At 73.4% G+C, this 190,237-nt stretch carries 160 protein-coding genes, 5 tRNA genes, 9 pseudogenes and 1 riboswitch (1 of these 175 only partly in view); of the genes and pseudogenes, 99 read left to right on the forward strand and 75 right to left on the reverse strand.

Annotation, left to right across the window (positions count from 1 at the left end; genetic code table 11):
- Nucleotides 1–2,140, forward strand: the 3' portion of a protein-coding gene (locus tag ACF1A1_RS16615; protein WP_392000482.1) for an ATP-binding protein. It extends 584 nt beyond the left edge of the window; only the last 2,140 of its 2,724 coding nucleotides appear in the window; its start codon lies off the left edge, out of view; it ends in the stop codon at nucleotides 2,138–2,140.
- Nucleotides 2,141–2,709: 569 nt separating this feature from the next.
- Here the strand turns inward: ACF1A1_RS16615 and pcaD are convergent.
- From pcaD to ACF1A1_RS16650, 7 genes are read right to left on the reverse strand one after another with little or no spacing between them, the layout of a single operon-like run.
- The gene (gene pcaD, locus ACF1A1_RS16620; protein WP_392000483.1) at nucleotides 2,710–3,849 is read right to left on the reverse strand and encodes a 3-oxoadipate enol-lactonase; all 1,140 of its coding nucleotides are present in this window, start codon (nucleotides 3,847–3,849) and stop codon (nucleotides 2,710–2,712) included.
- Entirely contained in the window at nucleotides 3,846–5,186 is a 1,341-nt protein-coding gene (pcaB, locus tag ACF1A1_RS16625; RefSeq protein ID WP_392000484.1) for a 3-carboxy-cis,cis-muconate cycloisomerase, read from the reverse strand. Before pcaB ends, pcaD begins: the two co-directional genes overlap by 4 nt.
- The gene (pcaG, locus tag ACF1A1_RS16630) at nucleotides 5,183–5,788 is read right to left on the reverse strand and encodes a protocatechuate 3,4-dioxygenase subunit alpha (RefSeq protein ID WP_392000486.1); all 606 of its coding nucleotides are present in this window, start codon (nucleotides 5,786–5,788) and stop codon (nucleotides 5,183–5,185) included. Before pcaG ends, pcaB begins: the two co-directional genes overlap by 4 nt.
- Nucleotides 5,789–5,794: 6 nt before the next feature.
- Entirely contained in the window at nucleotides 5,795–6,568 is a 774-nt protein-coding gene (pcaH, locus tag ACF1A1_RS16635; protein ID WP_392000487.1) for a protocatechuate 3,4-dioxygenase subunit beta, read from the reverse strand.
- Nucleotides 6,569–6,576: 8 nt separating this feature from the next.
- Complete coding sequence (locus ACF1A1_RS16640; protein ID WP_392000488.1) at nucleotides 6,577–7,779, reverse strand: thiolase family protein; 1,203 nt, start codon at nucleotides 7,777–7,779, stop codon at nucleotides 6,577–6,579.
- 10 nt (nucleotides 7,780–7,789) lie between these two features.
- Nucleotides 7,790–8,434, reverse strand: a complete 645-nt coding sequence (locus tag ACF1A1_RS16645; protein ID WP_392000490.1) for a 3-oxoacid CoA-transferase subunit B — start codon at nucleotides 8,432–8,434, stop codon at nucleotides 7,790–7,792.
- 2 nt (nucleotides 8,435–8,436) lie between these two features.
- Complete coding sequence (locus tag ACF1A1_RS16650; protein ID WP_392000491.1) at nucleotides 8,437–9,216, reverse strand: CoA transferase subunit A; 780 nt, start codon at nucleotides 9,214–9,216, stop codon at nucleotides 8,437–8,439.
- Between the two features lie 221 nt (nucleotides 9,217–9,437).
- Between ACF1A1_RS16650 and ACF1A1_RS16655 the strand changes: the two genes are divergently transcribed.
- Nucleotides 9,438–9,902, forward strand: a complete 465-nt coding sequence (locus ACF1A1_RS16655) for a MarR family winged helix-turn-helix transcriptional regulator (protein WP_392000493.1) — start codon at nucleotides 9,438–9,440, stop codon at nucleotides 9,900–9,902.
- Nucleotides 9,903–9,954: 52 nt separating this feature from the next.
- On the opposite strand, the gene ACF1A1_RS16660 is transcribed toward ACF1A1_RS16655, so the two are convergent.
- Nucleotides 9,955–10,896: a DUF3048 domain-containing protein gene (locus ACF1A1_RS16660; RefSeq protein WP_392000716.1), complete on the reverse strand. Its 942-nt coding sequence runs from the start codon at nucleotides 10,894–10,896 to the stop codon at nucleotides 9,955–9,957.
- Nucleotides 10,897–11,474: 578 nt separating this feature from the next.
- Here ACF1A1_RS16660 and ACF1A1_RS16665 point away from each other — a divergent pair.
- A complete protein-coding gene (locus tag ACF1A1_RS16665) occupies nucleotides 11,475–12,665 on the forward strand; it encodes a zinc-dependent alcohol dehydrogenase (RefSeq protein ID WP_392000495.1) in 1,191 nt (396 codons plus the stop codon).
- A gap of 9 nt (nucleotides 12,666–12,674) precedes the next feature.
- Here the strand turns inward: ACF1A1_RS16665 and ACF1A1_RS16670 are convergent, their stop codons facing one another.
- Nucleotides 12,675–13,772 carry an ATP-dependent DNA ligase gene (locus ACF1A1_RS16670; RefSeq protein ID WP_392000497.1) on the reverse strand — a complete coding sequence of 366 codons (1,098 nt, stop codon included), beginning with the start codon at nucleotides 13,770–13,772 and terminating at the stop codon, nucleotides 12,675–12,677.
- Between the two features lie 84 nt (nucleotides 13,773–13,856).
- Between ACF1A1_RS16670 and ligD the strand changes: the two genes are divergently transcribed.
- Entirely contained in the window at nucleotides 13,857–14,882 is a 1,026-nt protein-coding gene (ligD, locus tag ACF1A1_RS16675) for a non-homologous end-joining DNA ligase (RefSeq protein ID WP_392000499.1), read from the forward strand.
- On the opposite strand, the gene ACF1A1_RS16680 is transcribed toward ligD, so the two are convergent.
- Together ACF1A1_RS16680 and ACF1A1_RS16685 are read right to left on the reverse strand one after the other, a co-directional pair.
- A complete protein-coding gene (locus ACF1A1_RS16680; RefSeq protein ID WP_392000501.1) occupies nucleotides 14,869–17,073 on the reverse strand; it encodes an OmpL47-type beta-barrel domain-containing protein in 2,205 nt (734 codons plus the stop codon). The genes ligD and ACF1A1_RS16680 overlap by 14 nt on opposite strands.
- 26 nt (nucleotides 17,074–17,099) lie before the next feature.
- Complete coding sequence (locus ACF1A1_RS16685; protein ID WP_392000503.1) at nucleotides 17,100–19,649, reverse strand: ThuA domain-containing protein; 2,550 nt, start codon at nucleotides 19,647–19,649, stop codon at nucleotides 17,100–17,102.
- Between the two features lie 189 nt (nucleotides 19,650–19,838).
- Here ACF1A1_RS16685 and ACF1A1_RS16690 point away from each other — a divergent pair, with 189 nt between their 5' ends.
- On the forward strand, nucleotides 19,839–20,927 hold the full coding sequence (locus ACF1A1_RS16690) for a multicopper oxidase domain-containing protein (protein WP_392000505.1): 1,089 nt from the start codon (nucleotides 19,839–19,841) through the stop codon (nucleotides 20,925–20,927).
- A gap of 237 nt (nucleotides 20,928–21,164) precedes the next feature.
- Here ACF1A1_RS16690 and ACF1A1_RS16695 read toward each other — a convergent pair whose 3' ends face one another.
- Complete coding sequence (locus ACF1A1_RS16695; RefSeq protein WP_392000507.1) at nucleotides 21,165–22,031, reverse strand: hypothetical protein; 867 nt, start codon at nucleotides 22,029–22,031, stop codon at nucleotides 21,165–21,167.
- A gap of 138 nt (nucleotides 22,032–22,169) precedes the next feature.
- Between ACF1A1_RS16695 and ACF1A1_RS16700 the strand changes: the two genes are divergently transcribed.
- Nucleotides 22,170–23,219, forward strand: a complete 1,050-nt coding sequence (locus tag ACF1A1_RS16700) for a LacI family DNA-binding transcriptional regulator (protein ID WP_392000508.1) — start codon at nucleotides 22,170–22,172, stop codon at nucleotides 23,217–23,219.
- A gap of 64 nt (nucleotides 23,220–23,283) precedes the next feature.
- Here the strand turns inward: ACF1A1_RS16700 and ACF1A1_RS16705 are convergent, their stop codons facing one another.
- Entirely contained in the window at nucleotides 23,284–24,075 is a 792-nt protein-coding gene (locus tag ACF1A1_RS16705; RefSeq protein WP_392000510.1) for a VOC family protein, read from the reverse strand.
- A 324-nt stretch (nucleotides 24,076–24,399) separates the two neighbouring features.
- Here ACF1A1_RS16705 and ACF1A1_RS16710 point away from each other — a divergent pair, with 324 nt between their 5' ends.
- The 4 genes and pseudogenes from ACF1A1_RS16710 to ACF1A1_RS16725 all read left to right on the forward strand — a co-directional run.
- A complete protein-coding gene (locus ACF1A1_RS16710; protein ID WP_392000511.1) occupies nucleotides 24,400–24,645 on the forward strand; it encodes a WhiB family transcriptional regulator in 246 nt (81 codons plus the stop codon).
- 56 nt (nucleotides 24,646–24,701) lie between these two features.
- Nucleotides 24,702–24,773, forward strand: a tRNA-Gly gene (locus ACF1A1_RS16715).
- Nucleotides 24,774–24,782: 9 nt separating this feature from the next.
- Nucleotides 24,783–24,865 (forward strand) — tRNA-Glu (locus ACF1A1_RS16720).
- 107 nt (nucleotides 24,866–24,972) lie between these two features.
- Nucleotides 24,973–25,407: pseudogene (locus ACF1A1_RS16725) on the forward strand (short-chain dehydrogenase); the annotation flags it as partial.
- 813 nt (nucleotides 25,408–26,220) lie between these two features.
- On the opposite strand, the gene ACF1A1_RS16730 reads toward ACF1A1_RS16725, so the two are convergent.
- The 4 genes from ACF1A1_RS16730 to ACF1A1_RS16745 all read right to left on the reverse strand — a co-directional run bounded on the left by ACF1A1_RS16730 (nucleotide 26,221) and on the right by ACF1A1_RS16745 (nucleotide 30,668).
- Nucleotides 26,221–27,195: an acyl-ACP desaturase gene (locus ACF1A1_RS16730; RefSeq protein ID WP_392000513.1), complete on the reverse strand. Its 975-nt coding sequence runs from the start codon at nucleotides 27,193–27,195 to the stop codon at nucleotides 26,221–26,223.
- A 229-nt stretch (nucleotides 27,196–27,424) separates the two neighbouring features.
- Nucleotides 27,425–28,201, reverse strand: a complete 777-nt coding sequence (ddaH, locus tag ACF1A1_RS16735) for a dimethylargininase (RefSeq protein WP_392000515.1) — start codon at nucleotides 28,199–28,201, stop codon at nucleotides 27,425–27,427.
- Between the two features lie 131 nt (nucleotides 28,202–28,332).
- Nucleotides 28,333–29,964 carry an ABC-F family ATP-binding cassette domain-containing protein gene (locus ACF1A1_RS16740; protein ID WP_392000516.1) on the reverse strand — a complete coding sequence of 544 codons (1,632 nt, stop codon included), beginning with the start codon at nucleotides 29,962–29,964 and terminating at the stop codon, nucleotides 28,333–28,335.
- 290 nt (nucleotides 29,965–30,254) lie between these two features.
- Nucleotides 30,255–30,668, reverse strand: a complete 414-nt coding sequence (locus ACF1A1_RS16745) for an SsgA family sporulation/cell division regulator (RefSeq protein WP_392000517.1) — start codon at nucleotides 30,666–30,668, stop codon at nucleotides 30,255–30,257.
- A 225-nt stretch (nucleotides 30,669–30,893) separates the two neighbouring features.
- Here ACF1A1_RS16745 and ACF1A1_RS16750 point away from each other — a divergent pair, with 225 nt between their 5' ends.
- From ACF1A1_RS16750 to ACF1A1_RS16760, 3 genes are all read left to right on the forward strand, one after another.
- Nucleotides 30,894–32,096 carry a WD40/YVTN/BNR-like repeat-containing protein gene (locus ACF1A1_RS16750; protein WP_392000518.1) on the forward strand — a complete coding sequence of 401 codons (1,203 nt, stop codon included), beginning with the start codon at nucleotides 30,894–30,896 and terminating at the stop codon, nucleotides 32,094–32,096.
- Nucleotides 32,097–32,157: 61 nt separating this feature from the next.
- Nucleotides 32,158–32,484 (forward strand): plasmid stabilization protein, encoded by a 327-nt coding sequence (locus ACF1A1_RS16755; protein ID WP_392000519.1) that lies wholly within the window; start codon nucleotides 32,158–32,160, stop codon nucleotides 32,482–32,484.
- Nucleotides 32,485–32,545: 61 nt separating this feature from the next.
- A complete protein-coding gene (locus ACF1A1_RS16760; RefSeq protein ID WP_392000520.1) occupies nucleotides 32,546–33,244 on the forward strand; it encodes an endonuclease V in 699 nt (232 codons plus the stop codon).
- Here ACF1A1_RS16760 and ACF1A1_RS16765 read toward each other — a convergent pair.
- A complete protein-coding gene (locus ACF1A1_RS16765; RefSeq protein WP_392000522.1) occupies nucleotides 33,220–33,408 on the reverse strand; it encodes a hypothetical protein in 189 nt (62 codons plus the stop codon). The two genes, ACF1A1_RS16760 and ACF1A1_RS16765, sit on opposite strands and share 25 nt — an antisense overlap.
- 216 nt (nucleotides 33,409–33,624) lie before the next feature.
- On the opposite strand from ACF1A1_RS16765, the gene mmpA reads away from it, so the two are divergent.
- A complete protein-coding gene (gene mmpA / locus ACF1A1_RS16770; RefSeq protein ID WP_392000523.1) occupies nucleotides 33,625–33,771 on the forward strand; it encodes a morphogenic membrane protein MmpA in 147 nt (48 codons plus the stop codon).
- 114 nt (nucleotides 33,772–33,885) lie between these two features.
- Here mmpA and ACF1A1_RS16775 read toward each other — a convergent pair whose 3' ends face one another.
- Complete coding sequence (locus ACF1A1_RS16775) at nucleotides 33,886–35,064, reverse strand: saccharopine dehydrogenase family protein (RefSeq protein ID WP_392000525.1); 1,179 nt, start codon at nucleotides 35,062–35,064, stop codon at nucleotides 33,886–33,888.
- Between the two features lie 91 nt (nucleotides 35,065–35,155).
- Between ACF1A1_RS16775 and ACF1A1_RS16780 the strand changes: the two genes are divergently transcribed.
- The 4 genes from ACF1A1_RS16780 to ACF1A1_RS16795 all read left to right on the forward strand — a co-directional run bounded on the left by ACF1A1_RS16780 (nucleotide 35,156) and on the right by ACF1A1_RS16795 (nucleotide 40,309).
- Entirely contained in the window at nucleotides 35,156–35,560 is a 405-nt protein-coding gene (locus ACF1A1_RS16780; RefSeq protein WP_392000526.1) for an MmcQ/YjbR family DNA-binding protein, read from the forward strand.
- A 98-nt stretch (nucleotides 35,561–35,658) separates the two neighbouring features.
- Nucleotides 35,659–36,825: a CaiB/BaiF CoA transferase family protein gene (locus ACF1A1_RS16785; RefSeq protein ID WP_392000527.1), complete on the forward strand. Its 1,167-nt coding sequence runs from the start codon at nucleotides 35,659–35,661 to the stop codon at nucleotides 36,823–36,825.
- Nucleotides 36,826–36,860: 35 nt separating this feature from the next.
- Nucleotides 36,861–38,075, forward strand: a complete 1,215-nt coding sequence (locus ACF1A1_RS16790; protein WP_392000528.1) for an acetyl-CoA C-acetyltransferase — start codon at nucleotides 36,861–36,863, stop codon at nucleotides 38,073–38,075.
- Between the two features lie 41 nt (nucleotides 38,076–38,116).
- Entirely contained in the window at nucleotides 38,117–40,309 is a 2,193-nt protein-coding gene (locus tag ACF1A1_RS16795) for a 3-hydroxyacyl-CoA dehydrogenase NAD-binding domain-containing protein (protein ID WP_392000529.1), read from the forward strand.
- A gap of 64 nt (nucleotides 40,310–40,373) precedes the next feature.
- Here the strand turns inward: ACF1A1_RS16795 and ACF1A1_RS16800 are convergent, their stop codons facing one another.
- Nucleotides 40,374–41,096 carry a MerR family transcriptional regulator gene (locus ACF1A1_RS16800; RefSeq protein ID WP_392000530.1) on the reverse strand — a complete coding sequence of 241 codons (723 nt, stop codon included), beginning with the start codon at nucleotides 41,094–41,096 and terminating at the stop codon, nucleotides 40,374–40,376.
- A 238-nt stretch (nucleotides 41,097–41,334) separates the two neighbouring features.
- Between ACF1A1_RS16800 and ACF1A1_RS16805 the strand changes: the two genes are divergently transcribed.
- The 3 genes from ACF1A1_RS16805 (at nucleotide 41,335) to ACF1A1_RS16815 (ending at nucleotide 44,263) form a co-directional block, all read left to right on the forward strand.
- Nucleotides 41,335–42,801, forward strand: a complete 1,467-nt coding sequence (locus ACF1A1_RS16805) for an amino acid permease (protein ID WP_392000531.1) — start codon at nucleotides 41,335–41,337, stop codon at nucleotides 42,799–42,801.
- 62 nt (nucleotides 42,802–42,863) lie between these two features.
- Entirely contained in the window at nucleotides 42,864–43,352 is a 489-nt protein-coding gene (locus ACF1A1_RS16810; protein WP_392000532.1) for a macro domain-containing protein, read from the forward strand.
- Nucleotides 43,349–44,263, forward strand: coding sequence for a PfkB family carbohydrate kinase (locus ACF1A1_RS16815; RefSeq protein ID WP_392000534.1), 915 nt, complete (start codon nucleotides 43,349–43,351; stop codon nucleotides 44,261–44,263). The genes ACF1A1_RS16810 and ACF1A1_RS16815 overlap by 4 nt, the downstream gene beginning before the upstream one ends.
- Nucleotides 44,264–44,291: 28 nt before the next feature.
- Here ACF1A1_RS16815 and ACF1A1_RS16820 read toward each other — a convergent pair whose 3' ends face one another.
- Nucleotides 44,292–45,842, reverse strand: a complete 1,551-nt coding sequence (locus ACF1A1_RS16820; RefSeq protein ID WP_392000536.1) for a M1 family metallopeptidase — start codon at nucleotides 45,840–45,842, stop codon at nucleotides 44,292–44,294.
- A gap of 201 nt (nucleotides 45,843–46,043) precedes the next feature.
- Between ACF1A1_RS16820 and ACF1A1_RS16825 the strand changes: the two genes are divergently transcribed.
- Both ACF1A1_RS16825 and ACF1A1_RS16830 read left to right on the forward strand, forming a co-directional pair.
- Complete coding sequence (locus tag ACF1A1_RS16825; protein WP_392000538.1) at nucleotides 46,044–47,993, forward strand: Xaa-Pro dipeptidyl-peptidase; 1,950 nt, start codon at nucleotides 46,044–46,046, stop codon at nucleotides 47,991–47,993.
- Between the two features lie 452 nt (nucleotides 47,994–48,445).
- Nucleotides 48,446–50,113, forward strand: a complete 1,668-nt coding sequence (locus ACF1A1_RS16830) for an ABC-F family ATP-binding cassette domain-containing protein (RefSeq protein WP_392000539.1) — start codon at nucleotides 48,446–48,448, stop codon at nucleotides 50,111–50,113.
- 56 nt (nucleotides 50,114–50,169) lie between these two features.
- On the opposite strand, the pseudogene ACF1A1_RS16835 reads toward ACF1A1_RS16830, so the two are convergent.
- From ACF1A1_RS16835 to ACF1A1_RS16850, 4 genes and pseudogenes are all read right to left on the reverse strand, one after another.
- Nucleotides 50,170–50,748 (reverse strand): annotated as a pseudogene (locus tag ACF1A1_RS16835) (DinB family protein); the annotation flags it as partial.
- Nucleotides 50,749–50,789: 41 nt separating this feature from the next.
- On the reverse strand, nucleotides 50,790–51,353 hold the full coding sequence (locus ACF1A1_RS16840) for a putative glycolipid-binding domain-containing protein (RefSeq protein ID WP_392000540.1): 564 nt from the start codon (nucleotides 51,351–51,353) through the stop codon (nucleotides 50,790–50,792).
- A gap of 129 nt (nucleotides 51,354–51,482) precedes the next feature.
- Entirely contained in the window at nucleotides 51,483–53,891 is a 2,409-nt protein-coding gene (locus tag ACF1A1_RS16845) for a Tex family protein (RefSeq protein WP_392000542.1), read from the reverse strand.
- 161 nt (nucleotides 53,892–54,052) lie between these two features.
- On the reverse strand, nucleotides 54,053–54,184 hold the full coding sequence (locus tag ACF1A1_RS16850; protein ID WP_392000544.1) for an LPFR motif small protein: 132 nt from the start codon (nucleotides 54,182–54,184) through the stop codon (nucleotides 54,053–54,055).
- 152 nt (nucleotides 54,185–54,336) lie between these two features.
- Here ACF1A1_RS16850 and ACF1A1_RS16855 point away from each other — a divergent pair, with 152 nt between their 5' ends.
- Together ACF1A1_RS16855 and ACF1A1_RS16860 are read left to right on the forward strand one after the other, a co-directional pair.
- Nucleotides 54,337–55,296, forward strand: coding sequence for a GlxA family transcriptional regulator (locus ACF1A1_RS16855; RefSeq protein ID WP_392000546.1), 960 nt, complete (start codon nucleotides 54,337–54,339; stop codon nucleotides 55,294–55,296).
- A gap of 59 nt (nucleotides 55,297–55,355) precedes the next feature.
- Nucleotides 55,356–55,991: a DJ-1/PfpI family protein gene (locus tag ACF1A1_RS16860; RefSeq protein WP_392000547.1), complete on the forward strand. Its 636-nt coding sequence runs from the start codon at nucleotides 55,356–55,358 to the stop codon at nucleotides 55,989–55,991.
- A 6-nt stretch (nucleotides 55,992–55,997) separates the two neighbouring features.
- On the opposite strand, the gene ACF1A1_RS16865 is transcribed toward ACF1A1_RS16860, so the two are convergent.
- Nucleotides 55,998–56,747 (reverse strand): enoyl-CoA hydratase/isomerase family protein, encoded by a 750-nt coding sequence (locus ACF1A1_RS16865; protein ID WP_392000549.1) that lies wholly within the window; start codon nucleotides 56,745–56,747, stop codon nucleotides 55,998–56,000.
- A 231-nt stretch (nucleotides 56,748–56,978) separates the two neighbouring features.
- On the opposite strand from ACF1A1_RS16865, the gene ACF1A1_RS16870 reads away from it, so the two are divergent.
- The gene (locus ACF1A1_RS16870) at nucleotides 56,979–57,617 is read left to right on the forward strand and encodes an HdeD family acid-resistance protein (RefSeq protein ID WP_392000551.1); all 639 of its coding nucleotides are present in this window, start codon (nucleotides 56,979–56,981) and stop codon (nucleotides 57,615–57,617) included.
- Nucleotides 57,618–57,791: 174 nt separating this feature from the next.
- A complete protein-coding gene (locus ACF1A1_RS16875; RefSeq protein WP_392000553.1) occupies nucleotides 57,792–58,328 on the forward strand; it encodes an ATP-binding protein in 537 nt (178 codons plus the stop codon).
- Between the two features lie 58 nt (nucleotides 58,329–58,386).
- Here ACF1A1_RS16875 and idi read toward each other — a convergent pair whose 3' ends face one another.
- On the reverse strand, nucleotides 58,387–58,980 hold the full coding sequence (gene idi / locus ACF1A1_RS16880) for an isopentenyl-diphosphate Delta-isomerase (RefSeq protein WP_392000554.1): 594 nt from the start codon (nucleotides 58,978–58,980) through the stop codon (nucleotides 58,387–58,389).
- A 190-nt stretch (nucleotides 58,981–59,170) separates the two neighbouring features.
- A complete protein-coding gene (locus tag ACF1A1_RS16885; protein WP_392000555.1) occupies nucleotides 59,171–60,112 on the reverse strand; it encodes a cation diffusion facilitator family transporter in 942 nt (313 codons plus the stop codon).
- 393 nt (nucleotides 60,113–60,505) lie between these two features.
- Here ACF1A1_RS16885 and ACF1A1_RS16890 point away from each other — a divergent pair, with 393 nt between their 5' ends.
- The 20 genes from ACF1A1_RS16890 to ACF1A1_RS16985 all read left to right on the forward strand — a co-directional run bounded on the left by ACF1A1_RS16890 (nucleotide 60,506) and on the right by ACF1A1_RS16985 (nucleotide 81,907).
- A complete protein-coding gene (locus tag ACF1A1_RS16890) occupies nucleotides 60,506–62,299 on the forward strand; it encodes a DUF5941 domain-containing protein (RefSeq protein ID WP_392000557.1) in 1,794 nt (597 codons plus the stop codon).
- Nucleotides 62,296–63,048 carry a sugar phosphate nucleotidyltransferase gene (locus ACF1A1_RS16895; RefSeq protein WP_392000559.1) on the forward strand — a complete coding sequence of 251 codons (753 nt, stop codon included), beginning with the start codon at nucleotides 62,296–62,298 and terminating at the stop codon, nucleotides 63,046–63,048. Before ACF1A1_RS16890 ends, ACF1A1_RS16895 begins: the two co-directional genes overlap by 4 nt.
- Nucleotides 63,036–64,097 carry an iron-containing alcohol dehydrogenase family protein gene (locus ACF1A1_RS16900; RefSeq protein ID WP_392000561.1) on the forward strand — a complete coding sequence of 354 codons (1,062 nt, stop codon included), beginning with the start codon at nucleotides 63,036–63,038 and terminating at the stop codon, nucleotides 64,095–64,097. Before ACF1A1_RS16895 ends, ACF1A1_RS16900 begins: the two co-directional genes overlap by 13 nt.
- Nucleotides 64,075–64,854, forward strand: a complete 780-nt coding sequence (locus ACF1A1_RS16905; RefSeq protein WP_392000562.1) for a CDP-alcohol phosphatidyltransferase family protein — start codon at nucleotides 64,075–64,077, stop codon at nucleotides 64,852–64,854. Before ACF1A1_RS16900 ends, ACF1A1_RS16905 begins: the two co-directional genes overlap by 23 nt.
- A 5-nt stretch (nucleotides 64,855–64,859) precedes the next feature.
- Nucleotides 64,860–65,747, forward strand: coding sequence for a glycosyltransferase family 2 protein (locus tag ACF1A1_RS16910; protein WP_392000564.1), 888 nt, complete (start codon nucleotides 64,860–64,862; stop codon nucleotides 65,745–65,747).
- A 97-nt stretch (nucleotides 65,748–65,844) separates the two neighbouring features.
- Nucleotides 65,845–66,774, forward strand: coding sequence for an ABC transporter permease (locus ACF1A1_RS16915; RefSeq protein ID WP_392000566.1), 930 nt, complete (start codon nucleotides 65,845–65,847; stop codon nucleotides 66,772–66,774).
- The gene (locus ACF1A1_RS16920; RefSeq protein WP_392000567.1) at nucleotides 66,767–67,546 is read left to right on the forward strand and encodes an ABC transporter ATP-binding protein; all 780 of its coding nucleotides are present in this window, start codon (nucleotides 66,767–66,769) and stop codon (nucleotides 67,544–67,546) included. The genes ACF1A1_RS16915 and ACF1A1_RS16920 overlap by 8 nt, the downstream gene beginning before the upstream one ends.
- 383 nt (nucleotides 67,547–67,929) lie before the next feature.
- A complete protein-coding gene (gene hpnC, locus ACF1A1_RS16925; RefSeq protein ID WP_392000569.1) occupies nucleotides 67,930–68,832 on the forward strand; it encodes a squalene synthase HpnC in 903 nt (300 codons plus the stop codon).
- Complete coding sequence (gene hpnD / locus ACF1A1_RS16930; RefSeq protein ID WP_392000571.1) at nucleotides 68,829–69,779, forward strand: presqualene diphosphate synthase HpnD; 951 nt, start codon at nucleotides 68,829–68,831, stop codon at nucleotides 69,777–69,779. Before hpnC ends, hpnD begins: the two co-directional genes overlap by 4 nt.
- Complete coding sequence (locus ACF1A1_RS16935; protein WP_392000572.1) at nucleotides 69,779–69,931, forward strand: DUF6380 family protein; 153 nt, start codon at nucleotides 69,779–69,781, stop codon at nucleotides 69,929–69,931. The genes hpnD and ACF1A1_RS16935 overlap by 1 nt, the downstream gene beginning before the upstream one ends.
- Nucleotides 69,928–71,457 carry a hydroxysqualene dehydroxylase HpnE gene (hpnE, locus tag ACF1A1_RS16940; protein WP_392000574.1) on the forward strand — a complete coding sequence of 510 codons (1,530 nt, stop codon included), beginning with the start codon at nucleotides 69,928–69,930 and terminating at the stop codon, nucleotides 71,455–71,457. The genes ACF1A1_RS16935 and hpnE overlap by 4 nt, the downstream gene beginning before the upstream one ends.
- Before the next feature lie 74 nt (nucleotides 71,458–71,531).
- On the forward strand, nucleotides 71,532–72,596 hold the full coding sequence (locus tag ACF1A1_RS16945; RefSeq protein WP_392000718.1) for a polyprenyl synthetase family protein: 1,065 nt from the start codon (nucleotides 71,532–71,534) through the stop codon (nucleotides 72,594–72,596).
- 120 nt (nucleotides 72,597–72,716) lie between these two features.
- Nucleotides 72,717–74,738, forward strand: coding sequence for a squalene--hopene cyclase (gene shc / locus ACF1A1_RS16950; protein ID WP_392000575.1), 2,022 nt, complete (start codon nucleotides 72,717–72,719; stop codon nucleotides 74,736–74,738).
- Nucleotides 74,738–75,379, forward strand: a complete 642-nt coding sequence (locus ACF1A1_RS16955; protein WP_392000577.1) for a 1-hydroxy-2-methyl-2-butenyl 4-diphosphate reductase — start codon at nucleotides 74,738–74,740, stop codon at nucleotides 75,377–75,379. Before shc ends, ACF1A1_RS16955 begins: the two co-directional genes overlap by 1 nt.
- 5 nt (nucleotides 75,380–75,384) lie before the next feature.
- Nucleotides 75,385–76,407: an adenosyl-hopene transferase HpnH gene (hpnH, locus tag ACF1A1_RS16960; RefSeq protein WP_392000578.1), complete on the forward strand. Its 1,023-nt coding sequence runs from the start codon at nucleotides 75,385–75,387 to the stop codon at nucleotides 76,405–76,407.
- A gap of 4 nt (nucleotides 76,408–76,411) precedes the next feature.
- Complete coding sequence (gene ispG / locus ACF1A1_RS16965; RefSeq protein ID WP_392000580.1) at nucleotides 76,412–77,569, forward strand: flavodoxin-dependent (E)-4-hydroxy-3-methylbut-2-enyl-diphosphate synthase; 1,158 nt, start codon at nucleotides 76,412–76,414, stop codon at nucleotides 77,567–77,569.
- A gap of 28 nt (nucleotides 77,570–77,597) precedes the next feature.
- Nucleotides 77,598–79,628, forward strand: a complete 2,031-nt coding sequence (dxs, locus tag ACF1A1_RS16970) for a 1-deoxy-D-xylulose-5-phosphate synthase (RefSeq protein WP_392000582.1) — start codon at nucleotides 77,598–77,600, stop codon at nucleotides 79,626–79,628.
- On the forward strand, nucleotides 79,625–81,043 hold the full coding sequence (locus ACF1A1_RS16975; protein ID WP_392000583.1) for an aspartate aminotransferase family protein: 1,419 nt from the start codon (nucleotides 79,625–79,627) through the stop codon (nucleotides 81,041–81,043). The genes dxs and ACF1A1_RS16975 overlap by 4 nt, the downstream gene beginning before the upstream one ends.
- 85 nt (nucleotides 81,044–81,128) lie before the next feature.
- Nucleotides 81,129–81,788 (forward strand): helix-turn-helix domain-containing protein, encoded by a 660-nt coding sequence (locus ACF1A1_RS16980; protein WP_392000584.1) that lies wholly within the window; start codon nucleotides 81,129–81,131, stop codon nucleotides 81,786–81,788.
- Nucleotides 81,785–81,907, forward strand: coding sequence for a DUF6126 family protein (locus ACF1A1_RS16985; RefSeq protein WP_392000585.1), 123 nt, complete (start codon nucleotides 81,785–81,787; stop codon nucleotides 81,905–81,907). The genes ACF1A1_RS16980 and ACF1A1_RS16985 overlap by 4 nt, the downstream gene beginning before the upstream one ends.
- Nucleotides 81,908–81,918: 11 nt before the next feature.
- Here ACF1A1_RS16985 and ACF1A1_RS16990 read toward each other — a convergent pair whose 3' ends face one another.
- The gene (locus ACF1A1_RS16990; protein ID WP_392000586.1) at nucleotides 81,919–82,716 is read right to left on the reverse strand and encodes a tyrosine-protein phosphatase; all 798 of its coding nucleotides are present in this window, start codon (nucleotides 82,714–82,716) and stop codon (nucleotides 81,919–81,921) included.
- Between the two features lie 220 nt (nucleotides 82,717–82,936).
- On the opposite strand from ACF1A1_RS16990, the gene ACF1A1_RS16995 reads away from it, so the two are divergent.
- From ACF1A1_RS16995 to ACF1A1_RS17010, 4 genes are all read left to right on the forward strand, one after another.
- Entirely contained in the window at nucleotides 82,937–85,009 is a 2,073-nt protein-coding gene (locus tag ACF1A1_RS16995) for an alpha-galactosidase (protein ID WP_392000588.1), read from the forward strand.
- Between the two features lie 306 nt (nucleotides 85,010–85,315).
- A riboswitch (cyclic di-AMP (ydaO/yuaA leader) is annotated at nucleotides 85,316–85,474 on the forward strand.
- A 4-nt stretch (nucleotides 85,475–85,478) separates the two neighbouring features.
- A complete protein-coding gene (locus ACF1A1_RS17000) occupies nucleotides 85,479–86,468 on the forward strand; it encodes a peptidoglycan DD-metalloendopeptidase family protein (RefSeq protein WP_392000589.1) in 990 nt (329 codons plus the stop codon).
- A gap of 234 nt (nucleotides 86,469–86,702) precedes the next feature.
- A complete protein-coding gene (locus tag ACF1A1_RS17005) occupies nucleotides 86,703–87,416 on the forward strand; it encodes a DUF6250 domain-containing protein (RefSeq protein WP_392000590.1) in 714 nt (237 codons plus the stop codon).
- A 145-nt stretch (nucleotides 87,417–87,561) separates the two neighbouring features.
- Nucleotides 87,562–88,347, forward strand: a complete 786-nt coding sequence (locus ACF1A1_RS17010) for an SGNH/GDSL hydrolase family protein (protein ID WP_392000720.1) — start codon at nucleotides 87,562–87,564, stop codon at nucleotides 88,345–88,347.
- A gap of 102 nt (nucleotides 88,348–88,449) precedes the next feature.
- Here the strand turns inward: ACF1A1_RS17010 and ACF1A1_RS17015 are convergent, their stop codons facing one another.
- Together ACF1A1_RS17015 and ACF1A1_RS17020 are read right to left on the reverse strand one after the other, a co-directional pair.
- A complete protein-coding gene (locus ACF1A1_RS17015) occupies nucleotides 88,450–89,070 on the reverse strand; it encodes a TetR/AcrR family transcriptional regulator (RefSeq protein ID WP_392000591.1) in 621 nt (206 codons plus the stop codon).
- Nucleotides 89,071–89,111: 41 nt separating this feature from the next.
- Nucleotides 89,112–89,802 (reverse strand): annotated as a pseudogene (locus ACF1A1_RS17020) (hypothetical protein).
- A 161-nt stretch (nucleotides 89,803–89,963) separates the two neighbouring features.
- Between ACF1A1_RS17020 and ACF1A1_RS17025 the strand changes: the two are divergent.
- The 13 genes from ACF1A1_RS17025 (at nucleotide 89,964) to ACF1A1_RS17085 (ending at nucleotide 101,384) form a co-directional block, all read left to right on the forward strand.
- The gene (locus ACF1A1_RS17025) at nucleotides 89,964–91,193 is read left to right on the forward strand and encodes an MBL fold metallo-hydrolase (RefSeq protein WP_392000592.1); all 1,230 of its coding nucleotides are present in this window, start codon (nucleotides 89,964–89,966) and stop codon (nucleotides 91,191–91,193) included.
- 354 nt (nucleotides 91,194–91,547) lie between these two features.
- Complete coding sequence (locus tag ACF1A1_RS17030) at nucleotides 91,548–93,725, forward strand: ATP-binding protein (protein ID WP_392000593.1); 2,178 nt, start codon at nucleotides 91,548–91,550, stop codon at nucleotides 93,723–93,725.
- Nucleotides 93,726–93,799: 74 nt separating this feature from the next.
- The gene (locus tag ACF1A1_RS17035) at nucleotides 93,800–94,234 is read left to right on the forward strand and encodes a roadblock/LC7 domain-containing protein (RefSeq protein WP_392000594.1); all 435 of its coding nucleotides are present in this window, start codon (nucleotides 93,800–93,802) and stop codon (nucleotides 94,232–94,234) included.
- A gap of 2 nt (nucleotides 94,235–94,236) precedes the next feature.
- Nucleotides 94,237–94,608 (forward strand): DUF742 domain-containing protein, encoded by a 372-nt coding sequence (locus tag ACF1A1_RS17040; RefSeq protein WP_392000721.1) that lies wholly within the window; start codon nucleotides 94,237–94,239, stop codon nucleotides 94,606–94,608.
- Nucleotides 94,586–95,215 (forward strand): ATP/GTP-binding protein, encoded by a 630-nt coding sequence (locus ACF1A1_RS17045; protein ID WP_392000596.1) that lies wholly within the window; start codon nucleotides 94,586–94,588, stop codon nucleotides 95,213–95,215. The genes ACF1A1_RS17040 and ACF1A1_RS17045 overlap by 23 nt, the downstream gene beginning before the upstream one ends.
- A 61-nt stretch (nucleotides 95,216–95,276) precedes the next feature.
- Nucleotides 95,277–95,843 carry a GAF domain-containing protein gene (locus ACF1A1_RS17050; protein WP_392000598.1) on the forward strand — a complete coding sequence of 189 codons (567 nt, stop codon included), beginning with the start codon at nucleotides 95,277–95,279 and terminating at the stop codon, nucleotides 95,841–95,843.
- Between the two features lie 309 nt (nucleotides 95,844–96,152).
- Nucleotides 96,153–97,181 (forward strand): L-threonine 3-dehydrogenase, encoded by a 1,029-nt coding sequence (gene tdh, locus ACF1A1_RS17055; protein WP_392000599.1) that lies wholly within the window; start codon nucleotides 96,153–96,155, stop codon nucleotides 97,179–97,181.
- 68 nt (nucleotides 97,182–97,249) lie between these two features.
- Nucleotides 97,250–98,446, forward strand: a complete 1,197-nt coding sequence (locus tag ACF1A1_RS17060) for a glycine C-acetyltransferase (RefSeq protein ID WP_392000722.1) — start codon at nucleotides 97,250–97,252, stop codon at nucleotides 98,444–98,446.
- Between the two features lie 31 nt (nucleotides 98,447–98,477).
- Entirely contained in the window at nucleotides 98,478–99,389 is a 912-nt protein-coding gene (locus ACF1A1_RS17065) for a LysR family transcriptional regulator (RefSeq protein ID WP_392000601.1), read from the forward strand.
- 257 nt (nucleotides 99,390–99,646) lie between these two features.
- The gene (locus ACF1A1_RS17070) at nucleotides 99,647–100,234 is read left to right on the forward strand and encodes a helix-turn-helix domain-containing protein (protein ID WP_392000603.1); all 588 of its coding nucleotides are present in this window, start codon (nucleotides 99,647–99,649) and stop codon (nucleotides 100,232–100,234) included.
- Complete coding sequence (locus ACF1A1_RS17075) at nucleotides 100,231–100,752, forward strand: GNAT family N-acetyltransferase (RefSeq protein WP_392000605.1); 522 nt, start codon at nucleotides 100,231–100,233, stop codon at nucleotides 100,750–100,752. The genes ACF1A1_RS17070 and ACF1A1_RS17075 overlap by 4 nt, the downstream gene beginning before the upstream one ends.
- 30 nt (nucleotides 100,753–100,782) lie before the next feature.
- Nucleotides 100,783–101,142 carry an MmcQ/YjbR family DNA-binding protein gene (locus tag ACF1A1_RS17080; RefSeq protein ID WP_392000606.1) on the forward strand — a complete coding sequence of 120 codons (360 nt, stop codon included), beginning with the start codon at nucleotides 100,783–100,785 and terminating at the stop codon, nucleotides 101,140–101,142.
- A gap of 168 nt (nucleotides 101,143–101,310) precedes the next feature.
- A tRNA-Pro gene (locus tag ACF1A1_RS17085) sits at nucleotides 101,311–101,384 on the forward strand.
- 909 nt (nucleotides 101,385–102,293) lie between these two features.
- On the opposite strand, the gene ACF1A1_RS17090 is transcribed toward ACF1A1_RS17085, so the two are convergent.
- A complete protein-coding gene (locus tag ACF1A1_RS17090; RefSeq protein ID WP_392000608.1) occupies nucleotides 102,294–102,944 on the reverse strand; it encodes a TetR family transcriptional regulator in 651 nt (216 codons plus the stop codon).
- Between the two features lie 56 nt (nucleotides 102,945–103,000).
- On the opposite strand from ACF1A1_RS17090, the pseudogene ACF1A1_RS17095 reads away from it, so the two are divergent.
- Nucleotides 103,001–103,935: pseudogene (locus ACF1A1_RS17095) on the forward strand (oxidoreductase).
- A 3-nt stretch (nucleotides 103,936–103,938) separates the two neighbouring features.
- Here ACF1A1_RS17095 and ACF1A1_RS17100 read toward each other — a convergent pair.
- The 3 genes from ACF1A1_RS17100 to ACF1A1_RS17110 all read right to left on the reverse strand — a co-directional run bounded on the left by ACF1A1_RS17100 (nucleotide 103,939) and on the right by ACF1A1_RS17110 (nucleotide 106,068).
- The gene (locus tag ACF1A1_RS17100; protein WP_392000723.1) at nucleotides 103,939–104,331 is read right to left on the reverse strand and encodes a (2Fe-2S) ferredoxin domain-containing protein; all 393 of its coding nucleotides are present in this window, start codon (nucleotides 104,329–104,331) and stop codon (nucleotides 103,939–103,941) included.
- A 65-nt stretch (nucleotides 104,332–104,396) separates the two neighbouring features.
- Complete coding sequence (locus ACF1A1_RS17105; protein WP_392000724.1) at nucleotides 104,397–104,927, reverse strand: NUDIX hydrolase family protein; 531 nt, start codon at nucleotides 104,925–104,927, stop codon at nucleotides 104,397–104,399.
- A 328-nt stretch (nucleotides 104,928–105,255) separates the two neighbouring features.
- Entirely contained in the window at nucleotides 105,256–106,068 is an 813-nt protein-coding gene (locus ACF1A1_RS17110; protein WP_392000609.1) for an SAM-dependent methyltransferase, read from the reverse strand.
- A 159-nt stretch (nucleotides 106,069–106,227) separates the two neighbouring features.
- Here ACF1A1_RS17110 and ACF1A1_RS17115 point away from each other — a divergent pair, with 159 nt between their 5' ends.
- Nucleotides 106,228–107,097, forward strand: a complete 870-nt coding sequence (locus ACF1A1_RS17115; protein ID WP_392000611.1) for a Cof-type HAD-IIB family hydrolase — start codon at nucleotides 106,228–106,230, stop codon at nucleotides 107,095–107,097.
- 9 nt (nucleotides 107,098–107,106) lie between these two features.
- Here ACF1A1_RS17115 and ACF1A1_RS17120 read toward each other — a convergent pair whose 3' ends face one another.
- Entirely contained in the window at nucleotides 107,107–107,814 is a 708-nt protein-coding gene (locus ACF1A1_RS17120; RefSeq protein ID WP_392000613.1) for a response regulator, read from the reverse strand.
- Between the two features lie 551 nt (nucleotides 107,815–108,365).
- Here ACF1A1_RS17120 and ACF1A1_RS17125 point away from each other — a divergent pair.
- Complete coding sequence (locus ACF1A1_RS17125; RefSeq protein WP_392000615.1) at nucleotides 108,366–109,607, forward strand: amidohydrolase; 1,242 nt, start codon at nucleotides 108,366–108,368, stop codon at nucleotides 109,605–109,607.
- 63 nt (nucleotides 109,608–109,670) lie between these two features.
- On the opposite strand, the gene ACF1A1_RS17130 is transcribed toward ACF1A1_RS17125, so the two are convergent.
- From ACF1A1_RS17130 to ACF1A1_RS17145, 4 genes are all read right to left on the reverse strand, one after another.
- Nucleotides 109,671–110,003 (reverse strand): DUF3140 domain-containing protein, encoded by a 333-nt coding sequence (locus tag ACF1A1_RS17130; RefSeq protein ID WP_392000617.1) that lies wholly within the window; start codon nucleotides 110,001–110,003, stop codon nucleotides 109,671–109,673.
- 131 nt (nucleotides 110,004–110,134) lie between these two features.
- The gene (locus ACF1A1_RS17135) at nucleotides 110,135–110,614 is read right to left on the reverse strand and encodes a Dps family protein (protein ID WP_392000619.1); all 480 of its coding nucleotides are present in this window, start codon (nucleotides 110,612–110,614) and stop codon (nucleotides 110,135–110,137) included.
- On the reverse strand, nucleotides 110,611–110,868 hold the full coding sequence (locus ACF1A1_RS17140; protein WP_392000620.1) for a WhiB family transcriptional regulator: 258 nt from the start codon (nucleotides 110,866–110,868) through the stop codon (nucleotides 110,611–110,613). Before ACF1A1_RS17140 ends, ACF1A1_RS17135 begins: the two co-directional genes overlap by 4 nt.
- Before the next feature lie 67 nt (nucleotides 110,869–110,935).
- Nucleotides 110,936–111,736, reverse strand: coding sequence for an alpha/beta hydrolase (locus tag ACF1A1_RS17145; protein WP_392000622.1), 801 nt, complete (start codon nucleotides 111,734–111,736; stop codon nucleotides 110,936–110,938).
- Between the two features lie 136 nt (nucleotides 111,737–111,872).
- Between ACF1A1_RS17145 and ACF1A1_RS17150 the strand changes: the two genes are divergently transcribed.
- Both ACF1A1_RS17150 and ACF1A1_RS17155 read left to right on the forward strand, forming a co-directional pair.
- A complete protein-coding gene (locus ACF1A1_RS17150; RefSeq protein WP_392000623.1) occupies nucleotides 111,873–113,060 on the forward strand; it encodes a thiolase family protein in 1,188 nt (395 codons plus the stop codon).
- A 105-nt stretch (nucleotides 113,061–113,165) separates the two neighbouring features.
- Nucleotides 113,166–113,933, forward strand: a complete 768-nt coding sequence (locus ACF1A1_RS17155; RefSeq protein ID WP_392000625.1) for a sulfite exporter TauE/SafE family protein — start codon at nucleotides 113,166–113,168, stop codon at nucleotides 113,931–113,933.
- On the opposite strand, the gene ACF1A1_RS17160 is transcribed toward ACF1A1_RS17155, so the two are convergent.
- The gene (locus tag ACF1A1_RS17160) at nucleotides 113,922–114,734 is read right to left on the reverse strand and encodes an HAD-IIA family hydrolase (protein ID WP_392000626.1); all 813 of its coding nucleotides are present in this window, start codon (nucleotides 114,732–114,734) and stop codon (nucleotides 113,922–113,924) included. The two genes, ACF1A1_RS17155 and ACF1A1_RS17160, sit on opposite strands and share 12 nt — an antisense overlap.
- A 337-nt stretch (nucleotides 114,735–115,071) precedes the next feature.
- Between ACF1A1_RS17160 and ACF1A1_RS17165 the strand changes: the two genes are divergently transcribed.
- Nucleotides 115,072–115,806 carry a cobalt-precorrin-6A reductase gene (locus ACF1A1_RS17165; RefSeq protein ID WP_392000725.1) on the forward strand — a complete coding sequence of 245 codons (735 nt, stop codon included), beginning with the start codon at nucleotides 115,072–115,074 and terminating at the stop codon, nucleotides 115,804–115,806.
- A gap of 9 nt (nucleotides 115,807–115,815) precedes the next feature.
- Here ACF1A1_RS17165 and ACF1A1_RS17170 read toward each other — a convergent pair whose 3' ends face one another.
- The 3 genes from ACF1A1_RS17170 to ACF1A1_RS17180 form a co-directional block, all read right to left on the reverse strand.
- Nucleotides 115,816–116,286: a hypothetical protein gene (locus ACF1A1_RS17170; RefSeq protein WP_392000627.1), complete on the reverse strand. Its 471-nt coding sequence runs from the start codon at nucleotides 116,284–116,286 to the stop codon at nucleotides 115,816–115,818.
- Between the two features lie 186 nt (nucleotides 116,287–116,472).
- A complete protein-coding gene (gene cobF / locus ACF1A1_RS17175; protein ID WP_392000629.1) occupies nucleotides 116,473–117,246 on the reverse strand; it encodes a precorrin-6A synthase (deacetylating) in 774 nt (257 codons plus the stop codon).
- 96 nt (nucleotides 117,247–117,342) lie between these two features.
- Nucleotides 117,343–117,864, reverse strand: coding sequence for a DUF309 domain-containing protein (locus ACF1A1_RS17180; protein WP_392000630.1), 522 nt, complete (start codon nucleotides 117,862–117,864; stop codon nucleotides 117,343–117,345).
- Nucleotides 117,865–117,962: 98 nt separating this feature from the next.
- Here ACF1A1_RS17180 and ACF1A1_RS17185 point away from each other — a divergent pair.
- From ACF1A1_RS17185 to ACF1A1_RS17205, 5 genes are all read left to right on the forward strand, one after another.
- Nucleotides 117,963–118,039, forward strand: a tRNA-Pro gene (locus ACF1A1_RS17185).
- A 195-nt stretch (nucleotides 118,040–118,234) separates the two neighbouring features.
- A complete protein-coding gene (locus ACF1A1_RS17190) occupies nucleotides 118,235–119,221 on the forward strand; it encodes an aldo/keto reductase (protein WP_392000631.1) in 987 nt (328 codons plus the stop codon).
- A gap of 58 nt (nucleotides 119,222–119,279) precedes the next feature.
- Nucleotides 119,280–119,852, forward strand: coding sequence for a TetR/AcrR family transcriptional regulator (locus tag ACF1A1_RS17195; RefSeq protein ID WP_392000632.1), 573 nt, complete (start codon nucleotides 119,280–119,282; stop codon nucleotides 119,850–119,852).
- Between the two features lie 170 nt (nucleotides 119,853–120,022).
- Entirely contained in the window at nucleotides 120,023–121,201 is a 1,179-nt protein-coding gene (locus ACF1A1_RS17200) for an acyl-CoA dehydrogenase family protein (RefSeq protein ID WP_392000633.1), read from the forward strand.
- A 2-nt stretch (nucleotides 121,202–121,203) separates the two neighbouring features.
- Entirely contained in the window at nucleotides 121,204–121,962 is a 759-nt protein-coding gene (locus ACF1A1_RS17205; protein WP_392000727.1) for an SDR family NAD(P)-dependent oxidoreductase, read from the forward strand.
- 12 nt (nucleotides 121,963–121,974) lie between these two features.
- On the opposite strand, the gene ACF1A1_RS17210 is transcribed toward ACF1A1_RS17205, so the two are convergent.
- Nucleotides 121,975–122,760, reverse strand: coding sequence for a GntR family transcriptional regulator (locus tag ACF1A1_RS17210; protein WP_392000634.1), 786 nt, complete (start codon nucleotides 122,758–122,760; stop codon nucleotides 121,975–121,977).
- 282 nt (nucleotides 122,761–123,042) lie between these two features.
- Here ACF1A1_RS17210 and ACF1A1_RS17215 point away from each other — a divergent pair, with 282 nt between their 5' ends.
- The 7 genes from ACF1A1_RS17215 (at nucleotide 123,043) to ACF1A1_RS17245 (ending at nucleotide 129,612) form a co-directional block, all read left to right on the forward strand.
- Complete coding sequence (locus ACF1A1_RS17215; protein WP_392000635.1) at nucleotides 123,043–124,059, forward strand: sugar ABC transporter substrate-binding protein; 1,017 nt, start codon at nucleotides 123,043–123,045, stop codon at nucleotides 124,057–124,059.
- 5 nt (nucleotides 124,060–124,064) lie between these two features.
- Complete coding sequence (locus ACF1A1_RS17220; protein WP_392000637.1) at nucleotides 124,065–125,135, forward strand: ABC transporter permease; 1,071 nt, start codon at nucleotides 124,065–124,067, stop codon at nucleotides 125,133–125,135.
- A gap of 5 nt (nucleotides 125,136–125,140) precedes the next feature.
- Nucleotides 125,141–126,055, forward strand: coding sequence for an ATP-binding cassette domain-containing protein (locus tag ACF1A1_RS17225; protein WP_392000639.1), 915 nt, complete (start codon nucleotides 125,141–125,143; stop codon nucleotides 126,053–126,055).
- Nucleotide 126,056: 1 nt separating this feature from the next.
- Entirely contained in the window at nucleotides 126,057–126,959 is a 903-nt protein-coding gene (locus tag ACF1A1_RS17230) for a sugar phosphate isomerase/epimerase family protein (protein ID WP_392000641.1), read from the forward strand.
- A gap of 24 nt (nucleotides 126,960–126,983) precedes the next feature.
- Nucleotides 126,984–127,625 carry a GNAT family N-acetyltransferase gene (locus ACF1A1_RS17235; protein ID WP_392000642.1) on the forward strand — a complete coding sequence of 214 codons (642 nt, stop codon included), beginning with the start codon at nucleotides 126,984–126,986 and terminating at the stop codon, nucleotides 127,623–127,625.
- Nucleotides 127,626–128,129: 504 nt separating this feature from the next.
- On the forward strand, nucleotides 128,130–129,374 hold the full coding sequence (locus ACF1A1_RS17240) for a serine hydrolase domain-containing protein (protein ID WP_392000728.1): 1,245 nt from the start codon (nucleotides 128,130–128,132) through the stop codon (nucleotides 129,372–129,374).
- Nucleotides 129,375–129,417: 43 nt separating this feature from the next.
- Nucleotides 129,418–129,612, forward strand: a complete 195-nt coding sequence (locus ACF1A1_RS17245) for a hypothetical protein (RefSeq protein ID WP_392000735.1) — start codon at nucleotides 129,418–129,420, stop codon at nucleotides 129,610–129,612.
- Nucleotides 129,613–129,670: 58 nt separating this feature from the next.
- Here ACF1A1_RS17245 and ACF1A1_RS17250 read toward each other — a convergent pair whose 3' ends face one another.
- The 3 genes from ACF1A1_RS17250 to ACF1A1_RS17260 are packed head-to-tail and all read right to left on the reverse strand — an operon-like array spanning nucleotide 129,671 to nucleotide 132,708.
- Nucleotides 129,671–130,675, reverse strand: coding sequence for a Gfo/Idh/MocA family oxidoreductase (locus tag ACF1A1_RS17250; protein WP_392000643.1), 1,005 nt, complete (start codon nucleotides 130,673–130,675; stop codon nucleotides 129,671–129,673).
- A 55-nt stretch (nucleotides 130,676–130,730) separates the two neighbouring features.
- The gene (locus ACF1A1_RS17255) at nucleotides 130,731–131,507 is read right to left on the reverse strand and encodes an SDR family oxidoreductase (protein ID WP_392000644.1); all 777 of its coding nucleotides are present in this window, start codon (nucleotides 131,505–131,507) and stop codon (nucleotides 130,731–130,733) included.
- Between the two features lie 37 nt (nucleotides 131,508–131,544).
- Nucleotides 131,545–132,708: a phytanoyl-CoA dioxygenase family protein gene (locus ACF1A1_RS17260; protein ID WP_392000646.1), complete on the reverse strand. Its 1,164-nt coding sequence runs from the start codon at nucleotides 132,706–132,708 to the stop codon at nucleotides 131,545–131,547.
- A gap of 123 nt (nucleotides 132,709–132,831) precedes the next feature.
- On the opposite strand from ACF1A1_RS17260, the gene ACF1A1_RS17265 reads away from it, so the two are divergent.
- Complete coding sequence (locus ACF1A1_RS17265; protein WP_392000647.1) at nucleotides 132,832–133,863, forward strand: LacI family DNA-binding transcriptional regulator; 1,032 nt, start codon at nucleotides 132,832–132,834, stop codon at nucleotides 133,861–133,863.
- Between the two features lie 240 nt (nucleotides 133,864–134,103).
- Here ACF1A1_RS17265 and ACF1A1_RS17270 read toward each other — a convergent pair whose 3' ends face one another.
- A complete protein-coding gene (locus ACF1A1_RS17270) occupies nucleotides 134,104–135,264 on the reverse strand; it encodes a Gfo/Idh/MocA family protein (protein ID WP_392000648.1) in 1,161 nt (386 codons plus the stop codon).
- A gap of 130 nt (nucleotides 135,265–135,394) precedes the next feature.
- Between ACF1A1_RS17270 and ACF1A1_RS17275 the strand changes: the two genes are divergently transcribed.
- The 3 genes and pseudogenes from ACF1A1_RS17275 to ACF1A1_RS17285 all read left to right on the forward strand — a co-directional run.
- Complete coding sequence (locus tag ACF1A1_RS17275; RefSeq protein WP_392000649.1) at nucleotides 135,395–136,435, forward strand: LacI family DNA-binding transcriptional regulator; 1,041 nt, start codon at nucleotides 135,395–135,397, stop codon at nucleotides 136,433–136,435.
- 52 nt (nucleotides 136,436–136,487) lie between these two features.
- Nucleotides 136,488–136,619, forward strand: a pseudogene (locus ACF1A1_RS17280) (PIG-L family deacetylase); the annotation flags it as partial.
- A pseudogene (locus ACF1A1_RS17285) lies at nucleotides 136,616–136,837 on the forward strand (4-carboxy-4-hydroxy-2-oxoadipate aldolase/oxaloacetate decarboxylase); the annotation flags it as partial. The pseudogenes ACF1A1_RS17280 and ACF1A1_RS17285, both read left to right, overlap by 4 nt.
- A 109-nt stretch (nucleotides 136,838–136,946) precedes the next feature.
- Here the strand turns inward: ACF1A1_RS17285 and ACF1A1_RS17290 are convergent.
- The 7 genes from ACF1A1_RS17290 to ACF1A1_RS17320 all read right to left on the reverse strand — a co-directional run bounded on the left by ACF1A1_RS17290 (nucleotide 136,947) and on the right by ACF1A1_RS17320 (nucleotide 149,581).
- Entirely contained in the window at nucleotides 136,947–137,726 is a 780-nt protein-coding gene (locus ACF1A1_RS17290) for an MBL fold metallo-hydrolase (RefSeq protein ID WP_392000651.1), read from the reverse strand.
- A gap of 532 nt (nucleotides 137,727–138,258) precedes the next feature.
- Entirely contained in the window at nucleotides 138,259–139,326 is a 1,068-nt protein-coding gene (locus ACF1A1_RS17295) for a class I SAM-dependent methyltransferase (RefSeq protein ID WP_392000653.1), read from the reverse strand.
- Nucleotides 139,326–140,525 (reverse strand): glycosyltransferase, encoded by a 1,200-nt coding sequence (locus ACF1A1_RS17300; protein WP_392000655.1) that lies wholly within the window; start codon nucleotides 140,523–140,525, stop codon nucleotides 139,326–139,328. The genes ACF1A1_RS17295 and ACF1A1_RS17300 overlap by 1 nt, the downstream gene beginning before the upstream one ends.
- Nucleotides 140,522–141,331 carry an alpha/beta fold hydrolase gene (locus ACF1A1_RS17305; RefSeq protein WP_392000730.1) on the reverse strand — a complete coding sequence of 270 codons (810 nt, stop codon included), beginning with the start codon at nucleotides 141,329–141,331 and terminating at the stop codon, nucleotides 140,522–140,524. Before ACF1A1_RS17305 ends, ACF1A1_RS17300 begins: the two co-directional genes overlap by 4 nt.
- A gap of 8 nt (nucleotides 141,332–141,339) precedes the next feature.
- Nucleotides 141,340–141,657: an acyl carrier protein gene (locus ACF1A1_RS17310; protein ID WP_392000656.1), complete on the reverse strand. Its 318-nt coding sequence runs from the start codon at nucleotides 141,655–141,657 to the stop codon at nucleotides 141,340–141,342.
- Nucleotides 141,654–146,249 carry a beta-ketoacyl synthase N-terminal-like domain-containing protein gene (locus ACF1A1_RS17315; RefSeq protein ID WP_392000731.1) on the reverse strand — a complete coding sequence of 1,532 codons (4,596 nt, stop codon included), beginning with the start codon at nucleotides 146,247–146,249 and terminating at the stop codon, nucleotides 141,654–141,656. The genes ACF1A1_RS17310 and ACF1A1_RS17315 overlap by 4 nt, the downstream gene beginning before the upstream one ends.
- A gap of 56 nt (nucleotides 146,250–146,305) precedes the next feature.
- Complete coding sequence (locus tag ACF1A1_RS17320) at nucleotides 146,306–149,581, reverse strand: SDR family oxidoreductase (RefSeq protein ID WP_392000732.1); 3,276 nt, start codon at nucleotides 149,579–149,581, stop codon at nucleotides 146,306–146,308.
- 228 nt (nucleotides 149,582–149,809) lie between these two features.
- Here ACF1A1_RS17320 and ACF1A1_RS17325 point away from each other — a divergent pair.
- Nucleotides 149,810–149,959 (forward strand): annotated as a pseudogene (locus ACF1A1_RS17325) (hypothetical protein); the annotation flags it as partial.
- 708 nt (nucleotides 149,960–150,667) lie between these two features.
- On the opposite strand, the pseudogene ACF1A1_RS17330 reads toward ACF1A1_RS17325, so the two are convergent.
- Nucleotides 150,668–154,102 (reverse strand): annotated as a pseudogene (locus ACF1A1_RS17330) (beta-ketoacyl synthase N-terminal-like domain-containing protein); the annotation flags it as partial.
- A 630-nt stretch (nucleotides 154,103–154,732) separates the two neighbouring features.
- Between ACF1A1_RS17330 and ACF1A1_RS17335 the strand changes: the two are divergent.
- Both ACF1A1_RS17335 and ACF1A1_RS17340 read left to right on the forward strand, forming a co-directional pair.
- Nucleotides 154,733–155,770 (forward strand): LacI family DNA-binding transcriptional regulator, encoded by a 1,038-nt coding sequence (locus tag ACF1A1_RS17335; RefSeq protein ID WP_392000658.1) that lies wholly within the window; start codon nucleotides 154,733–154,735, stop codon nucleotides 155,768–155,770.
- 411 nt (nucleotides 155,771–156,181) lie between these two features.
- Nucleotides 156,182–156,258: transfer RNA gene (locus tag ACF1A1_RS17340), tRNA-Pro, on the forward strand.
- Nucleotides 156,259–156,328: 70 nt separating this feature from the next.
- On the opposite strand, the gene ACF1A1_RS17345 is transcribed toward ACF1A1_RS17340, so the two are convergent.
- A complete protein-coding gene (locus ACF1A1_RS17345; RefSeq protein ID WP_392000660.1) occupies nucleotides 156,329–157,015 on the reverse strand; it encodes a TetR/AcrR family transcriptional regulator in 687 nt (228 codons plus the stop codon).
- A 57-nt stretch (nucleotides 157,016–157,072) separates the two neighbouring features.
- Here ACF1A1_RS17345 and ACF1A1_RS17350 point away from each other — a divergent pair, with 57 nt between their 5' ends.
- Nucleotides 157,073–157,762, forward strand: a complete 690-nt coding sequence (locus tag ACF1A1_RS17350) for a class II aldolase/adducin family protein (RefSeq protein WP_392000662.1) — start codon at nucleotides 157,073–157,075, stop codon at nucleotides 157,760–157,762.
- A complete protein-coding gene (locus ACF1A1_RS17355) occupies nucleotides 157,759–158,688 on the forward strand; it encodes a carbohydrate kinase family protein (protein WP_392000664.1) in 930 nt (309 codons plus the stop codon). The genes ACF1A1_RS17350 and ACF1A1_RS17355 overlap by 4 nt, the downstream gene beginning before the upstream one ends.
- A gap of 40 nt (nucleotides 158,689–158,728) precedes the next feature.
- On the opposite strand, the gene ACF1A1_RS17360 is transcribed toward ACF1A1_RS17355, so the two are convergent.
- Nucleotides 158,729–162,493, reverse strand: a complete 3,765-nt coding sequence (locus ACF1A1_RS17360; RefSeq protein ID WP_392000666.1) for an AAA family ATPase — start codon at nucleotides 162,491–162,493, stop codon at nucleotides 158,729–158,731.
- A 256-nt stretch (nucleotides 162,494–162,749) separates the two neighbouring features.
- On the opposite strand from ACF1A1_RS17360, the gene ACF1A1_RS17365 reads away from it, so the two are divergent.
- Nucleotides 162,750–163,013 (forward strand): hypothetical protein, encoded by a 264-nt coding sequence (locus ACF1A1_RS17365; RefSeq protein WP_392000667.1) that lies wholly within the window; start codon nucleotides 162,750–162,752, stop codon nucleotides 163,011–163,013.
- 128 nt (nucleotides 163,014–163,141) lie between these two features.
- Here ACF1A1_RS17365 and ACF1A1_RS17370 read toward each other — a convergent pair whose 3' ends face one another.
- Entirely contained in the window at nucleotides 163,142–163,513 is a 372-nt protein-coding gene (locus tag ACF1A1_RS17370) for a hypothetical protein (RefSeq protein WP_392000669.1), read from the reverse strand.
- A gap of 261 nt (nucleotides 163,514–163,774) precedes the next feature.
- A complete protein-coding gene (locus tag ACF1A1_RS17375) occupies nucleotides 163,775–164,860 on the reverse strand; it encodes a M12 family metallopeptidase (protein WP_392000670.1) in 1,086 nt (361 codons plus the stop codon).
- A gap of 198 nt (nucleotides 164,861–165,058) precedes the next feature.
- Here ACF1A1_RS17375 and ACF1A1_RS17380 point away from each other — a divergent pair, with 198 nt between their 5' ends.
- Complete coding sequence (locus ACF1A1_RS17380) at nucleotides 165,059–166,861, forward strand: response regulator transcription factor (RefSeq protein ID WP_392000671.1); 1,803 nt, start codon at nucleotides 165,059–165,061, stop codon at nucleotides 166,859–166,861.
- Nucleotides 166,862–167,028: 167 nt separating this feature from the next.
- Here ACF1A1_RS17380 and ACF1A1_RS17385 read toward each other — a convergent pair whose 3' ends face one another.
- On the reverse strand, nucleotides 167,029–169,593 hold the full coding sequence (locus tag ACF1A1_RS17385; protein WP_392000733.1) for a CHAT domain-containing protein: 2,565 nt from the start codon (nucleotides 169,591–169,593) through the stop codon (nucleotides 167,029–167,031).
- Between the two features lie 261 nt (nucleotides 169,594–169,854).
- On the opposite strand from ACF1A1_RS17385, the gene ACF1A1_RS17390 reads away from it, so the two are divergent.
- From ACF1A1_RS17390 to ACF1A1_RS17400, 3 genes are read left to right on the forward strand one after another with little or no spacing between them, the layout of a single operon-like run.
- Nucleotides 169,855–171,285, forward strand: coding sequence for a S8/S53 family peptidase (locus tag ACF1A1_RS17390; RefSeq protein WP_392000672.1), 1,431 nt, complete (start codon nucleotides 169,855–169,857; stop codon nucleotides 171,283–171,285).
- Between the two features lie 7 nt (nucleotides 171,286–171,292).
- Nucleotides 171,293–171,931: an RNA polymerase sigma factor gene (locus ACF1A1_RS17395; RefSeq protein WP_392000673.1), complete on the forward strand. Its 639-nt coding sequence runs from the start codon at nucleotides 171,293–171,295 to the stop codon at nucleotides 171,929–171,931.
- A 5-nt stretch (nucleotides 171,932–171,936) separates the two neighbouring features.
- Nucleotides 171,937–172,449, forward strand: coding sequence for a hypothetical protein (locus tag ACF1A1_RS17400; RefSeq protein ID WP_392000674.1), 513 nt, complete (start codon nucleotides 171,937–171,939; stop codon nucleotides 172,447–172,449).
- A gap of 15 nt (nucleotides 172,450–172,464) precedes the next feature.
- On the opposite strand, the gene ACF1A1_RS17405 is transcribed toward ACF1A1_RS17400, so the two are convergent.
- The 4 genes from ACF1A1_RS17405 to ACF1A1_RS17420 form a co-directional block, all read right to left on the reverse strand.
- Nucleotides 172,465–173,262 (reverse strand): N-formylglutamate amidohydrolase, encoded by a 798-nt coding sequence (locus ACF1A1_RS17405; protein ID WP_392000676.1) that lies wholly within the window; start codon nucleotides 173,260–173,262, stop codon nucleotides 172,465–172,467.
- Between the two features lie 152 nt (nucleotides 173,263–173,414).
- On the reverse strand, nucleotides 173,415–175,634 hold the full coding sequence (locus ACF1A1_RS17410; protein ID WP_392000678.1) for an NADP-dependent isocitrate dehydrogenase: 2,220 nt from the start codon (nucleotides 175,632–175,634) through the stop codon (nucleotides 173,415–173,417).
- Nucleotides 175,635–175,916: 282 nt separating this feature from the next.
- Nucleotides 175,917–177,008 (reverse strand): mechanosensitive ion channel family protein, encoded by a 1,092-nt coding sequence (locus ACF1A1_RS17415; RefSeq protein WP_392000680.1) that lies wholly within the window; start codon nucleotides 177,006–177,008, stop codon nucleotides 175,917–175,919.
- Between the two features lie 550 nt (nucleotides 177,009–177,558).
- The gene (locus ACF1A1_RS17420; RefSeq protein WP_392000681.1) at nucleotides 177,559–178,647 is read right to left on the reverse strand and encodes a YbhN family protein; all 1,089 of its coding nucleotides are present in this window, start codon (nucleotides 178,645–178,647) and stop codon (nucleotides 177,559–177,561) included.
- Between the two features lie 45 nt (nucleotides 178,648–178,692).
- Between ACF1A1_RS17420 and ACF1A1_RS17425 the strand changes: the two genes are divergently transcribed.
- The 3 genes from ACF1A1_RS17425 to ACF1A1_RS17435 all read left to right on the forward strand — a co-directional run bounded on the left by ACF1A1_RS17425 (nucleotide 178,693) and on the right by ACF1A1_RS17435 (nucleotide 183,581).
- Nucleotides 178,693–180,573 (forward strand): ABC transporter ATP-binding protein, encoded by a 1,881-nt coding sequence (locus ACF1A1_RS17425; protein ID WP_392000734.1) that lies wholly within the window; start codon nucleotides 178,693–178,695, stop codon nucleotides 180,571–180,573.
- 799 nt (nucleotides 180,574–181,372) lie between these two features.
- A complete protein-coding gene (locus tag ACF1A1_RS17430) occupies nucleotides 181,373–182,431 on the forward strand; it encodes a nitrous oxide reductase family maturation protein NosD (protein WP_392000683.1) in 1,059 nt (352 codons plus the stop codon).
- 121 nt (nucleotides 182,432–182,552) lie between these two features.
- Nucleotides 182,553–183,581, forward strand: coding sequence for a methyltransferase (locus ACF1A1_RS17435; protein ID WP_392000684.1), 1,029 nt, complete (start codon nucleotides 182,553–182,555; stop codon nucleotides 183,579–183,581).
- A gap of 88 nt (nucleotides 183,582–183,669) precedes the next feature.
- Here ACF1A1_RS17435 and ACF1A1_RS17440 read toward each other — a convergent pair whose 3' ends face one another.
- From ACF1A1_RS17440 to ACF1A1_RS17480, 9 genes and pseudogenes are all read right to left on the reverse strand, one after another.
- The gene (locus ACF1A1_RS17440; protein ID WP_392000686.1) at nucleotides 183,670–184,002 is read right to left on the reverse strand and encodes a TcmI family type II polyketide cyclase; all 333 of its coding nucleotides are present in this window, start codon (nucleotides 184,000–184,002) and stop codon (nucleotides 183,670–183,672) included.
- A gap of 20 nt (nucleotides 184,003–184,022) precedes the next feature.
- Nucleotides 184,023–184,502, reverse strand: a complete 480-nt coding sequence (locus ACF1A1_RS17445; protein ID WP_392000688.1) for an SRPBCC family protein — start codon at nucleotides 184,500–184,502, stop codon at nucleotides 184,023–184,025.
- 1 nt (nucleotide 184,503) lies between these two features.
- Complete coding sequence (locus ACF1A1_RS17450; RefSeq protein ID WP_392000689.1) at nucleotides 184,504–184,761, reverse strand: acyl carrier protein; 258 nt, start codon at nucleotides 184,759–184,761, stop codon at nucleotides 184,504–184,506.
- 31 nt (nucleotides 184,762–184,792) lie between these two features.
- On the reverse strand, nucleotides 184,793–186,043 hold the full coding sequence (locus ACF1A1_RS17455) for a beta-ketoacyl synthase N-terminal-like domain-containing protein (RefSeq protein WP_392000691.1): 1,251 nt from the start codon (nucleotides 186,041–186,043) through the stop codon (nucleotides 184,793–184,795).
- Nucleotides 186,043–187,308 carry a beta-ketoacyl-[acyl-carrier-protein] synthase family protein gene (locus tag ACF1A1_RS17460; protein ID WP_392000692.1) on the reverse strand — a complete coding sequence of 422 codons (1,266 nt, stop codon included), beginning with the start codon at nucleotides 187,306–187,308 and terminating at the stop codon, nucleotides 186,043–186,045. Before ACF1A1_RS17460 ends, ACF1A1_RS17455 begins: the two co-directional genes overlap by 1 nt.
- Nucleotides 187,305–187,715 (reverse strand): cupin domain-containing protein, encoded by a 411-nt coding sequence (locus tag ACF1A1_RS17465; protein ID WP_392000694.1) that lies wholly within the window; start codon nucleotides 187,713–187,715, stop codon nucleotides 187,305–187,307. The genes ACF1A1_RS17460 and ACF1A1_RS17465 overlap by 4 nt, the downstream gene beginning before the upstream one ends.
- A gap of 70 nt (nucleotides 187,716–187,785) precedes the next feature.
- On the reverse strand, nucleotides 187,786–188,943 hold the full coding sequence (locus ACF1A1_RS17470) for a SchA/CurD-like domain-containing protein (protein WP_392000696.1): 1,158 nt from the start codon (nucleotides 188,941–188,943) through the stop codon (nucleotides 187,786–187,788).
- 151 nt (nucleotides 188,944–189,094) lie between these two features.
- Nucleotides 189,095–189,826, reverse strand: coding sequence for a class F sortase (locus tag ACF1A1_RS17475; protein ID WP_392000698.1), 732 nt, complete (start codon nucleotides 189,824–189,826; stop codon nucleotides 189,095–189,097).
- A gap of 118 nt (nucleotides 189,827–189,944) precedes the next feature.
- A pseudogene (locus tag ACF1A1_RS17480) lies at nucleotides 189,945–190,237 on the reverse strand (hypothetical protein); the annotation flags it as partial.

Here is a 190,237-nt window from a genome sequence, read left to right on the forward strand (position 1 = left end):
CAGCGCCCGCTACCTCGACGCCGTCGCCGCCGTCGCCGGACAGTCCGTCACCAGCCTGAGCGCCCTCACCCCGGACGCGGTCGCCGGCCTCACCCGGGCCACCGTGGGCGCACACGCCGACGACCCGTTCTGCCGCGAGGTCTGGGCCGTCACCGGCGGCAACCCCTACGACACCGTCGAACTCCTCGCGAAGGTCCGGGACAGCGAACTCGAACCGAGCGAGTCCTCGGCCCCCGAACTGCGCCCCCTGAACCGCGCGGCCCGCGGCGGCGGGCTCGTCGACCGCCTGGAGGAACTGGGCGTCGACGCCACCCGGTTCGCCATGGCGGCCGCCATTCTCGGCGCCGACATCTCCGTCGACGAGGCCGCCCGGCTCGCCGGCATGGCCCGCGACGACGCGGAGCGCTGCGCCGACCTGCTGCGCAACGCCCGCATCCTCACCTACCCGGACCCCGCGGTGGGCCCCGTCGCCGACGGCGGCGGACTGGAGTTCGTCCACCCGCTGATCGCCACCGCCGTCTACGACTCCATCCCCGAGGGCCTGCGCCGGGCCATGCACGGCATCGCCGCGAGGGTCGTCCTGGACGCCGGCCGGGGCGTCGCGGCCGCCTCCCGCCACCTCCTCCAGGTCCACCCGGACGACGACGAGGAACTCGTCGAGCAGCTGCGCGAGGCCGCCCGCGAACACGTCGCCGTCGGCGCCCCCGACGCGGCCCGCCGCTGCCTGGAACGCGCCCTGAAGGAGCCGCCCGGTCCCGACGCCCACGCGCAGGTGCTCTACGAACTCGGCTGCGCCACCCTCCTCACCGCGCCCGCCAGGACCATCGGCCACCTGCGGGAAGCGCTCGCCGTGCCCGGCCTCGTCGGCGACCTGCGCGTCGACGCCGTCTACCGCCTCTCCCAGGCCCTCCTGCACAACGACCAGATGGAGGAGGCCGTCCGCACGGTCGAGGCGGAAGCCGCCCGGCAGCCGCCGGGACCGGCGCGGATGCGGTTGCAGGCCGTGCAGTTCATGTGGGAGGGCATCCACGCCGGGGAGACCACGTCGCCGGGCCGCTCGGAGAAGCTCGCCGCGCTCGCCTCGACCTGCACCGGCCGGGACAACTCCGAGCGTGCCCTGCTCGTCCTGCGCGGCTTCGACGCCATGACCCACGGCGAGAACGCCGAGGTCGTCGTCGAACTGTGCGACCGCGCCCTCGTCAACGGCCGCCTCGCGCCCGGCCTCGGCTGGACCGACACCGAGTGGGGCATCGAACTGCCCATGATGCTGGCCAGCTCCTACGCCTACACCGACCGGCTCGACCGCGCCGAGTCCTTCTTCAACGAGGCCCTGCACGCCTACGAGTCGTCCGGCTGGAGCGGCGGCCACCTCGCCCTGGCCCACGCCTACGTCGGTCTCGGCCACCGTCGCCGGGGCCGTCTGAAGGAGGCGGAGAAGTCCCTGCGGGAATCCCTGCGCCTCGCCGAACGGGTCGGCCGCGGACTGCCCCTGTACTGGTCCGCGACCTGCAACCTGGTCGACACGCTGCTCGCCCGCGGCCACGTCGAGGAGGCCTGGCGGATCGCCGGCCAGTACGGCTTCGCCCCGCCCTACCCGTCCACGATCGTTCTGCCCGACCCGCGGTCGGTGCGCGGGCGGCTGCTGCTCGCCGTCGGCCGCACCCAGGACGGCATCAACGAACTGGAGGAGGCCGAGAAGGCGGCGGCCGCCCGCGGTCACCTCAACCCGGTGATGGTCCCCTGGACGGTCGACCTCGCCCGGGCCCTCGCCCGCGAGGACCCGGTCCGCGCGGCCCGGCTCGTCTCCGACGTCCGCCGCCAGGCCGAGCGCTTCGGCACCGACACCGCCATCGGCGAGGCCCTGCGCTGCGCCGCCGCCCTGGAGACCGGACAGCGCGCGGTCCGGCTCACCGCCCAGGCGGTGACCTTCCTGGAATCCTCGCCCTGCCAGTACGAACACGCGGCCGCCATCATCGAGCACGGCATCGCCGCCCGCTCGGTGGCCGAACTCAACCGCGGCCTGACGCTGGCCCGTTCCTGCGGCGCGGACGGCCTGGCCGCACAGGCCCGATCGGCCCTGGACGGCTTGGGCGCACCCCAGGTGGGACTCGTACCCGGACAGGTACGGGGCCAGGAATGACCGCGGCCGGCCGGACCGACGCCCGACGCGCCCTGCTCGGGTGGTTGGGGCCGGGCGGCCGCAACGCGTCGGTGGCGGTGCTTCGGGCGACGTCCGGCGCGTTCGCTTGCGGTGGTTCGGCCTGGGCTTGACGTGTCCGGTCACGGTGGTTGGGGCCAGGGCCCGGTCGCCCGCTCGGGGTGGTCGGGTCGGTGCCTGGCGCGTCGGGCCGTGGTGGTTGGGGCCGGGTCGCAACGCGCCGCTCGGGGTGCTTCGGGCGACGTCCGGCGCGTTCGCTTGCGGTGGTTCGGCCTGGGGCCTGGCGTGCCCGGTCACGGTGGTTGGGCCGGGTGCCACGACCCGCCCCGCTCGCGGTGGTCGGGTCGGTGCCTGGCGCCTCCGGCCGTGGTGGTTCGGGCCGGGCCCGCCACGCGCCCGCTCGTGGCGGTCGGGCCGGGCCGCAACGCGCCCGCTCGCGGCGGCCCGGCCGGGGCCCGACGCGTCCGCTGCGGTGGGCGGCCTCTCGTCGGGGTGAACGGGGGTCAGGCGCCGAGGAGTCGGCGCGCCAACCGCGTGCACGACCCGCGGGGTCACCCCAGGCCCGGCTCGTCCTCCTCGGCCAGTACCCGCTGGGCCGTCGCGAACGCCGAGTTCGCCGCCGGGACCCCGCAGTACACGGCCGTCTGGAGCAGGACGGCGCCGATCTCCTCCGGGGAGAGCCCGTTGCGCCGGGCCGCCCGTACGTGCATGGCCAGCTCGTCGTAGTGGCCGTGCGCGACCAGCGCGGTCAGCGTGATCATGCTGCGCTCGCGGCGGCTGAGGGTCGGGTCGGTCCAGATCTCCCCCCAGGCGTAGCGCGAGATGAAGTCCTGGAAGCGGGCGGTGAAGGGGGTCTGCCGGGCCTGCGCCCGGTCCACGTGCGCGTCGCCGAGCACCTGCCGCCGCACCGCCATGCCCCGCCCGGCCCTGCCGGCGGCTCCGTCGAAGTGGGCCCGCATCGCGGTCAGCACGGCCTCGGGGCGCTCGGCCGGCGCGAGGTGGGAGGCGCCCGGGATCTCGACCAGCGCGGCGCCCGGCACCGCGTCGGCGATCTCCCGCAGATGCGCGGGCGGTGTCGCCGGATCCTCGCGGCCGGCGACCAGCAGGGCCGGCACGGCGATCTCGGGCAGCCGCTCCCGCAGGTCGAACGCGGCGAGGGCGTCGCAGCAGGCGGCGTACGCCCCGGGGTCGGCGGCGCGGTGGTCGGCGACCAGCTCGGGCACGGTGAAACCGGGCGTGAACCAGCGGGCGTTCGCGCTCTCCGCCAGCCCGGCCAGCCCCTCGCGCCGCACCAGCGCGGCCCGCTCCCGCCACGGCCCGGCCCCGTTGAAGTGGGCCGACGAGCAGATCACCGCCAGGGACGACACCCGCTCGGGGTGGTGCAGCGCGAGGTGGAGCCCGACCGCCCCGCCCAGGGACACCCCGGCGTACGCGAACCGCTCCAGGCCGAGCGAGTCGGCGAGGGCCAGCACCAGGCCGGCCAGATCGCCGACGGTGGCGCCGGGACCGATCAGACCGGCGGCGGAACCGCCGTGCCCCGGCAGGTCCCAGCGGACCACCCGGTGCGTGATCGACAGCTCGGGCGCGACCTTGTCCCACAGGGCGTACGAGGTGCCCAGGGAGGGCCCGAGCAGCAGCGGGGGAGCGGAAGCGGGCCCCTCGGCGCGGTGGTTGAGCAGTTTCTCGGTCAACGTCGCTCCAGCGCACGGTCGGTGAGGGCTCCGGCGGAGCCGGTGTAACGGGCGGGGTCGGTGAGGTCGCCGAGATCGACGTCCTGCAACTTCGGTTCCTCGGCGAGGAGTTCGGCGAGGGGGCGGCCCTCGGCGTAGGTGCGCGGTGCCAGCCGGGTGAGGAGTTCCCGGGCGCGGGCGCGGCCGAGCACGGCCGACAGCCCGGCGGACAGCCGCTCGGAGACGATCAGCCCGTGGGTGAGGCCGAGGTGCGCGCGCATGGCGTCCGGGTGCACCCGCAGCCCCTCCGACAGCTCGGCGGCGTCCCGGGCGGCCCCGCCGACCAGCCGCAGCAGGTCCCGCAGCGGCTCCCACTCGGCGTGCCAGGCACCGGCGGGCCGCTCGTCCTCGGCGGCCAGCGACCCGTACAGCGTGGCCGCGAGCTGCGGGGCGCGCCGGGCGGCGGCCGCGATCAGCGTGGACCGCACCGGGTTCGCCTTGTGCGGCATGGCCGAGGAACCGCCCCCGCTGCCCTCCGCGACCTCGGCGATCTCGGTCCGGGCGAGGGTGAGGACGTCGGCCGCGAGCTTGCCCAGCGCGCCGGCCGTGAAGGCCAGGCATCCGGCGAGATCGGCGATCGGCGTCCGCAGGGTGTGCCACGGCAAGCGGGGGGCCCGCAGGCCGAGTTCACGGGCGTAGGCGGCGGGCAGCGCGGTCGCGTCCTCGGCGCCGTACGCGGTGAAGGCGGCCAGCGTGCCCGCCGCTCCGCCGAGTTGTGCGGGCAGGCCGTCGCGTACGGCCGTCACCCGGTCCCGCGCGTCCAGCACCAGCGACCGCCATCCGGCCGCCTTCAGCCCGAAGGACGTCGGTACGGCGTGCTGGGTGAGCGTGCGCCCCGGCATCGGCGTGTCCCGGTGCTCGGCGGCGAGCCGCGCCAGCGCCTGCCCGCTGCGGCCGAGGTCGGCCAGGACCAGGTCCAGGGTGCGCACCGCGACCAGCATGGTGGCCGTGTCCATGATGTCCTGGCTGGTCGCGCCCCGGTGGACGTACGGCCCGTACTGCCCGCCGACCGCCTCGGTGAGGTCCGCGACCAGCGGGATCACCGGGTTCCCGCCGCCCCGGGCGCGCTCGGCGAGGGACCGCACGTCGAAGGCGCCGCGGGCGGCTGCCGTCACCGCCGCCCCGGCCCCCGGCGGGGCCAGCCCCAGGGACTCCTGGGCGCGGGTCAGCGCGGCCTCCGCGTCCAGCAGCGCCCGCAGGAAGGCGCCGTCGCCGGTCGCGGAGGCGGCGGGGGAGCCGGTCCACCCGGGGGCGAGCAGACCGGCGCCGGACGGGACGTCGGGGGGCACAGGTGTCACTGGAACTCCAGGAAGACCGTTTCGCCTTCGCCCTGAAGGCGGATGTCGAAACGGTAGGTGCCCAGCTCGTCGGCCGTGGCGACCAGCGTGGCGCGGCGCGCCTCGTCGAGCCGGGACAGCAGCGGGTCCGCGGCCAGCGCGGTCGTGTCCTCCGGGAGGTAGATGCGGGTGAACAGGTGCACGAGCAGTCCGCGCGCGAAGACGCACACGCTGAGGTAGGGGGCGCTCCGCCCGCGCGCGCCGGGGCGCAGCGTGCGCGCGGACCAGTGGCCGTTGACGTCCGTCTGGACACGGCCCCAGCCGGTGAACTCCACCCCGTTGCGGCCGAGGAAGCCGCCGCTGGCCGGGTCGCGCCGCATGGAGCCGTCGACCCGCGGCAGCCGGCCGTCCGGATCCGGGCCCCACAGCTCCACGAACGCGTCCGGCAGCGGGTTGCCCTCGCCGTCGTAGACGTATCCGCGCAGGGCGATCGTGTCCGGGTGACCGGCCGGGGCGATGTCGCCGCCGCCGGGGAACGGCAGGGCGTGGCCGTAGAAGGGGCCGACCGTGTGCGACGGCGTGGGCAGCACGGTCTCCGGACGGCTTGTGTCGATCTTCGTCATGGCAGGTCAGCGTCCCTCTTCGATCCAGGTGGCGTGCGGCCCGTCGAGCACGATGTCCCAGTGGTAGCCCATCGAGAACTCCGGCACCGACAGGCTGTGGTCGTACGTCGCCACCAGACGCTGCCGGGCGGCGTCGTCCGTCACCGACTGGATGATCGGGTCGTACGGGAACAGCGGGTCGCTCGGGAAGTACATCTGCGTCACCAGCCGCTGGGTGAACGCCGTACCGAACAGCGAGAAGTGGATGTGGGCCGGCCGCCAGGCGTTCACGTGCTGGCGCCACGGGTAGGGGCCCGGCTGGATGGTGGTGAAGCGGTAGTGGCCGTTGTCGTCCGTGAGGGTGCGGCCGACGCCGGTGAAGTTCGGGTCCAGCGGGGCGTCGTGCTGCTCGCGCTGGTGGGCGTACCGGCCCGCCGAGTTGGCCTGCCAGATCTCGATCAGCTGGCCGCGGACCGGGCGGCCGTCGCGGTCCAGCAGCCGGCCGGAGACGGTGATGCGCTCGCCGATCGGCTCGCCGTGGTGCTGCCGGGTGAGGTCGTTGTCGATCTCGGTGATGTCGCGCTCGCCGAAGGCGGGGGAGGCGAGCTCCACCAGCTCCGGGTCCTTGCTGACGTCGATCGCGACCGGCGGCTGCTTCGGGTGGCGCAGCACGGAGGAGCGGTAGGGCCCGTAGTCGCGGCGCGGGTGGTGCTCGACGGGGGCGCCGTCGGCGATCCGCTTCTCGTAGGCGGCGTGCTCGGCCGCGATCTCCAGGTCGATGTCCGCTTGGGTGAGAGTCATGGGGGTTCCTAGCGTTCGAGAACGAGGGCGAGGCCCTGGCCCACGCCGATGCAGAGGGTGGCGACGCCGGTTCCGCCGCCGCGGCGGGCGAGTTGGTGGGCGACCGTACCGGCGAGGCGGGCACCGGAGGCGCCGAGCGGGTGGCCGAGGGCGATCGCTCCGCCCTGCGGGTTGAGGATCGCGGGGTCGAACTCGGGCCACTCGGCCACACAGCCCAGCACCTGGGCGGCGAAGGCCTCGTTCAGCTCCAGCACCGACAGATCGCCGAATCCCCTGCCCGCCTTGGCGAGGGCGCGGTTGACCGCCTCGACGGGGGCGAGCCCGAAGTAGTGCGGGTCGGTCGCCGACACCCCGGTGGCGGACACCCGGGCGAGCGGTTCGCGGCCGGTGGCCCTCAGGCCCTCCTCGTCGACCAGCAGCAGGGCCGCCGCGCCGTCGTTGAGGGGCGAGGCGTTTCCGGCCGTCACCGTGCCGTTCTCCGTGCGGAAGGAGGGCTTCAGCCCGGCCATCGCGGCCAGTGACGCGTCGGGCCGTACGCTCTCGTCGGCGGCGAGGACCACCGGGTCGCCCTTGCGCCGCGGGATCGACACCGGCGCCAGCTCGGCGTCGAACCGGCCCCCGGCCCGCGCCTCGGCCGCCTTGCGGTGGGAGGCGAGCGCGAACTCGTCCTGCTGCTCGCGGCCGATCTTGTGCTTCTCGGCGATGAGTTCGGCGGACTCGCCGAGCGGGACGGTCCACTGCGGGTCCATCCTCGGATTGACCATCCGCCAGCCCAGGGTGGTCGAGTACAGCTCCGCGTGCCCCGCCGGGAACGGCCTGTCGCTCTTGGGCAGGACGTAGGGTGCGCGGGTCATCGACTCCACGCCGCCCGCCACGGCGATCGACGCGTCCCCGACGGCGATGGCCCGGGCGGCCTGGATCACGGCCTCCAGGCCCGAGGCGCACAGCCGGTTCACGGTCACGCCCGGCACGGAGGTCGGCAGGCCCGCCAGGAGCGCGGCCATACGGCCGACGTTGCGGTTCTCCTCGCCGGCGCCGTTGGCGTTGCCGACGTACACGTCCTCGATCCGCGAGGGGTCCAGCTGCGGTGTGCGGGCGAGGAGTTCGCGGATGGCGTGGGCGGCCAGGTCGTCCGGGCGCACGCTCGCCAGAGCGCCGTTGTACCGGCCGATCGGTGTGCGGACGGCGTCGACGATGTAGACGTCCTTCATTCCGGGTTCCTCACTTCAGGTGGTCCGCGACGATCAGTTTGGCGTCGGTCCTGGCGGTGATCTCGTCGACGCCCACACCGGGCGCGGTCTCGACGAGGACCAGGCCGTCGGGGGTGACCTCGAGGACGCCGAGGTCGGTGATGATCCGGTTCACACAGCTTCTGCCGGTGAGCGGCAGCGCGCACTCGGTGAGGATCTTCGGGTTGCCGTCCTTGGCGGTGTGCGTCATGACGACGATGACCGTACGGGCGCCGTGGACCAGGTCCATCGCCCCGCCGATCCCAGTGATCATTTTGCCGGGGATCGCCCAGTTGGCCAGGTCACCCCGCTCGGACACCTGCATCGCGCCGAGCACGGCGACGTCGATGTGCCCGCCCCGGATCATCGAGAAGGACAGGGAGGAGTCGAAGAAGGAGGCGCCCGGCAGGACCGTCACGGTCTCCTTGCCGGCGTTGATCAGATCCGGGTCGACCTCGTCCTCGGTGGGGTAGGGGCCGGTGCCGAGGATGCCGTTCTCCGACTCGAGGACCACCTCGACGCCCGGCGGCAGGTAGTTCGGGATCAGCGTCGGCAGACCGATGCCCAGATTGACGTACTGACCGTCGTGCAGCTCGCGAGCGGCCCGCGCGGCCATCTCTTCCCGCGTCCACGCCATGACTAGCTCTCCGTCCCTCGCGCCGCAGGCGCGGACACCGTGCGCCGTTCGATCCGCTTGTCGGCGGCCTGCTCCGGCGTGAGCGCCACCACCCGCTGGACGAAGATCCCCGGCAGGTGCACGGCGTCCGGCTCGATCTCGCCGGGCTCCACCAGTTCCTCCACCTCGGCGATGGTCACCCGGCCCGCCATGGCGGCCAGGGGGTTGAAGTTCCGGGCGGACCTGTTGAAGACCAGGTTGCCGTGCCGGTCGCCCTTCGCCGCCCTGACCAGCGCGAAGTCGGTGCGGATGCCGCGCTCCAGCACGTACTCGGTGCCGTCGAACTCGCGCACCTCCTTCGGCGGCGAGGCCAGCGCCACACCGCCGGAGCCGTCGTAGCGCCAGGGCAGTCCGCCGTCGGCGACCTGGGTGCCCACACCGGCCGGGGTGTAGAAGGCGGGGATGCCGGCGCCGCCGGCCCGCAGCCGCTCGGCCAGCGTGCCCTGCGGGATCATCTCGACCTCCAGCTCGCCGGCCAGGTACTGGCGGGCGAACTCCTTGTTGGCCCCGATGTAGGAGCCGGTCACCCGGGCGATCCGGCCCGCTGACAGCAGCACCGCCAGCCCCGACTCCATGGCCCCGCAGTTGTTGGAGACGACGCTCAGCCCGCCGGTCCCGCGCTCGTACAGCGCCTGGATCAGTACGTTCGGCACACCGCTCAACCCGAAGCCGCCCACCGCGAGCGACGCGCCGTCCGGCACATCGGCCACGGCCCGCAGGGCCGTGGCGACCACCTTGTCCATCCGTGAAGCCCCATCCCGTCCGAGCGCCCGACGCGGCCAAGGGCCGGTGATTAGTCAGGGCACTGATTATTTCAGCGAGGTGTCCCTCACGCTGCCACCGGAGGGACCGGGCGTCAAGGTCTTGGAGAAAGGCGAGGTCAGCTCACACGGCGACCTCAAGACAGTCGTAGCGGCTGCGAGTATTGTTCAGTGCACCAACGAATACGACCTCGGGAGCACGCATGGCCGCGGTGGATCTCACCACCCACCCCGGGCACCTGGCCCGGCGGCTGCAGCAGGCGCACTACCTGCTGTGGAACACGATGGTCTCCGAGGAGATCACCTCACCGCAGTTCGCGGTCCTGAACGCGCTCGTCGCCGAACCCGGCCTCGACCAGCGCACCGTGGGCGAGCGGGTCGGGCTCGACCGCTCCACCATCGCCGAGGTGATCAGCCGGCTGGGCCGGCGCGGACTGCTCGACAAGGTCCGCGACCCACAGGACGGCCGCCGTTTCCTGCTGCGCCTCACCGACGAGGGGCTGCGCACCCACCGCAAGCTGTCCGTGCGCACGGCCCGGATGAACCAGGTCTTCCTGGCCCCGCTCTCCGCCGAGGAGCAGACCGTGTTCTTCGACCTGATCCGGCGGGTCGCGGACGCGGCCGAGGGGCTGCGCAACCCGGCGGAACCCGTCACCACCCCCTCCTGACCGTCCCCGGCACCACCCCCGCCTGACCGCCCCCGGCGCCTCCCGGCCCGCCTCACGCCTTCACGAACACCACCCACACCTGGCCCTCGGCGAAGGCGACGCGCTTGCCGTCCCGGGTCGTGAACTGCGTGCCGTCCGTGGCCGCGGCCCGCTTCCAGGTCACGTCGTGGGCGCGCCCGTCGCGCAGCACCTCCGCCCTGCCCGAGCCCACCGTCTCGGTGTACGGCGTGTTGTTGCCGAGGAAGTCCCGGAAGGCCGACGGCCGCACCCTGACGTACTGCACGACCACCGTCGCCGGTGCCACCGGCCCCGCGTCGGTGGTGACCGTCGCCCGGCCGTCCGTCGACACCAGCCAGCGCTGCCGGTCCTCGGACCAGGTGAAGGTGAAGCGGACCGCCGGGTAACGCACGGTCCGCGAGGCCTGCGCCGTGCCTCCGGCGGGCGCGGCCCCGTGGTCGAAGCCGGTGGTCAGCGCGGCCGCGCCCGGCGCGGCGGGCAGGAGCCGCTCGGGGCGCAGATAGAGGTTGTGGGGCGCGGGCCGGCCCGGTCCCCGGTAGTAGGCGCCCTGCACCTCGCCGGGCGCGACCGCCTCCAGCGGCGCCCTGTCGATCAGCGGCAGCAGCTTGCCCTGCGCCCCGGAGAAGGCCAGCACCGGCCGGTCGAACTGGCGCAGCAGCTCCAGGTCGGACTCACGGGCGCTGCGCACCGGCCCGACGGCCTTCGGCAGCTTCGTCGCGTACACCGCCATCAGCCGGCTCAGACCGCCCTCGACCTGCTCGACGTAGACGACGTCCGCGGCGTTCAGGCCGGTGTGCGGCCGGGCGGCGGCGGCGTTGTCGATCTTCACGGCGAGCACCGGGCGGGCGGCGGCCGGACTGACGACGCCACTGCGGGCCGGCTCGCGGACCGGGGGACGCCCGTCGTCGGCCGGTCCGCCTCCCGTGGTGCAGCCCGCCGCCAGAGAGACCGCGACCGTGGCGAGCGCCGTGGCCAGGACGGTCGCCGGGGTGCGTCCGGGGCGGGGTCTGCGGCGCGTTCCGCGGCGGGTTCCGCGGCGCGCCGTGCGTCTCGCGTCCGCCGTCGTCGCGTCCTGCGTCGTCGCGTCCTGCGTCGGTGCGGGTGCGTCTGTACTCGTCGCGTGTGCCGTCGGCGCGTCCGTCTTCCCTGCGTTCGCCGACGTACCGCCTGCTGACGCCGCGGCTGCTGACGCCCCGCCTGCTGACGCCGCGTCTGTCGTCGTCGCGTCCGCCGTCGGCGGGTCCGTCCTTGTCGCAGCCACGTCCGCAGCCACGTCCGGGTCCGCGTCCGGGTCCGCGCGCGCCTGCGCGGTCGGCGCGTCCGTCGTCGCCAGGTCCATCGCCACCACCCCGTTCCGTGCCTTGATTGTGCGCTTATCCGCTCTTTGATGGCCATAGCTGATCGGTTTCGATCGTTCGCGCAGGATGGGGTGATCGGTCCGGATCGGGTGGGAAGCGCGGTTCGCAACCGGGTCGTCGGGTACCCGGGCGTAACCCAGGGCCCGGCCCCCCGACACGGCGGGACCCCCGAACTCGGTGGAGGGAGCGCGGCACGATGAAGGCAGTGACCTGGCAGGGGAAGCGGGACGTGCGGGTGGAGACCGTGCCGGACCCGGCGATCCAGGAACCGACGGACGCCGTCATCCGCGTCACGTCCACCGGACTGTGCGGTTCCGACCTGCACCTCTACGAGGTGCTCACCCCGTTCATGACCCCGGGCGACATCATCGGCCACGAAGCCATGGGCATCGTCGAGGAGGTCGGCCCCGGGGTGCCCGACCTGAAGGCCGGCGACCGGGTCGTGGTGCCGTTCCAGATCGCCTGCGGCGGCTGCTGGATGTGCCTGAACGCCCTGCCCACGCAGTGCGAGACCACCCAGGTCCATGGCGAGGGCATGGGCGCCGCCCTGTTCGGCTACACCCGCCTGTACGGCGCGGTGCCCGGCGGCCAGGCCGAGTACCTGCGCATCCCGCAGGCCCAGTTCGGCCCCATCCAGGTCCCGGAGGGCCCGCCCGACGACCGCTTCGTCTACCTCTCCGACGTCCTGCCCACCGCCTGGCAGGCGGTCTCCTACGCCGACATCCCCGAGGGCGGCAGCGTCGCCGTGCTCGGCCTCGGCCCCATCGGCGACATGGCCTGCCGGGTCGCCCAGGTGCGCGGCGCCGGGCGGGTGTTCGGCGTGGACCTGGTCGGCGACCGGCTGCGCCGGGCCCGCGCGCGGGGTGTGGAGACGTACGACCTGCGCAGCTTCGACAGCGAGAAGGAACTGGTCGCCGCGATCCGCGACGAGACCGACGGCCGCGGCCCCGACGCCGTGATCGACGCCGTCGGCACCGAGGCCCACGGCAGCGCCGCCGCCCGCCTCGTGCAGAACGCCTCCGCCCTGCTGCCCCGCAAGATCGGCGGCCCCCTCGCGGAGCGCTTCAGCATCGACCGGCTCGCCGCCCTGCACACCGCCATCGAGCTGGTACGCCGTGGTGGCACCCTGTCCCTGGTCGGCGTCTACGGCGGCATGGCCGACCCGCTGCCCATGCTCACCATGTTCGACAAGCAGCTGCAGATCCGGATGGGCCAGGCCAACGTACGCCGCTGGAGCGACGACATCATGCCGTACCTCACCGACGAGGACCCCCTCGGCGTCGACGACTTCGCCACCCACCGGCTGCCGCTGTCGCAGGCGCCGAAGGCCTACGAGATGTTCCAGCAGAAGCGGGACGGAGCGGTGAAGATCCTCATGACGCCGTGAGTCAGGCGATCAGGCGCCGGACCCCGCCGGTGGCGTCCGGGGCGGGCTGCCGAGAATCTCCGCGAGGTCGTAGCGCACCGGCTCCTCCAGCTGCGCGTACGTGCAGCTCTCCGGATCGCGGTCCGGGCGCCAGCGGCGGAAGCGGGCGGTGTGCCGGAAGCGCGCCCCGTTCTCCATGTGGTCGTACGCGACCTCCGCCACCCGCTCCGGCCTGAGCGGCACCCAGGAGAGGTCCTTCTTGCCCGACCAGCGGCTCGGCGCGCCGGGCAGCCGGGCCGTCTCGTGCGCGGCCTCGTCCGACCAGGCAGCCCAGGGATGACCCTCCGCGTCCTCCATGCGCAGCGGCTCCAGCTCCTCGACCAGTTCCGCCCGGCGCCTCATGGAGAACGCGGCGGACACGCCCACGTGCTGGAGGGCGCCCCGGTCGTCGTACAGGCCCAGCAGCAGCGAGCCGACCACCGGACCGCTCTTGTGCAGCCGGTAGCCGGCCACGACCACGTCCGCCGTGCGCTCGTGCTTGACCTTGAACATGGCCCGCTCGTCCTGGAGGTAGGGCAGCGTCAGCGGCTTGGCGATCACACCGTCCAGGCCCGCCCCCTCGTACTCCTCGAACCACTGCCGCGCCACCTCGACCTCCGTGGTCGCCGGGGCCAGGTGCACGGGCGGCGTCACCCCGGCCAGCGCCCTGGCCAGCAGCGCCCGCCGGTCGCTCAGCGGCACGTCGAGCAGCGACTCGTCGGCCAGCGCCAGCAGGTCGAAGGCGACGAAGGACGCCGGGGTCCGCTCGGCGAGCGTGCGCACCCGGGAGTCCGCCGGGTGGATGCGCTCGGTCAGCGCGTCGAAGTCCAGCCGCCCCTCCCGCGCGATCACGATCTCCCCGTCCAGCACGCACCGCTCCGGCACCCGCTCCCCGAGCGCCCGCACCAGCTCGGGAAAGTACCTGGTCAGCGGCTTGCCCGTGCGGCTGCCCAGCTCGACGTCCATCCCGTCACGGAACACGATCGCCCGGAACCCGTCCCACTTCGCCTCGTACTGCATGCCCGGCGGGATCACCGTCACGGACTTGGCGAGCATCGGCTTCACGGGCGGCATCACCGGCAGATCCATGGTCCGATTCTGCGCCCACAATGCCCGCAATGCGAGGAACGCCCCGGTGTGCGAGCTGTGAGAGGTGCGCCTACCGTGGCTCGCATGGCGGATGCGGTGGAACTGGAGGCGGGCGGCCGGACCGTGCGGCTGTCCAGCCCGGACAAGGTCTTCTTCCCGGAGCGCGGATTCACCAAGCTGGACCTCGCCCGGTACTACCAGGCGGTCGCCCCCGGCATCCTGCGCGCCCTGCGCGACCGCCCCACCACCCTCGAGCGCTACCCGGACGGCGTGGGCGGCGAGTCCTTCTTCCAGAAACGGGCCCCGAAGAGCATGCCCGACTGGATCCCCACCGCCCACATCACCTTCCCCAGCGGCCGCACCGCCGACGAGATGTGCCCCACCGAGGAGGCCGCCGTCCTGTGGGCCGCCCAGTACGGCACCCTCACCTTCCACCCCTGGCCGGTCCGCCGCACCGACGTCGACCACCCCGACGAACTCCGCATCGACCTCGACCCGCAGCCCGGCACCGACTACGACGACGCCGTCCGCGCCGCCCACGAACTGCGCGCCGTCCTCGACGAGTTCGGCGGCCTGCGCGGCTGGCCCAAGACCTCCGGCGGCCGCGGCCTGCACGTCTTCGTGCCGATCGAGCCGCGCTGGACCTTCACCCAGGTCCGGCGCGCCGCCATCGCCGTCGGCCGGGAGATGGAACGCCGCATGCCGGACCGGGTGACGATCAAGTGGTGGAAGGAGGAACGCGGACGCCGCATCTTCCTGGACTACAACCAGACGGCGCGGGACCGCACCATCGCCTCCGCCTACTCCGTACGGCCCTGGCCGCACGCCCCCGTCTCCGCCCCCCTGCGCTGGGAGGAGGTCGGCCAGGCCCGCCCCCGCGACTTCGACATCGCGTCCATGCCCGCCCGCTACGCCGGACTCGGCGACGTGCACGCCGACATGGACGACCACGCCTACTCCCTGGAAGCGCTGCTGGAACTGGCCACCAAGGACGAACACGACCACGGACTCGGCGATCTGCCGTACCCGCCCGAGTATCCGAAGATGCCGGGCGAACCCAGGCGGGTACAGCCGAGCCGGGCCAGGAAGGCGCCGCCTACAGCTCCTTGATCCGGATGTCGCGGTACGACACCACGTCCGTCGTGCCGTGCACCTGGAGCCCGATGTAGCCGGAGGCGAACCGCCGCCCGTCCGTCCCCGGGTCGTCGGCGCGCGGCGGGGCGAAGGCCAGGCCGCCGACGTTGTCGAACTCGTTGATCAGCACGCCGTTGCGGTACACCGAGTAGTGCTGGCCGACCACGCGGATCTCGTAGTCGTTCCAGGTGCCCTTCTGCGTCACACCGGCACCGGCGAGCCCCACCCGGTCGAAGCCGTAGACCGAGCCCGTCTTGTACTGGTCGCCGTCCGGACGGTCCAGCACCTGCACCTCGTGCCCGTACTTGATGGCGGCCCACTCCGGACGCGGCTCCTCGGGATGACCGTGGACCCACGGGAAGCGCACGAACACCCCGGAGTTGGCGTTGCCCGTGCCGGGAGCGTCGTCACGCCACTGGAGCCTGAGCGAGAAGTCGCCGTACGTACGCTGCGGGAACCACAGCATGCCCAGGCCGGGCCTCGTCGTGCCCGAGGTGATCGACCCGTCGGCGTTCAGGGCGAACGAGCCGCCGCCGGCCTGCTCCCACCGCGCGAAGGACTCCGCGCTGCCGTCGAGGATCGTGCGGTAGCCCTCCGTCTGCCCCGGCCTGCCGATACCGGACGCGCGGGCCGCCTCCAGGACGGCGTCGTGCTCCCGATCGTCGAGGACCCCCTCCCTGAACAGCCGGTCCAGGACGGTCCTCACATGCTTGAGGAAGAGCGCGTGGGACGTCCACTCCTTCTCGTCCTCGATCAACTCGTTGATCCGGCACCGGTTGTCGGTCACCCGGTTCGGCACGCCCGTGTCGACCGTGCCGACGATCACCGTCAACCGCTCGTCCCACTCGGGGCAGTGCGGCGCGGGCACCCCACCGCCGGCCACCACGCCGAACATCACGCTGAGCGCCGCCGAGGTGTTGCCCGCCCTGTCGCTCGCCCGGTAGGCCACGGTGTGCGTACCGACCCGGTCGACGACCACGGGAGCGCCGTACGCCAGGTACGGCCCGCCGTCGAGCGAGTACTCGATGCCGGCCACCCCCGAACCGCCGTGGTCCGTCGCGCTGACGGTCACCCGCGCACTGCCGACGTACGCGCCGGAGGAGTCGCGGGTGCCGTCGACGGTCACACCCGTCACCGGGGGAGTGGTGTCCCGCGGGGGAGCGGCGACGACCGTGAAGGTGACGGTCTTCTCGGCGGAGACGTTGCCCGCCTTGTCGGTGGCGCGGTAGCGGACGGTGTGGGTGCCGGGCCGGTGGACCATCACGGGGGCGGTATACGGTATCCAGTCGGCCGTGGGGGCGACCGCGTACTGGATACGGTCGACGCCCGACTGCATGTCGGACGCGGTCACGGTGACCGTGGCCATGTCCACGTACGCCCCGTCGGCGTTCTGCTCCCCGCTGACCGTCGCCGACGTCTCCGGCGGTGCGGTGTCGTCCGTCGGCGGCGCGACCACGGTGAACTCGACGCTCTTCTCCGCCGAGACGTTGCCGGCCCTGTCGAACGCCCGGTGGCGGATCCTGTGGCGGCCGAGCTGGTCGACGACGACCGGCGCGGTGTACGGGATCCAGGCGCCCGCCTCGCCGACCGCATACTGGATCCTGTCCACCCCCGACCCGCCTGCGTCGTCCGTCGCCCCGATCGCGACGCTCGCCGACCCCACGTACTCACCCTGGGCGTTCTGCGCCCCGCTCACCGTCGCCGACGTCTTCGGCGGTGTCGTGTCCCCGCCGCCGCCCTCGGTGACCACGAGGATGCCCTGCATCTGCCCGTGGCCGGGGATCGTGCAGTGGTAGAAGTAGCGGCCCGGGGTGAGCGTGACCTCGGCGGTGTGGCGGCCGCCCCGGTCGTCGGCCGGGTTGGCGAGGATGTTGAGCTGGACGTCGCCGTTGAACTCGGGATCGGAGGTCACGAACGTCAACGTGTGCGGCATCCCGGTGGTGTTGCCGGTCGCCGCGCTGTTCTCGAAGACGATCGTCGCCGCTCCCGCCACCGCCGTCGCGGGCGCCGAGGTGTACTTCGTGATGTCGTCGCCGGCCGTCCAGGTGAGCACCTGCGCGGCGGCCCGGCCGGAGGGTTCGGTCCGTCCGGCCGCCGGCGCCGCCTGCAGGCCGAGCAGCACGAGCAGCGCCGCCAACAGGGCTCCGAGGGCTCGTCGTTGCGGCATCGTTCGGCTCGTCGTCATGTGGCTCGTCACCGGTTGCCCCCCACCAGCCGGCCGGCGGCCGGTGTCTCGGCGCCGCCCGTGTAAGTGATGCGCCACAGCGCCGACTTGGCGTCGGAGGTGAAGAAGCCGCGGCCGTAGTCGAGGACGTACAGGGCGCCGTCCGGACCGAACTTCCAGTCCATGAGGTTCTTGATGCCGTCGTTGCCGACCGGCACGATCCCCTTCAGCGACTCCGAGTGGACGGGCAGGCCGCCGTTCCCCTGGGTCGCGGGGTTCATCAGCACCGCGTTGCGCGGCTGGCCGGCGTCGTAGAAGTCGCCGACGAACCACTTGCCGTCCCAGTACGCGGGCCACTTCGCGGTGCTGGCGCTCGCGGCGTCGTAGCGGTAGACCGGCCCGTTCATCGCGGCCTGCCCGCCGCCCTTGAGCCACGGAAGCCGGTAGGTGGCCTCCTGCGTTTTGTACGAGGGGACGCCGCCGGCGTCACGCGGGTAGTCGGGGGCGCCGCCCTGGGGCGAGTACCAGATGTTGTTGCCCGTCACCGGCGGCAGGTTCACCAGGCCGTCGTTGTGCGGGGACTCGTTCCTCGGGTGGTCGCAGTCGTACCAGCCCAGCGGCTGCGAGGGATCCGGCAGGTTGCGGTCCCGGTAGGGCTGCTTGTTGCCCATGCAGTACGGCCAGCCCCGGTTGCCCGCCTCGGTGATGACGGCGAACGTGTCGTACTTCGCGGGGCCCCAGGTCGGCGACGGCTCGCTCGCGTCCGGGCCGACCCACCCCGCGTACAGGATGTCGGTCGTCCGGTCGACGAAGATGCGCGCCGGGTTGCGCACGCCCATCACGTAGATCTCGCCGCGCGTCTTGCCGCCGCCCTCGTCGGTCTCCCGGCCCGTGAAGAGATTCCCCGCCGGGAGGGTGTACGTCCCGTCGGGCTCCGGGTGGATGCGCAGGATCTTGCCGTTGAGGTTGTTGGTGTTGCCGGCGGTGCGGCGCGCGTCGGCGAAGCCGACGCCCCGGAAGGCCGGCTGGGGGTTGTTGCCCGAGTAACCGCCGCTGAAGCCGCTGGAGTTGTTGTCGCCGGTCGCGATGTACAGGTTGCCCTTCGAGTCCCAGGCCATCCCGCCCCCCGCGTGGCAGCAGCTGTGCACCTGCACCGGCCACCGCAGCAGCACCTTCTCGCTGCCCAGGTCCAGCCTGTTCGTGGCGGGGTCGAGGGTGAAGCGGGAGACACGCCGCTCGGCCGTCCGGGTCTCGCGGTTGACCTGCGCGTGGGGTGTGTAGTGCAGGTACACCCAGCCGTTCTGCTCGAAGCGCGGGTCGAGCTCGATACCGAGGAGGCCCTCCTCCACCTTGATCAGCTCGTCGCCGCCGCCCTTGTTGCCGAAGACCGTCACCTCGCCCGCCAGGGTGACCTTTCGGGTCCTCGGGTCGTAGACGTGGATCTGGCCCCTGCCCTTGCCGACGTCCGGGTTGTTCCAGTCGGTGATCACCGGCTGCGAGGAGTCGGCGCCCCCGCGGCCGATGTAGAGGACGCGGCCGTCGGGGGCGGTGACCAGGCCGTGCGGCTCGCCGATCTGGTCGTTCTGCCCCGGCTGGTTCGGCTGGGTGAGGCGCTCCGCCCGGTAGTGGCCCGTGATGGTCGCCTTGCAGTCGGCCCGCACCAGCCGGGTGGTCCACAGCAGCGCGCCCCGCAGATGCGTACGGAAGTCCGTCTCGTCGTACGACGACACCGTGCCGCCCATGCCCGTGTAGAAGGAGCGGCCGCCGTCGTAGTCACGGCACCAGCTGATCGGGTGGTCCCAGCCGTTGGCGCTCGCCCCCGGCTGGTACGTCGTCTCCCGCACCCGCGCGACGGTGTGCACCGTGCCGGACGGGTTGCGCACCCAGTTCGGCCACCGGTCGGGGCGTTTCCACTCGACCGGCAGATCCTTGGTGGCCGGATGCCGCCGGTCGCCGACCTCGACGGTGGCCCGCTGCACGGTCGTCGGGCCGGAGGCGGCGGGGCGGGCGCCGATCAGGCCGGTGAACCAGTCGGAGTACGGCTCCGCGCGGGCCGCGTCATGGATGCCGACGAAGCCGCCGCCCGCCTCCATGTACGCCTCCAGGCCCGCCTCCTGCTCCGGCTCGAGGACGTCCCCACCGCCGGTCAGGAAGACGACGGTGTGGTAAGTCCCCAGCCGGGCCTCGCTGGTGAAGACGGAGGCGTCGTCCGTGGCCTCGATCTCGAAGCGTTGCTCCGCGGGGCCGGACAGGCCGATCCGTTCGATCGCCGCGATCCCGGCGTTGACGACCGGCGACTCCTCCCCGGCCGCCGCCGACCCGTGGAAGACGAGCACCCGGACGTCGGCGCCGCCCGGCGGCGACTTCACGGACATCGTTGTCGGAGACGGTTCCGGGGCCGGACGCGCGCTCGCGTCCGGCCCCGACAGCAGTCCGGCGGCGACGGCCCCGACGGCCACACCGGCCACCCAGCCCCGTCTGCTCGGCGTCCGCCGGCTTCTCGTCCTTCTCGCGGTCCCCGCGTGGCTCCTGCTTCCCTCGTTTCCCGTGCTCGTTGTGCTCCACCCTGGTAAGCGCATGGGCACCTCCTCGGTCACAGCGACAGCGCCAAGGAAGCTAGACCCCTTTGCACGACTCGCCAATACCTATGACCGCGATGGCACGAACTTTGTCCTGGGTGTGGATGAACGGCGGAACGACCGGTACCGTCTCACAGGTTCATCACAGGTACGTCTCCGCAAGTTCCTTACCAGGGTGGGGAGTTCCGCATGGACAGACGCAGTTTCAACCGGCGGATGCTGCTGGGCGGCGCGACGGTCGCGACCTCGTTGTCCCTGGCGTCCCAGGCCGCCGGCGTCGGCGGACCGGCGCGAACGGCCCCTGCCGGGGGCGTGGTGAGACACCTGAAGCTGTATGCCGAGAAGCTCCCCGACGGGCAGGTGGGCTACGGCTTCGAGAAGGGCAGGGCCTCGATCCCGGGACCGCTGATCGAACTCACCGAGGGCGACACCGCCCACATCGAGTTCGAGAACACCCTGGACGTGGCGGCGAGCCTGCACGTCCACGGCCTGGACTACGAGATCTCCAGCGACGGGACGAAGCTGAACCACAGCGACGTCGAACCCGGCGGCACCCGCACCTACACCTGGCGCACCCACGCCCCCGGCCGCCGCGCGGACGGCACCTGGCGCGCGGGCAGCGCCGGCTACTGGCACTACCACGACCACGTCGTCGGCACGGAACACGGCACGGGCGGCATCCGCAAGGGCCTCTACGGACCGGTGATCGTCCGCCGGAAGGGCGACGTCCTGCCCGACGCGACCCACACGATCGTCTTCAACGACATGACGATCAACAACAGGCCGGCCCACTCCGGGCCCGACTTCGAAGCCACGGTCGGTGACCGCGTCGAGTTCGTCATGATCACGCACGGCGAGTACTACCACACCTTCCACCTGCACGGACACCGTTGGGCCGACAACCGCACCGGCATGCTCACCGGCCCCGACGACCCCAGTCAGGTCATCGACAACAAGATCGTCGGCCCGGCCGACTCCTTCGGCTTCCAGGTGATCGCGGGGGAGGGGGTGGGCGCCGGCGCGTGGATGTACCACTGCCATGTGCAGAGCCACTCCGACATGGGGATGGTGGGGCTGTTCCTGGTGAAGAAGCCGGACGGCACGATTCCGGGATACGAGCCGCACGGACCGCACGAGTCGCACGGGACGGCCGACACCTCCGGGACCGCCGACACCGTCGGCAGCTCCCGGGGCGCCGGCACCTCCGGGGCCCTTGGCAGCTCCCGGGCCGGCCAGGCCTCCGGGGCTGCCAAGAACCCCGTGACGCACGAGCACTGAGGGATCCTGGGCAGCCGGCAGGAACTCGCCCGAGACCTGCTGATGGCGGTGCACCCCGTCGCCGACGACCGCTGACTCGCCCTCGCCACAGGCGCGCCGGCAGCGGCCGGCCCGCGCGCCGACCGCCGGCGCCACCCCTCGCCGAGATCCTGCGCGGCGACGACTCCGGGCGCACGGACCGCCCCCCGCTCCGCGTACGCGCCCGTCGGCACGCCCTGGCACGAGGCCGGCCGGTGGTCAGCCGATGTCGTACACGGCCCAGTCGGTGAAGGGCTTTTCCTGGACGTACAGGCGGGGGCCCCGGCTGACGACCCGGCGCCGGCCGAGTGCCCCGCCGTCCGCCCGGCGCAGCGGCCCCTCGGCCACGACCTCGACGGTGCCGTCCGTGAGACGGCAGTCGACGAGGAGGTGGTTGAGGAACACCACCCGGTCTCCGTGCACGGCGAGTGCGGACGGACTCCTGACCGGGTTCCTCCACACCCGTACCCGCTGGTCGGCGTGGATCTCCAGAAGCGGGAAGCGGGGATAGTGGCAGGCCCAGGCCACTCGGCCGGACACGTTCAGGGCATAGCAGTCGTCGATGCCGTCGTCCATCTCCGGGAGGCGCCGAAAGGCCCACAGCGGTTCGCCCGTACTGCTCCAGCGGCGCAGGCCGGGCACGCTCAACTCGTCTCCGCCGTAGATGCCCTCGTCGAAGTAGCCGACCCAGAGGTCACCCGCCTCGTCGGCCAGGAAGTGGCTGATGCCGTCTCCCACCCGGAACGTCCAGGTGGAGCGGCCCAGCGCGTCGAAGACCTGGACGTGCTCCTCGTCCCGGGCCGAGCGGCCGGCCGCGAGCACGAAACCGCCGTCCGGCAGGGCCTCCAGCAGACGGCACCCCGGCAGTACGGCGCTCAGCTCGGTCGCGTACGCGGAGCCGTCCTCGACGGTCACCACCACGGCGTCGTACGGATCCCTGCGCCGCGAGTCGACCGGGTGCTGGGTGAGGAGCCAGTGAGCACGTCCGTACACGTCGATCGTGCTGTGTCTGATGTGCAGATCGCGATAGGTGCGCGGCAGTCGGGCGTAGGGCGCGAGCCGCGCCTCGGGGCGTCTACTCGGCATGAGCCTTTCTCATGGTCATGCCGTGATCTTCGCCGAGGGAGCTCCCGGGCGCAAGCCTCTCGCCGTCGGCGAGAGCGCTCTCGTCCCTGCTCGGCCCGGAGCTATCCTGATCGGCACCCACCGAGGAGGAGCCCCGCAGTGAGCAAGACAGCGCCGCGTCCCACGCTGGAGGCCGTGGCCGCGCGGGCCGGGGTCTCCCGGGCCACCGTCTCGCGGGTCGTCAACGGTGGGGACGGCGTCAGGGAGCCGCTCGTCGAGCGCGTCCGGCGGGCCGTGGAGGAACTCGGGTACGTCCCCAACCAGGCGGCCCGCAGCCTGGTGACGAAACGACACGACGCCGTCGCCGTCGTCATCGCCGAACCGGAGACCCGCGTCTTCGCCGACCCCTTTTTCGGGCTCCAGCTCCGCGGCATCAGCAAGGAGTTGACGGCTCATGACAATCAGCTCGTGCTGCTGCTGACCGAGGGCCGCGACGACCACGCCCGGGTCGCCCGCTACCTCGCCGGCGGCCATGTCGACGGCGCCCTCGTCTTCTCGCTGCACCTCGACGACCCGCTGCCCGGCCTGATCCAGGGCGCCGGAGTGCCGACGGTGTTCGGTGGCCGCCCCGGCTGGAGCGACGGCACGCGCGACGTCGTGTACGTCGACAGCGACAACCGCGGCGGCGCCCGCGAGGCCGTACGCCACCTGGTCGGCCTGGGCCGCGGCCGCGTCGCGCACCTCACCGGGCCCCTCGACCAGACCTCCGCGGCGGACCGGCTCGAGGGGTTCCGGGACGTGATGGGCGACGCCGATCCGCGGCTGGTGGTGGAGAGCGACTTCACCCCCGGTGGCGGTGAGCGGGCCATGCGGGAACTCCTCGACCGCTGCCCCGACGTCGACGCCGTCTTCGCCGCCAACGACCTCACCGCCTCGGGCGCCCTGCGCGTCCTGCGCGAACGAGGCCGGCGCGTCCCCGAGGACGTCGCCGTGGTGGGCTTCGACGACATGCTGCCCGTCGCCGAACAGACCGACCCGCCGCTGACGACGGTCCGTCAGGACATCGAGGAGATGGGCCGGATCATGACCCGCCTCCTGCTGCGCGGCCTCGACCGCCGCACGCCGCACGCCGCACCGGACGACGCCCCCGACGGCTCACCGTCCGGTGTCGTCCTGCCGACCACGCTGGTGCGCCGCGCCTCGGCCTGACCGACCGCTCCCGCCGACCGCTCGTCCCGGGCACTCCGTCCCAGGCCCGGCGGCGGCCGCCGTCTCACGTCTGCTGCGGCGCGCTCCTGATCACCGCGAAGCGTGCCCCGTCCGGGTCGGCGAGACGGGCGATCCGGCCGACGCCCTCGACGTCCGTGGCGGCGAGCCGCACCGTGCCGCCCAGCTCCTCCGCCCGCGCGACCACCGCGTCCACGTCGGTGACCTCGAAGTACGGCAGCCAGTACGCCCCCGAGCCGGCCTCCGTGGGATCGTCGGCCGGGGGCACCACCCCGCCGAACGCGGCGTCCTCCCCGGCGCCCGCCGGGTTGACGCAGGTGTAGGTGCCGCCCGGGAAGGTGACGGCCGAGGTCTCCAGGCCCAGGGTGGCCCGGTAGAAGGCGGCGGCCGCCGCTTCGTCCGGCGTGTACAGCTCGACCCAGCACAGCGAGCCCGGCTCGCCCGCCACGTCCACGCCCTGGGTCCGCCCGGGCTGCCAGAGGCCGAACGGGGCCCCCGCCGGATCGGCGAGGAGCGCCATCGTGCCCCGGCCCATCACCTCCATGGGCGGGAACAGGACTCTGCCGTGCGCCTGCTCGGCCGCCTTGCACGTGGCCTCCGCGTCCGGCGACCGGAAGTACACCGTCCACGACGGCGGGCCCTGCTCAGGCGTGGTCTGCATACCGCCGGCCGCGATCCTCCCGTCCAGCTGGAAGAAGCCGTACCCGCCGGCGTCGGGCCCCGCCGACTCGAACCGCCAGCCGAAGAGGGCGCCGTAGAAGGTGGAGGCGCGGCCGATGTCGGTGGTGCCGACGTCGATCCAGTTCGGAGCGCCGTTGACGAAACGGGTGGTGAGCATCTTCGCCCTCCTCGTCGGAGTCCCGCCTGTGCACTGCCGAGTCTCGCACCGCCCACTGACAATCGCTGCCGGGGCGCGGCGGTCGGCGGAAGGGGCGATCCCTTCGCTCCCCTTGCCGCGGTACCGCCCTCCCGCCCTCCCGCCGTCCCGTCGTGCTCGCCCTCCCGCCGTTCCGGCCGTCCCCGACGTTCCTCTCGTCGTCCCCGCGCGCCGCCGTGCGCCACGGCCCCCGGCGGGGGCACCATCAGGGCGGCCGGAGGCCTGCGGTGCCGCGTATATCCGGCGTTGATCGAACGTTTTTCGCCGCGCGGCAGGCTTCTCGCCATGTACACCGACACGATTCCCACGCCCGACCTGACCTGGCAGCGGGAGGCGCTGTGCGCGCAGACCGGGGCGGACTTCTTCTTCCCCGAGCCGGGCAGTTCGGTGCGGGAGGCCAAGCGCATCTGCGGCATGTGCGAGATGCGCTCCGCCTGCCTCGAGTACGCCCTGGCCAACGACGAGCGGTTCGGCGTGTGGGGCGGCCTGTCCGAGAAGGAACGGTTGCAGCTGCGGCGTTCGTCGCGCTGAGGCCGCGTATCCGGGCGACCGCATCGCGGGGGTGCGGTGAGGATCCGGGGGCGCGTCCGGACGTGGCGCGGAGGCAGGCGCGTTGCCCTGCCAAGGCGGATCACGCCGGTTGAATCCGGCCGTTCGGACGCGTCTGCGGTCCCGTGGAGCAGAGGCAGACTCGCCGCCTTCTCAGGGCGGATACGCCGGTTGGAATCCGGTTGGTATCCGGTCGGGACCACGGCACGGCGAGCGCGGTGCGGGGCAGGCGGGGCAGGTCGGGGCGGGTGCGGATGGGCGAGGACATCACCAGGACGAGCGCGGGGGCGCAACCGGTGGCCGAACCGGATCCGGGGTGGACCGCGGCGCCGGCCCCAAGTCCCGCTCTGCGCGGCGGACATCGCCGCTTTCCACGACCTCGTGGGCAAGCTGCGCGCCCTGCCCGTCGACGATCCCGTGCGGCTCAGGGCCGAGCAGGTCGCCGTGTCCTTCGCGCGCGACGGGCGGCTGCGGCGGCGCAAGGCGCGCGACGCGCGGACGTCGGCCGCGGACGCCGCCGCGATGGCCGCCACCGCGACCGGCGCCCCGGACCGGCGCGAGGACGCGCCGCTGACCGGCGCCGGCAGCTCCGGTGTGTTCCGCCGGCCGCGCACCTGCTACGTCTGCAAGTCGCCCTATCGACAGGTCGACGCCTTCTACCACCGGCTGTGCCCCGACTGCGCCGCCGACACCACCGCCCGCCGCGCCCTGAGCACCGGCCCGAGCAGGTCGCAAGGCCTCCTCCGCCGCACCGACCCGCGCCGGGAACACGAGGTGACCCACCGCCAGCACCTCCAGGACGCGTACGGCGGACCCGTGGTCCGTCGCGTACTCGGCCGGGCCGTCCAGCACGCCCGCCCGGCGCACCCGGTGCACGAACCGGGGGTGCGAGCCGAACCGGGGGTGCGAGCCCAACCGGGCGCGCAGCGCGGGCGGGCAGTCGGGGCGTACGGACAGCGCCCAGCGCGCGTAGCCGGGCAGCGGCGTCCCGGCGTCCGCGTCGGTGACCGCGCGCCGGTCGTCCCGAGTCAGCACCGTGGACGCGGCCGCACGGCCGGCGGCCAGGGAGCGGGCCTCGCGCAGCGCGCCGACGAGGCCGTGGCGGACGTGGCTCTCGGGGATCGCGGGTTCCTCGCCGGGCAGCCGGGGGTCCACCGGGACGGGCTCCGTGCGGCCGGGGCCGAACGGGATCCCCCGGGCGAGGGCCCGGCGCAGGCCGGCGTCGAGCCCGACGTACCGCCACACCACGGCGTTCAGCTCCGGGTCGTCCTCCTCCGGGATCCACAGCGCCAGGGAGGCGGGCACCCGGGGCCACGACCACACGCGGTGCGGGCGGCGCCGCGTCGCCTCGGGGCTGTCCGGTTCGGGCGCGGGCAGGCCGATGCGGTCCCGGATCCGTCCGGCGGCGTCCTCGCCGGCCAGACCGAGCAGGAAACCGAGCGCCTGCCGGGCCGGGTGGCTGTAGTGCGTGGCGGCATGCTGCCGCGGGTCGCGAACGGCCCGCACCGGGACATCGGTTCCCCGGGCGGGCCGTCGTGGACCGTCTTCGAGTGGGGGTCAGCCGGCGGCGCGCGCCGCCATCCGCGCCTTGCGGGTCGCCAGCTTCTCGTCGAACTTCAGGGCCTCCGCGTCCAGGCCGCCCATGAACAGCCCGAGTTCCTCCTGCGCCTGCCGCCCCTCGGCGCCGAGGCCGTCGATCTCCATGACCTTCAGGTGGCGCAGGACGGGCTGGAGGACGTCGTCGTGGTGGATGCGCAGGTTGTAGACCTCGCCGATCGCCATCTGCGCCGCGGCCCGCTCGAATCCGGGGATGCCGTGGCCGGGCATGCGGAAGTTCACGACGACGTCCCGCACCGCCTGCATGGTCAGGTCGGGGGCGAGCTCGAAGGCCGCCTTGAGCAGGTTGCGGTAGAAGACCATGTGCAGGTTCTCGTCGGTCGCGATGCGCGCCAGCATGCGGTCGCAGACCGGGTCACCCGACTGGTGGCCGGTGTTGCGGTGCGAGATGCGGGTCGCGAGCTCCTGGAAGGCGACGTAGGCGACCGAGTGCAGCATCGAGTGCCGGTTGTCCGACTCGAAGCCCTCGCTCATGTGGGACATGCGGAACTGCTCCAGCTTGTCCGGGTCCACCGCGCGCGAGGCGAGCAGGTAGTCGCGCATCACGATGCCGTGCCGGCCCTCCTCCGCCGTCCAGCGGTGCACCCAGGTGCCCCAGGCGCCGTCGCGGCCGAAGAGGGTGGCGATCTCGTGGTGGTAGCTGGGGAGGTTGTCCTCCGTCAGCAGGTTCACCACCAGCGCGATCCGGCCGACCTCGGTGACCTTCGACTGCTCCTTGTCCCAGGCCTCGCCGTCCTCGAAGAAGCCGGGGAAGTTGCGGCCGTCGCTCCACGGCACGTACTCGTGGGGCATCCAGTCCTTGGCGACCTGCAGATGCCGGTTCAGTTCCTTCTCGACCACTTCCTCCAGGGCGTACAGCAGCCGGGCGTCGGTCCAGACGGAGGGGCTGCCGAGGTGCGGGGAAGTGATCGTCACGGGTACTCCAGGGGACGTGATGCAATGCGGAAACCGTCCGGCAGGCGATGCCGGAACTTACGGGATCGTAGGCTACGAACCCGTAGGTTACGAAGCCGTAGGTTAAGAGTGTTGTAAAGACCCCTGATCAGCCCACGTCCAGGGGCCTTCGAAAGACCGTGTCCGGGTATGCGCGACAGCCCCGGGATCCGCAGGTCCCGGGGCTGGAAACGGCGAGGGGGCCGCCCGGTCAGGCGTACAGCTCCCGCAGGCGCACCGAGAGGCATGTCACACAGCCCTCGAGCTTCTCGAACTCGCCGATGTCGACCACGACGGGCTCGTACCCGAGGTCGGCCAGCAGCTCGGCCGTCTTCGGCGCGCTCGCCGCCATCAGCACCTTGGGGCCGCCCAGCAGCACCACGTGGGCGCCGGCCTCCTCGGGCACCGACAGGAAACGCGGGAACAGCGACGGCCGGTCCACCTTCGGGATGTGGCCGACCACCGTGCCGTCGGGCAGCGCGGTGACGGCCGACTTCAGGTGCAGCACCTTGCTCACCGGTACGGCCACGACCCGCGCGCCCAGCGGTTCGAAGGCCTCCCGCACCTGCTGTACGCCGGCCGCGTTCGTACGACCGCCGCGGCCGACGTAGATCGTGTCGCCGACCTTCAGCACGTCGCCGCCGTCCAGTGTGCCCGGCTCCCAGATCCAGTTCACCGAGCAGCCCAGACGGGCCACGGCCTCCTCGACGCCGGCGGTCTCCGCGCGCCGGGACTCGGCGCCGGGCCGCGCGATCAGGGCGACGTTCTTGTACAGGACGACCGTGTCCTCGACGAACACGGAGTCCGGGCAGTCGTCGGCAGGATCGACCTCGATGGTCTCCCAGCCGTGGGTGCGCAGCGCCTCGGCGTACGCCTCCCACTGCTCCAGGGCGAGCCCCGTGTCCACCTTCTGCCGCTCGAGGTGCGTCACCAGACCTTCGGCGAGGCGCGGGCTGGGGCGGCGGATGAGGGCCTTCTTGCTGGGCACGTCCAGGTCTCCGGGATCGGCGGTGGCTGACCGGCGCCCCTGACGCGGCGCCGGTCAGCCATCATGCAGGCCCGGTCGACGAGGACAAAACCCTCACCGGCCGGCTGTGCCTGTCCTGAGACACGCCGGCCCTACGCCGGGTCCGCCGGATCCCCCACCTCCTCCGCCGACGTCTCCCGCAGTTCCCCGTCCAGCAGCAGCCAGCGGGTGATGCCGATCGACTCCAGGAACGGCAGGTCGTGGCTGGCCACGATCAGTGCCCCCTCGTACGACTCGAGGGCCGTGGTGAGCTGTCGGACGCTCGCCATGTCGAGGTTGTTCGTCGGCTCGTCCAGCATCAGCAGCTGGGGCGCCGGTTCGGCGAGCATCAGGGCCGCCAGGGTGGCCCGGAACCGCTCGCCGCCGGAGAGCGTCGCCGCCTTCTGGTCGGCCCGGGCGCCGCGGAACAGGAAGCGGGCCAGCCGGGCCCGGACCCGGTTGTTGGTGGCGCCCGGCGCGAACCGGGCCACGTTCTCGGCGACCGTCAGCCCGCCGTCGAGGATGTCCAGCCGTTGCGGCAGGAAGCGGAGCGGCACGTGCGCGCGTGCCTCGCCCCCCGCCGGTGCCAGCTCCCCGGCGATCGTGCGCAGCAGCGTCGTCTTGCCCGCCCCGTTGCGGCCGACCAGCGCGACCCGCTCGGGCCCGCGCAGGTCGAGACCGCCCCGCACGCGCGCGCCGTACGCGAGGTCCAGGTCCAGGAGCGTGAGGACGTCACGGCCCGGCGGTACGGCCGTGTACGGCAGGTCGACGCGGATCTCGTCGTCGTCCCGTACGGCCTCCACCGCCTCGTCGAGCCGTTCCTTGGCCTCGGCGAGCCTCTCCTCGTGCATGATGCGGTGCTTGCCCGCGGACTCTTGCGCCGCGCGCTTGCGGGCCCCCATGACGATCTTCGGCTCGCGCTTGCTGTCCCACATCTTCTGGCCGTACCGCTTGCGGCGGGCCAGTTTGACCTGGGCGTCGGCCAGTTCGCGTTTCTGCTTGCGCAGGTCGGCCCCGGCGACGCGCACCATGCGCTCGGCCGCCTCCTGCTCGGTGGCGAGGGCCTTCTCGTACGCCGAGTAGTTGCCGCCGTACCAGGTGACCTCCCCGGCGTGCAGGTCGGCGATCTGGTCGACGAGTTCCAGCAGTTCCCGGTCGTGGCTGACCACGACCATCACGCCCGGCCAGGACGCGACGGCCGTGTACAGCCTCCGACGGGCGTACAGGTCGAGGTTGTTGGTGGGTTCGTCGAGCAGCAGGACGTCCGGGCGGCGCAGCAGCAGCGCGGCCAGCCGCAGCAGGACCGACTCGCCGCCCGACACCTCGCCGATGGTGCGGTCCAGGTCGATGTGGCCGAGTCCGAGTTCGCCGAGGGTGGCGAGGGCGCGTTCTTCGACGTCCCAGTCGTCGCCGACCGTCTCGAAGTGCTCCTCGGACACGTCGCCCGCCTCGATGGCGTGCAGCGCGGCCCGCCGCGCGGCGATGCCGAGGGCCTCGTCGACCCGCAGGGAGGTGTCGAGCGTGACGCTCTGCGGGAGGTGGCCGACGTCGCCGGCGATGCGGACGGTGCCGTCGGAAGGGCTGAGTTCCCCGGCGATCAGCTTCAACAGGGTGGACTTGCCGGAGCCGTTGACGCCGACGAGTCCGGTGCGGCCGGGGCCGAAGGCGACGTCGAGGCCCTCGAAGACGGGCGTGCCGTCCGGCCAGGTGAAGGAGAGGGAGGAACAGGTGATGGAAGTAGTCAAGCGGGCCTCGCGGTTGCGTGTGCGGTCAGGGGCAACGCGTATCGAGACACCGGAGGGCGGCGACCACCGCGGGGAGCGGGGAGCGAGGGGGCACGGACACGGCCGCGCGTCCAGGGGCAGGGCCCTGCTCCGCAAGGACGGCTCGAACGCCGAGGTCGCACGCGGCACCCACACCCGTCGGGTGTGGTGCGGTGTCTCGGACCTCAGACGAGCAACGTCCTTCTCCTATCGACGGCAACAGAACCGTTCTACACCGTAAAAGCGCGGTGGAGGGCTGTCAACGCATTAACTCAGGCCTCCCGCATCAGCTCCGCCAGGTCGTGGTCGAGGTCGAGCTGGAGGTGCTCCAGACCGGCGGGCACCAGCTCGCTCGTGGCCCGCAGGAAGCGCCGGATCTCCTCCGAGTGCACGTGCACGATCGCGGTGCCCTCGGGCGCGTGGAACTCCAGCACCGTACGGTCGTAGCCGTAGGGGCGGACACGGACGTCGCCGTGTCCCTCGGCCTCGTGCAGACCCGCGGAGAGCAGCTCGCGGGCGAAGGTCCAGCAGACGTCCACGCCCTCCAGGGTCGCCGGGGCCGGGAAGGTCATGCGGACGGCGAAGGGGTCGCGCCGGTCGTAGTGCAGCGTGGCCGGGATGCTCTGCATCCGAGGTGCGGCGGCGACCAGGCGGGCCTCGACGGGCTGCTCGATGACGATGGACAACGCCTTGCTCCCTTGTGACGGCGGGACGAACTTCCGGGCGGGTGGGGGCCGGACACTGGAAGAGACGCCGGAACCGGCCGATCCGTGCACACGAAATCCGAGTGACCTCGGTCACCGCCTTTCATGCACGGGAGTGACTCACCTCTCTTGCCGTGTCCCGCAGGGCGTTTGAGGCGCTGGGGGTCCTCTGGACGGCACCCGGGCGGTGGGCTAGCTTCGCCCGCCATGAGGCGCTTGGGGAACTCGCGACGCACGGTTCGAACGGCACGGGTGAGGCGCACAGGGCGGGTGACGGCCGCCGGAGCGGCCTGTACGGCGGCCCTGGCCGTCCTCACCGCCGCACCCGCCCAGGCGGGGGCGTCCGTCCGGGCGGAGGCGCTCGCCCAGGTGGAGGCGCCCGGCCAGGGGCGGGCGCCCGAACGGGCGCAGGCGCACGGCCCGGCATGGGCGCACAGTCCCGGGTGGGCGCTCAAGGACACCGGCGCTCCCTCCGTCCGCTTCCGCGGCCTGGCGGCGGTCGACCGGGACACCGCCTGGGTGGCCGGCAGCCAGGGCACCGTTCTGCGCACCACGGACGGCGGGAGCAGCTGGCGGAACGTCTCGCCGCCCGGCGCCGCCGAACTCCAGTTCCGGGACGTCGAGGCCTTCGACGCGCGGCGCGCCGTGGTGCTCGCCATCGGCGAGGGCGAGGCCTCGCGCGTGTACCGCACCGACGACGGCGGGGCGACCTGGACGGAGTCCTTCCGCAACACCGACGCACGGGCCTTCTACGACTGCCTCGCCTTCTTCGACCGCCGCCACGGCCTGGCGATGAGCGACCCGGTGGACGGCAGGTTCCGCATCCTGTCGACCAGCGACGGCGGCCGCTCCTGGACGGTGCTGCCCGACGCGGGCATGCCGCCCGCCCTGGACGGCGAGGCGGGCTTCGCGGCCGGCGGCCAGTGCCTCGTCACGGCCGGCTCCCGGGACGTCTGGCTGGCCACCGGCGGCGCCGCACGCGCGCGCGTGCTGCACTCCGCCGACCGCGGGCTGACCTGGACGGCCACCGACGTCCCGGTCCCGGCGGGCGATCCCGCGCGCGGGGTCTTCGCCCTCGCCTTCCGCGACCGCGCCCACGGCCTCGCGGTCGGCGGCGACTACCGCCCCGACCAGCCGTCCCCGCGGGCCGCGGCGACGACCGGCGACGCCGGCCGGACCTGGCGGTCCGCCACCACGCCCCCGCCCGCCTACCGCTCCGGCGTCGCCTGGCTGCCGCACAGCCGCACCGCCGCCCTCGCGGTCGGCCCCACCGGCACCGACCTCACCACCGACGCCGGCCGCACCTGGCGCACGCTCGACACCGGCTCGTACGACACCGTCGACTGCGCCCCCGACCTCGGCTGCTGGGCCTCCGGCGAACAGGGGCGGGTGGCAAGGCTGGAGAGCTGATCCCGCGCGTGGCGCCCGTTTCGGGGTACCCGTTGTGCGAACGCGAAAGGAGTGAGCGCACATGCCACGCGGTTCCAGCCCCAAGCGGGAGCGCCAGTACGAGCACATCAAGAAGAGTGCTCAGGACCGGGGGGAGAGCACCGACCGGGCGAAGGAGATCGCCGCCCGCACGGTGAACAAGGAACGCGCCCGGTCCGGCGAGTCGAAGACCGCCAGCCGCACCTCCACACAGGACATGTCGTCCGGCAAGCGCGGCGGCCAGCGGTCCGGCAAGGGCTCACAGGGGCCCACGTACGACCAGCTGTACGAGGAGGCCAAGCGTCGCAACATCCACGGCCGTTCGGACATGAACAAGAGCCAGCTGCAGCGGGCCCTGGGCAAGAGCTGACGCAGCCGCTCCGGAACGAGATCGCGGGCCGGCCCGCGGGAGCCGTACGCTCGTCCTCACCATGACGAGGACCGTACGCATCCCCGCGGGCTGGCCCGCGACCGAGGAAGAGGCCCGCGCCGTCCAGGACGAGCTGCGGGCGAGGGTGGTGCTCGACGAGCCCGGGCCCCCGCCCGGCACGGGCCGGGTGACGGGGGTCGACGTCGCCTACGACGACGGACTCGACGTCGTCGCGGCGGCGGCCGTCGTGCTGGACGCGGCGAGCCTCGACGTCGTCGCCGAGGCCACGGCGGTCGGGCGCGTCTCCTTCCCGTACGTGCCCGGCCTGCTCGCCTTCCGGGAGATCCCCACCGTCCTGGCCGCCCTCGACGCCCTGCCCTGCCCGCCCGGCCTGGTCGTCTGCGACGGCTACGGCCTCGCCCACCCCCGCCGCTTCGGCCTCGCCAGCCACCTGGGGGTCCTCACCGGACTGCCCACGATCGGCGTCGCCAAGAACCCCTTCACCTTCACGTACGACGACCCGGACACCCCGCGGGGATCGGCCGCACCGCTGCTGGCGGGCAGCGACGAGGTGGGCCGCGCCCTGCGCACCCGGGAGGGCGTGAAGCCGGTCTTCGTGTCCGTCGGCCACCGCGTGACCCTGGACGACGCCTGCGCCCACACCCTCGCCCTCACCCCGCGGTTCCGCCTGCCCGAGACGACGCGCAGGGCCGACGCGCTGTGCCGCAGGGCGCTTCAGGACGCGACGACCCGCCACTGACCGACCTCGCGGTACTCCGAGTCGAGGATCGCCGATCCGTCGCCGGGCTCCAGGGCGTAGTGGCGGAGGTTCCCGCCCCAGTACCGCAGGATGCGCCCCAGCTCACTCACCGTGTCCTGCGCCAACGCGCCCTCGTCCACCGTGACTTCGAGAACGAACTTCAAGCTGCTCACCTCCCTCCGCTCGTGCCCTTCCATCGTTTCATTGAAGTGCTTGTTGGCACTTCGGCACCGGTGCACCCTGGCGGGACCGGGGGAGAGAGGCGACAAGTCTCAAATGGGCCGGCGGTGCGGGGCCGTCGCCGGGCGCACGAACCCGAGTACGTCGTCTGAGTACCTGTACGGATGTGGGGCCCGGCCGCCGTCCGGCAGGCTGACGGCATGACGACGCACCGCGCCCCCAAGCCCCTCGCCGACCCCGACCGCCCCGTCGAGCGCGCCGTGAACGCCGCGCTGATCCTCGCCGTCCTGGCCGGGCTGGGCTGGATCGCCGGGATGATCTACACGCTGGTGGAGTGGCCGGTCTAGGTCGTGACTTTCGGATCGGCCCGACTCGGGGCCGCGGCGCCCCGCTCACCGGGATGATCCGAAAGACACGGTCCTGGGCCGGCCGAGGACCGGCCCAGGACCGGCCCAGGACCGTCAACGGCTCGCGGCCACCCGGAAGCGGATGCCGGCCGCGCGCAGCCGCTCGGTCAGCGCGTCGCCCATCGCCACCGCCGTGGTGACCTGGCCGGCCGTCTCCGGGAGGTCGTCGAGGGCCAGGGCGAGCGCCGCCTCGGCGAACATCTTCGCCGTCTCGTCGTAGCCGGGGTCGCCGCCCGAGACCTCGGTGCACACCCGCCGGCCGCCGCCCTCGCCCACGAACCGGACGGTGAACCAGCTGCGCGCCCGCTTCTCGGCGCTCGGCCCCTCCCCGGGCTTCAGCCGGTCCGACAGCCAGCGCCGGGCGGGCGGCAGTTGGGCGGCGGCGAAGAGCGCCCCGACGGCCGCGGTGCCGCCCACGGCGACCGGCAGCCGTCGTACGGCCGCGTAGTGGCGGTAGCGGAAGTCGGGGCCGTAGCGCTCCAGCGCCTTCGCGGACCGGCGCACGATCTGCGGGTCGATGGTCGGCAGGGGCAGCGCCCAGGCGCCGACCTCCGGGGCGAACCGGGGTGTCCCCAGCGGTGCCGTGGCCCGGCGGCCCACCAGCCGCGGCTCGTGCCGGTGCCGCTCCCGCGCGGCGGCCACCATCTGGCGGCCGCGGGCGAACTGGCCCAGCGCGGAGGCGAACGTGCCGCCCGAGAAGGCGGCGTCGGCGGTCACGAAGCCGTCCACGGTCAGCGGCACGCCCTCCGGCAGCTGCCGGACGGTGAAGTACACGCCCAGGTCGTGCGGGACCGAGTCGAACCCGCAGGCGTGCACCAGGCGCGCCCCCGTCTCCCGCGCGCGTGCGTCGTGCCGGACGTACGTCAGGTCCACGAACTCCGGCTCGCCCGTGAGGTCGAGATAGTCGGTGCCGGCGGCCGCGCAGGCGGCCACCAGTTCCTCGCCGTACCTCACGTAGGGGCCGACCGTCGTCGCCACCACGCGCGCGTGCCCGGCGAGGGCGCGCAGCGAGGCCGGGTCCGACACGTCCGCGCGCAGCACCCCGGGCCGCGCGCCGCCGGGAAGCCGGTCGCGCAGCCGCCGCAGCCCCGTCTCGTCCCGGCCGGCGATCGCCCAGCGCAGCTCCTCGGGGGCGTGGGCCGCGAGGTACTCGGCGGTGAGCGTCCCCACGAAGCCGGTGGCCCCGAAGAGCACGATGTCGTACGGACGGTCCGTCCTTTTCAGCCTGCTCATGACACCCCTTGGTCGTGCAGCCCGTGCCGCTGTCGGTGGCCGAGGCTAGCGTGAGGAGTGCGGAGCCCGACGACGAGCCCGGAGGCAGCAGGTGGCCGTACCCAGGAACGCCCTCAGGAAGTGGGAGAAAGTGCGCGGGTTCGCGCTCGGCCTGCCGGGCGCGACCGAGGAGTTCCCCTGGGGCGAGACCGTCGCCAAGGTCGACAAGAAGGTGTTCGTCTTCCTCGGCGTCGACGACGGCAGTCACCCGCTCGGCGTCACGGTCAAGCTCACGGACGAGACGGCCCACGCCCACGCGCTGGCCGCCCCGGGCGCCTGCCCCGCCGGATACGGGCTCGGCAGGTCCGGCTGGGTGAGCGTCCCGCTGGAGCGTCCGGGCGCCCCCGCGGCCGACCTGCTGTGCGACTGGGTGGAGGAGAGCTACCGCACGATCGCGCCCAAGCGGCTCACCACGGAGCTGGACGGCCGCGGGCGCCCGGCAGGCGCCCCGCCGTAAACTGGCTAAGCGCTTGCTCGCCCCACCTCTTGTGTCCACTGGAACACGTTCTTAGCATCACTGGTGTTACATCGGTGGTGTCACGGCAAGGGGGCTGGATGACAACGGCAGGGACGGCCGGAGGGACAACCGGCACGGCGGGCCACGGCCCGCTCGCCGGCGTGCGCGTGGTCGAACTGGCCGGCATCGGTCCCGGCCCCTTCGCGGCCATGCTCCTCGCCGACCTCGGCGCCGACGTCGTCCGGGTGGACCGCCCCGGCGGTTCGTCGCTCGGGATCGACCCGGCCCACGACGTCACCAACCGCAACAAGCGTTCCGTCGTCGTCGACCTCAAGGCCCCGGACGGTCCCGCGCGCGTGCTCGACCTCGCCGCCCGCGCCGACGTGCTGATCGAGGGCAACCGCCCCGGCGTCGCCGAGCGCCTCGGCATCGGACCCGAGGCCTGCCACGCCCGCAACCCCCGGCTGGTCTACGGCCGGATGACCGGCTGGGGCCAGGACGGCCCGCTCGCCCACCGCGCCGGTCACGACGTGGCCTACATCGCCCTCACCGGCACCCTCGGCCTGATCGGCGCCCCGGAGACACCCCCGCCCGTACCCGCCAACCTCCTCGGCGACTACGCCGGCGGCTCCCTCTACCTCGTCGTGGGCGTCCTCGCCGCGCTCCACCACGCGCGCGTGACGGGCACCGGCCAGGTCGTCGACGCCGCCATCGTCGACGGCACCGCCCACCTCTCCGCCATGATCCACGGCATGCTCGCCGCCGGCGCCTGGCAGGACCGGCGCGGCGCCAACCTCCTCGACGGCGGCTGCCCGTACTACGGCACCTACGAGACCGCCGACGGCGGGTACATGGCCGTCGGCGCCCTGGAACCGCAGTTCTACGACGAGTTCGTACGCCTCCTCGGACTCGAGGACGTCACCGGCGCCCGCACGGACCGGACCCGCTGGGGCGACCTGCGCGAGGCGGTCGCCGGCCGCTTCAAGTCCCGCACCAGGGACGAGTGGACGGCCCTCTTCGAGGGCTCCGACGCGTGCGTGGCGCCCGTGCTGTCGCTGCGCGAGGCCCCGCACCACCCGCACCTCGCCGCCCGCTCCACCTTCACCGACCACGACGGCATCACCCAGCCCGCCCCCGCCCCCCGTTTCTCCGCGACCCCGACCGCCGTCCGCAGCGGTCCCGCGCGGCCCGGCGCCGACACGGCCGCCGTGGCCCGCGACTGGGACACACCCCGGCTCGTCGACGACCTCCCGCAGGGCGACTGACCCCGTTCGGCCCACCCTCCCCGAAAGGCCTACCAGTGAGCACCGAAGCGTACGTGTACGACGCGATCCGCACCCCGCGCGGGCGAGGCAAGGCGAACGGCGCCCTGCACGGGACGAAGCCCATCGACCTCGTCGTCGGCCTCATCCACGAGCTGCGCGACCGCTTCCCGGGCCTCGACCCGGCCGCGATCGACGACATCGTCCTCGGTGTCGTCGGCCCCGTCGGCGACCAGGGCTCCGACATCGCGCGGATCGCCGCGATCGCGGCCGGCCTGCCGGACACGGTGGCCGGCGTCCAGGAGAACCGCTTCTGCGCGTCGGGTCTCGAGGCCGTCAACCTGGCCGCCGTGAAGGTCCGCTCGGGCTGGGAGGACCTCGTCCTCGCGGGCGGTGTCGAGTCGATGTCCCGGGTGCCGATGGCCTCCGACGGCGGCGCCTGGTTCAACGACCCGATGACCAACCTCGCCGTGAACTTCGTGCCGCAGGGCATCGGCGCCGACCTCATCGCCACCATCGAGGGCTTCTCCCGGCGCGACGTCGACGAGTACGCGGCCCTCTCGCAGGAGCGGGCGGCCACGGCCTGGAAGGACGGCCGCTTCGACCGCTCCGTCGTCCCGGTGAAGGACCGCAACGGCCTGGTCGTCCTCGACCACGACGAGCACCTGCGCCCGGGGACGACCGCCGAGTCCCTCGCCGGGCTGAAGCCCTCCTTCGCCGACATCGGCGACCTGGGCGGCTTCGACGCCGTGGCCCTGCAGAAGTACCACTGGGTCGAGAAGATCGACCACGTCCACCACGCGGGCAACTCCTCCGGCATCGTCGACGGCGCCTCCCTCGTCGCGATCGGCTCGAAGGAGGTCGGCGAGCGTCACGGCCTCACCCCGCGCGCGCGGATCGTCTCCGCCGCCGTCTCCGGCTCCGAGCCCACCATCATGCTCACCGGCCCCGCCCCCGCCACCCGCAAGGCCCTCGCCAAGGCCGGCCTGACCATCGACGACATCGACCTCGTCGAGATCAACGAGGCCTTCGCGGCGGTCGTCCTGCGCTTCGTGAAGGACATGGGCCTGTCCCTGGACAAGGTCAACGTCAACGGCGGCGCCATCGCCCTCGGCCACCCCCTCGGCGCCACCGGCGCCATGATCCTCGGCTCGCTCGTCGACGAACTGGAGCGCCAGGACAAGCGCTACGGCCTCGCCACCCTCTGCGTGGGCGGCGGCATGGGCATCGCGACGATCGTCGAACGCGTCTGACCACCCCGGCGGAACCAAGAGACTTCTACGGAGACCCTGTCATGACACAGAGCACCACCATCCGCTGGGAACAGGACCGCACCGGCCTCGTCACCCTCGTCCTCGACGACCCGGACCAGTCCGCGAACACCATGAACCAGGCGTTCCGCGACTCCCTCGCGGTGATCACCGACCGCCTGGAGGCCGAGCAGGACACCATCCGGGGCGTCATCATCACCTCCGCCAAGAAGACCTTCTTCGCCGGCGGAGACCTGCGCGACCTGATCCGCGTCACCCCCGGCACCGCCCAGGAGCTGTTCGACGGCGGCCTGGAGATCAAGCGCAACCTCCGCCGCATCGAGACCCTCGGCAAGCCGGTCGTCGCCGCGATCAACGGCGCCGCCCTGGGCGGCGGATACGAGCTCGCCCTCGCCTGCCACCACCGGATCGCCCTCGACGCCCCCGGCTCCAAGATCGGCTGCCCCGAGGTCACCCTCGGCCTGCTGCCCGGAGGCGGCGGCGTCGTGCGCACCGTGCGTCTGCTGGGCATCGCCGACGCCCTCCTCAAGGTCCTCCTCCAGGGCACCCAGTACAGCCCGCGGCACGCCCTGGAGAACGGCCTGGTCCACGAGGTCGCCGCCACCCCAGAGGAACTCCTCGCCAAGGCCCGCGCCTTCATCGACGCCAACCCCGAGTCCCGGCAGCCCTGGGACCGGCCCGGCTACCGCATTCCGGGCGGCACGCCCGCCAACCCGAAGTTCGCGGCGAACCTGCCCGCCTTCCCGGCCACCCTGCGCAAGCAGACGGGCGGCGCCCCCTACCCGGCCCCGCGCAACATCCTCGCCGCGGCCGTCGAGGGCGCCCAGGTCGACTTCGACACCGCGCAGGTCATCGAGGCCCGCTACTTCGTGGAGCTGGCGGCCGGCCAGACCTCGAAGAACATGATCCAGGCCTTCTTCTTCGACCTTCAGGCCGTCAACTCCGGCGCCAGCCGCCCGAAGGGCGTCGAGCCGCGCCAGGTCCGCAAGGTCGCCGTCCTGGGCGCCGGGATGATGGGCGCCGGCATCGCCTACTCGTGCGCCCGCGCGGGCATCGACGTCGTCCTGAAGGACGTCTCCCTGGAAGCGGCCGTCAAGGGCAAGGGCTACTCCGAGAAGCTGTGCGCCAAGGCCGTCTCCCGGGGCCGTACCAGCCAGGAGAAGGCGGACGCGCTGCTCGCCCGCATCACGCCCACCGCCGACCCGCAGGACCTGGCCGGCTGCGACGCCGTCATCGAGGCGGTGTTCGAGGACACCTCCCTCAAGCACAAGGTCTTCCAGGAGATCCAGCACGTCGTCGCGCCGGACGCCCTGCTGTGCTCCAACACCTCCACCCTCCCCATCACCGTCCTCGCCGAGGGCGTCGAGCGCCAGGCCGACTTCATCGGGCTGCACTTCTTCTCGCCCGTCGACAAGATGCCCCTGGTCGAGATCATCAAGGGCGGGCGCACCGGCGACGAGGCGCTCGCGCGCGCCTTCGACCTGGTCCGGCAGATCAAGAAGACGCCGATCGTCGTCAACGACTCCCGCGGCTTCTTCACCTCCCGGGTGATCGGCCACTTCATCAACGAGGGCGTCGCCATGGTCGGCGAGGGCATCGAGCCCGCGTCCGTCGAGCAGGCGGCGGCCCAGGCCGGCTACCCGGCGAAGGTCCTGTCCCTGATGGACGAGCTGACGCTCACCCTGCCCCGCAAGATCCGCAACGAGTCGAAGCGGGCCGTCGAGGAGGCCGGCGGCACCTGGCCCGGCCACCCCGCCGAGGCCGTCGTCGACCGCATGGTCGACGAGTTCGGCCGCACCGGCCGCAGCGGCGGCGCCGGCTTCTACGACTACGTCGACGGCAAGCGGGCGGGCCTGTGGCCGGGCCTGCGCGAGCACTTCACGCGCGAGGGCGCCGAGATCCCGTTCCGCGACATGCAGGAGCGCATGCTCTTCTCCGAGGCCCTCGACACCGTCCGGCTCCTGGAGGAGGGCGTGCTGACGTCCGTCGCCGACGCCAACATCGGCTCCCTCCTCGGCATCGGCTTCCCCGGCTGGACCGGCGGCGTCCTGCAGTACATCAACGGCTACGACGGCGGCGCCGGGGTGGGGACCGGCCTGCCCGGATTCGTGGCACGCGCGCGTGAACTCGCCGAGCGCTACGGCGACCGCTTCACCCCGCCCGCGCTGCTCGTGGAGAAGGCGGAGAAGGGGGAGACCTTCACGGACGGCCGCTGACGCATCCCTCCGGGACACCGCGCCCGCCCGGCGGGCGCGGTGTCCCGGAGGGACCTTCGTCACCTCAGGCGGACCCGTCCGCCTCCGGCTCCGTCAGCCACTGCCGCAGCTCCTCCCGCAGCGACCGCTGGAAGGTCGTCAGCAGGGCCTGCACCACCAGCGGATGCATCTGCGCGCTCAGCGACTTCACGTCCTGCGCGTCACGCTCCGCCACCGCGTCCCGCAGCAACCGCGACAGCTCGTGCGCCGCCGCGCGCGCGTGCTCCGTCAGCGCGGTGCGCGCGGCGAGGATCACCTCCTGCGACAGCGGTACGTCGAGCAGCCGGACCCCGAGCGGCAGCAGACCGCAGTCGACGCGGTAGGAGCCGTCGCCCGCCTCGGCGCCCCCGACGATGTCCATCGCCTCCAGCCGCGTCACCTCCTCCTCGCCCAGCGCCCGCCCCGCCCGCCGCTGAAGCTCCTCCCGCGTCATCGTCTCCACCGCGTCCGGCGCCCAGGAGGCCACCACCGCCCGGTGGACGGCGAGGTCGTGCGCGTCCAGACCGGGCGGCAGCCGGCTCAGGTAGCGCTCGATCGCCGCCAGCGTCATGCCCTGCCGCTGCAACTCCTCGATCAGCGCGAGACGCGCGAGATGCGCCGGACCGTAGTGCCCCACCCGGCGCGGACCGATCACCGGCGGCGGCAGCAGACCCCTGGTGCTGTAGAACCGCACCGTGCGCACCGTGACCCCCGCGCGGGCGGCCAGCTCGTCGACCGTGAGGGCCGGCTCCTCGGTCTCGATCGTCATGTGCAGCAGTATCGCTGTCGCACCGGAGCTGTGACACCCGAGGGGACTGGGGAGACGGCCGCGCGATCCCGTGACGGCCGTGTGAGAAGTCACGCTGTGTGACGTGAACCACCGCATGACCGCGGATACCTCTGGGAAGCTGCTGCCCTGGTCTGTGCCCCGACCCGGGAGCCGCGGGCCATGACCGTACGGACACCCGGGCGCACACGCCCGGGCGCACCAGAGAGTGGAACCACCCGTGAGCAAGGACACCGTGCACACGGCCAGGGTCGCCGCCCACCCCCAGGCGACCGCGACACCCGCGGACGCGGGCGACGCCGGCTACAGCAAGGACCTCAAGCACCGCCACGTCAACATGATCGCCATCGGCGGGGCGATCGGCACCGGCCTCTTCCTGGGCGCCGGAGGACGCCTGCACAACGCGGGCCCGGCGCTCGCCCTCGCCTACCTCGTCTGCGGCGTCTTCGCCTTCTTCGTCGTCCGCGCCCTCGGCGAGCTGGTCCTGTACCGGCCGTCCTCCGGGTCGTTCGTGTCGTACGCGCGCGAGTTCCTCGGCGAGAAGGGCGCCTACGTCGCCGGCTGGATGTACTTCCTGAACTGGTCGACCACCGGCATCGCCGACATCACCGCCATCGCGCTCTACACGCACTACTGGAGCATGTTCACGAGCGTCCCCCAGTGGGTGCTCGCGCTCATCGCCCTCGCCGTGGTGCTGGCCGTGAACCTCATCTCGGTGAAGATCTTCGGCGAGATGGAGTTCTGGTTCGCGATCGTCAAGGTCGCCACCCTCGTCGCCTTCATGTGCGTCGGCATCTTCCTGCTCGCCACCCAGCACGAGGTCGGCGGCCAGACGCCCGGCCTGCACGTGATCACGGACAACGGCGGCTTCCTCCCGCACGGCCTGATGCCCGTCGTCCTCGTCATGCAGGGCGTGATCTTCGCGTACGCCGCCCTGGAGCTGGTCGGTGTCGCCGCGGGCGAGACCGCCGAACCGGAGAAGGTCGTCCCGCGCGCGGTGAACTCCATCATGTGGCGCGTCGGCCTCTTCTACGTCGGCTCGGTCGTCCTGCTCGCCCTGCTGCTGCCCGGCTCGGTCTACTCGGCCGACGAGAGCCCCTTCGTCACGGTCCTGTCGAAGATCGGCGTCTCCGGCGCCGGCGACGTGATGAACCTGGTCGTCCTCACCGCCGCCATGTCGTCCCTGAACTCCGGCCTGTACTCCACCGGCCGCATCCTGCGCTCCATGGCCATGGCGGGCTCGGCCCCGAGGTTCACCGCCCGCATGAACCGCAGCCAGGTCCCCTACGGCGGCATCCTCCTCACCTGCGCGGTGTGCGTCCTCGGCGTCGGCCTGAACTTCCTCATGCCCGACCAGGCCTTCGAGATCGTGCTGAACGTCGCCTCCCTCGGCATCATCAGCACCTGGGTGATCATCATGGTCTGCCACCTGGTCTTCGTCCGCCGCGCCAGGGCCGGCCTGGTCGCCCGCCCCTCCTTCCGCCTCCCCGGCAGCCCCGTCACCGAGATCGTCACGATCGCCTTCCTGGTCGCGGTGCTCGGCCTGATGTGGAACGACCCCGAGGTCGGCCGCAGGACCCTCCTGCTCGTCCCGGTCGTCGCGGCCGCACTCGTCGTCGGCTGGTTCGCCGTCCGCCGCAGGGTGGCGAGGACGGCCGACGAGGAACTGTCACAGCTCACGAAGTAGCCGCCGCGCAGCCGGAAAAAAACAGCACGCCCGCTGTCGGTGGCGTCGCCTACGGTGGCGTCATGTCGGAGATCACTTATGTCCGGGGTGACGCCACCGTGCCGTCGGTGAAGGGCGTCAAGGTGATCGCCCATGTCTGCAACGACATCGGGGGATGGGGAAAGGGCTTCGTCCTGGCGCTGTCGCGCCGCTGGCCGGAGCCGGAGGCCGCCTACCGCGCCTGGCACCGGCAGCGCGCCTCGAACGACTTCGGGCTGGGCGCGGCCCAGTTCGTCCAGGTGGAGCGGTACGTCTGGGTGGCCAACCTGGTCGGCCAACGGGGGACACGCACCGGCAGCAAGGGCGTCCCGGTGCGCTACGAGGCGATCGACGCCGCGCTGGCCCGCCTGGCCGACAAGGCGGCGGAACTCGACGCCACCGTCCACATGCCCCGGATAGGCTGCGGCCTGGCCGGCGGCAAGTGGTCCCGCGTCGAACCGCTGATCACCGAGCGGCTGGTGCGGCGGGGGATCGCGGTCACGGTCTACGACCATGGGGAGGGCGCGCGTTGAGCCGTGACACCGACGTGCTCGTGCTGGGCGGGGCGGGCGTCGACACCATCGTGCACGTGCCGGAGCTGCCGCTGCCGTACGCCGACAGCTACATGATCGACAGCGGGATCCGCCCACGCGCCGGGCAGACCGGGGACTTCGTGGCCCTGGGGCTGAGCAGCCTCGGCCTGCGCACCCACCACCTCGACTTCCTCGGCGACGATCCCGAGGGCGACCTGGTCCGCGCCCTGCACCGGGAGAAGGGCATCGCCCTCACCGCGATCCCGCAGCCCGCCGGCACCAAGCGGGCGGTCAACCTGGTCGGTCCGGACGGCCGGCGGCTCTCCCTGTACGACACGAGCCGCGCCCGCCCGGACGACCGGTTCCCGGAGGACACCCTGCGGACCCTGGCCGCGACGAGCCGCCACGCGCACGTCTCGATCACCCAGCCCTGCGCCGACGCCCTGCCCCTGCTGCGCGAGGCCGGCGTCACCCTCTCCACCGACCTGCACAACTGGGACGGCCGGAACCCGTACCACGAGTCCTTCGCGTTCACCGCGGACGTCGTCTTCCTCTCCGCGGCCGCCCTGCCCGACCCCGAGGCGACCATGCGGCACATCGTCGAACGGGGCCGCGCGGAGGTGGTCGTCGCCACGGCCGGCGCCGAGGGCGCGTACCTGCTGGCCGACGGCGAGCTGACCCGGATCCCGGCGGTGCGGCCGCCCACCCCCGTGGTGGACTCCAACGGGGCGGGCGACGCCTTCGCGGCCGCCTTCCTCTACGGCCGCCTCACCGGCGAGCCACCGCTCAGGTGCGCCCTGTACGGCGCGGTGGCCGGCGCCCACGCCTGCACCGTGCCGTCGACGCGGGCGGACGCCATCGGCCGGGAGGAGCTCCTCGCCCGGGTGGCCCGGGAAGTCCCCGCCCCCTGAGCCACCCCGGCCGTCACCCGGCCGTCACTCAGCGCTCGTACGCGTGCCCGTCGTGCCCGCCCTCAGGGGCGTGCTCGTGCTCGTGCACACCGTTCGTCGCGGCGATCTTCTTCCACGACCTGGGCTGGACGGGTGCCCCCTGCGTCCCGAGGGGCCGTGCCGGGATCGACGCCTCCCGCGCCGCCGGTGCCGTCGGCTTCGACGCCTGGAACAGCCATGTGCCGAACAGCGCGTCCAGCGGCTTCCCGGACACCTCCTGCGCGTACCGCCGGAAGTCGGCGACGGTCGCGTTGCCGTGCGCGTACCTCTGCGGCCAGCCCTTCAGGAGCGCGAAGAACGCCTCGTCCCCGATCTCGTTCCGCAGCGCCTGAAGCGTCAGCGCGCCCCGGTCGTACACCGCGACGTGGAACTGGTTCTGCGGCCCCGGGTCCCCGGGCCGCACCGTCCAGAACGGGTCGTCGGCCGGGCGTGAGGCATACACGTAGTCCGCGATCTCCTGCGCCGTGCCCTCGCCCTCGTGCTCGGACCACAGCCACTGCGCGTACCGCGCGAAGCCCTCGTTGATCCAGATGTCCTTCCACCCGGCGACCGACACGAGGTCGCCGTACCACTGGTGGGCCAGCTCGTGCACGACCAGGGAGGTGTTCGAACCGTTCGCGAACTGGCGCGGGCTGTAGAAGGGCCGGGTCTGCGTCTCCAGCGCGTACCCGGTGGTCGTGTTCGGGACGTACCCGCCGAGCGCGTCGAAGGGGTACGGCCCGAAGTACTCGGCCAGCCAGTCGGCGATCTCCCCGGTCCGTTCGATGCTCGCGCGCGCCGCACCGGCGTTGTCGCCGAGGTCCTCGCTGTAGGCGTTGACGACGGGGATGCCGCTCTCGCTCCTGCCGGTCGTGATGTCGAACCGTCCGACCGCGAGCGTGGCGAGATAGGTCGCCTGCGGCTTGGCGGAGCGCCAAGTGAAGCGGGTCCAGCCCGCGCGTGAACTCGTCGACTGGAGGGTGCCGTTGGAGATGGCCTGCGTGCCGTCCGGCACCTGCACCGACACGTCGTAGGTGGCCTTGTCCAGCGGGTGGTCGTTGCTCGGGAACCACCACCAGGCCGCCTCGGGCTCGTTCGCGCCGACCCCGCCGTCCGGGGTGCGGTGCCAACTGGTGAAGCCGTAGGCCTGCTTCGACGACGGGACCCCGCTGTAGCGCACCACGACGGTGACCGCCGTGCCCTTGGCCAGGGGTGTCCTCGGCGTGATCTCCAGTTCGTGCTCGCCCGAGGCCGCGAAGGCCGCCTCGGCGCCGTTGACCCGCACCTCGGTGACGTCGAGCAGGAAGTCCAGGTTGAACCGCGACAGGTCCTGCGTGGTTTTCGCCAGGATCGTCGCCGTTCCCTGCACAACGTCCGTGGCGGGCTGGTACTTGAGCCGCAGGTCGTAGTGGGAGACGTCGTATCCGCCGTTGCCGTAGGCCGGGTAGTAGGGGTCGCCGATGCCCGGGGCGCCGGGGGAGACGCTCGCGGCCGATGCCGGGATCGCCAGCAGGACGCACGCGGCGGCGCATGCGCCCGGCGCGATGATTCCGTGGTGCACGTGAGCTCCAAGTCGTCGGGTGCACGAAGTCTGTCCGGAGTCGGTCGACTTCCTGTGCCACGACCTGCCCACGGCCACCGGTGTCACACGATCGCCATTCGGCCGTCCCTGACCGCTCCCCTCCCAGGGGCGTGTTCCGGCCACAGCCGTTGCCCAGTCGCCCTCTTCTGCACGGGAGTTGGCCCCTGTACCGTCCCGCGCATGCCGACACGCACGCGCTTCACGATCTGGAGACCGCTCGCGACCGCCGCCATCACCGCCCTGGTGGCCGCCTTCCTCACCCCGGCAGCGGCCCACGCCACCACCTCGCGCGAGAGCAAGCCCGTCTACTCGTACGACAACGCCCTTCGCGAGGCCGTCTGGGTGGACACCCGCCTCGACGGCGACGGCGACGGAAGGACCGACCGGGTCGCCGTCGACATCGTCCGCCCCCGCGAACCCGCCGAGCGGGGCCGCAAGGTGCCCGTCATCATGGACGCCAGCCCCTACTACTCCTGCTGCGGACGCGGCAACGAGAGCCAGAAGAAGACGTACGACGCGCAGGGCCGCGTCGTGCAGATGCCGCTGTTCTACGACAACTACTTCGTGCCCCGCGGCTACGCCGTCGTCGGTGTCGACCTGGCCGGCACCAACCGCTCCGACGGCTGCGTCGACGTCGGCGGCCGCTCCGACATCCTCTCCGCGAAGGCCGTCGTCGACTGGCTCAACGGCCGCGCCACGGCGTACACCACCCGCACGGGCACCACCACCGTCACGGCGGGCTGGACCAACGGCAGAACCGGCATGATCGGCAAGAGCTGGGACGGCACCATCGCCAACGGCGTCGCCGCCACCGGCGTGAAGGGCCTGAAGACCATCGTCCCGATCAGCGCCATCTCCTCCTGGTACGACTACTACTTCGCCCAGGGCGCCCCGCTCTACGACTCCGGCCCCGACTGGCTCTCGAACTACGTCGACAGCCCCGACGCCCGCGCCAAGTGCGCCGCCGTCCAGCGGAAGCTCGTCGAGGAGGCCCCGCGCACCGGTGACCGGACCGGCCTGTGGACCGAGCGCGACTACGTCGAGGACGCGAGCAAGGTGAAGGCCAGCGTCTTCCTCGTCCACGGCCTCCAGGACCTCAACGTCCGCATGCAGCACGTCGGCCCGTGGTGGGACGCCCTCGCGCAGAACGGCGTCGAGCGCAAGATCTGGCTCTCCCAGACCGGCCACGTCGACCCCTTCGACTTCCGCCGCGGCGCCTGGGTCGACACGCTGCACCGCTGGTTCGACCACGAACTCCTCGGCTACGACAACGGCATCGACCGCGAGCCCATGGCCGACATCGAACGCCACCCCGACCAGTGGGTGACCTCCGAGGTCTGGCCGCCGCAGGGCACGCGGACGGCGACCCTGCGCCCCGCCGCCGGCGAGCAGGCGGGCGTCGGCACCCTCGGCCTCCGCGAGGGCACCGGCACCGCGACGTTCACCGACGACCCCCGGCTCGGCGAGACGGACTGGGCCGCGGCCATCGACACCCCGACCCCCGGCAAGGCCGGCTTCGTGACCGGGCCCCTCAGCCGTGACCTGCGCCTGTCCGGCTCCTCGAAGGTCACCGTCACGGCCACGCCCACCACCCCGACGGCCCACCTGACCGCCGTCCTGGTCGACCTCGGCCCCGACACCATCCGCGACTACGCGGCGAGCGGCGAGGGCATCACCACCCTCACCGAGCGCACCTGCTGGGGCGCGAGCACCACCGGCGACAGCGCCTGCTTCAAGGAGACCGAGGCGCGGACCGCCGACGTCGACTTCACGGTCGTCAGCCGCGGCTGGGCCGACCTCGGCACCCACGCCGACCCCGGGAAGGGCGTCCCGCTCACCCCGGGCAAGGCCTACACGATCACCCTCGACCTGGCCGCCACCGACCACGTCGTACCCGAGGGCCACCGCCTGGCGCTGATCGTCGCGGGCACCGACCGTGACCTGATCGACCCGCCCGCCGACACCCCCACCCTCACCCTGGACCTCTCCCGCACCTCGGCCCGGGTCCCGCTGGTCGGCGGCGCCAAGGCCTTCGCCCACGCCACGGCCGGCCCCCGACCGGCGGCGACACCCGACGCGACCCCGCTGGAGGGGGTACAGCCACCGCCCAACCCGTACCGGATCCCCTGACGGGGCCTACCGGAATCCCGTGAGCCGGCCGGGCCGGATCTGGTAACCCGACCCGGCCGACCGGGATCCGGTGACCCGGCCGGGCCGAATCCCGTAACCCAACCAACCCGGCCGGGATCCGGTGACCCGGCCGGGTCGTATTCCATGACCCGGCGGGTCGGGCACCCGGAACTCGGCCCGCCGGAGCCCTGCGACTCGGCCGGCGCGGGTTCCGTGACCCTGCCGGGTCCCGTCCCGTAGCCGGCCGACCGGCTCCGGTGACCCCGCCGGGCCGGCCGGGTCACGTGACCCGGCCCGGCCGGGTCACGGGACGGTGACCCCGCCGCCGACCACGACGACCTCGCCGTTCCCCCGGACGTCCACGCCCGGACGGTGGCCGAACCTTCCGCCGGGCGGCCAGGGGCGGAACCGGCGCGACCGCGGCGCCGCGGGCCGACTAGGATCCACCGTCTGTGACCGCCACCCTCGTCGCCAAGAACCTCGCCGCCGGACACGGCGACCGCTCCCTCTTCTCCGGGCTCGACCTCGTCGTCGCCCCCGGGGACGTGATCGGGCTGGTCGGAGCCAACGGCGCGGGCAAGTCCACGCTGCTGAAGCTGCTCGCCGGCCTGACCGCGCCGGAGGAGGGCGAGCTCAGGCTCTCCCCGCCGACCGCGACCGTCGGCCACCTGCCCCAGGAACCGGAGCGCCGCCCGGGTGAGAGCGTGCGCGAGTTCCTCGCCCGCCGTACCGGCGTCGCCCAGGCGCAGCGCGCGATGGACGAGGCCACGCAGGCCCTGGTCGACGGCGCGCCGGGCGCCGACGACGCGTACGCGACGAGCCTGGAGCGCTGGCTGGATCTCGGCGGCGCCGACCTCGACGAGCGCGCGGAGGAGGTGGCCGACTCCCTCGGCCTCGGCGTGGACCTCGGCCAGCCGATGACCTCCCTGTCGGGCGGCCAGGCGGCCCGCGCGGGCCTCGCCTCCCTCCTCCTCTCCCGCTACGACGTCTTCCTCCTGGACGAGCCCACCAACGACCTGGACCTCGACGGCCTGGAGCGCCTCGAACGCTTCGTGACCGGACTGCGGGCCGGCACCGTCGTCGTCAGCCACGACCGCGAGTTCCTCACCCGCACCGTCACCAAGGTCCTCGAACTCGACCTCGTCCAGCAGCGGATCAATCTCTACGGCGGCGGCTACGACGCCTACCTGGAGGAACGTGAGGTGGCCCGCCGGCACGCCCGCGAGGACTACGAGGAGTACGCCGACAAGAGGGCCGCCCTCCAGGACCGCGCCCAGATGCAGCGCACCTGGATGGACAAGGGCGTGAAGAACGCCCGCCGCAAGGCGGCGGGCGACAACGACAAGATCGGCCGCAAGTTCCGCAGCGAGGCCAGCGAGAAGCAGGCCGCGAAGGCGCGGCAGACCCAGCGCATGATCGAGCGTCTGGACGTCGTCGAGGAGCCCCGCAAGGAGTGGGAGCTGCGCATGGAGATCGCGGCCGCCCCGCGCTCCGGCGCGGTCGTGGCCACCCTCCGGGACGCCGAGGTGCGGCGCGGCGACTTCACCTTCGGACCGGTGTCGCTGCGCATCGACTGGGCCGACCGGGTCGCCGTCACGGGCGCGAACGGTGCCGGCAAGTCGACGCTGCTGGGCGCGCTCCTGGGCCGGGTCCCGCTGGACGCCGGCCACGCCGCCCTCGGCTCCGGCGTCCTGGTCGGCGAGGTCGACCAGGCGCGCCGGCTGTTCCACGGACCGGAGGCACTGCTCGACGCCTTCGGCGCGGCCGTCCCGGACACCGAACCGGCAGAGATGCGCACCCTCCTGGCCAAGTTCGGTCTGAAGGCGGACCACGTGCTGCGCCCGGCGGCCACCCTGTCACCCGGTGAACGCACCCGCGCCGCCCTCGCGCTGCTCCAGGGCCGCGGCGTCAACCTCCTCGTCCTCGACGAGCCGACCAACCACCTCGACCTGCCGGCCATCGAGCAACTGGAGTCCGCCCTCGACGCCTACGAGGGCACCCTGCTCCTGGTCACCCACGACCGCCGCATGCTGGACGCGGTCCACGTCACCCGCCGCCTGGAGGTCGCCGACGGCAAGGTGACGGAACGCTGGGCCGTGACGTCCGGATCACGCCGGTGAGGCGCCGCGGCCCCGAGTCGGGCTGATCCGGAAGACACGGCCCAGCCCTCCCCGGGCCCGCCGGCCCGCCGTGCCGCCCGCTCGACGCGGTCACGGTGCGCCTCCCACCACGCCGCGTCGCCCTCGGGCGTGTTGGCGCCGCCCGGTCGCTGTCCCGTCGCCCCGTCGATCAGCTCCCGGACGACGTCGGCGTGCCCGGCGTGCCGCTGCGTCTCGGCGATCATGTGGGCGAGGGCGTGGTGCAGCGTCACCTCGGACCGCGCACCCCCGGGCAGCCGGCCGACCGCGTCCAGCGGCAGCGCCGCGATCGTCTCGTCCGCGTGCGCGCAGGCCCGCCGGTACAGTCCGACGATCTCCTCCCGCGTCTCGTCGGGCCGCGCCCACAGGTCGGCGTTCGGCTCGGCGTCCCCGGTGATCCACAGGGGCGTCCCCGCGAACGGCCGCCCGAAGACCGTCCCGAAGTACAGCGCCTCCGCCCCGGCCAGGTGCTTGACCAGCCCCAGCAGGTTCGTGCCGGTCGGCGTCACGGGCCGCCGTACGGCGTACTCCGACAGGCCGTCGAGCTTCCACACCAGGACGTCACGGGCGTCCTGGAGTTACGTCACGAGGTCCGCTCGCGGATCTGATCCGGTCATGCGGTCAGTCTGTCGGTCCGGTGACCGGCGGCAACCGTTTTTCAGGCGAGGCGGCGCGCGAGCTGCGGATAGTCCACCACGAAGCCGTCCCCGTCGAACTCCACGTCACTGCGGAAGCTCCCGGAGGCGTACCGCACCCGCGCCCCGCGCCCGCTCGGCCCCAGACGGGTGTACGTCTGCCACGAGGGCCGCACGGTCAGGTCCGGCACCGACACCCAGGCCATCAGCAACCGCCGTTCGCCCGGCTCCCGGAGCAGCCCGTGCCGCAGGACGGGCATGGTGTTGGTGAGCGGACACAGCCCGAGGTCGCAGTCGAGCGCGTCCTCGAAGCCCGGCAGCCGCTCCCCGTCGGCCGTCCAGCCGCCCCGCTCGTCGCGCCGCAGGTCGAGCGTCCGCGACCGGGCGGCCGTCTCGACCGTCACCCGCAGCCGCCGCGTCACGAACCCGTCGCCGGTGTCCAGTTCGTACGCCACCCAGTAGGGCGCCGGGAGCGTCCCGACGGCCCGCCCTCGTGCCCGCAGTACGCCCTCTCCGTACTCGGCCCACGCGGTCTCGTAGCCCCTGCTCGCCATGACGTCCCAGGTCAGTACGCGGGAAGTGGTCATACGGCCACTCTACGAGCGGGGAGCGCGCACGGGAGCGGGCCCGGGCCCGTACGCGCGACGGCGTACGGAACCCGGGCCCGTGGGCCGGTCACGGCAACGGGCGTGCCGTCGCCCGTGCCGGTCCCGGCGTCAGCCGCGGCCCTTCTTCGGGTCGAGCAGCCCCGCCCGGCGCAGCGCGTCGGCCATCGCGCCGTTCGCCGGCGCCGGGGCCTGGCGGGCACCGCCGCCCCGCTGACCGCCGCCCCCGCCTCCGGCGCGCCGGCCGGAGCCGGACTGCTGCCGCTGCTGCGGCGGACGCCCGCCACTTCGCTGCGGCCGGCCCTCGCCGGAAGCGCCGTCCTTCGGGGCCGCCTCGTCGTCGAGCCGGAGCGTCAGCGAGATCCGCTTGCGCGGGATGTCGACGTCGAGGACCTTCACCTTGACGATGTCACCGGGCTTGACCACGTCACGCGGGTCCTTGACGAAGGTCCGCGACATCGCGGAGACGTGCACCAGGCCGTCCTGGTGGACACCGACGTCGACGAAGGCGCCGAAGGCGGCCACGTTCGTCACGACGCCCTCGAGGATCATCCCGGACGACAGGTCGGAGATCTTCTCCACGCCCTCCTTGAAGGTGGCCGTCCTGAAGGCGGGCCGCGGGTCGCGCCCGGGCTTCTCCAGCTCCCTGAGGATGTCGGTGACGGTCGGCAGACCGAACGTCTCGTCCACGAAGTCGTCCGGCCGCAGCGAGCGCAGCACGGACGTGTTGCCGATGAGCGCGGCCACCTCCTGCCCGGACGTCTTCACCATCCGCCGCACCACCGGGTACGCCTCCGGGTGCACGCTGGACGCGTCCAGCGGGTCGTCGCCGCCGCGGATCCGCAGGAAGCCCGCGCACTGCTCGTACGCCTTGGGGCCGAGCCGCGGCACCTTCCTCAGCTCGGAGCGGGACGTGAACGGCCCGTTGGCGTCCCGGTGCGCCACGATGTTCTCCGCGAGACCGGAGGTGATGCCGGAGACCCGGGAGAGCAGCGGGGCCGACGCGGTGTTGACGTCGACACCGACGCCGTTCACACAGTCCTCCACCACCGCGTCCAGCGAACGCGACAGCTTCACCTCGGACAGGTCGTGCTGGTACTGGCCGACACCGATCGACTTCGGGTCGATCTTGACCAGCTCGGCCAGCGGATCCTGGAGCCGGCGGGCGATCGACACCGCGCCGCGCAGCGACACGTCCATGTCGGGCAGCTCCTGCGAGGCGAAGGCGGAGGCCGAGTACACGGAGGCGCCGGCCTCGGACACCATCACCTTGGTGAGATTCAGCTCCGGGTGTCTCGTGATGAGTTCACCGGCGAGCTTGTCGGTCTCGCGGGACGCGGTGCCGTTGCCGATCGCGACCAGCTCGACCGCGTGCTCCTTCGCCAGCCGGGCCAGCTTGGCGATCGCCTCGTCCCACTTGTTCGCCGGGACGTGCGGGTAGATGACGTCGGTCGCCACCACCTTGCCGGTCGCGTCCACCACGGCCACCTTCACGCCCGTACGGAAGCCGGGGTCGAGGCCCAGGGTCGCGCGGGTGCCCGCCGGGGCGGCCAGCAGCAGGTCCCGCAGGTTCGCCGCGAACACGTTGACCGCCTCGTCCTCGGCGGCCGTACGCAGCCGCAGGCGCAGGTCGATGCCGAGGTGCACGAGGATCCGGGTGCGCCAGGCCCAGCGGACGGTGTCGGTCAGCCACTTGTCGGCGGGGCGCCCGCGGTCGGCGATCCCGAACCTGTGGGCGACGATCCCCTCGTAGGACGAGGGCCCGTCGGTCGGCTCCTCCGGCTCCAGGACGAGGTCGAGGACCTCCTCCTTCTCGCCGCGCAGCATCGCCAGGACGCGGTGCGAGGGCAGCTCCGTGAACGGCTCCGCGAAGTCGAAGTAGTCGGCGAACTTCGCGCCCGACTCCTCCTTGCCCTCCCGCACCCGGGCGGTGAGGCGCCCGCGCACCCACATCCGCTCGCGCAGCTCACCGATCAGGTCGGCGTCCTCCGAGAACCGCTCGGTCAGGATCGCCCGCGCGCCGTCCAGCGCGGCCTGCGGATCGGCCACGCCCTTGTCGGCGTCGACGAAGGCGGACGCGGCCGCCAGCGGCTCGACACCCGGGTCACCGAGCAGCCCCTCGGCGAGCGGCTCCAGACCGGCCTCCCGCGCGATCTGCGCCTTCGTCCGCCGCTTCGGCTTGTACGGCAGGTAGATGTCCTCGAGCCGCGCCTTGGTCTCGGCGCCGCGGATCCGCGCCTCCAGCTCGCCGGTGAGCTTGCCCTGCTCGCGCACCGACTCCAGGATCGCCGCCCGGCGCTCCTCCAGCTCCCGCAGATAGCGCAGCCGCTCCTCGATCGTGCGCAGCTGCGCGTCGTCGAGCATCTCGGTCGCTTCCTTGCGGTAGCGGGCGATGAAAGGCACCGTCGAACCGCCGTCGAGCAGTTCCACGGCGGCCTTCACCTGCCGCTCCCGTACGCCGAGCTCCTCGGCGATCCTGCCTTCGATGGACCCTACTTCGATGGACCCGGGTGTCGTCACGATCCCGTACCGCCTATTCCACTGAGGTTGCGCGGCAATTGTGGCAGGCGACACCGACACTCGGGGACCAGGGCGGATTCCCGGCGGGCCGGGGAGGCGGAAGCGGCCTGGTGCTCGTGATCACCACACCTGGCCTCCCCGGCGGCCCGGGTCCGCGCGGCTCAGGCCCTGCCGTGCCGCGTGGAGGCCGAGGCGCCGCCGAAGAGCCGGGCCACGGCCCGGAAGGGCAGGGTCACCACGGTGGCGATGGCGCCACCGATCTGCCGCAGTACGTCTGCGATCGCACGGAACACGTGATTCTCCTTTCCTCTCCCGGCCGCCGCGGCCGGGAGGGCACGGGTACCTCGACGACGCCCGGGCATGCCCGCCGCCTGCGGCCCGCATGGCAGGAAAGGTGGGAAGCAGGTCATTGCGGCCATCTCACACGCCGTCAAGAATCGACCGCATGGCCCAGCGAACCGTCCTCGTCGTCCTCTTCGACGGCGTCCAGAGCCTCGACGTCACCGGGCCCGCGGAGGTCTTCACGGGAGCCGAGACGATCGCCCCGGGCGCGTACCGCATCGTCACCGCCTCCTGGGACGGCGCGGCGGTCCGCACCTCCAGCGGCCTCGCCCTGACCCCCGACGGGTCCCTCACCGACGCGCCCCGCCCGCACACCCTGATCATCCCGGGCGGCCGGGGCACCCGCCGCCCCGACCCCCGCCTGATCGGCTGGGTGCGCGAGCGTGGACCCCGTGCCGAGCGCCTGGTCTCCGTGTGCACCGGCGCGATCCTGCTGGCCGAGGCGGGGCTGCTGGACGGCCGTCGCGCCACGACCCACTGGGCGTACTGCGACACCCTCGCCCGTGACCACCCCGCCGTCGAGGTCGACGCCGACCCCGTCTACGTACGCGACGGAAACGTGTCGACGTCGGCCGGCGTCACCGCGGGCATCGACCTCGCTCTGGCCCTGGTCGAGGAGGACCTCGGCCGCGAGGTGGCGCTCACCGTCGCCCGTCACCTGGTCGTCTTCCTGCGCCGGCCCGGCAACCAGGCCCAGTTCAGCGCCCAGCTCGCCGCCCAGACCGCCCGGCGCGAACCGTTGCGCGACGTCCAGCAGTGGATCACCGAGCACCCCGCCGCCGACCTGACCGTCGAGACCCTCGCCGCCCGCGCCCGTCTGTCGCCCCGCCACTTCGCCCGGGCGTTCCGCGCCGAGACCGGCACCACGCCCGGCCGCTACGTCGACCGCGTCCGCCTCGAACACGCCCGCCGCCTGCTGGAGGACACCGCGGACGGTGTCGAGCAGATCTCCCGGGCGAGCGGCTACGGCACGCCCGAGGCGATGCGCCGCGCCTTCCTCAAGGCCCTCGGCACCGGCCCGGCCGAGTACCGCCGCCGGTTCCGCCCGGCGGGCGCCCACTGACCCACCCACCGGCCCCCACCGCAGCGCCCTTCGACCCAGCAGTCCCGGGAAGGAAACAGATGCAGATCGCCATCGTCCTCTACGACCGCTTCACCGCCCTGGACGCCGTCGGCCCCTACGAGACCCTCGGCCGCCTCCCGGACGCGGAGACCGTCTTCGTCGCCGAGCAGGCGGGACCCGTGCGCACCGACACCGGGAGCCTCGCCCTCACCGCGGACCGGACGCTCGCCGACGTCCCGAGTCCCGACATCGTCGTCGTGCCCGGCGGCCCCGGACAGACCCCGCAGACGGACAACGGCGTGCTGCTGGACTGGCTGCGCACCGCCGACGCCACCAGCACCTGGACGACCTCGGTGTGCACCGGCTCCCTGCTGCTGGCCGCCGCCGGACTCCTCCGGGGACGCCGGGCGACCTCGCACTGGCTCGCCCTCGACTTCCTCGGGTGGTACGGCGTCGACCCCACGGGCGAGCGGGTCGTCACCGACGGCAAGTACGTCACGGCGGCCGGCGTCTCCGCCGGCATCGACATGGGGCTCACCCTGCTCGGCAGGCTCGCGGGCGACGAACACGCCCAGGCCGTACAACTGCTGACCGAGTACGACCCGCAGCCGCCCTACGACGCCGGGTCGCCGCAGAAGGCGCCCGCGCACCTCGTCGAGGAGTTCCGCTCCAGGAGCCGCTTCCTCCTGACGTAGGCCGCGTCATCCCGACGCGCTCCAGGTGAAGCGCGGCTCCCTGCGCTCCAGGAACGCGGCGACGCCCTCCGCGGTGTCGCCGCTGCCGCGGGCCTGCGCGGCCCAGTGGGCGTCCCGGTCCGTGCGGCCGTTCGCGAACTCCTTCGCGGCGGCCTGCGTCAGCTGCGAGCGGGACACCAGGACGCGGGTGAACTCCGCGACCCGGCCGTCGAGTTCACCGGCCGGCAGCACCTCGTCGACCAGCCCGGTGCGCAGCGCCCGCCCGGTGCCGATCAACTCGCCCGAGAACAGCAGGTACTTGGCGGTGGCCGGCCCCACCAGCGCGACCAGCCGCCGGGTCGCGGAGGCCGGGTAGACGATCCCGAGCTTCGCCGGCGTCACCCCGAACAGGGCGCCCTCCTCGGCGAACCGCAGATCACAGGCGGCCGCGAGCTGCGCGCCACCGCCCACGCAGTGTCCCTTCACCGCCGCCAGTGTCGGTTTCGGAAACGCGGCGAGGGCCTCCTCGGCGCGCACGGCCAGCCCCTGCGCCTCGTCCGGCGACCCGCGGAGGGTGGAGATGTCGGCCCCCGCGCAGAAGGTGCCGCCCGCACCGGTCAGCACGAGCGCCCGCACGTCCGGGTCGGCGGCCAGCTCGTCCAGCAACGGCGGGAGCGCCCGCCACATCGCGGCCGTCATGGCGTTGCGCTTGGCCGGGTGGTGCAGGACGACGGTGGCGACCGCGTCGGTGACGCCGTGCAGCAGCTCGGGCTCCATGGCCGGGATGCTAACCGGACGCCCGCGCGCGTGATCGGCCGCGTCCGGGTGAGCGCCGCCGCATCGGGGGAACCCGGGGAGCGCCGAGGGCGGCGTCGACGGAAAACACCGACAGAAAACACCGACGGAAAACACCGACAGAAAACACCGACAGAAAACACCGACGGGAACCATCGACGCGTGCATCGAGGGCACAAGGGATGAACGGGGACCGGACCTGAGGAGGTGCCCATGGCCGCGTCCACCCACTCCGGGGGCGAGGCGGCGAAGCTCCAGCGGGGGTTCGGCTGGCTGGCCGTCCTCGGTGTGATCCTGGTCGTCGCCGGGCTCGTCGGCCTCGTCTACACCGGGGTCGCCACGCTGACGTCGATGCTCCTGTTCGGCTGGCTGCTGCTGATCGGCGGCGTCGTCGGCCTGCTCCACGCGGTCCAGGCGCGCGGCACCAACTTCTTCTGGCTCGGCGTCATCGTCGCCGCCCTGAACATCGCGGCCGGCGTGGTCGTCATCCGCATGCCCGACACGGCCGCCGCCGCGCTCACCATGTTCGCCGCCCTGCTCTTCCTCACCGGCGGCCTCTTCCGGCTGGTCGGCAGCATGGTCGTGCGCGGCCCGCAGTTCGGCTGGACGCTTCTGCTGGGCGCCTTCGACCTGCTGCTGGGCATCCTGGTGCTGATCGACTGGCCGAGCAGCAGCCAGTACGTCATCGGCTGCTTCTTCTCCCTCGCGCTCCTCTTCGACGGCCTGGGCCTGATCGCCACCGGGTTCGGCGGCCGGCGCATCGTCGGGCTGGTCTCCGATCGGCTGGCCGGGCAGAGCGCTCCGGAGGACGAATCGGGTGAGCGTCGCGCCAAACCCGTACAACCCGAATAATGCGCGAAGGTGCTGTGAAGACGGCAGGAGTTGCCGTATTCCTGGCAGCCTCCGACATGGACGGTCGGAAACGCTCGATAAGTGCTGACTTCTTTTCAGTGCTCCGGAGCGAAGCGCCTCGTTACCAACACTCGACGTGTGGTGACAACCGAGCGCAAGGGTGGCGACCGGACGATGGACGATGACGGGTGCGGGCCCGGCCCACGCCCAGCAGGCGACACAGGCGCACCTCCCGAATCCCCGGAGGACGCCGAAGCCCCCGAGACCGACGCACCGCGACCCCTGCCGTACGAAGGGGTCTGGCGGTTCACCGCCCCCGCCGTGGACGCCTCGGTCCCACAGGCCCGGCACGCCGTGCGGGACCTGCTGTTCCGCCAGGGAGTACCCGTCTCGGACGACCTCGTGCAGGGTCTCCTGCTGATCGTCTCGGAACTGGTGACCAACGCCGTCCGGCACGCGGCGCTGCTGTCGCCGGTGCTCGCGGTCGAGGTGGCCGTCGGCGCCGAGTGGGTGCGGGTGTCCGTGGAGGACGACCACCCCTACCGCCCGACCGCCCTGGAGACCGACCACGCCCGGACGGGCGGCCGCGGACTGCTGCTGGTGCGGGAGATCGCCAGGGAGGCGGGCGGAGTGTGCGACGTCGAGCACACCGCGAGCGGAGGCAAGGTCGTCTGGGTCGCCGTGCCGCTCAAGACCGCGGGCGCCGTCTAGGGAGCGTCCTGCGGCCGGGCACCGCGGGCCCGGGCCGACCCGCAGGAGACGCCCCGGGTCACCAGCCGGCCGACGGGCCCGTCAGTTCCCTGACCGCCGGACGGGCCGCGTCCAGCACGGTCATGAACCACGCGGAGAACGTGTCCTTCGCATGCCGCTCGGCCAGCTCGGCGGGCGTCACGAAGGCCGTCTCACCGACCTCCTCGGGGTCCGGCCGTAGCGGGGACTGCACCATCCCGACGAACAGGTGGTTGTACTCCTGCTCCACCAGACCCGAGTCCGGGTCCGGATGGTTGTAGCGGACCGTGCCCGCCTCCGCGAGCAGCGACGGGGACACGCCCAGCTCCTCGAAGGTGCGCCGTGCGGCCGCCGCGAAGGGCGCCTCGCCGGGGTAGGGGTGACCGCAGCAGGTGTTGGACCAGACACCGGGGGAGTGGTATTTGCCGAGCGCCCGCTGCTGCAGCAGCAGCCGGCCGTACTCGTCGAAGAGGAAGACGGAGAACGCCCGGTGCAGTCGTCCCGGCGGCTGATGGGCGGCGAGCTTTTCCGCGGTGCCGATGGTCACGCCGTTCTCGTCGACGAGCTCCAGCAGAATCGTGTCCGCGGTGCCGTTCGACGAACCGGTCGTCGTGGTGGCAGGTGTGATCGGCATACCCATCCTTAGCATCGGTCCTCGCGCCCCAGTCTGCCGTACCCGTCCGGCACTCCCGGCGCTTCGCGCGAATGCCCGCATGTCCCGAGCACGGCAGCGGGCCCGGTGGTCGATCTTGCCCGGCGGGGTGCGCGGGGAACCGTCCTGAACGGGTGTGCGGACCGCGTGGGCGCCCCGGGGTCCGGGCCGCTCAGTGGCAGAGCCGCGCCTCGTGCTCGGCGTGCCCGCCCGGCTCCAGCTGGAAGGTGCAGTGCGCCACGTCGAAGTGGTCGCCCAGGCAGCCCTGGAGCTCGTGCAGCATCTTCTCGTGGCCGATCGCGCTCAGTACGTCCGAGCGCACCACCACGTGCGCGGACAGCACCGGCATGCCGGAGGTGATCGTCCAGGCGTGCAGGTCGTGCACGTCCTCCACACCGTCCAGGGCCAGTATGTGCGCCCGCACCTCCGCCATGTCGACGTCCCGGGGAGCGGCCTCCAGCAGCACGTCCAGGGTCTCGCGCAGCAGCCGGAGGGTCCGAGGCACGATCATCAGGCCGATGACGAGCGAGGCGACCGGGTCGGCGGCCTGCCAGCCGGTGGCCAGGATCACCGCCGCCGACACCAGCACCGCCACCGAGCCCAGCGCGTCCGCCGCCACCTCCAGGTAGGCGCCCCGCACGTTCAGGCTCTCCGCCTGGCCGCGCATCAGCAGCGTGAGCGAGATCATGTTCGCGACCAGGCCGATCCCGCCGAACACGATCATCAGCCCGCCCTCGGTGGCGGCCGGCGTGAAGAACCGCTGCACGGCCTCGTACAGGACGTAGCCGCCCACCCCGAGCAGCAGCAGGCAGTTGGCGAGCGCGGCCAGGATCTCCGCGCGGGCGTAGCCGAAGGTGCGGTGGGCGCTCGGGGGCCGGTTGGCGAAGTGGATGGCGAGCAGCGCCATGCCGAGACCGAGCGCGTCCGTCGCCATGTGCGCCGCGTCCGCGATCAGGGCGAGGGAGTCAGCGAGCACCCCGCCGACGATCTCCACCACCATCACGGTGAGGGTGATCGCCAGCGCCACCCGCAGTCTGCCGCGGTACGCCGCCGCGGCCGTACCGGTGGTCGGCGCGTGCGTGTGCGCGTGGCCGTGGTCGTGCCCAGCCCCCATGGGAGAAAGCCCTTCTGCGTTCCGTCCGGGACCACAGTGAACTACGGGTGGGAGGTAGCGGGCAACGCGGCACTGAACATCGTTGTCATCTGCTCTGACCTGCGGAAACGAACCGCAGGTGAGGGCGGCCCCACGTGCCGCCGGGCGGTCCCGTACGGCGGCCCCGGAGCACGGTTTGTCGGCCGGGCCGCCGATCACCCATGATGATCTCTGCAGAGGCCGGTTCACACCGTGCTGTCGGACCGTGCGAAGCGACCTGAACGGTCGGTGAACACGGCCTTCGCGGCATCCGATAGCCTCTGCCGACATGCCGCCCGCCTGGTGCCGCCAAGGGGCGCCCCCACCATGCAGATGACCGACGTGGACGCGTCGGGACCCAGGGAGTGAGTTCGGTTGCCGACCGCCATCCTCACCGGTCAGCCGGTCCCCGGATCGTCGATCGAGTCGGACCTGCGGTCCCTCGGCTTCGACGTCCGGGCCGCCGCCGACGCCGCCGACGCGGAGACGCTCCTCGCCGCGGTCCCCGGTGACGAGCGGGTCGCCGTCGTCGACAGCCGCTTCGTCGGTCACCTGCACGCGCTGCGCCTCGGCCTCACCGACCCCCGCTTCCCGCTCGCCGCGGTCCCCGGCGCCGTGACCGCCCAGGCGGCCGGCCGTCAGGCGCTGACCCGCGCGATGGCCCGGGAGAACTCCGCGACCGGCGGTACCGCGCTCGCCGTGGACAGCCTCGCCGACCGCATCGTCACCGCCCTCGACGCCGACGGCGCCGACGTCCACCGGCCCGAGCTCGGCACCCTGGTCGCGCGGATCGCCGCCGACCCGCAGGCCCGCAACGAGGCACGGCAGGCCGTCGCGGCCGTCGACGACGAGGCCGTACGCCTGAAGTCGGCCGTGAAGGCGCGCGACGGCTTCTTCACCACCTTCTGCATCAGCCCCTACTCGCGCTACATCGCCCGCTGGTGCGCCCGCCGGGGCCTCACCCCCAACCAGGTCACCACCGCCTCGCTGCTCACCGCACTCATCGCGGCCGGCTGCGCGGCCACCGGAACCCGCGGCGGCTTCGTCGCCGCGGGCCTCCTGCTGCTCTTCTCCTTCGTCCTGGACTGCACCGACGGCCAGCTCGCCCGCTACTCCCTTCAGTACTCCACCCTCGGCGCCTGGCTGGACGCCACCTTCGACCGGGCCAAGGAGTACGCCTACTACGCCGGCCTCGCCCTCGGGGCCGCGCGCGGCGGCGACGACGTGTGGGCGCTGGCCCTCGGAGCGATGGTCCTGCAGACCTGCCGGCACGTCGTGGACTTCTCCTTCAACGAGGCCAACCACGACGCCACCGCCAACACCAGCCCCACCGCCGCCCTCTCCGACAAGCTGGACAGCGTCGGCTGGACGGTCTGGGTGCGCCGGATGATAGTGCTGCCCATCGGCGAACGATGGGCCATGATCGCCGTCCTGACCGCGGTCACCACCCCGCGGATCACCTTCTACGCGCTCCTCGTCGGCTGCGCCTTCGCGGCGGCCTACACGACGGCGGGCCGTCTGCTGCGGTCCCTCACCCGCAAGGCGCGGCGCACGGACCGGGCGGCGAAGGCACTGGCCGACCTCGCGGACAGCGGACCCCTGGCCGGACTGCTCGCGCGCGTCCTGCCGGCCGGCGTCCGTGTTCCGGCACCCCTGGCCGCCGGCGTGGGCGGCCTCGTCCTGGTGCTCGCGGCCCTGCTCGACGGGCCGGGCCCGTCGGTGGTCATCGGCGCCGTCGTGTACGTCCTGCTCTCGGCCGACGCGCTCGCCCGCCCCTTGAAGGGCGCCCTCGACTGGCTGGTCCCCCCGCTCTTCCGCGCCGCCGAGTACGGCACCGTGCTGATCCTCGCCGCGCGGACGGACGTGAACGGAGCGCTGCCGGCGGCTTTCGGGCTGGTGGCCGCCGTCGCCTACCATCACTACGACACGGTGTACCGCATCCGCGGCAACGCCGGAGCGCCGCCGGCCTGGCTGGTGCGCGTGGTCGGGGGGCAGGAGGGACGGACCCTGCTGGTCGCGGTCCTGGCGGTGCTGCTGACCGCCGAGCAGTTCACGCTCGCGCTCATGGTGCTCGCGGTGGCCGTCGCCCTCGTGGTGCTCGCCGAGAGCATCCGCTTCTGGGTGTCCGCAGGGGCGCCCGCCGTACACGATGAAGGAGAACCCGCATGATCGGCCTCGTGCTGGCGGCCGGCGCCGGACGGCGTCTGCGCCCCTACACCGACACCCTGCCGAAGGCGCTGGTGCCGGTGGGGCCCGCGGGCATAGAGGGCGAACCCACGGTCCTGGACCTGACCCTCGGCAACTTCGCCGAGATCGGCCTGACCGAGGTCGCGGTCATCGTCGGCTACCGCAAGGAGGCCGTCTACGAGCGCAAGACGGCCCTGGAGCGGAAGTACGGCCTCAAGCTCACCCTCATCGACAACGACAAGGCCGAGGAGTGGAACAACGCCTACTCCCTGTGGTGCGGACGTGACGCCCTCAAGGACGGCGTGATCCTCGCCAACGGCGACACCGTCCACCCGGTCTCCGTCGAGAAGACGCTGCTCGCCGCCCGCGGCGAGGGCAGGAGGATCATCCTCGCCCTCGACACCGTGAAGTCCCTCGCGGACGAGGAGATGAAGGTCGTCGTCGACCCCGGCAAGGGCGTCCAGAGGATCACCAAGCTGATGGACCCCGCCGAGGCCACCGGCGAGTACATCGGCGTCACCCTCATCGAGGGCGACGCGGCCCCCGAACTGGCGGACGCGCTGAGGACCGTGTGGGAGACCGACCCGCAGCAGTTCTACGAGCACGGCTACCAGGAACTCGTCAACCGCGGCTTCCGCATCGACGTGGCGCCGATCGGTGACGTCCCGTGGGTCGAGATCGACAACCACGACGACCTCGCCCGGGGACGGGAGATCGCGTGCCAGTACTGACCCGGCTGATTCCCTCGCCGCTCGTCGTGGACATCCGCCCGGGTGCCCTCGAGGACCTGGCGTGTGTCCTCGCGGACGAGCGCATCTCGCACTCCGGCAAGCTGGCCGTCGCCGTCAGCGGCGGCTCGGGCGCCCGGCTGCGCGAGCGGCTCGCGCCCTCGATGCCCGGCGCCACCTGGTACGAGGTCGGCGGCGGCACCCTCGACGACGCCGTGCGGCTGGCGGGCGACATAAAGGCCGGCCACTACGACGCGGTCGTCGGCCTCGGCGGCGGCAAGATCATCGACTGCGCCAAGTTCGCCGCGGCACGCGTCGGCCTGCCCCTGGTCGCCGTCCCGACGAACCTCGCGCACGACGGCCTGTGCTCGCCGGTCGCCACCCTCGACAACGACGCGGGCCGCGGCTCCTACGGCGTGCCGAACCCGATCGCGGTCGTCATCGACCTCGACGTGATCCGCGAGGCCCCGGTGCGCTTCGTGCGCGCCGGCATCGGCGACGCCGTCTCCAACATCTCCGCGATCGCGGACTGGGAGCTGGCCAACCGGGTCAAGGGCGAGAAGATCGACGGCCTGGCCGCCGCGATCGCCCGGCAGGCCGGCGAGGCGGTCCTCAGGCACCCGGGCGGCATCGGCGACACCGACTTCCTCCAGGTCCTCGCCGAGGCGCTGGTCCTCAGCGGTATCGCCATGTCGGTGTCCGGCGACTCGCGGCCGTCCTCCGGCGCCTGCCACGAGATCAACCACGCCTTCGACCTGCTGTTCCCCAAGCGCGCCGCCGCCCACGGCGAGCAGTGCGGACTGGGCGCGGCCTTCGCGATGTACCTGCGCGGAGCCCACGAGGAGTCGGCACACATGGCCGAGGTGCTGCGACGGCACGGACTGCCGGTGCTGCCGGAGGAGATCGGCTTCACGCCGGACGAGTTCGTCCGCGCCGTGGAGTTCGCCCCCGAGACCCGGCCCAGCCGCTACACGATCCTCGAACACCTCGACCTCAAGACCGAACAGATCAAGGACATCTACGCCGACTATGTCAAGGCCATCGGTAGCTGAACTCAGACCGGTCGTCCACCCCCCGGGGGTGAAGGACCGGCGCAGCGGTGAGCACTGGATGGGACGCCTCTACATGCGCGAGGTGTCCCTGCGGGTGGACCGCTACCTGGTCAACACCAGGGTCACGCCCAACCAGCTCACGTACCTGATGACCGTCTGCGGCGTCCTCGCTGCCCCGGCCCTGCTGGTGCCGGGGATCGCGGGCGCCGTGCTCGGCGTGGTCATGGTCCAGCTGTACCTGCTGCTGGACTGCGTCGACGGCGAGATCGCGCGCTGGAAGAAGCAGTACTCGCTCGGCGGGGTCTACCTGGACCGGGTCGGCGCCTACCTGACCGACGCCGCGGTGCTCGTCGGCTTCGGTCTGCGCGCCGCCGACCTGTGGGGCTCCGGGCGGATCGACTGGCTGTGGGCCTTCCTCGGCACCCTGGCCGCCCTCGGCGCGATCCTGATCAAGGCCGAGACGGACCTGGTCGGCGTCGCCCGCCACCAGGGCGGTCTGCCGCCGGTCAAGGAGACCGCGTCCGAGCCGCGCTCCTCCGGCATGGCGCTGGCCCGCCGGGCCGCCTCGGCGCTCAAGTTCCACCGGCTGGTCCTGGGGATCGAGGCGTCCCTGCTGATCCTGGTCCTGGCGGTTCTGGACCAGATGCGCGGCGACCTGTTCTTCTCCCGGCTCGGCGTCGCGGTACTGGCCGGCATCGCGCTGCTGCAGACGCTGCTGCACCTCGTGTCCATCCTCGCGTCCAGCAGGCTGCGGTGAGCTCCATGGCCTCCTCCTCCCCGAAGGTCGGCGCGGTCATCATCACGATGGGCAACCGCCCCGACGAGCTGCGCGCCCTGATCGACTCGATCGCCAGGCAGGACGGCGACCCGGTCGAGGTGGTCGTCGTCGGCAACGGCTCGCCCGTCCCCGACGTCCCCGACGGCGTGCGCACGGTCGAGCTGCCGGAGAACCTCGGCATCCCGGGCGGCCGCAACGTCGGCATCGAGGCCTTCGGCCCCAGCGGCCGCGACGTCGACATCCTGCTCTTCCTCGACGACGACGGCCTCCTCGCCCGGCACGACACCGCCCAGCTGTGCCGCGAGGCCTTCGCGGCCGACCCCGGGCTCGGCATCATCAGCTTCCGCATCGCCGACCCGGACACCGGCGTCACCCAGCGCCGCCACGTGCCCCGGCTGCGTGCCTCCGACCCGATGCGCTCCTCCCGGGTCACCACCTTCCTCGGCGGCGCCAACGCCGTGCGCACCCGGGTCCTCGCGGAAGTCGGCGGGCTCCCGGACGAATTCTTCTACGCACACGAGGAAACCGACCTGGCATGGCGGGCCCTCGACGCGGGCTGGATGATCGACTACCGGTCCGACATGGTGCTGTACCACCCCACGACCGCGCCCTCGCGGCACGCGGTCTACCACCGCATGGTCGCCCGCAACCGCGTCTGGCTGGCCCGCCGCAACCTGCCCGCCCCCCTGGTCCCCGTCTACCTCGGGGTCTGGCTGCTGCTCACGCTGGCGCGCCGCCCCTCGCGGTCCGCGCTGAAGGCGTGGTTCGGCGGATTCCGGGAAGGGTGGACCTCGCCGTGCGGACCGCGCAGGCCCATCAAGTGGCGTACGGTGTGGCGGCTGACCCGACTGGGCCGGCCTCCCGTCATCTGACAAGCTCGTCCCCGAGGGCCCCGGAGCGTGCCGTGGCCCCCCGGCTCATGCCAGACCCGTTCCGGTCGCGCATCACGAAGACGAAAGTTTCCTACTGGTGAGTGAGACAACGCATGACGGCGGAGTCGCGGTGAGCGCGCCCCCGTCGCCCGACGAGGGCCTCACGGCGGCACAGCTGGCCGCCAAGTACGGGCTGGCCGTGAGCGGTGCCCGGCCCCCGCTGCGGGAGTACGTCCGCCAGCTCTGGGGCAGGCGCCACTTCATCCTGGCCTTCTCCTCGGCGAAGCTGACCGCCCAGTACAGCCAGGCCAAGCTGGGCCAGCTGTGGCAGGTGGCCACTCCGCTGCTGAACGCGGCCGTGTACTTCGCGATCTTCGGCCTGATCCTCGACGCGGGCCGCGGGATGGACAAGGACGTGTACATCCCGTTCCTCGTCACGGGCGTGTTCGTCTTCACCTTCACGCAGAGCTCGGTCATGACCGGCGTCCGGGCGATCTCCGGCAACCTCGGCCTGGTCCGCGCCCTGCACTTCCCGCGGGCGTCGCTGCCGATCTCCTTCGCGCTCCAGCAGCTCCAGCAGCTGATGTACTCGATGATCGTGCTGTTCGCGGTGGCGATCGGCTTCGGCAGCTACCCGGACGCCTCGTGGGTCCTGATCGTCCCGGTGCTCGTCCTGCAGTTCTGCTTCAACACCGGCCTGGCCCTGATCTTCGCCCGGGCCGGAGCGAAGACCCCGGACCTCGCGCAGCTGATGCCGTTCGTGATGCGCACCTGGATGTACGCGTCCGGCGTGATGTTCTCCATCCCGGTCTTCCTCGCCGACAAGCCGCAGTGGATCGCGAACGTCCTCCAGTGGAACCCGGCCGCCATCTACATGGACCTGATGCGCTTCGCCCTCATCGAGGAGTACGGCGCCGAGAACCTCCCCGACCACGTCTGGGCGGCCGCGGGCGCCTGGGCGGCCCTGTTCGCCGTCGGCGGCTTCGTGTACTTCTGGCAGGCGGAGGAGAGGTACGGCCGTGGCTGACCAGGTACCGGGGCGCAGCGTCCCCACCGTCATCGCCGACGACGTGCACATCGTCTACCGCGTCAACGGCGCGAAGGCCGGCAAGGGCAGCGCCACCGCCGCCCTGAGCCGCATCGTCAAGCGCAGCGAGGACCGCGGGGTGCGCAAGGTGCACGCCGTGCGCGGCGTGTCCTTCATCGCCTACCGGGGCGAGGCCATCGGCCTGATCGGCTCCAACGGCTCCGGCAAGTCCACGCTGCTGCGTGCCATCGCCGGTCTGCTGCCGCCCGAGAGCGGCAGGGTCTACACCGACGGCCAGCCCTCGCTGCTCGGCGTCAACGCGGCCCTGATGAACGACCTCACCGGCGAGCGCAACGTCATCCTCGGCGGTCTGGCCATGGGCATGTCCCGGGAGCAGATCAGGGAGCGCTACCAGGAGATCGTCGACTTCTCCGGCATCAACGAGAAGGGCGACTTCATCACCCTGCCGATGCGCACCTACTCCTCCGGCATGCAGGCCCGGCTGCGCTTCTCCATCGCCGCCGCCAAGGACCACGACGTGCTGATGATCGACGAGGCCCTCGCCACCGGCGACCGCAAGTTCCAGAAGCGCTCCGAGGAACGCATCCGGGAGCTGCGCAAGGAGGCCGGCACGGTGTTCCTGGTCAGCCACAGCAACAAGTCGATCCGGGACACCTGCGACCGCGTCCTGTGGCTGGAGCGCGGCGAGCTGCGCATGGACGGCCCCACCGACGAGGTCCTCAAGGAGTACGAGAAGTTCACGGGCAAGTAGCCCGGCGAGACCCTCGGGACACCGACCCCTGCGTCCAGGGCCCCGCCGGAACTGTCCGGCGGGGCCCCGCGTCTGCAAAGGAAGCGTCAACTCCGGCCCCGCGTAGGAAGCTTGACGCCAATCGGTGTGTTGTTGTGATCTGCGGGACACCCCCGCGAACCTCGCCGCGTTGTACAACGTAAGCTGTACCGGTCCCGAAACACGTCAAGTGGGGCGATATTGCGCGACACCCTCGGACGGGGCTGCCGTGCGGACGGCTGGGCGGCGTGTCCGAAATAGTGGGCCTTGGGTTGTCGGTGTAGAACGGGAGATGTGACGGCAATGGCTACGGAAACTCCCCAGCTCAACGCAGCACGTGCCGTCCCTGCCCCGGGCAGCCGACGATGACGGCGCCCGCCCCGTCGCGCCCGCTGGGTCCGGAGCGCGACACCCTCGCCAAGGCCGCCCACGAGAACTTCCCCGTGGCCCCGTTCTACCTCCCCCGGGCCTGGCGCGACGACCTCATGGCGGTGTACGGCTTCGCCCGCCTCGTCGACGACATCGGTGACGGCGACCTGGCCCCGGGCGGTGCCGACGCCCGACTGCTCGGCGTGCCGGCCACCGACGCCGAGGACCCCCTCGTGCTGCTGGACGCCTTCGAGGCCGACCTGCGCCGCGTCTTCGACGGCACGCCCCGCCACCCCCTGCTGCGCCGTCTCCAGCGGACCGTCCGCCGCCGTGCGCTCACCCCCGGGCCCTTCCTCGCCCTGATCGCCGCCAACCGCCAGGACCAGCTCGTCTCCCGCTACGAGACCTACGACGACCTCCTCGCGTACTGCGCGCTCTCCGCCAACCCCGTGGGCCGGCTCGTCCTCGCCGTCACCGGCACCTCGACTCCCGAGCGGGTCCGCCGCTCCGACGCGGTCTGCACCGCCCTCCAGATCGTCGAGCACCTCCAGGACGTCGCCGAGGACCTCGGCCGCGACCGCGTCTACCTGCCCGCCGCCGACATGAAACGTTTCCACGTCCAGGAGGCGGACCTCGCCGCGGCCACCGCGGGCGCGTCGGTGCGCGCCCTGGTCGCCTACGAGGCGCGACGCGCCCTCGACCTGCTGGACGAGGGCGCCCCCCTGGTGGGGAGCGTCGACGGCAGGCTGAGGCTGCTGCTCGCGGGGTTCGTGGCGGGGGGAAGGGCGGCGGTCCACGCGATCGCCGCCGCCGAGTACGACGTCCTTCCCGGCCCGCCCAAGCCCGGCAAGCTCCGGTTGTTGCGCGAGGTGGGCGTGACCCTGCGAGGAGAGGGGTGATCCGGACCGTGGACTCCGCGCCACACGTGTCCGCGCCGGTACTCGCCGCCTACAGCTACTGCGAGGCCGTCACCGGACAGCAGGCCCGCAACTTCGCGTACGGCATCCGGCTGCTGCCGGCGCCGAAGCGGCGCGCGATGTCGGCGCTGTACGCGTTCTCGCGCCGCGTCGACGACATCGGCGACGGCGCGCTGGGCGGCGACGTGAAGATCGCCCGGCTCGAGGACACCCGGGCGCTGCTCGGCCGGGTGCGCGAGGGCGAGGTCGACGAGGACGACACCGACCCCGTCGCGGTGGCCCTCGCGCACGCCGCGCGGCTCTTCCCGATCCCGCTGGGCGGCCTGGACGAGCTGATCGACGGCGTCCTGATGGACGTGCGCGGCGAGACCTACGAGACCTGGGACGACCTGAAGGCGTACTGCCGCTGCGTGGCGGGTGCCATCGGCCGGCTCTCGCTCGGCGTGTTCGGCACGGAACCCGGGGCGCGTGGCGCCGAACGCGCACCGGAGTACGCCGACACGCTGGGCCTCGCGCTGCAACTGACCAACATCCTCAGGGACGTTCGCGAGGACGCCGCGGGCGGCCGCACCTATCTGCCGGCCGACGACCTCGCGAAGTTCGGCTGCTCGGCCGGATTCGACGGGCCGAGGCCCCCGGAGGGCTCCGACTTCGCGGGCCTCGTGCACTTCGAAGTGCGACGGGCCCGCGCTCTGTTCGCCGAGGGCTACCGGCTGCTGCCCATGCTGGACCGGCGCAGCGGCGCCTGTGTCGCCGCGATGGCCGGCATCTACCGCCGCCTCCTCGACCGCATCGAGCGCGACCCGGAGGCGGTCCTGCGCGGCCGGGTCTCCCTGCCCGGCCGGGAGAAGGCGTACGTCGCCGTGCGCGGGCTGTCCGGTCTCGACACCCGGCACGTGTCCCGGCTGACCGTCAGGAGGCCGTTGTGATGGACACCCTGGGCGAGACGGTGGGCCGAGGTGATGGCACCGCCGACAAGCGGCACGCAACCCTCCGGCGCGGCGCGGCGTCCCTGACTGCGACGGCCCGCCGTGCACCGTTGGAGCGTCGCGGCGGACGCGCAGGGGAGGCCGCACGATGAGCGACGAGCTGATCCCGCCCGCCCCGGAGGGGCCCGGGCGTTCCGGGCGGGAGGCCGTCGTCGTCGGCGGTGGGCTCGCCGGCGTCACCGCCGCGCTCGCGCTCGCCGACGCGGGCCTGCGCGTCACCCTGCTCGAGGGCCGGCCCCGGCTGGGCGGGCTGGCCTTCTCCTTCCGGCGCGGCGGGCTCACCGTCGACAACGGACAGCACGTGTACCTGCGCTGCTGCACCGCCTACCGCTGGTTCCTCGACCGGATCGGCGGCGCGGCGCTGGCACCGTTGCAGGACCGTCTCGACGTGCCCGTCGTCGACGTCACCAAGCCCGAGGGGCGGCGGCTCGGCAGGCTGCGGCGCGACGCGCTGCCCGTCCCCCTCCACCTGGGGCGCAGCCTCGCCACGTACCCGCACCTCTCGCTCGCCGAACGCGCCGGGGTGGGCCGGGCCGCGCTCGCGCTCAAGGGGCTCGACCTCGCCGATCCGGGCCTGGACGCACAGGACTTCGGCAGCTGGCTGACCGCGCACGGCCAGTCGGCGCGTGCCGTCGAGGCCCTGTGGGACCTGGTTGGGGTCGCCACCCTCAACGCGGTCGCGGGCGAGGCCTCCCTGGGGCTCGCCGCGATGGTGTTCAAGACCGGTCTGCTGTCCGAGCCGGGCGCGGCCGACATCGGCTGGGCGCGGGTCCCGCTGGGCGAGCTGCACGACCGGCTGGCCCGCGAGGCGCTCGCCTCCGCGGGCGTGCGCACCGAGGTCCGTACCCGTGTCACCTCCCTCTCCGGGAACGGGGACGGGAGCTGGTGTGTGCGGGTTCCCGGGGAGACGCTCCGGGCCGACGCCGTCGTCCTCGCCGTACCGCAGCGCGAGACGTACGACCTGCTCCCGGACGGGGCGCTCGACGAGCCCGGGCGGTTGCTGGAGATCGGCACCGCGCCCATCCTGAACGTCCACGTCGTCTACGACCGCAAGGTCCTCGACGTGCCCTTCCTGTCCGCGCTCGGCACGCCGGTGCAGTGGGTGTTCGACCGCACGGAAGCCTCCGGGCTGCGCGCGGGCCAGTACCTCGCGCTGTCGCAGTCGGCCGCGCAGAGCGAGATCGACGAGCCCGTGGCCGTGCTGCGCGAGCGCTACCTGCCCGAGCTCCGGCGGCTGCTGCCGCGCACGCGCGGCGCCGAAGTGCTGGACTTCTTCGTGACGAGGGAGCGCACGGCGACGTTCGCCCCCACCCCCGGCGTCGGAGGGCTCAGGCCCGGCGCCCGCACCAAGGCACCCGGCCTGTACCTGGCCGGAGCGTGGACCGCCACAGGGTGGCCCGCGACCATGGAGAGTGCGGTCCGCAGCGGTGTGAGCGCGGCGTCCGCCGCGCTCGGCACCCTCGGCCGGCCCCGGCCCGGCCACCTCTTCGCGTTCGAGGAGGCGGCCCGCCGCATCGTTCCGGGGGACGCCGCATCCGACAGCGGCTGCGCCGCGGGCCGGACCCCCGGCCGAGAACCGGAGGGAACCGGCGTCCCCCTGCGAGGTGGGAACCGGTGAAGTTCGCTCAGCACGGCTCGGCACATCCCCGCACCCCCTCCGGTACCGCAACAAGAGGAGAAACTGTGCCCACTGTGCCCCCGGCCTCGACGGCCGCTCGAAGGCCCGCGGTGGACGTGACCGCGCTCCTGGAGCGCGGCCGGACCCTGGCCACGCCGGTGCTGCGGGCGGCCGTCGACCGTCTGGCGCCCCCCATGGACACGGTCGCCGCCTACCACTTCGGCTGGATCGACGCCCAGGGCAATCCGACCGACGGTGACGGCGGCAAGGCGGTGCGCCCCGCGCTCGCGGTGCTCTCCGCGGAGGTCACCGGCGCCGCCCCCGAGGTGGGCGTCCCCGGCGCCGTCGCCGTCGAGCTGGTCCACAACTTCTCGCTCCTGCACGACGACCTGATGGACGGCGACGAGCAGCGCCGCCACCGCGACACCGTCTGGAAGGTGCACGGCCCCGCCCAGGCCATCCTGGTCGGCGACGCCCTGTTCGCCCTCGCCAACGAGGTCCTGCTGGAGCTGGGCACCGTCGAGGCCGGCCGGGCGACCCGCCGGCTGACCACCGCCACCCGCGCCCTGATCGACGGCCAGGCGCAGGACATCTCCTACGAGCACCGCGACCGCGTCAGCGTCGAGGAGTGCCTGGAGATGGAGGGCAACAAGACCGGCGCCCTGCTGGCCTGCGCCAGTTCCATCGGCGCCGTGCTCGGCGGCGCGGACGACCGCACCGCCGACACCCTGGAGAGGTACGGCTACCACCTGGGCCTGGCCTTCCAGGCCGTCGACGACCTCCTCGGCATCTGGGGCGACCCGGTCTCCACCGGCAAGCAGACCTGGAGCGACCTGCGTCAGCGCAAGAAGTCCCTGCCGGTCGTGGCCGCGCTCGCGGCGGGCGGCTCCGCCTCCGAGCGGCTGGGCGAGATGCTCGCCGCCGACGCCAAGAGCAGCGACTTCGAGACCTTCTCCGAGGAGGAGTTCGCGGCCCGGGCCGCTCTCATCGAGGAGGCCGGCGGCCGGGAGTGGACCGCCGAGGAGGCGCGCCGTCAGCACACCATCGCCATCGAAGCGCTGAACGCCGTCGACATGCCCGAGCAGGTACGGGCCCGGTTCACGGCGCTCGCCGACTTCGTCGTCGTACGAAAGAGATGATCACTATCGGTCGAATAGCCCTCGCGTAGTCGCCGGCCGGTGCAGCGAGGCGAGGACGAGCACCGGCCGACGGCGGACCCACAGCAGCACGATTTCGCACGACTGCACGAAGGGGAAGCCATGACAGCGACGACCGACGGAAGCACCGGGGCGGCCCTGCCGCCCCGCGCTGCCGCGGCCAGCGAAACCGACATCGACACCCCCGTGGCGGCCGGGGTGCACGAGGCCGCCGTGCGCGCGGTGCAGCGCGCCACCGACTTCCTGCTCGCCCGGCAGGACGCGGAGGGCTGGTGGAAGGGCGACCTCGAGACGAACGTCACGATGGACGCCGAGGACCTGCTGCTCCGTCAGTTCCTGGGCATCCTCGACGAGTCCACGGCCCGCGCCGCCGCCCTCTTCATCAGGGGCGAGCAGCGCGAGGACGGCACCTGGGCCACCTTCTACGGCGGCCCCGGCGAACTCTCCACCACCATCGAGGCGTACGTCGCCCTGCGCCTGGCCGGCGACGCGCCCGACGCGCCCCACATGGCGCGGGCCTCCGCCTGGATCCGCGACCGGGGCGGTATCGCCGCCGCCCGGGTCTTCACCCGGATCTGGCTGGCCCTGTTCGGCTGGTGGAAGTGGGAGGACCTGCCCGAACTCCCGCCGGAACTGCTGTACTTCCCGAAGTGGTTCCCGCTCAGCATCTACAACTTCGGCTGCTGGGCCCGGCAGACCATCGTCCCGCTCACCATCGTCTCGGCGAAGCGCCCGGTGCGTCCGGCGCCGTTCCCGCTCGACGAACTGCACACCGACCCCGACCACCCGAACCCGCCCAGGCCGCTGGCGCCGGTGAACAGTTGGGACGGGCTCTTCCAGCGGCTGGACAAGGTCGTGCGCGGCTACCGCTCGGTCGCGGTGCGCCGGCTGCGCAGGGCCGCCATGAACTCCGCCGCGCGCTGGATCATCGAACGGCAGGAGAACGACGGCTGCTGGGGCGGGATCCAGCCGCCGGCGGTGTACTCCGTCATCGCCCTGTACCTGCTCGGCTACGACCTCGAACACCCCGTGATGCGGGCCGGGCTGGGGTCCCTGGACCGGTACGCGGTGTGGCGCGAGGACGAGGCCCGGATGATCGAGGCCTGTCAGTCGCCGGTGTGGGACACCTGCCTGGCCACCATCGCGCTGGCCGACGCGGGGGTGCCCGCCGATCACCCCCAACTGGTCAAGGCGGCCGACTGGATGCTCGGCGAGCAGATCGTGCGTCCCGGCGACTGGTCCGTACGACGGCCCCAGCTCCCGCCCGGGGGCTGGGCGTTCGAGTTCCACAACGACAACTACCCCGACATCGACGACACCGCCGAGGTGGTCCTCGCGCTGCGCCGCGTGAAGCACCACGACCCGGAGCGGGTGGAGAAGGCGATCGCGCGCGGGGTGCGCTGGAACCTCGGGATGCAGTCGAGGAACGGGGCCTGGGGCGCCTTCGACGTCGACAACACCAGCCCGTTCCCCGACCGGCTGCCGTTCTGCGACTTCGGCGAGGTCACCGACCCGCCGTCCGCGGACGTCACCGCGCACGTCGTCGAGATGCTCGCCGTCGAGGGGCTCTCGCACGACCCGCGCACCCGGCGCGGCATCGCGTGGCTGCTGGCCGAACAGGAGCCGGACGGCTCGTGGTTCGGGCGCTGGGGCGTCAACTACGTCTACGGCACCGGCTCGGTGGTGCCCGCGCTGACCGCCGCGGGACTGCCCGCCCAGCACCCGGCGATCCGCAGGGCGGTGGCCTGGCTGGAGCGGGTGCAGAACGACGACGGCGGCTGGGGTGAGGACCTGCGCTCCTACCAGGACGCCGGCCGGTGGAGCGGCCGGGGCGCCTCGACCGCCTCCCAGACGGCCTGGGCGCTGATGGCGCTGCTGGCGGCGGGGGAGAGGGGGTCCGGGGCCGTCGAGCGGGGCATCGCCTGGCTCGCCCGGACCCAGCGGGAGGACGGCTCCTGGGACGAGCCCCACTTCACCGGCACCGGCTTCCCGTGGGACTTCTCCATCAACTACCACCTCTACCGGCAGGTGTTCCCGCTCACCGCGCTCGGCCGGTACGTCCACGGAGAGCCCTTCGCCGCCAAGGCCCCCGCCGACGCGGTGTCCGTCGAGGCCGAGAGCTGATGAGCGCGCGGCCCGCTCCCGCCCCGCTGCTGATCGCCTGCGCGCTCGGCATCGAGCACCTCGCCCTGCGCATGGGTGACCGCGGCGGGGCCGGCGGGCCGGTCACCGTCCTGCGCACCGGTATGGGGCCGAATGCGGCCGAGCGTTCCGTCGGCCGGGCCCTTGCCGACCCGGTGCTGAGGGGCGCGGCCGTGCTGGCCACCGGCTTCTGCGCGGGGCTCGCCCCCGGCATGCACCCGGGCGACCTGGTCGTCGCCGACGAGACCCGCGACCGGTGCGGCGCGGTGCCGTGCGTCGGCACCGAACTGCTCGTCAAGGAGCTCGTGCGCACGCTGCCCGGGCGCACCGTCCACACCGGCCCGCTCACCGGCTCCGACCACGTCGTGCGCGGCCCGGAGCGGTCCGACCTGCTAGCGACCGGCGCGATCGCGGTCGACATGGAGTCGGCGGCCACGTTGCTGAGTGCCGTCCGCGCGGGGACGCGCCCGGTTGCGGCTGTCCGGGTGGTCGTGGACGCTCCTGAACATGAACTCGTCCGGATCGGCACGGTGCGCGGTGGAATATCGGCTTTCCGCGTCCTTCGTTCCGTCCTGCCTGCATTCTTCGAATGGCACCGTAATGTGCTGCTCCCCCGGAGGTGAGCCAGATGGCCATGCCGCTGCGCCAGTCCATCAAGGTCGCTACGTACTTGGCTGAACAGAAGCTCCGCAAGCGGGACAAGTTCCCGCTCATCGTCGAGCTGGAGCCCCTCTTCGCCTGCAACCTCAAGTGCGAGGGCTGCGGCAAGATCCAGCATCCGGCGGGAGTGCTCAAGCAGCGCATGCCGGTCGCCCAGGCCGTGGGGGCGGTGCTCGAATCCGGTGCGCCCATGGTGTCGATCGCCGGCGGCGAGCCGCTGATGCACCCCCACATCGACGAGATCGTGCGGCAGTTGGTGGCGAGGAGGAAGTTCGTCTTCCTCTGCACCAACGCGATGCTGTTGCGCAAGAAGATCGACAAGTTCAGGCCCTCTCCCTACTTCGCCTTCGCCGTGCACATCGACGGGCTGCGCGAGCGGCACGACGAGTCGGTGGCCAAGGAGGGCGTCTTCGACGAGGCCGTGGAAGCGATCAAGGAGGCCAGGCGCCGCGGCTTCCGGGTCACCACCAACTCGACCTTCTTCAACACCGACACCCCGCAGACGATCATCGAGGTGCTCAACTTCCTCAACGACGACCTCCAGGTCGACGAGATGATGATCTCGCCCGCCTACGCCTACGAGAAGGCGCCCGACCAGGAGCACTTCCTGGGCGTGGAGCAGACCCGCGAGCTGTTCAAGAAGGCCTTCGCGGGCGGCAACCGGCGCCGCTGGCGCCTCAACCACTCCCCGCTCTTCCTGGACTTCCTGGAGGGCAAGGTCGACTTCCCGTGCACGGCCTGGGCGATCCCGAACTACTCGCTCTTCGGCTGGCAGCGCCCCTGCTACCTGATGAGCGACGGGTACGTGCCGACGTACCGCGAACTCATCGAGGAGACCGACTGGGACAAGTACGGCCGGGGCAAGGACCCGCGCTGCGCCAACTGCATGGCGCACTGCGGCTACGAGCCCACCGCCGTCCTCGCCACCATGGGATCGCTGAAGGAGTCGTTGCGCGCCATGCGCGAGACGGTCTCCGGGAACCGGGAGTGACCCGGTGACGGCCGTCTCCCCGGGCGTCCCCGAGGTGCCGGTCCGGCCGGTCGCCGAGCGCCGCGCGTCGCGGCGGATCCAGGTCGGGCCGGTGGCGGTCGGGGGTGGGGCCCCGGTGTCGGTGCAGTCGATGACGACGACGCGTACGTCGGACATCGGCGCCACGCTCCAGCAGATCGCCGAACTGACGGCGTCCGGCTGCCAGATCGTCCGCGTCGCCTGTCCCACGCAGGACGACGCGGACGCCCTCGCGACCATCGCGCGCAAGTCGCAGATCCCGGTGATCGCGGACATCCACTTCCAGCCGAAGTACGTGTTCGCCGCGATCGAGGCGGGCTGTGCGGCCGTACGCGTCAATCCCGGCAACATCAAGCAGTTCGACGACAAGGTGAGGGAGATCGCGCGCGCCGCGAAGGACCACGGCACGCCGGTCCGGATCGGGGTCAATGCCGGCTCGCTGGACCGGCGGCTGCTGCGGAAGTACGGCAAGGCGACCCCCGAGGCGCTGGTGGAGAGCGCGCTGTGGGAGGCGTCGCTCTTCGAGGAGCACGACTTCCGGGACATCAAGATCTCCGTCAAGCACAACGACCCGGTGGTGATGGTCGAGGCGTACCGGCAGCTGGCGGCGCGGTGCGACTACCCCCTGCACCTGGGGGTCACCGAGGCCGGTCCCGCCTTCCAGGGCACGGTCAAGTCGGCCGTCGCCTTCGGGGCGTTGCTGTCGCAGGGCATCGGCGACACCATCCGGGTGTCCCTGAGCGCCCCGCCCGCCGAGGAGGTCAAGGTCGGCATCCAGATCCTCCAGGCGCTGGGACTGAGGCAGCGGCGGCTGGAGATCGTGTCCTGCCCCTCCTGTGGGCGCGCCCAGGTCGACGTCTACCGGCTGGCCGACGAGGTCACGGCCGGACTGGAGGGCATGGAGGTGCCGCTGCGCGTCGCGGTGATGGGCTGTGTGGTCAACGGTCCCGGCGAGGCGCGGGAGGCGGATCTGGGGGTCGCCTCCGGCAACGGCAAGGGGCAGATCTTCGTGAAGGGCGAGGTCGTCAGGACCGTCCCGGAGTCGAGGATCGTGGAGACCCTCATCGAGGAGGCGATGAAGATCGCCGCGCAGCTGGAACAGGACGGCGTCGCGCCCGGGGAGCCGGCCGTCACCGTGAGTTGAAGAGCACGGACCGAGAGGGGGCCCGAGCGTGACGATCCTGGAGACCATCCGGCAACCACGCGACCTGAAGGCGCTGTCCGAGGCGGAACTCGGTGAACTGTCCAAGGAGATCAGGGAGTTCCTGGTGCACGCGGTCGCCAGGACCGGCGGCCACCTCGGGCCCAACCTGGGCGTGGTGGAACTGACCATCGCGCTCCACCGGGTCTTCGAGTCGCCGGTCGACCGCATCCTGTGGGACACCGGCCACCAGAGCTACGTGCACAAGCTGCTGACGGGACGGCAGGACTTCTCCAAGCTGCGGGGGAAGGGCGGACTGTCCGGCTACCCGTCCCGTGAGGAGTCCGAGCACGACGTCATCGAGAACAGCCACGCCTCCACCGCCCTCGGCTGGGCCGACGGGCTCGCCAAGGCCCGGCAGGTGCGGGGGGAGAAGGGCCACGTCGTCGCGGTCATCGGCGACGGCGCGCTGACCGGTGGCATGGCCTGGGAGGCGCTGAACAACATCGCGGCCGCCAAGGACCGGCCGCTGATCATCGTCGTCAACGACAACGAGCGGTCCTATGCGCCGACCATCGGGGGGCTCGCCGACCACCTGGCCACCCTGCGCACCACCGACGGCTACGAGAAGGTCCTGGCCTGGGGGAAGGACGTCCTGCTGCGCACGCCGGTGGTCGGGAACACCGTGTACGAGTCGCTGCACGGCGCGAAGAAGGGCTTCAAGGACGCGTTCGCCCCGCAGGGCATGTTCGAGGACCTCGGCCTGAAGTACGTCGGCCCGATCGACGGGCACGACATCGGGGCCGTCGAGTCGGCGCTGCGCCGGGCCAGGCGCTTCCACGGGCCGGTGCTCGTGCACTGCCTCACGGAGAAGGGCCGCGGCTACGAACCGGCCCTCGCCCACGAGGAGGACCACTTCCACACCGTCGGCGTGATGGACCCGCTGACCTGCGCGCCGCTCGCGCCCGCCGGCGGGCCGTCCTGGACGTCCGTGTTCGGCGACGAGATCGTACGGATCGGGGAGGAACGCGACGACGTCGTGGCGATCACGGCGGCCATGCTGCACCCGGTGGGTCTCGGCAGGTTCGCCGAGCGCTTCCCGGAGCGGGTGTGGGACGTGGGCATCGCCGAGCAGCACGCGGCGGTGAGCGCGGCCGGACTCGCGACCGGCGGCCTGCATCCCGTCGTCGCCGTCTACGCCACGTTCCTCAACCGCGCCTTCGACCAGCTGCTGATGGACGTGGCCCTGCACCGCTGCGGGGTGACCTTCGTGCTCGACCGGGCCGGGGTGACCGGTGTCGACGGCGCCTCCCACAACGGCATGTGGGACATGTCCGTCCTCCAGGTCGTCCCGGGCCTGAGGATCGCGGCCCCGCGCGATGCCGACCAGCTGCGCGCCCAGCTGCGGGAGGCCGTCGCGGTGGACGACGCCCCGACCCTGGTCCGCTTCCCCAAGGAGTCGGTGGGGCCGCGGATCCCGGCGATCGACCGCGTGGGCGGCATGGACGTCCTGCACCGCGGCGAGCGGGCGGAGGTGCTGCTGGTGGCCGTCGGTGTGATGGCACCGGTGTGCCTGCGGGCCGCCGAGCTGCTTGCGGCGCGGGGCGTCGGCTGCACGGTCGTGGACCCGCGCTGGGTCAAGCCCGTCGACCCGGCCCTGCCCGCCCTCGCCGCCGGCCACCGTCTGGTGGCAGTCGTCGAGGACAACAGCCGTGCGGCCGGCGTCGGTTCGGCGGTGGCGCTGGCCCTGGGCGACGCCGAGGTCGACGTGCCGGTACGGCGGTTCGGCATCCCGGAGCAGTTCCTCGCGCACGCCAAGCGCGCCGAGGTGCTCGCCGACATCGGCCTCACGCCCGTCGAGATCGCCGGGCGGATCAGCGCGAGCCTGGCCGTCAGGGAGGAGCGGTCCACGGCGCAACCGTCGAAGGCGCAGCGGCCCGGGGCGGGGCTGCCGGGGGCGCAGCCGTCCGGGGCCGAACCGCCCGGGGCCGAAGCGCCCGAGGCCGAACCGTCCAAGGCCGCGCTGTCCCAGGAAGAGCTGTCCAAGGAGCAACAGGAATGACGACCGCGGAACCCGAGTCGGCCTCGTCCCCGGCGGGGGAGTTCGACCTCCGCCGGCTGCTGGCGGAGCGCGGAGCCGAGCGCTACGCACTGCACGGCAGGTACCTCAACCACCAACTGCCGCGCGTCCTGCACACGATCGGCTTCGACAAGGTCTACGAGCGGGCCGAGGGCGCCTACTTCTGGGACGCGGACGGCAACGACTACCTGGACATGCTCGCCGGGTTCGGGGTGATGGGCCTGGGCCGTCACCACCCCGTCGTCCGCAAGGCGCTGCACGACGTCCTCGACGCCCAGCTCGCCGACCTCACCCGCTTCGACTGCCAGCCGCTGCCCGGGCTGCTCGCCGAGAAGCTCCTCGCCCACAGCCCGCACCTGGACCGGGTGTTCTTCGGCAACAGCGGGACGGAGGCCGTCGAGACCGCGCTGAAGTTCGCCCGGTACGCAACCGGGAAGCCGCGGGTCCTGTACTGCGACCACGCCTTCCACGGGCTGACCACGGGCTCCCTGTCGGTCAACGGGGAATCCGGCTTCCGGGACGGCTTCGCCCCGCTGCTGCCCGACACCGCCGTCCCGCTCGGTGATCTCGACGCGCTGGCACGGGAGCTGAAGCAGGGCGACGTCGCCGCCCTGATCGTCGAGCCGGTCCAGGGCAAGGGCGTGCACGAGGCCCCGCCCGGCTTTCTGCGCGCCGCCCAGGAGTTGCTGCACCGGCACAAGGCGCTGCTCATCGCAGACGAGGTGCAGACCGGTCTCGGCCGGACCGGCGACTTCTACGCCCACCAGCACGAGGAGGGCGTCGAGCCCGACCTGGTGTGCGTGGCCAAGGCGCTCTCCGGCGGCTATGTGCCGGTGGGCGCCACGCTCGGCAAGGACTGGATCTTCAAGAAGGTCTACTCGTCCATGGACCGGGTGCTGGTGCACTCGGCGAGCTTCGGTTCCAACGCGCAGGCGATGGCAGCCGGCCTCGCGGTGCTGTCGGTCATCGAGAACGACCGGATCGTCGAGAACGCCCGCGTCACCGGGGAGCTGCTGAGGTCACGGCTGGCCGCCCTCACCGAGAAGTACGAGCTGCTCGCCGACGTCCGCGGCCGGGGCCTGATGGTCGGCATCGAGTTCGGCCGTCCGAGGTCGCTGAAGCTGCGCGGCCGGTGGGCCATGCTCCAGGCGGCCCGCAAGGGCCTGTTCGCGCAGATGGTGGTCGTCCCGCTGCTCCAGCGCCACCGGATCCTCACCCAGGTGTCCGGCGACGAGCTGGAGGTGATCAAGCTGATCCCGCCGCTGGTGATCGGGGAGAGGGAAGTGGACCGGTTCGTCGACGCGTTCACCGAGGTGATGGACGACGCGCACAGCGGGGGCGGACTGATGTGGGACTTCGGCAGGACACTGATCAAGCAGGCGGTGGCCAACCGGTGACCGGCCCCGGCGACGGGCCGTTTGAGGGTTTTGCCTCTGAGGCAAGAAATTTGCCAGAGAGGCAAGGCTCGGGCTGAATGGAGGCATGAGCTCCTCCGACGCCGATCCCGGCATCGATTCCGGTAACGGTCCCGGCACCGGTTCCGTTCCCGGCCCGGGCGACACCCTGCCCGCCGTCGCACCGCAGTTGCGCGCCCTGCGCCGCCGGGCCGGACTGACGCTGGAGGCCGCGGCCCGGGCCGCCGGTCTGTCGCCCGCCCACCTCTCCCGGCTGGAGACCGGGCAGCGTCAGCCCTCGCTGCCGATGCTGCTGGCGCTCGCCCGTGTCTACGGTACGACCGTCTCGGAGCTGCTCGGCGAGACGGTCGCCGGCCGGGACGCCGTCGTGCGCGCCGACGCCATGGAGCCGACCCACGCCGGTGGCTGGACGTACTGGCAGGCCGGTGCGCCCGGGCGGGGCATGCAGGCCCTGCGCGTCCACGTGCCGTACGGCTCCCAGGGCGACATCGTGCGGGTGCACGCCGGTGAGGAGTGGCTGTACGTCCTCACCGGACGGCTGCGGCTGCGGCTCGGCGACACCACGCACCTGCTCGGCCCGGGCGACAGCGCGCACTTCGACTCGCTGACCCCGCACCGTATCGCCGCACAGGACCCCGACGGCGTGGAGCTCCTCTTCGTCCACACCCTGCTGCAGAGCCCGACGGCCGCACTGTGCCTCGGTCCCACCCCTGGAGAGACGTCATGAGCGACATCGAGGAGAGGTTCCCGCGGAGCCTCTGGATCCGGCTGATCATCTACATCGCGGTGGGGCACGTCTTCGCGGCGTTCCTCTGGCTGCTCTTCGAGGTCGGCGCCAAGCAGTAGGCCCGCGGGGCTCAGTCGAGCATCCGCTCCCGCAGCCGCTCGCGGGTCCCGGCGGTCAGCCCGAGGCCCCGCTCCAGATAGGCGTCGACGCCGCCCCACGTCTCCTCGATGGTCTCCATCGCCGCCGCGAGGTACTCGGCGCGCGCGTCGAAGAGGGGGCTGAGCAGCTCCATGACCTCGGGGGAGTAGGCCGAGGCGGAGGTGCTGGTGCGGTGGACCTTGTAGCGGCGGTGCTTGGCGTTCGACTTCAGGTAGTCGTCGAGGATCGCGTCGCGCTCGACACCGAGGGCGAGCAGCGTCACCGCGACGGACAGGCCGGCCCGGTCCTTGCCCGCGGCGCAGTGCATCAGGGCGGGGACGCTGTCCTCGGCGAGCGCGTGCACCACCTGGGAGTGTTCGGCGGTGCGCTCCCGGATGATCGTGCGGTAGGAGACGATCATCCGGTGCGCGGCCTTGCCGTCCGCGAGGATCTCGCGCAGCTGGTCGATGTCGCCGTCGCGGACCATCTTCCAGAACTCCGCGCCGTCCGCCGGGTCCGTCAGCGGCAGGTTCACATTGCGCACGCCCGGCAGCTCGACGTCCGCGCCCTCCAGCTTCTGGTCCGCCGCGTTGCGGAAGTCGAAGATGGTGTGCAGGCCGAGGGAGGAGAGGAACACGGCGTCCTCGCCGGTCGCGTGCGCGAGGTGGCCGCTGCGGAACAGCACGCCGTGACGCACCCGCCGTCCGTCGACGGTCGGCAGGCCGCCCACGTCGCGGAAGTTGCGCACGCCGGCCAACTCGGGTTCGGTCGACGGGATCTGCTGCGTCACAGGGGCTCCTCCAGTCGTCGGTCCCGGCCGGCGCGGCTCGGGGTGGCCGACGGAACACTTCCCCGACGATACGACACGGATGCGCGGCGCCCGGGGGCGTCCACGGGTGAGCGCGGCCACCCGGCCCGGTGAACGGTCGTCGCCCAGGTTTGCCCAGCGGGACGCCCGCCCCTGATGATGTTCGTGCTTGATCGCACCTGTTCGAATCAGTGGGGGTTTGATGCCCGAGTCCGCCGTCGACGGCCGTACCTGGCTCCTTTCGGGACCCGGCAGCAGCTACGCCGTCCATGTCACCGAGGCCGACGAGCTGGTGCATCTGCACTGGGGTCCGCGGCTCGCCCTCGCCGACGCCGAGGCGCTCGCCGAGCGGCCGCTGCCGGACTACTGGCCCTTCGAGTCGCCGCTCGACGGCCGGGAGGAGTACCCGGTCGAGGGCGGCGCCCGCTTCGTGCGGCCCGCCCTGTCCGTGCGCACCGCCGGACGGCGCGGCACCGAGTGGGTCTTCGCGGGGCACGAGAGCGAGGACGACGAACTGCGGCTGCGCTTCCGGGACGCCGGGCTGGCCGTCACGCTGCACTACCGAATGCGCGGCGACGTCGTCGAGCGCTGGGCGACCCTGCGCAACGAGGGCGACGAGCCGCTGGAGCTGCTCCGCGCCGACTCCGCCACCTGGACGCTGCCCGACCGCGACGGCTGGCGCCTGTCCCAGCTGCACGGCCGCTGGGCCGCCGAGTCCCGCCTCACGCGGTCCCCCCTCACCTACGGCGAGAAGGTCATCGGCAGCCGCCGCGGCCACACCGGCCACCAGCACCTGCCCTGGGTCGCCCTGGACACCGACGCCACCGAGGAACGCGGCGAGGTCTACGGCTGCGCCCTCGGCTGGTCGGGCTCCTGGCGGATCGCCGTCGCGCAGCTCCCCGACGCGCGCGTGCAGATCACCGGCGGCGCCGGCTACGACGACTCGGGCCTGCTGCGGCTGGCGGCGGGGGAGTCCTTCACCACGCCCGTCTTCGCCGGCCTGTGGACCGACGGCGGCTTCGGCGGCGCGAGCCGCGCCTGGCACGCCTACCAGCGCGCGTACGTGATCCCGGACGCCGAGCGCGACCGGCCCGTGCTGTTCAACTCCTGGGAGGCCACCTACTTCGACATCTCCGAGGAGCAACAGGCGGCCCTCGCACGCCGGGCCGCGGACGTCGGCGTCGAGCTGTTCGTGGTCGACGACGGCTGGTTCGGCGCGCGCACCGGCGACCACGCCGGCCTCGGTGACTGGCGGCCCAACCCCGACCGCTTCCCGAAGGGCCTGAGGCCCCTCGCGGACCACGTGCATGCGCTCGGCATGCAGTTCGGCATCTGGGTCGAGCCCGAGATGGTCAACCCCGACAGCGACCTGTACCGGGCGCACCCCGACTGGGTGCAGTTCCAACCGGGGCGAAAGCGGACGGAACTCCGCAAACAGCTCGTCCTCAACCTCGCCCGTGAGGACGTGCAGGAGTACCTCTGGCAGCAGCTCGACACGTTGCTGTCCAGCGCTCCCATCGACTACGTCAAGTGGGACTTCAACCGCTGCTTCACCGACGCCGGCTGGCCCGACGACCCCTACCCGCAGCGGCTCTGGGTCGACCACGTGCGCGCCCTGTACGCGCTGCTGGACCGGCTGCGGGCGGCCCACCCGGGGGTCGCCTTCGAGTCCTGCTCGGGCGGCGGCGGCCGGATCGACCTCGGGGTCATGAGCCGTACCGACCAGGTGTGGACCTCCGACAACACCGACCCGCTGGACCGCCTCGCCATCCAGCACGGCTTCAGCCAGATCCATCCCGCGCGCGTGATGGCCGCCTGGGTCACCGACAGCCCCAACACCCAGCTGAACGGCCGGACCAGCTCGCTGCGCTTCCGGTTCGTCAGCGCCATGGCCGGAGTGCTCGGCGTCGGCGGCGACCTCTCCGGGTGGACCGAGGAGGAGCTCGCCGAGGCTCGGCGGTGGGTCGACCTCTACAAGGAGATCCGGCCCCTCGTGCAGCACGGCGACCTCTACCGGCTGCGCCCCCCGGAGGGCGGGCTGAGCGCCGTGCAGTACGTGCGCGGGGGTGAGACCGTCGTCCTCGCCTGGCTCCAGACGCAGCGGTACGGCGAGCCGGTGCCGGCGCTGCGCCTGCGCGGCCTCGACCCGACAGTCTCGTACGAATGCCTCGAAACGGGCGAAGTGCACCGAGGGGCGGTGTTGTTGCATCACGGGCTGCGTACCGGGTTGCGTGGTGACCTTGATGCGGCGGTTATCCGGCTGCGTCGCATCTGAGAGTTCTGTCCGAATTGGAATCCTTCGTTCCAACTCGCTCTGGAGTAAACGAACCTGGAGACGTGTCACGTGAGGAGCGTCATATTCGTGACCGAGCGTCGCCCGTCATGTTCACGTAATTCGGGTGCTTTTCCAGGGTCTTCGGTGAAAGGCTGGCCTTTTGGCTCACGGACGGTGACCGGGAATTCCCACGGCGGATCACGAGAAATGCCGTGACAGCACAACCTTCGCTTGTCCCTGTGCGTCTTGGTCGCTTACGTTCCACACCAATCCGGACGGGCCGCCGAATCCTGCCGCCGCCCGGAGTCCGCACACTCACCCGTGCACGGCAGGAGCGGGGGACCCACAGGCAGAACCGCCTGTTCCGGTCTCCGGAACAGGCTTGGGGTAAAGCCGCGCCTCGGCGCGGCCGGGCATCTCCAGTCCGCACCCGACAGCTCACCTCGCAGGCGCCGGAGAGGAATTCGCCATGCCCGCGAAGGGTAAGCACCGCCGTCCGAAAACCCAGCGCTTCACCCGCTCCATAGCCGTCGCCGGAACCGGGGGCGCCGCGCTCGCCCTTCCGCTCATGGGGGCCACCGGCGCCCACGCCGCGCCCGCCAAGCCGGCGGCCGAGTCGGTCTCCTCGGTCTCGGGAAAGGCCGTCCAGGCCGTTCCGGTCGCGCAGCAGGCCGCCACCGGGTCGAAGGCCGCCGCGACCCCCCGTACCTACACGGTGCGGGCCGGCGACTACCTCTCGAAGATCGCGGACGAGCAGAACGTCAGCGGTGGCTGGCACAAGCTGTACGAGGACAACCGTGCGGCGGTCGGTGACGACCCGTCGCTGATCCACCCCGGCCTCAAGCTGTCGATCGGCAAGAAGGCCACGACCGGCGCCCCCAAGACGCCGTCCGCTTCGTCCGGTTCCTCCTCCTCGTCGAAGTCCTCGAAGTCCTCGAAGTCCTCGAAGCCCTCGAAGCCCTCCAAGGCGTCGGAGTCGTCGAAGGCCTCGGAGTCCTCGTCGTCGCAGACGTCGACCACCCAGGTCGCCGAGAGCGGCGGCAACTCCAGCGGTTACACCAAGCCCGTGGCCGGTGCCACCGTCGGCACCCCGTACCGCATGGCCGGCAGCATGTGGTCCAGCGGCTACCACACCGGCGTCGACTTCGTCGTCCCGACCGGTACCTCGCTCAAGGCCGTCGGCGCGGGCACGGTCGTCTCCGCCGGCTGGGGCGGGGCGTACGGCAACCAGGTCGTCATCAAGCTCGCCGACGGCTACTACGCCCAGTACGCCCACCTGTCCTCGCTCTCGGTCTCGGCCGGCCAGTCCGTCTCCGCGGGCCAGCAGATCGGCCTCTCCGGCGCGACCGGCAACGTGACCGGCCCGCACCTGCACTTCGAGATCCGCACCACGCCGGACTACGGCTCGGACCTCGACCCGATCGCCTACCTGCGCTCGCACGGCGTCTCCGTCGGCTGACCTCCGGCACGACCACCGCACGACCCCTGCCCGAACACGCACGCCGAAGGCCGGACCCCTGGAATGCACCTTCCCGGGTCCGGCCTTCGGCGTGCGTGCGGACGGCCTCCGGAGGCATCGACAAGGGGGGTGGAGTGGGGGCACAGTGATCCCCGACAGGGGAAAGCGCTTTCTGGACGTGGGGGCGGAGGTCCGTCACCCACACCACCCGGCCCACCGAAGGAGCCGTACTCCATGACGACCACCCGCAGGGCCTTGGGCACCCTGGCCGCCGGCGCCGCCCTGGCCGCTCTCGCCCCGGCCGCCACCGCGAGCGCCGCGTCCCGCCACCGCCGTCTCGTCGCCCACGACGACTTCCGCCACGGCCTCGGCCGGTGGGCCGTCGAACTCGAGAAGGGCGGCACGGTCACCGCCTCCCGCGGGATCCTGGAGGTGGACGTACCCGCCGGCGCGACGATCTGGTTCAAGCAGCGCCTCCAAGGGCCGTACGTCCTCGAGTACACCGCCACCCCGGTCGCCGCGGGCGGCGTCAACGACCGCGTCTCCGACCTCAACAACTTCTGGAACGCCGTCGACGTCCGCTCCCCGGACGACCTCTTCGCGACCCCCAGGGGCGGGGCGCTGGCGGAATACGACCACCTGAGGGCGTATTACGTCGGCTACGGCGCCAACACCAACACCACGACCCGGCTGCGCCGCTACGTCGGCCGGGCGGGGGTGCGGCCGCTCGTCCTCGACTACACCGAACCGTTGCTCGTGGCCAATGAGCCGAACCGCGTCCGTGTCGTCTCCGACGGCTCCACCGTCCAGTGGTGGAACAACGGGCGGCTCGTCTTCGACCACACCGACCCGGAGCCGTACACCAGCGGGCACTTCGCGTTCCGCACCACCTGGAGCCACTTCCGGATCAGCGGGTTCCGGGTGTGGTCGTCGCATCGACGCGGCTGACGGGGGGTCTATTCCCTGATTGGCAAATTCTTTAGGAGTGGCTTATCTCACCGCCCGTCAACCCTCGCCTACGGTCGCGTAGGTCACATTCGAAGGTGAATCATGCACTGCTGTGGCAGACGATTCGAAGAATGACAGCAGATCAGTGATCGGGTCGTACGTGGCGGTGGGGGACAGCTTCACCGAGGGCGTCGGCGACCCCGGCCCCGACGGGGCATTCGTCGGCTGGGCCGACCGGTTCGCGGTGCTGCTCGCGGACCTGCGGCCCGAGGGCGACTTCAACTACACGAACCTGGCGGTGCGCGGCAAACTGCTCGACCAGATCATGGCCGACCAGCTGCCGAAGGCGGTGCGACTCGCGCCCGACCTGGTCTCCTTCTGCGCGGGCGGCAACGACATCCTCCGTCCCGGCACCGACCCGGACGAGGTCGCGGAGCGCTTCGAACGGGCGATCGCCGCGCTGACCTCCGCGGCCGGGACGGTCATGGTGACGACCGGCTTCGACACCCGTGGCGTCCCCGTGCTCAAGCACCTGCGCGGCAAGATCGCCACCTACAACGGGCACGTCCGCGCCATCGCCGACCGGTACGGCTGCCCGGTGCTCGACCTGTGGTCCCTGAAGTCCGTCCAGGACCGCCGGGCCTGGGACCACGACCGGCTCCACCTCTCCCCGGAGGGGCACACGCGCGTGGCCCTGCGCGCCGGGCAGGTCCTCGGCCTGGAGGTGCCCGCCGACCCGGAGCAGCCCTGGCCGCCGCTCCCGCCGCGCGGCACCCTCGAGATTCGGCGCGACGACGTGCACTGGGCGCGCGAGTACCTCGTGCCGTGGATCGGGCGCCGGCTGCGCGGGGAGTCCTCGGGCGACCATGTGACGGCCAAGGGCACGCTGTCGCCGGACGACATCAAGATGCGGATCGCCTCCGTGGCGTGAGCCCCGCCGGTGCGCGGCCGGCCGCCGACGCCTGGCGGCCGGCCGCGCACCCGCGAGGTGAGCAGACGGGACTGACACCCCCGCGCCGACAGCCTGAAGGGCTCAGAGTCGCTCGGCGTTCAACGTCCGCGTCTCCAGCCCGAGTTCCCGGGCCAGTGCCTCGTCCACCCACTCCCGTGCGCGGGGCCGGGAGACCGCGCCGTCGTAGGAGGTCAGCTGCACGGCGAGGCCGTCGAGCAGGGCCGTCAGGCGCAGGGCGGTGCCGGACGGGTCCGGGCAGTGGAACTCGCCCGCGGCCACCCCCTCCGCGATGACCTCGGCCAGCGCCGCCTTCCACTGCCGGTCGAGGTCGCGGGCGACCTTCCGCAGGGCGGGCTCGCGCAGCGACACCGCCCAGCCCTCGATCCACAGCCGCCAGCCCTTGGCCTGGCCCGTCGGCGCGTACCAGCGCACGGCCGACCGCAGCCGGCGCAGGGCGGTGGTGCGGCGGCCGAGCAGCTTGCGCAGGTGCCTCAGGTCGTCCTCGGCCGCGTACGCGAACGCGGAGGCGACGAGCTTCTCCTTGGTCGAGAAGTGGTAGAGCACGAGTGCGTTGCTCACGCCGAGCGCCGCGGCCACGTCGGCGATCCTGACCGCCGCCACGCCCCGCGCCTCGATCTGCTCGATGGCGGCCCGCAGCAGTTCCTCGCGCCGCTCGGCCACACTCAACCGGACTCTCGCCACGCGGTCACCCTACACAGGGCCCGCGACCTGCGCCGACGCCTTCACCGGTGGCGGCCGAACGGCTCCGCGACCACCGGCAGCCGCCGTACGGCGATCGCGTGCGCGGCGGTCCGGGGCGTCGTCCCGTCGGTGTCGGCATGCGCCTGCACCGGTTGGACCAGCGCCCGCATCGAGCGGCGCGTGTACGCGAACGCCTCGTCCGCGTCCGCGCCGACGTCGCCGAGGAGCGTCCACCAACAGGCCTTGTTCCCGGAGTTGACCACGACGTCAGGCAACACGCGCACCGCGCGCGCGTGGAGCAGTTCCTCGGAGTTCCCGGTCCGTGGCACGCAGGGCGGAGCGGTCGACGGTGCCGTGGGCGTCCCGCGCGGCCGGCAGCGTCTCCACGTCGAGACCCGCCGGATCGGCGATCGTGCCCTTGACGTCGGCGACGGCCACGACTGAAGGCGTCCGCGAGCCGCCCCCGAACCGCGGTCTCGTCGGGCAGTGGGTAGACGGCCTGGACCGACGAAGGCGGGCCCCGCCTCGGCGGCCGCCCGGTCCACCGCGTCCTGCGCCTGCCCCGGATCCTCGCCGGTGGTCCGGCAGCTCGGTGACCTCCTCCAGGGTGCAGCCCTCCCGCATCCGCGGACCGCCGCTGCACACACCGCGCACGAGCCGGTCGGCGACCAGGAAGCCCTGGCGGCCGGTGATGTCGTCGGTCCGGGTGAGGGAGAGCAAGGGGGCGGTCACGCGGGTTCCTCGACCGTAACCGTTACTGAACGGTGGGTCAGTGTCGAGAGCGTGCGGCCGCCGTGCCGACGCGGCGTCGCGGGCTCCCCAGGAGGGCGGTCCGGCTTTGTCGTAGGGGCCGACCATAATGGGAATCCTCAGCAACTCCACCTGGAGGTACCGTGGCCGGTTCCCGTTCCCTGAGCTCCGGGCTCCGCGCGTTGCAGCCCGAGGCCTTCGGCGCGGACCCGAGCGGTGAGCGCCTGGCGCGCATCCGCAGATCGCCCCGCTTCAAGGACGGGGTCTTCCAGAACCCCGGCGGGCCGGCGCGCACCCGCCCCTCGGGCTCGGCCCTCGACTTCGCCAAGGTGTTCTTCGACAGGGAGGCCCGCCCCCGCCGCGCCCCCGCGGGGACGGTCCCGGTGCACGCCACCACCGTCGCCGACCTCGCCAGGCCGCCCGCCACGGGCCTGCGCCTGACCTGGCTGGGCCACTCCAGCGTGCTCGCGGAGATCGACGGGCAGCGGGTGCTGTTCGACCCCGTCTGGGGCGAGCGCTGCTCCCCCTTCCCCTTCGCGGGCCCGAAGCGACTGCACCCGGTCCCGCTCCCGCTCGCCGCCCTGGGCCCGGTCGACGTCGTCGTCATCTCGCACGACCACTACGACCACCTGGACATGCCCACGATCAAGGCGCTGGCCGGCACGGACACCCTGTTCGCCGTCCCGCTCGGCGTCGGCGCCCACCTCGAACACTGGGGCGTGTCCGCGGACCGGCTGCGCGAGCTGGACTGGCACGAGGCGACCAAGGTCGGCGGACTCACCCTCACCGCCACCCCGGCCCGCCACTTCTGCGGCCGCGGTCTGCGCAACACGCAGCACACCCTCTGGGCGTCCTGGGTCGTCGCCGGCGACGAGCACCGGATCTACCACAGCGGCGACACCGGCTACTTCGAGGGCTTCCGGGACATCGGCGCCGAGCACGGCCCGTTCGACGCGACGATGATCCAGATCGGCGCGTACTCCGAGTTCTGGCCCGACATCCACATGACGCCCGAGGAGGGCCTGCGCGCCCACCTCGACCTCCAGGGCGGCCCGGCGGGCAGGCTCCTGCCCATCCACTGGGCCACGTTCAACCTCGCCACGCACGCGTGGTCCGACCCCGGTGAGGGCACCCTGGCCGCCGCGCGCGCCGCCGGTGCGCCCCTCGCGCTGCCCCGCCCCGGCGAGCCCTTCGAGCCGACCGCCGAGACCGTCCCGGCCGAGCCGTGGTGGCGCGCCGTGGCGCTCGCGCCGGCGGGCGGCTGGCGGCCTCTGACCGAGGCCGGAACGAAGGCCAAAGCAGATACCGAGCGTGATGTTCCGAAGGGGGCGGCCGAGGACGGCCAGGCCCCGGACGCGGTCCCGGCGGGCTGAGCGGGACCGTCCGGGCGTACGGCGGTGAGGGTCGGGGAGCGAAGAGCCCCCGGCCCTCACCTTTTGTTTGCGGCCACCTCTGATCAGGTCTGATCGACTTCTTTCCTCGGATTGTCGCAACGGGACGCGGGGTTATCGGTCTTTCGTGCGAGCCCTCATACCAGAGCGGGACGCTCCCTGCGGGAGTTTGTCAACTGCCCGCCGCACTTGTTGCGTTGGCGACTACTGTGAGTGTCCGTCGGGCGACGTGCGGCCGAATACGCGGCCCTCTCGACCGACACCGCGATGGCGCCCGCCCGAGTCGCGCACCAGGCGCGAACCACCACGCCCGACGGACACAGTACGAGGACCCCGATGTCTCACCTCCGCGCACCGGCCGCACGCGCAGACCGCCGTGAGGGCGGACGGCACGGACGACCGGTCGCCCGCACCGCACCCGCACCGGCCGAGACACACATACGGCCCCAACTCCTGCGGCTCGCCGTGCTGCCACCGACCGCCGTCGCCCTCAGCGCCTGCGCGGCCGTGCTGTTCGCCGTGCGCTCCACCGGCGCCCGGCCCGGCCCCACCCTGTGGGCCGTCCTGGCCGGCGCGCTCGGCGTGACCACCGCGGGCATCCTGATCGCGGCCGTGGCCGCCGACCGCGCCGCCCGCTCGGTCAGCGACCGCATCGAAACCCTGCGCCGCACCAGCGCACGCGGCGAGGCCGACCTGCGCACCCTGCTCGACACCCTGCGCCGCGGCGAGGCCCCGCCCCAGCGCACCTCGCGCGGCACCCCGCCCGCCCGGGCCGACGAGTTCGAACTGCTCGCCGCCGACCTGTCCCGCGCCCACGACGGGGCCGTCACCGCCGTCGTCCAGGCCGCCCAGCTCTCCAGTCAGGTCGGCAGCGAACAGAAACTCGAGGTCTTCGTCAACCTCGCGCGGCGCCTCCAGTCGCTCGTGCACCGCGAGATCTCGATCCTCGACGAGCTGGAGAACGAGATCGAGGACCCCGACCTCCTCAAGGGCCTCTTCCACGTCGACCACCTCGCCACCCGCATCCGCCGCCACGCCGAGAACCTCGCCGTGCTCGGCGGCGCCGTCTCCCGGCGGCAGTGGAGCAACCCGGTCTCCATGACCGAGGTGCTGCGCTCCGCCATCGCCGAGGTCGAGCAGTACTCCCGGGTCAGGCTGGTGCCGCCGATCGACGGCGAACTGCGCGGGCACGCCGTCGCCGACGTCATCCACCTGCTCGCCGAACTCGTCGAGAACGCCACGCTGTTCTCCGCCCCGCACACCCAGGTGCTGCTGCGCGCCAACCTGGTCACCTCCGGGCTCGCCGTGGAGGTCGAGGACCGCGGCCTCGGCATGCCCGTCGAGGAACAGAGCCGGATGAACGCCCTGCTCGCCGACCCCGACCAGGTCAACGTCGGCCGCCTGCTGGCCGACGGCCGTATCGGGCTCTACGTCGTCTCCCAGCTCGCCCGCCGGCACGGCATCCGGGTCCGCCTCCAGACCAACATCTACGGCGGCGTCCAGGCCGTACTCGTCGTACCCCAGGCCCTGTTGGGCTCGGCGCCGGACACGCTCGCGCCGCAGACGGAGGAGAGCGGCGGGGGAGGGACGCCGGTTGGGGAGGGCGCGAGGGGGCGGGCGCCCCGGGAGGCCCAGGCCCAGGTCCCGGTACGGGCCGAGACCCTGACGCCGGCCAAGCCGCAGATCCCGTCCCAGCCCCGGACCCCGACCCCCCGCTCTCAGGCCGTCCGCACGGCCGGGCCCGCGCCGGGCGGTGCGCCGATGCCGGCCGGCGGCCACCGCGGGGGCGACGACCCAGCGGCGCGTGGCACGGCCGCCGCAGGACGGTCGCCGTCGCCCGCACCGCCGCACCAGGAGTCCGGCGGGGAGCGCCGGCCGCCGACCCCGCGGGCCGTACCGCCCAACCCCCAGACCGGCCCCGGAACCCGACGCCACGACGGGCCGGCGACGCCGCCCGGCCGGGCCCGGCACGACAGCCCGCGCGGGACCGGCCGCGGCCCCGCGCCCCTGCCCGTCCGCGGCGCCCACGAGGAGCGGCCCAACCCGGCGGAGGCCGTGCCCGGCGTGCGGCCCGGCGACCGGCCCGTCGTGGAGGAGCACGAGGGCCGCGCACCGACCCCCCGCGCGGGCGCGGTGCGCGGCACCATGGGCAAGCCCCAACTGCCCCGCCGCCGCGCCCAGGAACACATCGTGCCCCAGCTGCGCGGTGGCCCCGCCCCCCGTCAGGACGCCGAACACCCCGTCGGCCACGACCCCGGCCTCATGGCCGCCTTCCAGCGCGGCATCGGCCTCGCCGAGGCCCAGCAGAGCCTGGAGCCGGACGCCTCGCAACCCGCCCCCTACACCCCGGCGGACCCCCTGCGGCCCCCGCCGGACACCACGGCCGTACCGCCCGCGTCACCCACATCCGCGGCACGCCCCGCGCCCGCGCCCGCCACCCCCCGGGCCCACGGCGCGTCCGGCCCCGACCACCACCCCACCACCCGGCACGACGGGAGCGCACCAGCCGGATGAGCACGCCCCCTACCACCCCCGCCCTCACCCCCACCGCTCCCGCAGACCTTCGTACCCCAAGGAGTCGATCCACCATGGCGAGCGATGCGCCGACCGGCCAGGTATCCGATCTCGACTGGCTGATGAGCGGCCTCGTGCAGCGCGTACCGCACACGACGAGTGCGGTCCTCCTCTCCTCCGACGGCCTCGTGAAGTCCGTCCACGGCCTCGACCCCGACAGCGCCGACCACATGGCCGCCCTGGCCTCCGGCCTGTACTCCCTCGGCCGCAGCGCCGGCGTCCGCTTCGGCGACGGCGGAGACGTACGCCAGGTCGTCGTCGAACTCGACTCGACCCTGCTGTTCGTCACCACGGCCGGTTCCGGCACCTGTCTCGCCGTGCTCGCCGGCCGCGAGGCCGACGCCGCGGTCCTCGGCTACGAGATGGCCATGCTGGTCAAGAGCGTCCGCCCCTACCTCGTGACCGCGCCCCGGCAGCAGGCCGTCGCACCGTCGGTGATGAGGCCTTGAACGTGGCGGCGGCCGGCGACGGGCCCTGGCTCGACGACGCGGCCGGACGCCTGGTGCGCCCGTTCACGGTCAGCAACGGCCGCACCAGGCCCACCGTCGCCCTCGACCTCATGTCACAGGTGAGGGCCACCGGGGTGACCCCCTTCGGCTACCTCGGCCCCGAGCACACCCAGGCCCTCGACCTGTGCCGCGCACCCGTCCCGGTCGCCGAGGTCGCCGCTCACCTGAAGCTGCCGGCGGCGGTCACCAAGGTGCTGCTGTCGGACCTCGTCGACTGCGGGGCGCTGACCACCAAGCCCCCCGAGTTCCACCACAACCCCACCGACCGGGCCCTACTGGAGGCAGTGCTCGATGGACTACGACGACAGCTCTGAGCACGACGAGTTCGCCGACGGCCCCGACCCCTTTCCGACCGCGCTGAAGATCCTGGTGGCGGGCGGGTTCGGGGTCGGCAAGACGACGTTCGTCGGCGCGGTCAGCGAGATCGCCCCGCTCAGCACCGAAGAGCTGCTCACCACGGCCGGCGCCGCCACCGACAACCTCGACGGCATCGAGAACAAGGTCGAGACGACCGTCGCGATGGACTTCGGCCGCATCACCCTCGACCCGCGGCACGTGCTGTACCTGTTCGGCACACCCGGACAGGAACGGTTCTGGTTCATGTGGGACGAGTTGTCCGAGGGCGCCCTCGGCGCGGTCATCCTCGCCGACACCCGTCGTCTGGAGGAGTGCTTCGCGGCCGTCGACTTCTTCGAGGAACGCGGCGTCGGCTTCATCGTCGCCGTCAACGAGTTCGACGGCGCCCACCGCTACGCCCCCGAAGAGGTGCGCGCCGCCCTCGACCTGGCGCCGCAGATCCCCGTCGTGCGCTGCGACGCCCGGATCTCCGCCTCCGGCGTCCAGACGCTGCTCACCCTGGTCAGGCACCTCCTCGCGCACGCACCGGCGGTACCCCGGCCGAGCCGCGGCGCCCACAGGTGATCCCCGCACACAACGCACCGGAGCCGTATATGCCCCACGTCCACAGCGACGGAGCCCGCCGATGAGCTACGACCCGCCGCGTCCGGCCGGTCGACTGCTGCTCACGCCCGAGGACAAGGACGCTCCCGCCCGCACCCTGAGGCTGCGCCGACTCGGTCTCGGCGAGCGGCCGGAGCCCGCCCTGGACGTCTTCGCGGACCGTCTGGCCGAGCTGGCCGGCGCGCCGTACGCCATGGTCAACTTCATCGGCGAGGAGCGGCAGTTCTTCGCCGGGCTGCACACCCCGGACGGCGGTGCGGCCGCCCGCGGCGGCAAGCCCGAGGTGGGACGCGGGCTGCCCCGCGACTACGGGTACTGCCCGCATGTCGTCGTGCGGCGCAAGGCGCTGGTCCTGGAGGACGTCCGCGACTATCCGCGCTTCGCGGGCAACCCGGTCGTCGACGAGTACGGCATCCGCTCCTACCTCGGCGCCCCGCTCATCGACACGACCGGCATGGTGCTCGGCACGGTGTGCGTGGCCGACCTCGCGCCCCGGCCCTGGGGCAGGGCCGGTCTGGAGACCATCAAGGCGACGGCCGCCGACCTCGTCGCACGGCTCGACCGGCCGGTGGACGACGGGCTGCCGTAGCCGGGCCGTGGACGGGCGCCGGACCGGTGGGAAGGAAGGCGCCGGACCGGTGTGAAGGAAGGTGGCGGACCGGTGGGAAGGAAGGTGGCGGACCGGTGTGAGGGGGGCGGCGGACCGGCGTGAAGGAAGGTGGCGGACCGGTGTGAAGGGAGGCGGCGGACCGGTGTGAAGGAAAGCTGTGGCGCCGCTTAAGAAATCCTCGATGGACCGGGGAGGACCGGGTGCGGCAGATTGCTCCCCGAATCCACCCCTCTCCCCGGATGCCGGCCCCTTCGGCGTGCCCGGGACCTCACCACAGGAGCCGTAGCGTTGAAGGCGCTGGTCAAGGAGAAGGCGGAGCCCGGGCTGTGGCTCACGGACGTGCCGGAGCCCGCCGTCGGCCCCGGCGACGTACTGATCAAGGTCCTGAGGACCGGCATCTGCGGCACCGATCTGCACATCCGGGCCTGGGACGGCTGGGCACGGCAGGCCATCCACACCCCGCTCGTGGTCGGGCACGAGTTCGTCGGCGAGGTCGTCGACACCGGGCGGGACGTCACGGAGATCGCGGTCGGCGACCGGGTCGGCGGCGAGGGCCACCTGGTGTGCGGCAAGTGCCGCAACTGCCTGGCCGGGCGCCGCCACCTGTGCCGGGCCACCGTCGGGCTCGGCGTCGGCCGCGACGGCGCCTTCGCCGAGTACGTCGCCCTGCCCGCGTCCAACGTGTGGGTGCACCGTGTGCCGGTGGACCTCGACGTGGCGGCGATCTTCGACCCGTTCGGCAACGCCGTGCACACCGCCCTGTCCTTCCCGCTGGTCGGAGAGGACGTCCTGATCACCGGCGCCGGCCCGATCGGCCTGATGGCCGCCGCCGTCGCCCGGCACGCGGGCGCCCGCAACGTCGTCGTCACCGATGTCAGCGAGGAGCGCCTGGAACTGGCCCGCAAGATCGGCGCGAGCCTCGCGCTGAACGTCTCGCGGGCGTCCGTCGCCGACGGGCAGCGGGAGCTGGGCCTGCGCGAGGGCTTCGACATCGGTCTGGAGATGTCCGGGCGCCCCGAGGCCCTGCGCGACATGATCGCCAACATGACGCACGGCGGCCGGATCGCCATGCTCGGCCTGCCCTCCGAGGAGTTCCCGGTCGACTGGGCCCGCGTCGTCACCTCGATGATCACGATCAAGGGCATCTACGGCCGGGAGATGTTCGAGACCTGGTACGCGATGTCGGTGCTGCTGGAGGGCGGCCTCGACCTCGCCCCCGTGATCACCGGCCGCTACGGCTACCGGGACTTCGAGGCGGCGTTCGCGGACGCGGCGAGCGGTCGCGGCGGCAAGGTCATCCTCGACTGGACCCCCTGACGTCCCGGCTCCGCCTCCCTGACCTCGACTCCCTCACTTCGGCTTCCGACCTCCTCGAAGGACTGATGATGTTCGACTCCGTGCGCGACGACCTGCGCGCCACCCTCGACGAGATCCGCGCCGCCGGCCTGCACAAGCCCGAGCGGGTCATCGGCACCCCGCAGTCCGCGACCGTCGCCGTCACCGCGGGCGGCCGCCCCGGCGAGGTCCTCAACTTCTGCGCCAACAACTACCTCGGCCTCGCCGACCACCCCGAGGTGATCGCCGCCGCCCACGAGGCCCTGGACCGCTGGGGCTACGGCATGGCCTCCGTGCGCTTCATCTGCGGTACGCAGGAGGTGCACAAGGAGCTGGAGGCGCGGCTGTCCGCCTTCCTCGGCCAGGAGGACACGATCCTGTACTCCTCCTGCTTCGACGCCAACGGCGGCGTCTTCGAAACCCTCCTCGGCCCGGAGGACGCGGTCATCTCCGACGCCCTCAACCACGCCTCGATCATCGACGGCATCCGCCTGTCCAAGGCCCGCCGTCTCCGCTACGCCAACCGCGATCTGGCCGACCTGGAAGCGCGGTTGAAGGAGGCGTCCGACGCGCGGCGCCGGCTGGTCGTCACCGACGGCGTCTTCTCCATGGACGGCTACGTGGCGCCCCTGCGCGAGATCTGCGACCTCGCCGACCGCTACGACGCCATGGTCATGGTCGACGACTCGCACGCCGTCGGCTTCGTCGGCCCCGGCGGCCGCGGCACCCCCGAGCTGCACGGCGTGATGGACCGCGTCGACATCGTCACCGGCACCCTCGGCAAGGCCCTCGGCGGCGCGTCCGGCGGCTACGTCGCCGCCCGCGCGGAGATCGTCGCGCTGCTGCGCCAGCGCTCCCGCCCGTACCTCTTCTCCAACACCCTCGCCCCGGTGATCGCCGCCGCCTCGCTGCAGGTCCTCGACCTGCTGGAGTCGGCGGACGACCTGCGGGTCCGGCTCGCCGAGAACACGGCCCTGTTCCGCCGCCGGATGACCGCGGAGGGCTTCGACATCCTCCCCGGCGACCACGCCATCGCGCCCGTGATGATCGGCGACGCGGCGAGGGCCGGCCGCATGGCCGAGCTGCTGCTGGAGCGCGGCGTGTACGTGATCGGCTTCTCCTACCCGGTCGTACCGCAGGGACAGGCCCGCATCCGCGTCCAGTTGTCCGCCGCGCACTCCACGGACGACGTGAACCGCGCGGTCGACGCCTTCGTCGCGGCGCGGGCGGAGCTGGACGCGGCCTGAGCAGCCCGGACATATTGCGATAATCGTTCGCATGATCGAAGCGCGGCGGCTCCACATCCTCCGTGCGGTGGCCGACCACCGCACGGTGACGGCGGCTGCCGCCGCGCTGTACCTCACCCCGTCCGCCGTCTCCCAGCAGCTCACGGCCCTGGAGCAGGAGACCGGCCACCGCCTGGTCGAACGCGGCGCCAAGGGGGTACGGCTCACCGCAGCCGGCGAGATCCTGCTCGCCCACACCAACGCGGTCCTCGCCCAGCTGGAGCGGGCGGAGGCGGAACTGGCCGCCTACGGCTCCGGGGCCGCCGGGACCGTCACGGTGGCCGCCTTCGCGACCGGCATCGCCCTGGTCGTGGCGCCCGCGGTGGCCCGGCTGGCCGGCACCGCCCCGGGGACCAGGATCCGCGTCCAGGACGCCGAGGGCGACGCCAGCCTGCCGATGGTGCTGGACCGGCAGGTCGACGTCGCCGTCGCGGTCGAGTACCGCGGGGCACCGGCCGCCGACGACCCGCGCCTCACCCACGTCCCGCTCTACGCCGAGCCCTTCGACGCCGTCGTCCCGGTCGGCCACCGCCTCGCCGACGCCGCCGAGGTGCCGCTGGCCGAGCTGGCGAAGGACCCGTGGATCGGCCCCTACCCCGGCAACCCCTGCCACGACGTGGTGGTCCTGGCCTGCGAGCACGCCGGCTTCCAGCCCCGTCTGGAGCACTCCTCGGACGACTTCCGCGCGGTCGTCGCGCTGGCCTCGGCCGACGCGGGCGTGGCCCTCGTCCCGCGGTCGGCACTGCGCGGCATGGACCTCACCGGCGTGGTCGTCCGCCCGGTCGACGGGGTGGCCCCGACCCGCCGCGTCTTCGCCGCCGTACGGCGCGGCGCGGAGGAGCACCCGCTGATCCGGCCGGTGCTGGAGGCGCTCGGGGAGGTCACGCCCTCCGCCACTGGCTGAGCCGGGTGCGCGTCCGGGCGCCACCGAGGCGGACGTGAGAGCCGTTCGGCGGCGGTGTCGACGGCCATCGTGCCGTGGGCGGGCGGCCGGTGTGGCCGGAGTGGTTCTTGGCGTGGGGCACCGGCGGAGCGCGGCGCCGACGTGCGCACCCCCGGTCGATCCCGTCCGTGCCGACGGGCAGCCGGCTGATCGTGACGGTGACCGATCACTGCCGTACCGCATCGAATGATTCCCGGATTCGGGATAGCATCCCGAATATGAAACAGCCTGGAGAGGTCGAGTCCACCCCCGACACCGTCGACGCCCGGCTCGCCGCCCGTCTGGCCGAGCTGCGGGCCGAACACGGGTGGTCCCTCGGGGAGCTGGCCGAGCGCAGTGGAGTGAGCCGCTCGACCCTGTCCCGTGCCGAGCGGGCGGAGATCAGTCCCACCGCCGCCACGCTCAACCGCCTCTGCCATGTCTACGGGCGGACGATGTCCCGGCTGCTCGGCGAGGTCGAGGCGGAGCCGGAACCGCTGGTGCGGGCCGCCGAGCAGCCCGTGTGGCAGGACCGGGCCTCGGGGTTCGTGCGGCGCTCGGTGTCGCCGCCGCACCCCGGACTGCGGGGCGAACTGGTCGAGGGCCGGCTCGCCGCGGGCGCCGACATCGCCTACGACCGGCCGCCCGTACCCGGTCTGGAGCAGCACATCTGGGTCCTGGAGGGCGCCCTCGACGTCACGGCCCAGGACGTCGCACACCACCTCGACGCCGGCGACTGTCTGCGGCTGCGCGTCTGGGGGCCGACGCGGTTCCGGTGCGCGGCGGACACGGAGGTGCGGTACGTGCTGGCGGTGGTGCTGCCGTGACGACGACCCGTCTCGACGCCGGCCGACTGCTGGACCTCGTCGAGGAGTTGGCCGGCCTGCTGGTCGACACGGTGGACGGTGGCGCCTCGGTCGGCTTCCTCGCCCCGCTCGACCGCGCCGAGGCCGTCGCCTGGTGGACGGAACGGGTGGCGGGCGTGGCCGCCGGGCGGCTCGCGGTGTGGGCGGCCCACGACGGCGACCGTGTCGTCGGCACCGTCGGCCTGGAGTTCCCCGGCAAGCCCAACAGCCGCCACCGCGCGGAACTCGTCAAGCTGATGGTCCACCGGGACGCCCGGGGGCGCGGCCTCGGCCGCGGCCTCCTGGCCACCGCGGAGGAGGCGGCCGCCGCGGCCGGCGTCACCCTGCTCCACCTCGACACCGAGACCGACAGCCCCGCCGAGCACCTCTACCGCACCGCCGGGTGGACGAGGGCCGGGGTCATCCCCGACTACGCGGCGAGCCCGGCCGGCGTCCTGCGGCCGACCACCCTGTACTACAAGCGGGTCGGCGCCGGGTGACTGTCAGTGGCGGACGCTACGGTGCGAAGCATGCCGGACGCCGAAGACGTACGCCGTATCGCCCTGTCCCTGCCCGACACCACGGAGAAGATCGCCTGGAGCATGCCCACCTTCCGGGTCGCCGGGAAGATGTTCGCCACGCTGCCCGAGGACGAGACCTCCATCGCCGTGCGCTGCCCCAAGGAGGAGCGCGACGAACTGGCCCTCGCCGAGCCCGGGAAGTTCTGGATCGCCGACCACGAGGCCCAGTTCGCCTGGGTCCGGGTCCGGCTGGCCGCCCTCGAGGACGAGGACGAGCTGCGGGACATCCTGGCCGACTCCTGGCGCCAGGCCGCCCCGCCGCCTCTGCTCGAGGCGCATCCGGGGCTGGGGCTTCCGGCGCGGGGATGAGCGGTTCCCGGGTGCGGGGCGCCGCAGCCGGGAAGGGGGCCGCGGGAGGGTCGCCGGGGGTGGGGTGCGAAGTGCGGGGCGCCGTAAAGGGGTGCGCGACCACCGACCCGAGTGCGGTATGGTTTCCATGCACGTTCGGCCGGGGGAAACCCCAGGTCAGGCGGGCAACGGGACGTGGCGCAGCTTGGTAGCGCACTTGACTGGGGGTCAAGGGGTCGCAGGTTCAAATCCTGTCGTCCCGACTTTTGAAGTCGCAGCTCAGGGCCGCCTTCTCAGCGATGGGAAGGCGGCCTTCGGTGTTTCCCGGGCGCGATCGACCCGCGCCAGCCGTCACGCCCGGCCGCCGGTGGCCGACGTCCGGGGCCCCGCCGCCCCGTCCCGGTGCCGGGCGGGCCACGCCTCACGCCGAGACGCTGCCCCCGCTGCGTCGGGTCGGCCGGTGGAGCCGTCGGCACCCCGACGCAGAAGCCGTGGTGATCGCCCGTTTCCCCCGGCCGACGGACCTGCTCGCCCCGGCCGCGGGGAACCGGACAGGGTCACTCCGGCCGGGCACGTCAACGGAGCACTCGCGCTGTCGGCCACGCGCGGCCCGGAGACGGAGACCGGGCCGCCGGACTCCGGCCCTCCGGCCACCTGCCTCGCCTACGCCCCGACCGGCGGATGGCTCGCGGGGCGGCGGGTGGGAGACGAGGGGCGGACCGCCGGCTGAGGCCGGGCGGCACCTCCGAGGGCGCGTGTGCGCCGTGACGACGACCGGCTTGGCCGCCGTCCCCAGCCCTTAAGGAGACGAGCCCCGGCTGGGTGAACGCCTCAGCGCGGTCCGCGCCGCTCCCGCAGCTCCTTGACCCTCAGCAGCCGCGCCAGAACGACGTATCCGAGTCCCAGCGTGGCGGTTCCCGCCGTCAGGGCGAGCGCGGTGGCCGCGGTGCCGCCGCCCAGCGCGGCCGCGCAGGCCCGGTCCGCCGCCCACGCCGGCGCCCTGGAGGACCTGCCGTATCAGGCCGGTCGCCCGGGACACGACGGTGCCCAGAGCCATCAGCGCCGACGAGCGTGCGACCCCGCCCCCGTGGACGGCTCGCGTCCCGGTCTTCGCCCCCTCCACCATCCGGCCAACCTATGTCATCAAGATCGGCACGCCCCAACTCGCCTGCTCAGGCGCCGGGTTGGGGGGCGTCCAAGGCCGGGGCCAGCAGGGTGAAGGCGTGGTCGGTCAGGGCGGCCGGGTCCTGTGTGCCGTCGCTGTCGCTCCAGCGCTGCAGGACCGTGTCGAAGGCGGTGAGCGTCATCCCGGCGGCCAGCCGTGCGCGCAGATCGGGGTCGGGGCCGGGCGGCAGGCGGTGGGTCAGCTCCGCCGCGAGGTCGTCGCGCCACTGGGCCTGGCGCTCCAGGAAGCGGGCGCGCAGGGCCGGTGTGCGCAGGATCAACCGGACCACGCGCAGGGCCCGTTCGGCGTGGTCGGAGCGGTCGGCGCACTCGGCGACCGGCACCTGGACGGTGTGCCGCAGGGCGACCGAGGGCGGCTCGTCGGCGGGGCGGGCCGCCAGCTCCGCGCGCATCGCCTCGCCCATGCCGGACAGGAACTGGACGACGACGTCCTCCTTGGACGCGAAGTACCGGAAGAACGTCCGCTTGGAGACCCCGGCCGCCACCGCGATCTCGTCGATGGTGACCCCGTCGAACCCCTTCAGGGCGAGCAACTGCAACGCCGCCTCGGTCAGTTCGTCCGAGACGAGCTGTCGCTTGCGCTGGGCCAGGGTGACGTCCGGTCGGCTGCTCACCACCCCATCGTACCGCCATGCCATTCATGACACTCGATGTCATCTTGACACTTGGTGACATGGTGGGCAACGTGTGTCGCATGACCAAGCAGCAGCGCTGGACCGCCGCGCACATCCCGGACCAGACCGGACGGGTGCACGTCGTCACCGGAGCCACCAGTGGCCTCGGCCTGGCGACCACCCTGGCCCTCGCCCGCGCGGGCGCGCGGGTCGTCCTCGCCGTACGGGACCCGCAGAAGGGCCACCGGACGGTCGCGCGGCTCACCGCCGAACAGCCGGGTGCCCGGCTGGAGGTGCGCCGGCTCGACCTCGCCGACCTCGACTCCGTCCGGGCCTTCGCCGACGGGCTGCGCGCCGACCACCCGCGCCTGGACGTCCTCGTGAACAACGCCGGAGTGATGGCACCGCCGCGCACGCTCAGCGCCCAGGCCACGAGCTCCAGTTCGCCGCCAACCACCTCGGCCACTTCGCGCTCACCGGCCTGTTGCTCGACCGGCTCGGCGCCGGGCGCGATCCCCGGGTCGTCACCGTCAGCTCGGTCAACCACCGGCAGGGCGGCCTGCGCCTCGACGACCTCTCCGGCGAGCGCGGCTACAGGCCGATGGCGTTCTACAACCAGTCGAAGTTCGCCAACGCCGTCTTCGGCCGGGAGCTGCACCGGCGGCTCGCGGCGGCGGGCAGCCCCGTGCGCAGTGTGCTCGCGCACCCGGGATACACCCGCACGAACCTGCAGTTCGACGGGCCCGTCCGGCTGTACCGGGTGCTGTTCGGGCACCTCGGCGGCCCGCTGCTCGCGCAGCCCGCGGACCGGGGCGCGCTGCCGCAGCTCTACGCGGCGACCGCGCCGGACGCGCGCGGCGGCGAGTTCATCGGCCCGGACGGCCCGGGCGAGCTGCGCGGCGCGCCGACCCGGGTGCGGCTGTCCGACGCGGCGGCCGACGAGGAGACCGGGCGCCGGCTGTGGGAGGTGTCGGAGCGGCTGACCGGGGTGACGTACGAGATGTCCCGGGCGTAGGCCTCACCTGCGGCCGCGGGCGCGCGTCTCCCGGGGCGGGCGGATGAACTGGAGCTCCAGCGTGACCGGCGGCTCGGCGACGCCCGGTCCGCCCGCGGACGCCCAGGCCAGGATCTCCTCCGTGCAGTCGTCGTCCATGGCGAACCCCACCCACGTGGCCCGGCCGCCGGCCCGGCGTCCGGCGGCGGACGGCTGGACCACGATGACGTTGGCCTGGTCGCACGGGCCGAGACAGTCCGTCGTACGGACCTCGAAGCCGCCGTCCGACGCGGCGGCGGCCGCCCGCAGCCGGTCCAGTTGCCAGGCGTGGTCGTAGCCGGGGTGCTTGCGGGCGTCGCCGCAGCAGCAGCCCCGGCACACGACCAGGGTGCAGGGGCGGCGGGCGGCGGCGCCGATCGTCACCGCACGCTGACCCGGCAGGGCACGACGATCCGGCAGGGCACGACGCGGTGCCACGCCGGTCAGGAGGCCGAGAGGCCGACGTGGGCCAGGGCCTGCCGCAGCAGGAACCCGTGCCCGCCCGGCATCTCGCTCTGCACCGCGGGCGAGGCAGCCTCCTGCGGGTCGAACCACACCAGGTCCAGGGCGTCCTGCCGGGGCCGGCAGTCACCGGTCACCGGCACGATGTAGGCGAGGGACACCGCGTGCTGACGCGGGTCGTGGTACGGCGTGATGCCCTGCGTCGGGAAGTACTCGGCGACGGTGAAGGGCTGGAGGGAGGTGGGGACGCGCGGCAGCGCCACCGGGCCGAGGTCCTTCTCCAGGTGGCGCAGCAGGGCGTCACGGACCCGCTCGTGGTGCAGGACCCGGCCGGAGACCAGGGTCCGGCTGACATTGCCGTCCGGTCCGATGCGCAGCAGCAGGCCGATGCTGGTGACTTCGCCGCTGTCGTCGACGCGCACGGGCACGGCCTCGACGTACAGGATCGGCATGCGGGCGCGCGCCATCTCGAGCTCGTCGGCGCTCAGCCATCCGGGTGTGGTCTCGGTCATGTCAGACATTGCTTGATCATACTTTCCGTGTCCGTCGGGAAGCCGGTGGACCAGGCGGGCGTTGTCCGCTCCGGCCCACCGCGCCGGCCGCGGCGCGTCGGGCAGGCCCCGGTTGGTCGGCGTACTCGGCGACACCCTAGGCGGTCGGAGCGGTACAGCGGCTCGCGGAACGGTGTGATCTCCGCTGGACCGGCCCGGGGGCGTTCCTGTCGGCACGTCCAGCGGCGGGCCGCGGTCACCCGCCCGTCGTCCAGCCCGTCCGACGCCTCGGCGTCGCCGCGCTCGCGGGCCCGCACGGTCACGGCCCGCACGGTCGCCTCGACGCCGGTCAGGGTTTGACGGCCACCGCGCCGTACTGCGGCACCACGGCCGGGGAGCCGGGCTCGGCCCGCCACTGCGAGCAGGACACCAGGCCCGGCTCCAGCAGGTCCAGGCCCTCGAAGAACGCGACGATCTCCGTGCCGCTGCGGGCGGTGATCGGCGGCGTCGCGTTCTCGTTCCAGAACTTCATGGCCGGGATCTGGCCCTCGCCGCCCACCTCGCTGTCATGGGTGGGGTGGGTCAGGACCAGGTAGCTGCCGGAGGGGACCTCGGCCATGATCCGCCGCACGATGTGGCGGGCGGCCTCGACGTCCAGCACGAAGTTCAGGATGCCGAGCATCATCACCGCGACCGGGCGGCCGAAGTCCAGGGTGCGGGCGGCGCGTTCGAGGATCACGTCCGGGTCGTGCACATCGGCGTCGATGTAGTCGGTGACGCCGTCGGTGCCACCGGTCAGCAGGGTGCGGGCGTGCGTCAGCACGATCGGGTCGTTGTCGACGTAGACGATCCGTGACTCGGGCGCGACGCGCTGCGCGATCTCGTGGGTGTTGTCCGCCGTCGGCAGCCCGGTGCCGATGTCGAGGAACTGCCGTACCCCCCGCTCCTCGGCCAGGAAACGCACCGTGCGGCCCAGGAACCAGCGGTCGGCGCGGGCGATCTCCCGGATGAGCGGGAACATGCCGGCGACGTGCTCGCCGACCTGCTGGTCGACCTCGTAGTTGTCCTTGCCGCCGATCCAGTAGTTCCACACCCGCGCGTTGTGCGCCACGCCGGTGTTCAGCCGCGCCGACCGGCCCGACCGCGTGTGACCCTCGCTCACGTCAACCGCTCCTTCTCCGCGTCCTGCCCGTCGCACGCCATTGTGCCGCCGCATGATCAACGGTGTCCCGGGAATCGGCGCAGCGGACCGGGGCTCCCGGGGCGCGTGGGGTCCCCCGGTAGGGTGACGATCCGGTCACCGCCGTACAGGAAGCAGGACATGCCCTACTCGCACGCCCCCCACCTGACCGCTCCCGAGCCGTCGGCCGCCTGCGCCGACATCCGCCTCGTCGTCACCGACATGGACGGCACGCTGCTCGACGACGACAAGCGGACACCCGAGGGACTGTGGGAGGTGCTGGCGCTGCTGCGGGAGCGCGGGGTGCTGTTCAGCCCGGCGAGCGGACGGCAGTACGCGACGCTGGCGCGGGAGTTCGCCGCGGTCGCCGACGGGATGGTCTTCATCGCGGAGAACGGCACCTATGTCGTCCGCGACGGCGAGGAGCTGAGCTCCGATCCGCTGGCGCCGGACGTGGTCGCGGAGGTCGTCGGGGCCGTACGGCGGCTCGCGGCCGGCGGCGTGGACGTCGGGGCCGTCGTGTGCGGGAAGCGGTCCGCGTACGTGGAGCGGGCCGACGAGGCCTTCCTGGCCGAGGTGCGCCGGTACTACCTCCGCCACCAGGTCGTCGAGGACGTCGCCGTCGTCGACGACGACGTCATCAAGGTGGCGCTGTTCGACTTCGGGGCGGCCGAGGAGACCACCGCTCCCGCCCTGGCGTCCTTCGCGGACACCCACCAGGTCGTGGTCTCCGGCGAGCACTGGGTCGACGTCATGAACCGCACCGCCAACAAGGGCGCGGCCCTGCGCCGGCTCCAGCGCGACCTGGGCATCACGCCCGCGCAGACCATGGTGTTCGGCGACTACCTGAACGACCTGGAGATGCTGGACGCCGCCGACTGGTCCTTCGCCATGGCCAACGCCCACCCGGAGGTCGTCCGCCGGGCCCGCCACCTGGCCCCCTCCAACAACGACAACGGCGTGCTGCGCACCGTCGTGCGCCTGCTCGGTCTCCCGGTGAGCGGCCTGTGACGCCCCGGGTCAGCCGCGGGGCTGGGCGTACCCGTGCTGCCAGGCCCAGGCCGCGATCTCGACGCGGTTCCGTGCGTCCAGCTTGAGCTGGACGCTGGACAGATGCGTCTTGACCGTGGAGAGCGAGACGTACAGTCCGGCGGCGATCTCGGCGTTGGTGTGGCCGAGGGCGACCAGACGGACCACGTCGAGCTCGCGGTCGGTCAGCGGTTCCGTCGGCTTCCCGGCGGGGGACGCGGGGCGCGGCGCGGCGGCCTGCCGCGGGGGCTGCGTGACGTGCCGGAGCAGGCGGACCGTGACCGAGGGGGAGACCAGCGAGTCGCCGGCCGCGGCCGCGCGGACCGCCTCCGCCAGGAGGGTCGGCCCCGAGTCCTTCAGCAGGAACCCGCACGCGCCGCCGCGCAGCGCCCCGTACACGTACTCGTCGAGGTCGAAGGTGGTGACCACGACCACCCGCATCGGGTCGGCCACCCCGGGGCCCGCCAGCAGCCGGGTGGCCTCCAGCCCGTCCAGCTTCGGCATCCGGATGTCCAGCAGGCACACGTCCGGCCGCGTCCCTCGGGCCAGCGCGACCGCCTCCTCGCCGTCGGCGGCCTCGGCGACCACCGTGATGTCGGGCTGGGCGTCCAGGAAGAACCGGAAACCCGTGCGGACCATGTCCTGGTCGTCGGCGATGAGGACGCGGATGGGCGCGCCGGGCGGGGCGGGGCTCGTCATGGCTCGATCATGCCTCAGGCGGTCCCGGGGGTGGACGACACGGGGACGGCCCGCCCGTGAGCGCGGCGCGGGCCGTCCCCGTCGGCGGGCGGTCCGGGGCGGTGCTCGGCCCCGTCCGTGGACGTGGGCGATCACTCCGGGGATCCCGCCCAGCAGACCGTCGCAGTTGTCCTCGCCGACGTCGCCGGGGGGCGGGAACCGGGTGCCACACCCACGACGTCGACGCGGCCGTGTCCCGCGGTGACGTGTCCGGGACTCGTCGGCCGCGCCGGGGCCGTGCACCGCGCCCTCGCCGTCCGGCTCGCTCCCCGTCCGCGTCGACGCCGTCCGTCCGGGCGTCGTCGGCGACGGCCCGCGCCGGACCGGTGCCGCGGGGCCCCGGGGGGAGGACGGACGCCGGGATGCGGCCGCACTCAGGGGCACGGGGCAGCCCGTTCTCATAGGCTGCGAGGTGGACTTGGCGCCCCCCGGCACACCGGGGTCCGGGCGTCCCGTCCGCGGAGGCGGGGCACCCCGTCCGCGGAGGCGGGGCACGAGGAGAGGGGAGCGGTATGAGTGAGCCGGCCGTCGTCGCGCGTCTCGCCCGTGAGGTGACCTCCGGGCTGAAGACGGCAGACCTGGAGGACTTCTACCGCGACCTGCACCGCCACCCCGAGCTGTCCTTCCAGGAGCACCGCACGGCCGCCCGCCTCGCGACCCGGCTGCGCGCGGCCGGGTACGAGGTGACGGAGGGCGTCGGCCGTACCGGAGTGGTGGGGGCGCTGGTCAACGGGGACGGGCCGGTGGTGTGGCTGCGCGGCGACATGGACGCGCTGCCGGTGCGGGAGGCGACCGGTCTGCCGTACGCCTCCACCGTCGACGGCGTGATGCACGCCTGCGGCCACGACCTGCACGTCACCTGGCTCGCCGGCGCCGCCGAGGCGCTCGCCGCCGCCCGCGAGACCTGGTCCGGCACGCTCGTCGTGGTCGGCCAGCCCGCCGAGGAGGCGGGGGGCGGGGCGGCGGCGATGGTCGCGGACGGCGTGCACGACCGCTTCCCGCGCCCCGACGTGCTCTTCGGCCAGCACGTCGCCCCCGGCCTCGCCGGCCTCTGCCCGCACACCCCGGGGCTGACCCTGTCGGCCTCCGACGACATCGAGGTCGTCGTGCACGGCGTCGGAGGGCACGGTTCGCGGCCCGAGTCGACGGTCGACCCGCTCGTGACGGCCGCGTACGTCGTCACCCGGCTGCAGACCGTCGTCTCGCGCGAGGTCGCGGCGAAGGACTCGGTGGTGCTGACGGTGGGGCGGTTCCACGCCGGGACGAAGCCCAACATCATCCCCGCCGAGGCCCGGCTCTCCCTCAACCTGCGCACCCAGGACCTCCGCGTGCGCGAGCGCGTCCTCGCCGCTCTCCGGCGTGTCGTCGAGGGGGAGTGCCGGGCGGCCGGCTGTCCGGTGCCGCCCGGGATCACGGTGATTCCGGGCTGCCCGGTGACGGTCAACGACGCGGCCCTCGACGAGGAGATCGCGGCCGTGCACCGCGAACTCCTCGGCGCGCACACGGTGTTCGACTTCGGCCAGGCGATGGGCAGCGAGGACTTCTCCCTCCTCGCGCCCGGGGGAGTGCCGTACGACTACTGGTACGTGACCTCCACGCCGGCCGGGGTGTGGGAGGCGGCGCCGGGCGAGGAAACGGCCGAGAAGCTCGCCCACGTGCCCGGCAACCACAGCCCGCTGTTCGCCCCGGACCTGTCCGTGGTCCTCCCGGGGGTGCAGACGCTGGTGTCGGCCGCGCTCAGCCGCCTGACGTGACCGGGGGAGCCGGGACCCGGGCGGCGTGGCTCAGGGCTCGGCCCGGGCGGCGCGGCTCGGGGCTCAGGGCTTGAGCGGGTCGTGGCCGAGCGTCATCAGGCGGTGGCGCAGGTTGGTGTCCTCCGCCGCCGGCTCGTTCTCCAGGTTCGTCTGCGCGGTCACCGTGTCCACGACCCGGTACATCACGCGGATGTCGTCGTCGGTCAGGTCGGTGCGCCGCTTCTGCAGGATCGCCAGCACATGCTGCCCCGTCGGCGTGCCGGCCTCCTCGGGCAGCGGCTCCGCGTTCTCGTCGGCGTCCCGCACCCGCAGCCAGGCGGCGAGTTCCTGCGAGGTCATGTTCACCACGCGGTGGAAGTCCTCCCACAGCGCGTCGAGTTCGAGGGCGTCGGTCATGGCATGCCCCTTCGTTCGGTGGGTCCCCTAGGGCCGGTGCGTGTCCCTCGGGTCGGTGGGCGCTCCCTGGTCCGGTGGGTTCCCTGTTCGAATGGGCCCCCTGGACCGGTGGGTGTCCCCTGTCCGGTGGGTCAGTCGCGCGGCCAGTTCTCCGCCTCGAACATCCACCGCTGCTTCTCCAGCTCGGCGGTGATGCCGATCAGCAGGTCCTGGGTGACCGGGTCCGCCTTCTCGGTCGCCTCGATCCGCTCCCGCAGGCGCCCGATGGCCGTCCCCAGGGTCTCCGCGATCACCCGCACCACGTCCTCGTCGCGCAGCCAGCCGTCCTTCGGGGACGGCAGCGTGAACGCCGAGGCGATGGTCTCCGGCCGGCCGTCCGGCGGCAGGCCGAGCGCGGCGGCGCGCTCGGCGACCGTGTCCGCGTAGGAGCGGGCCGTCGAGACGACCTCGTCGAGCTGGAGGTGGATCGAGCGGAAGCGCGGCCCCACGATGTTCCAGTGCGCCTGCTTCCCGATCAGGGAGAGGCCCAGCAGATCGACAAGGGTGCTCTGCAACGCGTCGAAGGTGACCTGACGGGCCGCTTCGGGCAGCGGGCTCTTCACCACAGTCATACGGAGGTTCTCCTAGTCGCGTCGTGTCGGGGAGTGCGGAGCAGTTCGGCGCGTTCCTCCTCGCTCGTCCCGCCCCACACGCCCGACGTCTGCGCGCTGTCCAGGGCGTAGTCCAGGCAGGCGGCGGTCACCGGGCAGCGGGCACAGACGCGCTTGGCGTCCGCGGCGTCCCGCAGGGCCGGTCCGGACGTGCCCACGGGAAAGAACAACTCGGGGTCCTCTCCCACGCAGGCGGCACTGCGCAACCACTCCATGGGGGCGCGGGTGCCCCGGGCGAACCCCTGCAAACACGGCGTGCCGCAGGCGGTGAGCAGGCCGGTCTCAGGGCGCGAGCACGCCGTCGACGAAGCGCGTCACGTCCGCGAACACCTCGGCCCGGTTCGTCTCGTGGAACACCTCGTGCCGGGCCCCGGGGTAGATCCGCTCGGTCGGACGGCCGCCGCTCAGCCGCTCCACGCCGACCCGGCTGCCGTCGAGCGGGACCAGCCGGTCGTCGTCGCCGTGCAGCCACAACAGCGGGAGCGCACCGACGTCGCCGCCCCGGGCGACCGTCTCCAGGGTCCGTACGAACGCCTCCAGCGTCGGCCGTTTCATCGGCCCGTGCCAGACCAGCGGGTCGGCGGCGTAGGCGGCGCCCACCGCGGGATCCCGGGAGAGCGCGGACGGGCTGATCGGGGTGTCCGGGATCTCGTCGAGGGCGAGCAGGCGCCCGGGCAGCTCCCAGACGCCGATGACCGGCCCGGACAGCACGAGCGCGGCGAGCCCGTCCCCGTACCGCTGGGCGTAGCGGGCGGCGATCAGCCCGCCCATGGAGTGACCGATCAGGACGACCGGCAGCCGCGGGTGCGCGGCGCGCGCCAGCCCGGCCACGGTGCGCAGGTCGGCGACCACGTCCTCGAAGTCCTCGATCACCGCACGCTCACCGGCCGACCGGCCGTGCCCGACGTGGTCGACGGCGTACACCGCCGCGCCGTGCCCGGACAGCACCCCGGCCGTCTCGTGGTAGCGGCCGGCGTGCTCGCCGTAGCCGTGGACCAGGAGGGCGACGTACCGCGGCCGGGGGTGCGGCCACTCGTAGGCGGTGAGCGGGCCCCGGGTGCCCGTGAGGGCGTGCTCCGTCATGTCTCCTCCGGCTGCGTCGGTGAGGTTCCCGGGGATCTTCCCAGCAGGCCGGTCGCCGGTCTATAGTCCGAAACTAGCAGTGCTAATTAAGTGGTCTCGTGCCGGTTCCCGGCGTCGAACGGTCAGGAGTCCTGCGTTGCGTCCCGTCCACTTCGCGGCCGCCCGCCGCACCCCCATCGGAAAGCTGCGCGGCGCCCTGTCCGCCGTGCGGCCCGACGACCTCGCCGCCACCGTGATCCGCGCGCTCGTCGCCGACGTGCCCGCGCTCGACCCGGCCCGGATCGACGACGTCTACTGGGGCGCCGCCAACCAGGCCGGCGAGGACAACCGCAACGTCGCCCGCATGGCCGCCCTGCTCGCCGGCCTCCCCGAGAGCGTGCCCGGCGCCACGGTCAACCGGCTCTGCGCCTCCGGCCTGGAGGCCGTCACCGCCGCCGCCCGCACGATCGCCGCCGGCGAGGCCGACATCGTCCTCGCGGGCGGCTCGGAGTCGATGAGCCGCGCCCCCTTCGTCCTCGCCCGCCCCGACGAGGCCCTCCCGCACCGCGTCGAGACCGTCGACACCCGGCTCGGCTGGCGCCTGGTCAACCCGGCGATGAAGGACCTGCACGGCCTGCTGTCCATGGGCGAGACGGCCGAGGAGGTCGCCGAACGGTACGGCGTCTCCCGTGAGCGCCAGGACGAGTTCGCCCTGCGCAGCCACCGACGGGCCGCCCTGGCCCGCAAGAACGGCCACTTCGACGACGAAATCCTGCCCGTCACGCGCCCCGACGGCGTGGTCGTCGACGCCGACGAGTGCGTCCGCGAGGACACCTCGTACGACAGGCTGGCGGCACTCAAGCCGGTCTTCCGGCCGGGCGGCACGGTCACCGCGGGCAACGCCTCGCCGATGAATGACGGTGCCGCGGGCCTTCTCCTGGTCAGCGAGGAGGCCCTGGACGAGCTGGGCCTGGAGTCCCTGGGCCGCTACGTCGCCGGCGCCTCCGCCGGCGTCCACCCCGACGTGATGGGCATCGGCCCGGTCCCCGCCACCCGCAAGGCGCTCACCCGCGCCGGCTGGAGCGTCGACGACCTCCAGGAGGCCGAGTTCAACGAGGCGTTCGCCGCCCAGGCACTGGCCTGCGTGGACCGGTTGGGCATCGACCCCGACCTGGTCAACCCCAGCGGCGGCGCCATCGCCCTCGGCCACCCGCTGGGCTGCTCGGGCGCGCGGATCCTCACCACCCTGTTGCACCGGATGCGCAGGACGGGCGCGCAACGGGGGCTGGCGACCATGTGCGTGGGGGTGGGGCAGGGGAGCGCCGTACTGGTGCAGAGGCAGTAGGGCGGCCGGCCCCGGGACAGTCCCGCCGCGCGGCGGACACCGGGTGCCATCAGGCGAGACGGTCCTTACCCGCGCCGGTTGGTCGGCCCTAGCATCGGTCTCCGCATGAACACGATGACGCACCTCACCGGCTGGGAGTTCGCCGCCCTCGCCTTCGCGGCCCTGCTGGTCGGCTTCTCCAAGACGGCCGTGAGCGGGGCCAACACGGTCAGCCTGGCGATCTTCGCCGCCGTCCTGCCCGCCCGCGCCTCCACGGGCGTGCTGCTGCCCATCCTGATCGCCGGGGACGTCCTGGCCGTCCTCACCTACCGGCGGCACGCCCACTGGCCCACGCTGTGGCGGCTGTTCCCGGCGGTCGCGGCCGGCGTGGTGGTCGGCACCGTGTTCCTGATGCGGGCCGACGACGCGGTCGTACGGACCTCGATCGGCGCGATCCTGCTGTTCATGGCCGGCGTCACGGTGTGGCGGCGCCGCACGGCGGAGGCGGCCGACGACCCCGACGCGGTCGTCACCCGGGCGGGCCGCCTCAAGGCCCGCTCCTACGGCGTCCTCGGCGGCTTCACCACGATGGTCGCCAACGCGGGCGGCCCCGTGATGTCGATGTACCTGCTGTCGGCGGGCTTCCGCAAGCTCGGCTTCCTCGGCACCTCCGCGTTCTTCTTCCTCATCGTGAACGTCTCGAAGGTGCCGTTCAGCGCGGGCCTCGGCCTGATCGACGGCCACTCGCTGCTGCTGGACGCCGCGCTCGTCGTGTTCGTCGTCCCCGGGGCGCTGCTCGGCACGTGGGCGGTGCACCGCATCAACCAGCGGCTGTTCGAGCAGCTCGTCATCGCGGCGACCGTGGTCGGCGGCCTCCAGCTGCTACTGCGCTAGCAGCCGCGGCAGGTCCGCGAAGGAGTCGATCACGTGGTCCGGCGTGCCGTCGGCCGCCTCGAGCGTCTCCGGCTGGAACTTGCCGGTCCGCACCAGCACCCCGGTGATCCCCGCCCGCTGCGCCGCCAGCACGTCCGACTCGACGTCGTCCCCCACCATCAGCGCCTGGTCGGCCCGCACCCCCAGGTGCCCGAGCGCCGCCGCGAAGAACGCCGGCGACGGCTTCCCGGTCACCTCCGCCTCCACCCGCGCGGCCGCCTCGAGCCCCGCCACGAAGGCGCCCGAGTCCAGCCGCAGCCCGTCCTCGGTGCGCCAGTACAGGTTCCGGTGCATCGCCACGAGCCGCGCGCCCCGCTGGAGGTGCCCGAAGACCCGGTCCAGCGCCGCGTACCCGAACTCGGGGCCGGCCCCGCCGAGGACCACCACGTCGACGTCGGCGGCCTCCCCGGCGTTCCCGCCGTCGTCGACCAGCGTGACCCCGGCCAGGTCCTCCCGGACGTCGCCGCTGTTCAGCAGCGCGCAGCGCGCCCCCGGATGACGCTCGGCGAGGTGCGCCGCGGTCACCGCGGGCGCCGTGAGGATGTCGCCGGCGTCCACCGGGAACCCCGCCTCCGCCAGCGTCCGCGCGATCGAGGCCCGGGTGCGCGAGGTGGTGTTGGTGACGAGGGCGACGCCGAACCCCGCGTCGCGGACCGCCCGGAGCGCCTCGACCGTCCCCGGCAGCGGCTTCCAGGAGACGGTGAGGACGCCGTCGACGTCGATCAGGACGGCACGCACCGCATCGACCCGCACTGCATCCATACGGGGACGATAACGCCGGGGTCAGCCGTCCGCCGCAAGGATCATGCTGGTCGCCGTCGCCGTCGCCGTCGCCGTCGCCGTCGCCGTCGCCGTCGCCGTCGCCGTCGCCGTCGTGGTCGTGGTCGTGGTCGTGGTTCCGGTCGTGTGCGCGACGAGTGTGCGGTGCGCGCTTCCCGCTCGTCGGGGAGCCGGCCCTCGGCGGCGAGGGTCCGCCCGCCCGTCGGCCGGCCTCCTCGGGTGCCTCCCTAGACTGACCGGCGTGACGGATGGACCGAGGCGCGGGACGACTGCAGGATCCGACGGTCGTGCGGGGCTCACCGGCCCCCCGCACACCCATGTGCTGGTCCTCGGCGGCACCACCGAGGCCCGCGAACTCGCCGCCGTTCTGGCGGCCCGCCCCGACGTCCGGGTGACCTCGTCACTGGCGGGGCGGGTGTCCCGGCCGGGGGCGCTCCAGGGAGACGTACGGATCGGCGGGTTCGGTGGGGCGGAGGGCCTCGCCGGATGGCTGCGCGAGCAGCGGGTGGACGCGGTGGTCGACGCCACCCACCCCTTCGCCACCGGCATCACCGCGAACGCGGCGCGGGCCGCGACCGTCACCGGACGCCCCCTGGTCGTCCTGCGCCGGCCGGGCTGGCGGCCCGGCCCCGGGGACCGCTGGCACACGGTCGCCTCCCTGGAGGCGGCGGCGGAACTGCTGCCCGGCCTCGGCCGGCGGGTCTTCCTGACGACGGGACGCCTGGGGCTGGCGGCCTTCGCCCCGCTCACCGGACTCCACTTCGTCGTGCGGTCGGTGGAGCCCCCGGAGCCGCCGATGCCGCCGGACGTCGCCCTCGTCCTGGCCCGCGGCCCGTTCACCGTCGCCGACGAACTGGCGCTGCTGCGCGAGCACCACGTCGACGTGGTCGTGACGAAGGACAGCGGGGGAGCGGCGACGGCCGCGAAGCTGGCGGCCGCGCGGGAACTCGGGCTGCCGGTCGTGGTCGTACGGCGGCCGCCGCCGCCGGAGGGGGTGACGGTCGTGCCGGACGCGGCGGGGGTGCTGGAGCGGCTGGGGCTCGAGCGGCGCTGACCGTCGGCTTCAGCGGGCCGTGACGGAGGCGCGCAGGCGGTCGATCGCGCGGAGCACCTCCGTGCGGTTCTTGGCGCTCTTGATCCAGGCGGGGAGACGGGCGACGTAGGTCATCTTCCGGCCGTGCTCGTACCAGGGGTCCCGCTCCCGCAGCGAGGCGGCCACGAAGCGCCTGAGCAGGTCGAGGTGTTCGAGGTTGTACGCCCACACCACTCCGTGCCGGGTCGTGGTCCACAGCCACAGGGGCGGCCGGAACGGCTGACCCGGCGCCGACGGTCCGGTGGAGACGCGGCACAGTCCGCAGGAGCGGCAGACCAGACGGCGTTCGGGGCGGATCCGGCCGCGGGCGTCGGGGGCGAGGCCGGGGCGCTGCTCGAAGTGGGCGACGCGCCGGCAGCGCGGGCACTGGACGAGGACCGACGAGGCGTACGCGCACCCGGTGGTGCCGGGGTCGTGGAAACGGACGGGGGCGGGCGACATGCCGCGAGTATGACGGCCGTCCACCCGGACCGGCATGCGGATTTAGGGGGCGCGGTGCCGGGGCCGGTGGTGCCGCCGACAGGTCGGAACCCGCGACAGCTCACAAGCTCACAAGCTCACGAGCACACCGGCCGGCCGGCGTCGCGAGCGGCAGCCGTCCGCCGGCTCCCGCCCCGGCGCGCCCTCCTAGACGTCCTCGGGGTTGCGGCGCAGCAGATACGTGTCCATGATCCAGCCCTTGCGCTCGCGCGCCTCCGCCCGCAGCCGCTCGATGCGCGGGCCGGCCTCGGCGATCGGACCGGAGACGAGGATCTCGTCCGGGGTGCCTATGTAGGCGCCCCAGTAGATGTCGACGTCCTCCTCCGCGTACTTACGGAAGGTCTGGTGGGCGTCGAGCATCACCACCACGTCGTCCACCCCCTCCGGGAAGCCCTCGGCGAGCCGCCGCCCCGTGGTGATCTGCACGGGCCGGGCCACCCGGTTGAGCCCCGTCCGGTGCCGGGCGACGAGCGCCGAGACACTGCTGATCCCCGGCACGACGTCGTACGTGAACGCCACCGTGCCCCGCGCCAGCACCTCCTCCAGGATCCCGAGCGTGCTGTCGTACAGCGCCGGGTCCCCCCACACCAGGAACGCGCCGCTCTCGTCCTCGCCGAGCTCCTCGGCGATCAGGCGCTCGTAGATGTCGGCGCGGGCGCTGCGCCAGTCGCCGACGGCGGGGGAGTAGGCCGCGCCGCCCGCCCCGCGGTCGCGCTCGGGGTCGCGGGCCTGCACGAGCCGGTAGGTCCCCTCCGGTATGTGCGTGTCCAGCATGTCCCGGCGCAACTGCGTGAGGTCGCTCTTCACCTCGCCCTTGTCCAGGACGAAGAACACGTCCGTGCTCCGCAGGGCCTTGACCGCCTGAAGGGTCAGCTGGTCGGGGTCGCCCGCGCCGATACCGATGACATGAATCTCTCGCACGACCACGAGTCTGCCGTACGCCACTGACAGTGACGGCACCGGATCCCACCGACCGGCACCGGATCCCACCGACCGGCACCGGATCCCACCGACCGGTCACCGCAGGCGGGGCGCCGACTCCCGCGCGTCCAGCGCCGTGCCCGCGCTCTCCACGGCGCCGGCCCGTTCCCGCGCCCACGCGGTGAGCCCGGCGACATCGACGCCGTGCGGACGCCACTGCCCCGCGCCCCGTGCCCACTCCTCCAGCGCCCCGGCCCCGCGCCGCAGCAGCCGCGCGCCGCCCGTGACATTGCCGCGCGCCGCGTGCGTCAGACCCACCGCGAGCTGCGCGAGCCCACGCCACAGGGCGCGCTCCGCCTCGGGCCCCGACTTCCAGGCGTCCTCGAACACCTCGTGCGCGTGGAACGGCTTCCCCGCGTCCAGCAGCGCCTGCGCCTGCGCGACCGTCTCCTCGGGTGTGCGCACGACCCCCTCGGGCTGCCGTTCCACCCCGGCCGCGCCGTACGGCAGGGGCCGTCCCAGCCCGTCCCGGGGCCTGGCGTTGCGCGCCCGCCCCTCCTCGTCCCGGTCCCGCACGCCCGCGAGCCGGCCGTCGTCCCTGCGTCCTGTGCTGCCCATGGGGCGATTGTCCCGCGCCGGTGCCCCCTTCGGCACAGCGCCCGGTGTGGGGTAAAGTGCTGTTCGCGCGATCACGCGGAACTCCGCGGGAAGCGCACCGGGACGTGGCGCAGCTTGGTAGCGCACTTGACTGGGGGTCAAGGGGTCGCAGGTTCAAATCCTGTCGTCCCGACCAGCTTCATGGCAGGTCGGAAGCCGCTTTCTCCGCATGGGGAAGGCGGCTTCGGTGCGTTCCGGGACGGGACGTCGTCCGGACCGGGCCGCGGGCTGGCGCCGACCGCCCGCGAGAGGTCTTGCCTTGAAGCGCACTTCAAGATGAAGACTCCCGATGGAGCCGGCGACGGACCGCCGGCCGAACGGGAGGATCTCCATGAAGTACCGCACCATCGGCAGCGACCCCGCCACCCGCCGCGAGGTCAGCGTGCTCGCGCTCGGCGCCATGCTGTTCGGGTCGGTGACGGACGAGAAGACCTCGCTGGCGATCCTCGACCGCTATGTCGAGGTCGGCGGGAACTTCGTCGACACGTCCGACAACTACGCGTTCTGGGTGGACGGCGGCCAGGGCGGCCAGAGCGAGGAGCTGCTCGGGCGCTGGCGGCGCAGCCGCGGCATCGGCGACGAGGTCGTCGTCGCCACCAAGCTCGGCGCCCGCCCGCTGGCCCCGGGCACCAGCTACACCGACAACGCGGAAGGACTGTCGGCGAAGGTGATCCGGGAGTCGGCCGAGCGCAGCCGCGAGCGGCTCGGGACGGAGAGGCTGGACCTGCTCTACGCCCACATCGACGACCACACCGTCCCGCAGCGCGAGACCGTCGAGGGATTCGCCGCGCTCGTCACGGAGGGCACCGTCGGTCTGCTCGGGGTGAGCAACCAGGCCGTCTGGCGCGTGGAGCGGGCCCGCGCCCTCGCCGCCGCGGCCGGCCTGCCCGGCTACGAGGTGCTCCAGTACCAGCACAGCTACCTGCGGCCGCGCTCCGACGTGCCCAGCGAGCTGTTCCCCGACGGCAGCCTCGGCCACGCCGGCGGCGAGCTCCTCGGCTACCTGCGGGCGGAGCCCGGCCTGACCCTCGTCGCCTACTCGCCGCTGCTCACCGGCGCCTACGCCCGCCCGGACAAGCCCCTGCCGCGGGACTACGACCACCCGGGCACACCCGCCCGGCTCGCCGTGCTGCGGGACGTGGCGAAGGAGACCGGCGCCACCGCCAACCAGGTCGTGCTGGCCTGGCAGCTCGGCGGGGAGCTGCCGATCGTCCCGCTCGTGGGGGCGTCCTCGGTGGCGCAGCTGGAGGAGAACCTGGCCGCCGTGGACCTGGAGCTGACGCGGGAGCAGCGGGAGCGGCTGGACTCGGTGCACTGAGGGGCTGCCCCCGGAGCCGGGCGGCATGGGCGCGGGGCTGCGTGGATAGGCTGGGATCATGCCGTCCCCCCGCCGTACCGCCCGACAGGCCGACCTGCTGGAACGACTCGTCGCGCTGCTGACCGCGGAGGGGTTCTCGGACCTCACCCTCGACGACCTCGCCGAGCGGCTGCGCTGCTCCAAGACCACGCTGTACCAGCTCGCCCGCAGCAAGCAGGGGCTGGTCGTGGAGGCGGTCAAGCACTACTTCCGCGGGGCGACCGAGGCCGTCGAGAAGCGGGTGGCGCAGACCGTCGACCCCTCGGACCGCGTGCGGGTGTACCTGACGGCCGTCGCCGAGCAGCTGCGCCCGCTCTCCCGCCGGTTCCTCGACGACGTGGCGGAGTTCCCGCCGGCCCGCGAGGTGTACGAGGCGAACACGCGGATGGCCGCCGAGCGGGTGCGCCGGCTGATCGCGGAGGGCGTCGACGGCGGCGCCTTCCGCGAGGTGCACGCCGCGTTCGTCGGCGAGGTCGCCGCCGCGACCATGCGCCAGATCCAGCAGGGCGAGCTCAAGGCGCGCACGGGGCTGACCGACGCGGAGGCCTACGAGCAGCTCGCCTCGCTGATCGTGCACGCCGTCTCCTCCTGACGCCGGCCCCCGCGTCGCCCCGTCGCCGAGCCGACCGGCGGCCCTTCCACCCCCTCCACGTCACTTTTCCGCTGCGCGCGGATGCCGGGGCGCACCCCGGTGCCGTACTGTGAATGATACGTTCGTACACACTCCAGTATCATTCTCCGTACTCCTACGTGGAGGTCACCATGCCTGCCACTCGCGCCCTGCCGACCGAGGAAGCCGTCGACCTCATCCAGCTCACGCGCACCCTCGCCGCCAAGGAACTCGCACCCCGGGTCGCCGACGCGGAGGCCGACGGGGCGTTCCCCCGGGACGTCTTCCGCACGCTGGGCCGCAGCGGGCTGCTCGGCCTGCCGTTCGCCGAGGAGGACGGCGGCGCCGGACAGCCGTACGAGGTGTATCTCCAGGTGCTGGAGGAGGTCGCCGCGGTCTGGTCGAGCGTCGCGGTGGGCCTCTCCGTGCACGCGCTGTCCTGCTTCCCGCTGGCCCGGTTCGGCACCGAAGAGCAGCGGCGGAGGTGGCTGCCGGAGATGCTGGCAGGGGAACTCCTGGGCGCCTACTGCCTGTCCGAGCCGCACGCCGGCTCCGACCCGGCGGCCATGCGCACGCGCGCCGTCCGCGACGGGGACACCTACGTCCTCAACGGCGCCAAGGCGTGGACCACGCACGGCGGCTACGCCGACTTCTACACGGTCATGGCCCGCACCTCCGACGACCGCGCCCACGGCATCTCCTGCTTCCTGGTCCCGGCCGGCACCCCGGGTCTCAGCGCCGACCCGCCCGAGCGGAAGATGGGTCTGACCGGGTCGGCGACCGCCACCATGCGGCTCGACGACGTGCGGGTGCCGGCCGAGCGGCGGATCGGGGAGGAGGGACAGGGATTGAGGATCGCGCTCGCCTCCCTGGACTGCGGCCGTCTCGGGATCGCCGCCGTCGCCACCGGCCTCGCCCAGGGCGCCCTCGACCACGCGGTGCGCTACGCCCGTGAGCGGGAGACCTTCGGCAAGCCGATCATCGAGCACCAGGGGCTGGCGTTCGTCCTCGCCGACATGGGCGCCGCGATCGAGTCGGCGCGCGCCACCGCCCTGCACGCCGCCCGGCTGAAGGACCTCGGTCTGCCCTTCACCCGGGAGGCGTCCATCGCCAAGCTCGTGGCCACCGACAACGCGATGAAGGTGACCACGGACGCCGTGCAGGTCCTCGGCGGGTACGGATACACGCGCGACTTCCCCGTCGAGCGCTACATGCGCGAGGCGAAGGTCATGCAGATCTTCGAAGGAACCAACCAGATCCAGCGCATGATCATCTCCCGTGCGCTGGACCGGAGCGAGGGCGGTGTCCTCACCGTCCTCGGCAAGGAGTGATGATGCAGCTCGAGAACACCGCCGCCCTCGTCACCGGCGGTGCGTCCGGCCTCGGCGCGGCCACCGCGAAGGCACTCGCCGGGCGGGGCGCGAAGGTCTTCGCCCTCGACCTCAAGGACGGCGTCGACAAGGCCCCCGAGGTCACCGGCGTCACCTACGTCGCCGCCGACGTCACCGACCCCGAGCAGGTGCGCGCCGCCGTCGCCACCGCGGCGGGCGCGGGCGTGCCGCTGCGCACGGTCGTCAACTGCGCCGGCATCGGCCCGTCGATGCGGATCCTCGGCAAGAAGGGCGTCCACGACCTCGGCCTGTACGCCAAGGTGATCCAGATCAACCTGATCGGCACCTTCAACGTGCTCGCGCTCGCCTCGGAGGCCATCGCCGCGACCGAGGCCGACGACAACGGGCAGCGGGGCGTGATCGTCAACACCGCGTCCATCGCCGCCTACGACGGCCAGATCGGCCAGGCCGCCTACTCCTCCTCCAAGGGCGGCGTCGTCGGCCTGACCCTGCCCGCCGCCCGCGACCTGGCCCAGTACGGCATCCGCGTGTGCACCATCGCGCCGGGCATCGTGGAGACGCCGATGCTGGCCACCGTGTCGGAGGAGTTCCGCGCCTCGCTCGCCGCCGGCGTTCCCTTCCCGCGCCGGCTCGCCCAGCCCGAGGAGTACGCCCAGCTCGCCCTGGCGATCGTCGACCACGACTACCTCAACGGCGAGACCATCCGCATGGATGGCGCCCTGCGCATGGCGCCGCGGTGAGAACCCCCGCTCTCAGGGTCTGACCAGCAGCTGGAAGTCGAACGCGTACCGGGACGCACGGTAGATGTGCGTCCCGTACTCGACCGGCCGCCCGGTGTCGTCGTACGCGGTGCGCTGCATGGTCAGCAGGGCCGCCCCCTCCTTCTCCGTGAGCAGGGCGGCCTCCTGCCGGGTGGCCGAGCGGGCGCCGATGGTCTGCCGGGCGCTGTGCAGCGTGATGCCCGCCGCGCGCAGCAGCCGGTACAGGCCGGTCTCCTCCAGCTGTGCCGTGTCGACGTCCAGCAGGGCCGGGGGCAGGTAGTTGCACAGGAACGCCACCGGTTGCCCGTGCGTCGAGCGCAGCCGCTCCAGGAGCGTGACCTCGGCGCCCTCCGCGATCCCCAGCGCGGCCGCGACGTCGCCGCCGGCCGGGACGCGTTCGTGGCGCACGACGTGCGTGGTGGGCCCCTGGCCGGCCGCCTCCAGGTCGTCGTAGAGGCTGCTCAGCTCCAGCGGCCGTTTCACCTGGCTGTGCACCACCTGCGTGCCCACCCCGCGCCGGCGTACCAGCAGGCCCTTGTCGACCAGGGACTGGATCGCCTGGCGGACCGTCGGACGGGACAGGCCCAGGCGCGTCGACAGGTCGATCTCGTTGCCCAGCAGGTTGCCGGGGGCGAGCGCCCCGTGCTCGATGGCCGCCTCCAGTTGCTGGGCCAGCTGGTAGTAGAGCGGCACCGGGCTGGTACGGTCCAGCGCGAAGTGCAGCGCGTCGAGCGCGGAGCCGGACGTGGCACGGGCACGGTCACCGGTCTTCGCCATCGGGGCACCTCCTAGGGTGGTGGGTGACGCCCGTGCGTACGGGTAGTGATCGCCTCCTCAGGTGTAGGGTGCGGCAGCCCGCGCTGTCAATCCTTTGTTCTTACATTCGGACCTGCTCGTGAAATGATGTCTTAACAAAGTATTGACAGTGGGCGCGGCACGGGATTGGATCCCGTGCCAACAGCGCAGCAGCCCGGAGCCCGGTGGCCCCGGGCCCCGGATCCCTCGCGATCGACTCCCCTTCCCCCGTGGTCCCCTGTCGCACAGTGAGGTGCAGGAAAGATGGACAGCTCTTCCCCCCGCTCCCGCAGAATCGCCCCGGTCGTGGCCATGGCCGCGGCGGTGGCCCTGACACTCGCGGGCTGCTCCAGCAGCTCCGGCGGCAAGAAGGCCGAGGAAGGGGGGAGCGAGGCCGCCGCGGGCAAGGCCACCACGCCCCGGATGACGGTGGCGCTGGTGACCCACCAGTCGCCCGGCGACACCTTCTGGGACATCGTCCGCAAGGGCGCCGAGGCCGCCGCGGCCAAGGACAACGTCAAACTGGTCTACTCCGCCGACCCCAACGCCGGCAACCAGGCCAACCTGATCCAGAACGCCATCGACCAGAAGGTCGACGGCATCGCGGTCACCCTCGCCAAGCCCGACGCCCTCAAGGACGTCCTCAGCAAGGCGAAGGCCGCGAACATACCCGTGGTCGGCCTCAACTCGGGTGTGAGCGAGTGGAAGAAGCTCGGCCTGCTGGAGTTCTTCGGCCAGGACGAGACGGTGGCCGGCGAGGCGCTCGGCAACCGGCTGAACTCGCTCGGCGCCAAGAAGGCCGTCTGCGTCATCCAGGAGCAGGGCAACATCGGCCTCACGCAGCGCTGCGACGGCGTGAAGAAGACGTTCTCCGGAGCCATCGAGAACCTGTACGTCAACGGCACCGACATGCCGTCGGTGAAGTCGACGATCACCGCCAAGCTCAAGCAGGACAGCTCCGTCGACCACGTGATCACCCTCGGCGCGCCCATCGCGCTGACGGCCGCGCAGGCGGTGTCGGAGGGCGGCAGCAAGGCGAAGATCGCCACCTTCGACCTCAACAAGGACCTGACCGGAGCCATCAGCAAGGGAACCATCGAGTTCGCCGTCGACCAGCAGCCCTATCTCCAGGGCTACCTCGCGATCGACTCGCTGTGGCTCTACAAGAACAACGGCAACTACATGGGCGGCGGCGAGCAGCCGGTGCTGACCGGCCCGGCCTTCGTCGACAAGTCCAACGTCGAGGCGGTCGCCGCGTACGCCGCGAAGGGCACCCGGTGAGGAGCATGACCCAGCACGCCGAGCCGGCGGTGAGCACACCGCCGGCCCCCGGCCCGAAGGAGACCGACGGCCGGACCGCCCGACGACCCCTGGCTCTGAGGCTGCTCGCCCGTCCCGAGGTGGGCGTCTTCCTCGGCGCCGTCGCCGTGTACGTGTTCTTCCTCGTCACCGCCTCGCCCGTGCGCGACGGCAGCGCGATGGCGAACATCCTGTACCAGTCGTCGACCATCGGGATCATGGCGCTGCCCGTGGCGCTGCTGATGATCGGCGGCGAGTTCGACCTGTCGTCCGGTGTCGCCGTGATCAGCTCGGCGCTCACCGCGGCGATGCTCAGCTACCAGCTGACGCTGAACATCTGGATGGGCGTGGTCCTCGCCCTGGTGTTCTCGCTCGGCGTGGGCCTGTTCAACGGGTGGATGCTCGTGAAGACCGGCCTGCCGAGCTTCCTGGTGACGCTGGGGACGTTCCTGATCCTCCAGGGCGTCAACCTCGCGGTGACCAAGCTGGTCACCGGCAACGTCGCCACCGACGACATCAGCGACATGGACGGCTTCGCCCAGGCCAAGGCCGTCTTCGCCTCGTCCTTCGACGTCGGCGGGGTCCAGGTGAAGATCACCATCGTGTGGTGGCTGGTCTTCGCCGCGCTCGCCACCTGGGTGCTGCTGCGCACCAAGTACGGCAACTGGATCTTCGCGGTCGGCGGCAACAAGGAGTCCGCGCGGGCCGTCGGTGTCCCGGTGACCTTCACCAAGATCTCGCTGTTCATGCTGGTCGGCTTCGGCGCCTGGTTCGTCGGCATGCACCAGCTGTTCTCCTTCAACACCGTGCAGTCCGGCGAGGGCGTCGGCCAGGAGCTGATCTACATCGCCGCCGCGGTGATCGGCGGCTGTCTGCTCACCGGTGGTTACGGCTCGGCGATCGGCCCGGTCTTCGGCGCCTTCATGTTCGGCATGGTGCAGCAGGGCATCGTCTACGCCGGCTGGAACCCCGACTGGTTCAAGGCCTTCCTCGGCGTGATGCTCCTCGGCGCCGTCCTCATCAATCTGTGGGTCCAGCGCACCGCGACCCGGAGGTGACCCCCATGACGACCGACAACACCGGCACGCACGGAGCCGTCCTCGCCGACACCCCGTCCCCGGACGGGGACCGCCCCCTGGTCGAGCTGCGCAACGCGGGCAAGTCCTACGGCAACATCCGCGCCCTGCACGGCGTGAGCCTCGAAGTCCACCCCGGCAAGGTCACCTGCGTCCTCGGTGACAACGGCGCCGGCAAGTCCACCCTCATCAAGATCATCTCGGGTCTGCACCAGCACACCGAGGGCGAGTTCCTCGTCGACGGCGCACCGGTACGGTTCACCACCCCGCGCGAGGCCCTCGACAAGGGCATCGCCACCGTCTACCAGGACCTCGCGGTCGTCCCGCTGATGCCGGTCTGGCGGAACTTCTTCCTCGGCTCCGAGATGACCAAGGGCCCCTGGCCCCTGCGCCGTCTCGACATCGACCGCATGAAGAAGACCGCGGACGAAGAGCTGCGCAACATGGGCATCGTCCTGGACGACCTGGAGCAGCCCATCGGCACGCTCTCCGGTGGCCAGCGCCAGTGCGTGGCCATCGCCCGCGCCGTCTACTTCGGCGCCCGCGTGCTCATCCTGGACGAGCCCACCGCCGCCCTCGGCGTCAAGCAGTCCGGCGTGGTCCTGAAGTACATCGCCGCCGCCCGCGACCGCGGCCTCGGCGTCATCTTCATCACCCACAACCCCCACCACGCCTACATGGTCGGCGACCACTTCAGCGTGCTGCGCCTGGGCACCATGGAACTCTCCGCCGACCGCAGCCAGGTCAGCCTGGAGGAACTCACCAACCACATGGCCGGCGGCACCGAACTCGCCGCCCTCAAGCACGAGCTGGCGCAGGTGCGGGGCGTCGACGTCGACGAACTCCCCGAGGAGACGGACCTCACCGCCCCCGTCGCGAGCGCCGGCGAGGGGAAATCCTGACATGGCGCCGGCCCTGGACCGCATCCGCGTCGGTTCCGCCCCGGACTCCTGGGGCGTCTGGTTCCCCGACGACCACCGGCAGGTGCCCTGGGAACGCTTCCTGGACGAGGTCGCCGAGGCGGGCTACTCCTGGATCGAGCTGGGCCCGTACGGCTACCTGCCGACCGACCCGGCCCGTCTCACCGACGAGGTCGCCCGGCGCGACCTGAGGGTGTCGGCGGGCACGGTCTTCACCGGCCTGCACCGCGGCCCCTCCGTCTGGGACGACACCTGGGCGCACGTGAGCCAGGTGGCCGCGCTCACCCAGGCGATGGGCGCGCGGCACCTGGTGGTCATCCCGTCCTTCTGGCGGGACGACAAGACCGCCGAGATCCTCGAGCCGCCGGAGCTGACGGGCGAGCAGTGGGCCTACCTGACCAAGGGCATGGAGCGCCTGGGATACGAGGTGAAGGAGACGTACGGCCTGGACATCGTCGTCCACCCGCACGCCGACACCCACATCGACACCGAGGACCACGTCGAGCGCTTCCTGGACTCCACCGACACCGAGCTGGTCAACCTCTGCCTCGACACCGGTCACTACGCCTACTGCGGCGGCGACAGCGTCAAGCTGATCGAGACCTACGGCGAGCGCATCGGCTACCTCCACCTCAAGCAGGTCGACCCGGAGATCCTCGCCGGCGTCGTGGCCGACGAGGTGCCGTTCGGGCCGGCGGTCCGGCGCGGGGTGATGTGCGAACCGCCGTCCGGTGTCCCGGAGCTGGAACCGGTGCTGGTCGCGGCGCAACGGCTCGGTGTCGAGCTGTTCGCGATCGTCGAGCAGGACATGTACCCCTGCGAGCCGGACAAGCCCCTGCCCATCGCCGTGCGGACCCGCGCGTTCCTGCGCTCCTGCGGGGCCTGAGCGTCCGTCACCTACCCTCGGGACATGGACGACACCGAGACATGCCTGCACGCCGGCGCCACCGCGTCGGCCCCCGCTCTGCTGCTGCGCCCCTGGCGCCCGCGGGACGCGGCCGGTCTGGCCGAGGTGTACGGGGATCCCGTCATGCGCCGCTGGTCGAACGTGACCATGGACGACGAGGCGGACGCGCAGCGCTGGGTGCGCGAGCAGCGGCGGGGCCGGCGGACGGGCGAGCGCCTCGCCTTCGCCGTCCTGGAGGTCGGGTCCGGCGGCGGGGAGGGCCGGGTGGCCGGGCATGTCGTCCTCAAGGCTCCCCACGGCCCCTCCCCTGAGGTCGGCTACTGGACCGCCGCCCACGCCCGCGGCCGGGGCGTGGCCTCCCGGGCGCTCGGCGCCCTGACGGAGTGGGCCTTCACCGCCTTTCCCGGTCTGACCCGCCTCACCCTGCTGCACCAGGTCGACAACACCGCGTCCTGCCGGGTGGCGGAGAAGACCGGCTACGTGTTCGACGGCGTGCTGCTCGCCGCGCCGCCCGAGTTCCCGCTCGACGGGCACGTCCACGTGCGGGTGCGCGGCGAGGGGGACGGGCCCGCCGGGCATGCGCGGCAGGGCCGGACGGCACCGGCGGTCGGACCGCGCGCCGTCACGCCGTCAGCTCCCGCGTGAACACCACCCGCGGTGTGCCGGGCCCGTGGTACTCCTCCAGCCGTACGGCGCAGCCGAGACGGCGGTGGAAGCGAGGGAACGCTCGTTGCCCGGTGTCGTGATCGCCCTTTGCGGTCCGGGGTGACGAAGCCGATGCGGTGGCCGAGGACGCCGTCCGCCGTGCGGGCGACCAGGCAGGTGAGCGCCGAACTCGTGGACCAGCGGCGGCAGATGGAGCGCGCGCAGGTCGCGCCCGCCCAGAAGCGGTGGTGGCCGGCGAGGGCCTGCCGGATGTCGGTGACGCGGGCGGGAGCGATGGGCACGGGCAGGGCGCCGATCCTGGCAGAGGTGGTGTCCTGCGGGGCGGTGCCCGGGCGGGAACTCGGCGTCCGCGGGGGCGGCGACCGCGCCGACGGGCAGCGCAGCGGGTGCGCTCCTATGCTGGTGCTGATGGGCCGCATGCGGCCCGTGCCCCTGGTGCGGCTGTGGCCTGCGGCGAACGTCTCCTCGTGGAGGAGTGGGCCCATGACCCGTCGGTACGCGCGACTGCGCAGGCAGGTGGTCGTCGCCACCGCGGTGGGAGCGCTGGTGGTGCCGGGCGCGGGCGGGGCCGCGACGGCGCTGCCGTACCCGGCCACCGCCGCAGCCCAGACGCCGTCGCCGTCCCCGGCCGGTGACGAGGTCCGGGAACTCACCCCCGCCGTACAGCGCCAGCTCGACCAGGCCGTTCGGCGGGTCATGCGGCAGGCGAACGTCCCCGGCCTGACCGTCGGCGTCTGGACGCCCGACAAGGGCCGGTACGTGAAGTCCTTCGGCGTCGCCGACCGGGCCACCGGCGAGCCGATGAGGCCGGACCTGTACATGCGGATCGGCAGCGAGACCAAGACGTTCACCGTCACGGCGGTTCTCGAACTGGTCGACGAGGGCAGGATCGGCCTCGACGACACCATCGACAAGTACGTCGACGGCGTGCCCAACGGGAACCGCATCACCCTGCGCCAACTGGCCGGCATGCGCAGCGGGCTGTTCAACTACTCGGCGGACGACGACTTCTACAAGGCGCTCACGTCCGACCCCCGACGGCCGTTCACCCCGCGGCAACTGCTCGACTACGCCTTCAGGCACCCCGTGCTGTTCCAGCCCGGTGAGAAGTTCTTCTACTGCAACACCAACCTGATCCTGCTCGGCCTCGTCGTCGAGAAGGCCGGCGGGCAGCCGCTCAGGGACTACATCCAGGAGCACGTCCTCGATCCGGCCGGCCTCAAGGACACGCTCTTCCCGGCCGGCAACGAGTTCCCGGAGCCGCACGCGCAGGGCTACACGGACCAGACCGCGAGCGGCAGGGTCGAGGACACCGCCGAGTGGAACCCGTCCTGGGCGTGGGCCGCCGGCGCCATGATCTCCACGCTGGAGGACCTGCGCGTCTGGGCACGCACGGTGGCCACGGGCGAACTGCCGGACGGCCGACGACTGATCAGTCCCGCCACGCAGAAGCAGCGGCTGACCACACCGCCGACCCCGATTCCCGGCACCGGGTACGGACTCGGCATCTTCAACGTGCAGGGATGGATCGGCCACAACGGCTCCCTGCCGGGCTACGAGTCCCTGACGATCCACCTGCCGTCGGCGCAGACGACCGTCGTCGTGGTGCTGAACACCGACATCAACCACCAGAACCAGGAACCCAGCACCCTCTTCGGCGACGCGATCACCACCATCATCTCCCCGGACCACGTCTTCGACCTGCCGGCGGAACCAGCGGCCCGGTGACAACCGTTACCACGGGAGAGACCACCGCAGCGGGGAGGACACGTTGACGCACAAGGAGCACGACGAGTACCAGGCGCAGGCGGAGGACACCGCGACGATGCTGCGGCGGGCCCGGTTCGGCACGCTGCCGGAGCGGGTCCGCTCGCAGGACATGGTCGAGGAGAGGCCGGCCACCGTGCCGGACCCGGCGCGGGACGCCTACAACCCGGACGAATGGATGGTCCGCTACTGCCTGTGAGCCCCGAGGGGGGAGGCGCGCACGGCCGGCGCCTCCCCCCTTCGTGACGGACCGTACGTCAGGCGGAGCGCACCTCCGCGATGGTCACCGGCCGGTGCTCGTGCAGCGACAGCGTGCACGCCTCCGCGATCCAGCCGGCCTCCAGGGCGTCCTCGATCGTGCAGGGCGAGGGCCGGGTGCCGGCCACCACCTCGGTGAACGCGGTGAGTTCGGCGCGGTAGGCGGCGGTGAAGCGGTCCATGAAGAAGTCGTGCGGGGTGCCGGACGGGAAGGTCACGCCGGGCTCCACCGACCGCAGCGGCAGCTTGTCCTCCAGGCCGACCGCGATGGAGTCCCGGAAGCCGTGCAGTTCCATGCGGACGTCGTAACCGCGGGCGTTGTGGCGGGAGTTGGAGACGACGGCGATCGTGCCGTCGTCGAGGGTGAGGACCGCGCCGGTGGTGTCGGCGTCACTCGCCTCCCTGATGTAGTCGGCGCCCCGGTTCCCGCCGACCGCGTACACCTCGGTCACCTCGCGGCCCGTCACCCAGCGGATGATGTCGAAGTCGTGCACCGAGCAGTCCCGGAAGATGCCTCCGGAGGCGGCGACGTACGCGGCGGGCGGCGGCGCCGGGTCCAGCGTGGTCGAGCGGACGGTGTGCAGCTTGCCGAGCTCGCCCGCCCGGACGGCGGCGCGGGCGGCGGCGAAGCCGGCGTCGAAACGGCGGTTGTAGCCGATCTGGACCGGCACGTCCCCGCCCTTCACGGCCCGGAGCACCTCGACGCCCTCGGCCATCGTGCGGGCGACGGGCTTCTCGCAGAAGACGGGCACACCCGCCTCCACGGCGGCGAGGATCAGGCCCGGGTGGACGTCCGTCGCCGCGGCGATCACCACACCGTCCACCCCGTCGGCGAGCACCGCCTCGGGGGAGTCCGCGACCTCGGCGCCGAACCGCTCCGCGGCGGACTTGGCGGCCTCGGCGAACGGGTCGGCGACGACGAGCGACTCGACGGCGTCGAGTCCGGAGAGGGTCTCGGCGTGGAAGGTGCCGATGCGGCCGAGGCCGAGGATTCCGATACGCATGGGGATTGCAGCTCCTAGGTGCGGGTCGTACGGAGGGGAGGAGTTCCGGTGCGGGTCAGTCGAGTCCGCCGAGCACGTTCTGGTCCCAGTCGATCACCGAACCGGTGACCACGCCCGACCGCTCGGACAGCAGGAACACGACGAAGTCGGCGATCTCGTCCGGCTGGCCGAGCTTGCCCATCGGCAGCCGCGCGGCCGCCTGCTCGCGCCAGTCGTCCCCGGCGCCGTGGAAGGCCCGCTGCGTCGCGTCCTCGCCCTCGGTCGCCGTCCAGCCGATGTTCAGGCCGTTGACGCGGACCCGGTCGAAGCGGTGGGCGTGCGCCGCGTTGCGGGTCAGGCCCACCAGCCCGGCCTTCGCCGCCACGTACGGCGCCAGGAAGGGCTGCCCGCCGTGCGCCGAGGACGTGATGATGTTGACGACCGTGCCGGGCTCCCCCCGGCCCACCATGTCCGCGACCGCCGCCTGCATGGCGAAGAACGGCGCCTTGAGGTTGATCGCGATGTGCTGGTCGAACAGCTCGGGCGTGGTGTCCAGGAGCGTGCCCCGCGAGGTCAGCCCGGCGGAGTTCACCAGGCAGTCGACCCGGCCGTACGCCTCGACCGTCCGGGTGACGCAGGCCCTCGCCTGCTCGGCGTCCGCCAGGTCGGCCCGGACGAACATCGCCTTGCCGCCGGCCGCCGTCAGCTCCGCCACCAGGGCCTCACCCGGTTCCGGGCGCCGGCCGGTGACCGCCACGACCGCGCCCTCGCGGACGGCGGCCCGTGCGACGGCGGCCCCCACCCCCTGGCTGCCGCCGTTGACGAGGACGACCTTGTCGTCGAGAAGTCCCATGAATCGGGTGTCCTTTCCGTTCGCGCGCCGTTCGGCGTCAGCTCTCGCGCCGCTCGGCGCCGGCCCGCAGCCCGTCCCGAAGCGCCCGCGGTGTCCATGCCTCCCGCAGCGCCCGCCGTACGGTGTCCGCCTGTGAGGGCGGGGCCAGGCCGTCGACCGGCGGGTCGCTGTCGAGGTTGGTGGGGAAGGGGTAGCCCTCGGCGCTCGCGGCGACGACCCGCTCCAGCCAGGCCGCGTCCGCACCGCCGGCCGCGCGCTCGAGCAGCACGGGGTAGACCGCGTTCACGATCGCCTCGCGGTCCACGGTCTCCATGGCCCGCCCGAACGCGGAGGACACCTGGAGCAGGTTGGCCGTGCGCCGGATGCCGGTGGAGCGGTTGGTGCCGGCCGCGTGGAACAGGGCCGGGTTGAAGAACACGGCGTCGCCCTTGGCCAGCGGGAGCTGGACGTGACGGGCGTCGAAGTACTCCCGGAACTCCGGCAGCCGCCACGCCAGGTAGCCGGGCTCGTACTTCTGCGAGTGCGGCAGGTACATCGTCGGGCCGGACTCGACGGGCATGTCGCAGTGCGCCACCGCGCCCTGGAGGGTGAGCACGGGGGAGAGGCGGTGGACGTGCGCCGGATAGGCGGCCGCGGCCTCGTTCGAGAGGAAGCCCAGGTGGTAGTCGCGGTGCGCGGTCTGCGCCGCGCCGCCCGGGTTGACCACGTTGACCTGGGAGGTGACCTGGTAGCCGGGGCCGAGCCAGGCGGCCGAGACCAGGGCGAGCAGGTCGTTGGCGTAGTAGTCGGCGAAGGCCTCCGGGTCCAGCAGCGCGGCCTTCTCGAGGGCGTTCCAGACGCGGTCGTTGGCGCCCGGCCTGGCGAAGTGGTCGCCGGCGGTGGCACCCGAGGCGCGCTGCTCGGCGATCAGGGTCTCGAAGACGGCCGTGAGCCGGTCGACGACCGCGAGGTCGGGGAAGGCGCCCCGCAGGACGACGATGCCGGGCCCGTCGGCGAGCGCGCGGACCAGCTCCGCGCGCAGCGCCGGCCCGTCGGCGGCCCGCATCCGGTCGCCGTCGTAGACGAGGACGCCGCCCTCCACCGCCGTGGCGTGGGGATGGCCGGCGAGGTCCGTGGGGCGCTCGACCAGCGCGCGGAAGGCGTCGAGGTCGCAGTCCCGCTCGCTCAGCCAGGCGGAGGGTGCTGCGGAGGTGAAGGACATCGTCGTCCCTTCGGTCACGTGAGCTGGGAGGCTCTGTCATTCTTGTCAGTACAAACCCCTCGAACAACTGGCAGCGAGCCGTCAAAAACCCCTCAATCCGAGAAGACCCTCCAGGAGCCGGCCGTGGGCCACCCCTTCCCGATCCGTGAGATCGCACGTCAGGCCGGCCTGAGCGAGGCCACCGTGGACCGGGTCCTCAACGGCCGGGGCGGGGTGCGCGCGTCCACCGCCCAGGAGGTGCACCGGGCCATCGCCGACCTCGACCGGCAGCGCACCCAGGTCCGGCTCGTGGGGCGCACCTTCATGGCCGACGTGGTCGTGCAGGCGCCGGAGCGGTTCACCACCGCCGTGCGCGCCGCCCTGGAGGCCGAGCTGCCCGCCCTGCACCCGGCCGTGCTGCGCTCCCGCTTCCACTTCCGTGAGACCGGTCCCGTCGAGGAGCTGATCGCGACGCTGGACCGGATCGCCCGGCGCGGCTCCCAGGGCGTGATCCTCAAGGCGCCCGACGTCCCCGAGGTCACGGCGGCGGTCGGCCGGCTGGCGGCCGCCGGCATCCCGGTCGTCACCCTCGTCACCGACCTGCCCGCCAGCGCCCGTCTGGCGTACGTCGGCATCGACAACCGGGCGGCCGGCGCCACCGCCGCCTACCTGATGGGCCAGTGGCTGGGCGAGCGTCCCGGCAATGTGCTCACCAGCCTCAGCAGCGGCTTCTTCCGCAACGAGGAGGAGCGCGAGATGGGCTTCCGCAGCGCCATGCGCGCCCGCCACCCCGACCGCGCCCTCGTCGAACTCACCGAGGGCCAGGGCCTGGACGCCACCCAGTACGACCTGGTCCGCACCGCCCTCGCCCGCGACCCGGACATCCGCGCCGTCTACTCCATCGGCGGCGGCAACCTCGCCACCCTGCGCGCCTTCGCCGACCTCGGCCGGGAGTGCGCGGTGTTCGTCGCGCACGACCTCGACCACGACAACACCCGCCTGCTGCGCGAGCACCGTCTGTCCGCCGTCCTCCACCACGACCTGCGCCACGACCTGCGCGAGGCCTGCCACGTCGTGATGCGCGCCCACGGCGCGCTGCCGCCCGCGGGGCCTGTCCTGCCGTCGGCGATCCAGGTGGTGACGCCGTACAACATGCCTGCGGCGCAGTCGGGTTGAGGAGCGGGCCCTCGCGGCGTGGCCGGGGGTCGGGGCTGTGGTGTCGGCGCGTTCACCGGCGTCGTGGCGGGGGGCGGGGCTGTGGCCGGCGCGTTGACCCGCGTCGTGCTGTGCGCCCATGGCGCGCTGCCGCCCGCGGGGCGCTTCCTGCCGTCGGCGGTCCAGGTGGTGACGCCGTAGGACATGCCTGTGGCGTCGCCGGGTCGAGGAGTGGGCCCATGACCCGGCCGGCGGCCGGGGCTACGACGCCGGTACGTCCACCCACGTCCCGCTTTGCGCCGAGCGGACCATCGCGTCCAGGACGGCCGCGCTGCGCACGGCGTCCGCGAGCGTCGCGCCGTACGGGGTGCCCTCGGCGATCGAGCGCAGGAACCGGTACGCCTCGATCACCTTCAGGTCGTCGTAGCCCATGGCGTTCGCCGCGCCCGGCTGGAACGCGCCGAACTCGCCGGCGCCCGGGCCGACGTACACCGTGCTGACGGGCTGGTCCTGGTACGTCGTGCCGCGGCTGACGGCCAGCTCGTTCATGCGGCGGAAGTCCCAGGAGACGGCGCCCCGGGTGCCGTGCACCTCGAAGCCGTAGTTGTTCTGCTCGCCGACCGAGACCCGGCAGGCCTCCAGGACGCCGCGGGCACCGGAGGCGAAGCGGAGTAGGCAGCTGACGTAGTCCTCGTTCTCGACGGGGCCGAGCTCGCCGCCGGTGGCCAGGGTGTGGCCGGCGGTGGCGCCGGTGGGGCGGGCGCGCTCCGGGAGGAAGATCGCGGTGTCGGCGGTCAGCGCGGTGATGTCGCCCAGCAGGAAGCGGGCCAGGTCGGCACCGTGCGAGGCCAGGTCGCCGAGCACCCCGCTGCCCCCGCGCTCCCGCTCGTAGCGCCAGGTCAGGGCGCCGTCGGGGTGCGCCGCGTAGTCGCTGAAGAGGCGGATGCGGACATGCGTGACCGCGCCGATCTCCCCCGAGGCGATCAGCTCGCGGGCCGCTTCCACGGCGGGCGCGTTGCGGTAGTTGAAGCCGACCGTGCCCTGCACGCCCGCCCTGGCGACCGCGTCCGCGACCGCGCGGGCGTCGTCGGCCGTGAGGCCCACCGGCTTCTCGATCCAGAGGTGCTTGCCCGCCTCGGCCATCGCGACGCCGATCTCGCGGTGCAGGAAGTTCGGAGCGGTGACGCTGACCGCCCGCACGCGCGGGTCGGCGGCGACCTCACGCCAGTCGCGGGTCGCCGACGCGAACCCGTACCGCGCGGCGGCCTCCTCCGCCCGCCCCGGCACCTCCTCGGCGACCGCGACCAGCTCCGGCCGCACGGTCAGCTGCGGGAAGTGGTGGAGCACGCGCGCGTACGCCTGTGTGTGCACCCGGCCCATCCAGCCGAATCCGACGACCGCGACTCCCAGCGCATCCACCACGACAGCCCCTCTCACTTCCTTTTTGGACCGGTCCATGCCGGTTCCACTTCCGTCCGGGTCACCCTGCGGGCCCGTCTGGCCGGTGTCAACCCTTTGACAAGCCGTACGAGGACATGGAACGGTCCAGAGCATGAGACCGCCGACCATCCGTGACGTCGCCGACCGGGCCGGGGTGTCCAAGTCGCTGGTCTCCCTCGTGCTGCGCGGCTCCGGCCAGGTGCGCGCCGAGAAGCGGGAGGCCGTCCTGCGGGCCGTGCGCGAGCTGGGCTACCGGCCCAACGCGGCCGCCCGCAGCCTGAGCGAGCAGCGCACCCTCGCCCGTTCCGGCTCCGACGGGGGGACGCCCATGGTGGGCGTCCTCCTCAACGACCTGCGCAACCCCTGGTACGTGGACCTCCTCGACGGCCTCAACTCCCTGCTGCACGCGAGCGGCCTGCACATGCTGCTCGCCGACGCCCGCCTGAACCGCCGGGTCGGCCACGACCTCGCCGAGCCCTTCCTGGACCTCCGGGCCGACGGGCTGGTCGTCGTCGGCACGCTGCCCGACCCCGCGGCCCTCGACGCGGTCGCCGCCCGCATCCCGGTCGTCGTCGCGGCCGCCCGCGAGCCGGTGCCGGCGGGCGTGGACGTCGTCGCCAACGACGACGAGCGGGGCGCCCGCCTGGTCACCGAGCACCTTCTCGGGCTCGGCCACCGGCGGATCGCGCACCTCGCGGGCTACGGCGCCGTCGGCGAGCTGCGCCGGCGCAGCTTCGAGGCGACGATGCGGGCGCACGGCCTGGCGGACCGGGCGCCGGTCGAGCCGTGCGACATGACGGAGGAGGGCGGCTACCGCGCCACCGTCCGCCTGCTGGCCCGCCCCGACCGGCCCACCGCCGTCTTCGCGGTGAACGACATCGCCGGTGTCGGCGCCCTGTCGGCGGCCGGGGAACTGGGCCTCGCGGTCCCGCGCGACCTGTCCGTCGCCGGCTACGACAACACGAGCATCTCCCGGCTGCGCCATCTGTGGCTCACCACCGTCGACCACGCCGGCCACGAGGTCGGCCGCCGCGCCGCCCGCTGCCTCCTGGACCGCCTGGAACGGCCCGGGGGAGAGGGGCGGGTGCGGCTGGCGGCGCCGACGCTGGAGGTGCGCGGGACGACGGGGCCGCCTCGCGGGAACGACGTCTGATCAGAGGGGCGGCGCCGGGGCGTGGCCCGGAAGGCCCGGCGGTGCCGTCGCACACACCGACCTCGCCGTCCGCCGCGGCGTCCAGCTCAAGCGCAACGCCGGCCCCAACCTGGGCCTCGCCCACCGGACCGTGGCCGAGGCGTACATGCGCCCGTACCCGCAGATCGCGAAGGAGCTGGCGTGAGCGGCGTGATCGTCACCAACCCGCCGAAGGCGGACCGGAAGGACGTCGACGCGCTGGCCGGCTTCGGCGTCGCGACGGTGAGCGAGGCGATGGGCCGGACCGGCCTGCTCGGCCCGCGGATCCGCCCCGTCCACCAGGGCGTACGGGTCGCGGGTACGGCCGTCACCGTGCTCAGCTGGCCCGGCGACAACCTCATGATCCACGCCGCCGTCGATCGGGACGCACTGACCACCGCGACCGGTCCGACCGGGGGCGAGGACGAACGCCGGCCACCGCACGCGCGAGGTGCGGGGGCCGGCGTTCGGCGTGCGTGGTCGTGCGGGCCGGTCAGGCCGGGTGGCGGGGTCCGCGCTGCGGTGCCGCCGTGCCGACGCCGAGCACCAGGTCCGGGGCGGCGACGGCCACGGGGCCGGCGAAGAGCTCCGCCGCCGCCGCGTGGGCCGTGGCCGGGTCCGTCCCCGGCCACAGGTGGGTCAGCAGCAACCGGGCGACGCCCGCCCGCGTGGCGTAGCGGCCGGCCAGGCGCGCCGTCAACAGGTACCGCGCGTCGGCCTCCGGCACCTGGTGGACGTACGTCGCCTCGGACAGGAACACGTCGGCGCCCTCGGCGAGACGCGCGATCTCGTCGCTGGGCCCGGTGTCGCCCGTGTACGCGAGCACGGCGTCGGGTGTGGCGATCCGCAGGCCCGCGTTGGGCACGAAATGGGGCAGCAGCCGTGTCGAGACGGTGAAGGGGCCGATCTCGAAACGGTCGCCGGGGGTGAAGTCGTGGCGCCGGTACGCCCCCGCGAGCATGCCCGGCCGGTCGAGGGCGAGGACGGCGTCGAGGGCGCCGTGCGGTGCGTGGACCGGCAGCGGTGCGGGCGGAGCGTCACTCAACGCGCGCGCACGCAGCAGGGGATGGAGGTCGGCACAGTGGTCGGGATGCCCGTGGCTCACCAGTACGGCGTCGACCGTGTCGGCGTCGCCGTACCGGAGCAGGCGGGGGAAGGTGGCGTAACCGGGGTCGACGAGCAGGCTGAATCCCTCGTGCTCGACGAGGTAACCGCTGCACGCCTCAAGGGCGGTGGGCCAGGCCCCGCAGCCGCCGAGAACCGTCAGTCGCATGCCACGGCACAGTAGGCCCTTCCGCGGGCGTCTGCCTCTCGGTTTCCCGGCCGCGACAGCCCGTCGGGGACGCCCCGTGCGGCTGCCCGGTCACTCGTCCGAGCCCATCCGGTCCTCCGCCGACGGGTGTGCGCGTACCGCTTCACGGACGTGGCCGAGTGCCGTCAGGTCGCCGTCGACACCACCACCACCGGCTGGGACGTCCAGCTGCCCGTCGGCGGCTTCCGGGACTCAAGCACCGCCTACAAGGAGGGCGGGCGAGGAAGTCCTGCGCTTCTCCCCGCGCGTCGAGACGGTCGCCGTCCACTTCGGGACCTGACGGTCGGGAGCGGCAACACGAGAGAGGAGGATGCCGATGGCTGACCAGACGATCGGCGTCGTCGGCGCCGGGATCGTGGGTCTGGCCGCACCCTGCTCGACGGCGCGCACGGCAGCGTCGTCGACGAGACCGTCACCCCCGGCCGCGTCGTCGAGCGGCACCCTGCGGACGTCCGGCCGGCACGGAGGAGTCCACCCGGCACAGCCCCCTTTCTCAGTCCCGCCGCGCCACCAGCCGGTACGCGTTGGACACCCCCAGCCGGTGCGACAGCGGGCGCACCGCGAACCGGTCGAGGAGCGTGCCCGCGACCAGCGCGGGGATCCCGGCGACCAGCAGCGCCCCGCGCAGTGTGCGGCGCAGCGCGTCCGGCGGCCCGGGCAGCCACGGCGCGTCCTCGCGCGGCGCCATGTGGTCCAGCGCCAGCCATACGGCGGCCAGCAGGTCCACCGGGTCGTGCGGCTCGGCGTGCTGCTCCGCCACCACCGTGAAGCCCAGGTCCGCCAGCCGCGCACGCAGATTGGCCACCGGCACGAAGTGCAGGTGCTGCGGCTGGAGCCAGGGCAGCCACCAGCGGCCCAGCAGGCGGGCGTAGCGGCTCTCCGGGTCCGGCACCTCGATGAGCAGGTGCCCGCCCGGCCGGACCACCTCGCGGGCGGCGCGCAGCTCGCGGTCGGGGTCGGTGCTGTGCTCCAGGTAGTGGAACATGCTCACCACGTCGTAACGGCCGGCCAGTTCGGGCGCCAGCTCCGGGAAGCCACCCCGGTAGCCGCGCTCCACCCGGCCCTCCCGCTCGGCGAGTTCGACGCCGTCGGTGAAGTCGAGCCCGTCGAACGCCGTCCCCGGCAGCACCTCCCGGCCGGCCGCGCAGAAGTGCCCGTGCCCGGTGCCCACGTCCAGCCAGGTCTTCGGCCCGGGGTCGTGCGGCAGCATCGACCTCGCCCGCCCCCGGTACATCGTGGTGCGCCCGCCGAAGGTGTCGCCGAGCTTCTTCTCGCCGAGACCGTCGTAGAAGTCCCGGTAGTAGAACTCCAGGCCCTCCGCGCTGAGTCGCGGGTTCTGGAAGGTGTGCCCGCATCCCCCGCACCGGTCCAGGACGAAGCGGCCCGGCTTGTGCTGGAGCAGGTCGGTGGTGCGCAGCCGCGTCGTCAGCCGGTCCGAGCCGCACCACGGACAGGTGGTGCGGCGGGGCTCGAAGAAACGGTCCAGGCCGGCCGCGAGATCGGCCCGGTAGCCGGGGCGCAGCGCGGCGATCCGCTCGGTGGGCTTGCTGTCGTCACTCATCACGGCTCCCTGGCCAGCTCGCAGAGATGGTCGGCCGCGGCGGGCGCACCGCCGGCGGCGCGGAACGCCGTCCGGATCCGGCCGGCCGCCGCGCGGTACCCGGGTTCGTCCAGCACGGCGTCGAGGGCCGCGCCCAGCTTCCGCGCGGTGACCCGGCCGAACCGCACCCGCACCCCGGCGCCCGCCTCCGCGACCTGCCCGGCCACGACCGGCTGGTCGTCGCGGATGGGCGCCACCACGAGCGGAACCCCGTGCCACAGGGCCTCGCACACCGTGTTGTGCCCGGCGTGGCAGACCACCGCGTCGACCCTTTCCAGCAGGGCGAGCTGGGGGACGGAGGCCACGACGAGCAGGTCCTTGCCCTCGTCCGCCGCGCCGAGGGCCGCGCCGGGGTCGACGATCACCCCCCGCACCCGGTCCGCCCGCTCCCGCAGCGCCACGCGGCACACGTCGAGGAAGCGGCCGCCGACGTCGGTGTTCGCGGTGCCGAGCGTCACCAGCACGGTGGCCCGGCCGGCGTCGAGCCACTCCCACGGGAAGCCGGCCGCGGCGGGGCGGGCCGCGATCGAGGGGCCCACCCAGCGGACCCCGTCGGCGGACCCCGCCCCGCCACCACGCGTTGCGGCCAGGGTGCCGCCCGCCAACTCCGGTGTGCTGAAGGCCAGTACGAGATGCGGGGAGAACCGCGGGTCGGCGTCGCCCGCCGGATCCCCGATCGCGGCCCGCAGACCGGCCAGCCGCTCCTCCAGCCACTCCCGGACCTTGGGCAGCCCGGCCAGCGGGTCGGTGAACTCGGCCGACGTGGTCGCCGAGGTCGCCCACACCACCCCCAGCCGCTCCGCCACCAGCGCGCCCGCGAAGGCCTGCTGGTCGGCGACGACCACGTCCGGCCGGAACGCTTCGACGGCGGCCCGCACACCGGGTGCCATCGCCTCGGCCAGCGGCAGCAGGTACCACTCCCACAGGAACCTCAGCGCCTCCGGCCCGCGCAGCTCGGGCGGCCGGCTCCCCCCGGCGGCGGCCCCGGCCCCGGCACACGCGAACACCCGGGCCCCGTCACCCGCGAGCCGTCGGACCAGTCCGGGATCGGCGCACGCCCAGGCCACCCGGTGGCCGCGCGCCGCCAGTTCGGCGGCGACGCCGACGGCCGGATTGATGTGCCCGGTCAACGGCGGCACGACGAAGAGGAATCCGCTCACCGCGCCTCCGCCGCCCCCGCCGGCACGGCCTGCCGCACCAGCGCCAGGATGTGAGCGCCGACGGTTCCCGCCGCCTCCACCAGGACGGAGTGCTCGTGCCCCGGGATCACCACCGTCCGGCAGTCCGGCAGCGACGACTCCAGCCAGGACGCGAGTTCCGCCAGGTCGGAGTCCCCGCCGTACACGCCGAGCACCGGGCAGCGCACCGCCCGGATCTGATCTGCCGTCAGCACGCGGCTGGCCGGGATGTCCCGGCCGAGGGTGGTCTCGCGGGCGAGCCGGGCCGCGCCCCTGGCCAGGCGGGCGGTGTTGTGGCCGCGGTGCGCGGTGATCCAGGCGATCGCGTCGGGTTCGTTGTGCGCGAGCTGGGCGACCACCCGGTGCAGGATGCCGCCCAGCTTCACCGCCCAGGCGGCGGTGGCCGGTTCGGACTCGATCAGGCTGACGCTCGCCGCCCGCTCCGGGTGGCGGGCCGCGTAGCCGAACGCGACCGTGCCGCCGTAGGAGTTGCCGACCAGGTGCACCGGGCCGGTCACCGACAGGCGGTCCAGGAGCGCCTCCAGGTCGTCGATGCCGTGGTCCAGGGTGTAGCCGTCGGCGGGGCGGTCGCTGCGGCCGTGGCCGCGCAGGTCGTACATGACGACGTCGAGACCGGCGGCCGCGAACGCGGGGGCCACGGTGAAGTAGTAGCTGGCCAGACTGTCGGTGAGCAGGCCGTGCACCAGCACCGCGGTGCCGGTGACCGGCCGCCCGCCCGGGGGGCCGATCCTCTGCACGTGCAACCGGACGGCGCCGGTGTCGACCATCGCCACGGTCAGCTCGCCTCCGCGGCCCTCAGGGCCGTCACCACGTACGCGACGAGCCGCCCCACGGTCAGCTCGATGATCTCGTCGAACTCCATGCCGGCCAGGAACTCGGCGAAGTTGACCCGGTCGCCGTACCGCTCCTGGAGCATCCCGGCCAGGGTGACCAGGTCGATGCTCTCCAGTTCCAGGTCGCGGTTGAACGTGGTGTCCATGCCGATCTCGACGTCGTCGAGGCCGTACTCGTCCTCCAGCAGGCGCGCGAGCATGCCCGTGAGATCGGCGAGGACGGCCTCCTCGTCGGCGGTGACGGCGGTGTGGGTGGTCATCGGTCGTACTCCTTCGCTCCAGTGGGTGCCGTCCGCGCCGGGCCCGTCCGTGCGGGTCCCGTCGTCCAGGACACGACGTAGGTACGGTCCGGCAGGCCGGGTGGGTTGGCGGCGGGTGCGCAGTGCACGGTGTAGGCGCGTTCCAGGCGGCCCGCGACGGTCAGCCGGTCGCCGGCCGGTGTCGCGTCGAGGACGGCGACGTCGCGTGGCCGGCCGGCGAATCCGGTGCCCTCCGCCTTCGCGACCGCCTCCTTCGCCGTCCAGAAGCGGGTGAACCACAGCGCCTCGGAGTCTCCGTCGGCTGCCGACAGCCGTCGCAGCAGGCGCAGTTCGGCCTCGCCGAGGGCGACGGCCAGGGTCTGCGGGGTGCGGTCGGTGACCTCCTCGATGTCGATGCCGGGCCCCGGGCCCGGGGTGCGGGGCCGCACGATCGCCACGCCCGCCTCCGCGCAGTGCGCCAGCGACACGTCCAGCGGGGGCAGGACACGGCCGTGCACGCCGGTGACGTACGGGCGGCCCGCCTCGTCGTTGTGCACCCGCAGCTCCGCCGGGAAGACCGGGCCCTCGCCGTGGTCCCACAGCCACCGCCGTACGGCGTCCTTGACCGCGATCCGGCCCAGCAGCCACTGCCGGCGCCCGCGCGGCGCGAGCTCGGCGTACTCCGAACGCTCCGGGCCACCCAGCGAGTTGCGCATGATCAGCTCGCGGGAGGCCAGGTCCGGCCAGCGCTCGTGCAGCAGCGACCAGCCGCCCGGCCGGGCCTCGGACAGCGTGTTGCGCTCCGGGAAGCGCTCCACGGGACGGGTCTTCGGGTCGTTGTCGAAGCGGCGGTCCTGCCAGCCGTACAGCTCCGCCCACACCGTGCCGCCGACCGTCAGCTGGACGTCGGCCTCCAGGACGGTGTCGGTGAGCGAGGTGATCCGCACCAGGCACGCCACCGGGGTGCCGGGCGAGGGGTGCGGGCCGTGGAAACGCATCTCCCGCATCCCGACCGGGAACACGACCGTCCGCTCGGTGCGCGTGGCCATGATCCAGTAGCCGAGGATCTGGCCGACGTTGTCCAGCAGCGCGCCGGGCGCGGGCGGGGTCGTGATCACGCCCCGCAGATGCCGGTCGCCGATCGCGGTGAGCTCGGTGACCCCCTGGAACGCCGGGCCGTGGAACATCCAGCGGTCGTCGTACAGCTGGGCGGCGGTGTGCTCGGGGACGCGCTCGGCGGCGGGGTCCGTGGGCCAGGGCGCGGGGGCGGGGGACGGGTGGGCGGCGGCGAGTTCGACGGTGGCGCGGGCCCGCGGGCCGAAGGAGACCGCCAGACGGTCCGGGCCCTCGGGGGTCGCGGTCACCGGGACGTCCACGGCGGGCGTGGCGGTGAGCCACTCCTCGAACCGCGCCCCGTGCACGGCGACCGGCACCCGGCCGGGGGCGGCCTCCCGTGCCGTGTCCATGATGTGCTGCACGATCGTCGTCGCCGGGACGACCGGCCACCGGTCGGCCACGTCCGGCCAGCCGGGCCGCTGCGGGAAGAAACAGTGGTCCAGGAGGTACGGCATGGTCTGCGGGGAGACGCGGACGGTGGTCCGGCGGGGAGCGAGGGCGGGGGCCGGCGGGGAGACCGTCCGGGAGCGGGCCGGCGCCGTCCCGGGCGCCGTCATGAGGGCGGCGGCCGTGCCCGCCGTGTCCTGGAGCAGGGCGCTGAGTTCGGCGGCGACGGGGGAGCGGGCGCCCAGGGCGTCGAGCGCGTCGAGCGGGGTGCCGCCCGCGGGACCCGCCGTGCGGGCGGGAGGCCTCTCCGTGCGGGCGGGCCGCAGCTCGGCGCGGAGCGCGGCCAGCCTCGCGGGTTCCAGGGACACCAGGGCGCCGTCCAGGTCCAGCCGGACCGGCGGCCGTTCGGCCCGTACACCGGCGGCCCGGGCTGCTGGGGCGGCATGGTCGGCCCGGGACAGCGCCGGGGCCACCTGGGCTCCCGCCGCCCACACCGCGGTCGCCACCCGGCGGAGCTGGGCGAGACCCGGGCGGTGGGGGGAGTTGGCAGCGACGACCAGATGGTCTCGGCCGCCGAGGGTGTCGCCGACGAGGGAGCCGAGCTGACCCGGGCCGGCCTGGACGTACACCCGGTGGCCGGCCGCGTACAGGGCCTCGGTCAGCCGGCGGAAACGGACCGGTTCCAGCAGGTGCCGGACGAACAGGCCCCGGACCCGCGCCTCGTCCTCGGGGAAGGGCGCGGCGGTCGTCCCCGACCACACCGGAGTGTGCGGCGGGTGCAGCCGGAAGCGGGCGGCGGCCTCCCTGATCGGGCCGAGGTGGGGCTCCAGCATCGGCGTGTGGAAGCCGGAGCGGAACGGCAGGACCTGGCTGAGCACGCCCCGCGCCCGGAACGCCCGCACGAAGTCGTCCACCGCCGCGTCCGGGCCGCACACCATCGACTGGCCGGGCGCGTTGTCGTGGGAGAGCACCAGACCCGCCTCCGCCCAGCCCTCGTCCCGCAGCGCCGCCAGCACCCGCTCGGCGGGCGCGCCGATCGCCCCGAAGGCCAGGCCCGGCACGCTCACCGCGTCCGGGTCGAAGTCCGCCATGAAGGCGTCGACCTCGTCCCCCGAGTACAGCCCGCCCGCCGCCATGGCCGTCCACTCGCCCACGCTGTGCCCGGCGACCGCGTCCGGCACGATCCCCGTCCGGCGCAGCGCCGTGTCGAGGAGACGGCCCACGGCGACGACACCGAGGCCGTGCCGGCCGATGTCGCCCACCCGGTCGTCCGCGAGCGGCAGCGGGGACAGACCGAAGTGGGCGGCGACGTCGTCGACCCGCGGGGTGAAGTCGCCCTCCAGACCGGGGAAGAGGAACGCCAGCTTCCCGTGGCCGGCGCCGAGCAGCGGCCCGGGCCGGAACCAGACGTCGCTGCGGCCGTGCCAGGCGCGCCGCTTGCCGACCGCGCGCCGGGCGAGGGCGAGCCGTTTGGCGGTCGGGCCGACGACGCCCAGCCGGGCGCCGCCCGCGTCCGGACGCGGGCGGGCGGGGTCGAGCCCGGCGGCGCGCACGGCGGCGTCGTCGGCGTCCAGCAGGGCGGCGAGGCCGTCGGGTGAGCCGGCGGCGAGGAGGAGGACGGGCTCGGGCTCGGCGACCTGCGCGGCCGCTCGGGGCGGGGCTGCCGCGCGCGGGGACCCCGCGCGTGCCCCGAAGGGCTCGCCGGCGTGTGCCCCGGAGGACCTCTCGGCGCGCGCCCCGGGTGCCTCCTCCAGCACCACGTGCGCGTTGATCCCGCCGAACCCGAACGCGTTGACCGCCGCCCGGCGCACCGGCTGTTCGCGGGTGGTCTCCCAGCGGGCCGCCTTCTCCAGCGTGCGGAAGCGGGTACGGGCCAGCCCGGGGTGCGGGTCGTCGCAGTGCAGGGTCGGCAGCAGCGTCCCGTGGTGGACGGCGAGCGCGGCCTTGACCAGGCCGGCCACCCCGGCGGCGGGCATGGTGTGCCCGATCATCGACTTGACCGAGCCCAGCACGGCCTCGCCGTCCCCCGGCCCGAACACCTCGGCCAGCGTGGCCAGTTCGGCGCCGTCACCGGCCGGGGTCGCGGTCCCGTGCGCCTCCAGCAGGCCGATCGAGCCGGACCCGGCCGGGTCGAGCCCGGCGGCCCGCCAGGCCTGCCGTACGGCCTGTGCCTGGCCGCCCGGATCGGGGTTGACCAGGCCCGCCGCACGGCCGTCGCTCGCCACCCCGGTGCCCCGGATCACGGCGTAGATCCGGTCGCCGTCGCGCTCGGCGTCGGCGAGCCGCTTGAGGACGACCACGCCCGTGCCCTCGCCGATCAGGATGCCGTCGGCGTCCCGGTGGAAGGGGCGGATGCGCTGGCTGGGGGAGAGGGCGCGCAGCTGGGAGAAGACGCTCCACAGCGTGATGTCGTGGCAGTGGTGGACGCCTCCGGCGAGCATCACGTCGCAGCGCCCGGCGGCGAGTTCGCTCACCGCCTGGTCGACGGCGACCAATGACGAGGCGCAGGCGGCGTCCACGGTGTACGCGGGGCCGCGCAGGTCGAGCCGGTTGGCGATCCGGGAGGCGGCGAGGTTGGGCACCAGGCCGATGGCCGACTCGGGGCTGTCCGGCCCGAGCCGCTCGGTGAACGCCTCCCGCACCCGGTCGAGCTGTCCGGCGGTCAGGTCCGGAAGCAGCTCGCCCAGGGTGCGCACGAGCTGGGCCGCCGTACGCACCCGCTGGTCGAGCCGGACGAGACCGGGGGTGAGGTAGCCGCCCCGGCCGAGGACGACGCCGACCCGTCCCCGGTCGGGGAGGCGGTCCGCGCCGCCCGCGTCGTCGAGGGCGGAGGCGGCCACGTGCAGGGCGATGAGCTGGTCGGGCTCGGTCCCGGCGACCGAGTTCGGCATGATCCCGAACCGGGTGACCTCGACCTGCGCCAGCCCGTCCACGAACCCGCCCCGCCGCGCGTACACCCGGTCCGCGACGGCCGGGCCGGCGGCGGTGCCGGGACGGTAGTAGGCGGCGTCCCAGCGCCCGTCCGGCACCTCGCCGATCGCGTCCACGCCGTCCCGCAGGTTCCGCCAGTACGCGTCCAGGTCGGCGGCGCCCGGCAGCAGCACCGCCATCCCCACGACGGCGACCGGCACCTGACGAGCGGTCACCGTGGTGGACACCGCGGCCGTCACCAGCCCGAGGCGGTGTAGACGACGGCGGTCGCGGACTCCTCGCCCCAGGCGAGCTCCCGCAGCAGCGCGGCGGTTCCCTCCTTCGGGTCGATCAGCCGGATGCCGCGCCGGGCGTACTCGCGGGCCAGTTCCGTCCCGACCATGCCGGCGTGACCGGGCGCGGGCGCCCACGGACCCCAGTGCACGGTCAGCGCGCGGTGCCCGGTGCGGGCGGCGAAGGCCGCGCCGAGTGTCTCCAGCGCGTCGTTGGCGGCCGCGTAGTCCACCTGGCCGCGGTTGCCCAGGACGGCGGCGATGCTGCCGAACAGCACCGTGAACGCGGGCGCGGCGGGCAGCTCCTCCAGCGCCGTGAGCAGGGCCTGGGCCCCGGTCGCCTTCGTGCCGTAGACACGCTGGAAGGACTCGGCGGTCTTCTCGCCGACGAGCCGGTCCTCGATCACGCCGGCCGCGTGGACCACACCGTCGAGCCGGCCGTGCTCGGCGTGGATCTCCTTCACGGTCTGGAGCACCGCCTCGGGATCCCGGAAGTCGACGCAGCGGTAGCGCACCTGGCTGCCGAGCGCGGTGAGCTCCGCCAGCGTCGCCCTGATCTCCCGCTGGGCCAGCAGCAGTCCGGCGGCGCGGTTGATCCCGGCCGGCCCTCCCCCGCCCCGGGCGGCGAGCGCCGCGCGCAGTTCGGCCGGGGTGCGCGCGGCGGCGGTGTCCGCGTCCTCGGGGCCGTCCGGTGCGGGCGTGCGGCCCAGCAGTTCCAGGCGGCAGCGGGCGGCACCGGCGAGCGTGGCGGCGAACTGCGCGGTGATGCCCCGCGCCCCACCCGCCAGCACCACCACCGAGTCCCGGTCCAGGCCCAGCGCGGCGGCCTCGGCGGCGCCGTCCCCGGCCGGCCCGGCGCCCGTGCCGCCCAGTGCGCCGAGCGGCTCCTCCACCAGCTCGAACCCGTGCCGTCCGGCCGCCGTCCGCAGCACGACCGGCGCACGGTCCGACGCGACGGCCTCCGCCACCACCGCGTCCGCGACGGCGGAGGGCGAGACGTCGGCGAGGTCGACGACCCGCGCCACCGTCTCCGGGTACTCCCGCGCCACCGTACGGAACAGTCCGTGCAGCCCCGCCGAGCGCGGGTCCGGTCCCTCGCCGTCGGCGGGCCGCACGGCCAGCAGCCACCGCGGCGCGCGCGCCAGGGCCGCCTTCAGCACGGGGAACGCGTCCGGCAGCACCGGATCCTCACCGCCGGTGAGCGCCCCCAGGTACAGCACGCCGTCCACCGGCCCGTCCGCGTCGGCCGGCTCGTGGTCCCGGCCCCGTACGACGACGGCGGCGCCGGACTCCCGCAGGCGCGCGGCGACTTCGGGGACCTCGCCGAGGACGGTCCAGCGGGTGCCGGAGAGGACGGAGGAGGGGTCGGTGCGGGCGCCGTCCGGGCCGTCCGGACCGTCGAGGGGGACGGGGCGCAGGACGTGCCGCCGGGGTGGTTCGCCGGTGACCTCCCCGGTGGCCTGCGCCCGGGCCTGGGCCGGGACCGGGGCCGTGGCGGGGGCCGGCGTGACCGCCACGGGCGCGGCGGGGGCGGCCGGCCCGGCCGACTCCTCCCGTCCGGCCGACCCCTTCCGTCCGGCCGGCTCGCCCAGCCGTGCCGTGAGCCAGTCGGTCACCGCCGCGGCCGTGCGCGCCTTCGCCAGTTCCTCCAGCTCGGCGTCGTCCATGGCGGTCAGGTCCGCGCCGTCCCCGGCGCCCAGCCGCCTGGCCAGCTCACCGGCGATCTCGGCCCGCTTGATGGAGTCGATGCTGAGGTCGGCCTCCAGGTCGAGATCGGGCTCGATCATGTCGATCGGGTAGCCGGTGTGCTCGCCGATGACCTCCAGGACCAGCCGCCCGACGTCGGCGGGACCGGCCGGAGCGCCGGCGGACTCGGGAGCCACCTCCGACTCCCGTGCGTCTACGGCAGGTTGAGCCGTCCCGTTCACCGGAGTCGCACGCGCCGGAGCCACCTGTGCCGCAGGTGCTTCCACGAGCACGGGCGGCGCGACCGTCGCCCCGGGCGCCGCCCCGAAGTAGGTGAGCAGCACGTCCCGTTGGGCGGCGATCATCTCCCGGCTGGTGCGCAGGAATTCGGAGATGAGCGCGTCCCGGTCGGACGGGACGCCGTGTGGGGGGTTGGTCGTCACAGTCGTCTCCAGGGGTTCCACGATGCGTCGGGCCGGTGCGAGCGCACCGGGCAGGAGGGCGCCGGAGGCGGTGCGCACGAGCTGGCCGTCCACCGTCCAGCCGGGCCGCTTCGGCGCGGGCGTGCGCACCGCGTCGACCGCGTCGCGTCCGCGCAGCAGCCAGGCGGTGCGCACCGGCAGTCCCGCGACGGCGAGCCGGGCCAGGGCGTCGAGCCAGCTCCGCAGACCGTCGCCGGGACGGGGCTCGCAGGCCACGGTGGTGTGCGGGCGGTCGCCGAGGATCTGCCCGACCAGCCGGGTCAGCACGGACCCGGGGCCGGCCTCGACGAAGACGCGCGCACCGGCCTCGTACATCGCCTCCACCTGCTCGACGAAGGCGACCGGGGCACCGATCTGGGCGGCGAGCTCGGCCCGGACCGCGTCCGCGTCGGCGGCGTACGGGGCGGCCGTGCGGTTGGCCCACACGGGGAACTCGGGCGCGTGGACCGGGCGGGCCGCGAGCGCCCCGGCGAACCGGTCGCCCGCACCGGCGACCAGCGGGCTGTGGAAGGCGCAGGCCACGGGGATGCGCTGGGCCGCGAGCCCCGCCTCGCGCAGCAGCCGCACCGCCTCGACGACCGCCTCGGACGGTCCCGAGATCACCGTCTGCTGCGGCGCGTTGCGGTTGGCGACGACGACGCGGTCCGGGGCGCCCACCGCCTGGAGCGCCCGCGCGACGTCCTCGGCGCCGGCCGCGACCGCGGCCATGGTCCCGGGTTCCTCCCCGGCGGCCTCGGCGGCTTCCAGGATCGCCGCCGCCCGCTCCGAACTCAGCTCCAGCAGCGTCTCGGGGGTGAGGGCGCCGGCCGCGCAGAGGGCGACCAGCTCGCCGTAACTGTGCCCGGCGGCCATGTCGGGCCGGACCCCGGCGGCGGTCAGCACGGCGTGCGCGGCGAGCCCGGCGATCCCCAGGGCCGGCTGCGCCACCCGGGTGTCGGTCAGCGCGGCCCGCTGCCGCTCACGCACGGCGTCGTCGAAGGCGGCCGGCGGATACAGCGCGTCGGCGTGCGCCCGTCCGAGCTCCAGATAGGCCCGCAGCTCGGGAAGGGCGACGAACAGATCGGCGAGCATCCCGGTCCGCTGACTGCCCTGACCGGGGAAGAGAAAGGCGACCTTGCCGGGCGTGGACGCGGGGGCCCTGCGCGCGGCGGGAGCGGCGGCGTGCCGGTCGGCTGCGGCGCCGGGCGGGCTGTCGGCGGGAGGCCGGAGTGCGGGGGACGCCGTAGCGTGCCGGTCGGCGGTGGCACCGGGCGGGCTGTCGGCGGGAGCGGCGGTGTGCCGGTCGGCGGGAGCAGCGGCGTGTCGGTCGGCGACGGCACTGGTCACGCCGTCGGGCGGGGCGCCCGCTGCGACCACATCGTCCGCACCCAGCAGCACACCCGGGCGGGCCTGCCGGCCGGGGCCGGTGACGTCCGCGAGGCCCACGACGTCGCCCCGCGCATCGGCTTCCGCACCGCCGCCGTCACGCCTTACCTGGCCACGGAGTCCGTCGAGGACCTGGCCCGCGCGGCCTTCGCCCGCCGCCGTCGTGGCACACCAACCTTCGGCCGCCGTGGACTCGGTGTCCCGGCGTTCGGCCGCGACGGATACGGCGCTCCGGGCTTCGGCCGCCATGCTTGCGGTGCCTCGGCCTTCGGCCGCGACGGTCGCGGTGCTCCGGCTTTCACCGGTCATGGTCGCGGTGCTCCGGCCTTCACCCGCCACGGTCGCGGCGTCCCGGCCTTCACCCGCCACAGACGCGGTGCCGCCCCCGCATTCGGCCGGCACGGACACGGCGCCCCCGCGTTCGTCCGGCACGGCACCCCCGCCTGCGACCCGGCCGGCACCCCCGCCCGCGCTCCGGCCGGCACCCCAGCCTTCGACCCGGCCGCCGTCACCGTCTCCGACCGGCCCGGCGGCGTTGCCCACGGCGGGCGTGGTGCCCTGGCCCGCCGTCGTGGCGGTGGTCGGTGTCTCCCGGCCCGCCAGATGGATCCCGCCGGCCGGATCGTGCGCGCCCGGGTCCGTCAGGACTCGCCGCAGCTTTGCCGTCAGGTCGTCCACATCGTTCGCCACGATCGCGACCCGCGCCGGATCCGCGCTCGCGTCGGACCGGCGGGCCGCGCTCAGCGCGAGGTCGCGCAGTCGCCACGGCCGTCCCTCCGCCTCGGCGGTCTTCAGGAGTTCCTCCACCGCGCGGTGGGCCGCCTTCTCGTCCCGTCCGCGGAAGACGAACAGCTCGGCAGGCCAGGCGTCCAGGCCGCGCACGGGCGGCACGCCGTCGGCGTGAGCGCTGAGGACGACGTGGAAGTTGGTGCCGCCGAAGCCGAACGCGCTCACTCCGGCCAGGCGTTCCGCGGCGGGCGCCGCCCACGGCCGGGCCTCGGTGTGGAAGGCGAACGGGCTGCTGTCCGCGTCCCAGGCCGAGTTGGGCGCCTCGACGTGCAGCGTCGGCGGCCGCACGCCCGTGTACAGCGCGAGGACGGTCTTGATCAGGCCCGCCAGGCCGGCGGCGCACTTGGTGTGGCCGATCTGCGACTTCACCGAACCGATCGCGCAGCCGCCCGCCTCGGCACCCGCGGCGCCGAACACCTCGCCGAGAACACGGAGTTCGGTGCGGTCGCCGACCACCGTGCCGGTGCCGTGCGCCTCGACGAGCCCGACGTCGGCCGGGGAGACGCCAGCGTTGCGGTAGGCCCGCTCCAGTGCCGCCCGCTGTCCCTCGGGGCGGGGCGCGGTCAGGCCGAGGGAGCGACCGTCGCTGGAGGAGCCGAGGCCCTTGATGACGCCGTAGATCCGGTCGCCGTCCCGTTCGGCGTCCGCGAGCCGTTTGAGGACGACGCAGGCCACGCCCTCGCCGAGGGCGATGCCGTCCGCCGAGGCGTCGAAGGCGCGGGAGCGGCCGGTGGGGGAGAGGGCGTGCACCGAGGAGAAGAGGACGTAGTCGTTGATGCCGTTGTGCAGGTCGGCGCCGCCGCACAGCACCACGTCGCTGGTGCCGCCGACGAGTTCCTTGCAGGCGACGTCGACGGCGGCGAGCGAGGAGGCGCACGCGGCGTCGACGGTGTAGTTGGCGCCGCCGAGGTCGAGCCGGTTGGCGATCCGGCCGGAGACGACGTTGGCGAGCATGCCGGGGAAGGAGTCCTCGGTGAGCCGCGGGAGCTGGTCGTCCAGGTCCTGCGGGACCCTGCCGTAGTAGGAGGGCAGGACGGCCCGCAGCGTGGCCGCGTTGGACAGGTCGCTGCCCGCCTCCGCGCCGAACACCACCGAGGTGCGGGAGCGGTCGAAGTCCCGGCCGCCGTCGCCGTACCCGGCGTCCTCCAGGGCGCGCCGGGCGGCCTCCAGGGACAGCAACTGGACGGGCTCGACGGAGCCGAGGGAGGTGGGCGGGATGCCGTAGCGCAGCGGGTCGAAGGGGATGGGCGGCAGGAAGCCGCCCCACTTCGACGGGGTGGACGCGCCGTGGTGGACGGCCGGGTCCCAGCGTTGCGGCGGGACCTCGGTGACGGCGTCGTGGCCGCCGACGACGTTCGCCCAGAAGGTGGCCAGGTCGGGGGCGTTCGGGAACATGCAGGCCATGCCGACGACGGCGATGTCGAGCGGTGCGGGCGGCTCCGGCCGCGCGGCCGTCGTCTCCTCGCCGAGTTCGGCCGCGCGCCGGGCCAGGAACGCGGCCGCTCCCGTCGTCACCGAGGCGTGCAGCGCGGCGATCGTGGTGGTCGCCGAGCGCAGCACGGCCACCTCCCCGGCCATGAACATCCCCTCGGTGAGCTGGCGTCGCTCGTCGACGGGCGCGAGCGTTCCGTCGGCCTCCCGGGTCACGCCCTTGCTGGCGATGCGCAGCCGGCCGACGTTGAGCCGCTCCAGTTCCTCCCAGATCCGCCGGTCGGGCACGCCCCGCGCGCGCAGCCGGGCCTCCTCCTCGCGGTATCCGGAGGCGAAGGGGCTGGGCACGCAGCGCGTGGCGTGTCCCGGCGCCGACTCCAGGAGCGTGGTGCGCCGCGCGGCCAGGACCTGCCGCTGGAAGAGGGGCTGGATCGCGCCCCGCGCCACCGCCTCCTCGGTGAACAGGTAGGCGGTGCCCATCAGGACGCCGACGGCCGCCCCGCGCGCGGTCAGCGGCGCGGCGAGCGCGGCGACCATCGCCGCCGACCGCTCGTCGTGCACGCCGCCCGCGAAGAACACCTCGACGCCGTCGGCGTCGCCGCCGTCCAGGTGGTCCTCCAGCACGGCGAGTTGGGCCTCCCACAGCGGGAAGCTGCCGCGCGGCCCGACGTGCCCGCCGCACTCGGAGCCCTCGAACACGAACCGGCGCGCCCCGGCCGCGAGGAACTGCCGCAGCAGCCCCGGCGAGGGCACGTGCAGGAAGGTCCGGATGCCCTCCCGCTCCAGCGCCCGCGCCTGGGAGGGGCGCCCGCCCGCGATGATCGCGTGCGTCGGCCGCAGCTCCCGTACGGCCTCCAGCTGGGCGGCCCGTACGTCCTCCGGCGCGAAACCGAGCACGCCCACACCCCACGGCCGGCCGGCCACCGCCTCCCGGGTCTCCGCCAGCATCGCCCGTGACCGCGCGCCGTCCGCCAGCGCCAGCGCGAGGAACGGCAGCGCCCCGTCCGCGGCGACCGCCGCGGCGAACCCGGCGCCGTCGCTGACCCGCGTCATCGGCCCCTGCGCCACCGGCAGCCGCGTCCCGAGCGCCCGGCTCATCGGCGAGCCGGCCCCCAGCGCCCGCCCCGGCCCGTCCTCCCGTACGGCGTCCCGCACCGCGCCGCGCACCGCGTCCCGCAATGCCCGCACCGTCCGCCGTACGTCGCCCCAGCGGTCGGCGAAGCGGGCGGCGAGGAAGCCGTCCTGGCCCACCGGCAGGAGCTGGGTGCGGGGATCCCGCGCGCCCAGCATCGCCGCGATCGCCCGCGGTCCGGCGTCGTCGGAGACCGGTGGGGCGTCCGGGCCACGGCGCAGCAGGACGCGGTGACCGGCCAGGACAACGGTCTCCGAGCCGTCCAGGGTGCGCAGCGCGGCGGCCGCCGGGCCGGGCAGCGCGGCGTCGTCCAGCAGGGCGAGCTGGGTGTCCAGGACGACGCCGGCCGCGCCGCCGGCCACCGCGGCGGCGGCCGTGCGCGGACCGATGCCGCCGCAGGCCCATACCGGCAGCTCCACGTCGGGTGCCGCCAGCAGTTGTTGGAGCAGGACGAAGGTGCTCAGTTCGCCGATCCGGCCGCCGCACTCGCCGCCCCGTGCGATCAGCCCGTGCGCGCCGGCCCGGGCGGCCTCCCGCGCGCCCGCCGGATCGGTGACCTCCACCAGCACCCGGTGGCGTGCGGCGAGGTCGGCGACCGGCCAGGGCGCGTCCGCGGCCAGCACCACCGTGTGCGGGCCGTCGGGGGCGAGGTCGTCGGGGGACAGCCGGCAGCGGGGGCCGACTCTGACCCCGAACGCGCCCGGGGACGCCCGGCGCAGCCGGGCCAGGGCCTCGCGCGTTCTTCGGTCGCCGTCACCGAGATCGAGTACGCCCACCCCGCCGGCCCGGGCGACCGCAAGGGCGAGCCCGGCATCGGGTTCGCCGAAAGGAGTGATGCCGATAATCATGTCCTCGGAACGCACAGCGGACGTCATGATTCTCCGAATCAAGGGTGAAACTGCACGGTGGGGGGTTCGGGACAGCAAAAGCGACACACCGGATTCGAGCGGGCAGGGATCACCGCGGAACGCCGATCAAAGCGCGTACTCGAAACGCGTTGCAAGGTAGTGTGGGGGTTACTCACTGGTCAACGTTTGAACGGAAGGCCGGTATGCGACCGTATTGATTCGGTCAATCGGGGGACCCTGGCAGGGTGGGGGAAAGCGGTCAATTGCTTTGTGCAGTGATCGATTCATAGCCGCCTCCCCTTGTTGAAACATGCATGACCGCTGGAAATGCGTTCCTTTGGACCGCATGTCCGTAACGGGAGTTCGCATTCCGGCGCCGCGTGGCCGCCGGGGAATTTCTGTGTGTCGGGCCCGGAGTGACCGGAAGCTCTTGCGCAAGGTTTGCCTGGTCTTGCGCGGCTTGTGCGGGGGCTTGTGGGCCGCCGGGTCTTGACGCGGCCGGAGTCCGCCCTCAAGACTGGTTGACTACGTAGTCAAACCCGGTCCTCGGGAGGTCGTCGACCGGGTTTGACTACGTGGTCCGGAGGCGGAGCGCACAGGTGGAGCGCGCGGACGGTGGAGTCCACCGGCGCGGCCGACGACCGACGGGAGCGTCCCATGGCGACGGCCAGACCCCGGCGCGGTCCGGCGATGACGGAGGTCGCCCGCGCCGCCGGCGTCTCGCAGAAGACGGTCTCCCGGGTCGTCAACGGGGAACCGCACGTCAGCCCCGAGGTGCGCGAGCGGGTGCTGCGGGCCATCCGCGACCTGGACTACCGCCCCAACACCGCCGCCCGCGCCCTCCTGCTGGGCCGCTACCGCAGGATCGGCGTCGTCGCCCTCGGCTCCCCGCTGTACGGCCCGACCTCCCTGCTGTTCGGCCTGGAGCAGGCCGTGCAGCGCGCGGGCTACACCTTCGCCCTGGCGAGCACCCTGCGGGACCAGGGCGTCACCGTTGCCGTGGAGTCGCTACTGGAACAGGGCGTCGACGGCCTGGTCCTCGCCGAACCGGTCGACGACGGCACCCCCCTGCGCGTGCACACCGACCTGCCGGTCGTCAGTGTCAGTGCCCCGGTGGACACGGCCGGCGGCCGCGGCGCCGTCGTCCGGGCCGACGGCGTGGCCGCCGCCCGGCTCGCCACCGAACACCTGCTCGCCCTGGGGCACCGCACCGTCTGGCACGTCCCCGGCCCGCAGGACTGGTTCAGCGCCCGCGAACGCGTCCAGGGCTGGCGCGAGGCGCTCAGCGCCGCCGGCGCGCCCGAGCCGCCGCTGCCCGCCGAGGGCGACTGGACGCCTGCCTCGGGTTACGCGGCAGGCCGTCACCTGGCCCGGCTGCCCGACGTCACCGCCGTGTTCGCCGCCAACGACGACATGGCGATCGGCCTGGTCCGCGCCTTCGCCGAGGCCGGCCTGACCGTGCCGCGCGACGTGAGCGTGGTCGGCTTCGACGACATCCCCGCCGCCCCCTACCTCTCCCCGCCCCTGACCACCCTGCGCCAGGACCTCGCCACGGTCGCCGACCGCGCCGTCGGCCTCCTCACCGCCGCCCTCGAGGGCCGGCCGCTGCCGGCCGAACCCACCGACGTGGCCGCCGAGTTGCTGGTGCGCAACTCCACCGCCCCCGTACGCACCCGCGGCGCCACCCCGGTCTGACCCACCGTCACCCTCCCGGCCGCGCCTTCCTGCCCGACCTCGTCCCCCTGACGACACACCCGTGTTCGCCCCGCCCCTCGGGTCCGACGGCGTGCGCACCGCGCCGGCGCCCGACCATCGCGACGTCGACCACGGTGGGCCGAAGGCCCTCGGCCCGACGAGACGCGCGGCCGCATGCGGGGCGTCGTCACCGTCGTCGTCGCGGGCGGCCCGCGGGCAACACCGCCCGGACGGTCACCGAGCGGATCACGGACCTGCCGGCCCCCGGCCACCCGCTCGCGGACCGACCCCCGTCCCCCGCCTCCGTCCCGAGGCACGGCCGGCCGCCCACCGGCCCCCGACCGCCGCGCCCGTACGCGTACGGTAGTGTTTACCTGCGCGTTCCCACGGTTCACCCGGGGCGGAGCGCGGCGGGACGTGGCGCAGCTTGGTAGCGCACTTGACTGGGGGTCAAGGGGTCGCAGGTTCAAATCCTGTCGTCCCGACCAGCTTCACGCGGTCGGAGGCCGCCTTCTCGGACGAGAGGGCGGCCTTGTCGTATCGGTGGGGCGCCGTCGCTCAGGGGCGCGACGGGTAACGTCCCACGACCGCCGCCAGATAGCCCCGCAGCATCACCTTCGCCTCCTCCAGCAGATCCGCGTCGCCCCCCGCGTCCCGCCGGAACGCCTCCTGCGCCAGCGCGTCCGCCGCCAGCACCGCCGCGTGGCAGGAGCGGGCGAGCGCCTCGTCGCCGGGGATCTCCCCGCTCGGGCCGGGTGGGGAGTGGGGGAGGACCGCGCCGAGCGCCAGCAGGACGCGGCGGACGCCGTCCGCCATCCGGCGCTTGTGCTCGCGGTCGGCGGCCCGGGTCCGCTCGGTCAGCCCGCTGCCGAACCACAGGGCACGCAGGCCGTGTTCCGTGCGGTAGATGCCGGCGAACGCGTCGACGAGCACGCCCACGGGATCCTCCCACCGCTCGGCCGCCGCCGCCCGGACGAGGTCGTCCATGACGGTTTCGAGCCGGGTGAAGTAGCCCGCGGCGAGGGCGTCGATGATGGCGTCACGGTCGGGCAGGTACTGGTACAGCGAGCCCACCGACACCTTGGCCTCGGCCGCCACCCGTGTCGTCGTGAGCGCCTCGACCCCCTCGTCGACCAGGACGCGCTCGGCGGCCTCCAGCACCAGCGCCAGCCGCGCCCTGCTGCGCGCCTGCCGGGGTGTACGGCGCACGGGAACGCGGCCCGGATCCGCGGTCGGCCGGTCCAAGGACTGCCTCCGAACATGAACGTGACATTGTTTCACCTTTACGCTACCGTCGCGCCCATGACCGACTCAAGCTCCGCGCTGGGTCAGGAGCGGGCCGCCGTGGCGGACGCCTGCCGGCGCCTGGGGGCCGAGGGCCTCCTCATCGGCACGGCGGGGAACGTCAGCCTGCGGGTGGGCGAGCGGGTCGCGATCACCGCGACCGGAGCGGTCCTCGCCGAACTGACCGCCGACCAGGTCACCGTCGTCGATCTGGCGGACGGGAAGGTCGTGGCCGGAACCCTGCGGCCCACCTCCGAACTGGAACTGCACCTCGGCGTCTACCGCCGCCACGGTGCGGGCGCGGTCGTCCACACCCACGCGCCGATGGCCACCGCGGTGTCCTGCGTGCTCGACGAACTCCCCTGCATCCACTACCAGTTGCTCGCCCTGGGCGGCACGGTCCGGGTCGCGCCGTACGCCACCTTCGGTACCCCGGAACTCGCCGAGTCGGTGCTCGCCGCGCTCGACGGCCGCAGCGCCGCCCTCATGGCGAACCACGGCGCGGTCACCCACGCGTCCACGCTCGACAAGGCGGTCGAGCACGCGCTGCTGCTCGAATGGGCCTGCGGTGTCTACCAGCGGGCCGCCGCCATGGGCCGCCCCCGGGCCCTCGACGAACAGCAGCAGCTCGCGGTGATCGAGGCCGCGCTCGCCCGTGACTACGGCACCACCCAGCCCGTACCACCCGCGCAGGAGGGAAACCGATGAAGGTCGTCACGATGGGCGTGCACGTCCTGGACGTGCTGGTACGGCCGGTGGAGGCCATACCCGAGGGGCAGGGCGCGACCCTGGTGGAGGACATCCGTATGACCGCCGCCGGGACGGCCGGCGGCACCGCCCTCACCCTCGCCAAGCTGGGCGCGTCGGTCCGCAGCGCGGGCGCCATCGGCACCGACCCCACCGGCGACCTGCTCGTCCAGCTCCTCCAGCGGGCCGGCATCGACACCGGCTCGCTCGTCCGCCGCACCGACACGTCCACCTCGGCGAGCGTCCTGCCGATCCGCCCCAACGGCGACCGGCCCTCCCTGCACCTGCTCGGCGCCAACATCACCTACGGCCTCGACGACGTGCCCTGGGACGCCATCGCCGAGGCCACCTATCTGCACCTCGGCGGCCCCGAACTGATCGGTGCCGACGTCGCCGCCCGCATCCTGGCGTACGCCGGGGAGCACGACACGGTCACCTCCGTCGACCTGCTCGCGCCGGGCGAACTGGGCAGCTTCGACCAGCTCGAGGCGGTGCTGCCGCACGTGGACCACCTGCTGCCCAACGAGGACCAGGCGCTCGGCTTCACCGGCGAGCGGGACCTGGCGGCCGCCGTGGAGAAGCTGCGCGGCGCCGGCGCGGGCGTCGTCGCGGTCACGCGGGGCGGGGAGGGCGCGCTCGTGGTGAGCGCGGAGGGCAGCGCGACGGTCCCCGCCTTCGCGGTCGACGTCGTCGACAGCACCGGGTGCGGTGACGCCTTCTCGGCGGGCTACCTGCGGGGAGTGGCCCTCGGCCGCGCCCCGGCGGACGCCGCCGTCCTCGGCTGCGCGGCGGCGGCCCTCGTCGCACAGGGACTCGGCAGCGACCACGGCGACTTCGACCTCGCCGCCGCCGACGAGTTCGCGGTGAGCCGGAAGACCCGCGCGTGAGGTGGGGCGGCGCCCTCGGCCGCCACCCCCGCGCACCGGATCAGGCGCAGTCCATGAGTTCCGGCCACGGCCCGCCGCAGCGCACGCGTGCGTGGATCCGCAGGCGGCTGTTGACCTCGGTGCGGACCCGCGGGTCGAGGCGGAGGTCGTGGCCGAGCCTGCGGAACCAGACCGGAGGCCGGGCCATCGTCAGGTCCGCCAGGAGACCGTAGACCTTGACCGCACGGCAGGCCAGGGCCGTGTCGCCGTCCACCAGGGCCAGGAGCAGGTTCTTGCGGGCGGTCGGGCCGAAGGCGCCGAACATGTCGCCGAGGACGTCGCTGACGTAGGCGGTGAAGTCGGCGGACACCGAGTTGGGCCGGCGGGCGAGCCGCTGCGAGGCGGCCGTCAGCGTCTCGGCGGCCTCCTCCGGGCTCACCCGGGTCGCCTCGCGCAGCAGACGGGCGAGTTCACGGACCTCCTGGGTGTCGACGGCCGACAGGTCGTCGCTGTCCGGGAGCACCAGGTCCAGCACCGCCGACAGGGCGCTCCGCCGCCGGTCGGCCGTGTCCATCGGGGCGAGCCGGGCGTGGACGACGGCCAGCGCCCGGTGCGGAGACGGTGATCCCTTCTGCCGGGCGGGGAAGCGGCCGACCTCCGTCTCCAGGTGCGCCCGCAGAGGCGCCGTGACCTCCCATGTCCAGCTCGGGTGGTCGACGGCCGCCTCGACGAGCCTCAGGGCAACCGAGTGGTCGGTCGTGCCGGGTTCCAGCCCGGCCAGGGTGCGGGCCGCCTCGCCGGGTTCGGGCGGTTTCCGGCCGCAGTGGGTGATCAACGCCCGCCACAGGTTCAGCCGCTGCGTCCTGGGCTGCCCGGGGTCGTCGAGGACCGGCGTGACGAGCCGCTCCACCGTGGCCTCGTCGGGCACCTGCCCGGCCCGGCCCGCCGCCGTGACGACAGCGGCCAGATCACCCGCGCCACGGCGGGCGGCGTCCTCCACCAGCAGGGCGAGGAAGTCCGGTCGCTCCGTCAGGTGCGCCTTGAGACCCGTGCGAACGGTGCTGGCCGCCGCCTCGTCCGCGGCACGGCCCGTGGCCCATGCGCGGATCGCGGCCCGGGCGCCCGGATGCCCGGCCGTCGCCGCCCGCACGACGAGCTCCGCCAGCCCTTCGGAGTCCAGCCACACCCCGAGCGGCGGGTCCTCGGGGAGGACGGCCAGCAGGCGGCCGCCGTCGATGCCCGACTCCGCGACGGCGTCCGCGAGCCAGGCCGGCACCGCTCGACGCCCGCCGGTCTCGTAGGCGGGACAGGGGAGTTCGGCCAGCGCGGTACGGCACGCGCGCTCCACCTCGTCCCGCAGGGGACTGTCCTCGCCCCGCAGCGTCGGCAGCAGGAGGTGGGTGAGCGCCACGGTCTGCACCGCCGGAGCGGTCAGGTCCAGCACCTGCGCGACCACGGCCCGGGCCCCCTCCGCCGGCAGCCGGGGGGCCAGCAGGGCGGCGCCGGACAGCCGGGCCCGCGCCGCGCGACCGTCCGCCTCGGCCAGCGCGTCGGTGAGCAGCACCTCGATCCGCTCGGCGTCGGCGTCGGCGTGACAGGCCGACCACAGCCGGCCGACCGCCCGCTCGACCTGGGCCAGGCTCTTGCGCGTGCGGCCCGTGCGCTCCTCCAGCAGGCGCTCCCACCGGGCCAGGGCCTCCCGGCGCACCCTGGTCCGCAGCGCGGTCGGCGTGATCCGCTCCACCTCCTCACGCACCAGGTCGACGGCCTCGGCGACCACTCCGTTGATGCCGGCGGCCAGCAGCGGGCCGCAGGCCTCGACCAGCCAGCTCACGGTCCTGGCCGGGTCGTGCGGCAGCAGAACCCGCAGCAGGGCGAGCCAGTCGTCCTTCGTGCCGACCAGCTTGGCCGGCGGCAGCGACAGCCACCACGACAGGCGGTCCTCCTCGTCGCAGAACTCCACCGCGGCGTCCCCGTGCTGGTGCGCCAGCCTGCGCACGGTGGCGAACAACTCGTAGCGCAGGGTGTGCCGTCGACCGGTGAGCGGCCACAGAGTCTCCAGGTCGGCGACCCACCGATCCGGGCCCGCGCCGTGGCGGTGCCCCGGCAGGACGCGGAGGAAGCGCCGCAGGGCCACGTCCGGTGCGTCCCGCATCGCCGCGCGGGCCGGCGCCGCGACGGAACCGGGATCGCGCATCTGGGCGTACAGCTCCAGGGCGCGGTCGGCCAGGTGGACGTCGTCCAGCAGCGGCTTCAGCAGGTCCTCGCCGGTACCCGGGGTGGCCCGCGGGACGAGCTGCCCGGCGACCGCCGCCAGGACGAGGTCCTCCGGCTGCTCCCGCATCCGCGCGACCAGGTCACCGCCGCGGCCCGCGTCCCGCAGGTAGTCGGCGGCCATGTACTCGAAGAACGTCTGGTGGAAGAAGCGGACCGCTCCGGTCCCGGCCACGTCGGACAGCATCCCGCGCCGGCGCAGCTCGTCCAGGTCCTCCCGGATACGGGCGGACGCCGTGCCGGGCAGCAGGCGCCGCAGGGCGTCGCCGGCGTCGCGCGGGTGGTACTCGATGGTGTTCGCCGCCAGCATGTACCGGGCCAGGGCACGGGCCGTGGCCGTCAGATCCCGCTCGGCGGCGCCTTCGTCGTCCGCCTGCCCGGGGCGCGCGTCGCGCTCGACGCGCATCTCCCGCACCCGGTCGAACAGACTGGCGACGTCGACCTCCTGCAGCGGGGGATCGGGGGCGTAGATGTCGAACAGCAGCCGTAGATAGAGCGGGTTGTCACAGACCTCCCGCAACGGCAGGTCCTGGTAGACGGCGCCCAGGACGTCCGCCTCCAGCCTCGCCGCCGCCCCGGCCCCGTACTTGCGGTCCGGGCAGAACACCTGGGCGTGCCGGCCGATGGCGATCCGCCGCTCCTCCTCGTCGTACCAGCCGAGCGTGTACTGCGCACGCAGGTAGCCGTCGAGGTCGTCCACCGCATCCCGTCCGGCGTCGTCGTCCGCGCCGTCCTCTCCGGTGGGGAACCGCAGCATGACCGCCTCGCCGGGGCGACAGGTGAGCACGACGGGGACCTCGCGGGCCTTCATGGCCCGCAGGAGCCGGCTCACCGCGGACACGCCGTCGCGGCTGTGCACGAGCAGGTCCAGCGTGTCGATCAGCACCACCGGCCGCTGCCCGCCGGCGACGCAGCAGCGCACCGCGGAGACGATGTCCTCGACCGGTACGGCGGTGTCGCGCGTCGCGGTCTCCTGGTGGAGCGCCTCGATCAGGTGGGAGGCCTTCAGCAGGAGCGGCACCACGCCCTCCCGCTCGCGCAGGGCGCGGTGGACGCTCCACAGCAGGGTGGTCTTCCCGCACCCCGGCTCACCGGCGATCAGGTGCCCGCCGGCCGGGCCGAGGGCGGCGGTGACCACGCGTCGCTCCAGGGACCGCGGCACGTGCAGCTCCTCCAGACGCACCCCGCGGGGAAAGAGCGAGCCGGGTTTGATGAGCTGGGAGGCGTCCTCCCACGCCTGGGCGCTCAGTCCGCGCAGCCGGCTGAGGACGGCGTAACCGTCGTGCTGGTGGGTGCGGCTGATCAACCGCAGCTGCCGCGCGATGCGGTCGAACCTCTCGGCCCGCTCCCGGGGCCACGCGGCGTGGCCCACCCTCGGCCTCATCCGCGCCAGCGCGGCGTCGAGCACGTCCGGACGCGGCACGTGCGTGCCGTTCTTCCACCCCGAGACGGTCTTGGTGTTGCCCATGACGTCGAGCAGGGGAGGCGGGCTGCCGCACACCTCGAACAGGGCGACGAGCAGCCGCCCGAACTCGGGACTGGCCGGCGACATGGCGGTGGTTCCCCCTTCTCCCCTCGGCGCCCTGCTTTCTACCGCAGAGGCCGGACGCACCGCATCCCGCGCACCCCCGCATACCGGTCGCGGACGGCCCGCCGCCGGGCCCCGGATCCGGCCGGAATTCCCAAAGAGCCCTTCCCACCAGGGCTTTCCTCGGCCGACGAGGCTCAGGAACCCCCCGGAGCGCCTCGGAGGCGGAAGAAAGGAGGCCGTGGCGCCACCCGGCGTCCGAGAACCCGAAGGGGGCCTGATGGAGAGTGGACCCGACGTCGCGGTGGCCGCCGGCTGCGTGGCGCCGTCACTGTGGAGCCTGACGGCGAGCCTGCTCCCGTGGGCCGGCATCCTCGCGCTGACCGCCCTGTTCATCGGCGGCGGCGTCGCGTGGATCAGCCGGCGGGCGGGGGACAACCGGTGGGAGGCGCTGCGCCACGGACTCCTCGCCGCGTTCGTGTCCGGCGGCCCGCTGCTGACCGTGCTGGCCGTGGTGGTGAACCTGATGAGCCGGTGCCGTTGACACCGGCGGGTGGAGGGCCGGCCCGGCCGGCCCTCCACCCGCCGTCCCCGGCCCCGCGGAACGACACCTCGGCCCACGGGCGGGGACGACTCGCTCGCGCGGGAGCGGTGCCGACGGTGCCGTTGGGGTCACTCCGTCCAGTCGAGCTGATGCTCGGGCGTCCCCACCGACCGCCCGTACGCGATCGCCTCGGCGCGGCCCGCCGCGTCGCCGCGCCGGATGCGGAAGACCCTGCCCGCGAAGACCACGACCCGCTCGTCGCCCACCGTGAAGTCGGCGTACCAGCCGAGCTCCGGCTCCAGCGCGGCGGCGAGCGCGTCCGCGATCCCGGCCGCGTCGGCGTCGTCGGCCTCCCACTCGACGAGCGTCCACAGCGTCGGCTGTCCGGCGGCCGCGCTCCCCGACACGTCCATCCGGCGCACGCCGCGAAGGCGCAGCCCCCGCGGCGTGAACACGGCGCCGGGGCGCAGGCTTTCGCCGATGACGTAACCGGTGATCATCGCGGGTTCCTCTCGCCGGGGACGCGTGCCGCGGGGAGCCTACGGCTGGCCACTGACAACCGGATCCCGCCGCGGTCGGGGCAGTCGCCCGCCGCGGCGCCGTGGCGGCTCACCCGGGACGGGTCGCCGGCCCCCCGGAATCCCCGCGTGCGCAGGCGGTGCGGCCGGGGACGTCACCCTCCCCCTGAGCGGTGACGTCCCCGGCCTTTCCCCCGGCGCCGCACTGCGGTCCGTGCGCCCGCGCGGCGCGGCCCTGTGCCCTCACCAGCACATGACGGCCGTCTCGCCCGACCCCCAGCCGGAGTACAGGCGGACGCGGACGAAGTAGCGGCGGCCCTTCACGAGCCGGGCCCTGATCGTGGCGTTGTGCGGGGTGCCCCCGTCGTCCCGCCCGGCGAGGAAGCGGGGCTCGCCCTCCCGCTCCTCGAAGACCACGACGACCGAGTCGCTCGCGCCGAAGGTGCCGACGGTGTACTCGCGGGTCTCGGGCGGCTCGACGGTGAAGTCGGCCTGCTCGCCCGGCCCCAGCGACAGCGGCACCGAACGGAACGGAACGAGCGCCGGCGGCCGCGGCGCGTCGAGCGGCGGGTACCAGCGGAGCGCGAACTCCTTGTCCAGCGGCGACAGTCCGCCGGGCGGGTGCACGCCCCCGCGGAACTGCTCGGGCTCCAGGATCAGCCCCGCCGCGAACGGGTATTCCATGACCGAGTGCGGGTCCCACACCGAGCCGTTGACCTCGGCGGGGTCCAGCTTGCGCAGGATGTTGAAGAAGGTGCGGTCCCGGCTCCAGAAGTTCGGCGGGCCCGCCAGGTCGGCGTACACGGCCTCGTCGTCCCAGTGGATGCCGGCGAACGGGCTCTGGTGCTCGTGCTGCATGCCGAGCGCGTGCCCGATCTCGTGCAGGGCCGTGGCGCGCTCCCCGGGCGCGGTCAGGTCCCAGCCGAAGTTCATGGTGCGCTCGTTCAGGCCCGCCCGCAGCGCGTCCCGGCCCACCGCCGACCAGGAGCCGTCGCCCTGCTGGAAACCGATGCGCAGTTCGGCCTCCGAGCGGTCGCCGACCTCGGTGAACGTGATCCCGATGCCGAGGTCCCGCCACGCGCGGAAGCAGTCGCGCACCACGTCCCGCTGGTCCTCACCGCCGGCCCAGGACACCCACCGGGTGGCCCCGGAGGCGGGGAGCGCGATGACCGACCCGTCGGTCTCCCCGTCGAGGAAGCAGTAGTGCAGCACCGTGCCGTTGACCCACATCCGGCGCCCGCTCAGGAGCGCACCGAGCCGCTCGGCGGCCAGCCCCGGGGCGAACGCGGGGGCCGACTGCTGCGCGAGCGAGCAGTAGCGGGCGGTCATGGGCTCCAGGTTGCCGTGGGAGGGCGCCCGGGGACCTGAGTCGGGGGCTACTCAAGTCGCCCTGTATCAGGGATGAGTAGGCGGACTCCTGTTGACGTGACGACTTCTGTACGCGCCGCCCGGACCCGTCAGCCGTCCCGCTCGCAGCCCGTGCCGCAGCCCGTCCGGCAGCCTGTGTCGCAGCCCGCGTCTCAGCCCGTGCCGCAGCCGGTGTCGGTGCCGCTGTCGCCGCCCCTGTCGGTGCCCTGGCCGTTCACCGGCCGGGAGGAGGAAGTGGAGCTGGTCCGCCGCTCCCTGGCGGCCGGCCGGCCCGGCATCGTGGTGACGGGCCGGGCGGGCCGCGGCCGCACCCGCCTGGCCACCGAGGCGGTCCGCGGCACGGACGCCGCCCGGGTGGCCGGCACCCCCGGGACCCGCAACACCCCCTTCGCCGCGTTCGCCCCCCTGCTTCCCGGGGACGTCACCCTCCACCGGGCGGTCCAGCTCCTCGCCCGGGTACGCCTGCTGCTGGTCGACGACGCCCATCTGCTGGACGACGCCTCCGCCGCCCTGGTCCACCAGCTGGCCGTCCAGGGCCGCACCCGTCTGCTGGTGTTGGTCACCGACGACGTACCGGCTCCCGGTGCCGTGACCCGCCTCAGGACGGGCGAACTCCTGCCCCGCCTGCCGCTGGAACCCCTGCCCCGCGAGGAGACGGCCCACCTGCTGACGGCCGCCGCCGGCGTGCCCCTCGACGCCCTGACCCTCGACCGTCTGCACCGCCTGTCCGGGGGCGACCTGCGCCTCCTGCGCGACCTGCTGGACGCACTGCGCGAACAGGGCCGGCTCACCCGGGTCCCCCACAGCGACGAGTGGAGGTGGCGCGGCCCGGTCCCGCCGACCCCCGCCCTCCGCGAACGCACCGCCCCCGTTCTCGCCCGGACCGACCCCGACGAACGCGAGACTCTCGACCGCCTCGCCTTCGCCGAGCCCCTGCCGCTCCCCGTCGACGCCCTCGACCTGCGCATCCTCGAACGCCTGGAGGCCGACGGCCTGATCCACGCCGACGACGACGCCACCGTCCGCCTCGCCCACCCCCTGCACGGCCCGATGCTGCGCGCGGCGGCGGGCCGGCTGCGGGCCCGGCGCCTGACCGGCACCTGGGCGCCGTACGAACCGGCCCTCGACGCGGAGTCGACCGCGCTGGCCGGCCGCATCGCCCGCATGGACGTCCGCGCGACGCCGACACCGGTGGGGGAGTGGCTCGTGGCGGAGGGGAGACCGGTCCCGCCGGCCTACGCGGCCGTCCGCGCCCGGTTCTCCCGGCTGCGGGGGGAAGCGCGCGAGGCGGCGGCCTGGGCGCGGGAGGGCCTGGCAACCGCCCCGGACGACACCGCCTGCCAGTACGAACACGCCCTGGCCGCATCCCTGTTGGGGGAAGCGGACGGCACCCTCGCCCCGCACACCGCGTACGACGCCCGCGATCCGTACGGTGTTCATGATGCCTACGGCGTTCACGATCCGTACGCCGCCTACGACGCCGTACGCCTCGGTGCCCCGGAACGGGCCGTGGGCTTCCTCCCGCCCGACGGCGTCCTCGCCCGCCACGCCGAAGCGCTCGCGCGGGGCGACGGACCCGCCCTCGACCGGGTCGCCGAAGAGCTGGCGGACCGCGGCTTCCTGCTGTTCGCGGCGGAGGCCCATGCCCAGGCCGTACGGGCCCACCGCGACCCCCGCGCGGCCCGCACCGCCCGCACCCGCGCCGTCGCCTTGGCCCGCCGCTGCCAGGGCGCCCGCACCCCGGCCCTGTCCGGCCTCGTCCTGGGCGAACTCACCGCCCGGCAACGGCAGATCGTCACCCTGGCAGCAGCCGGCCTGAGCAACCGTCAGATCGCCGAGCGTCTCACCCTCTCCGTGCGCACCGTCGGCAACCACCTCTACAGCGCCTACACCCGCCTCGGCGCGAGCGACCGGGGAGCCCTGCCGTGGCTGGTGCAACCGCCCCGGGCGCGGCCGGCCTGACCGGGGGAACCGACGGTCCGCCGAGCCCGACGGGAGAGGCGTTCACGCCGAGCCGAACGCCGGACAGCGCGCCGGGAGATGGCGTTCATGCCGCGTCGAATGCCGTGAACCCGGCGGGATATGGCGTTCATGCCGCGCCGAACGCCGCGAACCCGAGGGGAGGGAGTTCACGCCGCGCCGAACGCCGTGAACGCCCAACCCGTCGCCTGGTGCAACGCGTCACCCGGCAGCGCCGCCCGCGCGTCGCGCAGCGCCTCCGCCAGGGACAGGCCGCCGCTCACGCCCTTGTGCAGGGCCAGCATCAGCGCGACCACCGCCTCGTCGTTCACCGGCGCGCTGCTCGCCACCACGCCCGCCGTGCCCAGCGGCAGCAACGCCGTGACCAGGCCGAGCAGTTCGTCGGCGCCCACCGAGGCGAGGCGGGCGGTGTCGCAGCTGGAGAGGATGATGCGGTACGGGCTGCGGGCGAGACGTTCGAAGTCGTGGACGATCAGCGGACCGTCGGCCATCCGCAGGGACGAGAACATCGGGCTGTCGCCCCGGAAGGTGCCGTGCGCGGCGATATGGGCGAGGGCGGCACCGTCCAGCTCCTCCAGGACCCGGGGCACGCGCGCGTCCGCCTGCTCCAGCACCGTGGGCCTGCCGTACCGCCCGGCGACCTCCGGCACCTCCGCCCCGCCGGTCGCCAGGCCCGGCCCGCGCACCAGGACGTGCCGTCCGCCCGGCGGCGGCTCGGTCTCCCGGGCGCGCAGCCAGCTGCTCGCCGACGGCGACACGCTGTGCACCCGCTCCCGCAGCGACGGCAGCAGGGCCCACGGAACGCGGTGCAGCCGGGCCGGCGGGACCACCACGACCGGCCCCCGGCCCAACTGCCCGGCCGCCTCGCCCAGCAGCAGTTCCTCCAGTCGCCGCCCCGCCGCCTCCACCACCGGCAGCCGGCCGTCCGCGCCGGGGTGGGCGAGCCGCCGCAGCCCGGCCTGGACGTGCTCGGCCTCCCGCTCCGCCTCGGCCAGCAGCCCGCCCGTGAACCGCCGTACCCGTCCGTCTCCGCACAGCAGAACCTGCACCCGCCCGTCCAGGACGGCCAGGGCGACCAGCCGTCCGTCACCGAGCCGCTCCAGCAACCGGCCGACGTCGAACCGGTGACCGTCGCCAGGCGCGTCCCCGCGGATGTGCAGGGTGCGGGAGCGGATCTCCCGCTCCAGCCGGCGCTGCTCCCGCTCCAGGGTCGGGACCGGCCGGCCGTCCATCCGCGCGCTCTCCGCGCGGGCGGCGATCTCGCGGAACGCCGTCAGTCCGCTCAGCAGCGCCGGATCGGCCGGCGGCCGGGTGGGCGGCGCCGACAGCACCGTGGCCCGCCACCGTTCGCTCCACACCAGCAACTGCCGTGGCCCGCCCCGCTCCAGGCTCACCTGCTGGGCGAGCGCGGCGAGTTCGGCGCCCTGCGCGGTGGCCCGGGCACGCAGCTCCGAGGCGCCCAGCGTCGTGCGGTGGTCGTCCAGGACGTCCAGGCCCCGCCGGCAGGCCTCCAGCACGCCCCGCCCGGACCCGGTCGCCCGCGCCCACAACGCCTGCGCCGCCCAGCCCGTCATCCGCGCCAGCGGCGGCCCGCTGCGCCGGCTGCGCGCGGCGACCGCGAGATGGCGTTCGGCGTCGGCCGTCCAGTTCAGGTCCAGCGCGATCCGGCCCGCCAGCAGCCACGCCTCCGGCGCGGCGGGCGCCCCGAACGCGGACAGCCGCTCCGCCACCCGGACCGCGTCCGCCACCAGCCGTCCCGAACCGCGCCCGGTGGCGACCCGCGCCTCGATCAGCACCAGCCGGGCGTGCGCCTCCCACCAGGTGCGCCGCTGTCCGGCGAAGAGCCGCACGGCCAGCGCGGCGCGCGCCGTCGCCGTCCCCGGATCGCCCGCCAGCCGCGCCGCCCGCGCCGCCGCCAGCAGCAGCTCCGCCTTGCGGGTGGACTGCCCGCCGATGCGGTCCAGGACCGTGATCGCCGCGTCCGCCTCGGCCAGCGCCTCCGGCGCGAGACCGGCGGCCATCAGGACCTCGCAGCGCCGGATGTTGAGCATGAACGTGGGCGTGCCGAGCTTGGCGTACCGCTCCTCGGCCTCGTCGAGCAGCCGCAGCGCCGCCGGGACGTCGCCCGACCGGAACGCGGCCAGGCCCCGGCTCTCCACCGCGTCCGCCTTGTCGTGCTCCTGGCCGGTGGTGTCCCACAGCGCCTCGGCCGCCGTGAAGTCCGCGTCGGCCTGCCTGATCGCCCCGAGGGCCAGGTGCACGGTGGCGCGCAGGGTGAGGGCGCGCGCCGTCCAGATGACGTCGTCGGCCTGCCGCAGCACGGGGATCGCCCGGCGTACGTCCTCGAGCGCCTCACGATGGTGGCCGAGGACCCACCAGGAGTAGGCCCGCCGGTACAGCACGCGCGCGCGGGTGTGTCCCGTTCCGCGTCCGACGCCCCGCTCGAACGCGGCGAGTCCCTGCCGGGTGCGGCCCGCGTGCACCAGCGCCACCCCGAGCGTGGCCAGCACGTCCGCCTCACGCTCGGCGGAGTCCGCGCGGGCCGCCAGCTCCCGGGCGCGCCGCAGGTGGTCCAGGGCCAGGCGCATGTCGCCCCAGTCCCGCTGCCAGATGCCGATCACCTGATGGGCGACGGAGGCGTGCAACGGTGTCGGATCGGTGTCGAGCACTCCCTCCGCCCGCGCCAACGCGTCGTTGGGGGCGGCGAACACCATCGGCAGCAGTTCGAGAACCGTGTCGTTTCCCGCTGTCACTCCACGGATGGTAGTGGGCCCGCTCGTATGTCACACAGGGGTGGCGCCGTATCACGTCGGATCGGACGGACATCGCGTCGGCGCGACCGGCGCGCGGGTGGGGCGCATACGGACGGCGCGCGACCGCAACCGCACCACCCTGCTCTGTCGTCGCACCACCTGTATCAGACGACGGCCTCGCGGCTCTGACTGACGACCACTGGTCTCAGGGGAGGACACGCCATGGCACCACAGCGATTCCACGAGCAGTTCGACCAGATCCAACGCGCCCTGCCGGACGTCCCGCTGGCGATGGGGCCCGACGACTCCGCCGAGTTCATCTACGAGAAGGGCGTCGTTCTCGCCCGTGACGGCGAGGAGGCCCAGGCGGTCGAGGACGCCGTCCGCACGCACTTCACCGAGGCGCCCGACCTGGTCCCCGACCATGTGCGCCGGGCCGGCCCGCAGGCCAACCGCTCGGGCATCACCCGCATCCGGGTCGCCGACCCCGGGGAGGGCGCGCCCGGCGCCGACCGCGCCGTCGCCGGCGCCCTGCGCGCCCTGCGGGGCGCCGAGGACCGCACGGGCCGCCGGCTCGTCAGCCGCAACCACGTGGTGTCCATCGCCGTCAACGCCTGCCCCGGCGACGAGCCGGTCCCCGCCTCGCAACCGCCCAACCCGGCCCCCGCACAGGCGGAATACGACCCGGAGGGGGCGGTCGGGGTCCTCGTCGTCGACACCGGGCTGATGCACGACTACCGCTCCTACCCGCTGCTCGCCCACACCGAGGGCGACGCGCAGCTCCGGGAGACGGACGAGCACGGCATCCTCCAGCAGTACGTCGGCCACGGCACGTTCATCGCCGGACTCGTCGCCGCCGTCGCCCCCAACACCGACGTCACCGTGCGGGGCACGCTCAACGACGCCGGCGCGATCCTGGAGTACGACTTCGGCGACCGGCTCTTCGAGGCCGTCGAGCAGGGCGGCTGGCCCGACATCATCAGCCTCTCCGCCGGCACCTCCAACGGACGCGTCGACGGTCTGCTCGGCGTGGCCGCCTTCATGGAGGAACTGCGCACCAGGCCCACCCTGTTGGTCGCGGCCGCCGGCAACAACGCCAGCGCCATGCCGTTCTGGCCCGCCGCCTACGCCGCCCACCCCGAGTACGCCGACGCGGTCCTGTCGGTCGGCGCCCTGCGCGGCGACGGCGAGTTCGCCGCCTGCTTCAGCAACCACGGCCCCTGGGTGCGGGTCTACGCCCCCGGCGAGCGCCTCACGAGCGCCCTCACCGGCTTCGACACCCCCGTCCCGTACGTCTACCAGCACTCCACGTACGACGACTGCCGCTACGGCTTCACCTACCCCTGCACCTGCCGGTCGCCGCGCCACACGGGTGTGCTGAGCGAGCTGCGAGCGGCCACCGCGGGCAAACCGGACCAGGTGATGTTCGAGGGGCTCGCGTCCTGGAGCGGCACGTCGTTCGCGACGCCCGTCGTGGCGGGGATGGTCGCGGCGTACATGACGGCGCACCAGGAGACCGACCCGCGCGCGGCCGCGCGTCAACTGCTCGCCGCCCAGGCCGGGTTCGCGGAGGTGCGTGGCGCGCACGTGCCCGCGCTGCACCCGCCGACCTGGCGTTCCGTGCCGGTCGCGCAGCTCGCTCCCTCGGTGTGAGGCCGTCATGAGGTCCGAAGCCGCACCCGCCACGGCGTACGATGACAGGCCGTACACGAGGGGTGGGACCGTGGACCGTAGTGAAGTCGGCGCGCTCGTCCAGTCCGCCGTCGACGGTGACACGGCGGCGTGGAAGGCGCTCGTGGAGGGGCTGAGCCCCCTGGTGTGGTCCGTGGTGCGCGCGCACCGGCTCTCGGAGGCCGACGGACACGAGGTGTACCAGACCGTGTGGTTCCGCTTCGCCCAGCACCTCGGGCGGATCCGTGAGCCGGACAAGACGGGTTCCTGGCTGGCCAGCACCGCGCGCAACGAGTGCCTGAAAGTGATCAAGAGCCTGCGCCGGCTGACCCCGACGGACGACCCTCAGCTGCTGGACCGCGTCAGCGAGGACCGTACGCCGGAGCAGTCGGTGCTGGACTCGGAGGAGGCGGCCGCCCAGAGCGAGCGCGTCCGCCATCTGTGGCAGGAGTTCGAGGCGCTCGGTGAGCGCTGCCGGCAGTTGTTGCGGGTGCTGATCTCCTCGCCGCCGCCCAGTTACCAGGAGGTGTCCGCCGCACTGGGTATCGCGGTGGGCAGCATCGGGCCGATGCGCCAGCGATGTCTGCGCCGCCTGCGGGCCCGACTCGACGCACGGGGAGCACTGTGACCGGCATGAACGACATGAACGGCAGGGACGACCGGGACGACAGGGACGACGGCGCCCGCGACGACGAGGCCTTCGACGACGAGGAGTTCGACCACGGCAGTCTGGAGGAGGAACTGCGCGAGGCCGCCGCCATCCTCGACCCGGTACCGGCCGAGCTGCGGCAGCTCGCCGTCGAGGCGTACGCGCTGCACGACCTCGACGCGAAGATCGCCGAGCTGACCTTCGACTCGCTGGTCGACGCCATCCCGGTCCGGGGAGCCGTGGACGTACCGCGGATGCTCACCTTCCACTCGGGCGGGCTGACCGTCGACGTCGAGGTGACCGCGCACGGGCTGATGGGCCAGCTGCTGCCGCCCCAGCCGGCCTCCATCGAGGTGCTCGACGGCCCCCGGGCCGGCGCCGCACTCACCGCCGACGACATGGGCCGCTTCACCAGCGAGGCCCCGCCCGCCGGCCCGTTCGCGCTGCGCCTGCGCACCGGCGGGGACGTCGTCGTCACGGAGTGGCTGCGCGCCTGAGCCACCCCGTCGGCGTCAGCCGGACACGGCGTCGACCAGTTCCGCCAGCGCCGACGCGAGCCGGGACACCCCGGGCCCAGCGGGCCCGCCCGGCTCGCTCATGTACGTGTCCCGCCGGATCTCCACCATCAGCGCGGACACCCGCGGCTCCGTCCCGTAGTACTCCAGCGGTACGTACGTCCCGGCGAACGGGCTGTCCAGCCCCGTCTCCCCGATCCCCGCGAACGCCGTGCGCGCGGCCGCGAGCAGTCCGGGCGGGGTGTGGAAGGAGTCCGTGCCCAGGCACACCGGCGGCCGCGGGCCCTCGCCGTGCAGCTCGTAGGGCAGCGGCTCGGTGGGGTAGGAGTGCACGTCGATGACGACGGCCCGCCCGACGGCCGCCAGCCGGTCGGCGACGGCGTCCGTCACGGCCTTCGCGTACGGCCGGAAGTACCGCTCGACCAGCGGCTCGGCATCGACCTCCGCGGGGCGCAGCACCTCCTGGTGCGTGGTCCGCGTGTACACGGCCCCCATGCCGACGGCCCGCATCTCCTCCCGCTCGTCGGGGAACCGCTCCGGATCCACCACCAGCCGCGACAGCCGGTTGACGAACCGCCACGGCGCGACCGCCGACAGCTCGGCCGCCTCCGCCGCGATCCGCTCGGTGTGCGCGTCGGTGATGTGGTCCAGCTCCCGCTCCAGCGCCCCGTCGTCCAGCACGATGCCCGCGCGCACCTGGGCCGGTATCTCCCGTGCCGAGTGCGGCACGTGCAGGATCACCGGGGAGCCGGCGGCCCCGGACAGGACGGAGAAGGACGGTTCGGCAGGGGTCATGCGGTGGCTCCCGGAGTGGGTTCGGTGTCGTCGGGGCGGTCGGGCCGTGATGTCCGCCCCGACGCACCTCCGCCCCGGCCGGGCGGTGCACCGGTCGGGGCGGAGGGGGAGGAGGACGGGAAACCGGAAACCGGCTTCCCGGGTTCCCGGCGTCAGCTCAGCGAAGCCAGCGCCTCGTTCCACGTCGTCGACGGGCGCATGACCGCCGCGGCCTTGGCCGGGTCGGGCTGGTAGTAGCCGCCGATGTCGACGGGCTTGCCCTGGACGGCGTTCAGCTCGTCCACGATGCGCTGCTCGTTCGCGGCGAGCGTCTCGGCGAGCGGGGCGAACGCCTTCGCCAGGTCCGCGTCGTCGGTCTGCCGCGCCAGCTCCTGCGCCCAGTACAGGGACAGGTAGAAGTGGCTGCCGCGGTTGTCGATGCCGCCGACGCGACGGGTCGGGGACTTGTCCTCGTTGAGGAAGGTCGCCGTGGCGCGGTCGAGGGTGTCGGCGAGGACCTTGGCGCGGGCGTTGCCCGTGGCCGTGGCGTACTGCTCGAAGGAGGGGACGAGCGCGAAGAACTCACCGAGGGAGTCCCAGCGCAGGTAGTTCTCCTTGACCAGCTGCTGGACGTGCTTGGGCGCGGAACCGCCGGCGCCGGTCTCGAACAGGCCGCCGCCCGCCATCAGCGGGACCACCGACAGCATCTTGGCGCTGGTGCCCAGCTCCAGGATCGGGAAGAGGTCGGTGAGGTAGTCGCGCAGGACGTTGCCGGTGACGGAGATGGTGTTCTCGCCGCGGCGGATGCGCTCCACCGACAGCTTGGTGGCCTCGACCGGGGAGAGGATCCGGATGTCCAGGCCCTCGGTGTCGTGCTCCGGCAGGTACTGCTCGACCTTGGCGATCAGGTTGGCGTCGTGGGCGCGGGTGGCGTCCAGCCAGAACACCGCCGGGTCGCCGGTGGCGCGGGCGCGGGTGACGGCCAGCTTGACCCAGTCGCGGATCGGCGCGTCCTTGGTCTGGCAGGCGCGGAAGATGTCGCCCGCGGAGACCGGCTGCTCGATCACGACGGTGCCGGCCTGGTCGACCAGGCGGACCGTGCCGGCGGCCGGGATCTCGAAGGTCTTGTCGTGGGAGCCGTACTCCTCGGCCTTCTGCGCCATCAGGCCGACGTTCGGGACGGAGCCCATGGTCGACGGGTCGTAGGCGCCGTTCGCGCGGCAGTCGTCGATGACGGCCTGGTAGACGCCGGAGTAGGAGGAGTCCGGCAGCACCGCGAGGGTGTCGGCCTCCTGGCCGTCGGGGCCCCACATGTGGCCGGAGGTGCGGATCATCGCCGGCATCGAGGCGTCGACGATGACGTCGGACGGCACGTGCAGGTTGGTGATGCCCTTGTCGGAGTCGACCATCGCCAGGGCCGGGCCCTCGGCGAGTTCGGCGTCGAAGGAGGCCTTGATCGCGTCGCCCTCGGGCAGCGACTCCAGGCCCTTGAGGATGCCGCCGAGACCGTCGTTGGGGGAGAGGCCGGCCGCGGCCAGCGTCTCGCCGTACTGCTCGAAGGTCTTCGGGAAGAAGGCGCGCACCACGTGACCGAAGATGATCGGGTCGGAGACCTTCATCATCGTCGCCTTCAGGTGCACGGAGAACAGCACGCCCTCCGCCTTGGCCTTGGCGACCTGGGCGGTCAGGAACTCGCGCAGCGCGGCGACGCGCATCACGGAGGCGTCGACGACCTCGCCCTCGAGGACCGGTACCGACTCGCGCAGGACCGTGGTGGAGCCGTCCTCGGCGACCAGCTCGATCTTCAGCGAGCCCGCCTCGGAGATCACCACGGACTTCTCAGTGGAGCGGAAGTCGTTCTCGCCCATGGTCGCCACGTCGGTCTTGGAGTCCGAGGACCAGGCGCCCATGCGGTGCGGGTGGGTCTTGGCGTAGTTCTTGACCGACGCGGGGGCGCGGCGGTCGGAGTTGCCCTCGCGCAGGACCGGGTTCACGGCGGAACCCTTGATCTTGTCGTAGCGGGCGCGGATCTCGCGCTCCTCGTCCGTCTTCGGCTCGTCCGGGTAGTCCGGCAGCGCGTAACCCTGCGCCTTCAGCTCGGCGATCGCGGCCTTGAGCTGGGGGATCGACGCCGAGATGTTCGGCAGCTTGATGATGTTGGCCTCGGGCGTCTTGGCCAGCTCGCCCAGCTCGCTCAGCGCGTCGGGGATGCGCTGGTCCTCGGTCAGGTACTCCGGGAACACGGCGATGATGCGCCCGGCCAGCGAGATGTCCCGCGTCTCCACGGAGACACCGGCCTGCGAGGCGTACGCCTGGACCACCGGCAGGAAGGAATACGTCGCCAGGGCCGGGGCCTCGTCAGTGTGCGTATAGATGATGGTCGAGTCAGTCACCGGGTGCTCCGCTCCACGTCTGCAACATTGCTCGACATCAAGATATCTCGTGATCGACCCCGACTCGACAGCGGACCGCACACATGTGCAGGACCTCCGCGGAAGAACCGGTTCCGGGCAACCGGTTCCCCGGTCGTGCGGTCATGGGGGTGATCGCCCACTGGTCCGGCGGCCGGCCCGGCCAGCCGGCCGCCCGAGCGAAAGCACACCCTGAGACATCGCACCCGAGTGACGGGCCCGGCGGCGACGCTGACCGGCAAGGCGGCGGGGCTGGGAGCCGGGTCAGCCCTCGAGGCGGGCGGGGGGCACTTCGCCCGGCTCGCTGCGCTGCTGCGGGATCACCACCGCCCCCTGCTGGAGCGACACGTTGCGCGCGGGCGCCGGGATGCGGATGCCCTCCGCGCGGAAGCGGCGGTGCAGGCGCTTGATGAACTCGTGCTTGATCCGGTACTGGTCGCTGAACTCGCCGACGCCGAGGATCACGGTGAAGTTGATGCGCGAGTCGGCGAAGGTGTGGAAGCGCACCGCCGGCTCGTGCTCCGGGACCGCGCCGGTGATCTCGGTCATCACCTCGGCGACGACCTCCGTCGTGACCCGCTCGACGTGGTCCAGGTCGCTGTCGTAGGCGACGCCCACCTGCACCAGGATCGTGAACTGCTGCTCGGGGCGCATGAAGTTGGTCATGTTCGCCTTGGCGAGCTGCCCGTTGGGGATGACGACCAGGTTGTTGGAGAGGTTGCGGACCGTCGTCTGACGCCAGTTGATGTCCTCGACGTAGCCCTCCTCGCCGCTGCTCAGCTTGATGTAGTCGCCGGGCTGGACGGTCTTCGAGGCGAGGATGTGGATGCCCGCGAAGAGGTTGGCGAGGGTGTCCTGGAGGGCGAGCGCGACGGCCAGACCGCCGACGCCGAGGGCGGTGAGCATCGGTGCGATGGAGATGCCGAGGGTCTGCAGCACCACCAGGAAACCGATGGCCAGGACCAGTACCCGGGTGATGTTGACGAAGATCGTCGCGGATCCGGCGACGCCGGAGCGGGAGGAGGTGACCGTCTGCACCAGCCCGGCGACCACCCGGGCCGCCGACACCGTCACCACGAAGATGAGCAGCACCGTCAGGCACTGGTTGACGGTGTGCTGGACGGCCCGGGTCAGCGGCAGCACCGCGGCCGCGGCCGCCCCGCCGCCCGCGATCGCCGCCCACGGCACCACCGTGCGCAGCGCGTCCACGATGACGTCGTCGCCGCTCCAGCGGGTGCGCTTGGCGTGCTTGGCCAGCCAGCGCAGCAGCGTGCGCGACAGGAAGGCCACCAGCAGGCCCGTCGCCAGGGCGATGCCGGCGATGACGAGGTCGTTCAGGGTCAGCGCGCGGTTCACCGGTCACCTCCGGGAAGTCGTTCCGCGGCGAAGGGGGCCGCCGGCGGCCGGATGTGCAGTCTCGTCACGTTGTCACCTGCTCGATGTGCGGGAAGTGCGGTCGTGCCCGTGCGCGGACGGACACGACCGCTCATCTTGCCGTATCCGGAACGGCAGTTCGTACCCTGCGGCCGGCCGGGAGAACGTCGTCGGCCACAGATGCGGCGGCGCTGCACCACGGGCGGCGGGATCCGACCGCAGAACTCGATTTCCGCGGGGGCCGCCGTTCCGTCACGGACCTGTTCCGGACCGGCTCCCCAGGGTCCCGGCGCGCCTCCCGCGCGCGCCGGAGGCTGCCTTCCCGATGGCGGGTGCCCCTCCGGACGCGATGGCTGTCCCGGGCCACCGGCCGTGCGAGGCCGACCCCCCGGAGGGCAGCGGCGCGCCGGGCCACTTCGGTGCGGCAGTGGCGCGGGTCGAGGACCATGCCCGTCGGGTCGGCCTCACGCTGATCAGCCGCACACGCCTGCCCGGTCCGCAGTGCCGTCGTCCGACGCGGCGTCGGCGGGCGTCAGATCACCTTGAGCCGCACCAGCGCCCCCAACGTCAACGCCCCCGGCAGCAGGGGCAGCCAGACGGTGATGATGCGGTAGGCGAGGACCACCGCCGTGGCGACCGCGGCCGGGCCGCCCGCCGCCACCAGCGCCACGATCAGCGCCGCCTCCACCGAGCCGATCCCGCCCGGCGTGGGCACCGGCGCGACCGCCACGGTGGCCGCCAGGTACGCCACCGCCATGTGCGCCGCGGGCACCGGCAGACCCAGGGCCCGCCCCACCGCGGCGAGCCCGGCCGCCTGCAGCGCCGGGAACGCGAGGGAGCCGCCCCACAGGGCCAGCGCCCGGGCCGGACGCGTGTGCACCGAACGCGCCTCGCCCAGCGCGGTGCGCAGGAACGCGCACACGGCCGACCGCAGCCGTCGTACGAGGACCAGCGCGCCCGCCGCCACCAGCGCGACCGCGCCGAGCAGCGCCAGGAGCGGGCCGGGCGCTCCCCCGGGCAGCAGCGCGCCGAGCCGCAGGGCGCCGGGGAAGGCCAGGAGCAGCGCGGCCAGCAGGCCCACCCGGGCGATGCCCTCCGCCAGCAGGTACAGGGCGAGGGCCGCCGAGGAGCGGGACAGCGGCACCCCGTACACGGCCATGAACCGCAGGTTGACCGCGCTCGCGCCCAGGCCCGTCGGCAGCAGGTGGTTGGCGGCGCCCGCCGCGAACTGTGTGGCCAGCAGCCGCAGCGGGGGCAGCCGCTGCACGACGGCGCCCTGCCGGGTGACGGCCGCCGCGACCCACGTCAGACAGGTCGCCCCGACCGCGGCCAGCAGCCAGGGCCACTCGGCGGTGCGCAGATGACCGAAGCCCTCGGCGAGGACGGACCAGTGGCGCGCGGCGACCAGCCCGACGAGCGCCGGCGGGAGCAGGCACAGCACCTGGCGGACCGGGAGACGCCGGCGGGACCGGTCCCGGGGAAGCGGGTCCCGGGCAAGCGGGTCCTGAGGAGGTGGTCCTGGGGGAAGGTGAACCGCGGTCACACCCGGAGAGGCTTTCCGCGCCACGCCAACGACGGGTGACCGCGGTGTGGACGGCGGCCGGGGAGAAGACGTCGCCATGTTGACCTCAATCTTCCTTGAGGTTCTACCGTCTCTTGTATGAGCATGGAGACCACCGCCTGGACGCAGCTGTACAGCGTCATGAACGCCCAGCACGAACGCCGTCCCTTCGACCGCGCGACCCTGCGCCGCATCGGCGCGTTCGCCCGCCCGCACCGCCGCCGTATCGCCCTGTTCGTCCTGCTCGGGGTGGCGACCGCGTTGCTCGCCGTGGCCACCCCGGTCCTCGCGGGGCGGGTCGTCGACGCGATCGTGTCGCACGGCGACGCCGGCACCGTCGTCCGGCTGGCGCTGCTCATCGCGCTCATCGCGGTGCTGGAGGCGGCGCTCTCCATCGTCGCCAGGAGACTCTCGGCGACGCTGGGGGAGGGGCTCATCCTCGATCTGCGCACGGCCGTGTTCGATCATGTGCAGCGGATGCCGGTCGCGTTCTTCACACGTACCCGTACGGGCGCGCTCGTCTCCCGGCTCAACAACGACGTGATCGGCGCCCAGCGCGCCTTCAGCAACACGCTGTCCGGAGTGGTCAGCAACCTCGTCACCCTGCTGCTCACCCTCGCCGTCATGCTCACCCTGTCCTGGCAGGTCACCCTGCTCGCCCTGGCCCTGCTGCCGGTGTTTGTGGTGCCCGCCCGCCGCATGGGCCGGCGGATGGCCGGCATGCAGCGGGAGGCGGCCGCGCTCAACGCGGCGATGGGCACCCGCATGACCGAGCGCTTCTCCGCGCCCGGCGCCACCCTGGTCAAGCTCTTCGGCCGCCCCGAGCAGGAGTCGGCGGAGTTCGCGGCCCGCGCCGCCCTGGTCCGGGACATCGGCGTGCGCACGGCCACCGCCCAGTCCGTTTTCATCACCTCCCTCACCCTGGTCTCGGCCCTGGCCCTCGCCCTCGTCTACGGCCTCGGCGGCCGGCTCGCCCTGGACGGCGCCCTCGACCCCGGCGCCGTCGTCGCCCTCGCCCTGCTGCTGACCCGCCTGTACGCGCCGCTCACCGCCCTCGCGGGGGCGCGCGTGGAGGTGATGAGCGCCCTGGTCAGTTTCGAGCGCGTCTTCGAGGTGCTCGACCTGAAGCCGCTCATCGAGGAGAAGCCGGACGCCCGGGAGGTGCCCGAGGGCCCGGTCTCCGTCGAGTTCGAGGACGTCCGCTTCGGCTACCCGTCCGCCGACAAGGTCTCCCTCGCCTCCCTGGAGGAGGTCGCCACCCTCGACACCCGCGGCGGAGCCGAGGTCCTGCGCGGCGTCTCCTTCCGCGCCGAACCCGGCCAGACGGTCGCCCTCGTCGGCTCCTCCGGCGCCGGCAAGTCGACCATCGCCCAACTGCTGCCGCGCCTGTACGACGTCGACGCCGGTGCCATCCGCATCGGCGGGGTCGACGTCCGCGACCTGAGCGCGCGGTCCGTGCGCCGGACGCTGGGCATGGTCACCCAGGACGGTCACCTCTTCCACGACACCGTCCGCGCCAACCTCCTCCTCGCCCGCCCCGAGGCCGGCGAGGACGACCTGTGGGACGCCCTGCGCCGGGCCCGCCTCGACGACCTGGTCCGCTCCCTGCCCGACGGCCTCGACACGGTCGTCGGGGAGCGCGGCTACCGCCTCTCCGGCGGCGAACGCCAGCGCATGACCATCGCCCGGCTGCTGCTGGCCCGCCAGCGCGTCGTCATCCTCGACGAGGCCACCGCCCACCTCGACAACACCTCCGAGGCGGCCGTGCAGGAGGCGCTCGCCGAGGCCCTGGCGGGCCGCACCGCGCTCGTCATCGCGCACCGCCTGTCCACCGTGCGCTCCGCCGACCTGATCCTGGTCGTCGAGTCCGGCCGGATCGTCGAACGGGGCACGCACGAGGAGCTGCTGGCGGCGGGCGGGCGGTACGCGCAGCTCCACCGGACGCAGTTCGAGCAGCCGGAGGCGGTGGCCGGCGTGGTCGCCTGAGGGGGGGCGGGGAGGAGGGAGGCGGTGGTCCCGTGGCGTGCGGAAGCGGTTCAGGGCGCCACGGCCGCCGTCCCACCACGGCGCTCCGGCACCGTGGTCGGTCGGTGATCACCGCCGCGCGCCGACACCGGCTCCCGGCGGCCACGACCCGGCTCCGGTCCCGACCCGCGGATGCGGAGCCGTGGCCCTCTCGGTGAACTCGCCGCCGGCCGGAGCGCGGAGACCCTCTCCGCGCTCCTCACCGAGGCGCGCCTCCCGAAGGCCGGCCGGCTCGCCGCCCACTGCCCGGGCGCACTCGCCGGTGTCCGACAGTGCCGCGTCAGGACCCGAGCCCGGGCCCGCCGCACCGAACGTCCCGCTCCTGCACGAGCCGGCCACCGGACTCCACCCCAACCGCACGACCGGACAGCCGACTTGCCGCGCCACCTGGCCCGCACCCACCGGCCGGCCGTCGCCTTCCCCGGCCACCCCCGGAGGTCGCCGAACGGCTCGCGGACGAGACCGTGCGCCCCGGCCCCGTCCGTCCCGGCCCCCGTCCGCCCGTGGCACGACGCCCGACAGTCCCGCCCCCGCTCCTGGCCGGCCCTACGGAGACCGCCGTCACGCCGGCGGCGGGGCCGTGTCGTGGAGACAGGCCCTGCCGCCGGGGTGTTCGCGGCCCCGGCGCACCCCGCGGCCCGAGCCGTGCCGGGCGCTCCCCGACCGCCCCGACCGCCTCCGGTGCGGCCCGCGCGCATGACACGCCGCCGGATGGTCCATCCCACTTGCCCGCGAACGATCCAGTCATATGGTGCGCAATATGAAGAAATGCCATATCGCGTACCTCGCGTGCACCGCGGCGGTCGTCGGGGCGGGACTCGGCGCCGCTCCGTCGGTCGCCTCCCACACGACCCACGTGGTCCATCCGGGACAGTCGATCCAGAAGGCCGTGGACGCGGCCAAGCCGGGTGACACCGTTCTCCTGGCCCCCGGCACCTACCGGGAGAGCGTCAAGATCGGCACGTCGGGGCTGACCCTGCGCGGCGCGGGCCGCGGCACGGTGATCTCACCCGGCACCGCGAAGGCGGCGGGCAGCTGCGCCAAGGCCGGCAACGGCATCTGCGTGGAGGGGAAGAAGAACCGCCCCGTCCGGAACGTCACCGTCGACTCCCTGACCGTCACCCGCTTCACCAAGTCCGGGGTGTCCGCCGTGTGGACCGACCGGCTGACCGTGCGCAACGTGACCGCGGCGAAGAACGGCGTCTGGGGCATCGCGCAGGAGCGCTCGGTGCGCGGCGTGTTCCGCAAGAACACCGCCCGCGACAACGGTGACGCGGGCCTGTTCCTCGCCAACACCATCTCCGCCGAGGAAGGAGCCGCGGACACCCGGGGCGCGGTGGTCGAGCGCAACCGGCTGGAGGGCAACCGGATCGGCGTCACCGTGCGGCGCCTGCGGAACCTCACCGTCACGCACAACCACCTCACCGGCAACTGCGCGGGCGTGTTCCTCGTCGGCGACGAGAACAAGCCGAAGGCCGGCGCCCTCACCGTGAGCGACAACCGCATCAAGCGGAACAACAAGTCCTGCCCCAAGACCCCGCGGCTGGACGCCCTCCAGGGCTCCGGCATCGTCCTGACCGGCGTCGAGGACACCGTGGTGACGCGGAACGAGATCAGGGACAACGTCGGCGCCTCCCCGCTGTCGGGCGGCATCGTCCTGTTCAAGAGCTTCGTCGGCACCCCCAGCGAGCGCAACCGGATCACCGGCAACGTCCTGAGCGGCAACTCCCCGGCCGACCTCGTCAACGCGGACATCGGCAAGGGCAACACCTTCCAGGGCAACACCTGCCGGGCGTCCCGGCCGACGGGACTGTGCTGACCGGCCGACCCCGGCCATCCGCGCGACCGAGACGGTCCGCGCAACCAAGTCAGTCCGCGCAACCAAGTCAGTCCGCGCAACCAAGAAAGTCCGCGTAACCAAGAACGAAGGAAGGCGGCACATGACGACCGCTGAGACTGCTCCACCGCCGTCCATGCGACTGAGGGAGCTGGCGTTCGGGGCGGCATGTGCCGCCGCCCTCCGCGCCGCCGCCCGGCTGGGAGTCGCCGACGCCCTCGGTGACAGCCCCATGTCCGTGGAGGACCTCGCCGCGGCGGTGAAGACCGAACCCCGGCCCCTCAGACGGCTGTTGCGGGCCCTGTCCTGCTACGGCGTCTTCACCGAACGGCGCGACGGGACGTTCGCGCACACCGACATGTCCCGGCTGCTGCGCGAGGACGACCCGCACAGCCTGCGCTACATCACCCTGTGGTGCACCGAGCCGTGGACCTGGGACGCCTGGCCGCAGCTCGACGAGGCGGTGCGCACCGGCCGCAACGTCGTCGAGGACCTGTACGGCAAGGAGTTCTTCACCTACCTCAACGAGGACGCTCCCGAGTCCGCGGAGGTCTTCAACCGGGCCATGACGACCTCCAGCAGGCAGTCCGCCCGGGACGTCGCCCAGTTCCTCGACCTGTCGGGGAGTTCGTCGGTCGCCGACATCGGCGGCGGCCAGGGGCACGTGGTGGCGAGCCTGCTGGAGAAGTACCCGTCGCTGCACGGCACCCTGCTCGATCTGCCCCGCGTGGTCGAGAACGCCGACCCACGGCTGCGGGCCGGAGGCGCGCTCGCGGACCGGGTGCGCATCGTGCCCGGTGACTGCCGCGCGGCCGTCCCGGTCCAGGCCGACGTGTACGTCATCAAGAACATCCTGGAGTGGGACGACGACAGCACCGCCCGGACCCTGCGCAACGTCATCGCGGCCGGCGGGCCCGGGACGCGGGTCGTGGTCATCGAGAACCTCGTCGACGACACGCCGTCGATGCGGTTCAGCACCGCCATGGACCTGCTGCTGCTCCTCAACGTCGGCGGCGCCAAGCACACCACCGAGAGCATGGTCCGGCGGCTGACCGACGCCGGGCTCGTCATCGACGACGTCCGCCCGGTCAACCCCTACCTGCACGCGTTCGACTGCACCGTCCCCCGGTAGCCACCCCGGGGACCACCTGCGCAACCACCGGTCGCCGGGTCCGCGACACGCGCGGACCCGGCGACCGGTGGCCGGTCGAGGGGTGCCCTCAGCCGGTGGAGTCCCGCTCCCAGCGGTAGAAACAGTGCGCCATGGCGTCCTTCGGCGAACGCCAGGTCGCGGGGTCGTACGCGGAGACGTACGCCTGGAGCCGATCGCTGATGTCGCGGAACGCGGGGTGCCCGGCCACCTTGGCGATGGCGGGGCCGGGGTCCTGCTCGGACTCGATGAGGTGCAGGTACACCTCACCGAACTGGAAGAGACTGCGCCGGGCGACGCCCACGAGGTGCGGCAGCTCTCCCCGGTCGGACTCCTCGAACAGCTTGGCGATGTCGGGGGCCGACCCCGGAGCCATCCGGGCGACGATCAGGGCCTGGTGCATGATCCGGTCCTCCTTCCGGCTCAGTCGGTCACGGACGGCACGGACCCGCGGTTCGCGGCGGCCTTCTCGATGCGGTCCCGGATCAGGGCCAGCTGGACCTTGGAGTTCCGGTTGATGTTGTCGGTCATCCAGGCGTCGTCGACCGGTGCGTCCGGCTTCATCTCGAAGTCCTGCGTCCAGACCATCCGGGTCCCCCGGGGGACCTCCTCGTACTGCCAGTGGATGTTCATGTACGCGAAGGGCCCGGTCTCGACGCGGCGGGCCCTGACGCTGAGCGTGTCGCGGTCCGTCTCCCGTTCCGAGACCCAGCTCCACACGGTGCCGTTCTCGTCGGGGTGCATGGTCAGCCGGAAGGTGGTCCTGTTCCCCTCCCGCGACATGATCTCCGCTGAGGCGTACTCGCTGAACAGGCGCGGCCAGTTGGCCACGTCGTTGGTCATGTCCCAGACCAGGTCCAGCGGCGCGGCGATGGTGATCTCGTTCTGCGTGTGTCCGGCCATGTCACGCTCCTGCCGGAAGGGCGCTGTTGACGAGGTCGAGGAACTGCCGGGGCGTCTTGCAGCGCTCCGCGTCGGGCGGCATCGGCGCGCCGTAACGGTTCTCCAGCTCGCCCACGATGCCCAGCAGACCCAGCGAGTCGATGCCGAGGGCGTCGAATCCGGAGTCGGCCCGCTGCTGGAGTTCCTCCGGGGCGACGGTGACCCCGGCGGCGTTCTTCATCAGCTCGGACAGTTCTTCCACGGTGATGCGGTCATTCATGCGGTTGTTCTCCTTTTGCTCCGTGGCCTCGTCACGAGGCGTCGGCGGCGCCGTGCCGCAGCACCAGCGCCGAGTTCGAGCCCATGAGCCCCCGGCCGAGGACCAGCGCCGTCCGCACCTCGGCGGCGCGGGCGCGGACGGTCACCAGATCGAGGTCATGGCAGATGTCGAAAACATTGGGGGTGGGCGGGATCAGGCCGTGCTCCATCGCGAGCACCGCCGCCGCGGCGTCCAGCACGGGCGCCGCGCAGTACCCCCGGCCGATACCGGTCTTCGGCGCGGTGACCGGTACCCGCCTGCCGTGCGCACCGAGCGCGTCGGTGATCGCCAGCGCCTCGGCACGGTCCGCCTCCGGTACGCCGAGGGCGTCGGCGAAGACCACGTCGATCTCCTCCGGGGCGCAGCCGGCCTCGTCCAGGGCACCGCGGACGGCTTCGGCGAGCCCCTCCCGGGACTCCGCCCAGCGCGAGGCCCCGGTGAACGTCGCCGCGTGGCCGGCCAGCGTGGCCCGCACCCGCGCACCCCGCTCCCGGGCCGAACCCTCCTCCTCCACCACGAACATGGCGCCGCCCTCGGCGGGCACGAACCCGCAGGCGCCCGCGGTGAACGGGCGGTAGGCGCGCGACGGGTCGTCGGCGGTGCTCAGCTCCTCGTATCCGAGCTGGCACACCACCGAGTACGGCGCGAGGGGCGCCTCCGTCGCCCCCGCCACGATCACGTCGGTGCCGCGCCGCACGGCCCGGGCCGCGTGGGCGAGGGCGTCCAGACCGCCCGCCTCGTCGGCGGCGACCACCGAACAGGGGCCCTTGAAACCGCGGCGGATGGAGATCTGGCCGGTGCTGGCGGCGTAGAACCAGGCGATCGACTGGTACGGCCCGACGAAGCGGCTGCCCTTGCCCCACAGCCGCTGCAACTCGCGCTGCCCGAACTCGCCGCCGCCGGAACCGGCCGCGGTGACCACGCCCACCCGGAACGGCTCACCGGACGTGTCGGCCTGGCCGAGGCGGGCGTCGTCCAGCGCGAGGTCGGCCGCGGCCATCGCGAAGTGGGTGAACCGGTCGGTCTGGACGAGATAGCGCTCCTCGATCGCCGCCGACGCCTCGAAGTCCCGGATCTCGCCGGCCACCCGCAGCGGCAGGTGCTCACAGCCCTCGCGGGTGACCCGGTCCAGGACGCTGATGCCCTCCTGGGTGGACTTCCAAAAGGACCCCGTGCTGGTTCCGTTGGGCGCGACCACACCGATGCCGGTGACGGCCGCGCGCCGCGGATGCGGTTCGCTCATCATGTCCTCCCTCTCGGCCGGGTCAGGATCACCGCGGACTGGAAGCCCCCGAACCCGCTGCCCACGGAGAGAACGGTGTTCAGTCTCCGCTCGCGGGCGACCCGCGGGACGTAGTCCAGGTCGCACTCCGGGTCCGGGGTCTCGTAGTTCGCGGTGGGCGGTACCACCTGGTGGGCCAGGGCCAGCACACAGGCGACGACCTCGATCGCCCCGATCGCGCCGAGGGAGTGGCCCACCATGGACTTGATGGAGCTCATGGGCGTGTCGTAGGCGTGCTGCCCCAGGGCCCGTTTCACCGCCGCCGTCTCGTGACGGTCGTTCTGCTGGGTGCCCGACCCATGGGCGTTGACGTAGTCGACCGCCGAGCCGTCGAGCCGGGAGTGACCGAGGGCTTCCTCGATGGCACGGGCCATCTCCAGACCCTCCCTGGTCAGGCCGGTCATGTGGTAGGCGTTGCCGAAGGTGGCGTAGCCGCTGAGCTCGCAGTACACGTGGGCACCGCGGGCCCTGGCGTGCTCCAGCTCCTCCAGGACGAGCACCGCGCCGCCCTCGCCCATGACGAACCCGTTGCGGTCGGCGTCGAAGGGACGCGAGGCGTGGGCGGGGTCGTCGTTGTTCGGGGACGTGGCCTTGATCGCGTCGAAGCAGGCCATCGTGATCGGCGATATCGGCGAGTCCGAGGCACCGGCTATGCACACGTCGGCCCGGCCCTCCTCGATCGTGTGGAAGGCGTACCCGACCGCGTCGAGCCCCGAGGTGCAGCCCGTGGAGACGGTCTGCACCGGGCCGCGCGCCTCGAACCGCTCCGCGACCGTGGCGGCCAGCGTGCTGGGCGCGAACGCGCGGTGCAGATGCGGCTCCGCCTCGCCGTGGTCGACGTCCCAGCGCTGCCCCTTGTGGCTGACCAGGACGTAGTCGTGCTCGAGACGGGTGGTGCCACCCACCGCGGTCCCCAGCGAGACCCCGACCCGCCACGGGTTCTCCCGGCCGAGGTCGAGGCCCGCGTCCCGGACCGCCTCCTCGCCGGCGACCAGGGCGAACTGGATGTACCGGTCGCTGCGGGCGATCTGTTCCGGGTCCAGCCCGTGGGCCGCCGGGTCGAAGTCGCACTCGGCGGCGATCCGCGAACGCAGACCGGCCGGGTCGAAGAAGGTGATGCCCCGCGTCGCGGTGCGCCCGTGGGAGAGCAGGTCCCAGAACGCGGGGACACCGATGCCGCCCGGGGCGACGACGCCTATGCCGGTGACCGCCACGCGCCGGCTCATGAGCGGACCACCGGCACGGCGTCGGTCTCCTCGGTGTCCACGTGGCCGAGCGGCGGGCTCGGGGCCAGCGGGCCGAGGTGGAAGACGATACGGGCCTCCACGTTGCCGACGTTGCGGAAGCGGTGCCGCATGTTGACGGGGATCATGAGGCCCTGCTCCGGCCGCAGCGGGTGGGGCTCGCCGTCCAGGTCGACCTCCAACTGCCCGCAGACGACGTACACGAACTCCTCGGAGTACGGGTGGTAGTGCTCACCGATGCGGTCGCCGGGCCGCACGATGGCCACGCCCATGAAGCCGCTGGTCGAGCCGACCGTGGCGGGCGTGAGCATGGCGCGCAGATCGCCGCCGCGCCGGGTGTTGGGCTCGACCTCGCTGAGATCCACGATTCTGGGACGGGATGTGATCACGACGTTGCTCCGATCGTGTGCTGTGTCGACAAGGGGCCGGATGGCCGCCACGACCCGCGTGCCGGACGGATCAGGCGCGGGGCGAGTGGCGGTCGGTGACGAGCTGCATGCGGGCGAGCCCGAGGTAGCGCGTGAGGTCGCCGTGCTTCGGCACGGAACCGCCCGCACCGGCGGCGCCCTCCGGGAACGCCGTCAGCTCCGCCGCCTGCGCGGGGTCCGGCAGGCCGACGGAGAGCGCGGGGTCGCCGGCCTCGAGGTCGCCCCGGACGTCGATCAGCCGCACCACGACGTCGTCGCGCTGGAAGATCGTGCTGCACAGGACCGGGTTGCGCGGGTCGTCCGCCGCCGCCTCGTCCTGCTCGGCGAGCAGTTGGGCCAGCCGCATGCCACAGCCGGGCCGGGCCGGGTAGTACAGCGCGTGCCGCTGCGCCGCCGGGTCCTCCCGCTCCGCCGTCACATGGTGGACGGCGGGCAGCGCCGCCCGGGTGAAGAAGACCCGGGCGGACTCGGGGTCGTCGAGGTCCCGGTGCTGCTCCAGATACGGGTTGATGGCCTCCTCGACGGCCCGCACCTCGGGCTGCCGGGCCACGTGCCGCAGCGCCGCGAGCAGGTCGCCCCGCACCTCGATGGCGCGCACCACGCGGTTGCCGTGCATGAACAGCGAGGTGCGGATCAGCCGGGTGGTGTCGTCGACCTGCGGCTCGGGCGGGTCGTAGTTGGCGAGGATCTTCGCGACGGTCTCCTCGCTGCCCGGCCTGACGGTGAAGGTGAGCGCGTGACGGATCACGCCGTCACCGATCCGGGGAGACGTCTGGAGCCGGCGCTTGCCGGGTTCGGCGTCCGCCGCCGGGCCGCCGGTCTCCCGGACGACGTGGAAGCGCAGCGACCTGGTGTCGCGGACGCAGCTGTGCAGCGGTTCCACCATCCGCACGTGCTCCTCGCTGTTCACCCAGGCGAGGAACGGCGGGGCGCTCTCCCACTCACTGGTGATGAGCCACTGGGAGGGGTTCTCGATCGACTGGCACAGCTGGTCGCTGACGTGCCCGGGAACGGACGCCACCTGGTTGCACAGTTGCTCGTACGCCTCCAGGAACTGCTGCTGGGCGCCGTCGTTGACGTCCACCAGCAGCACGACCCGGAGCCGGGAGCCGTCGAACACGGACTGGGAGACGCGGGGCGAGACCTGTCGGGTCGTCGGTTCATTGGAAGCGGGTGCGGTGATGGTCATGCGGAGCACATCTCCTTCGGGGAGGCAGAGTGGCGGACTTCATGTGCGGCGACGCGGTGCGAGCGTGCCTCGATCCTCAGCCGGTCCCCACCAGTGCGCGATTCGGATGGACTACGCGAGTGACCGGCCGCGTCGGACGGGTTCGGCGAACTCACCTGAGATGGGCGAAGACCACGAGGTTGGCCGTGTAGTCCTTGGCCGAACGGTCGTAGTCACCCGCGCAGGTGATGAGCCGGACCTGCGCCTCTTCCGTGTCGGCGTACACGCGCTGGCTGGGGAAGTGGTCCTTGTCGAAGGTCTCCACGTCGTCGACCACGAAGGACGCCTTGCGCCCGTCGGCCCGTTTGACGTGGAAGACGTCCCCCTTCTCCAGTTCACTCAGTTCGGCGAAGACGGCGGGGGAGGTGGCCGTGTCGACGTGCCCGGCGATGATCGCGGTGCCCTTCTCCCCGGGGGAGGTGCCGTCGGCGTGCCAGCCGACGAGGTTGACGTCCTTGGCCGGCGGGGCTTCGAGCTGCCCGTTGGCGGCGATGGAGAGGTCGGTGAAGGGAGCGTCCACCGAGATCTTCGGGATGAGCAGGCGCACGGGCTTCGAGCGCGGCAGATGTTTTCCGGTCGCGGGCCGGGAGGGGGAAGCGGAGGGGGAGGAGGGGGAGGAAGGGGAGGCGGAGAGGGCGGAGGCGGGGGAGGAGGAGGGCGACGCGGCGGCCTGCGGGGCGTGCGGCGGGCGGGACGGGGCGGACGAGGTCTCGTTGCCGCCGATCAGGTTCAGGGCCAGGAGCAGGAACACCACGGTGCACAGGACGGTCACGGTTCCGCGGGACCCCTGGCCGGTCGGCGCCGGCTCGGCGTCGGCGGGGGAGGAGGGAGGAGGGACTGCCATCGGGACGACCTCACTAGCGCACGGCAGCGGAGCGGGGGGTGGAGGGCGGGTGGGGGGCGGGCCGGGGCCGCCACGGGGTGCGTCGTGGCGGCCGCGGCTGCTATCGCGTCGGGCATGGTCAGGCCAGGCCGTGGGCGGACTTCTTGCGGCGGACGACGTACAGGCCGGTGCCGGCGAGGGCGAGGACGGCCATGCCGCCCGCGGTCACGCCGGGCTGGGCGAGTGCGCCGCCCCCGGTGTGCACACCGCCGCTGGGCTTGTCGTGGCCGCCCTTCCAGGACTTGTCCTCGTCCTTGCCCTTGTAGCTCTCCGAGTCGTCCTTCTTGCCGTACGAGTCGTGGTCCTTCTTGTCGTACGAGGAGTCGTCCTTCTTGTCGTAGGAGTCGTCCTTCTTGTAGCCGTCCTCCTCGT

Source organism: Streptomyces sp. NPDC014995 (assembly GCF_043080745.1).
Classification (GTDB): domain Bacteria; phylum Actinomycetota; class Actinomycetes; order Streptomycetales; family Streptomycetaceae; genus Streptomyces.

Excerpts from the sequence above, each read along its gene's own strand:
- pcaG (WP_392000486.1), bottom strand. The coding sequence starts at position 5,788 with ATGACGAAGATCGACACAAGCCGTCCGGAGACCGTGCTGCCCACGCCG.
- pcaH (WP_392000487.1), bottom strand. The coding sequence starts at position 6,568 with ATGACTCTCACCCAAGCGGACATCGACCTGGAGATCGCGGCCGAGCAC.
- ACF1A1_RS16640 (WP_392000488.1), bottom strand. The coding sequence starts at position 7,779 with ATGAAGGACGTCTACATCGTCGACGCCGTCCGCACACCGATCGGCCGG.
- ACF1A1_RS16645 (WP_392000490.1), bottom strand. The coding sequence starts at position 8,434 with ATGGCGTGGACGCGGGAAGAGATGGCCGCGCGGGCCGCTCGCGAGCTG.
- ACF1A1_RS16650 (WP_392000491.1), bottom strand. The coding sequence starts at position 9,216 with ATGGACAAGGTGGTCGCCACGGCCCTGCGGGCCGTGGCCGATGTGCCG.
- ACF1A1_RS16655 (WP_392000493.1), top strand. The coding sequence starts at position 9,438 with ATGGCCGCGGTGGATCTCACCACCCACCCCGGGCACCTGGCCCGGCGG.
- ACF1A1_RS16665 (WP_392000495.1), top strand. The coding sequence starts at position 11,475 with ATGAAGGCAGTGACCTGGCAGGGGAAGCGGGACGTGCGGGTGGAGACC.
- ACF1A1_RS16670 (WP_392000497.1), bottom strand. The coding sequence starts at position 13,772 with ATGGATCTGCCGGTGATGCCGCCCGTGAAGCCGATGCTCGCCAAGTCC.
- ligD (WP_392000499.1), top strand. The coding sequence starts at position 13,857 with ATGGCGGATGCGGTGGAACTGGAGGCGGGCGGCCGGACCGTGCGGCTG.
- ACF1A1_RS16680 (WP_392000501.1), bottom strand. The coding sequence starts at position 17,073 with ATGCCGCAACGACGAGCCCTCGGAGCCCTGTTGGCGGCGCTGCTCGTG.
- ACF1A1_RS16685 (WP_392000503.1), bottom strand. The coding sequence starts at position 19,649 with ATGCGCTTACCAGGGTGGAGCACAACGAGCACGGGAAACGAGGGAAGC.
- ACF1A1_RS16690 (WP_392000505.1), top strand. The coding sequence starts at position 19,839 with ATGGACAGACGCAGTTTCAACCGGCGGATGCTGCTGGGCGGCGCGACG.
- ACF1A1_RS16695 (WP_392000507.1), bottom strand. The coding sequence starts at position 22,031 with ATGCCGAGTAGACGCCCCGAGGCGCGGCTCGCGCCCTACGCCCGACTG.
- ACF1A1_RS16705 (WP_392000510.1), bottom strand. The coding sequence starts at position 24,075 with ATGCTCACCACCCGTTTCGTCAACGGCGCTCCGAACTGGATCGACGTC.
- ACF1A1_RS16710 (WP_392000511.1), top strand. The coding sequence starts at position 24,400 with ATGTACACCGACACGATTCCCACGCCCGACCTGACCTGGCAGCGGGAG.
- ACF1A1_RS16750 (WP_392000518.1), top strand. The coding sequence starts at position 30,894 with ATGAGGCGCTTGGGGAACTCGCGACGCACGGTTCGAACGGCACGGGTG.
- ACF1A1_RS16755 (WP_392000519.1), top strand. The coding sequence starts at position 32,158 with ATGCCACGCGGTTCCAGCCCCAAGCGGGAGCGCCAGTACGAGCACATC.
- ACF1A1_RS16760 (WP_392000520.1), top strand. The coding sequence starts at position 32,546 with ATGACGAGGACCGTACGCATCCCCGCGGGCTGGCCCGCGACCGAGGAA.
- mmpA (WP_392000523.1), top strand. The coding sequence starts at position 33,625 with ATGACGACGCACCGCGCCCCCAAGCCCCTCGCCGACCCCGACCGCCCC.
- ACF1A1_RS16775 (WP_392000525.1), bottom strand. The coding sequence starts at position 35,064 with ATGAGCAGGCTGAAAAGGACGGACCGTCCGTACGACATCGTGCTCTTC.
- ACF1A1_RS16785 (WP_392000527.1), top strand. The coding sequence starts at position 35,659 with ATGACAACGGCAGGGACGGCCGGAGGGACAACCGGCACGGCGGGCCAC.
- ACF1A1_RS16795 (WP_392000529.1), top strand. The coding sequence starts at position 38,117 with ATGACACAGAGCACCACCATCCGCTGGGAACAGGACCGCACCGGCCTC.
- ACF1A1_RS16800 (WP_392000530.1), bottom strand. The coding sequence starts at position 41,096 with ATGACGATCGAGACCGAGGAGCCGGCCCTCACGGTCGACGAGCTGGCC.
- ACF1A1_RS16810 (WP_392000532.1), top strand. The coding sequence starts at position 42,864 with ATGTCGGAGATCACTTATGTCCGGGGTGACGCCACCGTGCCGTCGGTG.
- ACF1A1_RS16825 (WP_392000538.1), top strand. The coding sequence starts at position 46,044 with ATGCCGACACGCACGCGCTTCACGATCTGGAGACCGCTCGCGACCGCC.
- ACF1A1_RS16840 (WP_392000540.1), bottom strand. The coding sequence starts at position 51,353 with ATGACCACTTCCCGCGTACTGACCTGGGACGTCATGGCGAGCAGGGGC.
- ACF1A1_RS16855 (WP_392000546.1), top strand. The coding sequence starts at position 54,337 with ATGGCCCAGCGAACCGTCCTCGTCGTCCTCTTCGACGGCGTCCAGAGC.
- ACF1A1_RS16860 (WP_392000547.1), top strand. The coding sequence starts at position 55,356 with ATGCAGATCGCCATCGTCCTCTACGACCGCTTCACCGCCCTGGACGCC.
- ACF1A1_RS16865 (WP_392000549.1), bottom strand. The coding sequence starts at position 56,747 with ATGGAGCCCGAGCTGCTGCACGGCGTCACCGACGCGGTCGCCACCGTC.
- ACF1A1_RS16870 (WP_392000551.1), top strand. The coding sequence starts at position 56,979 with ATGGCCGCGTCCACCCACTCCGGGGGCGAGGCGGCGAAGCTCCAGCGG.
- ACF1A1_RS16875 (WP_392000553.1), top strand. The coding sequence starts at position 57,792 with ATGGACGATGACGGGTGCGGGCCCGGCCCACGCCCAGCAGGCGACACA.
- idi (WP_392000554.1), bottom strand. The coding sequence starts at position 58,980 with ATGCCGATCACACCTGCCACCACGACGACCGGTTCGTCGAACGGCACC.
- ACF1A1_RS16885 (WP_392000555.1), bottom strand. The coding sequence starts at position 60,112 with ATGGGGGCTGGGCACGACCACGGCCACGCGCACACGCACGCGCCGACC.
- ACF1A1_RS16895 (WP_392000559.1), top strand. The coding sequence starts at position 62,296 with ATGATCGGCCTCGTGCTGGCGGCCGGCGCCGGACGGCGTCTGCGCCCC.
- ACF1A1_RS16905 (WP_392000562.1), top strand. The coding sequence starts at position 64,075 with ATGTCAAGGCCATCGGTAGCTGAACTCAGACCGGTCGTCCACCCCCCG.
- ACF1A1_RS16910 (WP_392000564.1), top strand. The coding sequence starts at position 64,860 with ATGGCCTCCTCCTCCCCGAAGGTCGGCGCGGTCATCATCACGATGGGC.
- hpnC (WP_392000569.1), top strand. The coding sequence starts at position 67,930 with ATGACGGCGCCCGCCCCGTCGCGCCCGCTGGGTCCGGAGCGCGACACC.
- ACF1A1_RS16935 (WP_392000572.1), top strand. The coding sequence starts at position 69,779 with ATGGACACCCTGGGCGAGACGGTGGGCCGAGGTGATGGCACCGCCGAC.
- hpnE (WP_392000574.1), top strand. The coding sequence starts at position 69,928 with ATGAGCGACGAGCTGATCCCGCCCGCCCCGGAGGGGCCCGGGCGTTCC.
- shc (WP_392000575.1), top strand. The coding sequence starts at position 72,717 with ATGACAGCGACGACCGACGGAAGCACCGGGGCGGCCCTGCCGCCCCGC.
- ACF1A1_RS16955 (WP_392000577.1), top strand. The coding sequence starts at position 74,738 with ATGAGCGCGCGGCCCGCTCCCGCCCCGCTGCTGATCGCCTGCGCGCTC.
- hpnH (WP_392000578.1), top strand. The coding sequence starts at position 75,385 with ATGGCCATGCCGCTGCGCCAGTCCATCAAGGTCGCTACGTACTTGGCT.
- ACF1A1_RS16975 (WP_392000583.1), top strand. The coding sequence starts at position 79,625 with ATGACGACCGCGGAACCCGAGTCGGCCTCGTCCCCGGCGGGGGAGTTC.
- ACF1A1_RS16980 (WP_392000584.1), top strand. The coding sequence starts at position 81,129 with ATGAGCTCCTCCGACGCCGATCCCGGCATCGATTCCGGTAACGGTCCC.
- ACF1A1_RS16985 (WP_392000585.1), top strand. The coding sequence starts at position 81,785 with ATGAGCGACATCGAGGAGAGGTTCCCGCGGAGCCTCTGGATCCGGCTG.
- ACF1A1_RS16995 (WP_392000588.1), top strand. The coding sequence starts at position 82,937 with ATGCCCGAGTCCGCCGTCGACGGCCGTACCTGGCTCCTTTCGGGACCC.
- ACF1A1_RS17000 (WP_392000589.1), top strand. The coding sequence starts at position 85,479 with ATGCCCGCGAAGGGTAAGCACCGCCGTCCGAAAACCCAGCGCTTCACC.
- ACF1A1_RS17005 (WP_392000590.1), top strand. The coding sequence starts at position 86,703 with ATGACGACCACCCGCAGGGCCTTGGGCACCCTGGCCGCCGGCGCCGCC.
- ACF1A1_RS17030 (WP_392000593.1), top strand. The coding sequence starts at position 91,548 with ATGTCTCACCTCCGCGCACCGGCCGCACGCGCAGACCGCCGTGAGGGC.
- ACF1A1_RS17035 (WP_392000594.1), top strand. The coding sequence starts at position 93,800 with ATGGCGAGCGATGCGCCGACCGGCCAGGTATCCGATCTCGACTGGCTG.
- ACF1A1_RS17045 (WP_392000596.1), top strand. The coding sequence starts at position 94,586 with ATGGACTACGACGACAGCTCTGAGCACGACGAGTTCGCCGACGGCCCC.
- ACF1A1_RS17050 (WP_392000598.1), top strand. The coding sequence starts at position 95,277 with ATGAGCTACGACCCGCCGCGTCCGGCCGGTCGACTGCTGCTCACGCCC.
- ACF1A1_RS17060 (WP_392000722.1), top strand. The coding sequence starts at position 97,250 with ATGTTCGACTCCGTGCGCGACGACCTGCGCGCCACCCTCGACGAGATC.
- ACF1A1_RS17065 (WP_392000601.1), top strand. The coding sequence starts at position 98,478 with ATGATCGAAGCGCGGCGGCTCCACATCCTCCGTGCGGTGGCCGACCAC.
- ACF1A1_RS17070 (WP_392000603.1), top strand. The coding sequence starts at position 99,647 with ATGAAACAGCCTGGAGAGGTCGAGTCCACCCCCGACACCGTCGACGCC.
- ACF1A1_RS17080 (WP_392000606.1), top strand. The coding sequence starts at position 100,783 with ATGCCGGACGCCGAAGACGTACGCCGTATCGCCCTGTCCCTGCCCGAC.
- ACF1A1_RS17090 (WP_392000608.1), bottom strand. The coding sequence starts at position 102,944 with ATGGCATGGCGGTACGATGGGGTGGTGAGCAGCCGACCGGACGTCACC.
- ACF1A1_RS17105 (WP_392000724.1), bottom strand. The coding sequence starts at position 104,927 with ATGACCGAGACCACACCCGGATGGCTGAGCGCCGACGAGCTCGAGATG.
- ACF1A1_RS17115 (WP_392000611.1), top strand. The coding sequence starts at position 106,228 with ATGCCCTACTCGCACGCCCCCCACCTGACCGCTCCCGAGCCGTCGGCC.
- ACF1A1_RS17120 (WP_392000613.1), bottom strand. The coding sequence starts at position 107,814 with ATGACGAGCCCCGCCCCGCCCGGCGCGCCCATCCGCGTCCTCATCGCC.
- ACF1A1_RS17125 (WP_392000615.1), top strand. The coding sequence starts at position 108,366 with ATGAGTGAGCCGGCCGTCGTCGCGCGTCTCGCCCGTGAGGTGACCTCC.
- ACF1A1_RS17130 (WP_392000617.1), bottom strand. The coding sequence starts at position 110,003 with ATGACCGACGCCCTCGAACTCGACGCGCTGTGGGAGGACTTCCACCGC.
- ACF1A1_RS17135 (WP_392000619.1), bottom strand. The coding sequence starts at position 110,614 with ATGACTGTGGTGAAGAGCCCGCTGCCCGAAGCGGCCCGTCAGGTCACC.
- ACF1A1_RS17140 (WP_392000620.1), bottom strand. The coding sequence starts at position 110,868 with ATGGAGTGGTTGCGCAGTGCCGCCTGCGTGGGAGAGGACCCCGAGTTG.
- ACF1A1_RS17145 (WP_392000622.1), bottom strand. The coding sequence starts at position 111,736 with ATGACGGAGCACGCCCTCACGGGCACCCGGGGCCCGCTCACCGCCTAC.
- ACF1A1_RS17155 (WP_392000625.1), top strand. The coding sequence starts at position 113,166 with ATGAACACGATGACGCACCTCACCGGCTGGGAGTTCGCCGCCCTCGCC.
- ACF1A1_RS17160 (WP_392000626.1), bottom strand. The coding sequence starts at position 114,734 with ATGGATGCAGTGCGGGTCGATGCGGTGCGTGCCGTCCTGATCGACGTC.
- ACF1A1_RS17170 (WP_392000627.1), bottom strand. The coding sequence starts at position 116,286 with ATGTCGCCCGCCCCCGTCCGTTTCCACGACCCCGGCACCACCGGGTGC.
- ACF1A1_RS17180 (WP_392000630.1), bottom strand. The coding sequence starts at position 117,864 with ATGGGCAGCACAGGACGCAGGGACGACGGCCGGCTCGCGGGCGTGCGG.
- ACF1A1_RS17190 (WP_392000631.1), top strand. The coding sequence starts at position 118,235 with ATGAAGTACCGCACCATCGGCAGCGACCCCGCCACCCGCCGCGAGGTC.
- ACF1A1_RS17195 (WP_392000632.1), top strand. The coding sequence starts at position 119,280 with ATGCCGTCCCCCCGCCGTACCGCCCGACAGGCCGACCTGCTGGAACGA.
- ACF1A1_RS17200 (WP_392000633.1), top strand. The coding sequence starts at position 120,023 with ATGCCTGCCACTCGCGCCCTGCCGACCGAGGAAGCCGTCGACCTCATC.
- ACF1A1_RS17205 (WP_392000727.1), top strand. The coding sequence starts at position 121,204 with ATGCAGCTCGAGAACACCGCCGCCCTCGTCACCGGCGGTGCGTCCGGC.
- ACF1A1_RS17210 (WP_392000634.1), bottom strand. The coding sequence starts at position 122,760 with ATGGCGAAGACCGGTGACCGTGCCCGTGCCACGTCCGGCTCCGCGCTC.
- ACF1A1_RS17215 (WP_392000635.1), top strand. The coding sequence starts at position 123,043 with ATGGACAGCTCTTCCCCCCGCTCCCGCAGAATCGCCCCGGTCGTGGCC.
- ACF1A1_RS17220 (WP_392000637.1), top strand. The coding sequence starts at position 124,065 with ATGACCCAGCACGCCGAGCCGGCGGTGAGCACACCGCCGGCCCCCGGC.
- ACF1A1_RS17225 (WP_392000639.1), top strand. The coding sequence starts at position 125,141 with ATGACGACCGACAACACCGGCACGCACGGAGCCGTCCTCGCCGACACC.
- ACF1A1_RS17230 (WP_392000641.1), top strand. The coding sequence starts at position 126,057 with ATGGCGCCGGCCCTGGACCGCATCCGCGTCGGTTCCGCCCCGGACTCC.
- ACF1A1_RS17235 (WP_392000642.1), top strand. The coding sequence starts at position 126,984 with ATGGACGACACCGAGACATGCCTGCACGCCGGCGCCACCGCGTCGGCC.
- ACF1A1_RS17240 (WP_392000728.1), top strand. The coding sequence starts at position 128,130 with ATGACCCGTCGGTACGCGCGACTGCGCAGGCAGGTGGTCGTCGCCACC.
- ACF1A1_RS17250 (WP_392000643.1), bottom strand. The coding sequence starts at position 130,675 with ATGCGTATCGGAATCCTCGGCCTCGGCCGCATCGGCACCTTCCACGCC.
- ACF1A1_RS17255 (WP_392000644.1), bottom strand. The coding sequence starts at position 131,507 with ATGGGACTTCTCGACGACAAGGTCGTCCTCGTCAACGGCGGCAGCCAG.
- ACF1A1_RS17260 (WP_392000646.1), bottom strand. The coding sequence starts at position 132,708 with ATGTCCTTCACCTCCGCAGCACCCTCCGCCTGGCTGAGCGAGCGGGAC.
- ACF1A1_RS17275 (WP_392000649.1), top strand. The coding sequence starts at position 135,395 with ATGAGACCGCCGACCATCCGTGACGTCGCCGACCGGGCCGGGGTGTCC.
- ACF1A1_RS17290 (WP_392000651.1), bottom strand. The coding sequence starts at position 137,726 with ATGCGACTGACGGTTCTCGGCGGCTGCGGGGCCTGGCCCACCGCCCTT.
- ACF1A1_RS17295 (WP_392000653.1), bottom strand. The coding sequence starts at position 139,326 with ATGAGTGACGACAGCAAGCCCACCGAGCGGATCGCCGCGCTGCGCCCC.
- ACF1A1_RS17305 (WP_392000730.1), bottom strand. The coding sequence starts at position 141,331 with ATGGTCGACACCGGCGCCGTCCGGTTGCACGTGCAGAGGATCGGCCCC.
- ACF1A1_RS17310 (WP_392000656.1), bottom strand. The coding sequence starts at position 141,657 with ATGACCACCCACACCGCCGTCACCGCCGACGAGGAGGCCGTCCTCGCC.
- ACF1A1_RS17315 (WP_392000731.1), bottom strand. The coding sequence starts at position 146,249 with ATGGCGGTGCTGCTGCCGGGCGCCGCCGACCTGGACGCGTACTGGCGG.
- ACF1A1_RS17320 (WP_392000732.1), bottom strand. The coding sequence starts at position 149,581 with ATGCTCGCCGATCTGTTCGTCGCCCTTCCCGAGCTGCGGGCCTATCTG.
- ACF1A1_RS17335 (WP_392000658.1), top strand. The coding sequence starts at position 154,733 with ATGGCGACGGCCAGACCCCGGCGCGGTCCGGCGATGACGGAGGTCGCC.
- ACF1A1_RS17350 (WP_392000662.1), top strand. The coding sequence starts at position 157,073 with ATGACCGACTCAAGCTCCGCGCTGGGTCAGGAGCGGGCCGCCGTGGCG.
- ACF1A1_RS17355 (WP_392000664.1), top strand. The coding sequence starts at position 157,759 with ATGAAGGTCGTCACGATGGGCGTGCACGTCCTGGACGTGCTGGTACGG.
- ACF1A1_RS17360 (WP_392000666.1), bottom strand. The coding sequence starts at position 162,493 with ATGTCGCCGGCCAGTCCCGAGTTCGGGCGGCTGCTCGTCGCCCTGTTC.
- ACF1A1_RS17365 (WP_392000667.1), top strand. The coding sequence starts at position 162,750 with ATGGAGAGTGGACCCGACGTCGCGGTGGCCGCCGGCTGCGTGGCGCCG.
- ACF1A1_RS17370 (WP_392000669.1), bottom strand. The coding sequence starts at position 163,513 with ATGATCACCGGTTACGTCATCGGCGAAAGCCTGCGCCCCGGCGCCGTG.
- ACF1A1_RS17375 (WP_392000670.1), bottom strand. The coding sequence starts at position 164,860 with ATGACCGCCCGCTACTGCTCGCTCGCGCAGCAGTCGGCCCCCGCGTTC.
- ACF1A1_RS17385 (WP_392000733.1), bottom strand. The coding sequence starts at position 169,593 with ATGGTGTTCGCCGCCCCCAACGACGCGTTGGCGCGGGCGGAGGGAGTG.
- ACF1A1_RS17390 (WP_392000672.1), top strand. The coding sequence starts at position 169,855 with ATGGCACCACAGCGATTCCACGAGCAGTTCGACCAGATCCAACGCGCC.
- ACF1A1_RS17395 (WP_392000673.1), top strand. The coding sequence starts at position 171,293 with ATGAGGTCCGAAGCCGCACCCGCCACGGCGTACGATGACAGGCCGTAC.
- ACF1A1_RS17400 (WP_392000674.1), top strand. The coding sequence starts at position 171,937 with ATGAACGACATGAACGGCAGGGACGACCGGGACGACAGGGACGACGGC.
- ACF1A1_RS17405 (WP_392000676.1), bottom strand. The coding sequence starts at position 173,262 with ATGACCCCTGCCGAACCGTCCTTCTCCGTCCTGTCCGGGGCCGCCGGC.
- ACF1A1_RS17420 (WP_392000681.1), bottom strand. The coding sequence starts at position 178,647 with ATGGCGACGTCTTCTCCCCGGCCGCCGTCCACACCGCGGTCACCCGTC.
- ACF1A1_RS17425 (WP_392000734.1), top strand. The coding sequence starts at position 178,693 with ATGGAGACCACCGCCTGGACGCAGCTGTACAGCGTCATGAACGCCCAG.
- ACF1A1_RS17430 (WP_392000683.1), top strand. The coding sequence starts at position 181,373 with ATGAAGAAATGCCATATCGCGTACCTCGCGTGCACCGCGGCGGTCGTC.
- ACF1A1_RS17435 (WP_392000684.1), top strand. The coding sequence starts at position 182,553 with ATGACGACCGCTGAGACTGCTCCACCGCCGTCCATGCGACTGAGGGAG.
- ACF1A1_RS17440 (WP_392000686.1), bottom strand. The coding sequence starts at position 184,002 with ATGCACCAGGCCCTGATCGTCGCCCGGATGGCTCCGGGGTCGGCCCCC.
- ACF1A1_RS17445 (WP_392000688.1), bottom strand. The coding sequence starts at position 184,502 with ATGGCCGGACACACGCAGAACGAGATCACCATCGCCGCGCCGCTGGAC.
- ACF1A1_RS17450 (WP_392000689.1), bottom strand. The coding sequence starts at position 184,761 with ATGAATGACCGCATCACCGTGGAAGAACTGTCCGAGCTGATGAAGAAC.
- ACF1A1_RS17455 (WP_392000691.1), bottom strand. The coding sequence starts at position 186,043 with ATGAGCGAACCGCATCCGCGGCGCGCGGCCGTCACCGGCATCGGTGTG.
- ACF1A1_RS17460 (WP_392000692.1), bottom strand. The coding sequence starts at position 187,308 with ATGAGCCGGCGCGTGGCGGTCACCGGCATAGGCGTCGTCGCCCCGGGC.
- ACF1A1_RS17470 (WP_392000696.1), bottom strand. The coding sequence starts at position 188,943 with ATGACCATCACCGCACCCGCTTCCAATGAACCGACGACCCGACAGGTC.
- ACF1A1_RS17475 (WP_392000698.1), bottom strand. The coding sequence starts at position 189,826 with ATGGCAGTCCCTCCTCCCTCCTCCCCCGCCGACGCCGAGCCGGCGCCG.